Source organism: Pantoea sp. X-Soil-TKNS-1279 (genome assembly GCF_059730565.1).
In genome coordinates this window covers 2,412,105-2,642,790 of record NZ_AP035948.1, presented here as the reverse complement: position 1 = coordinate 2,642,790, position 230,686 = coordinate 2,412,105, and the positions used below count along the sequence as shown (strand labels likewise).

Sequence of the window (230,686 nt, the reverse complement as noted above, 5' to 3'; positions counted from 1 at the left end):
TCGCTTTGCCACTATGGGCGCGATGGTGGCGCTGTCGATTCCGACCTTCTGGTTCGGGCTGGTGGCGATCTACTTCTTTGCCCTGAAGCTGCAATGGCTGCCCGCCGGGAATATGTACACGGTGGGCGATGGTTCGCTGCTGGATGTGCTGCGCCATCTGGTGTTGCCGGTGCTGGTGCTGACCTTTGTTGATGTGGCGATCTGGAGTCGTTATATGCGCACCGCCACGCTGGAAGTGATCAATCAGGATTTCATCAAAACCGCGCGGGCCAAAGGGGTGCCGCCACGTCGCGTGCTGCTGAAGCATGTGGTAGGCAATGCGCTGTTACCGATGATCACCCTCGCCGGGATGCAGCTGCCGACCATTCTGGGCGGCGCGCTGGTGGCGGAGACGGTGTTTACCTGGCCGGGCATGGGGCGTCTGTTTCTCGATAGCCTGGGCTACAGCGATTATCCGGTGGTCATGGGGCTGCTGATGTGCTCGGCGATTCTGGTGCTGATTGGCAACCTGCTGGCGGATGTGATCACCGCGCTGGTCGATCCGCGTATTCGTCCCGCTTAAGGAGGCAAGATGGCATCTTCTGTGATTACGCCGCCGGTAACGCCTGTGCGCTGGCTACGCAACCGCACCTTACAACGCTTTGTGCGCCATAAACTGGCCTGCGCCAGCTTGTTGTTGATTATCCTGATGGCGCTGGCCTGCGCGTTTGGCCCGTCGCTGCTGCCGTTTGATGACTTGCATATTGACCTGCGTGCACGCTTCGCACCGCCGTTGACTGGCTGGCACTGGCTCGGTACCGATCCGCTCGGGCGGGATTTACTGGCGCGCCTGCTGATGGCCGGGCGTATTTCGCTGCTGGTGGGTTTCTTTGCCATGATGCTGAGCATCATGCTCGGAACTCTGGTCGGCATTGTGGCCGGCTACTACGGCGGCCGTGTCGGTGCCGTGCTGATGCGTATCGTCGATGCCTTTCTGGCCTTTCCCAGCGTGTTTCTGTTGCTGGCGCTGGCGGCGTTTATCAAGCCCGATCCGGCAATGATCACGGTGATTATCGCCGTCACCAGTTGGATGGAAGTAGCGCGTATCGTTGAGGCCGAGGTGCGCTCGTTGCGTGAACGCGAATACATCCTGGCGGCACGGATGCTGGGGCTTTCCGGGCGCTGGATTATGTTCCGTGAGCTGCTGCCGAATGTGGTCGGGCCGATTATCGTGGCAGCCACGCTGACGGTGGCGCGCGCCATTCTGCTGGAAGCCTATATCAGCTTTCTCGGTTACGGTATCCAGCCGCCGTTGCCCAGTTGGGGCAATATGCTGAACGGCGCGCAGCAGTATCTGATCCGTGCGCCCTGGCTGGCGCTGGTGCCGGGCATCGCCATTACGCTGGCGGTGACCTGCTTTAACTTCATTGGTGATGGGCTGCGCGATGCGCTGGATGCCCGCAGCGACAAAGAGTGAGGTGATGCGCAATGGCCCGATTCTCCCCGTTCGAAGATTCGTTGTGGTTTGCCACGGCGGCCCCCGCGCCTGACTTGCCCTCCTTGCAGGGAGAACATCGCGCGGATGTCTGCATCGTGGGTGGCGGTTATACCGGGCTGACCACCGCGCTGACGCTGGCAAAACAAGGCGTCAAGGTCATGCTGCTGGAAGCTCAACAGGCGGGATTTGGTGGCTCCGGGCGCAATGCCGGGCACTGCACCCCAACGTTTACCCATTTCTCGCTGCCGGAACTGCGTCGCTTGCTGGGTGAGCCCTGGGCCGAGCGGTTAATCAGACGTCAGACCCAGGCCAATCACCAGGTCAGCGCGATGATCCGCGATTATCACATTGATTGTGAATGGCAACAGAACGGCTATCTCCAGGCGGCGGCGCGACCGGGTGCGATGAAGTTGATTGAGGAAAAAGCGCGTCAGTACAACGCGGTTGGGGCGCATACCGAAGCGGTGGATGCGGCGCAGGCGGAGCGCATCAGCGGCAGTCCGCGTTTTTATGGTGGCTGGTTTCATCATGAAGGGGGACATCTTAATCCGCTCGGCTATGCGCGTGGTCTGGCGCGAGCCGTGGGGCAGGAGGGCGGCGAAGTTTACTGTGCCTCTCCGGTTAGCGAGGTGAAAAAGCAGGGAACAGCCTGGCAGGTGATCACACCACAAGGTCATGTGCTGGCAGATAAAGTGATTTTCGCCACCGGGGCGTACACCGTGGCCGGCTGGCCACAACTGGAACAGAGTTTTCGCATCATGCGGGTGTTTGTCGCCGCCACTCAGCCACTGGATGCGGCACTGCGCAGCAAGGTATTGCCACTAAACACCACTATTCATGACGGTCGTGGTGATATCTATGTCTACAAATATAACCAGCAAGGGCGCATCGTCGCCTCAATGTTCCCGATGGGGCGGCGTGGGCGGGAGATGAATTATACCCATCAGGTGATGAGTGATCGCCTGCGCTGGCTGCATCCGGCCATCGGACAGCCGCTGCGCTGGGACTATTTCTGGTACGGCGAGCTGGATATGCAGCAACGAACCATTCCGCGTTTATATCAACTGGCACCCGGCGTCGTGGCGCTGACGGGCCTCTCCGGGCGTGGCGTACCGACCGGCAGTATGCTCGGCGGCATTCTGGCGGAGTGGGCGCAGGACATGCCCGCGAGCGAGTTGGCACTCAAAATTGAACCGTTGCATAAAGCGCCGTTCTGGATGGGTTTTGGCCCGCAATTGACATTGCGTTATTACCGCGCGCGGGACTGGCTGCGTTGTCGTATCGAAGGTGCTGCGCTGCCCCCGCATGCTTGACGTTATATGCAATTTGTAGCATTGAAGCGCAGAACTTCTTGTTTTGGTTATATGGCGGATTGCGCTTAACTGACAGGGTCAAACATTTCTGGAGAACTGCCGATGAAAAAGTTACTGCTACAGTGGTTTAATCGCCTGGTGGAGCCACAGTCTGCCGGGGTCGAACAAGACGAGGTGGATTTCAGTAAACATATTGAGCTACTGATCCCGGTAAGCCAACTGTATGGTATTGAATTCCATCCGACGGTTTACCGTTACTATGAAAGATGAATGTTTCCATCTGTGATGACGCGCGATAAATCGCGCCGCTACGTATCGCTCGAAACCGTAGCTGCGCGATTTATCGCGCTTTTTTTTGCCCATTTCTGACGAATTTCTGCACATTGTTTAAATAATTCTTACAAACCCTCCTCACTTCCTTCAATTGTATTGAATTCGTAATGTTAGCGTAAAGAAATGTGTTTCCTTACCGTTGCGCTCATGCAAAAATACGAAAGTAAATGATAACCATTCTTCTTATCATTTGAGGTGCGGGCCATTTTGTACGGCCCGTTGTGCGCGTCAATAACTACAACGAACCCACACTTTTCAAAATGGATAAAAATCGCAACCTGCCATTTGGCAGCTTTAACTCGCTGACCTTGTTTACCGGGCTGTGCATCGGGATCTCGCCAGCCGCCGCGCTGGCCGCTGACAACACCACCAAAAAGAACGACGATACCCTGGTGGTGGAGGCACAGACGCCTTCACTCTATTCTCCTGGCGTATCCGCCGATCCTAAATTTACCCAACCGCTGGTGGATACCACCCGTACCATCACGGTGATCCCTGACCAGGTGATTAAAGATCAGGGTGTGAATAACCTGACTGATGCACTGAAAAACGTTCCGGGTGTCGGGGCGTTTTATGCCGGGGAGAACGGTAGTTCATCGACCGGTGATGCGGTGTATATGCGTGGCATGGATACCTCCAACAGCATCTACGTTGACGGTATCCGTGATATTGGCAGCGTGACGCGCGATACTTTTAACACCGAGCAGGTGGAAGTGATCAAAGGCCCGTCAGGCACCGACTATGGCCGTAGCGCGCCGTCCGGCTCCATCAACATGATCAGCAAACAGCCGCGCCTTGATACCGGCCTGGATGCATCGGTCAGTGTGGGTAGCGCCTGGATGCGTCGTGGGACACTGGATTACAATCAGGCGATCAGCGATAACGCTGCGTTTCGCCTCAATTTAATGGGTGAAAAAACCCATGATGCCGGTCGCGATAATATCCAGAATGAACGTTATGGCGTGGCACCCTCATTGGCGTTTGGCCTTGATACCTCCACTCGCCTGTATCTCAATTATCTGCACGTTCACCAGAACAACACGCCGGACGGCGGCATTCCGACCATCGGGCTGCCGGGCTACTCTTCGCCTACCGCAGCGTCCTCAGCGCTGAATACGTCTGGCAAAGTCGCGACCAGTAACTATTACGGCACCGATTCAGATTTCGATAAATCCACCACCGATACGGTGACCATGCGTTTCGAGCATGACCTGTCGGATAGCACCACCATCCGTAACACCACGCGCTGGTCACGGGTGAAGCAGGAGTATCTGCTGACGGCGGTGATGGGCAGCACCATTGGTATGCCGAACCCGAACGATGTCAGCACCTGGACCTGGACGCGTAACGCCAACCTGAAAGACGTCAGTAACCGCATCCTGACCAACCAGACCAATATCACCTCGAAGTTCTTTACCGGTTCGGTCGGGCATGATGTCAGCGCCGGGGTCGAGTTTACTCGTGAGAACCAGACCAACTACGGTGTCACCCCGATTACCGCACCTGTCGTGAATATCTACCATCCGATCAGCAGCATTTCGCTGGGTGGGTTGAATCGCAACGGTGCTAATGCCAACGGCCAGACCGACACCTTTGGTATTTACGCCTTCGATACGCTGGCGATCACCAAAAACTTTGAGCTGAACGGCGGCATTCGCCTCGACAATTATCACACCGATTATGACAGTGCCACCGCCTGTGGCGGCACCGGACGTGGTGCGCTGGCCTGTCCGGCGGGCGTGGCGACCGGTACGCCGGTTACCACAGTCGATACCGCGAAATCAGGCAATCTGGTCAACTGGAAAGCCGGTGCCCTGTATCGTCTGACCGAGCATGGTAACGTCTACGTTAACTACGCGATTTCCCAGCAACCGCCGGGTGGCAGCAACTTTGCGCTGGCTGCGGGTGGCACCGGCAATAGCGCCAACCGAACCGATTTCAAACCGCAGAAAGCCAAATCCAGCGAAGTGGGCACCAAGTGGGAAGTGTTGGATAAACGTTTGCTGTTGAATGCGGCGCTGTTCCGTACCGATATTGAGAACGAAGTGTCCGCCAATGACGATGGCACCTACTCGCAATACGGTAAGAAACGTGTTGAAGGTTATGAGCTGTCGGCCACCGGCAATATCACCCCGGACTGGCAGGTGATTGCCGGTTATACCCTGCAACATGCTTCTGTAACCGAGGGCGACAGCGTGGCGCAGGATGGCTCATCGGCGCTGGCGTATACGCCGAAGCACGCCTTCACCCTGTGGACCAACTATCAGGCCACCGATGCGCTGTCAGTGGGAGCCGGTGCACGTTATGTTGGCAGCCTGCGTCGCGGTAGCGATGGTGCGGTGGGCACGCCAGACCACACCGAAGGATACTGGGTAGCAGACGCGAAGCTGGGCTATAAGGTGAATAACAACCTTGATTTGCAGCTTAACGTGTACAACGTTTTCGACACCAACTATGTTGCCTCCATCAACAAGAGTGGTTACCGCTACCATCCGGGTGAGCCGCGTACCTTCCTGTTGACGGCTAACGTGCATTTCTAACAGCTGTAGCGGCGCGATTCATCGCGCCGCTACCTATGTGCTAATCCCACGTTTTAAGAGAGAACAACGCGATGATGTATCACATTCCTGCCGTGCTGACGCCGGAAGAGGTCGCCAGTTTCACCACGCTGCTGCAACAGGCCGAGTGGGTTGATGGCCGGGTAACGGTCGGCAGCCAGGGTGCCACCGTGAAAAATAACCAGCAGATCGACACCCGTACGCCGCTCTATGATCGGTTGCAGGCGGCGGTGTTGCAGGCATTGAACAACAACCCGCTGTTCTTTTCCGCCGCGTTACCACGCAGCATTTCCACACCGCTATTCAATCGTTATGAGCAGGGGGAAACCTACGGTTTTCATGTCGATGGGGCGGTGCGTCACAACGGCGCGGCAGGCTGGATGCGCACCGATCTTTCCGCCACGCTGTTCCTTTGCGAACCAGAGAGCTATGACGGTGGCGAACTGGTGATTGAAGACACCTACGGCCAGCACAAGGTTAAACTGCCCGCCGGGCATCTGGTGTTGTATCCCTCCAGCAGTCTGCACTGCGTGACACCGGTAACGCGTGGCGCGCGTGTCGCATCATTCCTGTGGATTCAGTCGATGGTGCGCGATGACAAACAACGCGCGATGTTGTTTGAGTTGGACCGCAATATTCAGAGCCTGAAAGCGCGTCACGGCGACAGTGAAGAATTGCTGTCGCTGCTGAATATGTATCACAACCTGCTGCGTGGCTGGACCGAGGTGTAGCGGCGCGATTTATCGCGCTGTGAGTGCCTATTGTGTCAGCTCACGGGCAAACTGGATAAAGTCATGTAACGCCTTATTCTTTATCTCCCGCTGCCAGCTCATGGTCAGCGTTGAAGTGGCATGCTGATCCTGCAAAAAACAGTAGGCCACGTCGGGTATCATTACCGAACGCTGGGTTTCGGGTACCAGCGTGACCCCCATCCCCATCGACACCAGACCGATAGCCACCGAGACATCACGGGTGGGTTGAATTTTCTGTGGCACAAATCCCGCCTGCTGGCAGGCGTTCAGCGCTGACCAGCCCAGGCCAACCCCGGGCGGATCTTCCTGCATCAAAAAGGGTTCAGCAGCAAGTTGTGACAACGCAATGCGCGGCTGGGAAGCCAGCGGGTGGCGACGTGGGAGCACCGCAATCAACGGGCGGGTGGCGAGATCGAGATAGTCCAGATGATCATATCGTGGCACCGGTGAGCGAACCAGGGCGATATCTATTTGATTAGTTAACAGAAGTGTAAGCTGTTCGTGAACATTGCGTTCTTCAATCACGATATCAATGCCTGGTTTACGTTGGCGATAACCATTAATTAACAGCGTGAGTGCCGGGTCGAGTATCGAAGAACCGACGTAACCAAGCTTGATCTGCCCGCGATATCCCAGGCGTAAACTGCGCGCATTTTCGCGGAACTTGGTGTAATGACTGGATGCGATACGTGCCTCTTCCACCAGTTGCTCACCTTCAAACGTCAGCGCCACATGCCGCCGGTCACGGGTGAATAGCGCAAGATCCAGCTCCTTTTCCAGCGCCTTGATGTACTGGCTCAGCGCCGGTTGAGCGATGTTCAGACGCAGTGCCGCCTTGCCAAAATGCAGCTCCTCCGCCAGTACGACAAAGGCGTGTAAATGTCGGTAATCCATCGATGTCCTCCTGATTTTTACTGATAATAACTCTTTATCAAAACGCCATGTATTATTATTGGACTCTTATCAGTGATCCTCTAACACTGTGGGGGTAACGACGGGAGGTGCCGGTTCTATGCCACTGAATTCGCTCCTGTTGTTCTCAAGGTGTGCCAGCGCCTGTCTGCGCCGATGCATTACCGGTTACCACGACCAAGAGGGACATTGAGATGTCTGAGAAGCAAGTAAAAGTCACCGATTTACGTTCCGCGCTGGAGGTGTTAAGCCAGTACGATGATGAATTGATTTACACCGATGAACCTGTAGATCCGATCGCGGAATTATCCGGCGTTTACCGTTATGTCGGTGCACACGGCACGGTAAAACGTCCGACGCAAATCGGCCCGGCGATGATTTTCAACAAAATCAAAGGCTACAACGATATGCGCGTGCTTATCGGCCTGCTGTCTTCACGTAAACGTGTGGCACGCCTGTTTGGCACCACACCGGAAAATCTGGCGTTTATGCTGAAAGATTCGGTCGCTAACCCGATCGCGCCGATTGTTATCCCGCGTGAACAAGCGGTATCTCAGGAAGTGGTGCATCTGGCCAGCGATCCGGACTTCGATATCCTGAAAATCCTGCCTGCGCCAACCAACACCCCGGAAGATGCCGGCCCTTATTTCACCCTCGGTATGTGTTACGCCGCCGATCCGGAAACCGGTGAACACGACGTCACCATCCATCGCCTGTGCGTGCAAAGCAAAGACGAAATCTCGATGTATTTCGTGCCAGGCCGTCACCTCGATACTTTCCGTCAGAAAGCTGAAGCGGCCGGTAAACCGCTGCCGATCTCTATCAGCATCGGTGTCGACCCGGCGATTGAGATTGGTGCCTGTTTTGAACCGCCAACAACGCCGCTGGGCTTTGATGAATTGTCGATTGCCGGCAGCCTGCGTAACCAGGCCGTTGAGTTAGCAGAATGTCTGACCGTGAAAGCACGCGCCATCGCCAATGCGGAAGTGGTGATTGAAGGTGAGTTGCTGCCCGGTGTACGTGTACGTGAAGACCAGAACACCAATTCCGGCAAAGCGATGCCTGAATTCCCCGGTTATACCGGTGCGGCACAGGCTCAGGTGCCGGTGATCAAAGTCAAAGCCATTACCCATCGTCGTTCACCGATCCTGCAAACCTGTATTGGCCCCAGCGATGAACACACCAATATGGCCGGTATCCCGACTGAAGCCAGTATTTTGCAGATGGTGGAACGCGCGCTGCCAGGTTTCGTGCAGACCGTACACTGTCCGACACCGGGCACCGGCAAATATCTGGCGGTGTTGCAGGTGAAAAAACGCACCCCGGCGGATGAAGGTCGTCAGCGTCAGGCGGCACTGCTGGCGTTCTCCGCCTTCTCTGAGCTGAAACATGTGATGCTGGTGGATGAAGACGTCGACGTGTTTGATATTAACGATGTGATCTGGGCGATGACCACCCGTTATCAGGGCGATGTCGATACCGTGTTTATTCCGGGTGTACGTTGTCATCCGCTTGATCCGTCCTCTGATCCGGCCTACAGCCCGTCAGTACGCGACCACGGTATTGCCTGCAAAACTATCTTTGACTGCACCGTGCCTTACCACCTGAAAGCTAACTTCCACCGTAGCGAATTCCTCGAAGTGGATGTGAATCGCTTTATCCCAGGTTTCAACAAAAAATAAGGAGGCAGCATGTCAGGGTCTGTCATTCGAAGCAGCGGTAAACCACGGGTTATTGTTGGCATTAGCGGAGCGTCTGGTTTTTCCTATGGCGTACAGGCATTGCGTTATTTACGTCAGCTGGAGGTGGAGAGCCATCTGGTGATCTCGCCAGCCGGGCACCTCAATCGCGAGCATGAAACCGATCTTACTGCTGAAGATGTCGCGGAAATGGCCGATGTGGTTTATCCCATCCGTGCCGTCGGGGCCGCCATTGCCAGTGGTTCATTCCGCACCCTTGGCATGCTGGTGGCGCCGTGTTCGATGCACACCCTGGCGGCTATCGCCAATGGCCTGACCGACAATCTGCTGACGCGTGCAGCCGATGTGGTGTTGAAAGAACGCCGTCGCCTGGTGTTAATGGTGCGGGAAACGCCGCTTCACTTGGGGCATATCCGTAATATGCAGCAGGCGACGGAATCCGGCGCGATTGTGTTTCCGCCGGTGCCCGCGCTTTATGCGCGGCCACAAACTGTTGAAGAGATAATTGCGCACAGCGTGGCGCGTGCTCTGGGGCTGATGGATCTGGATTGTGCCGATCTGCCGCGCTGGGGGGAAGACGTGACTTTAATGACCAGGAGTAATAAATCGTGATTATAGGACCCTATATTAATGGCTCTGCCGTGCTGATCGGCGGCATTGTCGGTGCGTTGCTCAGTTCGCGTCTGCCAGAACGCATCAGAACCTCGATGCCGCTGATCTTCGGTGCAGCTTCCATGTGTATGGGGATTGTGCTGGTGGTGAAAGTCAGTCATATGCCGGTGATGGTGTTATCGGTGATCCTGGGGGCGTTGCTGGGTGAGCTGTGTTATCTGGAAAAAGGTATCGGTAAGCTCGGCAGCAAAGCGCGTGGACTGGTCGAGATGTTCGTCAGTTCCGGTGAACAGGATAAGGAGTCGCAGGAGCAGTTCCTGCAAAGTTATGTGGCGATCATCGTGCTGTTTTGCGCCAGCGGCACCGGGATTTTCGGTTCGATGCATGAAGGGATGACCGGCGACACCAGCGTCCTGATTGCAAAATCCTTTCTCGACTTGTTTACCGCCGCGATTTTTGCCACGTCGCTCGGTTTCGCGGTGGCGGTGGTTGCGGTGCCTCAGCTGATTATTCAGCTACTGCTCGCCTATGGTGCGGTGTTTATCCTGCCGTTAACCACGCCCGCTATGCAGGCTGATTTCTCGGCGGTTGGCGGCGTATTAATGTTCGCCACAGGCTTTCGCATTTGCGGCATTAAAATCTTCCCGGTCGCAAATATGTTGCCTGCTCTGGTGCTGGCGATGCCAATCTCTTCTTTATGGACCAGCTTCTTTTAAATCAGGAGGGTAAAAAACAATTATATCGGGGATGGAAAAGTCATTAAACCAGGGGCCGGAAAGTAACGGTGTTTATTTCCGGCTACTTTAGTCAGATCGGAATTCATCATGATTAAAAATAACATTGCCTGTGCAATAGCGTTGCTATTGCCATTGGCTTCGCACGCCGCAGATAACGCAACACAAGGTATTGAAGTATTACGGGTGACGTCTCCTGCCGATGATGGCAGCCAGGGCACGCTGCGCTGGGCGCTGGAAAAAAATAACCAAAATCCCGGACATTATCGTATTGAATTACACTCCGCCAACAACCAGCCACTGATTATCAAACCTAATAAACCATTACCGGAAATTAAAGGTCCGGTAGAGATTATTAACACCGATTTCCTTAAACAAGGGAAATTTGTCGCCATCGACGGTTCTGGATATATTAAAGGTGTGGACCCGCAATCCTGCCCCGGTGCCGTCCCTGGCCAGTACGGTGCTAATGTGCGTACCACGACCATGCCGGGTCTGGTGCTGCGCGATACCCATGATGTCACCCTGCAAGGGGTTGAAGTGCGTAATTTCTGTATCGGGATTCTGGTGAATCGCGCCAAAAACAACGTGATTGAAGATAACCGCATCGTCGGTAATCATGGCGGTGCCGGTATTATGTTGACCGGGGATGATGGCAAGGGTAACTCGACCGCCACCACCACCGAGCGTAATAAAATTATCCGCAATACGTTTATTAATAATGGTGATGCGATGGAAGCCACCCGTGGTGCCTCGTTTAACCTGATTGCGGATAACTTTGTCACCACCGACAACGTACATAACCAGGAACCTTCACAGGGGCTGGAGATGCTGTGGGGGAATGACAACGAAGTGATTCATAATCATTTTGAAAATTATTCCGACGGCGTACAGCTCAATTGGGGAAATCGCAACTATATTGCCGATAATACCTTCACCAATCTCTCTTCTGCGGTGACATTAAGTGGGACGGGCAACGTGGTGGCCGGGAATACCATGATCGGCAATCGGGTGGCGGTTTCCGTGCGTCCGCAGGGTGAACCCGGTAAAAACGGCAGCTTTGGCATTAACCGCATTACCGGGCCAGCCGTGAACCGGATCACTGAAAATATTATGGTCGACAACGGCAAAGACATTAAACGTTGCTTTGCCGGTGGGAGCTGCCTGCCAGGTTATGCCGGTGCCATTGTATTTAATGTGCCAGGCCTCGAACATGCGGCCTTTATCGGTAATCGTGGCGGTGGTATCAGCAATGACACCAGCAAGCTGGAAAAAATCTGCGCCATTGATGGTAACGTGGCTGGATGTGAAGCAACGCCGAATAAAGATCAGCCTGCGCCGGTCATTACCCGTGTCGTGCGTGACCAGCAGATGCTAACCATCGACGGCAGCGTGAAAGGGGAGGCCAATACTGCCTACCGCATTGAGTTTTTCTCCAACAGCAAAGCAACGATGGACGAAGCGGAGCATTTCCTCGGCTATCAGATGGTTGCCATTAATGCACAGGGTAACGGCACTATCCATTATCAAACCCCGCTGAGCGCGGATTTAGCGGTGGCGAATGTGACATCCACTGCCACCACCGATGACGGTGCTACTTCACCTTTAAGTAAGCCTGCCCCCATGCAATAACCCATTCCTGAGCGAGCTGCGACACAGCATTACCTGACGGCATTCATCTGCAACTAAAAAAATAAACCGACCGGAAAGAGACAGCCTCGCAGCTGATCTCGTCCAGTCAGGTGTGTCATTAGCGAAACAGGAACTCCCCATGAATTTGCATAAAAGTGTATTAGCGATTTCTTTGCTGCTGGCCTTGCCAGGTGTGACCAGCGCCATTGCCGCCACCAGCGCACCGGCTGCGGCCGTCAACGTACGACACGCACAACCCATCACCATTCGCCAGACCACCATTGGCGAAGGGATGCCGAAAGTCATCATCCCTACCACCGGCGCGACAGCCGACCAGGTTCTGGCGCAGGCCAAAGTTATCGGCGCGAACCCGGATGCCGATTTGATTGAATACCGTATTGATTATCTGAATTTCGCCACCGATGCCGCGCAAGTTGGCGCATTGGGCAAACAGGTTGCGGGTGAAGTGCAGGGTAAACCGCTTATCCTGACCTTCCGTACGCAGTCTGAAGGTGGCGCGAAAGCCATCAGCGATAAGGCGTATGGCAAGCTCTATCTGGCGCTGATTAAAGATCACTTTATCGATATTCTCGATGTGGAGATGTTCCGCGATCCGGCAGTGATCCACCAGGTGGTCACCGCTGCCCATGCCGCCGGAATTAAAGTGGTGATGTCCAGCCATGATTTCCAGAAAACCCCGGCCACCAGCGAGATCGTTGATCGTCTGCGTAAGCAGGACAGCATGGGCGCAGATATCCTGAAAATTGCGGTGATGCCACATGATTCAGGTGATGTGGTGAAACTGATGGATGCTACGGCGCAGATCCGCAATGACTACTCGCGTAAACCGTTGCTGACGATGTCGATGGGCGGCCTGGGGGCGATTTCCCGGCTTTCCGGGGAAGTGTTTGGTGATGACCTGACCTTTGGCATGATTGGTACGGCGTCTGCACCGGGACAGGTGGATGCGGCACAGTTGCATCAGGTATTAAAAACGGTTGATGTGGCGCTGAACGGCCATTAATCCCCTGCAATTATGCCTTCCGCAAGCTATGCGGAAGGCATTCTGTTTTAGAACTTCACTTTAACCTGCACACCCGCAACCCAGGTATCTTTGATCTCTTTATTCGAGAACGCACCCGGTTCTTTGATGTACTGCACGCTCGGGCGTACCGACAGCCACGGCGTTGCTTGCAGGGTATAGGTCATTTCAACCAGCTGCTCGCCAATATCCAGACCATTTACCATTTCGGCGTCGGCTAATTCGCCTTTGGCGCGCAAACTGTCAACGGCATTATCACGACTGTGCTGGTTGTACACCGCACGACCATAACCAATGGCAATCGCATCATGCGGACGCGTTGCAAACGGTCCATTCAATACCAAACCGGCCGAGTACCAGTGACGGAACGGCGAGGTAGCGGCATCGGTGGTGGTGGCCTGACCAAACATATGCAGGTTCTGGCTGCGCAGCGAAGTGGACTGCCAAATGGTCTGGTCGGCCAGCAGGTAGGCACCCCAGCGTTTATCAGCACGGCGATCGGGCTGGTCGATACGTGCGACGTTGGAACTGTCGTAGTAGTAACCGAGTTTGTACTGACCGGGTAACTCACCCTGTAAGTTGTAGATCAACTCAACCGGGACGATATAGCCGGTGGTGCCCGGTGCAAAGGGTTTAAATGCTCGGGACGATTCGCTGTTCTGATCCGGGTTAACGTTAAATACCGCCGTTTGCAGCGCCCAGCTGTCATTGAAGCTGTACTTTAACTCACCGCCGAGGTGGGCGTTGGGGTAGTTACCCCAGCCGCTGCTACCTGACATCGACAGCGGGTGGGCACAGAAGCCTGCGTTCATAAAGTTGGTCAGAATCGACAGGCCACCGAAATCATTCCCCATAGCCAGCCAGCCCAGCTTGTACTGCAACTGTGGGGTGAAGAGATAATTGGCGTAGCTCAGTTCGCTCAGGCGAGTATATTCGCCGCCATACGCTTCCTGAATTGGCAGACGGTTGCCGACCAGATCCGCCGAGGTGCTGCGTCCACGACGATCGTTGATTGACAGCTGGACCGTACCGGCGTGCTGCGCATTGAACAGACGGTCCAAATCAAAGGTGGCACCCAGACGAATCTGCTGAGCGTAGCGTGTGCCATAAGACTGGCCGCCGCTCAACACGCCTGCGGTTTCTGAGACATAGTCGCCGGTTAAGTTAACGCCGTGCTGGGCGAGATCGCTCCGTGCGCCATCCCAGTCACCGGTCAGGGTGTCCTGGTGGAAGAAGTCGGTAGCTTGTGCGGCAGGTACTGCCAAAGCGCAAAGGAGGGCGGCAGGCAATAGCCTGATTTTAAAACAAATGGTTTTCATGGTGTAAGTGGTAGAAAGTTAATAAGCACGCTTATTGTACCTCCTGGTACGTTTTTGATCGTGTGCTTATTGACGCTTCCTGACAAACCAAGTGTTTCTGGATTTTACGAGCGGGTGGCGGCGCGATTTATCGCACAGGTTTTCAAAATAGCGCGATAAATCGCGCCGCTACAGACAAAAAAAAAGCAGCCTTTTCAGGCTGCTCTTCTTCGAATTTGGCTCCTCTGACTGGACTCGAACCAGTGACATACGGATTAACAGTCCGCCGTTCTACCGACTGAACTACAGAGGAATCGTTGGAACGAGGCGCATATTAATGGGCAGTGCCGGAGCTGTCAACAGCTAAAAATACATTTGTATTCAACTGGCTAGCATTAATACAAAGCGATCACGCTTTAAGCAATTTCCGGGCGCGTGGCGGCTAAACGCGCCAGGGGGTCCTGACGATAGAATTGTTGCAGATGGCGGTACATAGCGGGAAAACGCTCTGCCAGTAAATCCGGTGCGCTAAAGAAATATTCGGAGAGGACGGCAAAGCACTCGGCGGGATCGCTGGCAGCGTAGGGATCGATGGTGGCGGCTTGTTCACCCACCAACTCCACTTCAGCTTCGATCTCCTCCATCGCCTGAAGTAAATCTTTTTCCCAACTGGCGACATCACGCAGGGCAATGGCCGGGACACCGCTGGTGTAGCCGCTGCCGCGTGCATCCAGTTTATGTGCGACTTCATGGATCACCAGGTTATAGCCGGAGAGATCAAACGAATCCTGGATGTCCAGCGCATTCAACACCACTGGCCCCTGGGTCCAGCTTTGTCCGGCGTGCACCGCCGCGGCCTGATGCACCAGGCCGCTGTCATCTTGCCAGTGGCCATCCACGTTGAAGGGCTCAGGGTAGATCAAAATTTCATGGAAGCCATCAAGCCATTCCAGGCCGAGCTGCAACACTGGCAGGCAAAATAGCAACGCCAGTCGGGCGGTACGTAGTTCGTCGAGTTGCAATGCCTGCAATGGCGTGATTTTTTTTTGTTGCAGGAAGCGCTGTGCCAGTGCGATGAGGCTCGCTTGCTCGTTTTCGTCAAGCAGAGAGAAAATAGGTTGTGCCAGCGCTTGTTGCCACGGCAGCGCTGCGACTGAAGTTTCTACCTGCGCGTGCCACGGCCATTTGAACATCGCATCACTCACTCTTCAGGGCGTAAGACGGTATCCTCGCGCGGTACAGCGAAAATTACCAGCGCAGAATCAAAGCTGTCTATTCAACCTGTTAGTAAGAATTTTGTCTGTGACTGAGATTGCAAAGGTGAGAGGTTTACCCCTCACCTCTGCCGGAGAGAGGACTTACCCTTCACGCTCCACACGCTGGAACTCGATCACCCATACCCACGGGTTCACTTCCCAACTGGTGGCACCGTATTGTTTCTGCCACGCCTTGCGATAGGCCTCTTTAGGCGACTCGGAGTTCATATTCATGGTGAAGAAGTTATTCAGGAAGTGCGAGTCGGTCTGCACGCCTTCTGCCATGATGTCGTCTTCACTGATGTCCTGAATCTTCTCGGCACGAACGGAGGTGATCTCAAGATCAATACGGCTGGCCCAGCGTGGCATATGGATGGCCGTCTGCCAGCCAAATTGCTCGGCATCTTGCAAATTGTCATCCTGCTGCCCCAGCTCATTGCTGTCGGCGCGATACTGACAATACACCGGGTCGCGGAAGGGGAGTGGCTCGCGTTCATACTCTGCCAACTGTTCCTCCGGCACGATCGGACCACGCCAGGTTTCGCGCACCCAGAGACGATCGCCGGGTTTACCATAGGGGCAGTGATAACTGATGTCTGACATTGACATCAATTTATAGCCGTGCAGATGGTTTGCACTGACGTCAAATGCGTGTACGCCTTCGTGATGATCCTGACCAGGGCCGAAAGCCTGAGTCTTCATAATGCGCCGGGTCTGTGTTTGCTGGCCAACCAGCAGGGCGCGGACCCGCTGTTCGGAAAAAAGAATCGGCCGTTCTTTCATGATTTACCTCTTGTTGTGTTACCAACCCGGAGAATTTGCTGAACCATCCGCGTCCACGGATGTGCAGAATTAGCATAATGGGTTTAAATCAATTTGCTTAATAATTTGTCGCCTTATAGTCAGGCATTCAGTGCGTATTCAGTTTTAAAAATGGCTCACAAGCAAAAAACGTGCTTGATTGGATGCAATGGAAAAACAAAATCGCATTTTTCTCAGATACAGTACGTTATAACGGACACAATGGGAACTCTTTCAGAATATGTCGTGGGTGATCGGTTGACCGACGCGTTTTAAGCTAGCGAGTTAAACCAAAATTAATCCGTTACACACTATTTCTGCATGGCTTTAAAACATTATCACTGCTAAACAGAGTCGTTTAACTGAAACGAGGATGAGGAAATACCGAAAACGCGCGTGGTGCTGGGAAAGTGCTGTTAACAGCGCTATAACAGGATCAGGATCGCATTTTTTCGCAGTTGATTATGCAGGAGGAGTGTAAAGAAAGTGTCATCACCGGGCCGCTATGATGTTTGCAGGAGTAGCACGCTCGTCATTGACGGCGGTGCTTTATAACAGCAATAACAGGAGAAGCACGATGTCGCTAACAGGCTGGCAAAACCGTTTCGAAAACTGGTTGCAGCAGAACTGGCTGCATGATGATAAAGCCCATGATATCGCCCACCTGCGCCGTGTCTGGATGAGCGCGGCACGCATTATGCAAAATAGCGATGCCGATGCGCTGGTGGTGCTGACCGCTTGCTACTTTCATGATGTTGTCAACTTACCGAAAAACCACCCGGAACGTCATCTGGCCTCAACTTACGCCGCTGAAGAGACGCGCCGCATTCTGCAACAAGACTTCCCGGACTTTCCGGCTGACCACATAGATGCTGTCGCGCATGCCGTGCAGGCGCACAGTTTTAGCGCCGCGATCGCGCCACAAACCCTTGAGGCGAAGATTGTGCAAGATGCCGACCGCCTGGAGTCACTGGGTGCCATTGGCCTGGCGCGGGTATTTTATACTGCCGGTGCGCTGGGACGCCCGCTGTTCGACAGCGACGATCCTCTGGGCAAAGATCGTGAGTTGAATGATGTGCACTGGACGCTGGATCACTTCCAGAAGAAGTTATTACGCCTGCCTGAAACTATGCAAACCGAAGCGGGACGCCAACTGGCGGAACACAATGCCGACTTCCTGGTGCGCTATATGGCAAAACTGTGCGCGGAGCTTCAGGGCAACCTGACCTCTATGGACGAATCGGTGTTGAGGGATTTCAGTCCCCTACACGTCTAATATTAAATTTTTATGACAGCCTGTTAACTTTCGGCATCTTCCGCTACGTTGATGAAAATCAATAAGGAGTAACACGATGACCGAGACCGTTAATTTAACGATTAAGATTGATCCTGCGCTGAAAGAACACATCAAACAACTGGCTCTGGACAACCAAATTTCTATGAGTCAGGAAATTGTGAATCGCTTGCAGGCGAGCCTACAGGCTCCGGCGCAGGATGCGATCGACAATCAGGACACAGCAGAAGCGGTAACCGATCAACTGAGTGCTGCTGAACTGAAACAGATTCGCGCGCTGTTGAAGAAGCAGGGCAAGAAAAAGAAATAAAACAAAAACCCGTCAACTGACGGGTTTTTTCTTACGCGTTTTCCAGTCTGAACCGCTGTGCCCGCTGCCCGAAATCACTTCATGTTGCGGGTGTATTGTTCGATCAATGGCAATAGCAGTTGCGCCACAGCAGCAAATACCGGCACCACTACCGAATTGCCAAACTGTTTATAGGCCTGGGTATCGGACACCGGAATGCGGAAGTGCGTTTCACCCGGTGCTTCAAATCCCATCAGCCGCGCGCATTCGCGTGGTGTTAAACGACGTGGGCGGCGTGACATATTGTCCGGCTGATGAAAGTCCTGCTCGCCCAGCGCACGGTCCCAACCACGATCAATAAGAATTTCCGAACCGTCTTTGTAATAGCGAGCCGACAGGGTGCGCACGCAAACCGACGGATTACGCGCATCGTTCAGACCGAAACCAAAGCCGTTCCCCTTGGCTTTGTGTTTTTTGGCGTATTGGTAAAGGTAGTTCCACAGTACCGGTGACAACGTATATTTGGCATCAGGCTGGGGTTCCAGCAAGCTACTGAGCGTCGGGACTTTTTTGGGATAGAGTGCGGGTAAGGCGCGCAGAGAAAATCCCTCGCTCAGATGGGTGTCACGACGGATACCCACCAACACAATACGCTCACGATGTTGCGGCAGAAAATGGCGTGCATCGATGATTTTGGCATCGGCCAGTCCCGCGTTATCCGCATCGGCCACGTCATAGCCCAGCTCATCCAGCGTCGCCATAATAATGGCGAAGGTGCGTCCTTTGTCGTGACTTTTCAGGTTCTTGACGTTTTCCAGCACGAAGAACGGCGGCTTTTTCGCAGCCAGAATGCGTGCCACATCGAAGAATAAGGTTCCCTGTGCCTCACACTCGAAACCGTGCGCCCGGCCCAGGGCATTCTTTTTACTCACACCGGCCAGCGAGAAGGGCTGGCAGGGGAAACCTGCCAGTAGCACCTGATGGTCAGGGATTGTGCGATCAATATGTTGATAGATGGCTTGCTCATCACTCAGACCGGCCGGTTGCGTTACCTGGCGAATATCGCTGTTGAAGCGATGATGCTGCGGATCGCAATAGTGGTTGGCCTTGTAGGTACGCACCGCTTCTTTATTCCATTCACTGGTAAAGACGCACTGGCCGCCAATCTGTTCAAAGCCACGGCGAATCCCGCCAATACCGGCAAACAGATCGACAAACTGAAAACGAGGCGCGTCATAATGCGCGGGACGAGCGGGTAATAACGCCTGCAAACTGGCAACTTCCGCGCTGCTTAACGCCGGTGCTGCGCTCTTTCCCTGACGAATACGGTTGAGACGCGGCACGCTCCAGTCGCGACCACCGGCGTCGCTCAGCGTGCTCACAAGGTCGCGTGCGGCGTAAATCGCCAGCACTTGCAACAACAGCGTGGTGGCATCGTCAGTGGCGGAAACAGTGAGTGGGGAGGGTGAGGCAGTCGCGGCGGTCTCTTCGGCGTGCATGCGTTTTTCCTTAACAGTGAAGCGGCTATGCTACCACTCCTGACGCTATGAAGAAATTGGCCCGACGTGCCGGTGGTGAATGCGGCTTTCGCTTTTGCCCCAAACCGCTAAAGTTGAAGGAGCCACAAGAAAAAGGAAAGGTTATGGCCGACGTCCATTCTCGTGATGTTCGTAGCAAGAATATGCGTGCAATTCGTACTCAGGATACGGCGATTGAACAGCGTATTGCGTTGATATTAAAAGACCGTGGATTTACCTATCGGGTGCAGGATAAAGCATTAGCCGGTCGACCTGATTTTGTCGTCCCGGCCCAGCAGGCGATTATTTTTGTCCACGGCTGCTTCTGGCATCGTCATCATTGCTATCTGTTCAAAATGCCCGCTACGCGTACCGAATTCTGGGCCGGTAAAATTAACAGTAATGTCGAACGGGACCGGCGCTACATTCAGCAGTTGCAGGAGAGCGGCTGGAAGGTGTTGATCGTCTGGGAATGTGCGTTACGTGGCAAGCTGCGCCTCGAGGACGAGGCGTTAATTGAACGACTGGAGGAGTGGCTGTTGGCCGCCAGTCACAGCGGTGAAATCGATCATGCAGGTTTGCATCATTATCGCGGCGTATAAGGCAGATTGTTGCTTTTACTCGCTATAACGGTTTAGATCACTCCTTTCTCTGGGACGCGGAACATAGCCATGAGCAGCATAAAACTGACGGTCAAACGCCTGTACCAACTTCGTGACGAACGGATGGTCAACACCCGAGCCACCGCCCGGATCTATCTGGGTGATACGCTGGTCGCCACCGAAGAGATTACGGGTATGACGGAAAGTCCGGTGAGCAAATATTTGCATGCCGGGGATGTGGCGGGCCAGCCGTTACGCGTTGAGTGGGATTGTGCGGGCATCGCCGATATGTCAGTGACAGCGGTCGAGCGTTGCCCCTGTTGTCAGGATCACGAACAGGAATAAGGAAAACATTTTGGCAGGAACCAGCTTACTGACGCTTCTGGATGATATTGCCACCTTGCTTGATGACATCTCCATGATGGGCAAAGTGGCCGCAAAAAAAACCGCCGGGGTATTGGGTGACGATCTGTCCCTGAATGCGCAGCAGGTTACCGGCGTAAAAGCCAATCGCGAATTGCCGGTGGTGTGGGCGGTGGCGAAAGGCTCCTTTATTAACAAATTGATCCTCGTGCCGCTGGCGCTGCTGATCTCAGCTTTTGCGCCCTGGCTGATTACGCCGTTGCTGATGATTGGCGGGGCGTATCTCTGCTTTGAAGGCGTGGAGAAGGTGTTGCACAGCCTCAACCACGATAAAGCCGAGCAAAGCCCGGAAGCACGTCAGCAGCGTCTTGAGCAACTGGCGCAACAGGATCCAAAGACATTTGAGAAGGATAAAGTGAAAGGTGCGGTACGTACCGACTTTATCCTTTCGGCCGAAATTGTTGCCATCACACTGGGCATCGTGGCGGAAGCGCCGTTGCTCAATCAGGTGATGGTGCTGGCGGGTATCGCCATTCTGGTGACGGTGGGGGTGTATGGCATCGTTGCCGGGATTGTGAAAATCGACGATCTCGGATACTGGCTGCGGGAAAAATCATCCACGCTGGCGCAGGCGGTGGGGGGATTGTTGTTAGCCGCTGCCCCGATATTGATGAAAATTCTGTCGGTGGTGGGTACCCTGGCGATGTTCCTGGTGGGGGGCGGTATTGTCATTCACGGGATTACGCCGTTGCACCATGCGATTGAGGCGTACAGCGCGGGTTTTAACCCGTTGGTCTCGGCGCTGCTCAGCAACGGCGCCAACCTGGTACTGGGCTTTTTGATTGGGTCGATCGTGCTGTTGGTGGTGAATCTGATTGCCAAAGTGCGTGGATAAAGACTATAAAGCGCAGGAAATTTCTAATCACGGGTCAGGAGAACGATGATGAACGACGATATGTTTGAATTTGATATCGATGCACAGCTGGAACAGGCTGAAGCGAAAGCGGCGGAGAAAGCACGCGAAGTCCCGACCGATCTGAGCGACGAAGCTGATTGCGAAGGTTGTAAAATCTGATTTTCCCACCCGGGAAAGCATTTCAAAGCGGATAATAATTTTTATCCGCTTTTTTTATTTTCCGCATATTTAACTGCTTATTCCTAAATTGCAGTAGTAATCACAATCTCTTATAGGCAAAAACCCCCTACGCCTGCTATACCTGATGAAGTTCATTCAACGGGTAGAAGGGAGGGCACGTATGACCTTTGCGATCAGTGACGAAGTTCAGCACAAACAGGGCGGACCCACTATGGTGGTGACCGGCTATGCCAGCGGAATGGTAGAGTGTCGTTGGTATGATGGCTACAGCGTACGCCGTGAGGCATTCCATAGTGACGAACTCTGTCACTTATCTGCCGCGCGTCAACTGGCCAGCTAATAGCTGAGATGAATACGTAGCGGCGCGATTTAGCGTGCGACTTTTTCTGCACCCTGCATGAAATTGCACGATAAATCGCGCCGCTACCGATCCCCGTCTGTACGATCTTTCCCCGGCTGGCTACAATGTTTTCATTCGCCTTTTTCCGGAGCATGGTTGCTGATGGCACAAACGCCACTTCCCCGGCAGTCGGGCAATCCCTTTTTATCTGTTCACCTGTGTTTTTTTGCGGTATTCCTTTTCTCGGCTTTCCTGACGGTGCATGAAGCGCTGGAGCTAAAAACCAGCTATGAAGATCGTCAGCGTGCGCAACTGGCGGAGATTCAAAAGAATCTCGACAGTCAGTTCCAGGAGAGCGTGGATGAGCTGGTCTACTACCAGAAGATGCTGAGTTATGCGCTGACACACCCGCTTGATTCCGATAACGCGCGCGAAGCGGTGACGCGTTTCCAGGCATTACGTCAGCATCCGTTGTGGCAATTGCAGCTGAATAGCCCGCGTAGTATGCCGCTGAACGGTGTCGGAGATGACTGGCTGGCGCGTGATCCGCTGCTAAGGCGCGACCCGGCTCTGATTGACCAGGAGATCCGCGCTGCGCTGGAGTTCAGTTTTATCATGCAATTCAGCGATCCGGACCATGATTTTCATTCGCGCTTCTGGTACATCTCCCGCGCGGGTTTTTATATCAGCTCGCGACCCCCGCAAAGCCCGCAAGAATTGGAGCAAAGCTATGCCACAATGGTGCAGCGCGCCTATTTTCGTGCCCTTAACCCGCAGCAGAATCCCAGACCCTATCTGCGCTGGACCAGCGGTTACCAGGGGCAGTTCGATGAAGGACTGATGTTGACCCTCAGCGCGCCGATTATCAGCAATGGCTACTGGTATGGCGTGTTGTCGATGGATTTCCCCCAGGCGCGCATTCGTAATCTGCTGGCGGAAACGCGTCATACGCTGTTGCAGGGTAACCTGGTGTTCCTCGATCGTAAGCTGGAGGAGGTGGCTCGCCTGCATGCCCCGGATGAAGCCCCACTGAATGCTGAACAACGGCAAGAATTGCTGAAGCGTATGCAACATGAACGCAGCGGCATATTGCGGCTGGGGACACAGTTTGCCAGTTGGAGCAAACTGGAAAATGTCGACGGCTACATTATCAATGTGCAGACCCTGAAGCAGGGTATGAAGCAGGAGCTGGGACGCGTTACGCTGTTCCTGCTCGGCATGTGGTTGCTGTTTGTCCTGATGCTGGCGGTAGCACATCAGGTGATCTTCCGTCTGGTGCGCCGCCAGGATGAACTCTCTGCGCGCCTCACCTGGCGGGCCAATTACGATGGTTTGACGCGTTTACTCAATCGCAGTGCCTTCTTCGAACAGTTTGTGGCGCAGGCTGCCCACTGCCAGCAATTGCAGCGACCGCTTGCGGTTATCCAGTTGGATGTCGATCATTTTAAAAAGGTCAATGACACCTGGGGGCATCATGCGGGCGATCAGGCATTGATCCGTGTAGCCAGCGTAATCAGCCATACGCTGCGTAAATACGATGTGGCGGGACGTATTGGCGGGGAAGAATTCTGTATTGTGTTGCCAGAAACCACCCTGGCGGAAGCCAGTGTGGTTGCGGAGCGCATCCGTGCGCGTCTGGCGGCCAAAACTATCCTGGTGAACGCCAGTACCACCTTTAACATCACGCTTTCCGCCGGGGTGACCAGCAGCGAGGAGCAGGGCGATTATGACGCGGAGAGCTTGCAGGCCAAAGCCGATAGCCGACTCTACCTGGCGAAAACCAGTGGCCGTAATCGCGTGTGCAGCGCGGATTAGACCTTACCGTCGTTATCCTCTTCAACCGCCTGGTAAATCCGTTGCAGGATATCCGGAAAGGCAGATTGCACCCGGCTCCAGCTGGGAATAAAGGGTTTGTCATTCGGACGTTCAATAAATGCCTGACCGGCATCGAGAATCGCCTGGGTGAACATCTCTACCGCCGCCTCTTCAATGTGCTGGTCGAACTTCAGACCATTCATAGTGGCTTCGTGATTGTAGACCTCCATCATATCCAGCGCGTTGCGATAGTAGGTGGCTTTCAATACCCGGAATGAGTCACTGGTCAGAGGCACGCCCATTGTCGCCAGTTTACGTAGTAACGATTGCACGATGTCATTGCTCATACGCTTAAGACCACCGGTGCCATCTTCTTCGGCCAGCGGCTGATGCTTATGGTCATAGTTATCGGCAATCTCTACCTGGCAGCTTTGCCGTGTGGTGTAGTTGCGATAAATCTCCGACAGCACGCCAATTTCCAGCCCCCAGTCGCCGGGAATCTTAATATTGTTCAGCACATGGGTGCGCATGGCAAATTCCCCGGACAGCGGGTAGCGAAAGCTGGCGAGATAGTCGAGATATTCCGAATGACCATACACTTTTTGCAGTGAGCGCAGCAGCGGCCCCACCAGCAGTCGCCCGACACGACCATTCAGTTTGCCGCCTGCGACACGCGCATAAAAACCTTTGCAGAATTCATACTGAAAAGCCGGGTTAGCCAGCGGATAGAGCAAGCGCGCCAGCATACTACGTTCATAAGTGACGATGTCGCAATCGTGCAACGCGACGCAACTGGTACGGTCGGAGGCCAGCGTATAACCGGTGCAGAACCAGACGTTACGCCCTTTACCCGGCTGGCTGGGCGAAAGGCCCTCTTTGTCCAGTTCGGCATCCAGCGCTTTCAGACGCGGCCCGTCATTCCACAAAATACGATGGCGCTGGGGCAGGCGAGCAAAGAACTCGCGTGCAAACAGAAACTGCTCGCGGTCTGCACGGTCGAGGCCAATCACAATCTCATCGAGGTAAGGCACTTTCGCCAGTTCATTGACAATGTTATCCAGCGCCGGTCCTTCCAGTTCGGAAAACAGCGACGGTAAAATCAGCCCCATTTTGCGTTTGCGGGCAAAACGCACCATCTCTTTTTCCAGCGACTCAACGCTACGGTGGGTGAGATTATGAAAGTTGGTAATCACGCCATTCTGGTAAAAATCACTCATCGCCTCATCCTTCTGATTAGCTGTGTGCCCGTTAATCGGGTTGGGCAAGAAAATAATCCAAACCTTCACGCCAGCCCTCGGGACCAACGTGTGCAGTGTGGTAGACGTTTTCCTCATCATCGCGCGTCAGGATGACCGGCGTTTTACTGAAGCCTTTTATGACGACGGCATAATCGACGCATTCCAGCATTGGCACATCATTGGGGCCATCTCCCAGGCCGATGGTGGTACGGGTGATCCCCTCGCGCCGGGCGAGATGCTGTTGCAACGTTTGTAGTGCGTGACCTTTTCCACATCCTTCAGGCATCACATGCCAGAAGCGTCCTCCCTGGGTTAACGCCAGACCGTGCTGATGCAGGGCCGCCCGGAATTCATCCAGCCGTGCGGCATCATCGCGCCACAGCACCACCTCGGAAGCATCGCGTTGTCGACTCTGACTGGCTTCCGCCAGCGTCAGGCCAGTGAATCTGGACACCTCAACGTCACTAAAATCGTGAAAACCGGTGAAGCGAAAGTCAGCCTGCAAGCCTTTCAACTGCTGACAAAGTGCAAGGTAAGCTTGCCCCTGTCCTTCACTACGCCGGTCCTCCGCCTCAAGAACAATACGGGCACCGTTTTCAGCAATAAAAGGCGATCCGGCGATGCCGAGTTTTTTTTGCAGCGGAATGATCTCGGCCGCCGTTTTGCTGGAACAGATCACCAGCGGAATCTGATTTTGTTTCAGACGTGCCAGCCATTCGCTGGCGGCATCCCAACGATAATCGTGATGGTCCAGCAGTGAGCCATCGAGGTCGGTGACGATCAATAACGGTTGGTCAAGACTGACCATCTTCACACTCCTTACACCCTTGGGCATCCGTAAAGCGAGGAATAATCAGTATAATAGCGTAATCGCGATCACACTTTTTCGCACAGCAATGGGAAGTTAACCCAGGAAAATTCCTAAAACAGGCTAACAGCAGAATTGTGCATGTGTAAAAGATGCGCAGAAAAAAGACAGCATACATGCGGTGTTTTCGGTAACAACCGCGACGTAAAACAGGTGAGGGGTTGCACCTCTGGAAAGCGTTGGCACTTGTCTTATTCAGACTGAGGCGTAATCTGGCTGCTGTGTTAGAGATTTTCCTGGTGTAACGAATTTAGCGCTTTTACTTTACCCGGCTATCCCGCCGGGTATTTTTTTGCCTGATATCAATGATGCACTTCAATGCAGGAGCAATCGTGGATATCCAGTTCAAAGGCTTGTGACAGATCAATTTGCGCATCCTGCGATCCGCTCGCGTGTGGTTGCATATGCTCTTTGATCTTGCCTGATGTCTTTTCCTGAATGGCGTTAAGCAATGTATCGATATTGCTGTTCAGGTTATCGCTATCGTCGTTTACCGTTACCATCATCGTGCCTCCTGAGCGGAGAAGGGGGACGTAGACAGTATAGACGTCTGAGGGGAATCGTGCGGAATCTGCGTAACAGGCAAAAAAAAGCCCGCGCTGCGCGGGCAAAAATCCTTGTTACTTTTAGGTTGACTGCGCCTTTGGGGTTGGTGCAGTAACAAAAATTCTACGCGCTGGCCGCGTCAAAAGTCTCGCCATTAAACGTTAAGAAAGTGAAAATCCCTTACCAGGCGCATTCTTAGGCGAGTTAAGCAATCACCCAGGCTGATCGCGATCACACGGTTACCCAATTCTTCCGTTACACTGTGTCCGAGGCACTATTTCTGGAGAGTATTCAATGAAGGTCAATGACCGCGTGACGGTAAAGACAGACGGTGGTCCGCGCCGTTCAGGCACGATTCTGGCGGTAGAGCCATTTAATGAAGGCGTTATGTATCTGGTTGCGCTGGAGGATTATCCGCTGGGTATCTGGTTCTTTAATGAAAACGATCATGCGGATGGGGTGTTTGTCGAACCCTATGTCCCCTCACCCTAACCCTCTCCCGCTGGCGGGAGAGGGGACTGATGCGAGCACAGGCTAACATTTTGCACTGCCTCCCTCTCCCGCTTGCGGGAGAGGGCCGGGGTGAGGGCATAAGTAATCTCAGATTAGAACGTTTCCCAATTATCATTGCTGACGGTTGCCACGCGAGGCGTCAGCGCTTTTAACGTCGGCTGCACGGTTGGCGTCGGAACCAACAAACCTGGCTTGTCATTCAAACGAAACGCGGCAACCGCCTGGGTCAATTTACCCGCCTGGTCTTCCAGCGATGCTGCCGCCGAAGAGGCCTCTTCCACCAGCGAGGCGTTCTGCTGAGTCACATTATCCATCTCGGTGACCGCCAGGCTCACTTGCTGAATTCCGCGGCTCTGCTCATCTGAAGCGGCGGCGATTTCAGACATAATGTCGGTAACACGGCGCACCGCCTCAACAATTTCACTCATGGTATTGCCGGCTTCCCCTACCTGATGCGAGCCATTGCTAATCAGATCAACCGATTCTGCAATCAGAGACTCAATCTCCTTCGCCGCCTGCGCACTGCGCTGGGCCAGGCTGCGCACTTCACTGGCGACCACGGCAAAACCGCGACCCTGCTCACCGGCACGGGCGGCCTCAACGGCGGCGTTCAACGCCAGAATATTGGTCTGGAATGCAATGCTGTTGATAACATTAGTGATTTCGGCAATCTTTTTCGAGCTGCCAGAAATGTTGTTCATGGTTTTCACCACGCCATCGACCAGCTCTCCACCGCTGCGCGCTTTACCTGAGGCATCGGCTGCCAGTTGGCTGGCATGATGGGCGTTTTCGGCATTCTGCTTCACGGTGGCCGTCAGTTGTTCCATGCTGGCTGCGGTCTGCTCCAGTGCGGAAGCCTGCTGTTCGGTGCGTGAGGAGAGATCGGTGTTACCGGCAGAAATCTCACTGGAACCCTGATAGATCGCCACCGCACCTTCACGTACCACACCAACCGTACGAACCAGTGAGGCCTGCATCAGTTGCAGATTATGCAACAGGCTGCCGATTTCACTGCGGCCCCATGCCTGATCGGGCGCGGTTAAATCACCCTGAGCGATGCGTTCAATACGCGCGACAGATTGACGCAGTGGGTTAATCACCACGCGGCGCAGGAACAGGAAGGTCAGCAATACCAACACCAGTGCTGCGGCAAAGGCGGCGGCCATAGCAATAAAACCAATGCGTGACTGATGTGCCGCTTCCGCATTTATCGCATCAGCGCGATTAGTGCGGATCTTGATTGCTTTGAGTAACACCTCGTTATAGGCGTCATCCAGTTTGCGTGTTACATCGGTTTCCTGCGCAATAATGCCTTCAAAGCTGCCTTGTTTTGCCGAATCGATCATCGGCTTCAGGCCTTTATCGATATAAGCGTTGAAGCGTTCCGTCAGCGGTGCATCCAGCGCCAGGTCTTCTGCGGTTTTGGTTTTGCGGTCCATATAAAGTTTGAAACCGGCGCGTGCCTGTTCAATACGTTGCTCGGTGCGCGCCAGGTCAGCGCGGTAGCTATCCATCTCGCCAATACGTGCGGCGGCACCAGACTGAATAACATTCAGACGTGCAGTACGCAGGTGGTTTGAGCTGTTGGAAATCCCCATACGAATCTGGATTTCATCTGTGGCGTCATTCAGTGAGTTATTGCTTTGAATCAGAAAGTAGCTGGCGAGTCCAATGCACAGGGCAAAAAGCAGCAGAATGCCACCAAAGATCATGCTGAAAAGAGGCATCAGGCGCAGGTTCTGCCAGATGCTGAGCTTATGTTGCTCATCAATCGATGCTGTTTTCATATCCTTGCTCTCATATAGGTTGGTGTTCTGAAGCTAACATCGGCAAGGGAGGGGAAAGGATTAGTCAGCAGAGTGGGATCTGCATCGCAAAATGGACAAAAGCAAAAAAGGGCCAATCAGCGGATTAGCCCTTATTTTTACCGAGGGAAATTATCGCACGTTGACATAGATCCCGGAGGTAACATTATCAGTGAGACGCACAACATGATAAATAACTTGTTTATTGTGGGTCTTGATTTTACGTTTAATATTACCTTTATGTGACGAAACTGTTTTCGCCTTAATTTGCATCTTGTCTGAAATCTGAATGGTGTCATGTCCTGACATCCACATTTTCAGCATATTTGACTCAGTCTGGCTTAATGTCAGAGGGTGAATATCAAGCCCGGCTGAAATTCGTGGCGCTGCATTAAGTTTCTTTTGCAGATAGGTGCCGAGCAGGGAATCCAGGGTCGATGTTTTAATCGATTTTGACGTAATAATCAGGTTCTTACGAACGTAGAGATATTCCTCAAAATGGATGTTTGAGATCGCCATGAAGATGAAAAATAGGGTGTCAGGATGCTGCATAATAATGCCGCGGATACGATCGCTGGAGTCGGATTCATGAATGAACGATTCTTCGTTAATAAATACGACCCCGGGTTTTAGCTGTTCACATCTTTGTTGCAGTTGCTCGATGTCAGACACGGAAGTAATATTTTTCTTTTTAACTCCTTTTGCGGACATATAGTCCGATAATCCCAGGCGTGTGTAGTTGCATGAATCCATAATAATCGTTGGCATGTTAGCGACCCTCACCAATTTGTTATCCGTTTAAATCAACGATGAATTACGCGTTTGCGGTACGAGAGAGATTTCCAAAGACACTTTTTTATTCTGCTCAGCAGCCTGGCGGAGTAAACCCGTGCGCCATTATGACTCTTCCCTGACCCGTTCTGCGAAGTTTGTTGTGTTACTTCAACGTCACTCTTGACCCCGCGACAGTGGGAATCGCCGGGAATTTGTTTTAAGTCGGTAAATCGCTCATTTTTGCGAGCCATGTCACTATCGCGCATGTCACAGACAAATCTGATAGGACAAATCTTAAAAACATTTGAAATACGAAAGTGTGACGTTTCAGCGAGTGTTGACAATGCCGGAAAAAAGGTTTTCTTACAAGAAAAATCGCTGCTAAATTTTTTTTGTTTAAAAACAATCTATTGGGCATTTTCTCAACGAATCCACACGCTTAGGCACTGTAGGATTCGTCTGACTAAAATACTTGAAGCGCCGTTTAATAAGAATAATTTTCACCAGAAATGCGCATTTATCAGATTTTCCTCAGTTGATTTCTGAGAATTATGGTTCGAAAAATGCACAAATAGATTTTGAACGCTTAACTATCACTTAAGAACGGCTACAGATTCGTTAATCAACTCGTACGGGAGAGTTCTGACAGGAACTGAGCGAGCAAATCAAAGACTTCACTGAAGAGATGTTCGCAAAAAGGGGCAAGGAGCGGCATCATCAGACCGATGCTCAGGATCCCCACAGTTAAGGTGATTGGGAAGCCAACAACGAAAACTGATAACTGTGGTGTAACACGGTTTAACAAACCCAGGGCCATATTGAGCGTGAGGAGCAGAACGATTAATGGCAGCGCTAACATCATGCCATTAAGGAAAATTAATCCCGCTGCCTTCACCAACGCCATAAACGCGTTAGCGTTGAGCGGATGATCGCTGATCGGCATGGTGTGAAAACTGTCGACCAGCATCGAGATGAGCCACAGATGACCGTTGAAGGTCAGGAACAATAGCATCGCCAGCATATCAAGAAAACGCGCCAGCACCGGCATATTCAGACGGCTGCCAGGGTCAAAGAAGGTAGCGAATGACAACCCCATCTGCAAGCCAATCACTTCGCCCGCCATACGCACTGCACCGAATGCAAACTGCATGGTCAGCCCCAGACCGACACCAATCAGAATTTGCTGAAGCAGCAGCCAGAAACCGGCAGCGGTAAACAGGGTGACTTCAACCGGTGGCAGCAACGGCATCAAAATCCACGTCGTTAGCACCGCCAGACCAATTTTGACGCGGTTCGGGATACTTTTCTCGCTGAGTACCGGCGCGCTGGCAAACAGCGCCAGCAAACGCACCATCGGCCAGAAGAACTGGCTGACCCAATGAACTAATTGGCCGCTGTCGAGGTTAATCATTAACCGATGATATAAGGCAGGTTGCTAAACAGGGTGCGCATGTAATCCAGGATCAGGTTAAGCATCCACGGACCGGCAACCACCGCGGTGGCGGCCACGGCAAGAATCTTGGGAATAAATGACAGAGTTTGTTCGTTGACCTGCGTAGCCGCCTGCAACAGGCTGATAATCAGGCCACTCACCAGCGCCACCAGCAACATGGGTGCCGCCATCATCAGGGCAACACGCATCGCGTCCTGTCCCATTACCATTACCGATTCGGGTGTCATGCTGCACTCCTCAGGAATAGAAACTTTGCGCCAGTGAACCCACCAGCAACTGCCAGCCATCCACCAGCACGAACAGCATCAGCTTAAACGGCAGTGAAATGGTGGCGGGGGGGACCATCATCATCCCCAACGCCATCAACACGCTGGCAACCACCAGGTCGATGATCAGGAAAGGGATAAAGACGGTAAAACCAATCTGGAATGCGGTCTTCAGCTCACTGGTGACATAGGCAGGCAGCAGGATGCGCATCGGCACCGCTTCCGGCCCTTCAATCGGCGGCGTATTTGCCAGACGGGCAAACAGCGCTAAATCCGCTTCACGCGTCTGACGCAGCATAAATTCACGCAGCGGCTGTGCACCCTTATCAATGGCGACATCCATGCTGATCTTGTCCTGGCTAAACGGCAGATAAGCGTCGGAATAAATCTTGTCGAAAGTGGGTGCCATGATGAAGAAAGTGAGGAACAGCGCCAGACCGACCAATACCTGGTTCGGCGGTGCTGATGGCGTACCGAGCGCGTTGCGCAACAAGCCAAATACAATAATGATGCGGGTGAAACTGGTCATCATCAGCAGCACTGCCGGAATAAAAGTCAGTGAGGTGATAAAAACCAGCGTCTGCACCGGCAACGACCAGCTCTGGCCACCATTTGCCAACGGATGGCTTACCAAACCGGGTAGTTGCGCATGCGCAACCGGTGCCAGCAACAGCAGCGGCAGAAGAGGAAGCAAACGACGCATCATTGGGTTTTTCCGGGGCGTTTAACCAGAGTGTTTAACAGCTGACGAAAATCCTGCGGCGCGGGTGGCGCAGCAGCATCTTCAGGCGCAAGCGGTGGCAGGGTATGCAGGTGAGTGACCTGTTGTGCGGTGACGCCAAGAACCAGACGGGCATCCTGAGTATCAACAATCACCACCCGCTCGCGTTGGCCGACCTGTACGCTGGCACTGACTTTCAGCGTCTGACCGCTCACCGCCTTCGGTGCAAAACCGAGGCGGCGTGCCAGCCAGCCACAGGCGAGGATCAGTAACACAATCACCGCCAGCACGCTGCTGACCTGGCCAATCACCGAACCGGCTGAAACCACCGGTTGGCTGTGGCTGGCAGGTTGTACCGTTTGCGCGTTCTTCAACATACTTAGCGGCTCAGACGACGCATACGTTCAGACGGGGTGATGATATCGGTAATGCGCACGCCATACTTGTCGTTCACCACCACCACTTCACCCTGGGCAATCAGGTAGCCGTTGATCAGAATATCCAGTGGTTCACCGGCCAGACCGTCCAGCGCCACTACCGAACCCTGCGTCAGGCGCAGCAGCTCTTTGATGGTCATTTTGGTCCGACCCAGCTCCACGGTCAGTTTGACCGGGATATCCATGATCAGATCGATGTCCTGCAATGATCCGCTGGCACCGCCGCCGTCGAGCGACTTAAATACCGCTTCGCTTTGCTCCGGCGCGCTGGTTGCCGCCTGCTCGTTCATTGCAGCAGCCCACAGATCGTCCGCGGAGATGTCGTCATCGGACGGTTTCTTGCTGTCACTCATTGGGCTGTTCCTCATTCAGCGAATTCAAAATCGGGTTAATCAGATGCTCGACACGCAGCGCATACTGGCCGTTTAACGTGCCGTACTGGCTGGTAAGCACCGGTACGCCATCTACGTGTGCGATGATGCGATCCGGCTTCTCAATGGGCAGGACGTCACCAGGTTTCAGTTGCAAAATACGTGACAGACGCAGCGACACATCGGCGAAGTGGGCAATCAGCTCCAGCTCCGAGTGCTGCACCTGTTTCACCAGGTTGTCGCGCCAGTGGTTATCTTCCTGACGAGAGTTCTCCAGTGGGGGATTGACCAGCAGCTCACGCAGCGGCTCAATCATCGAAAATGGAATACAGATGTTGAATTCACCCACCAGGTTGCCAATCTCCACCTGGAACGGGGTGTTCACCACGATATCGTTCGGCGAGGTGGTGATGTTGGTGAACTTCACCTGCATCTCAGAACGGACATACTCCACATCCAGCGGGTAAATCGCTTTCCATGCGTCGCTGTAGCCTTCCAGCGCCAGCTTCAGCATGCGGCGAATGACGCGCTGCTCGGTATGGGTAAATTCGCGGCCTTCCACTTTGGTCGGGAAGCGGCCATCGCCACCGAACAGGTTATCCACGGCGATAAACACCAGACTCGGCGAAAACACCACCAGCGCGGTGCCGCGCAGCGGTTTCAGGTGGATCAGGTTCAGGTTGGTCGGCACCGGCAGGTTGCGGGCAAACTCATGGTACGGCTGAATCTTGATCGCCCCGACGCTGATATCCGGGCTGCGGCGCAACAGGTTAAACAGCGCCATACGAAAGTGACGGGCAAAACGCTCATTGATGATCTCCAACGCCTGCAAACGTTCACGCACCACGCGACGTTGGGTATTGGGATCATAGGGACGAATATCACTGTCGCCCCCGTTGGAACTCTTCTCTACTTCCGCGCTGTCACTGTCGCCATTGAGCAGCGCGTCAATCTCAGCCTGGGAGAGAATGCTATCGCCCATTAAATCACCTCAAAATGAAGGCGGTAAACAGCACGTCACTGACCACCTGCGGAGGTTGACCTTTTACCAGCGGCGGCGCCAGCACCTGTTTGATTTGATCAACCAGGGCCTGTTTGCCTTGCTCAGACGCCAGCGCCGCAGCGCTTTGACGTGAGAGCAGCAACAGCAGGCGGCTGCGCACTTCCGGCAGGTAGTCATTCAGCCGACGTCGGGTGTCCTCATCGGGCAGACGCAGCGTAAAGCCTACGTACAGCACACGGTCAGGATCGTTGTCAGGATTGACCAGGTTAACCGTAAAAGTATCCATTGCAAAAAATACGGGGGCAGGGGGTGGCTCTACTTTCGCCACTTCCGGCTTATCGCCCTCGTGTTTATTCATCATTCGCCAGACTGCATAGCCTGCCACGCTGCAAGCGGCCAGCGTCACAATCAGTAACACCGGAATTAATATTGAACGTTTGCGGCCTTTAGCTTTCGCGTTATCAGACATGTTTGCAGTTACTTCCTGTGAATTATGGGCAAGCCTTTCGGCTCGCCTGGACAGATTATCCCGCGTCTTAAGTCAAACAATGGGAAGAAAAGACGCGGGTTTTACGCTTACCTTCAGCGTTAGCCGCTGTCAGGCAAAGATATCGACAGCGCCGTTGCCGGTCGCGCGCGCCTGAAGGGCTGCCGGGACGGCAATAGGCGTTATCTCGTTGTCACTGTCCTGGGAGAGGGTAAAGCTGCCGTGCTGGCCATCACGGCGACCTTCCTGCTGACCCTGATAATTCTGGCCTTGTGCGGAAGCGTCGCTGCTGACATTACTCTGTCCCAGGTTTATACCACTCTCCGCCAGCGCCGTTTTCAGCTGTGGGAGAGCCGCTTCCAGCGCGGCCCTCACATGGCTGTGGCTGGAAACCATATTCAACTGTGCCTGATCCTTATCCAGGGTCAGGCTGATCTGAATTGCACCCAGGTCCTCCGGGTGCAGACGCAACTCAGCATTCTGCTGGCCGTTGCGACTAAACATCACAATCTGCTGACTCAGCGCCTGCTGCCATTCCGACGAACCAAGTTGCGCATTCAGCATCGGTGTCGACGGTGTGGTGCTGGTCGTCGCGGTGCTGCTGGTCAGCGTGCTGGTGCTGCTCAGCGGTGCGCTGGTTACCGGCGTTGTCGTGTCGCTACTGCTCAGATCACGCTTATCATCCGGTTTACTTAGCGTACTCAACACCTGCTGAAAACTCTCATCCAGCGTCAGGGCGGTGCTGTTAGTCGAACTGCTGTTGGCCGTGGTGCTGGTGGCCTGCGTTGTGGTGGTTTGCGCGGTTAACGCATCAGCCACATCGCTGCTTTTCTTCGTCGCTGCCGTTGTCACTGCCGTTGTGGTGGCTGTCGCCGTATCCGACTGCTCATCCTTAACTTTACTGGTCAGCGCACTGAGTAACGTACTGTTCAGACTGGCACGACTGTCACTGGTATTTTCACTCAGCGCCGTGGTGGCCGCTGTTTGCGTAGTACGATCTTCCACCGCTGCCGGTAACATGGCGAACAGGGCCTGAACATTCTGTAAGTCGCTGGCGCTTAACGAACTTGCCTCAGTCTTATCCTTATCATCGGCTGATTTCAGCGTGGCTTTAATATTTTCCGGCTGTAAAAGTGCGTTCAGCGTCTCTGGTTTGTCCAGTGCCTCCAGCAGCGCGCTCAGAGAGACACCTTTGCTGGATTTTTCATCGCTTTCTGCTGATGAATCAGCCGATTGCGCGTTGGTGCCTTGCTGTTTTGCCAGCGTCAATAACTGATTTCCCAGGGCGGTAACGAAGTCCTGCGGCAGGTTTTCCACCCCTTGCAGAATGTCCGTTGAAGCTGAAGTATCAGCCTCACCCGAACTGGCAGTTTGTGTAACGAGTGTTGGCAGCGTAATCATTCGCCTTTCCTCAGTGCGGCCCGTTGGGCGTATTCATCCATCCGTTTCTGATCGAGACGGTTTTCTTGTCGTAATGCGGTTTCGGCGGCGCGGGTAATCAGCGTTTGATAGGCATTAAGCCGTTTCTGCTTTTCGCGCCAGTTATTAAGAGCCTGATCGAGGCGCTGACTCCATTGCTGCAACTGTTGACGATGCTGCTCAATGGCTTTTTCCAGCGTCTGAATAAATTGGTGATAGTTGGTCCAGCGGGTGCTGGCGATACCGCCAGACATATCCTGATTCAGCTTGTTGCGATACTCATCCTGGTAATCGAGCAGCATATGCAGCTGCTCGTCAGCTTGCTGGTGGCCGCGGCGCATATCACCAAGGTGAATGACCGCTTTCTCCAGGTCCTGTTCCGCCAGGTCGCGCAATGTATCGATAGCATTGGCCGTTTTCATTGCAATCCCCCTTCACGCAGGTTTAACCGAACATCGCCTGTAAATGCAGGCAGGCATCGTCGTAGTCGCTGCGTTCGAAAATCCCCTGTTGCAGGAAGGCTTCCATCTGTGGATAGAGCTTAATGGCCCGATCCAGCATCGGATCGCTACCTGCGGCGTAGGCCCCCACGCTGACCAGATCGCGGTTGCGCTGGAAGCTGGAGAGCAGTTGCTTAAACTGACGCACGCGGGCGTAGTGGTTTTCATCGATCAACGCGGTCATGGCACGGCTGATCGAGGCTTCAATATCTATTGCCGGATAATGTCCCGCTTCCGCCAGACGGCGCGATAACACGATATGTCCGTCAAGAATGGCGCGCGCGGAGTCGGCAATCGGGTCCTGCTGGTCGTCACCTTCGGTCAGAACGGTATAAAAGGCGGTAATGGAGCCGCCGCCATGCGTACCGTTACCGGCGCGTTCCACCAGCGCGGGCAATTTGGCAAACACCGAAGGTGGATAACCTTTGGTGGCAGGAGGTTCACCGATAGCCAGCGCGATCTCACGCTGGGCCATAGCGTAGCGGGTGAGTGAGTCCATAATCAGCAGCACATGCTGACCGCGATCGCGAAAATCTTCAGCGATGCGGGTGGCGTAGGCCGCGCCCTGCATACGCAGCAGCGGTGAGACATCAGCCGGAGCTGCAATGACCACCGAACGTGCCCGGCCTTCGGCGCCGAGAATGTTTTCAATAAACTCTTTAACCTCACGGCCACGTTCACCAATCAGGCCAACCACAATCACATCGGCTTTGGTGTAACGTGCCATCATGCCGAGTAGCACGCTTTTGCCGACGCCGGAACCAGCGAACAGGCCCATACGCTGCCCGCGTCCGACGGTAAGCAGGGCGTTGATAGCGCGTACGCCGGTATCCAGTACATCCTCAATCGGGGTACGTTGTAACGGGTTGAAAGGGGCGGTGATCAACGGCGCGCGATAGCCGGTTTCCGGGGAGGGCAGGCCATCAAGTGGCTTACCGCTGCCATCAAGCACCCGACCCAGCAGTTGTGGACCGAGCAGCAGCTGTTTGCCGCTATGCGCGTTATCACCGGTGACACGCGCATAAACGCGAGCACCGGGCAAAATCCCGTCCACTTCTTCCAGCGGCATCAGAAACAGTTTCTGGCCGTTAAAGCCGACCACTTCACTTTCTACTTCAGTGATATTCGCGCCGTCATGACGTTCAATAATACAGGTGGCACCCAGCGGCAGTTGCAGGCCGGTGGCCTCCAGAACCAGGCCAGTGGCACGAACCAGGCGGCCATAGCGACGTACGGTCTGCACCTGGGAAATACGATCTTCGAAGGCGTCCAGCGCCCCGAGCCAGCGATTGAGGCGCGTGCTCATCAGAACTCTCCCGGTGCCGCCAGGCGGCACAATTCCTGCCAGCGTGTTGCTACGCTGGCGTCGAGATCGCCATCCTCGGCGCTGAGTTTACAGCCGCCAGGGTGCAGGGTACTGTCGGCCAGCAGACGCCAACCGTGCAGATCCAGCGTCGGGCCGAGGGTTTGTTCAATTCGTTGCAGGTCATCCGGGTGCACGCGTAGCTGGGGTTTCCCGCTGAACATCGGCTCCTGTTGAATCAACTGTTGAATCTGACGCAGCAGCGCGCTGCCATCGACCGTCGTTGCCTGACCGATAACGGTGCGTGCGGCTTCCAGCGCCAACTGCATCAAACGTGCGGCAATCACGCTATCGAGCGACTCCAGCGTGTGCTGAAACTCTGTCACCAGTTGCTGCATACGCGCTTGCAACGGCGCCTGCTGCTGTTGGGCGTCAGCCAGGCCCTGCTGGAAACCAGCGTCGTAGCCATGTTGCTGCGATTCAGCATGACCTTTCTGGTAGCCTTCGCTGTAGCCCTGCGTTTGCGCCTCTTTGCGCATCTGCTGTTGCAGACGCTCCAGTTGTTGTTGCTGTTCATCTTCGGCGCTCAGCACTTCGTCGCTGATGGACTCCAGCGGCAGCTCTTCGGGTTCAGAATCGAATGAACGGCCTAAATCATCAGGCTGCCAGCGTTGCCACGGACGGGCGGAAAAGGCATCAGACATAGGTTTCCTCGCCACCACCAATTACCATTTCGCCTGCCTCTGCCAAACGGCGTACCACCAGCAGGATGGCTTTCTGTTCGTTTTCCACCGCAGACATACGGACCGGGCCACGGTTGGCAAGGTCGTCGCGCAGGATATCCGCCGCACGGGCGGACATGTTTTTGAGGAACTTCTCGCGCAGCGGCTGTTCGGCACCCTTCAGGGCGATCAGCAACTGCTCGGATTCCACTTCCTGCAACAGACGCTGGATGCTGCGGTCGTCCACTTCCACCAGGTTTTCGAACAGGAACATCTCGTCGATGATCTTCTGAGCCAGTTCGCCGTCGAAGTCGCGAACCGCTTCGATAACCGCCTCTTCCTGCTGGGTTTTCATCAGGTTGATAATTTCCGCTGCGGTTCTCACGCCGCCCATCTTCGCGCGCTTGAGGTTGGTACCATCCAGCAGGCTGTTGAGCACTTCGGTCAGCTCGGCCAGCGCTGCTGGCTGCACGCCGCCGAAGGTGGCGATACGCAGCATCACATCGTGGCGCAGACGTTCGTCGAACAGCGCCAGAATATCTGCCGCCTGACCACGTTTGAGGTGGACCAGGATGGTGGCGATAATCTGCGGATGCTCGTCGCGGATAAGGTCTGCCGCCGCCTGCGGTTCCATAAAGTTGAGCGTTTCCATACCGCTGGTGGTTTCGCGGGTTTCGAGAATATCTTCCAGCAGGCTGGAAGCACGCTCTTCGCCCAGCGCCTTAATCAACACGGTGCGCAGGTAGTCGTTGGAGTTGAGACTGAGCGCGGCAAACTGCTCGGCATTCATCTCAAACTCACGCAACACCTCGGTCAGCTGCTTGTGCGAAATCTGTTTCATGCTGGCCATGGCCGCACTCAGATGTTGCACTTCACGCTGGTTGAGGTGTTTAAACACCTCAGACGCACGATCCTCGCCAATGGTCATCATCAGAATGGCGCTTTTTTCAGTACCGGTCAGACTCATAGTTCGTTACTCATCCATTCACGGATCACCAGCGCAACTACGCGTGGATCGTTTTCAGACATATCGCGGATACGCTGGCTCATGACTTCCGCGCTCATGCGGTTAGTTGATTTGCGTTCCTGATCCAGCTCATCTTTACTGAGCTGCACGCTATAGGCTTCTTCCTCTTCCTGCGCAGCGGCACGGGCGGCAGCGGCTTCGGCGGCGGCCTGTTCCTGCTCACGCTTACGCATAATCTGCGGACGTACCAGTTTGCGATAGAGGATGAAGGCAACCAACGCCACCAGCAGCCAGCGACCGGCATTCATCAACTGATCAAAGAACGACTGCTGTTGCCAGAAGGGCAGGTCGCCACCGGCAGGCTCGGTCATATTGAACGGTGAGTTCACCACGTTGATGCTGTCGCCACGGTTCTGCGAATAGCCCATCGCTTCACGGGTCAGGTCTTCAATCTGCTTAATCTGCTGATCATTCAGGGCAACTTCTTTGCCTTTGTCGTCAGTGCGGTAGTTCACCACCACCGCGACCGACAGACGCTGCACATCCCCGACGTTCAGCTTGGTATGACGAATGGTGCGATCCAGTTCGTAGTTAACGGTGTCGTCACGGCGTGAACTGCTTGGGCCGCTCTTTTCGCTGGTACTGGTGCTGGTGCCATTGGCCGCATTGTTTTGTCCATTGGCATTCTGGCCATTGGCATTGTTAGCGGGCGGATTGGTCACCGGCGCGGTATTCGCTGGGGCGGGCTGATTTGACAATGCGCCAGGTACGCCACCCGGGTACGGGCTACCGTTCTGCTCGCTGGTGCTGGTCTGACGCGAACGAATCGCTGAATTATCAGGGCTACCGTTAGGCTGATACTTCTCATCCGTCTGTTCGCTACGGTCAAAGTTGAGCTGCGCTGTCACCTGCGCATGCACATTGCCCTGGCCAACAATAGGATTAAGAATCGCTTCGATGCGCTGCTGATAGCGGCCTTCTACTTCGGCGGTATATTTCAGCTGGGCATCGTTCAGATCACGGCCTTCGCTGTCAGAACGGGTCAGCAGACGACCGGCCTGGTCTACCACTGTCACGTTACCCGGCGGCAGGCCAGGCACACTGCTCGAGACCATATGCACCACGGCCTGAATCTGACCTTCGTCCAGAGCGCGGCCTGGTTGCAGATTCAGCGTAACGGAAGCCGACGGCGCTTTCTGCTCACGCACGAACAGGGTCGGTTTCGGCATCGCCAGATGAATACGCGCGCTCTTGACCGGACCGAGTGTTTCGATAGTTCGTGCCAGTTCACCTTCCAGCGCGCGTTGATAGTTAACCTGCTCGCTGAACTGGCTGATGCCGAACTTTTCTTTATCCATCAGTTCAAACCCTACCGAGCCACCTTTCGGCAACCCTTGTTGGGCGAGACGCAGGCGCAGTTCATGCACCTTATCGGCCGGCACCATCAGTGCACCGCCGTTCTCGGCAAACTGGTAAGGAATGTTCATCTGGGTCAGTTGAGTGACAATTGCGCCGCCATCCTCATCAGAGAGGTTGCTATAAAGGACGCGATAGTCGGGGGCTTTTGCCCAGAGCACCAACGCAAAAACCACTGCGATAGCCGCAGCGGCAGCGATAATTAAGGGAATTCGCGGATTGGCGCGCAGGCGGGCGAGAAGGTCACTGAAGCCTTTCTTGGTTGTATCCTGTGTAGCGGCTGCACTCGCATTCATGACCGATTCCTGCCTGACATAATTGACCGGGTGAGTTGTGGTGACAAAACGGACTCCCTGAAACGTCGAAAAATGAAATTCCACTCCAATGCTTTGCATTATTTTCTGAATCGCGAAATTTGATGGGCGAAAAAGCCGGGGTTTTTGCGGTCATTTAACGCCTTTGTCTTATTGACAGTGTGATAACTTTTCCAGCGTGAAAAAATGAATCATCTTCAACGAGGTAATGGCATGTCGATTCAGGCAATTGATGGTGTTCTGCAACAGCTTCAGCTGACGTCGTTGCAAGCCAGCGGCCAGCAGAGTGACGCCACTCAGCAGGTGGACTTTGGTGCAACCATGAAAGCGGCGCTGGATAAGATCAGTGAAACGCAAAACAATGCGCGCAGTCAGGCACAGGATTTTGAACTGGGTAAACCGGGCGTGGCGTTAAATGATGTGATGGTCGATCTGCAAAAATCGTCGATTTCTATGCAGATGGGGATTCAGGTCAGGAACAAGCTGGTGTCGGCTTATACCGATATTATGAATATGCAGGTGTAGTCAGCATCACGCATTGACACTGCAAACAAAACGGCGCGATTCCTCGCGCCGTTTTGATGAAAAATTTATGCCCCACCCGGCGCTTATCTCCGGCACTCACAATGGCTTAGCTCTTGAAGGGGCAAGGTCATTATCTCAGAATTATCCGAAAAATACAGCGTCACGCAGGCACATTTGCCAGGTATCGTGATGTCAATCACAAGCATTTTTAACCGTGCTAGTTCATGACCCCGGATTGCGCAAGTTTTTCGGGATTAGCGTATCTCCGGCCATGCTACAGCCGGGATGCCGTTCAATTGTGGTCGGGCAAACAAAAAGCCCTGAAATTTACTGATTCCTGCCGCCTCCAGCCACATCCACTCTTCGGGTTGCTCTACGCCCTCCGCTATCACGGAAATTTCCAGCGAAGCGCAACACTTGATCATGGCATGCACAATCGCCTGTTTAGGCCCGCTTTTGTGGACATCTTTGATAATGCTGCGGTCAATTTTGATTTTGTCCGGCTGGAACTTTGCCAACAGAGACAGGCCGGCAAAACCGGCACCAAAATCATCGAGGGCCACACTTATGCCCGCTGCTTTGAGTTGTTTAATGGCGGCGGTAAATTCGTCGGCGCGTGAGATGGCCTCATCTTCCGTCACCTCAACCACAATCTGCTCCGGGATCAGGCCATTGGCATGAATTTCTTCCAGCAGGTAGTCCACCGCATTTGGCACCATCACCAGCGACATTGGCAGCAGATTAATCGACAGCGTTAATTTCGGGATGTTGAACTGCTTTGCCAGCTTAAATGCCTGGCTTTTGCATTTGAGATCAACCTCATAAGCCTGCTTACGACTGTATGGGGCAAAAAACTTTTGTGGTGAGCCGCCATCAGCACTGCGAATCAGCGCTTCCAGTGCCAGTACTTCGCGTGAAAAGGGGTCGATAATCGGCTGGAAAGCAAAATGACACTGGACAGCAGCGTCTTGCGGAACATCGATGATTAAATTTTCCTGCTCGTCGGCGATAAATTCCCAGGTGTTGCCGGGCGGGATTTCGAAATAGTTCTCTTTTTCTCCGGCCTCGACAAACGTTCGCAGAAATCGTAATGCCCGGTCTTCAAAGGTCAGCTGGTATTTTGATGTTCCTTTATTGAGCACCGCCTGTAAGACCGTGGCTTTATCGTGTTCGCGTAAATCAAACAGCTCCATCCCGGTATTGCCAAAACGGCGCGCCGGGGCATAGTCGTGCAATAGCTCTACCAGGTTTTGATGGCGGGCGTCTTTGCAGATCCGGTCATAGATAGACTGTACAGCATCGGTTGGCCCTTCGAGCAACTGAAAAAAATGCAGCCCGTCAAATAATAAAATGCCCGTCACATCCAATAATTCATTATTTCTATTGGCTTTTTCAACCATGTCTTCCAGTCTTTTCACTGGAACATGGTCGCAGAGATGGCTGCGATAAAGGATGGTTGAGAGCATGGCAGGTTCCGGAACATTATTTTTGTGAGGTCTACATTAACAGAGCATCCAGGGAAAATGTCTCAGACAGCGATTATTTATCTTGAGAAGCGTCTGAAAACGCTCGACAGGGTAAAAAGCGCTGTTCTGTTTACGTCAAATCGGATTCTTTCTGCATCCGACCGTGTACTGGTCAACGATAAAAATATTAGATTGAAACGACAAATAAAAAGCGTAGTGTGACCTTCGTTAACGGGAGGTGAGCACAATGTTGCGTGATTATTTGAAGATTGATGATAGCGATCGCTTAGTAGAACAGAGCATACAAAGGCTCAACAATCGCGGTCAGGAAGATATTACCGAATGGCGTATTGTCGGGAAGAATGGTGAACATAAGGGCCATGTCTCCCTGTTTGATAAACTGTGCATCCAGCGGTCCTGGAATGTCAGCTACCGTATTACGCAAACCGATGTAAACGGAAGGGTTGTCGTCGATCACTTGACCGACGTGTTGTAATTTTTGCCGTAGTTTTTGTGTTACTTGACCCGCCTGTGAGCGGGTTTTTTGCATTGATACTTTTCGGCGAGTCATTTGCATGGCCGGCACACGGCAGCGCGGGCATCAGCCTCAGTAGAAAAGTCAGATCCGATTATTCCTAATGCGTTATCGATATATTTAACTACCTTTAATCACTGAGGCGTTATTTAAATGGGTAATTTTCACAGAAAAGGAATATAACATGAGTGATTCAGAGGCAATCAAAACCAAAACTGACTACCTGCGTGATGTCACCTCACAGCTAAAAGAGATGCGTCATTATGCGCAGACCAACACCGAAACTCTTTCCAGTCACTGGCTGGCCTTTGATGCCGGTGAGTATAAAGACAAAGAGTATGCCGCACGATTCGATACGTTGATTAATAAGCAGGGAAAACTGCTGGACGATATTGATCAGGCGATTCAGGATTTGGAAATCGCCGTCAATCATAACGAGCAGGAGCGCTAAGCCACCAACGCGGTGATTTAGTCGGCCACCAGCCACATATCGGCTTCATCGAACATCTCCTCGATGATACGTGCCAGGGTGGCTTTATCATTTTTACTCATATCGGTCTCAATGGCGTTCCGTTCCATCGGTTTGACCCGTACCTCAAGCTCCGGAAATACCCGCTGCACGCGTTTTTCCAGTTCCTGCAAGATCATTTCGCGCGCACCGGGTAATCCTGCGACGTTGCGCTTGTCGTAAATCAGCTCCACAAACATTCAGGGCATTCCATTTAATCAATCAGAGCGCCATATTACTGTAAATAAAAACAGTATCAAGCGGCAGGAAGGGGAAAGCTGATAATTTTCTCGACCTGTCTCTCACCACGTCACTTTTTCACGCCAGGAGGGGAAGCATGCGCCAGTTGGTCGTCGATATTTTACTTAAGATGGCAAAGATGGATGTGGAAGCGAAAGAGCTGATGGCTCAGGTCGAAGCGCAGTCGCTGTTGCTAGCCGCGTTATTGATTCAGGCAAAGCAGGATAATTCGCTGACCATCAGTGAAACGGTACAGGATGCGATTGTCACCGCGTCTCGCTCCTCTGAAGAGTTTTTGCAGTCTGATGTGGATCTGCTGCTGACCCATATCAATCGCCTGTTGGCAGTGGCGCGTTATGTCGAAGTGAAGGCGATAGAACGTGAAGAGTAAGTGAAAAAATAGAACCTCTGGAGGTGGAAATCCAGCAACACCTCCAGAGGCGGTGCAAAAGCACCATTCGTTCAAGGACAATCTACGACCGAAGTCGTAGAACTAACTTATACAAGTTTTACGTCCTTGTACAACTTTATCCTGATCATTTTGAGTGGTAGGAGGTGTGAAATCGCGACCACGCAAAACTGAAGTGTTTAAAGTTCGTTCTTAATACAGAACTCTTCCCACGTCATACCTAACGCCGCCGCGTGAGATTTCAGGTAGGTTTCGATGGCCTCTGCGGCCACCGCTTTATCCGGTTCGGCAAGCTGAATAGAAAACAGCATGCCGTCGAGGTTCTTCTGGCGTAAGAACGCGGCATAGATACGTTCTGCGTGCCACTGGTGCAGCGCAGTCAGGGTCATGCCCGCTTGCTGCGCATCATTCTCTGTCAATTCATCCAGCGCCGCCTGGAAATCAGGATGGGCGGCAAAAAACATTTCTCGGGCCTGGGCGTAATATTGTTCTGGCGTTTTCATGCGGAGGTTCCTGCTAATAAACTCGGCGCGTAGTGTAGCGCGCATGCGTCAGCTTGTCAGGAACCAGCCAGATCCTGTGCAGATACCTTGCGCAACGCCCTGGAAAAATTATAACGTAGCCGCCATTGAAGCGAGTGTAGGGATCGAATGATGAAAAAGTGGATGGTATTGACCGCGCTGGCGCTGACGGGGTGTGCGCAAATCAACAATTATGAAGCGGCGGTGAAGACGCCCGCGCCAGCGGAATTGCAGGGCTACTGGCAAACGGTCGGTCCCCAACGCAAGCTGGTGAGCGATCAGGCAATTGGCAGTCTGATTATTGGCGCACAGGGCGATACGCTTGATTGCCGCCAGTGGCAGCGCGTTATTGCCAAACCCGGCAAGCTGACTCGTCTGGATGACCAATGGGTTAACGTGACACGCCAGGTACGTGTGATGCCGCTGAGATTAAATAATGGTGAGCTGCGTTACGATGGCTTGCGGATGCGTAAAGTGGACCGTCCAACCGTTGAATGTCAGCAGGCATTAAAAGAAGTCGCCGCACGGCCAAATGACGATGTGATTCAGAATATTGAACCCGAGATTTTGCGTCCGACGCAGAGTGCCGCACAGAATTAATCGTTGAAAAAATAGCGGCAGGGAAAGAGGTTTCGCTGCCGCTACTTCAGGTAACACTCAGACTGACTGACGTGGTACCAATACGCTGCCTTGCTTGCCATAGGCGCTCATCATGGTTTTTTGCCGTGATGATTGTCCAACCAACTGTGCCAGTTCATCCAGACGTGCCTGTAACAGGCGTTTGACTTCACTCTCATTGTCAAGGATATGGCGTAATACCGGGCGCAGTTGCTCCTGAGTTTGCAGCGAAGGTGCGTTATCTTGCGTCGATCGTGCCAACTGTTGCACCGCACTAACGTATTCCATCTCCTTGGTGATTAATTCATCCCATTCGCCGTCTGCGGCAAGGCGCAGCATTCCCTGGCTGAGATCGAGTAACTGCTGATAAATGGCAATCAGATGCGGTGCGATAGTCATTAAACGGCGTCCTGAAGGTGTTGAGGTTGAGCGACTTCTTTCCAGGCATCAGCGATGTTACGTAGCAGCCCTTCAACTTCTTCGATGGCTTCTACGTCATTACGCAGATTGGCCTGTAACAGACGGCGAACCATGTAGGCGTACAGCCCTAACAGGTTATCGGTGAGTTCATCACCGCTGCCTTCTGCCAGACCCTGTTTGAGTCCGTTTTCGATAATATTGATCGCTTTAGAGAGCGACAGACCTTTGCCCTCCATATTTCCGTCCTGCAAAAACAGACGGGCGCGTACCAGTGCACTGAGCGCACCGTCAAACAGCATCACCACCAGTTGCTGCTGGCTGGCGCTCATGACGGCGCTTTCAACGCCGATTTTGGCATAGGCTTGGGTGCCATTTGCGCTATACATGAATCACTCCTTATGAGGATGAGCTACTGGTCGTCGTGCTGGAGCTGCTTGAAGAATCAAACTGCTGCGTCAGGTAGCTACTGGTACTGTTTAACTGACTCATCAAAACATCGAGGGCAGTAAACTGTGTTTTATAACGCGCGATCAGGTTATCGATACGCGTACTCATATCGTTGTACTGATCGGTCAGATCATTCAGGGTTTTACTCACGCCATCGGTGGCCGCCTGAACGATACCGGTGGTAGAAAGCCAGCTGGTCAGGTTGGTGGCGATGGTGGTGGTGATGCCAGTGGTGGTGCCATCGCCAACGATCATCTCTTTCACGCCATCAGGGTCGCTGGTCAGGGCGGTTTCCAGTTCATCGGAATCCAGCTCCAGCTGACCGGATGTCGGGTCAGTGGTAATACCGATCTGCGCCAGCGTTTTATAGGTTGAGCTGCTCTGCGCATTGGTCAGCATGCTTTTCAGCTGCGTCTGAATGGTACGCAGGGTGCTGTCACCGAGCAGCGCGCCGTTGCTGGAGTCCTGTGAATCTGAACCGACATCCACCGCGGTATATTTGGTCAGGGTGTCGAACTGCGTCAGCAGGGTGTTATAGGCATCAACCCAGCTCTCAATCGCGCTTTGCGCTTTCGACGAGTCTTTGGTGATGCTTAATGTCGCGTTACCGGTGGTGGTGTCATTAAGTTTGAGCGTAATGCCCTCCAGCGCATCACTGATGGTGTTGCTGCTGTTCTCAATTTCAACGTTGTTAACCGTCAGCTTGGCGTTCTGGGCAGTGACGCTTTCCGTCATGGCGTTGCTGCTGGAGGTTGAGTCATATCCCACGATGCCTTGCAGGGTGTCATCGCCGGTCACGCTGATGCTGCTAACGGCATAATCGCTGCCGGTTTCTGACGACGTCAGTGACAGGCGATAGCTGCTATCACCGGTTTTAATAATGGTGGCGGTAACACCGGCATCGGCACTGTTGATGGCATCACGCATACCCGTCAATGACGTCTGATCGCTGGTCAGGGTGATGTCTTTACTGGTGCCATCCACCAGGGTAATGGTCATCGTACGGCTGCTGGCAGAGCTGTCGCCCAGCGCGGTGCTGTTGCTGGTCTGTGTTGCTGAAGTCAGAGTTTGTGCCTGTGCCAGCTGTGACACGCTAATGGTGTAGTTTCCGGCTACTGTGCTGCCAGATGTCGTGGCGCTAAAGGCACTGGAACTGCTGGTGGCAGATGTTGCAGTAAAAAGGTCTGCGTCATTCAATGCGGTATTCGCGGTCTGGAAAGTGGTCAATGCGCTTTTCAACGTACCGTAAGCGCTCAGCTTGGCGGTATAAGCGGTCTGCTGAGTAGAGATAGGATCTAATGACGCTTTTTCGGCGGTTTCCAGACTATCCAGAATGCTACTTAAATCGAGGCCTGAACCGACACCCAGGGTAGAGATACTTGCCATGTTGTTTCCTTTTTATGTCGACACGGAGAGTGAATACCGGGGTTATCGGCTTTCGATGGGGAAAGTTTAAAATTATTTACCTGCGAGTAATAAAGCGAATAGCGCATATAGAGAAGGGTATTTCTGACGCTAGAAAAGTGATCATTTATATCTAAAGAAGTCAGCGGGTCGGGCGATAAACATAAGCGTGACAGGCTGAAGACAAAAATTTTTGCCTGGTACTAAAAAAAATCTAAAGGTTGTTTAAGGGCAGACGATAACAACTTTGACGGCGCTGAAGCCGGCGGGTTGAAGCCCACACCTTAACCGAAAGACTTGATTAACAGGAATATTTATCATGGCCCAAGTCATTAATACCAACAGCCTCTCGCTGATCACTCAGAACAACATCAACAAGAACCAGTCTGCTCTGTCTACTTCTATTGAGCGTCTGTCTTCTGGTCTTCGTATTAACAGCGCTAAAGATGACGCAGCGGGCCAGGCAATTGCTAACCGCTTCACTTCTAACATCAACGGCCTGACTCAGGCAGCTCGTAACGCCAACGACGGTATCTCTGCTGCGCAGACTACTGAAGGCGCACTGTCTGAAATCAACAACAACTTACAGCGTATCCGTGAACTGACCGTACAGGCACAGAACGGTACCAACTCTGATTCCGACCTGTCTTCAATCCAGGACGAAATCAAATCACGTCTGGATGAAATCGACCGTGTGTCTGACCAGACCACTTTCAACGGCGTGAACGTGCTGTCTAAAAACGGCTCAATGAGCATTCAGGTTGGTTCTAACGATGGCGAAACCATCGACATCAACCTGGAGCAGATCGACTCTTCAACTCTGGGTCTGAGCGGCTTCTCTGTTTCTAAAAACTCTCTGGATGTGACCGACGCGGTTACTCAGGTTGCCGATACTGGCGGCGTGATGACTGATGTTGACATGTCAGACGTAGCAACCAAACTGGGCGTGAGCAGCGGTACTCTGTCTCTGCACCAGATCTCTGGCACCAACGAATATGTTGTTCAGTCTGGCAGCGATTACTACTCTGTATCTGTTGATAACAGCGGTGCAGATGCCGGTAAAGTTGAACTGAACACCACCGACGTTTCTTACGGTGACGAATCTAACGGTATCGCCACTAACGGCGCGGTACAGAGCGGTCAGCTGATTAAAGTTGGCACCGACAGCAGCGGCAACGCAACTGCCTACGTCACCATCCAGGACAAAAACTACAGCGTGTCTTCTGGCCTGCTGGCAAACAGCTCCGATGCAACTGCTGCGACTTCTGGCACAACTTCAGGTATCGAACTGAGCTCTACCGGTGGCGTGACTGCAACCACAGAATTCGCTGGTGCAGCAACGGCTGACCCGCTGGCGCTGCTGGATAAAGCTATCGCTAAAGTTGATACCTACCGTTCAAGCCTGGGTGCGGTGCAGAACCGTCTGGACTCTGCTATCACCAACCTGAACAACACCACGACGAACCTGTCGGAAGCGCAGTCACGTATCCAGGATGCGGACTACGCAACAGAAGTGTCGAACATGTCTAAAGCACAGATCATCCAGCAGGCAGGTAACTCCGTGTTGGCGAAAGCTAACGCCGTACCTCAGCAGGTTCTGTCTCTGCTGCAAGGCTAATCAGCGTAACAGGCGTTATCCAAACAGACTTGTCTGGCATAACGAGTTACTGAATCTGATTAACGTAAACGAAGGGTGTTTATACACCCTTCGTTTTTTGCTTTCTGCAAGCCAGAACACGCTCACCAGGGTGAATATGTCGGCGGCAAATAGTCGTGAATTAGGCCTTTATCTCACGATTGAAACGGTTTACCCGGTGTTAATTTTAATCTCATTTAACCGCCCGGATCCCTCCTGGCACTTTAGCAGAGTCATCCCATTCTGGCTTCGGTAAGAGCAGATAACTTGTCAAACCGGAGGGGATAAGCAGGAGAGTTTCAATGAACTATTTCGATCAGATCAGTTTCGGTTCAGACGAAAGCATTATGAATTTGTTAGATAATCGTCGCAGTGCGCTACTGACGGATATTCAGAAACAAATCATGTTTAAACGACACGTTGAAATCGTCAACCTGGAGCTCTCATACAGTTGTAACCGGAAGTGCGATTATTGCCCGGTAAGTTTTTCAAATCGTCAGTCAGTGCAACGCTTCATGGACCAGACTTTATTAGAAAAGATCTGTCATGAACTGGCGGCAGTTCGTTATGAGAATCGCATCTCGTTAAATCTTTATAACGAACCGTTAATGGACCTGGCACTGGAAAGCAAAATTGCTTTGATAAAACGCACGTTACCCTATACCCATGTGGCATTTAACAGTAATGGGGATTATCTGGACAGCGAACGCCTGGCTACCTTAGCTGAAAGTGGACTGGATGCCATATGTGTGACGTTACATCCCAATGCGAACGTCATACAAAGTGCATCCTCCATTTGTCGGCGAGTGCATAAAATTGTCGAGCGATTGGGTTGCGAACACTTGTTTGCCGATTTCAGTGTAGATGATGTGACGCAGTCAACGAATATTGAGTTCAGCCTGCGGGGCGTAAAAATTAAGGTTCAATGGCCAGACTGGCGCAAAAGCGGCACAAATCGCGCGGGATTATTAACAGAACATGTTGCGAGCAGTGCGATTCGTACGCAGCCCTGTGTGAAGCCATTTAGAGAATTCACTATTTTCTATGACGGTACGGTTCAACCTTGCTGCGAAAGTTTTCTTGATGACAAGACTAATCTTGCTTCAGCAGGGAGTTTACAGACGTTGTCAATCTATGACATCTATGCTGGGAAAATGCTCAGTAATTTCCGTAAAGGGTTATTTGATTTTGGCCTGAAAAAAGGAATTTGTGCTTCTTGTACTGTTGCGGACTATAGCCGTGAAGAAGATGATGCTGAACGCAAGCGTATATTACAGGCGTTATAAATCAAGGCATTTCCGGGCATTTTATCAAAGAGAAAAGACATGAGAGACATTGAAGATTTTATTACTGGTGAAAGTCGCTATTTCGAACCCATGCTGATGCGTGCAACTCAATCGACAGCAGCGCAGCGGGAACAATGGCGTACGGAGACGATTCGGGAACGCCAGGAGCGTATTTCACTTGAAGTCTTTGAACAGTTAGAGGGCCATGTTAAATACGGTCCTTTTACTGGCATGAAACTCGATCGTAATACCTGGTGGGGTAAGCTTGATCTTGCGTCACAATGTCTGGGTTTATATGAAAAAGAGATTCTTGATATTGTCGGAGAAATAAATCCCGATCAGTACAGCCGATTTATCGATATTGGTGCTGCTGATGGATATTATGCTATTGGGATGCTGCTTTCCGGTAAATTTAACAAGACATCTTGCTTTGAAATAACGGAAAAAGGGCGCGAAGTCATCGCCAAAAATTGGCAAAACAATGGTTCACCCGGTGAATTGCGTATTTTTGGTGAGGCGACTGAGAAGAGTCTCGCCGCGCTATCTGCGGAGGAAAGGAACAACGCGTTTGTACTGGTGGATATTGAAGGGTTTGAGTTTGAATTGTTGAGCGAAAAAACACTTTCGTTGCTGCAATCCTGTACTGTTATCATTGAAATTCATCATTGGGTTGATGATTTTTTGCCACGTTATACAAGGTTATTGCGCACAGCAAGTCAGTTATTTGACCTCGAGCTGCTTAAACCTGTCGAGCGTGCCACACTCCATCTGGCTGAGCTGCGTGATTTAACCGACGACAACCGTTTACTACTGACTTCCGAGCGACGTCCGGGTGTTATGCGTTTCTTAAAACTTTCGCCAAAATCACCGGCCATATGACATTCAGCAGCGCCTGATTGCTGACCAAAACGGTATGAATAGGCGGCGATTCACGGTGTTGCTCGACGGATTGAATCCAGAGAGGGTCTTTATCATGAGGAATACTCGTCTTTCTGCGCCTGACAAAGAGTGCTGGCGCAACGTATTCCAGCGAAGGGCCTCTGATGAATCACTCTCCACTTGTCAGCATTATTATCACTGCACACGTTCCCGTATGGCTGGAGGGAGCGCTTAAAAGCGCCCTGGCACAGGACTATCCGCATTGTGAGATTCTGGTCTCCGATACCAGTGGCAAACAGTTTATTGGTCAACGGTTACAACCTTATCTCAATCAGCCAGGACATACCGTCAGGCACTTAATCTTTCCAGCTGGGTACTCAACAGCACTGGCTGAAGCGATCCATTCGGCACAAGGCAAATACATTAAGTTGCTGAGTTTTGCCGATCAATTGGCACCTCAATGTGTTTCAACGATGGTCCAGGCGTTAGAAAGCCTGCCTCAGGCGGTGCTGGCTGTCTCCAAACGTAAGCGACTTGATGCAGGCGGTGAGGATGTGGCGGATACGTTATCCACAGCGGCATTTTTGCCACAACCGGGGCTGGTAAAGGGTACCGACCTGCTGCGTTATCAATGTCGTCTCAGCTACAACCTGATCGGTGACCTCAGTGCGACCTTAATCAGGCGGGAGTGCCTGTTGGCACTGATGCCAGAACCAGAGGCGCTGTTCACCCTTGAGAATGAAACATTAGCACCAGCAGGTGCACTGGTTTTGTATAGCAAATTGTTAGCACAAGGTGATGCGGTTTGGTTCCCGACCCCACTCTGTGCAGTACGCGTTTCTGATGTCCATCCTCAACCTCATCAGATCGAGGATGACGAGCCGGCTCGGACGTCGCGAGAGAGAGTGATTCAGTTTTTGCGGCAAGCATCCTGGCAGAGCAGCGCAAAAGGGCCATCAGAGCTCATCTCTGTTGCGCCCTTATCACAGCCAGCGGCATTTACGCAGCATAATGTCAGGCAGTTGCAATATCATGCACTCAGTCTCAGTACGCTTTTTCACTGGAATGCGGTACGGAGTCTGAAGCCGGTTCACCAGGCGGCGCTGCAACAGTTGAGCGATCGTGCACCACAGCCTGCGAGCCTTGCGATCATCATTATCGTCACGCCTGAAAATGTAGAGCAGCTGAATGACACGTTAACATCCCTGAGTGATTTTTCTTCGCCATTATTGGTACTTAACCCTTTATTGGTCGGTGAGGTAACTGACAATACGCAGGGAGTCCCAGCCTGGCCTGCATCAGCTGAATCCCGACTTGCGATAATTAACCAGCTCATTGCTGAACAGACGTACACTTGGTTGATGTGTGTTGAGGCCGGAACACGTTTTAATCTCTCCGGGCTAATGGCGTTGTCTACCACTTTGCCATCACGGGATGACGTGTTGGCGCTGTATGCAGATGAGTATTTCTATATTGAACAGCAACCCGCAGGTCTGGCATTCCGCCCGGATTTCAATCTGGATATGTTGCTCAGTTCACCGAAGTCCATGGCACGACACTGGCTATTTCGTCGTGAACTGTTACTCGCAGCAGAGGGGTTTGACATCAATTTTAACCAGTCAGCTGAACTGGATCTGATCGTCAAACTGATTGAATCGCAGGGGTTGAATGTCGTCGGTCACCTCGCGGAACCACTTCTGACAGCTCATCTTCGACCACGAGATATTGCGCAGGATGCACAGATTATCCAGCGTCATCTGCACAACCGTGGTTATGCAGAGGCGGAAATTGCGCTTGATGGCTACTACAACTATCGGCTGCGCTATAACCATGCTGATCAACCCAAGGTTTCCATAATCATTCTGGCCGGGGAAAGCCTGGCGGCGTTGATCACCTGTGTCACAACATTGATGGAGAAGACACGTTATCAGCATTACGAGTTGATGATCGTGGCTGACAATCAGCGTAGCCAGGAGCGCGATAACTGGCTTGAGGCGATTGCAACCGTTGATGTAGAGCGTATCCGCGTCGTGCGTTACGACGGTGAATGGCATCAGGGCGCAATGGCGAATCTGGCAGCAGAACATGCACAGGGCGAATACCTGATGTTTCTGCACAGTGAGCTAGCCATTACGGATGGCGAGTGGCTGGCGAATTTGCTCAATCACGCGCAACGCCCGGAAGTGGCGATTGTGGGAGGCAAGCAACTGTCGGCGGATAATAAAGTGCGCCATGCGGGCTTTGTCCTTGGTGTTAATGGCATCGCTGGCGATGTATTTCGCGGCCAGGACGATAAGGCTCCGTCTGCGCTTGGACGCCTACATCTCGATCAAAACTACAGTGCCGTATCAGGCGACTTTATGCTGGTTCGTTTTACGGTGTTTGCCGCTCTGAATGGTTTCGATGAAACCCTGACGCTATTCACTGACGTTGATCTTTGCCTGCGCGCCCGAAATCAAGGCTACCTGACAGTGTGGACGCCCTATGCCCGTGTATTGCGGGCGGCAGATCGAAAACGTCCGTTTGTGGGCGTGTCGATCCAGGCTGCGGCGCGACTCAAGCAACAGGAAGAGGATTTGCTGTTGCAGCGCTGGTTACCGTTAGTTGGACGCGACCCAGCGTATAACACCAACCTGTCGCAACGTGGTCGACATTTTGATATCAGCAATGACAGTGAAATGTGCTGGCAGCCAGTGAGAAGTGCGGGTTTACCACAGCTGTTACTCCATCACTCAGATACGGCGGGTTGCGGTCACTATCGTATGCTGCAACCCTTGCACGCGATGCAAATGGAAGGCAAGGCACAGGGTAATGCCTCTCTCTCATTGCTTAACCTGAGTGAGGTGGCACAGTATCGTCCAGACAGTTTGATTATCCAGCGCCGGTATGCACCTGCCTTTCATACCTGGATAGAGCGTGCCGGTAAGATTCCCGAAATGTTCAAAGTGTTTGAGCTGGATGACTATATTCTTAATTTGCCCATGAAACACTACAACCGCGCCAATTTCCGGCAGGAAGTATCGGGGCATTTACGTAAAAGCCTGAGCTATTTTGACCGCTTCGTGGTGTCGACACAGCCACTAGCAGAGGCCCTGTCGTCTTTCCACCCTGATATTCAGGTGGTGCTTAACCGTTTGCCGGTTAACTGGTGGGGAGGGCTACACAGTCTACGTGGGCAAGGGCGTAAACCTCGTGTCGGCTGGGCTGGTGGCTCCAGTCATCAGGGGGACCTGGAAATGATAGCGGATGTGGTCAAAGCGCTTGCCAACGAAGTGGAATGGGTGTTCATGGGGATGTGCCCGGAGAAACTGCGCCCTTACGTGCATGAACATCATTCAGGTGTGGACATCAGCCTTTATCCGGCCACGCTGGCTGCACTGAATCTGGATCTGGCTCTGGCACCGGTAGAGGATAATATCTTCAACGATTGCAAAAGCAATCTGCGCTTGATGGAGTATGGCGCTTGTGGCATCCCGGTGGTGTGCAGCGATGTCCAATGTTATCGCCACACTAACTTACCGGTGACTCGCGTGAAAAATCGCTTCAAAGATTGGGTCGATGCGATCCGTATGCATCTTAATGACCTGAATGAAAGTGAACGAACCGGTCTCGCCCTCCAGCGGCAGGTGCGTGAAGAGTGGATGCTCAAAGGCACTCATGTTGATAACTGGCTCAAAGCCTGGAGCGCCTGATTACTGTGGCACGCAGGCTGGGTATCCCATCCAGCCTGTTTCCTTTGATATGAAAAATGCCGCGTTTTTGCCCTCTGTTTTAGGGATTGGTTGTCACCTGTCATGGCTACTATAGAGAAAATTTGCCCGGCAACACTTGCCGCTCAATATACGCGTAACCATGATGACGACTATTCAGGACGAAAATTTCCCTTATTTCATTATCGCGCCAGATTACCGCGACTCTTCTGCTGGCGTGCAGGTTATGCATCGCTTGTGCCATCTGTTAAATGAAAGTGGCAGACGCGCATGGATGGTGAATTGTAAGGTCAATCCAGAATGGAATACCCCGGCGGTGACCGGGAAAGAGTTGCGTGACTACCGTTTGCGCGGCGGCCTGTTTATTGCTGTTTATCCAGAAGTTGTCAGCGGGAATCCACATCAGGCTCCGGTCGTGGTGCGATATATGTTGAACCGTGAGTCGGCAATTAATGGCAATACATTACAAGACAAGGTGGGCGACCTCTTTTATTGGTATCGACCGGAGTTCGCTGCAAAGCACCACCACGCCAATATTCTCAATATTGAGTGTTATGACCTTGACCTGTTTTGTGATGAGCAGCGTAAACGTAATCGTGATGTGCTGTACCTGAATCGAGTTCCAGAATCTGCCGTTGACTTCGCGTCATTGCCTGCGGATATACAGATTCTCTCCATGCGTAATCCGTTATCGTTGCCACAACTCGCCGAAATACTCAAAACTACCCGTACGTTATACACCTATGAATCCTCGGGAACAGGATTGCTAGCCGTGCTCTGTGGTTGTCCGGTGGTGGCGTTGACGGCCAGGGGCTATGAACAGCATGCGGTAACACCCGCAACGATCAATGATCTAAATGGATTAGGCTATTGTTGGGATGACAAACCTGGGACCCTGGAGAGGGTGCGCAGTAACATCGGAGAGATGCATGATGTGTTACTTGAGCGCCGTAAACAGACTGCGTCACAGCTTGACCATCTGGTGAGCTCTTCACAGCAGGCAGCCAGAGAATTTCAGCAAACGGTTTGGGAAGGACGCCTGGAAAATTGGTTGGTGAACCGAAGTTTGACACCTGCGCTGAAAAGCAAACTGCAATTTACGCAGATGCCTCGTTTGCTTATCACGATTTTTGATGATGCTGAACATCCCGATCGCTTGTCGTTAACGCTTGATACGCTGGCTGAACGTCCTGCTTACGTGGCTGTTGTCATTGTTACATCGCGTCAGGATGCCGCAAGGCAAGGTGTTGAGGTTGTTGCACTGACGCATTGGCGAGGGTGGTTGGCACGGCAGGTTGCTGAGGATACTTTTGATTGGTTGCAGTGTATTCCTGCTGGTGGTTTTTATAGCGCTGATTGCTGGCCGGGCCTGGCACATTTCCTTGCGAGTCAGACGCAAGTGCAGGCGGTGTATGCCGACGAGTTATGGCTTGATGCTAACGGTGAGCCGGTTCCACATCTCAAACCGCAATGGGATTGGGATCTGTTCAGTAACGCACCCGAAATCTATCTGAAACGCTGCCTGCTGGCGCGAAGTGCATTCGCTCAATGGCTGGATACAGCCCATTTAACGCAGGCACTGGACGTTAGCGTGCTGCAACAACTTTATCTCCATGCCGGTGTTATGGCTATTCGGCATTATCCAGACCTGATCTGTATTTTGCCGCAGCCGCAAGTGCACACCGAGGAGAGTGATGAGGCTGCTCAGGCGCTAAACGCGTTGACGATCCAACGAGGTTATCCGACGGCCTCCGTAGAGGTACAACCCGGTTTGCCGATGCGTGTTGTGTACCATCATCGAGCGCAACCCTTGGTTTCTTTAATACTGCTGGCGGGCAACAAACTGGCGGCTCTTGAACGTGCAATCACCAGTTTGCTGCAATATAACGCATGGGCAAATACCGAATTGCTGGTGATCAATCATCAACATAGTGATAGCACGATCAATACATGGCTGGAGGGACTCGCAAGCATTGATCCTGCGCGTATCCGGGTGATTAATCTTACTGTCGGCTGGCAGCCTGTAATATTACGCAATCGTGCTTCGCAACACGCCAAAGGCGATTTTCTTTGCTTTATCGAACCTCACCTGATTTTCTTTAGTGATAACTGGCTTTCTGCGCTGATGAATCACGCTCAACGTCAGGAAGTGGCTGTGGTTGGTCCAAAACTGATCCATACGGAGCAGCATATCCTGTCGGCTGGCATCATTGGTGGTTATCGTGGCCTTGCCGGGCACATTGGTAAGGGCGAACGTTGGGATTCGATGATCGCCGCCGGTTTCCTGCAAAGTGACCGTTATTCTCGCCTGTTAGATGGGCAATGCCTGGTGGTTCGCCAAACATGCTGGCATGAGATGAAGGGACTGGACGAGAGTTATGGCGACATTGCTCTGGCGGAAATCGATTTTTTCCTCAAGGTCGCGCAAGCCGGTTACCTGTCCATCTGGACGCCCCATAGTGTAGTCGCAACTGATGCTGATGCGCGTGGATTTAATCCATCTTCTGTCGAGGCTTCGCATCTTCAGCAGCAATGGGGCAGAAGTCTATTCTGTGACCCTGGCTATCACCCCAGTCATTCTCTGTATGGCGAACCCTTCACGGTTGATGAAAGCGTCAAGCAAATGTGGCCAGCATTCGCCCAGGCAAACATCCCACGCGTCGTTTGGGTACAGGGAGATAACGGCATGCCCGCCAGCGCTTACCTGGGAGAGATACTGAGCGCGATGGCGCAGCAACAACAGATTGCGTTGCTCACATATGATGCCCTCGCGCCTTGGGTGTTGGTGCGCTTACAGCCAGACATGCTGATCATATCGGCGGAGGTGGGCGAACGCCAACTGGGGCATCTTAAGTCGATTACCTCCATGACCGGTTGCCAGACGTATTGCTTACCTGAGGCTGGCATCAATCAGCAAACGGTCCAGGGACTGTTGCATGCCGATTGGCTCGCAGGCTGGCTGGTATGCAACGAAGAATTAAAACTCTGGCTGCAAAAACGCAAGCAAACGGTCTATTCCCTGCCATCGTTGGTGGTCATGCCAAAACTGCAGTTAGAAGTCGCCCCACGCGGCACGAAACTGCGGGTGTTATGTGACACTCTGCAATTAAGTGATGCTGATAAGCGCTTCTTTGCCCCTGTCATCAACGAAACCGCGGGATTTATCGATTGGGTCATTCGTGGCGATGTTCCCGCCGGTTGGTTTGCCGGTGTGAGTGAAATACATCGAACGCACTCTGTGCTAGTGAACGCTGATGACATCATATCCCTGCAAGTCAATCTGGCGGTGCTGTTTCGTCTCAACAATGATGAAAACCGCTTCAAAGATAATTTACCCCTGCTGCATTACCAGGCGGCTTCGCTTCCGGTGTTGTGCAGTGAGCATATCGCGTTGGCACACGGCGGGTCAGTAACAGCGGTAAGGAATAAAGACAATGTTTGGATTACTCGCTTACGTGAATGGCTTCAGAACGTTGAGCCAGCAGTGGTGTCGCCAGTAACCCGCGAAAACCAGTTAACGACAAACACGCTTGCGACCTTTTGGCAGCAGGCCGGTGTAGATCTCCAATAACCGTGACACATTACTTTGCCCGCAGGGGGCCTCGATGAAAAAAATCGCGCCACATTACGACAACAAAAATATTCTGGTGACCAGCCCCTTACTGCCGCCACTGGAGGAGTTTATTCCTTACCTCGAAAATATCTGGCAGAGCAAATACCTGACCAACGGGGGCCCGTATCACCAGGCCCTGGAAGCTGCGCTGGCAGAATACCTTGGCGTGAAACATATCTGCTTGTTTTCTAATGGCACGCTGGCATTGATGACCGCGTTACAGGCGCTGCGTATTGATGGTGAGGTGATCACCACACCATACTCCTTTGTGGCGACCTCACATTCGTTGTTGTGGAACGGCATCAAGCCGGTGTTTGTCGATATTGATCCTCAAACCTGTAACCTCGACCCGGCCAAAATTGAGGCGGCAATTACGCCGAAAACCAGCGCCATCATGCCTGTGCATTGCTACGGCCTGCCGTGTGACACCGATGCGATTCAGCGCATTGCCGATACCTATGGCTTACGCGTGATTTATGACGCGGCACACGCTTTTGCCGTGAAACGTGAAGGGGTCAGCATCCTGAATCATGGTGATTTATCTGTGCTGAGTTTCCATGCCACGAAGGTGTTTAATACCTTCGAAGGCGGTGCGATTATTTGCCCGGATGAGAAGATTAAACGTCGCATTGATTATCTGAAGAACTTCGGTTTTGCTGATGAAACAACGGTCGTAGCGGCGGGCATCAATGGCAAAATGAGCGAATTCCAGGCGGCATTTGGTATGTTGCAGCTAAAGCATGTGGATGCCGCGTTTGGTGTGCGTCAACGAATTTATCAACGCTATGCTGAGGCGTTAGCCGCAGTGCCAGGGGTATCGTTGTTGCAGGCGGATGCGCAAACCGAATGGAATTACGCCTACTGCCCGCTGTTTATCCACCCGGAACACTTTCCGCTGACGCGCGACCAGCTTTATCAACAGATGAAGGACGCAGGGATTTACGCCCGTCGCTACTTCTATCCACTGATTTCGCAGTTCCCGATGTATAAAGGTTATGAGTCGTCTCATCCTGACAATCTGCCGGTTGCCAGTGCCACTTCCCAGCAGGTGCTGTGCCTGCCGATCCATCCCACGCTGACTGAGACAGAGCAAGCGCGCATTATTGATATTGTGTTGGCAGCCAGTCAGACCGCGGCGGCCTGAGAACGGCTCCCCCCGAAAGGGGGGAGCAAAGTGTTAGCGCATTAACCGGTCGCAGTGGCGGGATGGGAAAGCAAGTCCAGCAGCGTTACTGGCTGGTGTAACGTGGCACTGCGTTGGGCTTTTTCGAGAAAATTCAGCCCGCTCAGTGCCGTATCAATACCCTGACTGTAGTCGTTGTGTTCGCCACGTAAACTCTGGGCGATATCCGCATAGTAGTTAGCAAAGGCTTCGATAAATCCAGCCGGATGACCTGCCTTGAAGCGGCAGTAGCGTGGCAGGTTAGCGATGCGGTTGGCATTATCGGTACGGTCAATCAAAGTGACCTGGCCGTGCACATTGCTGAGTTTCAGGGTTTCCGGTTCCACCTGTAACCACTCCGCGCTACCTTTATCGCCCATTACCCGGATACGTAAGCCATTGCGGTAACCCAGCGCCGCCTTGCCGTACCAATACTGGCATACCAGACCATCTTCATAGCGGGAAACAGCATGGACGGTGTCGATAATGTTGGGTAACGTCGTGAAGTGGCTATTGATCGCATAGACATCGGTCGCCCGACGTTGCGCAATAAAATCCACTAACTGATGCACATGAACACCGAGATCGAGCGATACCGTGGGGATCACTCCGTCGGACTGACGCCAGCTTTGTGGCCGTGCTACATCCCCGGCCATATTGCGACGGCTAAAGCCCTCCTGCGGCATCTCTACCAGGATCTGCTGGATATTCCCCAGCTCGCCATCGGCAATGCGCTGGCGCAGCTCGCGCACCATTGGGTAACCGCTGTAGTTATAGGTAACAAACAGGCGACCACCAGTACGTTGCAGGGCGTGGCTGACCACCAGCGCGCTGGCGACTGACTCCACCAATGCCTTTTCACATATCACCGCGACACCATATTCAAGGCAGCGCACGATGACGTCGAGATGATGCGGCGTAGGCAGTAAAATCACCACCGCATCCAGTTGTGAATGTTCTGCTGCCAGCAGCGCTTCATAATGGTCGTACAGACGATCGGTGGCGATGCCCCAGATCTGCGCTGTTTGTTGATTTATCTGTGCATCGCGGCTGAAACAGCCAGCGACCAGATGGAATTCACCATCCATCTGGGCGGCAATTTTGTGGGTCTGGCCGATGGCGGAATTGATGCCGCCACCAAGGAAGGCAATCCTGAGTGGTTGGGTCATGACTTTCTCTCCTGTTGCATCGGGGGATTAAGATACTGGTTCAGATGCGGCGTCAGTTGCGCCAGCCTGGTCAGGCTGTCGCACTCGGCAAACACCAGTCCTGCGCGGTCGCGTGGCGCGGCTTCCAGTGCATCGCCCGGTAACTTGAGGGGGATGACATCGAGTATTTTTGCCGGTAACGCGGCAAAGTGAAAACCCGCGAAACGGGTTGCTTCGGCGACGGAGACGGTATGACGGGCGATAAAACGCTGGCGTACCGGGCGGCGTTGGTCAAAGTGGTCATCAATATTGATAAAGGGGGCGACAAAATGGCTGCTGTAAGGCACACCGGTCGACAGGCTGATCAGGCGGCTGTAGAGATCACCTGGACAACGTCGTGTCAGTTCAATCAACCAAAAATCGTTGCCGTCGGTCATAAACTGGGTGTGTAGCAGGCCATCACACAGATTGAGCTGTGACGTCAACGTCGCCAGACAATCGCTGACGCGATCCTGTAATGTGCGGCTCAGTTGCGTGGTGAGAGAACTGCTGTTGACTTGCCACGGATAAACGGTGCAAAACTCATCGACATAAAATTCGCAGACGATTTCACCTTTACGAATAAAGGCGGAGTGACTGTGCAGCGTGCCATTAATAAACTGCTCAATCAACGCTTCACCGCTACGTGAAGCCTGTTGAGCAGCGAGGAAAGCAGCAGCTAACTGTTCGCGTTCAGAGATATGGGTAATCCCTAACCCGCTGTAGGCGTCAACTGGCTTAACGATCAGCGGTAAAGACAATCCATTGCTTTCGCTTAACTGCTGTACCGCTGCTGGCACCGGGAAATGGTTAGCCTGTGCCCATTGGCGAAACTGGTCCTTCTGGAACAACGTATCGGCAACATCCGGAGTATCGAATCCGGAAAAACCAAGTTGTTCTGCGACCCGTGATCCGGCGAGATAAGAGACATCCGTGACGCCGGGCAGCAGGGCCGAAATGCCCCATTCGCGACACAGGTCAATGACTTGCTGCACGTCACCATAGTTAACAGGACTGCTGTCATCTGCAAAACGATGGCCAGGGTCTTGGGTTTTGCTGCCGCACACCGCCGTGCGGTAACCGTGCTGGCGTAATACATCCAGAAAGGGCAGTGAGGCGAATCCCGCATCTAGCAGCAGCGCCCGGGAGGGTGAAGACATGGCGTCCAACCTTAGCCTGAGTAAATTTAACCGCCTTATTTTATTCAGGCTTGGGTCAGTGCAATGGCATAAACAGACAGGGTTTTTGGCTCAATTTGCCTTTTTCAACACGTTTGCTTCCAGCAGGAGAGGGAGCACCTCGCTTGAACGGGCACGCCAATCCGAAGACGGGAAGCCCAGCTCGTCCAGGCGCAAACTGCACAGGACTGAATTCCGTGGGCGCTTTGCCGGTGATGGCCACTGTTCGCTACCATAAAAAAGTAACCAACCTGTTACAGAACCCTGCAAATCTGCCGATAACTCCCTTCAGAATCACACGAATTTTTGCCGTACTTTTTCCATTTTCTGGGGTGTCTATGCGCTTCAATTATGACTTGTTACCCGGTGAGCTACTGACTTTCGAAGAGATCGCGTTGCGCTACATGCAGCAAAATCCTGATGAGAAAGAGCTTACCGCCCGTGGGTTGCTGAGCCCGTCAACCAGCTATCGCAATTTGGTGATACGCGCGGTGTTCGCTCAGCAGGAGATCAATAGCCCGATTGAGGATCTGCTGTTTGTCTCGGACGACAACGAACGCAAAAACTATCTGCGTCGCTTTGAGCATTACCTGAAGAACCAGCAGGCTTTCCTCTATTTCCGCCGCACCGACGAAATAAAGAAAGAAAATCGCTGGAAGGTCGTCGGGGAAACCCGCGTCTACGCGATGCTCGATCCCCATTCGGCAGAGGCGCAGAACCTGCTGGCAAGCCGTGGCTTTAAGCTGGTGCTGATGCGCCAGAATGAAGACGACGAATATTGGCAGTTGTTCGACCCACAGGCTCATCCCTGTTTTCCATTATCGCGCAAGGTGCAATTCCTGGTGGTGCTGAGTACACCGCAACATAAAGTCCCGATTGCGGTGATGCCCGGTACTGAAGTCGGCAGGCGGGTTAAAGCGCGAGTATTCCAGCGTGCCAGTCAGGCCGAGTTTAGCGCGGCGGTTAAAGCGCGCTATGGCGCTTGCGTGATCACAGGCACGCGATTGACTGAACGACACAGCTGGCCGTGGGTCGAAGCCTGTCATATCGATACTCAGGAAAATGAAGAAGGATTTCTCGCCGATAATAGCGTGGATAACGGTTTGTTCCTGCGCAGTGACTTACAGCGGCTATTTATTAACCGCATGTTAAGCATCGATGCGGAAACCGGTCAGGTGGTGTTCAACGCGCAACTTGAAAGCGATGGCAACATTAGCCCTTTCTATCAGTCGCTTGAGGGGAAAACCTGCGTGTTATGGGACAACGTACCGCCCGGCACGCGCAAGCGCCTGCGTAATCTGCGTTAGGGAAGTCTTGGGTGGCGGCCTGCTGTGCCGCCATCAATTACAAATTGAAATAACCGCGCTTTGCCCGCCTATTCCTCCAATCAAAACGCCCTACAGAATTAGATAATCATGCCGATAACTTTATTAACGCAGGGTAGTCAACGTGAACGATCTCTATACCGCCGATGGCGTGATGGATAAACATTCGCTCTGGCAGCGCTACGTTCCTCTGGTGCGGCACGAAGCGCTTCGCCTACAGGTACGGTTGCCCGCCAGCGTTGAGCTTGACGATCTGTTGCAGGCCGGTGGCATTGGCTTACTGAATGCCGTGGAACGCTACGACGCGTTACAGGGCACCGCCTTTACCACCTACGCCGTGCAGCGTATCCGGGGAGCAATGCTGGATGAATTGCGCAGTCGCGACTGGGCACCTCGTAGCGTACGCCGTAATGCGCGCGAAGTGGCTGGCGCCATGCATCAGGTAGAGCAAGCGATGGGGCGCGCGGCTACCGAGCAGGAAGTGGCTGATCAATTGAATGTTTCGCTGGAGGAGTATCGGCAGATTCTGCTCGATACCAACAACAGCCAACTCTTCTCCTACGACGAGTATCGGGAAGAACACGGTGACAGCGCAGAGCTGGTGACGGAAGGGCATGAAGAAGCCAACCCGCTTCATCAACTGATGGAAGGGAATCTGCGTGAGCGCGTAATTGAAGCGATCGAGGCATTGCCCGAGCGTGAAAAATTAGTGCTGACACTGTACTACCAGGAAGAACTGAACCTGAAGGAGATTGGCGCGGTGCTGGAAGTGGGCGAATCCCGCGTCAGCCAACTGCACAGTCAGGCGATCAAACGCCTGCGTGCCCGTTTAACGGGAGCGCGCTGACAGAATCAGTTCCTGGGGATCCAAAAAAAATAAAACCGGGGACTCAGCAATGGGAGCCAAATCCAAAGCCAGACCTTTAAGTCGCTACCTTAAAGACTACAAGCACAGCCAAAGCAATTGTTCACATTGTGGCAAGGTTCTTGACCGTATGGCGTTAGTGTTCCGCGGCCAGATCATCAATAAAGAGGCCATTGCTCGCATGGACCAAATGATTGACGATCAGGTGTGGATGAAACTCCAGCCGGAATTGACTGCGTTGTGCCGTTTTTGCAGCGACATTTTTTGTAATACTCATCCGAATTACTTCGATATCATGGCGTTCAAGCAATACCTCTTTGAACAGACTGAGATGAGTCACAGCACCATCCGCGAATACGTGGTGCGTTTACGTCGACTCGATGACATGCTCAAGGCGAAAAATTTCCCGGCAGAACGTTTGCGGGGCAACAGCTGGCATGAGTGTCTGGAGAACGATTTACCTGATGCCGGTAATAATAATTACCGCATCGCTTTGCGTAAATATGACCAGTTTTTAGGCTGGCAGCGCAGCTAACTGTGATCCTCCCCCTGTTGTTGTCGAAGACGCCAGCAACAGGGATTGCACCCGGTGAATTCCGGGTGCGACTTTTCTCATCTTCTGCAACACTGTAAGAATAATCGCAATTTGCCCGAATGGAGGCTGCATTGTCCTTACATCTTTTGCACCAATTCCCTCGTCTTGAGCTGCTGGGTGCTCCCACGCCGCTAGAGCATTTGCCCCGTCTTTCTGACTATCTTGGGCGTGATATTTTCATTAAACGTGATGATTTCACCCCGGTGGCGCTCGGTGGTAACAAGCTACGCAAACTCGAATTCCTCGCGGCCGATGCGCTGCGCGAAGGCGCGGATGTGCTGCTGACGGCGGGTGCAATACAATCAAACCACGTACGTCAGACGGCGGCAGTGGCGGCACGTCTTGGTCTGAAGTGCGTGCCGTTGCTGGAAAACCCGATTGGCACCACGGCACCAAACTACCTGAGTAACGGCAACCGACTGCTGTTGGACCTGATGGACGTCGAGGTGGTGATGGTCGATGCGTTGCATAATCCGACGGCACAGTTGGCGGAGCAGGCTGAACGTCTCGAAGCACAGGGTTTTCGTCCTTATGTGGTGCCGGTGGGCGGTTCCAATGCACTGGGTGCACTCGGTTATGTGGAATGTGCCCAGGAAATTGCGCATCAAAGCGAAGGCGTGGTGGATTTTGCCGCCGTGGTGGTGGCATCCGGCAGTGCCGGTACTCATGCTGGCCTGGCGGTTGGTCTGGAGCAACTGCTGCCGGACAGCGAGCTGGTGGGTGTGACGGTGTCGCGCAAAGTGGCAGATCAACTGCCCGTGGTTGAGCGCATCCGCACGGCACTGGCGCAGCAGCTGGAGGTTGCAGCGCGCGCCCCCATTACGCTGTGGGATGAATATTATGCTCCGCGCTACGGCGAACCGAACGAAGAGGGGATGGAGGCGGTGAAGCTGCTGGCGCGGCTGGAAGGCATCATGCTTGACCCGGTGTATACCGGAAAAGCGATGGCCGGTTTGATTGACGGCATCAGCCAGAACCGTTTCCGTCGTGAAGGCCCGTTGTTATTTGTCCATACCGGCGGATCACCCGCGTTATTTGCTTATCATCCTTCGGTCTGAGACGCAGGTAAAAAAAGGTTTATAATCCGGCCGTTATTTGCCTGACCCGGTGAAATAACGCACACAACTCACAAATAATAAATGGGGTATTTATGGCTTTCTCACAGGTTCGTCGCCAACTGGTGATGGGAGTGATGGCGGTGGCGCTGGTCGCCGGTTTCAATGTGAAAACCTTCGCGGCAGAAAATCTGCTGAATAAAGTGAAAGAACGCGGCACGCTGCTGGTGGGGCTGGAAGGAACCTATCCGCCGTTCAGCTTCCAGGATGAAAACGGTAAACTGACCGGTTTCGAAGTGGAATTCGCCCAGCAACTGGCGCAGCATCTTGGCGTGAAAGCCAGCCTGAAACCAACCAAATGGGACGGTATGCTGGCCGCGCTGGATTCAAAACGTATCGATGTGGTCATCAACCAGGTCACCATTTCGGATGAGCGTAAAAAGAAATATGACTTCTCCACGCCGTACACTATTTCCGGTGTGCAGGCGCTGACGCTGAAGAAAAACGCGGGCAGCATTACTAAGCCGGACGATCTCTCCGGTAAGAAAGTCGGTGTGGGTCTTGGCTCCAACTATGAACAGTGGCTGCGTGATAACGTGAAGGGCGTGGATATTCGCACCTATGATGATGACCCAACCAAATATCAGGACCTGCGTTCAGGCCGCCTTGATGCCATCCTGGTGGACCGTCTGGCCGCGCTGGATCTGGTGAAGAAAACTGGCGATACCCTGGCAGTGGCAGGCCCGGCCTTCTCGCGTCTGGAATCTGGCGTGGCACTGCGTAAAGGTAATGATGATCTGCTGAAAGCGATTGATGCGGCGATTGCTGATATGCAGAAAGATGGCTCCCTGAGCAAACTTTCCGAGAAATGGTTCGGCGCGGACGTTACTAAATAATGCAGGAAAGCCTACAACTGGTGCTGGATTCAGCACCATTTTTACTCAAAGGCGCGGTGTTCACACTGCAACTGAGTATCGGCGGCATGTTCTTCGGGCTGATACTTGGCTTTGTGCTGGCATTGATGCGCCTGTCGCACTTCTGGCCGATTAACTGGCTGGCGCGATGTTATGTGTCGATCTTTCGTGGCACGCCGCTTATCGCCCAGCTGTTTATGATCTACTACGGCCTGCCGCAGTTTGGTATCGAGCTGGATCCCATTCCCTCCGCCATGATTGGTCTGTCGTTAAACACCGCCGCTTACGCCTCGGAATCGCTACGTGGCGCGATTGCTGCGATTGAGCGTGGTCAGTGGGAAGCGGCGGCCAGTATCGGTATGACGCCGTGGCAAACGCTGCGTCGCGTGATCCTGCCGCAAGCGGCACGTACCGCGCTACCACCACTGGGCAACAGCTTTATCAGTCTGGTGAAAGATACCTCGCTGGCGGCCACGATTCAGGTGCCGGAGTTGTTCCGTCAGGCGCAGTTGATCACCTCGCGTACCCTGGAGGTGTTTACCATGTACCTCGCGGCGTCGGTGATTTATTGGGTGATGGCGACGGTACTCTCCGCCTTGCAGAATCGACTGGAAGCGCATGTTAATCGTCAGGATCGGGAGGCGAAATGAGTGCCATTGAAGTACGTCAGCTGGTGAAACAGTTTCACGGCCAGACGGTGCTGCACGGTATCGATCTGGACGTGGCTTCTGGCGAAGTGGTTGCGATTATCGGGCCGAGCGGTTCGGGTAAAACTACCTTATTGCGCAGCATTAACCTGCTGGAAGTGCCGGATAGTGGCACCATCCGGGTGGGCGAGATTGCCGTCGATGCTGCTCTCGGCATCAACAAACAGAAGGAACTGGTGCGCCGTCTGCGTCAGCAGGTGGGATTCGTGTTCCAGAATTTCAATCTGTTCCCCCATCGTTCGGTACTGGAAAACATTATCGAAGGGCCGGTGATCGTCAAAGGTGAACCGAAAGCGGAGGCCATTGCGCGTGCACGTTCATTGCTGGAGAAAGTGGGGCTGCACGGTAAGGAAGAGAGCTTCCCGCGACGCTTGTCCGGTGGACAGCAGCAGCGTGTGGCGATAGCGCGCGCACTGGCAATGCGCCCACAGGTGATTCTGTTCGACGAACCCACCTCAGCGCTTGATCCTGAGCTGGTGGGGGAGGTACTGAATACCATCCGTGCGCTGGCAGAAGAGAAGCGTACGATGGTGATCGTCACCCACGAGATGAGCTTTGCCCGCGACGTTGCTGACCGTGCCATCTTCATGGATCAGGGCCGTATCGTGGAGCAGGGGGTGGCGAAGGCGCTGTTCAGCAATCCGCAACATGCCCGTACCCGACAGTTCCTCGATAAATTCCTTAATCAATAATCTTAAGCGCCGTGGATGATTCACGGCGTTTTCCTCATTTTTCCACATCAGTTTCTTCCGAAAAAAATTAGCCTTATTTTTCCATTGTGCTGATTTTTAAGTATTTATTTTACCTTCACTTACTCTACTGGGTTCTTGCGGTCTTTTTAAGAGTGGTACTGATTGTGATGAATTAATAAATAAAAATAATTATTTACAAATTCATGACACAATCAGGACTTAACAATGACGTCTGCCAGGCAAGAGGTACTCTGGATCAATACGCTAAAAGGCGGCTGTATTTTGCTGGTGGTTCTACACCACGCCATCATCACCACTTTTGCCCCATCGTTGCAGTATCTGACCGCCGGGATCATGCCTGCTGAAGGCTGGGTGACCTTTAATAAATACCTCTCCCCGTTACGTATGCCCGCTTTCTTTTTCGTCTCTGGCCTGCTGGCGGCGAGCGCCATCAGTAAAAAAAGCTGGCAGGAAGTGTTTACAAAGAAATTCAGCAACATACTGTATCTTTATTTGCTGTGGGGCGTGATTCAGTGGCTGTGCATCCACTACATTTCAACGCATATGATGGGTGACCGCTTATCGACGGCGAAAAACGCCGCCTACGCGGATTCTCCACTTCAGTTCATCAAGTTGCTGCTGCTGTCGATGACCAGCCTTTGGTATCTTTATGCGCTGGCAGGCTTTTTCCTGTTCACCAAGCTGTTTCACCGCCAGAAGGTGGCGCTGGTGCTGCTGGCAATTGTGGCTAACTATGCTGCTCAGCTCAGTCTGATCCCCGGTTGGGGCCCCGCCAGCGTGGCTCAGAACTATCTTTACTTTCTGCTAGGCGTTTTCTTTAGCGAGAGATTGATCGCCATCAGCCACCTTGAGCGGCAACACTGGCTGCTCCTGGCCGGTATCGCGTTAATCGGTGTGGCGCATCATGTCGGCGGTAGTTACAAGAATCCCTTCTATAGCCTGCTGACCATCGTGTTTGGCATTGTGCTGTGCCGCTTCCTCAATCAACGTTGCAATATGGCGTGGCTTAACTGGATTGGCCGGAACACGCTACAGATTTATGTGCTGCACCGCATCTTTATTGAACTGCTGGGATTAAGTGCGCTAACGCTCGCTTTGCACTATGGCTGGTTTGGTAACACCACCTTTAGCTGGGCATGGGCATTACTGATGCCGTTGGCAGGGGTAGCCGTCTGTACTTCGTTGTCATTAGTGGTCTGGACGCTATTAAATCATGGTCCGGGGCGGATGCTGTTTCTCTACCCACGTTTACTGCGTAAGCAAGCCACTGAAGCAAAATCATCGCCGTTATCCTGATGAAATACAGGCCAGTGAAAACTGGCCATTTCGCCATTTACAAGCAGCACAGGCAGAATTTTTTTTCTTAACTCTCTGCCACATGCTGTTTATTTTTACTTTTATTTGATTACCGTGTGGATTGAAAGCAGGTGAGTAAATCTTAATTATTGACCGCGTTTATTTGCGATTGATGTGTATCAATATTCACTTTAACGTTTAAATAAATGGAGAAAATTATTAGCCTGCTTAGTTATGCTGGCCGGTGTTATGACGTAACGCATTGTTATATAGGGCCAGTAAAAATTTTTTAAGACTTTCGCTACAGTCAGATTGCCCCGCCTGTTTGATAATCCCTCTCACTATTAAAAATGTCATACCTCATTTCTCGGCGTCAAATTTCGCGTTCAAGACTGACACAGCGGGAGTTAATCATATGAATAACACCAGGACCGATGAGATATTATGGGTGAACACCCTTAAAGGCACCTGCATTTTGTTAGTGGTGCTCTACCATACGGTTTTACCCGGATTCGAAAATACCGTGCATTATCTGTCGGCAGGCTGGCTGCCAGCGGAAATTTGGGTGAAGTTTAATACGATTCTGTCGCCACTGCGTATGCCTGCCTTCTTCTTTGTGTCGGGACTGCTGGCGGCGAATGGCATCATGAATCGCCCGTGGAAGCAGGTTTTCACCAGCCGCATTACCAATCTGTTCTATCTCTATATTTTATGGGGATTTATTCAGTGGTGGTCCATCGATGGCATTTCATCGGAAATCACCGGGCAACGTATTTCTGACAATACCAATGCGGCCTATGCCGGATCGCTGTTGGAGTTTCTGAAGCTCACCTTTATGGCGATGAGCACGTCATGGTATCTCTACGGTCTGGGCATTTATTTCCTGTTAGCCAAGATCTTTCGTGAGCAGAGAATGGCGTTGCTGGCGGTGGCGGTGGTGTTGAATTATCTGGCGGTAGTGAAAATTATCCCGTACTGGGGACCGCAGAGTCTGGCGCAATATCTTCTGTTTTTCCTGCTGGGAGCGTTCTGGAGTCCACTGATGCTGCGGCTCAGTAGCTGGAAGCGGGAAAATATGGTCCCCTGGGCACTGCTGGCCGCCTTTGCGGGGGTAAACATTATCTTTGGTGTCGGCAGGAACCTGTTTCTGTGCATCATCGCGGTGCTGTTAAGCGTGGCGATATGCCGCTGGCTGAATGCGCATTTCCGCATGACCTATCTGAACTGGATTGGTCGCAATACCCTGCAAATTTATGTTATTCATCGCATATTTATTGAATATTTTGGCATGTCAGCCATTTTATTTGCGCAGCGTCATCATCTGTACGAGCAGGCGTGGTTCTCGATACTTTGGGCGTGCTTGTATCCCATTGCCATCGTAGCCATCTGTTCGTTGTGTTCGGTGTTGGTGTGGTCACTGACCAATCGAGGGTTGGGGCAGTCGCTGTTTGTGTTCCCGACATTAATTGGTATGAAGCGAAGAAAGACAGCCGCATAACGAAAAGCAAGCACATTCCGTAGCGGCGCGATTTATCGCGTATCTGTAAAAACAGCGCGATAAATCGCGCCGCTACGGGTTTGTCTCTACATGCTTGCCAGCATAACGGGCAAGCATGTTCTATTTATGATGTTAACCGATGGTCATCAGACTGGCGTTGCCACCGGCGGCTGCGGTATTGACGCTGAGCGAACGCTCAATCAGCAACCGTTCCAGCAGCAAATTGGTTTCCCCACGGGCGAAGCCCTGCACGGAAACAATAGCACCTTCACGCGCTGCGACCTGCTCGCACAGGCTGCGTAACTGATCGGCATCACCGTGGTAGATCACCGCATCAAACTCTGCGGCCAGCAGATCTTTTGCCAGCGTAATACGCTGCTGCACCGCCGCTGGTAAGGCAGCACGCAATGAACGATGTAGCTCGTCATCTGGCCATACCGCCTGACTACCGACACTGGTGACAGCCGCCAGTTGCGTCAGTGCATCCTGTTGGTTGTCGGCAATACACAGCACCTGCTCACGCGGCAGCAAAGTAAAGGTATTGCGCTCACCGGTAGGACCCGGCAACAGACGGACGGTACCGGCCTGTGCCAACTGGTCATAACGTTGCGTCAGGGCCAGCAGCTCGGGTTTGTCCTGCGCCCATTGTTGCAACGCCTGGTGTGCGCTCAGCAGGGTGGTACGCAAGGTGCTATCCACCGGACGTTCAGCATCCTGACGATCAAACGTTGTGAGCAGCGCGCCATCCGGACGGTTCGCCAGCAGGCGATACAGATACAACGGGCCACCCGCTTTCGGTCCGGTGCCCGATAAACCTTCACCACCGAACGGTTGTACGCCAACCACCGCACCCACCATATTACGGTTAACATAGAGGTTGCCGACTTTGGCCCCTGCCGTCACCTGGGCGATGGTTTCGTCAATGCGCGTATGTACCCCCAGCGTTAAACCGTAACCGGAAGCATTGATCTGGTCGATCAGCTGCGGCAGATTATTGCGCGCAAAACGGACAACGTGCAGCACCGGACCAAACACTTCTTTATCCAGATCGCTGACCTGCTCCAGTTCAATCAACGTCGGTTTCACAAAGGTGCCGGTCGCCCACTCTTTCGTGTCCTGCGGATTTTCCTGTGCAGCCTGGTAGATGGTGAAACCCTTATTGCGCATCGCCTGAATATGGCGCTCGATATTGGCTTTGGCTTCGGCATCAATCACCGGGCCGATGTCGGTCGAGAGGCGTTCTGGGTTCCCCATGCGACATTCCGCCATCGCACCGCGCAGCATTTTTAGTGTGTGTTCGGCGACATCTTCCTGCACGCACAGCAGACGCAGCGCCGAGCAGCGTTGACCTGCGCTGTCGAACGCGGAGGCGACAATATCCACCACCACTTGCTCAGTCAGTGCTGATGAATCGACGATCATCGCGTTCATGCCGCCGGTTTCCGCAATCAATGGAGTAGGGCGTCCCTGTGGATCAAGACGTCCGGCAAGATTGCGTTGTAGCAGCGTCGCGACCGCAGTGGAACCGGTAAACATCACGCCGCGCACACGGTCATCACCGGTCAACTGTGCGCCGACAGTCTCACCGAGTCCTGGCAGCAGCTGCAACACGCCAGACGGCACACCGGCATCCAGCATAATCTGTACCGCCTGGGCGGCAATCAGCGGCGTTTGCTCGGCAGGTTTCGCCAGCACGCTGTTGCCTGCGGCGAGCGCGGCGGCAATCTGCCCGCTGAAAATCGCCAGCGGGAAGTTCCACGGACTGATACACACCACCGGGCCGAGTGGACGGTGGGTTTCGTTGTCGAAATCGTCACGCACCATACCGGCGTAGTAATAGAGGAAATCAACCGCTTCGCGGACTTCGGCGATGGCGTTGTTATAGGTTTTACCCGCCTCACGCACCAGCAGGCCAATCAGTTGCTGCATCTGGCTTTCCATCATCTCAGCAGCGCGCTCCAGAATGGCGGCACGCTCCTGGGGTGGGGTGGCGAACCAGATCGGGCCGGCATTCACTGCCGCATCCAGTGCTTGTGAGACTTCTTGTGGGGTGGCTTCACGTACGTGGCCCACCACATCGGCTGGCGCAGATGGGTTAAGTACCGGGTTGCTGCTGCCGACAGCCAACTCACCTTCAATCAGCGGCTGGGCCTGCCACGGCTGGCTGGCGCTGTTGAGCAAAGCACTGGAAAGCGAGGCCAGACGGTGTTCGTTGGCCAGGTCCAGGCCGGCAGAGTTAACACGCTTCTCTCCGTACAGCTCACGCGGTAACGGAATTTTGGCGTGAGGCAGCCCCATTGCGCCTTCGCTGGCGCCCATTTTCTCCACTGCCGTCACCGGGTCAGCGACCAGCTCATCAATCGGCAATGAGGTATCGGCGATGCGGTTAACAAATGAAGTGTTGGCACCGTTTTCCAGCAGGCGACGTACCAGATAGGCCAACAGGGTTTCGTGTGTACCTACCGGCGCATAAATACGGCACGGACGATTGAGTTTGCCATCGGCGACTTTACCCACCACCTGTTCGTACAGCGGCTCACCCATGCCATGCAGGCACTGGAATTCGTACTGGCCCGGATAATAGTTATTCCCTGCCAGCTGATAAATGGCCGCCAGCGTGTGAGCGTTGTGGGTGGCAAACTGCGGATAGATCAGATTCGGCACCGCCAGCAGCTTGCGTGCGCAGGCCAGATAGGAGATATCGGTGTACACCTTACGGGTATAGACCGGATAGCCTTCCAGTCCGTCCATCTGGGCGCGTTTGATTTCGCTGTCCCAATAGGCACCTTTCACCAGACGAATCATCAGTCGGCGACGGCTACGCTGTGCCAGATCGACCAGGTAATCAATGACGAACGGACAACGCTTCTGGTAAGCCTGGATAACAAAGCCAATGCCGTTCCAACCTTCCAGCTCCGGCTCGAAGCAGAGTTTTTCCAGCAGATCGAGCGACAGTTCGAGGCGGTCAGCTTCTTCTGCATCGATGTTAATACCGATGTCATAAGAGCGAGCCAGCAGCGTCAGGGATTTCAGCGTTGGATAGAGTTCTTCCATGACGCGTTCATATTGCGCACGGCTGTAGCGCGGATGCAGTGCCGACAGTTTGATCGAGATCCCCGGACCTTCATAAATACCACGGCCATTGGACGCTTTGCCGATGGCATGGATCGCCTGCTGATAAGACACCAGATAGGCTTTGGCATCGCTGGCAGTCAGCGCTGCTTCGCCCAGCATGTCATACGAATAACGGAAACCTTTCTCTTCCAGTTTGCGTGCATTAGCCAGGGCTTCGGCGATAGTTTCGCCGGTGACGAACTGCTCACCCATCAGGCGCATCGCCATATCCACGCCTTTACGAATCAACGGCTCGCCGCTTTTACCAATAATCCGGTTGAGTGATCGCGATAAATTCGCTTCGTTATGAGTCGAAACCAGACGGCCAGTGAACAGCAGACCCCAGGTGGCGGCATTTACGAACATCGACGGGCTACGACCGAGGTGGGATTGCCAGTTACCGTTGCTGATTTTGTCGCGGATCAACGCGTCACGCGTGGGTTTGTCCGGAATACGCAATAAGGCTTCCGCCAGACACATCAGTGCGACCCCTTCCTGCGAGGAGAGGGAAAACTCCTGCAACAGACTTTGCACCATCCCGGCGCGACCGGTTGCACCTTTTTGGTGACGCAGTTTGTCCGCGAGCTGATATGCAAGCTGCTGGGTTTTTTCGGCTAAAGGCGCAGGAAGCCTTGCCTGTTCTAATAGCATTGACACTGCATCGGTCTCAGGACGACGCCAGGCTGCAGTGATGGCGGAACGGCTTACCGACTGCGGTAAAATATGCTCGGCAAAATCAAGGAACGGTTGCACCGTCTCATCTGGCGCATTGTCATCCTGGGTCGCCTCACCTGCCAGTAATGGAATCTCTGGCAGAGTATCACCGGCTTCCAGCTGGCTCAGATAGTTGAAAATCGCCTGCTTGATGAGCCAGTGTGGCGTGCGATCAATCTTTTGTGCAGCCAATTTGATGCGGTCGCGGGTGGCTTCATCCAGCTTCACCCCCATCGTGGTGGTTCCCATGCTTACCTGTTCCTCAAAAAGAATATGTTGTGCTTGGCGTGGACGCACTATCACTCATGTTGCAACTTTGTGCAACCTTGTTAAGGCGCACTTCGGTGGCAGTATAATCACCTTTTTGCCGCATTATGACAGGTACGGCATGAATATTGCTGCAAATAACACGCCATTGTTGCAACCTGTCGCTGAATTCCTTTGCTGGGTGAGGTTGAAAAGTGTGATTTGGTGCAACCTATTAACACCTGGAATGTCAGGCGAGGTGAAACCAATGTGACAACTGTGTTAAATGCATTGTGCCTGCCGCAGCTTTGCGGCAGGATACCGCGCCCTGGTGGAAATCGGTTTACTGGTGGTGGTTAGTACTGGCGTTGTCTCGTTCCGATGGCGTCGGTAATAGGATTTCAAAATAGAAATCGCAATAAGTGGAGAGATGGGATGAGTGTAAGTACACCAATGCTGGTGACTTTTTTTATATATATCCTCGGTATGATTTTAATCGGTTTTATTGCATATCGTTCAACGAAAAACTTTGACGACTACATTCTGGGCGGCCGCAGTTTGGGAAGTCTGGTGACTGCGCTTTCTGCGGGCGCATCGGATATGAGTGGTTGGTTGCTAATGGGGTTGCCAGGTGCCATTTTCTTGTCGGGTATTTCCGAAAGCTGGATAGCCATTGGCCTGATCATCGGTGCATGGCTGAACTGGAAAATTGTGGCTGGGCGTTTGCGTGTACAGACCGAACATCATGATAATGCGCTGACATTACCTGACTTCTTTACCAGCCGTTTTGAAGATAACAGTAACATTCTGCGTGTTATCTCCGCACTGGTCATTCTGATTTTCTTCACGATCTACTGTGCTTCAGGCGTTGTTGCTGGCGCGCGTCTTTTCGAAAGTACCTTTGGTATGAGCTACGAGACGGCGCTGTGGGCGGGTGCGGCGGCAACAATCCTCTATACATTGGTGGGTGGCTTTCTTGCTGTGAGCTGGACCGATACGGTACAGGCCAGCCTGATGTTTTTCGCATTGATTCTGACGCCGGTGGTCGTTATCGCCTCTGTGGGAGGACTGTCTGATTCACTGGCCGTGATCGAGGCCAAAAGCCTTGAAAACCTCGACATGCTGAAAGGCTTGAATTTTGTGGCCGTTATTTCGCTGCTTGGTTGGGGGCTGGGCTACTTTGGGCAACCGCATATTCTTGCGCGTTTTATGGCTGCTGACTCTCATCGTTCCATTCGCACCGCACGTCGCATTGGTATGACCTGGATGATTCTGTGTCTTGCCGGTGCTGTTGCTGTGGGTTTCTTCGGCATTGCTTATTTCCAGAATAACCCGGGCGAGGCGGCGGGTGTGAGCCAGAATGGTGAGCGTGTGTTTATTGAATTGGCGCGTATCCTTTTCAACCCGTGGATTGCGGGTATCCTGCTTTCGGCCATCCTGGCGGCGGTGATGTCAACGCTGAGTTGCCAGTTGCTGGTGTGTTCCAGTGCGCTGACAGAAGATCTCTATAAAGGCTTTTTGCGCAAAAATGCCAGTCAGAAAGAGCTGGTATGGGTGGGACGTATCATGGTGCTGGTGGTTGCACTGATTGCCATTGCCCTCGCGGCTAACCCGGAAAACCGAGTCTTGGGTCTGGTCAGTTACGCCTGGGCGGGCTTTGGTGCGGCTTTTGGTCCGGTGGTGTTGTTCGGTGTGTGCTGGCAGCGTATGACACGCAACGGTGCTCTGGCTGGCATGGTGATTGGTGCCGCCACGGTGTTGGTGTGGAAACAATATGGCTGGCTGGGTCTGTATGAAATCATCCCTGGCTTCCTGTTTGCCAGCATCGCGATTGTCGTCGTCAGCCTGTTGGGCCGCGCACCCTCGCAGATGGCTCAACAACGCTTTGCCGCAGCAGAAGCGGAATATCTGACCAAATAAATCCTTCTCCCGAGATGTCACCCGCCTCATTAATGAGGCGGGTTTTTTGTCGCACGTTTTGCACAAGAAACGTTTCAGTGAGAATAGAAGCCGGGTAAAGGCCATTTACCTCAGTAAGCTCATCCTTTTTCCTTCTTACACCCGATTGATTAATAAATGTACTTTCCATTGACCAGACTGCGAAAACGGAGCAGCGATCTTTCATGTTTTTAGTTGGATTAACTGGTCAGAATGATTTCCGAATCCTCCTAAAAACTTCATGCGCAGTCGAATTAATCAATTACATGATAAATAAAACAAATTTAATTTAAGCTGTGAACTGCTTACGGAGCCTGGTCACTTTTTGTTGGTCACCAGGTAAAATTACTGTTGCAAATTACCGCAAATATGATGCATTTTAATCATAAGCGTTGTCAGATGTGTGGCTAAGGTCACTGGAGTTCGCGCATGATTCGGTCCTTCAAAGGACAGGTAAATACCCTTCAACATACGCAGTTCACTGCGGGGGATTTTTTCCCTCGAAAGTTTCCTCTTCACTTTTCAAGCTTCGTTCTTTTTCAATCTCATATTTCTTACCGGTGCGTAACAGCGTTTGCGCGTTGTTGCACACTATTCTCAATGGCTCGAAACGGCTCTAAAGGAAGCCACGTCAACCTCTAAAGCGTTCACGTCATCGCAACAGGATAATCCTGAAGCGATAAATGAAACCAACTGTAAGGTGCCACTATGGGAAGACAGAAAGCAGTGATCAAAGCGCGTCGTGAAGCCCGCAGAGTGCTTCGTAATGACTCTCGCAGTCATCGTCAGCGTGAAGAAGAATCGGTCACTTCGCTGGTGCAGATGGGTGGGTTGGATGCAATTGGCATGGCACGCGATGTGCGAGACAGTTCACCAATTGAAGCCAGAAATGATGCTCAGGCGCACTATCTTAAAGCCATAGAAACGAAACAGCTTATTTTCGCGACCGGAGAAGCGGGCTGCGGAAAAACCTGGATTAGCGCAGCCAAAGCGGCTGAGGCCCTGATACATAAGGATATCGACAGGATAATCGTTACACGCCCGGTCCTACAGGCGGATGAAGACCTCGGTTTCCTCCCCGGAGACATTTCCGAGAAATTCGCCCCGTATTTCCGACCGGTCTACGACGTTCTGGTTAAACGTCTCGGCTCTTCCTTTATGCAGTACTGCCTGCGCCCGGAAATCGGCAAGGTAGAGATCGCGCCCTTCGCTTATATGCGAGGACGTACTTTCGAAAATGCCGTGGTGATTCTCGACGAGGCACAAAACGTCACCGCTGCGCAGATGAAGATGTTCCTGACGCGTCTTGGTGAGAACGTGACCGTCATCGTCAACGGCGATATTACCCAGTGCGATTTACCGCGCGGAGTGACATCCGGACTCGCGGATGCCCTGGGACGATTCGAAGAAGATGAGATGATCGGCGTGGTTCGTTTTGGCAAAGACGACTGTGTCCGTTCGGCCTTGTGTCAGCGTACGCTACATGCTTACAGTTAACCATTGAGATTTCATACATAAAACCCGGCTGCGGCCGGGTTTTTTTGTGCGCAACGTATGGTGCACAGGCAAAAAAAAAGTCTGAACGTTAGTTCAGACTCTTCTTCAGAATGATGGCGGTGAGGGGGGGATTCGAACCCCCGATACGTTGCCGTATACACACTTTCCAGGCGTGCTCCTTCAGCCACTCGGACACCTCACCACATTTTGTTTGCCAACCTCAGCGGGTCAACGGGGCGCTACTATAGGGAGTTAGCTGAAAAGGGTCAAGCTCTATTTTCTCCTTTTTTTCTATTCGCTTAAGCTCTGAGCGGATTGCATTAGCCTTGTTCGTTTTGCCGATCCTGTCATCAAAATATTGCGTGCCAGTCACAAAAGTGTCACGGCATTGTCGCAGACTTGTCAGCGGAAACATTTGGTTATATTTGTGAATAAGGATGCTTATAAATGAAAAAGATACCTTTGATTACGGTTCCGCTTATCACCTCATTGTTCGCGACGGCAGCATTTGCTGATGCAACCAGCTACTCGCGCGCCGCCACCGGTGACCTGACTCAGCATGGTGGTGCGCGTCGACTGACCGGTGATCAAACGGAAGCGCTCAAAGCTTCTCTGAGCAACAGTACGGCGAAAAATGTCATTCTATTGATCGGTGACGGCATGGGGGACTCAGAAATCACTGCTGCACGTAATCAGGCGATGGGCGCAGGTGGCTTTTTCCCCGGGATTGATGCCTTACCTTTAACCGGTCAATACACCCATTACTCGCTGGATAAGAAAACCCACAAACCGAACTACGTCACAGATTCAGCAGCGTCTGCGACCGCGTGGGCCACGGGGACCAAATCCTATAATGGCGCGATTGGCGTCGATGTGAATGGGAAAGACCAAACCACGCTGCTGGAACTGGCGAAAGCCGCCGGTAAGGCCACCGGTAACGTTTCAACTGCGGAGCTACAGGATGCAACACCTGCGGCGTTGATCGCTCATGTCACTTCACGTAAATGCTATGGCCCGGAAAAAACCAGTGAGCTATGCCCGAGCAACGCGTTGGAGCAGGGCGGTAGAGGTTCCATCACCGAGCAGATGCTGAAAACCCGTGCGGATGTCACGTTGGGTGGCGGTGCCAGGACCTTCAGCGAAGTGGCGAAGGCGGGAGAATATCAGGGTAAAACCCTGCGTGAGCAGGCGCAGGCACGAGGTTATCAACTGGTGGATAATCTCGACGGTATGAATGCGGTCCAGCAGGCGGACCAGCGTAAACCGTTGTTAGGGCTGTTCTCTGAAGGCAATATGCCGGTGCGCTGGCAGGGGCCGAAAGCCAGTTATCACGGCAATCTTGATAAGCCGGTAGTCACCTGTGAAGTGAACAAGGATCGTCCGGCCAGTACGCCAACACTGGCGCAGATGACCAAAAAAGCGCTGGATCTGTTGAGCAAAAATGACAAGGGCTTCTTCCTGCAAGTTGAAGGTGCTTCCATTGATAAACAGGATCATGCCGCTAACCCTTGTGGGCAAATCGGTGAAACCGTTGACCTTGATGAAGCGGTACAACAAGCCCTGGCTTTTGCTCGCGAGCATGGCAATACCCTGGTCGTGGTGACGGCAGATCACGCGCACAGTAGCCAGATCGTAGAAAATGGTACCAAAGCACCAGGCTTGACTCAGGCACTGAACACCAAAGATGGCGCGGTGATGACTATCAGTTACGGTAACTCAGAAGAAGATTCACAGGAGCATACCGGTACTCAGTTGCGTATTGCTGCCTATGGCCCGCATGCGGCGAATGTGGTTGGACTGACTGACCAGACGGACCTGTTCTTCACCCTGAAAGATGCGATGGGAATTAAGTAAGCTAATCCACGCGCAAGCGTGGATTCTTATGTTGGGAAAACAATTATCGCTGATGTGACAAATAGCAACGGATATAGTGCCGATACTCTTCAGTCATATTTATAGGCAATTCTTCGGAGGAAAAAAAAGTCAGCCCATCACTTTCGCTGGGATCATGGATCATCACGCCGGACCATTCATCAACCCGATAGAGCGCAGTGACTACATCGTTTTGCTCTTTATTTATCTGACTGAAAGTGTATTCAGGCCCGGAAAAATAACCCAATAGCTGTATTCGATGCACATCCAGGTTAGTTTCTTCTTTTACTTCTCGTCTCACCGTTTGCTCGGGTGGCTCGCCGGGTTCCAGCCATCCTCCAGGCAGTCCCCAACTCCCATCCTTTCGCAACTGCAACAGGATGCGTGCACCTGCCAACAGTAATAAACGATGGCCAACCTGTGCAGGCGTTATTTTGATGTGATTCACTTCACTTTCCAATCAGAGGATAATTAATGTAAATTGCAACAGGTCTGAACACCCAGGCCAAAAAATTGCATGTCTCTTTTAAATATTATTTCGATTGAATGAATATGGCAGGTAAGTGCCAGAATAAATTCGGCTTTAAGGTATAACAAGGGCGTGTGAGATTGAATAGAGAATGTTCTGGCGAACGCTGAGGAGATTCCCTGGAGTGTATTTAATCAGTAAACTGCAATTGAAGATAATTGACAAACCGAAGAGGTATTGTTGAGTGAATAAAAAAGCCCATGCACATGCATGGGCTTTTAATTAACGTCTGTTGCTGAAAATAATTAGACGTTAAACAGGAAGTTCATTACATCGCCATCTTTAACGATGTATTCTTTACCTTCAGAACGCATTTTTCCTGCTTCTTTCGCGCCTTGTTCACCTTTATAAGCGATGAAATCATCAAACGCGATAGTCTGGGCACGGATAAAACCTTTCTCGAAGTCGGTATGGATTTTACCAGCCGCCTGCGGTGCAGTGGCACCGACCGGGATAGTCCAGGCACGTACTTCTTTTACACCGGCGGTGAAGTAAGTTTGCAGGTTCAGCAGAGTATAACCAGCGCGAATCACGCGGTTCAGACCGGGTTCTTCCAGGCCCATCTCAGCCATAAACTCCGCACGCTCATCATCTTCCAGTTCAGCGATATCGGATTCCACTGCGGCGCAAACTGGCACAACCACTGAACCTTCTGCGTCGGCAATCGCACGAACCTGGTCGAGATAAGGATTGTTCTCGAAGCCATCTTCGTTAACGTTGGCGATGTACATGGTGGGTTTCAGCGTCAGGAAGCTGAGATAACGAATAGCCGCTTTCTCATCAGCATCCAGATTCAGTGAGCGCAGCATCCCGGCATTTTCCAGATGCGGCAGACACTTCTCCAGCGCCGCCAACTCAGCTTTGGCGTCTTTGTCGCCACCTTTGGCTTTCTTCTGTACACGCTGAATAGCACGTTCACAGGTATCGAGATCGGACAGCGCCAGTTCGGTGTTGATGATATCGATATCTTCCGCCGGGTTTACTTTGCCCGCGACGTGAATGATGTTCTCATTTTCGAAGCAGCGAACCACATGGCCGATGGCATCCGTTTCACGGATATTGGTCAGGAATTTGTTGCCCAGGCCTTCACCTTTAGAAGCACCTTCCACCAGACCGGCGATATCAACGAACTCCATGGTGGTCGGCACAACGCGCTGTGGCTTCACGATCTCGCTCAGCTGGTCAAGACGCAGATCGGGCATTGGAACGACACCGGTGTTTGGCTCGATGGTGCAGAACGGAAAGTTGGCTGCTTCGATACCCGCTTTGGTCAGCGCGTTGAACAGGGTGGATTTACCGACGTTCGGCAGGCCCACAATACCGCATTTAAATCCCATGATCTGATTACCTTTCTCGCTGAGTGTGCAGCGTTGACCGGCAACGCTGACGATTCAAAAAATTTCGCGCATTATACACAGATTTCCCGGTCTGCGGCGCGGGATTTGGCCTTAACCGGCTTTGAAGGCGTGCAGACGGTTCATTGCCTTAATCTTATCTTCTTTCAGCCACAGTTCCGTACAGCGCACCGCTTCATCTACGGCATCATCGATCAGCTTCTGTTCACTGGCAGGGGGTTTACCCAGTACAAATCCGGTGACTTTATTGCGGTCACCCGGATGACCAATGCCGACCCGTAAACGGTGAAAATTATTGTTGTTACCCAGCTTGCTGATGATGTCTTTCAGACCGTTATGACCACCGTGGCCGCCACCCTGTTTAAACTTCGCCACGCCAGGAGGCAGGTCCAGTTCATCGTGTGCCACCAAAATTTCCTCTGGCGCGATGCGGTAGAACGTCGCCATTGCCGCGACCGCCTTCCCACTCAGGTTCATAAAAGTGGTGGGTACCAGTAGCCGCACATCTTCGCCCGCCAGCGATAAGCGAGCGGTGTAGCCAAAGAATTTGGGTTCGTCTTTCAGAGACTGATTGTGGCGCTCCGCCAGCAGATCCACATACCAGGCACCTGCGTTATGGCGCGTAGCGGCATATTCCGCGCCGGGATTAGCCAGTCCCACAATCAGTTTAATGCTGCTCACGATGATTATCCTGTCTCGAAATCGAAAGGGCGTTAGTTTACTGCCTGGCAGGGGAGATGACAAAGGGCGCAGACACTGAATAGTGCCGCTACGTTATTTATCATTTTCTATCGAAATCAACCCGATAAGCGGTAAAGTTTCGTCAGGATTGTGAAAGATGTGTGATCATGCACGCATCTTAACCCCGGGTCATTGCCTAAACTTATAGCAAGTTAACGTTATGTGCTGTTTTTGGCATTACTAAAAAAGGATGGAGGTGAATTATGAAACGTCATCACTCTCGCTATATCGGTAATGGCCTGATGTGTCTCGGTTTACTCACCATGGTGCTTGGCGTCGGTTACTCGATCATTAATCAAATTCCTTCGCTAAATCTGCCGCAATTCCTGGCGCATGGCGCAATGTTTAGCATCTTTATTGGTGCGCTGCTCTGGCTGGTGGGTGCGCGTGTCAGTGGGCGTGAAAAAGTGGAAGACCGCTATTTTTGGTTGCGCCACTACGGTGATAAACGTTGCCGTCGTAACACGCATCACCCATAAGACTACACCAGCGTAGCCTTATTCAACGGCTGTAACTGTGTCAGATATTGTTCAGTACGGTTACGGCCGCTGGCTTTTGCGCGATACAACGCCTCATCAGCCAATGCCAGTAATGTCGGAAAGTGAAGTTCTTCCTTGCTGGCTGTTGCATAGCCGATACTGACGGTGTAGCTGATATTATCCGGCAGCGATAACTGCGTTGCGACGCGAATACGTTCACATACCAATTGTGCCTGCTCGCTGTCGCCGGGCAGGATGGCGGCAAACTCTTCACCTCCTAACCGGGCAAACTGCCCCTCGTCGGGCAATAACGCTTGGGCAATCTGGCAAAAATCAATTAATACCCGATCACCTTGTTGGTGGCCGTAACGATCGTTAATGCTTTTGAAATGGTCGAGATCGAATAATATCGCCGTGAAGGGTTGTTGTTGCCGTAAGCGTCGGGCGATGATTTTTTCCGCCTGCTCGAACAATGCGCGACGGTTCCACACACTGGTTAAGGGATCGTGCAGTGATGCCAGTTTATGGGCGATCTGGGTACGTTCATTGACCATCGCCAGAATCGTAAACGTCAGGCCAATAACGAACAGAATCGATTCAAGCATGACGTACACGGAAAAACTGGAACCACCAATTGCACCATGCACCGGGGTAGCAACGGCGTCATCAAAGAAAATTCGTGCGACGTGAAACAGCAAATGTATCCACAACAACATCTGCGCGGGCCAGAAGGTGACGGTGAGCGCGGCGCGTGCCCGCCACAGCAGCTGAATCAATGCGCCGGTGTAGATGATGCAAAGCAGACAAACGACCAGAACGCGTTTTGGCAGACTGAAGTAAAACGCCGGGAAAATACACAGAATCGCCCATAGCAATGCCCCCGCCAGCCAGCTCATGCCAAGCGTTTTTTTACAAAACACCCGGAAAGCATTTAACAGGTTGCCATAAGCCAGCATCATCACCATATTACCCACCGCAATGGGCAGGAACTGTAATCCTGCGGCACGCAGGCTGCTCAGAAACACGGCTGTAAGGGTTAACACCAGCGTCAGAGTGGTGAAACCCAGTACCCGATCATACTGTGAGCCAATCCAGGCAAATACCATAATGATGCTTAAAAACCCCAGGACATAGAGCTCGCAAACAAAAAGTGTGTAGATGTCGAGAGCCATAGTGGTCGGAGTTCTCAAAAAAAGTGTGGTGAAAAATACCACTAAACCCTGGACGGCTAAAGTCCGGATAGTAGTGTTAGTTGAAAACAGTGAATGGCAACGCGAATAGCGAATTTTAACGAAAATTATCGCGAAAAAATCTGCGCCCGAAGCGGCTTAATCGGTAACTGAACTTAAACGTGTGGCAGGGAAATAAAACCGGGCCAGAGGTGGCCCGGTTTCGTTCGATTAATGCTCGAACATGGCTGAAATGGATTCTTCGTTGCTGATACGACGAATCGCTTCGGCCAGCATACCGGACAACGTCAAAGTACGTACGTTCGGCAGAGATTTCATCTCGTCAGACAGTGGGATGGTGTCACAGACAATCACCTGATCGATCACTGACTTGCGCAGATTTTCCACCGCGTTACCAGAGAAGATCGGGTGGGTGGCGTAAGCGAAAACGCGTTTCGCGCCACGCTCTTTCAGCGCTTCAGCCGCTTTGCACAGCGTACCGCCGGTGTCGATCATATCGTCGACCAGTACACAGTCACGGCCAGCGACGTCACCGATGATGTGCATCACCTGAGAAACGTTAGCACGCGGGCGACGTTTATCGATGATAGCCATGTCAGTGTCGTTAAGCAGTTTGGCGATGGCGCGGGCGCGCACCACACCACCAATGTCAGGAGAAACGACAATCGGGTTCTCCAGACCAATTTGCAACATATCTTCCAGCAGGATCGGGCTGCCAAATACGTTGTCTACCGGGACATCAAAGAAGCCCTGGATCTGCTCGGCGTGCAGGTCAACCGTCAAAACACGGTCAACACCAACGCTGGAAAGGAAATCCGCGACTACTTTAGCAGTAATCGGCACACGCGCGGAACGCACACGGCGGTCCTGACGGGCATAGCCAAAGTAGGGGATAACGGCAGTAATACGACCAGCAGAAGCCCGACGCAGCGCGTCGACCATCACAACCAGCTCCATCAGATTATCGTTGGTGGGGGCACAGGTGGACTGGATGATGAAAATATCACCACCGCGTACATTTTCGTTAATCTGTACACTCACTTCACCGTCGCTGAAACGACCGACAGCGGCGTCTCCGAGGCTGGTGTAAAGGCGGTTGGCAATACGTTGTGCTAGTTCCGGGGTGGCGTTACCAGCAAATAGCTTCATATCAGGCACGAGAAGAACCTCAGGCTTTGCGTCCAGCGAATGAACGACGTTGCGATAACCGGCGAATATCGCAAAGCGTGTTCAGACAGGTGTGTTGATGCGTCGCGTGCTGTGCCTGGAACAGGGGTGACACAGTCACGCATACGCTTAAATCCCGGAAAGAGTACGCTGTAACGGCGAGACATTCAGCCCGCGCGCCACAAATCCTCGTATCCATTCCGGGGCAAGCTCCAGCACCTGACGAGCTTCGGATTCGGTGTTAAATTCAGCAAACACACAGGCCCCGGTCCCAGTCAGGCGCGACGGCGCGTATTCTAGCAGCCAGGAAACCAGCTCATCAACCTCGCGAAAACGTTTTCTTGCCACAGATTCACAATCATTGTGGAAAGGGCGCTGCAAAAGTTCATCAAGTGAGCGTATCGGTGAATCGCGCGTCAGTTCAGGATCGCCAAAAATGACCGGTGTGGCGATACTTACGCCAGGATGCGCCACCAGATACCATTTTTCATCTGGCTCTGCGGGTTGCAATTGTTCACCTACGCCTTCCGCAAAGGCGGCATGACCGCGAACAAACACCGGAACGTCGGCACCGAGTCGCACGCCAAGGGTTGCCAGCTCATCTACGCTAAGCCGCGTTTGCCACAAATGATTCAGCGCCACCAACACCGTCGCCGCATCTGATGAGCCACCACCCAGGCCTCCTCCCATTGGCAGCCGCTTTTCCAGCGCAATCGCCGCACCGGCCTGGGGCGGTAACGTACCGCGTGCTTCAGCCGCATGCATCAGGGCACGAGCGGCACGAACGATCAGGTTGTGTTCATCCGGCACACCCGCTAACGGTGTCAATAGACGAATGTTGCCACTCTCATCCGGGGTGATGGTCAGCGTATCGCCGTAATCTAAAAACTGAAACAGGGTTTGCAGGTTATGATAGCCGTCAGGACGACGGCCGGTGATGTAAAGAAATAAATTCAGCTTTGCCGGGGCAGGCCAGGAGGTAATCATTGTACGGTCCAGCTATCCATCCGCAGCTTAATACGCTGTCCACCCTCGGTCAGCTCGAGATTGGCAGGCAGAGGAGGGGTAACTTTGCTGTCGTAATCTGAGATGGCTACGTGCCATTGCTGGCCGTTACGACTGTAATTCAGGCTCTGCAATTGATACTGGTCGTTTAACTGATAGTCGCTGGCATCGCCTGGCAGCCCCATCATCCACTGACGCAGGTTGGCGAGGGGAATATCCATCCCGGTGAGCTGAGAAATCATCTTTTCAGCGTCATTGCTGACATAGCGTTTGCCTTTGTTATCGACCACCTGTACCACGGAACCCTGAGCATCAAGTTGTAACTCGGTGCTGCCCAGTGGATTGGTCAGCAGCAAACGATAACGGTCAGCGGCAGTTTGCTGCCAGTTAAAGCGGGCATACACCTTCTGGCGATCAGAAATATAGGCGAAGGCACCGCGTGTCTCATAATGGCTGACTTTAGCCACCGCCTGTTGATGTTGCTGCCACTGGGGTGCGGTGGTGCTTGGGCCTGGTCCCTGCGGTTTGTTGACGCTACAGGCAGCCAGCAATACGCTGGCAAGGGGTAAAAGGCGCAACAGCTTGCGCGAAGGCATAGGCATCACCTGGTCATCTCCTCAGACAGGTTTTTACTTCGTAACCGGTAACGCTAACCATCCGCATCTAAGCCGTCAATGCTGTTGTACCGATTATTGCGCACGATCAGTTTAATCTTATTACAGTCATAGGCTTTGTATGGCTTTTCTTGATCTGTGGCATCTTGTAGAATGCGCTTCACAAAACCCTGACAATAATTGGGATATCCCAACCAGAACCACCATGACGCTGCTCGCTCTCGGAATCAACCATAAAACCGCACCCGTTGCACTGCGCGAACGTGTTTCGTTCACGCCGGACACGCTGGATCAGGCGCTTAGCAGCCTGCTGTCCCAGCCGATGGTGCAAAGCGGAGTGGTGCTTTCCACCTGTAATCGCACTGAACTCTACCTCAGCGTAGAGCAGCAGGCCGATTTGCAGGAGAAGCTGGTGCGCTGGTTGTGTGACTATCACCAACTGCGTGAAGAAGATGTGCGTAAGAGCCTGTACTGGCATCAGGACAACGCGGCAGTCAGCCATCTGATGCGTGTTGCCAGCGGTCTGGATTCTTTAGTGCTGGGTGAGCCGCAGATTCTCGGCCAGGTAAAAAAAGCCTTTGCCGATTCACAACGTGGTCAGGCGTTGTCCAGTGAACTGGAACGGATGTTCCAGAAAACCTTCTCCGTCGCCAAACGGGTGCGCACAGAAACTGAAATTGGTGCCAGTGCGGTATCTGTGGCGTTTGCCGCCTGCTCTCTGGCACGTCAAATCTTCGAATCTCTCAGCACGGTTAACGTGTTGCTGGTGGGCGCGGGCGAAACGATTGAATTGGTCGCGCGTCATTTGCGTGAGCATCATGTGCAAAAGCTGATGATTGCCAACCGTACGCGTGAACGCGCGCAGTTGCTGGCTGATGAGGTCGGGGCAGAGGTCATCGGGCTGGCGGATATCGATTCGCGACTGGCTGATGCCGATATTATTATTTCTTCCACCGCCAGCCCGTTGCCGATTATTGGTAAAGGCATGGTCGAGCGTGCATTGAAAGCCCGCCGTAACCAGCCGATGCTGCTGGTGGATATCGCAGTACCGCGCGATGTGGAGCCGGAAGTCGGCAAGCTCGCCAATGCTTACCTGTACAGCGTGGATGACCTTCAGGCGATCATTGAGCAGAACATGGCCCAGCGTAAAGCTGCGGCGGTGCAGGCTGAAAGCATCGTGGTGCAGGAAAGCGGCGAATTTATGGCCTGGCTGCGTGCGCAAAGCGCGGTCGACACCATTCGTGAATATCGCTCGCAGGCCGATGATGTACGCCTTGAATTGCAGGAGCGCGCGCTGGCCGCACTGCGTCAGGGAGCAGATGCCGAAAAAGTGTTGCAGGAACTGGCGCACAAACTTACCAATCGTTTAATTCACGCTCCAACCAAATCACTACAGCAGGCCGCGCGCGATGGCGACAGCGAACGCCTGCAAATCTTACGTGACAGCCTCGGTCTCGATTAGGCTGTCACGACCTTTTACGGGATACCCTCAATTACATGAAGACCTCTATTGTTGCCAAGCTGGAAGCTCTCCAGGAACGCCACGAAGAAGTGGAAGCCCTGCTGGGCGATGCTGGCGTGATCGCCGATCAGGATCGTTTCCGTGCCCTCTCGCGCGAATATGCGCAACTGTCTGATGTGACCCGCTGCTTCCGTGAATGGCAGCAGGTGCAGGAAGATGTTGAGACAGCGGAGATGTTGCTCGACGATCCTGAAATGCGCGAGATGGCGCAGGATGAACTGAAAACCGCACGCGAAAAGCGTGAAGTGCTGGAACAGCAGCTACAGGTATTGTTGCTGCCGAAAGATCCTGATGATGAGCGTCCGTGCTTTGTCGAAGTGCGTGCTGGTACCGGTGGCGATGAAGCGGCAATTTTTGCCGGCGACCTGTTCCGCATGTACAGCCGTTATGCTGAGTCTCGCCGCTGGCAGGTGGAAATTATCAGCAGCAATGACGGTGAGCATGGCGGGTATAAAGAAGTCATCGCCCGTGTGACGGGTGATGGTGCCTATGGTCGTTTCAAGTTTGAATCGGGCGGTCATCGCGTACAGCGTGTGCCGGAAACCGAATCACAGGGGCGTATTCACACCTCGGCCTGTACGGTGGCGGTAATGCCGGAACTGCCGGAAGCCGAGCTGCCGGATATCAACCCCAGCGACCTGAAAATTGACACCTTCCGCTCCTCAGGTGCGGGTGGTCAGCACGTTAACACCACCGATTCCGCCATCCGTATTACCCACCTGCCGACCGGCATTGTGGTGGAGTGTCAGGATGAGCGTTCGCAGCATAAAAACAAAGCTAAAGCGCTGGCAGTGCTGGGCGCGCGTATTCACGCGGCGGAGATGGCAAAACGCCATGAAGCGGAAGCGTCCACCCGTCGTAACCTGCTGGGCAGCGGCGACCGTTCGGACCGTATCCGTACTTACAACTTCCCGCAGGGGCGCGTTACCGATCACCGCATTAACCTGACCATCTATCGTCTGGATGAGACGATGGAAGGCAAGCTGGATAGCCTGATTGAGCCTATCGTGCAGGAATACCAGGCCGACCAGTTGGCCGCGCTGGCTGGACAGGATTAATGGATATTCGCCACTGGCTGAAGCATGCCGTTGCTACCCTGAGCGGCGGCGACAGCCCCAAGCGCGATGCCGAAATTTTGCTGGCGTTTGTTACCGGCAAATCCCGTACCTGGCTGGTGGCGTTTGACGATACAGTGCTGGGTGAGAACCAGTTACAACAACTGAATGCGCTCCTGGCTCGACGTGCGCAGGGCGAGCCGGTGGCGCATCTGGTGGGTGAACGTGAATTCTGGTCGTTACCTCTGCGCGTCAGCGATGCGACCTTGATCCCGCGTCCTGACACCGAGGTGTTGGTCGAGCAGGCGCTGGTTCATCTGCCGACCCGTGCCGCCACTCTCCTTGACTTAGGTACTGGCACCGGAGCCATCGCGCTGGCGCTTGCCAGCGAACGGCCTGATTGTCAGGTCATCGGCTGTGATCGCATCGCAGCTGCCGTGGCGCTGGCGCAGGAAAACGCGCAGCGTTTGCACATCAGCAATGCACAATTTCTCCTCAGCGATTGGTTCGACAATCTCACCCCGCAACGTTTTGATCTGATTGCCAGTAATCCCCCCTATATAGACGCTACCGACCATCATTTGCAGCAGGGTGATGTGCGGTTTGAACCGCTAAGTGCGCTGGTGGCCGATGAAGCTGGATTAGCCGATCTGCGGGTGATTATTGCAACGGCACCAAACTGGCTGCTCGCTGGCGGTTGGTTGTTGCTGGAACATGGCTGGCAGCAGGGTGAGGCGGTGCGAGAATTGATGGTTCAACATGGCTATCAACAGGTCAACACAGTGGACGACTACGGCGGCAACCCGCGCGTTACACTTGGGCAATTTTTCTTATAAAGGAAGCAAGATGGCTAGCTGGTATCCGCTGATTAAACATTTTCATCTGCTTACAGTGCTGATTACTGTCAGCCTGTTTCTGGTGCGTTTTTACTGGAAATGCACCGGTTCAGCACAGCTCGATCGCCGCTGGGTGCGCATTGCTCCGCACATCAACGACACGTTTTTGTTGCTGAGTGGTGTGCTGCTGGTCGTAATTACGCACTTTTACCCGTTCACACCACAAGGAAGCTGGCTGACTGAGAAGCTGTTAGGGGTTATTATCTACATCGCCTTAGGTTCCGTGGCCTTGAGTCGTCGCCCGCGAAAGATGAGCACCCGCTGGATTGCCTGCCTGGTCGCGATCGTTGCGTTACTGGTAGTGATTAAGCTGGCGATGACCAAAATGCCGTTATTGGGGATAGTATGACCTCGCCAGAGCAACTCGATTACAGTCAAACACCGTTATGTGAAGCGGTTATTGGTGCAACCTGCGCCATCCGCGAAGATTTTTCTGCTCAATCCGTAGAGCAACAGCTGGCAGCGTTAGTGGCGGAAGCGCGTGCGTATGTCAGCAGTGCCAGTGATGCTGACCTGCAACTGGAGAAGTTGCTGGAACTGTTTTACCGCCAGTGGGGTTTTGGCGGTGCCAGTGGCGTCTACAATTTATCCGATGCCTTATGGATCGATAAGGTGTTGAAAAGCCGTCAGGGGACTGCGGTGTCACTGGGCGTGATCCTGCTGCACATTGCCGAAGAGCTGGAGTTGCCGCTGATGCCGGTTATCTTCCCGACCCAGATGATTCTGCGGGCCGACTGGCTGGATGGTGAGATGTGGCTGATTAACCCGTTTAACGGTGAAACCCTCGATACCCATACGCTGGAAGTCTGGCTGAAGGGCAATATCAGCCCGACGGCCAAGCTCTATCAGGATGATCTCGATGAAGCGAAAACGGTCAGCGTAATGCGTAAGATGCTGGATACGCTGAAAGCGGCGCTGATGGACGAGAAAAAGATGGAGCTGGCGTTAAATGTTAGCCAGGTGCTGTTACAAATCGATCCGGATGACCCCTACGAAATTCGCGACCGTGGTTTGATTTACGCGCAACTGGAGTGCGAACATATCGCGCTAAACGATCTTACCTACTTCGTTGAACAGTGTCCGGAAGACCCGGTTAGCGAAATGATTAAAGTGCAGATCCACGCAATTGAACAAAAACAGGTCACGCTGCACTAAGCGTACCTCTGAAAAAGGAAAGGGCATGACACAGAAAGTAGTCAGTATTGGTGATATCAAGGTCGCAAACGATCTGCCATTTGTTCTCTTTGGCGGCATGAACGTGCTGGAGTCGCGCGACCTCGCCATGCGTATCTGCGAACATTACGTAACCGTGACCGACAAACTCGGTATCCCCTACGTGTTCAAAGCCTCTTTTGACAAAGCCAACCGTTCCTCTATCCACTCTTACCGTGGTCCGGGCCTGGAAGAGGGGATGAAGATTTTCCAGGAGCTGAAGCAAGCCTTCGGCGTGAAAATCATTACTGACGTCCACGAACCGGCGCAGGCACAGCCTGTGGCAGATGTGGTAGATGTCATTCAGCTGCCGGCCTTCCTTGCACGTCAGACTGACCTGGTTGAAGCGATGGCGAAAACGGGCGCAGTCATTAACGTGAAAAAACCTCAGTTCGTCAGCCCGGGTCAGATGGGTAACATTGTCGATAAATTCGCCGAAGGCGGTAACGATAAAGTGATCCTGTGTGACCGTGGTAGCAACTTCGGTTATGACAACCTGGTCGTGGATATGCTGGGCTTTAACGTGATGAAGAAAGTCACCAATAACTGCCCGGTGATTTTCGACGTGACTCATGCGCTGCAAACTCGTGATCCGTTTGGTGCTGCCTCAGGCGGTCGCCGTGCGCAGGTGGGTGAACTGGCGCGTGCCGGTATGGCGGTCGGCATTGCTGGTCTGTTTATCGAAGCCCACCCGGAGCCAAACAGCGCCAAATGTGATGGCCCGTCTGCACTGCCGCTCGACAAACTGGAGCCGTTCCTGGTACAGATGAAAGCGATTGATGACCTGGTGAAAAGCTTCCCGGAACTGGATACCAGCAACTAAATCGTTGGTTGGTAAAAAAGGCGTCGAAAGACGCCTTTTTTATTGGCTTGCTATCCGTAGCGGCGCGATTTATCGCGCGTTGATTTTCAGTCAAAGGTGCGTGATGTGTCAGGTCGCTACAGCATAATCGTCATCAAATAGCCGACAAACAACGCCAGGTGCGCCGCGCCATTCAACACATTGGTGCGTCCGGTGGAAAATGAAATATGGCACAGGATCAGCACCGCACTCATCACCACCATATGCGGTGGTTCCAGACCGAACACCAGTTGCTGCCCGGTCAGCGTGGCTATAATGGTCACCGCCGGTACGGTCAGTGAAATGGTGGCCAGTACTGAACCGAAAAACAGGTTCATCGCACGCTGTACCTGGTTCATCAGCACCGCTTTAATCGCCCCCAGTCCTTCCGGTGACAGGATCAGCAATGCCACAAGAAAGCCAGTAAACTGCTGCGGCGCGTTTAATTCGGTTAACAGATGCTCCAGCGAGTTGGCATTCATCTTGGTTACGCTGATAACCGCAATCAGATGCACAATCAGCCAGGCGGTATGCCATAACGAGCTGTGCGCTGAAGGTTTTCCGTGGTGCGGGTCGCCATCATCGCTCTCATCCTCGTGTTCGTAGACAAACAGGTTTTGATGCGTTTTGGTCTGAATCAACAGAAATACGCCGTACATTGCGGCAGAAATCGCCGCAATCAGCAAAGCCTGTGCAGTTGAAAAATTGCCGCCGGGCAACGCATTCGGGAACACCAGCACCAGGATGGCGAGTGGGAAAATGGCGATCAGATATTGCTTCACCCCCACCAGATTGACGTATTGCGTTGCGAATTTGCGTCCACCCAGCAGCAGGGCAAATCCCACCAGCCCGGCGGTAACAATCATAATGATCGAATACAGGGTATCGCGCATCAATGCGGGAGCAGCGTCGCCGGTTGCCATCAGCGCCGATATCAGGCTGACCTCAAGGATCACCACGGAAAGGCTGAGTATCAGCGAACCATAAGGCTCACCCAGTCGGTGCGCCAGCACATCGGCATGGCGTACCACGCTAAACGCACTACTCAGAATGGCCACCAGGGCCAGTAAATTAATGCCAATCACCACTGGCAGGCTGGTTTGTGCACCAAAAAAACTCAGTACGCCCAGTGCGACGATGGGGAAAATCAGGGAATATTCAGTGTGACGGGTTTTCTCATGTACAGCCATTCGCCATCCTCTCCGAAAAAAAGAATAAAATCAGGCAGTCAGTGCCTGATAAATATACTTACTTTTACAGCGTTGCGCAGTGTAACTTTTCATCACGTTCGGTGCCGGGTTTTTACGATCATTTACTTTAGAGGAAAAAATAAATCTCATCACTAAAAAACCTGATTATTTCTCTTCATTTCATTATTTTCATTGCGTTAATCATTGCTGGTTATCATTTTAATCTGGAAATATGGCGTTTTTTTTTACGTTTTGGTTTGAGTAAATGCTGGTTATGAACTTTTAATTCCTTTAACGCGATAAAAGTGATGATTTGCGTTTTTTACTATCTGTTCCAGACTTACCCTGTGGTTAGAAAAGGAGGATTTATGCCTTACTCATCAACACATGAACTACCTGACAGTGTACGCCACGTACTACCGGCGCATGCGCAAAAAATCTACCAGAAAGCATTTAACAGCGCCTGGGATGAATACCGTGATGAGGATGATCGCTTCGGTAACGACTCGCGCGAAAAAGTGGCCCACAAAGTTGCCTGGGCTGCGGTCAAAAAAGATTATCAAAAAGGCGACGATAACAAGTGGCACCCTAAACACTGATCCCTGCGGGCCATTGCGGCCCGCTTCACACTTCCTGTCTCCCCCGGTCAAGTTTCATGCCAGGCAGCCGATGCTATTTACGGGCAATTTACCCTTTGTGATCGGCATCAACCTTGAAAAAATTGTGACAAATGCATTAATGTCTTCTGATAAGGCGGTGCATCAGCATCCGCTGTGACGAAATCAGTATCTCAGGAGCAAAACCGACAGGATGTCAGGGCAGTTGAGGAGGTCGCATTGCTAACCCGGGAATTCTTATTAAAAGCAGATTGTAAAACCTCATTCGGTGATATCGAAGAGACGTTGCTGTGGAGTTGCGAACAGCGAGCTGCTTCGCTTGCCGCTACGCTTGCCTGCCGTCCTGACCACAGTCCGGTATGGATTTTTGGTTATGGCTCGCTGATGTGGAACCCGGTGTTTGAGGCGGAAGAAGTCGCTTCTGGTCAACTTGATGGCTGGCACCGGGCATTCTGCCTGCGGTTAATTGCCGGGCGTGGCACGGCAACGCATCCCGGACGTATGCTCGCGTTGAAAGAGGGTGGCAGCACCAGCGGCCTGGCGTTTCGTCTGCCCGAAGTGCGTCTGCATGACGAGCTGGAATTGCTGTGGAAGCGGGAAATGATCACCGGTTGCTATCTGCCTACCTGGTGCGAACTGAAGCTGGATGATGATCGCAGGGTGTCGGCGCTGGTATTTATCATGGACCCGCGTCATCCGTTGTTTGAAGCAGACTCCTGTCCGGGCACCATTGCGCCATTAATTGCCCAGGCCAGCGGTCCGCTGGGCACCAATGCGCAATATCTGTTCTCGCTGGAGCAGGAGCTGGCAAAACGCGGCATGCAGGAAGAGGGCCTGACGGTTCTGGCTACCCAGGTCAGAGCGCTGCAACAGTGCACAGCGCGGGTATCCTCTTAATTACCGGGATTAATCAGCCAGGTGCCAGGTTTATCAATCGTAAGTGACTGACTGTGAACCTGGTTACCGTTGTGTACTTCAATATGATACTGTCCTGCCGCCAGACTCAATGACGCAAAGCCGTTACTGGCGGGTTTCACATTCTGCGCTTTACCATTCACCACAATATTTTCCCCGTCCTGCAACCGCAGATAAAGGGTTGCCAACACCGGCGTACTGCTGGCAGATTTGCTGGTGTCAGCGGAGGCTGCGGCATTTGATGCGGCTATTTCTGGTTCAGCGCTGCGATGGTTGACCTTCCACACGGCAACGATCACCGCCAGAATAGCCACCGCAGCGACGGCCAGCAGACCGGGTGACAAACGACGTACATTGCGCGGGGTGACCGGTTCAATAACCGCAGCCGCGTGGTTAACGGCCATTACCTGTGGTTCGGGTACGCTAATCGGTACTTCTGGCTCGATGGGCGTGTCGTTAACCGGGGTAATCTGGGTAACCAAGGCTTCCACATCGCTCACCGGCAGATCGATCAGGCTGGCAAACGCATCAATGGTCTGTGGCCGATCGGCTGGCTTCATCGCCAGCGCACAATCAATCGCATGCAGCAGTGGCAACGAATAACCTTCAGGTTTACGTTCAACCAGCGGCTGATAGTTGTCTTCAATGCAGCGTACTACGGAAACCGGGGGCGCATAGCCGGTGATCAGATTGTGCAACACCGCGCCCAGCGCATAGATATCCGTCCAGGGACCTTGTTCGCCTTCACCTTCTTCACTGTATTGCTCGATCGGTGCGAAGCCCGGCTTCAGCATGATTTCGGTTTCGTCGGAAAGGTTACCAATCTCCTTGCGTGCGGAGCCGAAATCGAGCAGCACCGGCAGCTGATTTTCCTGAATCTGGATGTTGTCCAGGGAGATATCGCGATGCAGATAACCCGCCTGGTGAATGGTATTGATCGCGCCAAACAGCGGTGGCAACAGTCGGCGTATCCAGGCTTCATCGATGCTTTCCGGGCTGGTGACTTGCCACTCTTTAAGCGTCATCCCGCTGTAGTAGAGCGTGCCCATATAGGCAGTGCCATTTTCTTCCCAAAAACGCAGAACGTGAAGCAGGCCCGGATGATTAAAGCGCGCCAGCAGGCGGGCCTCCTGAATAAAACTGTTGCGGCCGGCGTTGAACAATTTTTGAAAACGTTCGCCACGCAGTTCCAGCGACAGATCGGCAGCGCGCACCGCCAGCGACACCGGCATATATTCCTTAATGGCGATGGTTCGTTCCAGTTGATGATCCCAGGCGCGGTAGACAATGCCAAAACCACCGCCGCCAATCACATCTTTGATTTCGAACTCATTGAACCGGTAACCCGCAGGCAGGGCGTTGGGTATCTTTAGATTATCGTTTGCCGACATAGTGAACTCTCTGAACACGTCCTGTAGCCCGCCCGGGAAATACACGGGCAACGGCCGCTATTAATTAATGTTACGCCAGGCACCAATGGCAGGATCCGCGAGATCCGCATGCAGGGTGTCAATCAGTAACACAGTCACTTTTTGCTGTGGCATAAACTGCGGCGACCAGACGCCACGTAAAGTTTCAACGCGTTTTTTAACCACATCGGCATCCTGTCCCGTGGTCTTGTCCATTTTGACCAACAGCGTTCCGTTAAAACGCCAGAGGTGCTGTTTGGCATCGAAGGGCAGCACCAGCCAGCTGTCGGCAGCATCCGGGCGCGTCACGATCATGCGTTGGTTATTGACGGCGATCACCTGTAACGGCGGGCCGCTGACATTGAGATTGGCGATCGGATAACCCTGGTAAAAATTGACCGCCAACTGCTGCGGCTGGCCGTTGAACACCTGGGTCAGCTCGCTGCTGCCTTCCAGCCAACCTTCAGACGAGCAATGCTGCTGCGTCATTTCAGGGATAAACAGCGATGCGCCTTTATCATCCCACCAGGTGCGGAAATGACAGCCACCCGGCAAGGCAAATTGTTGCAGTGGGCTGCTGTCTGCCGGGCGTGATAAATCGAGAGGAGCAGCATTGTTGGCGCTGGCATTGGCGGTGGCATCATTCAGCACAATAGGTCGCCAGTTCTGTAATTTGGTGGCGCTGCCGTTAGCCAGCACGTTGCCATCTTTGTCGGTCATCTGCCAGGGAATCACATCCAGTGTGCCGCACTGATTCGCCAGCAGCGTGCCGACACGCGGCAAAAAGCTGGTGAGCACGCTGGAGTCGGTGCCTTTGCCGGAGACAATACGCAGCGGCAGTGTCTCTTTACACCAGTCGTTTGGGGCGTTACTTGCCACGTCATCGATATACACTTCCAGCGCGAGGCTCGGGGAGTACACCACCCGATAATCTTCAGCCTGTGCATTCAGGGCCAGCAGCAGCGTCGCTAAGCCCGACAACCACAATTTCATATGAATCCTTGGAATCAATAACGTGACGGCAGAAAACGTGCCGCATCGGCCTGGGAATAAAGCAGCGTTGCTTCCTGTGGCTCACCAATCCAGATCGCCAGAGCACTCAGATTGTCGCTTTTTACGCTGCGGTTAACGGCTTGTTCCATCAATGCCAGCCACTCTTCGCAGGCATTGACCATGCGCAGGGCCTGTTCCATTTCGTCAGTCGTCAGGTTGAGCCAGAATCCGTCGGTACAGACCAGAAAGGCATCGCCATCTTCCAGCGCAATTACCTCGCTAAAAGTGGCCGGACGCGCCGGTTCAACGCCGAGCGCATTATAGAGTAAATTACTGTTAATGCCGGTATTTTCATAGCCAGCCTCACGCAATTGTTGGGCCAGACTATGATCACGTGTTACCTGAAAAAGAGAACCGTGGCGAAAGTGATAAACCCGGCTATCACCAGCGTGCGCCCACCATGCCCGTTGTTTTTCCCGATCAATAAATAGCGCGGCCAGCGTGGTGCTCATGCGCGAAAAATTCGGATTCTTTCCCTGCTCCTCCAGCAGCACGCGCTGGCAAAGTTTGATTGCCTCGGCAGTCACCGCTGGTGTGAAGGCCGCATCTTGTTGTACTGCGTCGAGCAGGGTATCACGTACCAGTTGTGCCGCCCGATCTCCGCCCGGCAGGCCCGCCACGCCATCACACACCACAAAACAAGCCTTGCGATCGTCCAGTTGCGCACCGGTACGATCCTGATTTTCATCGCGCATACCTTGCTGGCAGCGGCTGGCAAACATCATCTTCATGAGTCTTCCGTCCGCGTCTGTGAATCTTTGTACTGGTTAACTTCCATATCGTAGGCGTGCAGAAAGGCTTCACCGAACAGGGTGTGGAAGTCATCCTCAATCTCGCCAGCAGTGCGTTGATAATGACGGGAAAAATGGTCCCATAGCGCGGCCTTACGTGTATTCGCAAACGGCATTTTTGGCATGACGCCATCTTGTCGTGCCTGATCTTCCAGCCGCTGGGGATTGAATGATTGCAGCATCGCCGCGATGATGGCGCGAATACCGGCAATCATCCCTAATTGATGGGCCTGTAAATCCACCAGGGCATCACGCACGGCAGTTTCCGGCGGCATAAAGCCCGGCATCTGGCTTTGGTACATCTGCATCAGCACCGTTTTGCCAGAAGGAAGGATTTTGAAGGGGTTATTGGCCTCGTTGAGGATCATCGTCATATCGGCTTTGACACCGCGTTTCAGAATCGATCGTGAGGAGAGAAGCGCGACTGTGCCCTGCGAAAACAGACTCAGCATCCGTCCGGTGATGCGCATCTGTTCTTCGTTCATGGGCGTTTGATGGCCGTTGTTCAGCCCCATTCCTTCCAGCAACGCGATAATCAGCTTATCCTGGTCCGTACCGGGCAGCACCGTGGGCAGGGCGGGTGAACTCTCCTGTGGGTCGATCGCCAGGCGTGCATCATTATGACGTTCAGGGCGCGGCGCTGCGGGTTCAGGGATGACATGCTGGATGCTCTCCAGCATGCCAAGCGGGTCACTTTCTGCCGGGGAAAAAAACGCCAGTGGATCGTCTTTTTGCGCCGTGGTGCGTGCCGGGTCGCGTACCTCCAGCCCGTATTCTCCAATCGTTAACGCATCACCATGTTGCAATGACGCTTGCGCACCTCGTGGCAATGGCACGCCATTCAGCACCACTGAGGTGACGCTGCCCTGGTTGGTCAAACGGCATTCGCCTTCGGGCGACAGATGTACCAGTGCCTGTAGGCGAGAAATGGCCCGCGATTCATCCGGCAGCACCAGATCATTATCCTGACTACGGCCGATGGTGCCGCCTGGCGGCTTAAAGGCCACCGTTTTTGCCGGCACATCCGTATTGCACTGCACAATGGTAAATTCCATGAGTCTTCCCGTTTACAGAGGGCAAACGTCGCGGTCTATTCGAACATGGGCGGATAGAGGCCGTTACGTCCCGGCTGCGCACCTGACGCCGGGTTAAACAATAATGCAAAAAGCTGCGCGGTGAGCGGGCCACTGTGTTTATGTGTGGCGTGTGCAAAACCGTCACTGCGGTTACTCCACCAGTAGCTGATATGCTCGTGGGGATCAAAATGGTCGGCCACTTCACGCCAGCTTAACGAGCTGGGCAGGTCAGCGAAACCAATCACGTCCATGATGTCGGTACGACGTTTTTCCGGGACCAGCAACGGTGACATCTGTTGTATAGCCAGTTCCAGCATGTCTGCGGTCTGGGCATCCCGCACTGCACGCAACAACGTCATCCCCAGTTCCTGAAACCAGTCGCCAGAGAGCGCCAGTTGCGCAGGATGCCACTGGCTCACGGGAAAACTGCGCAACGCCAGCAACGGCCAGGCGCGCCCGACACGGTCACAGGAGGGCAGCAGGCAACCCATTTGTACCTGGGGGCGCAACGGTGAAATCGGTAAAACGAAATTCCACACCGGTGCCGCCAGAAAGTGCTGGGTCGAGGCATTCTCCTGCTGATGCCAATGCAGTAAACCTTGCTGAAACCAATGGCTCCAGGATGTCACGCTATTCTCACTGAGTCGCTGGCGCAGGAAATCACCGGTTGTCGGCAACTTCCCGTACCAGCCAGGGGCGGTATGTGTCGCCATCATTACCTCACCATTACTCACTGTGTCCGGTCAATCGCTGTGCAGCGTTTAACGGTGCGAGCGTCAGCGTATTGCCGTTCTGACCGGCATTTTTCAGATTTTCCGCAAGCTTACGCATCATCAGTGCGTTGTCGCGGGCATAAGGCGAAGACTGAATCTGCTGATCCAGCAATTGACTGAGGTGCCAGTCCAGCTGCTGTAAATCGCGTGCACTGACGTTATCCGGCAGGGTGCGTTGCAGATTTTGCATCAGCCAGCCACGCAAAAACTCGCCATCATAATTGCGTGGCTGATACAGCATCTGATAGGCCCGGAGCGCATTACGGCTGTATTCATTATCAGTACCGGGATCGTCGCGCAGCAGATTGGTGATCTGCTGGGCCACGCGCGGCAGTAATAAAGACTTAAGGGCGTTTTGATAAAGCACCCAGGCTGCATCGCTTACCTGATTACCGCGATACAAGCCGACACGCATGGTAAGCGGAGGATTATCGAGGGAAAAGCGATCCGAAAGCGGCAACTTCACCAGATTATTTAAGAAGGGTAGCAGATCAAAAATATTATCCGCAGGCTGATGAATAACTTGCTGGCTCTGCTGGGTGATCGGTGCGATACGTGCGGCGACCTGATCAAGATAGCGCTGATTCTGGAGATAGCTGGCGAGCCACAGGCAGGAAAGCAGCAGCAAAGCGCCGGTCAACACGCCATAGCCAATCCAGTGGAACAAGCGATTGCGGTACTCCCAGTGACGGTTGCTGCCTGCCAGACCGCTCTCGCGAAACACTAAATCGCTCAACAGGTTGCGAATAAAGAAACTTTGCCCACGCGTGCCGGGGATTGGGCTGCTGCGATTGACGCTATCCCAGGCGGCGATGGTGTGCTGGCCTGCTTGCGGCAACTGAAGTTTGCGGTTTAGCTCGCCCATAATGCGATCAAAAGGCAAGCCTTCCTGGGTGCCGCTGGTGAAAAACAGGCCGCGTGCCGACCAGGCCACGGCGTCCTGATGGCCGGAAAATACCACATCAAGGTACTCGTTCAGCAGGGGGCGCAACGAGCTGAATTCCTGTGGAAACAGGAAGCTATCGGCGCGCTGGGTCAGATCACGATCCTGCGCCATCACGCCTGCCAGCTGCTGATGCAGGCGTTGTTCGAGCAGATGATATTGTTGGCTGAAGCTGCGGTGCCAGTCATCCTTGTGTGGTTTACCCGGTTCCCAGGGAAAGGTAAAACCCCAGATAGCATCGCGTTGCTGTTTATTCAGGCCACCATAAAAACTCATAAAACCTTTCAACAGATCGGTTTTCGTCACCATCACGTATACCGGAAAGTGGATGCCGGTTTGCTGGTGCAATTCCACCATCCGCTGGCGTAACGCGGTGGCCTGCGCGTGGCGTGCTTCGGCGGAGTCGGTCAACAGATCGGCCACGCTGATGGTCATGATCACGCCATTGATGGGTTGTCGGGTACGGTAACGCTTCAACAACTGGATGAAGTTATGCCATTCGCTGGCATCGCGTGCCCGTTGGCTTTCCTGCAACGCATACCGGCCAGCGGTATCAATCAGCACTGCACTGTCCGTAAACCACCAGTCACAATGACGTGTACCGCCAACCCCACGTACAGCGGCATTGCCGAGACTGTCGGTGAGAGGAAACTCCAGTCCGGCATTGAGCAACGCGGTGGTTTTCCCGGCACCAGGCGCGCCAATAATGACGTACCACGGTAGCTGATAGAGATAGTGACTCTGGAAGCGCGCCAACCAGCCTTGCCGCTGACGGCGGCCAAATTGGGTGCGTTTCAACCGTTGGGCTGCTTCGCTAAATCGTTGAGTCAGCAGCGTCTCCGTCATCTGGCGATCGGAAAGCTCCTCGCTGCTGACTTGCTGCAAGCGGGTCAACAGTTTGCTGTTAAACCAGGCACGCCAGATGGCAGGGATAAACTGGAACAGTACCCAACAAAAATAGAGCAATCCCACTACCAGTTGCCGTGGCAATAAGGGTTCGAGTGGTCGGGTATCGCCCCAGCTCCACAGTGGGCCGAGAATCCACAACACGCAGCTCAGTGCAGTGATGCCAATAAAACTCCACAGCAGACGGTGCGTTAATAAATGCTGAAGTGATGCGCGCATCATTGGCCTCCCTGATGATTGCTAAGGGTTTCCGGTGCCGCAAACAGGGTGATTTCTACCCGGCGATTACGGGCGCGATTTTCATTGCTGTCGTTTGGCAACAGGGGATTACTGTCACCACGTCCCTCCGCCTTCACGCTATGTCCCTCAGCGAGTTGCGGATTGAGCAACTGGGCGACGGCGCGGGCGCGGGCAAAGGAGAATTCATAACTGGAAGCAAAACGGCCATCCACCGGGCTGTTATCGGTATAAACCGACACCAGCACCGTACCTTTCACGGTTTTCATGGCACTGGCAACATGCGCCAGTAGCGCACGTCCCACCTGATTGACCACGGTGCCATCAGTGATAAACAACTTGTCAGCCGGGATGATAACTTTGCTGCCGAAGGCCCCATCGCTCACTTCAAGTTGCCCCGCCGCGATGACATCATTGAGACGCTGATGCAAATCAAGCAATGCCTGCGGTGACGTTGGGCGACGCCCTGGGGTGATTTGCGGTAAAGGGGTTTCGTAGATGGCACGTAACAGCGGTTCCGCCGCATTGCCGAGACGCCAGTTCAGAGCGCTATAAATCAGACACGCCACCAGCGCCGCCAGGGTGATGCAGGCCCACAGCGGCACCATCGGGCGAGATAAGCTGCTCACCAGCGGATGCACCTCAACCAGTCGGGCGCTGGCCACGCCAGTATCGGGTCGGGTTTCTGCAATCAGATGCGCCAAACGTTTCCGAATGATCTCGCACTGCGCCTGGCCATTTTCGCTACCGCGATAGCGTCCTTCATAGCCTAACAACAGGCAGTAGTGGATCACTTCCAGCAACCACAAATGTTGCTGCGGATTTTGTGAAATGCGTGATAACAGCTGGAACACCTTCTCGCCGCCCCAGCTTTCGTTGTGGAATGTCACCAGCATACCGTTACCTGACCAGACGCCGCGCGTACCCCACGGGGTCTGTGCTGCCGCTTCATCCAGCAAGCTGCACAGGCAATAGCGTGCGCCAATGATCATCTCGAAAGGTAAACCGGACATTTTACAGCGCTGTTCGAACTGACGAATTTCATCGATCAACAGCTGACGTAAACCAGCGGGGTCATCGTGTGTAGCGGCCTGCCGTATCTGAACGACGGCATTGAGGATCGGGGCTGCGGCAGTCAATAACAGGTTATCATTGCCCGCGACGGTAACGTCTCGTGCCAGGGCTTCCTGAGTCATTAAATCTCGTTCTTCCAGGCAATAGTGGAACCCTCTGCCCGCAGAGAGTAAGGCTTCTGCGGGCAATATGCGCCGGATTTCATAATCAGTCTAAGATCCAGGTCGCGGTATCGTTGGTGCGGCACGCTTTGCTGGCGCCCCCCACGTCTACACAGACCTGTTTGCTGCGGCGGGGACGGGGGCGGTCACTACGCAGGGTGGCATCATAGCGGCTGCTCTCTACGCCCGCTTTCGGCGGCACGTAGCCAATCAGCGTGCCCTGGGGTTCATCAGCAATCGCCAGCCAGCTATGCTCAACACGACCCAGAACTTCAAAGGTTTTACCCGTCTCCAGGTAGCGTACCACTTTGCCGCTATAATCTGGCGTGGTCATGATTGAAGCGCCATAGAGCGCCCGGAAGCTCTGATTGACCGGCGTGAATTCGCCAGGTGCTGCCACCGCATGACGATGAACCAGTTTAACCCCATTCACTTCACTGGTTACCAGGGTGTCATCTGTGACTGGCGGCGGTGGAGCTTTGCAACTTGCCAAAGTCAGCACCGCCAGCAGCGTTAGCACAAGACTCTTATTCACCATGATCCTCAAATTTCATCAGATTAACTGCATAATGCATTGCCCTTTACGGCGAAAATCAGGCGCAGGCGGCCAGATTATGCAGTGAGAATGCCTTCAAAAAAACAGTCAGATTACAGAAAGATAGTGCTCCCGTCAGTCTACCTAAGACTTTTGAGAATTCAAACTATTGCACCGTGGGAAATCCCGTGCTACCGGGTAAAACGGCGTTGTTTGCCGGTGATAAAAAAAGCGTACCTTCAGGGATAGTTAAGCCAATTTAACTTATTTGTTGCCATTCAGCGCCTAAGGCTGCGTAGTCGCTTTTGGCTCAAGTTAGTGCCAAAGAAAATTGGTAAATAAGATTAATCTATTTTCTATCATAAAAAAAGATTGCGGCAGTAAACAATTTTCTTACTTTCAGAATATCCGTGCCTGATTCAGCCAGTTGCAAATCCAGTTCCGGCATGGCTTTTGCTAAGACTTTTACTCAAAAGGGGAATGCCAGGAGAATGCGATGACTCAGGCTGTAGATTACCTGCATGCCAGCCGCGCCAGTGAAATTGCCAGCCTGCAACGGCTACTGCGTACCGGTGAATTGATCACTGCCATCAGTGAGTTAATTCATCGTTTACAGCGCGAGAGAGGCGTCAGCAATATCTGGTTATGCTCAACCGGACGCGTATTTGGTGATGAGCTGGAAGCGCGTGCGCAAGATGTGCAATCAGAACAGCGTCACATGCTCTCCGTGTTACCGGCGGCAGATGCGCAACCCGGCTACAGCCGTTTCTGCCTGTTAATTGCCGCCGCATTGCAGGCGCTGGAAGGGCTGCCGGCGCTGCGGGCGCAGGTGCGCAGCCTGCAATTGTCCCATGCGCAGGCGATGGACGCCTTCAACCACATCATTCGCACCTTATTGAATCTGGTGTTTGAAGCGGCAGATACCGCCAGCGAACCGGATATCTCTCGGGCGCTGATCGCGTTGTTCAGCTTTATGCAGGGCAAAGAGTTGGCTGGTCAGGAACGGGCAACCGGCTCAGCGGGCTTTGCTGCCGGGCAATTTACCCCGGAGCAGCGGCAGCGCGTTCAGGCGCTGATTGAAGCCCAGGAGCAAAGTTTTGCCACCTTCAGTCAGTTTGCCGATGCACAGAATCTGCAACGCTGGCGTCGGATGAGTGATGCGGGCAGTGAAGTCGAACGTCTGCGCCGTATCGCCTGTACCGGTGCGCACTGCGGTGATAACGGCGTATTGCAGTGGTTCTCTTTGCTCACGGCGCGTCTGGACAATATGAAGCAGGTCGAAGATGGTCTGAGCGCGGCTTTAATGAGCTGCTGCCGCCGGGCAATGGCCGAAACGCAGCAACACGATGCTAATGCCACCCTGCTGGCGGATGAAGCAGGTTTTACCTTGTATGTCGCCGGGGCCAACTGGCTGGCAGGGCAGGATGTCACGCTGGACAGCAACGGTCTGGCGCCACAACTGGGACGCTCGGTCCTGTCGCTCATCCGTGAACAGGCGCAGCGTTTGCAGGTGCAGGCCGATGAGCTGGCCAGTATGCGTGCGTCACTCGATGAACGAAAAGTCATTGATCAGGCCAAAGGCTGGCTGATGCAGCAGCATGGTTACAGCGAGCAGGATGCCTGGCAGACACTACGCAAAAGCGCCATGAACCAGAACAAACGCATCCTCGAGATCGCCCAGGCGATTCTCGCTGTCGCCGCCACATTGAAGGTCTAACCCATTGGAGTTATCTGCACAAAGAATGTGCGTATTTTGCGTCAACGCGGTGCGTGTCAAGGGGTGGCGCGGAAGCTGATGCTGATAAATAGCTGAAAATTCACCCTCCGCCATCCTGGCACACCCTTTGCAACATCTTTATGACATTGCGCATTTGTTGTGCCAACGGCGGCAGAACGAGTGCTTTGGATAAAGGCGTCCGGCCCCATGCGATTGCATGTGGGAGGACGCCTTTTTTTATTCCTTTTTTTCAGGGTGATGCGGATGAGCAGAACGCGGTTTTCGATTTCCCGTCGGCAGTTTTTGCTAGGCAGTGCGGCAGTTGGGGGGAGTTATCTGTTGCCAGGGTTACGCAATGCCGTCTGGGCGGCAGGTAGCGATGCGCCGGAGAAAAGCACGGTGCGGGTTGGTTTTATCCCACTGACCGACTGCGCGCCGGTGGTGATGGCAGCGGTGAAAGGCTTTGACAAAAAATACGGTATCAGTCTGCAACCCAGCAAAGAGGCGAGCTGGGCGGCGGTGCGCGATAAGCTGACAGCTGGCGAACTGGATGCGGCCCACGCGTTGTACGGCATGATCTATGGACTGCAATTGGGCGTTGCCGGTCCACAACATGACATGGCAAACCTGATGACGTTGAATAACAACGGCCAGGCCATCACCCTGTCGAATCAGCTCAAAGAACAGAAGGTGACGGATGCAGCCAGTCTGAAAACCTTTATCGCAGGCAGCGCCAAAGGCACTTACACCTTTGCTCATACCTTTCCCACCAGCACCCACGCCATGTGGCTTTACTACTGGCTGGCGAATGCCGGTATCGATCCCTTTGAGGATGTGCGTACCGTCGTGGTGCCGCCACCGCAGATGGTGATGAACATGAAAATCGGCAATATGAGCGGTTTTTGTGTTGGTGAACCGTGGAACCAACGTGCCATCAGCGACAACATCGGCTTCACTGCCGCCACCTCCCAGCAAATCTGGCCGGATCACCCGGAAAAAATCCTCGCCACCCGCGCGCAATGGGTGACGGAGAATCCCAACACCGCCCGCGCCCTGACTGCTGCGGTGCTGGAAGCCGCACGCTGGATTGATGCATCGGATGACAACCGGCGCGAAACAGCGCAAACCCTGGCCGGACGGGCATGGATCAATACCAAACCTGAAACCCTCGAGGGACGCATGTTAGGCCAGTACCAAAACGGCCTCGGTCAGCAATGGCAGGATGCCCATGCGATGCGTTTCTTCCACGACGGTGAAGTCAGCTTCCCGTACTACTCCGACGGCATGTGGTTTCTGACACAGATGAAGCGCTGGGGACTAGTGAAAACTGACCCGGATTACCTTGGAGTGGCGCAAAAAATCAACCGACTCGACATCTATCAACAGGCGGCAGCGGCGGTGGGGAACGTGACCGTGCCCGCCAACGCCATGCGCAGCAGCACCCTGATGGACGGCAAAGTGTGGGACGGTAGTAACCCCGCCGCCTATGCCGCCAGTTTCGCCATTCACCGTTAAGAGGAATTACCATGAAATCTGAAGCGCGTTCCCTGACACCACCGGTCAGCGCCGCTGCCCCCACGGCGCAGGTGATCCCCCTTAAGGCCCAAAGCCGGTCCGGCGTAAGACAGCCCAGGCTGCGGCCGCTGCTGCAACGGTTGATCCCGGCGAGTTGCGGCATCCTGTTGCTGCTGTTGGTATGGCAAATTGCGGCCATGTCGAGCAAGGGTTTCCCCACGCCGTGGGCCACCTGGCAGGCGGCATTAACCTTGTTTGCTGATCCCTTCTACAACAATGGCCCCAACGATCAGGGTATTGGCTGGAACGTGCTGGCCTCACTGCAACGCGTGGCGGTGGGCTTTGGGCTGGCGGCGCTGGTGGGGATTCCGGCAGGGTTCCTGCTGGGCCGTTTCACCTTTGTCTCACGCATGTTCAACCCGATTATCGCGCTGCTACGTCCGGTCAGCCCACTCGCCTGGCTGCCGATTGGCTTGCTGTTGTTCCAGCGTGCTGAACCGGCCTCAAGCTGGACCATTTTTATCTGCTCGATCTGGCCGATGGTGATCAATACCGCCGAAGGGGTGCAGCGCATTCCCCAGGACTACCTCAATGTGGCGCGGGTGCTGCAACTCTCGGAGTGGACGGTGATGCGCCGCATCCTGTTTCCGGCGGTGCTGCCTGCGGTACTGACCGGGGTTCGTCTCTCAATCGGCATCGCCTGGCTGGTGATTGTCGCTGCCGAGATGCTGACTGGTGGTCTGGGGATCGGCTTCTGGATCTGGAATGAGTGGAACAACCTCAATGTGGAAAACATCCTGATTGCCATTGTCATCATCGGTGTGGTCGGGCTGCTGCTCGAACAGGCGTTGATGTTACTGGCCCGTCGTTTTAGCTGGGAAAAATAAGGAGCCATGACGATGAATCCAATTATTCGTGTGCAGCAGGTGAGCCAGCGCTTTGCCACCGCGCAGGGGGATTTCCTCGCGCTTGACAATGTCAGCTTCGATATCCATCCGGGGGAAACCCTCAGCCTGATCGGCCATTCCGGCTGTGGCAAATCCACCTTACTGAACCTGATTGCCGGTCTGACGCGCCCGAGCAGCGGCGTGCTGTTGTGCGACAACCGTGAAGTGACCGGCCCTGGCCCGGAACGCGCGGTGGTGTTTCAGAACCATTCGCTGCTGCCGTGGCTGACAGCGTATCAGAACGTCGAACTGGCGGTGCAGCAGGTGTTTAAAGGCAAGATGAACCGGAGCGAGATGGCGGAGTGGATCGAGCACAATCTTGGCCGGGTACAGATGAGCCATGCGCTGCACAAGCGGCCTGGAGAAATATCCGGTGGCATGAAACAGCGGGTGGGCATTGCCCGGGCGCTGGCAATGAAGCCGCGCGTGTTGCTGCTGGATGAACCCTTTGGCGCGCTGGATGCCCTGACGCGCGCCCATCTTCAGGACAGCGTGATGCGTATCCAGCAGGAACTGAACACCACCATCGTGCTGATTACCCACGATGTCGATGAAGCGGTGTTGCTCTCCGATCGCGTGTTGATGATGACCAACGGTCCGGCGGCGCGCATCGGTGAGATTCTGCCGATTGACCTGCCGCGTCCACGTTCCCGCGTAGCGCTGGCGGAGGAGCCGCGTTACCACCATCTGCGCCAGCAGGTACTGCATTTCCTGTATGAAAAGCAGACGGCAGTGGCGTAAGGAGCCGGGCATGCAGCAACTGATTGTCATCGGCAACGGTATGGCGGGTATGCGCATGGTGGAAACTCTGGTGCAGCAAGCACCGGGCCGCTACGCCATCACGGTGATAGGCCGTGAACCGCACGGCAACTACAACCGGGTGCTGCTGTCGCCGGTGCTGGGCCGGGAGAAGACCTTCGCCGACACCCTGATCCATACGCCAGAGTGGTACGAGGAACACGGAGTCAGGTTGCTGGCGGGGGAGGAGGTGCGTTCCGTTGATGTCGACGGGCGTCAGCTCCATACCGACCAGCGCAGTCTGCACTGGGACAAGCTGGTATTTGCCTGTGGTTCCCAGCCACGGATGCCGACCTTACCCGGTATGGCATGCCCGCACGTATTGGGTTTCCGCACCGTGCGCGATGTGGAGCGGATGCAGGCCCAGCAGGGACCGGTCGTGGTCCTCGGTGGCGGGCTGGTGGGGGTAGAAGCGGCGGCGGCCCTGCGGTTGCTGGGGCGCGATGTCACGCTGCTGCATCACCGCCGCTGGCTGCTCGATCGCCAGCTCGATGCGCAGGCGGGAGCGTTGTTGCAACAACATCTGACGGCGCGCGGTATCGATTGTCGACTCGGCGTCTCGTTGCAGCGGATTGATGCGCAGCAGGTCACGCTGACCGATGGTAGCTGTCTGGCTGCACAACAGGTGGTGATCGCCATTGGCGTGGTGCCGGAAATCGCGCTGGCGCAGGCGGCGGGTGTGCCTTGTCAGCGCGGCATTCAGGTCGATCGTCAACTGCATACCGCCATTCCCGATGTGTACGCGCTCGGGGAATGCTGTGAAATCGACGGTGAAACCTTCGGGTTGATCGCCCCCTGTCTGGCGCAGGCTTTGGTCCTGGCGGCCAGTCTGGCCGGGCAACCGATTGACGATTTCCACTATCAGGAGAATGGGACGCGGCTCAAGGTCAGCGGTATTGACGTCTTCAGCGCCGGAGACATCCGCGATGCCCCCTCTCTCACCAGTTTCGACCCGCTGTCCGGACACTACCGGCGGCTATTTCTACGCGACGGCGTGCTGACGGGGGTGTTGCTGTTTGGCGATAGCACCCTGGCCTCCCGTTTACTGACCCGACTTCAGCGGGCCGAACCGGTGGATCTCAATGCGCTGTTCGGTCTGGACAATAACAAGACGCAGCCTCGCGCTGTAGGAAAGGTAATGATGAGCAAACCGATTCTCGCGTTGGTTGGTCACGGTATGGTCGGCCACCATTTTCTCGAACAACTGGTCAGCCGCGATCTGCACCAGCAGTACCATATCGTGGTGTACGGTGATGAACCGCAGATGGCCTATGACCGCGTACACCTGACGGAGTATTTCAACGGCAAGAGCGCTGATGACCTGTCGTTAGTCAGTGACAACTTCTTTGAACAGCACGGAATTGAGCTGCGTTGCGGCTGTGAAGTGCTGGCGATTGACACGCAACGCCGCAGCTTGCGCGATAGCCACGGCAGCGAACTGGCGTGGGATAAACTGGTGCTGGCGACCGGCTCGGTGCCTTTCGTGCCACCGCTGCCAGGGCGTGACCATCCGCGTTGTTTTGTCTATCGCACGCTGGCGGATCTGGATGCGATCGCCGATTGCGCCCGGCAGGCAACGCGCGGCGTGGTGATTGGCGGCGGTCTGCTCGGTCTGGAAGCAGCCAATGCGTTAAAACAATTGGGACTGGAAACCCATGTGGTGGAGTTTGCGCCACGGCTGATGGCGGTGCAGCTGGATGACGGCGGCGCGCAGATGCTGCGCGGTAAAATTGCCGCGTTAGGTGTACAGGTACACACCAGCAAGGCGACGGATGCGATTGAAAACCAGCCGGACGGCAGCGTGCAGTTACGCTTTGCGGATGGCAGCCTGCTGGCGACTGACCTGGTGGTGTTCTCTGCCGGGATCCGCCCGCGTGATGCGCTGGCACGGGCGGCGGGCATCAGCATGGGCGAGCGTGGAGGCATCGTGATTGATGATGGCTGCGCCACCAGCGTCAGCGACATCTATGCTATCGGCGAGTGCGCGTTGTGGCAGGGACAAATTTTTGGTCTGGTGGCGCCAGGCTACCAGATGGCACGCGTACTGGCGGGGCAGTTAGCGCAAGAGACAACCGCATTTAACGGTGCCGACATGAGCACCAAACTCAAGTTGCTCGGTGTTGAGGTGGCGTCATTTGGTGATGCACATGGACGTACACCCGGCAGCCAGAGTTATCAGTGGACGGATAACCCGAAAGGCATCTACAAAAAGTTGGTGATTTCAGACGACGGTAAAACCCTGCTTGGCGGCGTGCTGGTGGGCGACAGCAGCGACTATGCCAGCCTGTTGCAGATGATGCTGAACAAAATGGCGCTGCCGGAAGCAGCGGAAAGTCTGATTCTACCGCAGCTGGCAGGCGCACCCGGCAAGGCATTGGGTGTGGCGGCGCTACCGGACAGCGCGCAGATCTGTTCCTGCCACAATGTCAGCAAAGGGGATATTTGCGCGGCAGTGCAAAGTGGTTGTGGTGATATGGCTGCGCTGAAAAGCTGCACCAAAGCCGCGACCGGCTGCGGTGGCTGTAGCGCGCTGGTGAAGCAGGTGATGGAGCATCAACTTGCCAGCCAGGGTGTCGAGGTGAAGAAGGATATTTGTGAACATTTTGCCTGGTCACGGCAGGAGCTGTATCACCTGATTCGGGTGGGTGAGATCACCACATTCGACCAACTGCTGGCACAGCATGGTCGGGGTCACGGTTGCGAAATTTGCAAGCCGCTGGTCGGATCGCTGTTAGCCTCCTGCTGGAATGATTACCTGCTGAAACCGGCGCATCTGCCGTTGCAGGATACCAACGATCGCTACTTTGCCAATATCCAGAAGGACGGAACCTATTCGGTGGTGCCGCGGGTGCCCGGTGGCGAGATTACGCCCGAGGGCTTGATGGCGATTGGCGCGGTGGCGGCGCAGTACCGTCTCTACACCAAAATCACCGGCGGTCAGCGCATCGATCTGTTTGGTGCGCGTCTTGATCAGCTCCCGGCGATTTGGGAAGCGCTGATCGCTGCCGGATTTGAAACCGGCCATGCCTATGGCAAATCACTGCGCACGGTGAAATCCTGCGTGGGATCGACCTGGTGCCGCTATGGCGTACAGGATTCTACTGCGTTTGCCATCGCCCTCGAGCATCGCTACAAAGGGCTGCGCGCACCGCACAAAATCAAAATGGCCGTCTCCGGCTGCACCCGTGAATGTGCGGAAGCGCAAAGCAAAGACATTGGGGTGATCGCCACCGATAAGGGCTGGAATCTGTACGTTTGCGGCAACGGGGGAATGAAACCCCGCCATGCCGACCTGTTTGCCAGCGATTTGGATGATGCCACGCTGATCCGCTACGTTGACCGCATTCTGATGTTCTATGTACGCACCGCTGACCGGCTGCAACGCACCAGCGTGTGGATGGACAACATGGAGGGGGGCTTGGCTTATCTGCGTCAGGTGGTGATTGACGACTCGCTCGGCCTGGGTGCCACGCTGGAACAGGAAATGCAGTGGGTAGTCGATCGTTATCAGTGCGAATGGCAGACCACGCTGGAGAACCCCTCGCGTCGGGCGCTGTTCACCGCCACCATCAACAGTGACCAGCCGGACGAAACCCTGCATTATGCCGAGGTGCGGGGGCAGCGCCAGCCGCTGGAGACGCTGACTATCCCGAGTGTGACCCTGCCTGCGGAGCCGTGGAGCGCCATTTGTGAGCAAAGCGCCATTCCTGCCTCAGCGGGGATGGGTGCCCGGCTTGGCAACCAGCGCGTGGCCCTGTTCCGCTTCGGCGACACCGTTTATGCCCTGGAAGATATTGAACCCGGCACTCAGGCCAGCGTGTTGTCGCGTGGCATCCTGGGCGATGTAGCCGGTGAGCCGGTGGTGATTTCCCCCTTGTATAAACAACGCATCCGGTTGCGGGACGGCCAGAGCCTGGATAATCCGCAGCATCAGTTGCGTTGCTGGCCGGTGCGTCTGGAAGGCGGTCAGGTGTGGTTGGGTAATCAGCCGCTGTTGGCGCTGGCGGCGGCATCATGAAAACGACCTGTCCCTACTGTGGCGTGGGCTGTGGCGTTGAGATCAACCCAGCGGATAGGTCAGTGAGTGGTGACCGTCAGCATCCGGCCAATTTTGGCCGCCTGTGTGTCAAAGGTTCGGCGTTAGGTGAAACCCTCGGACAGGAAGGGCGTTTGTTGTGGCCGCAGGTGCGGGGGCAGCGGGTGAGTATCGATCGCGCGTTGGATGTGGTTGCCAGCGAATTGCAGACGATCATCGCGCAACACGGGCCGCAGGCGGTGGCGTTTTATGCCTCCGGGCAGTTGCTGACCGAGGATTACTACGTTGCCAACAAGCTGATGAAAGGCTTTATCGGTGCCGCCAATATCGATACCAATTCGCGGCTGTGTATGGCGTCGGCGGTGGTGGGCTATAAACGGGCGTTCGGTGCTGATGCGGTGCCCTGTTGTTATGAAGATCTTGAGCAGGCCGATGTGGTGGTTCTGGTGGGTTCGAATGCCGCCTGGGCGCATCCGGTGGCGTGGCAGCGTCTGGTACAGGCGAAACAGCAGCGTCCTGAGATGAAGCTGGTGGTGATCGACCCACGTCGTACCGCCAGTTGCGAGCTGGCTGACCTGCATCTGGCGCTCCGCCCCGGCAGCGACGGCGCGCTGTTTGCCGGATTGCTTAACTGGCTGGCGATTCAGGGCGGGATCGATCAGACAATGTTGCCGCATCTCGCCAACGTGGATAGTACGCTGGCGGCCTGTGCTGACTGGGATCTTGCGGCGGTGGCCCATACCTGCCAGTTAGCAGACGCTGACATTCTCGCCTTCTGGCAGCTGTTCACCACCCAACCCCGGGTACTGACCTTATGGTGTATGGGGATCAACCAATCGCAAACCGGTAGCGACAACAACAACGCTATCCTCAACGTTCATCTGCTGAGCGGTAAAATTGGCCGACCTGGCTGCGGGCCGTTTTCGTTGACCGGTCAACCCAATGCCATGGGCGGGCGTGAAGTGGGCGGTTTAGCTAACCAGTTAGCGGCGCATATGGGGTTTAGTCCGCAAGAGGTTGATCGGCTTGGGCGTTTTTGGCATAGCGATCGTGTAGCGCATCAGCCGGGTTTGATGGCGGTCGATCTGTTCCGGGCGATTGAACGTGGCGAGGTAAAAGCGGTATGGATCATGGGTACCAATCCGGCGGTGTCGATGCCGGAGGGCAACCGCGTCGCCGAGGCGCTGCGGCGCTGTCCGTTGGTGATCGTCTCGGAAGTCAGTGCCGTGACTGACACCAGCGCCTTTGCCGATGTGCTGTTGCCTGCCCAGGCCTGGGGCGAAAAAAACGGTACCGTGACCAATTCAGAACGACGTATCTCGCGCCAGCGCGGTTTTGTCGCCCCTGTCGGGGAGGCGAAACCGGACTGGTGGTTATTGGCACAGGTGGCGCAGCGATTGGGTTATGGCGCAGCCTTTGACTGGCAGCATCCCCATGAAGTCTTTGTCGAACATGCGGCGTTATCAGGTTTTGAAAACGCCGGTAGCCGTGCGTTTGATATCAGCGCGCTGGCGACCTTAGGCCGTGAGCAGTATGACCAACTTACGCCGGTACAATGGCCGGTAAATGCCGCCGCACCGCATGGCTCGTCGCGCTTGTTCGCCACGCGCCACTTTTATCATCCGGATGGTAAAGCCCGCTTGTTGCCAGTGGGCATCCCAATCCTCAGTGCACCCGCCCGCCACTATCCCCTCCTGATGAATACCGGGCGTATCCGTGATCAATGGCACACCATGACACGCACCGGTAACGTCACACGCTTGATGCAGCATTATGACGAACCTTTTGTGTTGCTCCATCCGCATGATGCCGCCGCTCACGGGCTGGGGCAGGGTGATCTGACACGGGTGCAATCCACATTAGGCTGGTGGTGTGGCCGGGTGATGATCGACAACGGCCTGACACGCGGCCAACTGTTTATCCCGATGCACTGGACGCGTCAATTCAGTGCCCAGGCCAATGTCGATGGCCTGGTGGCGGCGCGCAGTTGTCCGGTGTCCGGGCAACCGGCGCTGAAGCAAACCGCGGTGCGCCTGCAACCGCTGCGCCCACAGTGGCAGGGGTGGCTGTGGCAGCGTGCGCGATGCGATCCGCAGCAACTGGATTATTGGTCGCGCGTGCCGCAGTCCGGTGTGCAACGTTACGTATTGGCCGGTCAGGGGGATCCGGCGGCATGGCTGCATCAGCAATCCGGCATGGATGAGCTGGAATGGCAGCAGGCGCACGCCGGTCAGCAGCGACATATGCTGGGCTGGCGCGATGGGGTACTGGAACGGGCGTTCTATGCTGCGCCCTGGCTACCTGAAATCGACCACGCTTTTGTGGCACAGGCATTCAGCCTCCCGCCTGGCTCGGCGCAACAGCGCCATGCGCTGCTGGGTGGACGGCCGGAACAGGGGGAGAGTCAGGGTCGTACCCTGTGCAGCTGCTTCGGTGTGGGCGAACTGGCGATCCGCCGCGCCATTGATCAAGGCTGCCAGACAGCCGCCGCCCTCGGGGCGGCGCTGAAATGTGGCACCAACTGTGGCTCCTGTATCCCGGAGCTGAAACAACTTATCGCGGCGCACACCGTGGCACAGTAATGGAGGTTCGCATGACACAGGCAATTGAGACGCTGGATAAACTGTTCAACCCACAGGGCGCGACGGGCCAGGATGGGGTGGTGTGGCTGGTGGGGGCAGGACCGGGCGATGTCGAGTTGCTGACGTTGAAAGCGCTACGGTTGATTAAAGTGGCCGATGTGGTGGTGTATGACCGACTGGTGAGTGATGAGGTGATGGCAGAGGTGCCGGCGGGAACGCTGGCAATCGACGTCGGCAAAAAGCCGGGGAGTCATGGATTAAAGCAGGGACAGATTAACCAGTTGTTGCTGGATCTGGCGCGCAGTGGACGCAACGTGGTGCGGCTCAAAGGGGGCGATCCCTTTATTTTTGGCCGGGGTGGCGAAGAGATGGCATTTTTGCAGCAGGCGGGGATTGCTTGTCAGGTGGTACCCGGCATTACGGCCGCGGCGGGTTGCGCGGCTGCCAGTGGCATTCCGCTCACCCATCGTGATTGCGCGCAATCCTTGCGTCTGATCACCGGTCACGGCAAATCCGGCGAGCCATGCCTGGAGGATAAAAGTCTGGCAGCGGCTAACCAGACGCTGGTGTTCTACATGGGGCTGAAGTGGAGCAGTAGCATCAGCAGCCAGTTAATGGCGCAGGGGCGTGATGCGGCTACCCCAGTCGCCATCATTGAAAACGGCACCAGAGCTGACCAGCGGGTGCTGATCACTACGCTGACTCAACTAAGCGAGACGGTGGCACGCGAACAGCCTCAGTCACCGGCGTTATTGCTGGTGGGCGAGGTGGTGCGGTTTTATCAAGAAGCCAGCATCCGGGCGACTGAAACTCGCATAAGCTCGTAGCGGCGCGATTCATCGCGCAATCCTGCGCGCTGCGGGAAAAAACGCGCGATTTATCGCGCCGCGACGAGATCTGTGCTGGCGACAATTTCCCTTATGGCTAAATAAACTGACGTTTTCTCCCCTTAATCCACGCTTTAGCTTCGTCACCTTTTGGCATTCTATGCTCAGAATTCCTGCCAGCAGAGGTATGCCGTGGCTGACGAGAGTAGCGACGAGGACAAAACAGAATCGCCCACAGCGCACCGACTTGAAAAAGCACGGCAGGACGGGCAGATTCCGCGTTCGCGCGAGCTGACATCGTTATTGATGATGTTGTCCGGCATCATGATTCTGTGGCTGGGCGGCACCAGCATCGCACGTCGTCTGGCTTCGATGGTGGCGACCGGTTTTCGTTTTGATCATGGCATGGTGACCGATGACAAGGTGATCGTGGCGCATATCAGCAGTCTGATTGGTCAGGCGGTACTGGCCGTGCTGCCGCTGATGGCAGGACTGGTGCTGGTGGCGATCGCGGCACCCATGCTGCTGGGCGGCATTGTGATTAGCGGTAAATCCCTCAGTCCGGATTTCACCAAACTCAACCCGCTAAGCGGCCTGAAGCGTATGGTTTCCGGGCAGACCTGGGCGGAGTTGTTGAAGGCGATCCTGAAAGCGGTGTTAGTGGGTACGGTCGCAGGTTGGTACATCTGGTCGCACTGGCCGGAGATGCTGCGTTTAATCAGCGAATCCCCGATGAATGCGCTGGAACATGGCATGAACATGATTGCCATCTGTTGTGCGCTGGTGATGCTTGGCTTGATCCCGATGGTGGGATTTGACGTTTTCTGGCAGTTGTACAGCTACTTCAAAAAGTTACGTATGTCGCGCCAGGATATCCGCGATGAATTTAAACAGCAGGAGGGCGATCCGCACGTCAAAGGGCGTATTCGCCAGGCCATGCGCGCGGCGGCTCGCCGCCGCATGATGGCTGACGTCCCGAAGGCGGATGTGATTGTCACCAACCCGACACACTACTCCGTGGCTCTGCAATATAACGACAAGAAGATGAGCGCCCCGAAGGTGGTTGCTAAAGGTGCCGGAGAAGTGGCGCTGAAAATTCGTGAACTGGGCAAGGAACATCGCGTCCCGATTCTTGAGGCACCGCCGTTGGCGCGTGCGCTGTACCGCCATACCGAAATTGGTCAGTTCATTCCCGGCGCGCTGTATGCGGCGGTAGCGGAAGTGCTGGCGTGGGTCTGGCAGCTGCGACGCTGGAAGCGTGAAGGCGGCCTGATACCGAAGAAACCTCATAATCTGTCGGTCCCGGCAGAAATGGACATTCCAGGAGAGAACAGAAACGATGGCTAATCTGGCCGAAAAGCTGCGGTTACCGGGCAACTTTAAAGACACGCAATGGCAGGTACTGGCGGGGCCGGTGCTGATCATGATGATTCTGTCGATGATGGTGCTGCCTTTACCGGCGTTCATCCTTGACCTGCTGTTCACCTTCAATATTGCGTTGTCCATTATGGTGTTGCTGGTGGCGATGTTCACCCAGCGCACGCTGGATTTTGCCGCATTCCCCACCATTCTGCTGTTCTCTACGTTGTTACGCCTGGCGTTGAACGTGGCCTCCACCCGTATCATCCTGCTGGATGGTCACACCGGCGCGGCCGCCGCAGGTCGCGTGGTTGAAGCCTTTGGTCACTTCCTGGTAGGCGGCAACTTCGCCATCGGTATCGTGGTGTTCATCATCCTGGTGATCATCAACTTTATGGTCATCACCAAGGGTGCCGGGCGTATCGCCGAAGTCGGGGCGCGTTTTGTGCTCGATGGGATGCCGGGTAAGCAGATGGCGATCGATGCCGACCTCAACGCCGGTCTGATTCGTGAAGATGAAGCGAAGAAGCGTCGCGCAGAAGTGACGCAGGAAGCCGACTTCTACGGCTCAATGGACGGTGCCAGTAAGTTTGTGCGTGGTGATGCCATCGCCGGGATCATGATCATGGTGATTAACGTCATCGGTGGTCTGCTGGTGGGCGTGGTGCAGCATGGTCTGGATCTGGGGCATGCGGCGGAAACCTATACGCTGCTGACTATCGGTGACGGTCTGGTGGCGCAGATCCCGGCGTTGGTCATCTCTACCGCCGCCGGTGTTATCGTCACGCGCGTCAGCACCGATCAGGATGTGGGCGAGCAGATGGTCGGGCAGCTGTTTAACAATCCGCGCGTGCTGATGCTGAGTGCCGGGGTTATTGGTCTGCTGGGCCTGGTGCCGGGCATGCCGAACTTTGTCTTTCTGCTGTTTACCGCTGCGTTGCTGGGACTGGCCTGGTGGCTGCGTGGACGTCAAATGCAGCCGAAGAAACAGCCAGAAGCGTCCAGCGTGGTGAAAAATCAGGAAACCCCGGCGACAGTGGAAGCCTCCTGGACCGATGTCCAGTTGGAAGATTCGCTCGGGATGGAAGTAGGCTATCGTCTGATCCCGATGGTCGATCACCTGCAAAATGGTGAGCTGCTGGGACGTATTCGTAGTATCCGTAAAAAAGTGGCGCAGGAGGTCGGTTTCCTGCCGCCGGTGGTGCATATTCGCGACAATATGGAACTGCCGCCAGCGCGCTACCGTATTCTGATGAAAGGGGTAGAGATTGGCAGCGGTGATGCCTATCCGGGACGCTGGATGGCGATTAACCCGGGTACCGCAGCAGGCACCTTGCCGGGTGAAGCCACCGTCGATCCGGCCTTTGGTCTGGCCGCGATCTGGATCGACAGCGCGCTGAAAGAACAGGCACAGATTCAGGGCTTCACGGTGGTGGAAGCCAGTACCGTGGTGGCGACACACTTGAATCATCTGATCGGTCAATACGCCAGCGAGCTGTTTGGTCGCCAGGAAGCGCAGCAACTGTTGGATCGTGTCACGCAGGAAATGCCGAAACTGACCGAAGATTTGGTGCCGGGCGTGATCACCCTGACCACGCTGCACAAGGTGTTGCAGAATTTGCTGACCGAACGTGTGTCGATTCGCGATATGCGTACCATTATTGAAACCCTGGCGGAGCATGCGCCGGTGCAGACTGATGCGCAGGAGCTGACCAGCGTGGTGCGTGTGGCGCTGGGCCGTGCGATCACCCAGCAGTGGTTCCCGGGTAACGGCGAAGTGCAGGTGATTGGCCTGGATGCGACGCTGGAACGTCTGCTGTTGCAGGCGTTGCAGGGCGGTGGCGGTCTGGAGCCGGGTCTGGCTGACCGTCTGTTGCATCAGGCGCAGGATGCGCTGCAACGTCAGGAGATGCTGGGAGCACCACCGGTACTGCTGGTGAACCATCCGCTACGTGCGTTGTTGGCACGCTTCCTGCGTCGCAATCTGCCTCAGCTGGTGGTGCTCTCCAATATGGAGCTGACGGATAATCGTCAGATCCGTATGACCGCCACCATCGGAGGCAAATAAGATGCGCCGCGCGTGGCCGGGATTATTTTTACTGCTGCCATTGTGGGCGGTGGCTGCCGAGGGGGCATGGCATGCCAGCGCCAGTGGACCGAGTCTCGGGGCGCGTGGCAACTGGCTAAGCTCGCCACCGCTGCGCGCTGCTGGCCCGGTGCAGGGCGTTATTTCTCAGGTCAGTTGGCGTTATAAGCTGAGCCGTCCCGCCCCGTCAGGACTGGTGGTTCGGCTATGTGCCAACCAGCGTTGTGTGTTGCTGGACGGCGCCAGCGGCACCACGCGCGGGCTGGCACATGTCGCTGCCGATGAAACCCTGCATCTGGCGTTTGGTTTTAATGGCCGGGGAGCGATGCCACCGGGTTTGCGCGTGGTGAGCAGCGAAGTGACGGTGAATTATCAGTAGCCAATAAAAAACCCGCCGGTTGGCGGGTTTTTCGTATTACATACGCTCGACGGTTTTGATACCCAGGGTATCAAGACCTTGTTTGAGGGTTTTCGCGGTAAGCGCCGCCAGTTGCAGACGGCTGTTGCGCACCTGCTCATCTTCCGCCGCCAGAATCGGGCAATGTTCATAGAAGCCGGAGAACAGGCCAGCCAGATCGTAAAGATAAGCACACATCACATGCGGCGTGCCATCGCGTGCCACCAGGGTGATCACTTCTTCGAATTGCAGCAGGCGGGTTGCCAGTTGGGCTTCACGCTCTTCAGACAGAATGATGTTGCCTTGCAGGCTGTTGGCATCGATCCCGGCTTTGCGGAACACCGACAGCACGCGGGTGTAGGCATACTGCATGTAAGGCGCGGTGTTGCCTTCAAAGGCCAGCATGTTATCCCAGTCGAAAATGTAATCGGTGGTGCGGCTTTTTGACAGGTCGGCATATTTCACCGCACCAATGCCTACCACTTCCGCCAGCGCCTGTAACTCGTCGGCAGACATTTCCGGGTTTTTCTCGCTCACCAACGCCAGCGCACGTTCCACCGCTTCATCCAGCAGGTCGGCCAGTTTGATGGTGCCGCCGCTACGGGTTTTGAACGGACGGCCATCTTTGCCCAGCATCATGCCGAACGCGTGGTGTTCAAGCGGCACCGATTCCGGGACGTAACCGGCTTTGCGTACGATGGTCCAGGCTTGTTGCAGGTGCTGATGCTGACGTGAATCGATGTAGTACAGCACGCGGTCAGCATGCAGGGTTTCATAACGGTATTTCGCGCAGGCGATGTCGGTGGTGGTGTAGAGGTAACCGCCATCTTTCTTCTGCACGATGACCCCCATAGGTTCGCCTTCCTTGTTTTTGAATTCATCAAGGAACACCACGGTTGCGCCTTCGCTGATCACTGCCAGACCTTTTTCTTTCAGATCAGCAACGATGCCCGGCAGCATATCGTTGTACAGGCTTTCACCCATCACATCTTTGCGCGTCAGGGTGACGTTCAGACGGTCATAAACTTTCTGGTTCTGACTCATGGTGATGTCGACCAGCTTCTTCCACATGGTACGGCAATACTCATCGCCACCCTGTAATTTCACCACATAGCCACGGGCACGTTCCGCGAAGGCTTCATCTTCGTCATAAGTGCGTTTGGCTTCGCGATAAAAGGCTTCGAGGTCGGCCAGCGCGATATCTTCATGATGTTCGCTTTGCTGTTTCTCCAGATAAGCGATCAACATGCCGAACTGCGTACCCCAGTCGCCAACGTGGTTAGCGCGGATGACATGATGGCCGAGGAACTCCAGCGTACGCACCGCAGCATCACCGATGATGGTGGAACGGACGTGGCCGACGTGCATCTCTTTCGCGACGTTAGGGGCAGAATAGTCGACGACAATGGTTTGCGCCGCCACGTTGCTGACGCCAAGACGCGGTAAGTTCAGCGCCTGCGCGGCCTGGTCAGCCAGCCACTGGTGATCAAGGAAAATGTTGATAAAACCCGGACCGGCGATTTCAACCTTGCTGGCAATGCCGTGCAGATCGAGATGCTGGATCACCTGTTCAGCCAACTGACGCGGTGCCTGACCGAGCTTTTTCGCCACGGCCATGATACCGTTCGCCTGGTAGTCGCCGAATTGCACTTTAGCGGACTGACGTACCTGTGGTTCGCAATCGACAGGCGCACCTGCCGCGATCATTGCCTGACCGACTTTGTCGGAAAGAAGAGCCTGAATATTCACCGCGTTACCTTCATATGCTGAAATTGCTCGCCTGCCATGTGCGAGCCGATGTCGTCATCCCGCAGAGGCGCTGTTGGGCGGGCGGGACGGAAAAAATAAGAGGGGAAGTATACGTGAAATGTTAGAGTGCGTCAGCTATCGGATAGACGCCGGAATCAGGCAGGGAAACTCCAGCGCCGATTAACGGCGCCGTTGAAAGCGACGAGGATTTTTGACGCTTTTGTCCTCACGTACCTTCCAGTGGCGGGAAATAGCAAATCCCATCAATGCAATCAGGACCGCGACAACAATGAGCATAGACATAGGGCCATTCCTTTAATTTGTGTAGCCACAAATTTATAAGAAAGGATTTCAGGCTGCAATTGTTCGCAGGCTAAATAAGACTTATCTCATTGTATTAATTATTGTTATATTAAACATGTCGTTAAGGTGCTTTCATAAAGTAACAACTGGACCTGTGCCTGCGATTAATCCTAATTCAAAGGCACTTTTATACGGTTTTTCGGGGATTTTGCGGCTAAATCAGAGGATTCCGACTATTTTGCCGTCAGAAGCTCTGGAAAAGCAATGTGCTGGATTGATTAAAATATTTAAACTGATAGCGGAGTAATTGACGTATGACGATGATTTTTCCTTCAGAACTGAAGGATTTGGAACAAGACCTGCTGCGCTTTGAACAGGCATTGCAGCAATTTGCTGAACGTTTAGGTCTGCAACTGAATGAACACGACGCCGATCATGTGGCCGTTCGTTGCCATCAATACGCGACAGCGGAGCGCTGGAAGCAAGGTTTGCTGCAAATCGGTAGCCAGTTCTCTGAAGCGATGATCAATGGTCGTCCGATTTGTTTGTTCAAACTGCATCAGCCGCTGCAACTGGCGGGATGGCAGATCGATGTGATTGAGTTGCCGTGGCCGGGGGAAAAACTTTATCGCCACGAGGGCTGGGAACATGTGGAAATTGTGCTGCGTGGTGAACCGGACACGCTGGGCATGCGGGCGATGGCGCTGCTGGCCGATGAGGCGTTGACTCAGCCCGGCATCTCCTTCAAAACCAGCGCCCCACAGGGCGAAAAGGAGCGTCTGCCCAATCCGACCCTGGCGGTCACGGATGGGCAAACAACCATCAAATTTCATCCGTGGCGGCTGGAAGAGATCGTCGCCAGCGAGCAAGACTAGCGCCGTGCAGCGATCGCCCGTTGCAGCCGCGTGATCGCTTCCTCCAGCGTGGCGCGGGTACAGCCGAAGTTAAAGCGCACGAAGCGGCCATCACCAAAATCGTGCCCTGGCGAGAACCCCAGACCATGCAGTTCGAAATAACCCGTCGGGTTGTCGACATCCAGCCCGCTGGCATCGATCCAGCCAAGATAAGTCGCTTCGGGTGCGACCATACTCAGTCCCGGCAACGCATTCACCTGCTCAACCAGCCGGTCGCGGTTGGCGCGCAGATAGGCGATCTGCGCCGCCAGCCAGTCATCTCCACCGCGCCATGCGGCTTCTGCGGCCACCAATGCCAGGATATCCACACCGGGCACAATCCCCTGACGTGTTTGTTTAAAGCGCCTGCGCAATTCCGGGTTGGGGATGATCGCCATTGAGGCACCAAGACCCGCAATGTTGAAGGTTTTTGAAGGGGAAATCAGTGTAATGCTGCGCTGGGCTGCATCCTCGCTTAAGGTGGCAAAGGGAATATGCTCCACACCTGGAGTGAGAAGCAAATCACAATGAATTTCATCGGAGCAGACAATCAAATCGTGCTGTTGGGCAAAAGCCAGTTGCGCCAGCAGTTCTGAACGGCGATAGACCGTGCCGCCGGGATTTTGCGGATTACACAGCATCAATAAACGTTCATTGCCCTGCAATCTTTCAGGGGCAGTGTGTAAATCCATAAGCCAGCGCTGACCTTCTAATCGCAACGGCAGACTGATCTGCGCGCGTTCAGCCAGTTTCGCCGCCGCGCGAAACGGTGGATAAATGGGTGCCGGTGCGACCGTGCTTTGTTCGGAGTCGGTAAATGCACGGACCGAAAGATTGAGGCCGCATACCACGCCAGGCAGCAAGACAATCCACTCTGGCTGAATGCGCCAGCCATAACGCTGCTCAAGGCGGGAAATTGTGATATCTATCAAACCGCTGGGGGTGTCGCCATAACCAAACACCCCATGCTCAGCGCGCTGCTTTATCGCTTCAATAACGCATTCAGGGGAGCGAAAATCGGTATCCGCAACCCAGAGTGGCAGTACATCCTGATCGCCATATTTGTGCCATTTCAAACTATCGCTGTGACGACGGTCTATCCATTGGTCAAAATTGAATGCCATAGTGAGTTTTCCACGTAAACTGTCTCCAATGAGCAGACTAACTTAAGCAATCTTCCCGAGCCAGCTGTCATGTAAAGGAGAAAAGTATGACGAAACTGGAAATATGCTGCTACGGCATCGACTGTGCAATGACTGCGCAGCTGTCCGGTGCTGACCGTCTGGAACTGTGCAGCGCGCCACGCGAAGGCGGGTTAACCCCCTCCGCAGGGGTGCTGGAAGCCGTACGACGAGAAATTACCATTCCGGTACATCCGATTGTTCGGCCACGCGGCGGCGATTTTTGCTACACCGACCGTGAGTTTGAAACCATGAAGTCGGATGTGGCGCTGATACGCGAGCTGGGTTTCCCTGGGCTGGTGATTGGTATGCTGGACGAAGATGCCCATGTGGATATCGCCCGTATGCGGCAGATTATGGCGCTGTGTGATGGGATGGCGGTGACCTTCCATCGCGCCTTTGATTTGTGCCACAGCCCGAAACGCGCGCTTGAAGTGTTAACTGATCTGGGTATCGCGCGGATACTGACTTCGGGCCAGCAGCAAAGTGCGGAAACCGGAATTCCATTATTACGGGAACTTAATGAACAGAGTAGCGGTCCAATTATTATGGCAGGGGCTGGCGTCCGTTTAAGCAACCTGCAAAAGTTTCTCGATAGTGGTTTGCAGGAGGTTCACAGCTCGGCCAGCCGCTTAGTTGCTTCTCCGATGCGCTACCGTAAAGCGGGTGTATCGATGTGTTCAGAAGCGGAAAACGATGAATTCAGCCGCTACTGCGTTGATGGTGATGTGGTTGAAGCCATGAAAAGCATGATGCAAATGAACAGCATCCGGGTCGCCTGACATCGTACCATTTTTGCCGCACAGCACGCCGATAGCCTGACGTGATGTTTGCAAGTACCAAACCCCAGTCTTCTTGCTGGGGTTCTTTTTATCAAACGCGCTTTAACGACTGCTCATAAATATCAATGGCCGTGGCAATGATAGCCGCCTGAGACACCCCGGTATCACTTGCCAGCAACTCGATACGATCAATGGTTTGCAACGGCAGTTTATAGGTTTTAGGTTTGACACCCCGTTTTTCGTCGCTGCGCTTCTGGATATCACTTGCTGATTGAATCATGCTCAACCCCTTAGTATCGAGTCAGGTAAGGTAGGGTACTACTCGTTTTATTAAGATTGCCTTGGGGAGTTTAGAAGATCGTCCTTGAGAGTAATCTTGTGAGTAACCAAACTATAGACGCTTAATCAGGCTTGACTTTATTCAGAAGGGTTCTGCATTGGGATGCTGGATTAAATGCAACATCGATCACGAAAGTGATATTTCCGTGGTGAGACTGGGGTTAAGTAATTAAATCAAAGTATAAATAAACTTTTGCGCTGCGTAATTTGGCCGTTATGCGGTGAATCCCCCTGTGCGGAGGGGCAAAGCCAAGGTTTCTGACGTGTCATGCGGGCCGGGATTGGGGCTTATCCGGCTCACCGGGAGGCACCCGGCACCGCACATCATTCAATTTCAAACAGTTAATCAATACGCACTGGCGGCGGTCTTTCCCTTCCACGGCAATAGCAACTTTTAACCAGGCCATAGCGCATCATGGAAAAAGATGCTTACATTGACGTTAAGGCTATTCACGGATAACCATCATGAAATCCATCTCTTGTGCCGTTTTACTGCTGCTTTTTCCGCTCAGTGGCGCTGCGCTGGCCGTCAGCACGCAATGCCCACCGCTGAGCAAAAATATCACCAATAGTAACAACTGGATCATGCTGGGTGGCAATGCCAAAGGCGCGGTACGTCAGGTTATTGCCGGTGAGTTTGGCAAAGATGTGGATTCACAAAAACGGATTCTGGGGCAGTTTGATCCCTGCGGTGATTTGATGGTGGCAGATATCACTTACGATAAAAGTGAAAGCAATGTCGTCCTCAGCATGGAGCAACATATCGCACGGGTGCAGGGCGGCTGGGTCGCTGAATATGCTTATCTGGTCAAGGTGCTGAAAGAAGGTAAAGAAGTGGTGGTAGATAACCGGCAGGGTACCATCAACTGGCAGATGGGACAGCGCGGAAACATCATCAGCTCGTCGGATAAATTTACCAGCATGGGCAAAGATGGCTTCACCGATACCACCTATCGCTATGACAAACACTTTCGGCTGGAGCGCAGTATCGCGCGCGGCAGCGATGAGCTGACCAACGGCGAGAGTGTCTACAACTGGAATCCACAAGGGCTGGTGACCAGCGCCACCAGCGCACGCAGCAAAGATACCTACACCTACGATAACCAATGGCGTGAGTTACGTCTGAACGGCACGGCCAGCACCCCCGTCAGCACCATCCGTTCTGTCGATGAATGTCAGCTATGGGACGAGGTCGGCAACTGCACACTAAGTTATTTGCATGAAACGGAAGTGTTTGAAAAAGGGACTATCGAGCGCCACCTGAGTTCGGCATATAAATATCAGTATTGGGATAAGCCAACGGAAGAACAGTAATCTCGTTAGCGGCGCGTTAAACCGCGCCGCAGGCAGGCTTATTTCACCGTTTTGCTGAACGCATCGACCGCCAGAATGGCGTTAGCAATATCTTCCGGTGAGAGATGCGGATTGAGGTTTTTGAGCGTATCACCGTCACTGTTTGCCAGCGCGCCGATCCGCACCAGATTCTCCCAGCTTTCACTCTCCAGATGCACCTCTTTCAGGGTGGTAGGCATGTTGATCGAGCGATAGAAACGGATATAGCGGGCAATTTCCTCATCCGGGCGCTGCTCCAGCACCATCTGCGTCAGCGTGCCATAAGCCACTTTCTCGCCGTGCGTCAGATGATGGATATCGCCATCGATGGCGGTAAAGCCATTATGAATGGCGTGCGCGCCCGCCAGTCCGGCATTTTCAAAACCCAGGCCAGAGAGCAGGGTATTGGCTTCCACCACCGCTTCCACCGCCGGCGTCACGTGTTTCTCCGACACGGCGGTCCAGGCGCTGAAACCCCAGGTCAGCAGCGTTTCTTCACAGGCGCGGGCGATCGCCAGACCGGCGATAGTGGGATCGCCATTGACCATTGATTTGGCATGTGAACGGAGCACCGCCTGGGCTTCAACCCAGGTGGCAAGACCATCTGCAATACCCGAGGCGAACAGGCGCGCCGGTGCAGCGGCACAGACGGCGGTATCCACCAGTACCAGATCCGGGTTTTTGCTGTAGAAACGATAGCTTTCAAACACGCCGCTGTCGGAGTAGATCACTGAAAGCGCGCTACAAGGCGCATCGGTTGACGCGACCGTCGGGACGATGGCGACCGGCAGCTTCAGTTCATCGGCTACCGCTTTTACCGTATCCAGCGTCTTACCGCCGCCCAGCCCGACAATCACGTTGCTGCCCTGAGACTGTGCCAGTTGCGTCAGACGGTTGATCTCATTGCTGGACGCCTCACCCTTAAACGCCTGGCGGCTGAACTCGACGCTGGCAGCTTTTAAGGTCAGCTGGGTACGCTCGCCAATCAGCTGCCAGACAATATCATCGGCCACCAGAAACGCGTGATGACCCAGCTCGGCGATGTATGACCCCAGTTCATCCAGCACGCCAGCGCCTTGAACATACTTCCGTGGTGAAGAGAAAATAAATTTACTCATAGCCATAACTCCTTTGGGTTAGAAAAGAGACTGGCACCACACTGACACAGAAGCCTGACGGCAATTTAACCTTTGGTGGCAAGTTGAGAATCATTCTCAATTAATCACGGAAGGTAACTATCGTGTTCACGCAGACACAGCGTTAAGATGTAGGACAATTCACCGGGAGTCGGCCATGACGTTACTGATTTCATTTCTGTTTACCATCACCATCCTCACCTTAACACCGGGTTTCGATACGGCACTGGTGCTGCGTACCGCAGCAGCTCAGGGCTGGCAACGCGCTTCCGCCACCGCGTTTGGCGTGACATTAGGTTGTCTCGCCTGGGGCGTGATGGTGGGGCTGGGGTTGGGTGCGTTACTGCTGGCGTCCGAGATGGCGTATAACCTGCTGAAATGGATCGGGGCGTTATATCTGCTGTGGCTCGGAGTGAAGTTGCTGCTGAATCCGCGCACCCAGGCGCTGGAGGGGCAGCCCAGCGCCACCAAAGAGCAAGGCTTTTTCGCCTGCTTCGTACGCGGTTTACTCGGTAATATGCTGAACCCGAAAGTGGGGGTGTTTTATGTCACTTTTCTGCCGCAGTTTATTCCAGCCGGCGCTTCCGTGCCGTTGTGGTGTACCTTGATGGCGTTGACCCATATGGCGATTGGCCTGGTGTGGAATGCTGTGCTGATTGGCGGTAGTCACTACTTTGCTGCGCATCTGCGCCGTCCGGCGGTGATTAAAGTGATGGACCGACTGACCGGTTGCGTGTTTATCGGGTTCGCCGCGAAGCTGGCGCTGTCGCGGCGTTAAGGCTTACGGTTTGCGGGCTATCAGCACCGCGCGCAGCGGAGCCGGGTAACCTTCTACCGTTTTACTGCTGTCGTGCGGATCCAGGAATTCGGCCAGTGACTCACTGGTCATCCAGTCGGTGCGACGCTGCTCCTCCACCGAGGTGATAGCGTAATCAGCAATGCGCACATCCACAAAGCCACACTTCTCCAGCCAGCTTTTCAGTGCAGCGGCAGACGGAATAAAGTAAACGTTACGCATCTGCGCATAACGTTCACCGGGCACCAGTACCGCGTTCTCATCACCTTCAATCACCAGCGTTTCCAGCACCAACTCCCCCTCACTGACTAACTGATTTTTCAGTTGCAGCAGATGGTCCAGCGGTGAACGGCGGTGATACAACACGCCCATCGAAAACACGGTATCGAACGCCTGTAGTGCCGGGAGCTGCTCAATGCCAAGCGGCAGCAGATGCGCGCGGCGATCGTCGCCCAACAGTTTACGCACCGCTTCGAACTGACAGAGGAACAACTGCATCGGGTCGATGCCCACCACCAACTGCGCGCCCGCACCGACCATGCGCCACATGTGATAACCGCTACCGCAGCCGACATCCAGCACGGTACGGCCCGCCAGCGGCGAGATATGCGGCAACACGCGCTGCCACTTCCAGTCCGAACGCCATTCGGTGTCGATCTCGGTGCCGTACAGGGAAAACGGCCCTTTGCGCCACGGCATCAAATTACGCAGCAGTTTCTCAATCCCGGCGCGCTGACGCTCGGTTAAATCATCCTGCTGGGCACTGACGCTGTGGAGTAAATCAAGTTTCTGCGGCACCAGCGCCGGAAGGTGTTCAACCGACTTTTCCCAGTTGCGAAAGTGGCCGTGCAAATTTTCGCGCTGCCAGGCCGCAACCTGTGCCGGTAACACTTCCAGCCAACTGGCGAGCGGGCCGGTCGCGATTTGTTGATAGAACCTGCCAAAATCAATCATTTCAACGCCACCAGTGAGCCAAAGTTAAAGCACTGGAACCACAACTCTGCGTGACCAAAACCGGCCTGTTTCAGACGGGCCTTATGGGTTTCTACGCTGTCGGTCAACATGACGTTTTCCAGCATGCTGCGCTTTTGGCTGATCTCCAATTCGCTGTAGCCATTGGCCCGCTTAAAGTCGTGATGCATGTTAAACAGCAACTCGCCGACTTCAGCATCTTCAAAGCTGAATTTCTCAGACAGCACCAGCGCGCCGCCCGGGTTCAGCCCCTGAGCGATTTTCTCCAGCAGCAGCACGCGTGCATCGGGTTCGAGGAATTGCAACGTAAAGTTCAACACCACCAGGGAAGCGTTTTCGATCGGAATATCGCGGATATCCGCTTCTAACACCTGAACCGGCGTATCGGCACGGAAAGCGTCGATATGACGACGGCAGCGTTCCACCATCGCCGGTGAATTATCGACTGCAATGATCTGGCAACCCGGCACATGGATATTGCGGCGCACCGAAAGCGTCGCCGCACCCAGCGAGCAGCCGAGATCGTAGACTTGGCTGTTGGGCTGGACAAAGCGTTCTGCCAGCATGCCAATCATCGAAATGATGTTGGAATAACCAGGGATCGAGCGCTGAACCATATCAGGAAAGACTTCAGCCACGCGCTCGTCAAAGGTCCAGTCACCTAATTTATTAATGGGCGCGGAAAATAGCGTATCGCGGTCAGACATAATGAAATATCCGGAGAGAAAACGGAAAGGGCGCTATTCTGGCAGAAACTGCCGCAGGCTGCACCCGTTTCCCATGAGTGTAGCCTGCGCGATCAGAACAGGCTCGATTGCTGCGGCCAGACGGGCAGGGCAGGCAGACACGGTTCCAGTTGCTGCAACTGTGGCCACAATGCCTGAATCAGCGGGAAAACCTCGCCCATATCCGGGGTATGGATAAACAGCAGTGGATCGCTCTCCACCTGCCATTCCGCCAGCTTACTCTGCCACGGTTGAAACAGCGGCAGGCTTTCGGTCACGCTATCGCTCCCGATAAAACGGACCATCGGTTGCTGTCCGGTGCGCACTGCATGCGGTGGTACGCGCGGCTTCTTTCTGCGTGCTTCAATGGCGGCGGCAGTTTGCGATTGTGAAGCATGCACCGGGCGGCTATCGAGGATCACTCGATTTATCCCACGCTGTTGCAGGCCGCGATTCAGGGCGCGCTCGGCTTCCCCTTTAGCGAAGAACGCCGCGTGGCGCACTTCCACGCCATAGCTGAAGCGGTGTGGCAGGCTATCCAGAAATTGCCACAGGTCATGCAGCTGTGCCGGAGCAAAGGTGGAGGGCAGTTGTAGCCAATATTGGCCGATGCGGTTGGCTAACGGGTCCAGCAGGCGGAAAAACTCAGCCAGCAAGTCATCGCACTGACGCAGTGCAGCCTGGTGGCTAATGCTGGCGGGAAATTTAAAGCAGAAGCGGAAATCATCGTGGGTCATATCGTACCAGCGCTGGACGACTTCCGGTTTCGGCAGGGCGTAGAGGGTGGTGTTGCCTTCGACACAATCGAATAACTGCGCGTAATCCGCCAGCGTCTCCAGGCCAAATTGTTTCCAGTGTGGATGCTGCCACTGCGGCAAACCAATACGTAGCGTCAAAAATGATCTCCAGGCGGTAAAATCCGCCACAGGTTAACCGGTTTTCGCAACCGTGGGATAACAAGCTGTGACAAAAGCAGATGTTTTGTTGGCTTTGGCGCGGCTCTACTTATCCTGTCTGGCTTTTTCCATTATAATAGCCGCCTTTTTTGCGGCAGCATCTCAGAAGGTTACGCGGCCTGATGTTGTCAGCAGCAGCGGCGAAGTTAAAAGGATACGTTATGCGTACAGAATATTGCGGACAGCTCAATCTGTCTCATGTGGGTCAGCAAGTCACTCTTTGCGGCTGGGTAAACCGCCGTCGCGATCTGGGTAGCCTGATTTTTATCGATATGCGCGATCGTGAAGGCATCGTGCAGGTGTTCTTCGATCCCGATCGCCAGGAGGCTTTCCAGCTGGCGTCTGAGCTGCGTAACGAATTCTGTATTCAGATTACCGGCACCGTGCGTGCGCGTGATGAGAAGAATAAAAACATCGACATGGCAACCGGCGAGATTGAGATCTTTGCCCACGACCTGAACATCATTAACCGTGCTGAGCCGCTGCCGTTGGACTCCAACCAGGTCAACAGCGAAGAAGCACGCTTAAAATACCGTTACCTTGACCTGCGTCGTCCGGAAATGGCGCAGCGTCTGAAAACTCGCGCGAAAATCACCAGCTTCGTGCGTCGCTTTATGGATAGCGAAGGTTTTCTCGATATCGAAACCCCGATGCTGACCAAAGCCACACCGGAAGGCGCGCGTGATTACCTGGTACCGAGCCGCGTGCATAAAGGTAAATTCTATGCACTGCCGCAGTCTCCGCAGCTGTTCAAGCAGCTGCTGATGATGTCCGGTTTTGATCGTTACTATCAGATCGTCAAATGCTTCCGCGACGAAGACCTGCGCGCTGACCGCCAGCCTGAATTCACCCAGATCGACGTTGAAACCTCCTTCATGACCGCCGAGCAGGTGCGTGAAGTGATGGAGCGTCTGATCCGTGAACTGTGGTTGGATATCAAAGGTGTTGATCTCGGTAGCTTCCCGCAGATGACCTTCGCGGAAGCGATGCGTCGTTACGGTTCCGATAAGCCAGACCTGCGCAACCCGATGGAACTGGTAGATGTTGCTGATCTGCTGAAAAACGTTGAGTTCCAGGTGTTCTCTGGCCCGGCGAACGACGTGAAAGGCCGTGTGGCAGCGTTGCGTGTTCCGGGTGGTGCTACCCTGAGCCGTAAACAGATTGATGAATACGGTAAGTTCGTTGAGATCTACGGCGCGAAAGGCCTGGCGTGGATGAAGGTCAACGAGCTGGCGAAAGGCTTCGAAGGGGTTCAAAGCCCGGTTGCGAAGTTCCTGAGTCCTGAGATTGTGGCCGCGATCCTGGAGCGTACCGGTGCGCAGGATGGCGATGTGATCTTCTTTGGTGCTGACCGCGCCAAAGTGGTGTCAGATGCGCTGGGTGCGCTGCGTCTGAAAGTGGGTCGCGACCTGCAAATCACCAATGACAAAGCCTGGGCACCGCTGTGGGTGATCGACTTCCCGATGTTCGAAGCGGATGACGAAGGCGGTCTGGCTGCGATGCACCATCCGTTCACCTCGCCGAAAGAGATGACGGCATCAGAGCTGGCGGCTAACCCGGAGCAGGCAATCGCCAACGCTTACGATATGGTGATCAACGGTTATGAAGTGGGCGGCGGTTCGGTACGTATCCACAATGGCAACATGCAGCAGGCGGTGTTCAGCATTCTCGGCATTGCTGAAGAAGAACAGCGCGAGAAGTTCGGCTTCCTGCTGGATGCATTGAAATATGGTACGCCACCGCATGCGGGTCTGGCCTTCGGTCTGGACCGCGTCACCATGCTGCTGACCGGCACTGACAACATTCGTGATGTTATCGCCTTCCCGAAAACAACTGCGGCGGCCTGTCTGATGACCGAAGCGCCAAGCGAAGCCAACCCGGCCGCGCTGGCGGATCTGGGGATTCAGCTGGCACCGAAGAAAGACAAGCTCGAGAATAAATAATGGGTTATAAGCATCCGGTTTCGGTTCTGGTGGTGATTTTTGCTCAGGACTCGGGCCGGGTGTTGATGCTGCAACGCCGTGATGACGACAGCTTCTGGCAATCGGTCACCGGCAGCCTCGAAGCCGGGGAAACCCCGCTTCAGGCCGCTCAGCGTGAAGTGCAGGAGGAACTGGCGATTGATGTGGTGAATGAACAGCTGGCGCTGGTGGATTGCCACAAACAGATCGAATTTGAGATCTTCCCGCATTATCGCCACCGCTACGCCCCGGGTACCACCCACAACCGCGAGCACTGGTTCAGGTTGGCACTGCCCGCCGAGCGCGAGGTGATCCTCAGCGAACACCTTGCCGCGCGCTGGCTGGCTCCCGCGGATGCAGCAGCCCTGACCAAGTCCTGGAGTAACCGCCAGGCAATTGAAGAATTTATCTGAATGCCAGCCGCCGCGCGTTTTTCCGGCGGCAAATTCTTTAAGATTTTTATTTATTCGATGCGGTTTAACTGCATTGCAGACTTAAACAGACGGGCGTTATCGGCGCAGCGAGGTTGTACACCGCCAGCAAGATAGCCCGTGCAATAGACGAGAGATGAGAAATGGCCGGACATAGTAAATGGGCAAACACCAAGCACCGTAAGGCTGCTCAGGATGCAAAGCGCGGTAAAATCTTCACCAAAATCATTCGTGAGCTGGTCACTGCCGCGAAACTGGGTGGTGGCGATGCCGGTTCTAACCCGCGCCTGCGTGCTGCAATGGACAAAGCCCTGTCCAACAACATGACCCGTGACACCATGAACCGTGCAATCGCGCGTGGCGTGGGTGGTGAAGATGATTCCAACATGGAAACCATCATTTATGAAGGCTACGGGCCGGGTGGTTCAGCGGTCATGGTTGAGTGTCTGAGTGACAACCGTAACCGTACCGTGGGCGAAGTGCGTCATGCCTTCACCAAAACGGGTGGCAACCTCGGCACAGACGGCTCCGTTTCCTACCTGTTCAGCAAAAAAGGCGTGATCTCGTTTGCTCCGGGCCAGGATGAAGATACCCTGATGGAAGCTGCGCTGGAAGCCGGTGCGGAAGATGTCGTGAGCTACGATGATGGTGCGATTGATGTCTTCACCGCCTGGGAACAGTTGGGCGCAGTGCGCGATGCGCTGGAAGCCGCTGGCCTGAAAGCCGATGAAGCTGAAGTCACCATGATCCCATCGACTAAAGCCGATCTGGATGCGGAAACCGCACCAAAACTGCTGCGTCTGATTGATATGTTGGAAGATTGTGACGACGTGCAGGAAGTTTACCATAACGGTGAAATTTCTGATGAGGTGGCGGAAACGCTGTAATGGCGTTTTCTCAACCGCAACCTGCCGGAGGCGCGCTATGGCAATAATTCTCGGGATCGATCCCGGCTCGCGCGTCACCGGTTACGGTGTTATTCGTCAGACCGGCCGCCAGCTCAGTTACCTGGGCAGCGGCTGTATCCGCACCAACGTGACCGACCTGCCTTCCCGTCTCAAACTGATTTACGCTGGCGTCAGCGAAATCATCACCCAATTTTCCCCGGACTTTTTTGCCATCGAACAGGTGTTTATGGCGAAAAACGCGGATTCTGCGCTCAAGCTGGGACAGGCTCGTGGTGCGGCGATCGTTGCCGCAGTGAATCTCGATTTGCCGGTGTTTGAATACGCGGCGCGCCAGGTGAAGCAGACGGTTACCGGCATCGGTAGCGCGGAGAAAAGCCAGGTGCAGCACATGGTGCGAACCTTGCTGAAGTTACCGGCGAATCCCCAGGCCGATGCGGCCGATGCGTTGGCGATTGCCATCACTCACTGCCACGTCAGCCAGAATGCCGCACGGATGAGTGACAGCAAACTGGTGCTGACGCGCGGCAGGCTGCGATCGGGCTAACGAACACCCCCATCAGGCTGGATATTCATCCAGCCTTTTTTATGTTATAAATAGCCGCCATACGGGTTCATACAAATAAGGAAGCGTTCAGGTGATTGGTCGTCTACGAGGCAATATTTTGGAAAAACAGCCGCCGCTGGTGTTGATTGAGGCGCACGGTGTCGGTTACGAAGTGCATATGCCAATGACCTGCTTCTATGAGCTGCCTGAACTCAATCAGGAAGCCATCATCTTCACCCAGTTCGTGGTGCGTGAAGATGCGCAACTGCTGTTCGGCTTTAACAGCAAGCAGGAGCGAGCGCTATTCCGCGAGCTAATCAAGGTCAACGGCGTGGGGCCAAAACTGGCACTGGCGATCCTCTCCGGCATGTCGGCTCAGCAGTTTGTTACCGCCGTGGAAAAAGAAGAGATTGCGGTGCTGGTGAAACTCCCTGGCGTCGGGAAAAAAACCGCAGAGCGTCTGGTGGTCGAGATGAAAGACCGCTTCAAAGGGATGCATGGCGACCTGTTTGGTGGTGATAACGCCTTTACCCTGACCACGCCATCTGCGGCACCAGAGAACAACGACGCCGAAGCAGAAGCGGTTGCGGCGCTGGTAGCGCTGGGGTATAAACCGCAGGAAGCCAGCCGTATGGTCAGCAAAATTGGCCGACCCGGTGCGGATTGTGAAACCCTGATCCGTGAAGCCCTGCGCGCAGCCATTTGAGGTAATGCATGATTGAAGCCGATCGCCTGGTCTCGGCCGGCAGTGTCAACGAAGAAGAGAGTCTTGACCGCGCCATCCGTCCTAAGCTGCTGGCAGAATATGTCGGTCAGCCACAGGTGCGTGAACAGATGGAGATCTTCATCAAGGCTGCGCAGTTGCGCGGTGATGCGCTTGATCATCTGTTAATTTTTGGTCCCCCGGGCCTCGGCAAAACCACGCTGGCAAACATTGTCGCCAATGAAATGGGTGTCAATCTGCGCACCACTTCGGGGCCGGTGCTGGAGAAAGCAGGGGATCTGGCGGCGATGCTGACCAACCTTGAACCGCATGATGTGCTGTTCATCGATGAGATCCATCGGCTGTCACCGGTGGTGGAAGAGGTCCTTTATCCGGCGATGGAAGATTACCAGCTGGATATTATGATTGGCGAAGGCCCGGCGGCGCGCTCGATCAAACTGGATCTCCCTCCTTTTACCCTGATTGGTGCCACAACGCGTGCGGGTTCATTGACATCGCCGCTGCGCGACCGCTTTGGCATTGTTCAGCGACTTGAGTTCTACAACGTGGCTGACCTGCAACATATTGTGGGTCGGAGCGCAGCCTGTCTTGGCCTGACATTAAGTGAGGAAGGCGCGCTGGAAATCGCCCGTCGTTCACGCGGTACACCACGTATTGCGAACCGTCTGCTGCGCCGTGTGCGTGACTTTGCCGAAGTACGCGCCAATGGCAACATGAGTGGAGACGTTTCCGCCAGCGCGCTGGATATGCTGAATGTCGACAGCCAGGGTTTTGACTATATGGATCGCAAGCTGTTGCTGGCGATTATCGATAAGTTTATGGGCGGGCCGGTGGGGCTGGATAACCTGGCTGCTGCCATCGGTGAAGAGCGTGAAACCATTGAGGATGTGATTGAACCCTTCCTGATCCAACAAGGGTTCATTCAACGCACGCCGCGTGGCCGTATGGCAACGCAGCATGCGTATCGTCACTTCGGCATTTCGCGCGAAGAGTAAACCGGCGTCAGGCCGCCGGTTTTTTTGCCATGCTGATGATAAACAGCACGGCTGCGCAGAGCACCACCGAAGGACCGGCTGGCGTGTCGTACAACGCTGAAAAGCTTAAGCCGCCGGTCACCGCGAGAATACCGATGATTACCGCAAACCCCGCCATCTGCTCAGGCGAACGGGAAAAGCGGCGTGCGGTGGCCGCCGGGATGATCAGCAATGAGGTAATAATCAGCGCACCGACAAATTTCATCGCCACGCCAATGGTCAGCGCGGTGACCAGCATCAACATCAGACGTGTGCGTTGAATATTGACACCGTCGACCTGCGCCAGCTCCGGGCTGATAGTCATTGACAGCAAAGAACGCCACTGCCATGCCATCACCGCCAGCACAATCGCCACACCCCCGCCCATCATCCACAAATCCTGCGGTGTGACTGCCAGCAGGTCACCGAACAGATACGCCATTAAATCCACGCGTACCCCGGACATCAGACTGACCACCACCAGGCCCAACGATAACGCGCTGTGCGCCATAATGCCCAGCAGGGTATCAATTGCCAGATGAGGACGCCGCTCCAGCCACACCAGCCCCAATGCGAGGCAGACTGTGACCACGATCACCGCATAATAGGGGTTAACGTTAAACAGCAGGCCAAATGCCACACCAAGCAGTGACGCGTGCGCCAGGGTGTCACCAAAATAGGACATACGGCGCCAGACGACAAAAGCGCCGAGGGGACCGGCGGCCAGTGCCAGAAAGACACCACCCAGCCAGCCCGGTAATAACAGTTCAATCATGACGGGCCGTTTCCTTTGCGCAGAACGATGCGTCCCTGTAAATCGTGACGATGATTATGATGGTGGCGATAGATAGCCAGTTGCTGTGCACCGCGCGGACCAAACATGGCGATGAATTCCGGGTGTTGCGATACCGCCTCCGGGGTGCCGGAACAGCAGATATGATGATTCAGGCACAGCACTTCGTCGGTTTTTGCCATAACCAGATGCAGATCGTGCGACACCATTAGCACACCGCAGTTAAGCTCGCGGCGCAGTTGGTCAATCAGGTCATACAGCGCGACCTGACCATTCACATCCACCCCTTGTGTCGGTTCATCCAGTACCAGCAATTGCGGGTCACTGAGCAGCGCGCGGGCCAACAGGACTCGTTGGGTTTCACCACCGGATAATTTCTGCAACGGTGCGTGCAACAGATGGCCCGCCTGCACGCGCTTCAACGCTGGCAGGATGGCATCGGCGCGACTGCCACGCGATAAACGCATAAAGCGTTCGACGCTAATCGGCAGGGTAGGGTCGATATGCAGCTTTTGCGGCACATAACCAATACGTAAATTGGCGTCGCGGTTCACTTCGCCGCTATCGGGCGTCAGCAGACCCAGCACGACGCGCACCAGGGTCGATTTCCCGGCACCGTTAGGGCCAAGTAACGTTAAAATTCTTCCCGGCTCCAGTTTGAGGCTGATACCAGCAAGTACCGGACGCTGAGCGAATTTCACAGAGATGTTTTCAAGCGTAACAAGTGAAGGCATGATATTTACAGGTTGCACAGAATTTCGGATGTTATAATATCACATTAAATCACTTGGTCACGATGGAATGACGCATTATGTTACACATTAAAAAGCACCTTGCTTTTACCCTTCCTGCGGCAGCAATCGCTGCTTCTTTTGCTCTGCCAGCGTCGGCTGCGGTTGTTGCTTCGATTAAACCCATTGGATTCATTGCCGCTGCGATCGCCGATGGCGTCACGCCGGTTGAAGTCCTTTTGCCGGATGGTGCGTCTGAGCATGATTATGCACTACGCCCTTCAGATGTAAAACGTATAAAAAACGCGGACTTAGTGGTTTGGGTTGGCCCTGAAATGGAGGCGTTCCTGACTAAATCGGCCGCGGAACTTCCGGCAAATAAAAACCTCGAAATTGCTGATATTGCAGGGGTTAAACCACTTTTGATTCGTGGTATCGATGATGACGAGCACGAACATGATGCAGAGTTGAGTAAGGAATCAGTAAAGTCTGATCAACAAGACGTGTCTGATGAACATCACCATCACGGTGAGTTTAATATGCATTTGTGGATGTCCCCAGAGATAGCAAGGCAATCAGCGGTTGCAATCCATGGGAAATTATTGGAACTTATGCCGCAAAGCAAGGCCAAACTAGACGCAAACCTGCATCAGTTCGAGGCAGAATTAGCGGATACCGACAAACACATTGGCGCGCAGCTCGCGCCGGTGCGGAATAAGGGTTACTTCGTTTTTCACGACGCTTATAGCTACTTTGAGAAACAGTACGGTTTATCACCATTAGGGCATTTTACCGTCAATCCTGAGATCCAACCGGGCGCACAGCGTTTAAATCAGATACGAACACAGTTGGTTGAGCAGAAAGCCACATGCGTTTTCGCTGAACCACAATTCAGGCCAGCAGTCATCGATGCAGTGTCACGGGGAACCAATGTGCGTAAAGGCACCCTGGATCCGTTGGGCATGGGGATCAGCTTAACCAAAGACAGCTACGTGAAATTCCTCTCACAGTTGTCGAGCCAGTATGCAAGCTGCCTGAATGGAGCATAGAGGAATAGGTAAAAGTGCAGCAGATAGCCCGCTCTGTCGCCCTCGCATTTAATAATTTGCCGCGCCCCCACCGCGTTATGCTGGGGTCATTAACTGTTATCACTCTGGCCGTCGCAGTATGGCGGCCCTATGTCTATCATCCCAGTGACGATACGCCGGTTGTTAAAAGCATCACACTGGACAAGTTCGAATCCCCGCATCTGTTGCCGGAAGCCAGTGAGCCAATCGATCAGACCGCGCCTGAGCCGGAACCGGAAGAAGATATTCCTGCGGATGATATCGATAAAGACGTACCGGAAAATCCGAACGTCCATGATTACACCGTATCTTCCGGGGATACCCTGAGTAGCGCGTTGAATCAATACGGTATCGATCTGAGCGACATCAATGCCCTGGTCAGCAGCGACAAAGATCTGCGCGGTCTGCGCGTGGGACAGCAGCTGAGCTGGACACTGAATGCCGACGGTCAGTTGCAGACCTTCAGCTGGGAAATGGATCGCCGGGAAACCCGTAGTTATGAGCGCCAGCCGAATGGCAGCTATAAAATGCAGCAGGAGCTGCAAAAGGGTGAATGGCAGAACAGCGTGCTGAAAGGTGAAGTGCGTGGCAGTTTTGCCGCCAGCGCCCGCAGTGCCGGATTAACCAGTGCGGAAACCAGCAATGTGATCAAGGCGTTGCAGTGGCAGATGGATTTCCGCAAGCTGCGTGCTGGCGATCAGTTCAGCGTGCTGATGTCTCGTGAAATGCTGAACGGTAAAAGCGCACAAAGCCAATTGGTCGGTGTTCGTCTGCGAACTGGTGGCAAGGATTACTATGCGTTCCGCGCCGAAGACGGCAAATTCTATGATCGCAATGGTTCTGGTCTGGCGCGTGGTTTTATGCGTTTCCCAACGGTGAAACAGTTCCGCGTCTCATCCAACTTTAACCCGCGTCGTCTGAATCCGGTCACCGGTCGCATTGCGCCGCACCGTGGCGTCGACTTTGCATTGCCGATTGGCACGCCGGTCCTGGCGGTGGGCGACGGTGAAGTGGTGGTGGCAAAGAATGGCGGTGCCGCTGGTAATTACGTGGCGATTCGACATGGTCGTCAGTATATGACGCGCTACATGCATCTGAGCAAAGTGTTGGTGAAACCGGGCCAGAAAGTGAAACGCGGCGATCGTATCGCCCTCTCCGGTAATACCGGGCGTTCAACCGGCCCACACCTGCACTATGAAATTTGGATCAATAATCAGGCGGTGAATCCGCTGACAGCGAAGCTGCCACGTATGGAAGGTTTGACCGGTAAAGAACGCACCAGCTATCTGGCGGATGTGAAATCATACCTGCCACAGCTGGCGTTGAAATAACGCTTTATCGCGAGTAGTGAGTAAAAACCGACGGATTCTTCGTCGGTTTTTTGCTATCTGACGCACGAAGATTGCAAAATTAGTCATCGTCACTATTATTGACCGGTCATTGTCAGAGGCGAGTGCATGGAAACCCGTAAAAAAAATAACATTGAGTTTATACCCGTTTTTCAACGTTCTTTTTTAAAGCCGAAATACTGGGGCAATTGGCTGGCGATTGGGGCGCTTGCTGGCATGGCGATGTTGCCTGCTAAAGTTCGCGATCCGGTGCTGGGTGGTCTGGGCAAACTGGCCGGAAAGCTGGCGAAAAGCGCGCGTCGTCGTGCATTGATCAATCTTTATTACTGTCTGCCTGAATTAAGCGAAGCGGAACGCGAAACTATTGTCGACCAGATGTTTGCCACTGCGCCGCAGGCGATGGTCATGATGGCCGAATTAGGCATTCGCGACCCGGCGCGCGTGCGTCAGCGTGTTGACTGGTATGGTCGTGAAATTATCGATCAGTTACAGGCCAATAACGAAAACGTTATTTTCCTTGTGCCACACGGCTGGGGTGTTGATATTCCTGCCATGCTGCTGGCGTCTGAAGGTCAGATGATGGCGGCGATGTTCCATAATCAAAGCGATCCACTGATGGATTATGTGTGGAACACCGTGCGTCGCCGTTTCGGTGGCCGCATGCATGCGCGTAACGACGGTATCAAACCCTTTATCAGCTCGGTGCGCCAGGGCTATTGGGGCTATTATCTGCCGGACCAGGATCACGGTGCCGAGCACAGCGAGTTTGTCGATTTCTTTGCCACCTATAAAGCGACATTACCTGCCGTTGGGCGTCTGATGAAGGTGTGTCGTGCCCGTGTGGTGCCGTTGTTTCCGGTGTATAACAGCGAAACGCATCGTCTTGAGGTCTATGTTCGTCCGCCGATGGATGATCTGCTGGATGCCGATGATAAAACCCTGGCGCGGCGTATGAATGAGGAGGTGGAGATTTTTGTCCGTCCTCATCCCGAGCAGTACACCTGGATTCTGAAATTACTGAAGACGCGCAAAGAGGGGGATATTGAACCCTACGTGCGTAAAGATCTTTACCCACGCAAATAACGGAAAAACCTGTCGGGATGTGCTCCCGACAGGTTCATTGCATCAGAAGCGATATTGCAGACCAACAGTAACGGTATAGTTCTTGTTGGAGATACCCGCAGCATCACCGCCATAAGAGGCTGATTCGCCGGTAGGGGTGTAGATCACCTGAGTACCGCCTTTCCCTTCTTCATATTTGCTGTAAGTGAATTCAGCAAACACTTTCGCATTCGCAGTGACGTAGTAACCCGCATCTACTGACGCGCCGTAGTAACGTGAATTCGATGTTTTCTCACGGAAGGTCAAATCACGCAGATAGTGTTCGTCATTATCGTGTGCGCGAACCCAATCACTGAATTTGAACTGTGCGTTGAATTCAAAATCGTTGATACGGTACTGGCCCACTAACCCAATGTACGGCATAGAGAAGCGCTGGCTGTAGCCAATGCCTGCCTGACCGTTCGGGAAGTTGCCCTGGAATGCGCCGTTATCGTAATTGTAGGAACCACCGGTCGCGGTCCAGCTGAAACGCGTTTCCTGATAACCTGCGACAGCACCCACTTTGTAATCATCACCCTGCAAGAACCAACCTTTAACATTCAGGTCGTATTCGTTGGCGTAGTTCACGTCTGTGCTGGGGTGTGATGAGTGATCGGTCCAGCTTGACTGGTTAGCGTTCTGCCAGTCGTAGTCATCCATATGGCCAGAGCCGGAAGCCAGTGAGGTCCAGCCGCGCGCATTCAGGGTCAGAAAGGAGAAGGCATCCCAGGAGAAATCACCTTTCAGGATCGCCACGTTTTTAATTTTCCAGTCGAGCTGGCTAATTTTACGTGCGTTGCTGGTGTCATAAACCAGTTCTTTCGATTTCCCGCCCAGCATCCCGATAGAGGTTGCAACACTTACGCTATCCGCTGAAAAGTTTGGCATAAATTGCGCAGATTCAGCGTAAGCGCTCCCTGAAAGTGCGGCCATCATCATTACCGCAACAGTAGTTTTTTTCATTTTATATCCCGTGTTGAATTACGTTAATCCTTAAACAGCGGGCACAGCCTAATGCGCAGCAAAGTGTCAGGCAAGTGTAAATATTTAGATAAGAAAATGTCAGGTGAGACTTCAGCAAAATTAACTAATAAAATTAATTTTTGGGACGATAATAATCGATCGCCTGATGAGTAAACGAGCGTAATTAAATAATTATGTTTATAAGCAGAGGGTTAGAGGGTTTTTCGTGCCCGAAGCAGGAAGGGCCTTTTTTACCGGGCCTGGCGCGTTATTTTCCGATGCGAATTAATTGGAATAGGCCATTGTGCAGTAAATTTTATTTTTATGCACGTTCACGGGCTATTTGAGTTAATGATAAGGTTGGCGATAAAATGCACAAAAATAAAGTTCACTGCACTATCATGAAATCTTTTCATCAATTATCTTAAGCGAAATTTTTCGCTGAAAATATGATCAATTTCAGGCGTTGAATAATGTTTGCCAGATACTCAACGCCTGATTAATCACACCTCAACCAGCTGGCTACGGCGTTTACGTTCACGCAGGAACAGCGTGACCAGGCCAAACCACATCACTCCGCTGATAAAGTTAATCGCACTGAACCACGGTGTACCCCCGCTGAAATAACCACTTTTTGCCAGCTCGATACCTATCGCCAGGGTAAGAATGCTGATCATCCCGAGCATCGCGGCGATACTGCCTTTCCCTTCGTTGCTGGCATACAGCGTCAGACGGTACAAACCGGCGTTAACCATCCCGGCGCCAAAAGCGTACAAACTCAATCCTGCCGTCAGCAGCAGGTAGCTGTGGCTATTGAGCAGGTTCGCCAGCAGCGCAATGCTCAGGCCAAGCAAAATTGGCCATGCGGCAAATTTTACCGGTTGCTCAATCGGCACCCGACCGGCCAGCTTACCTAGCGTCAGGTTTCCGGCAATCATCGCGAGGAATACCGGTAATTGCAGCAAGGCATAATGCAGGCGAGATAACCCTTCATCATGCATCAGGATCACCGGGGATAAGGCTACCCAGGTCAGGATGGGGATAAAAACCAGACCGATGGCGAAAGAGCCATACATCACCTGGCGGTCACGCGCCAGACGACCATAGCCACGCGCCAGAGTCGGCAGGGCAATGGAATGGCTGCGATCACCGGCCGTCTCCGGCATGATGCGCCACAACACCACAAACGCCACGATGCTACAGGCGGCGAATAACCAGAACATGCTGCGCCAGTCGCCAACGCTGAGCCAGGCTGCCCCCGCCAGCGGTCCTGCTAACGGGGCGAGCAGAGCGACATTGGCCATTAACGCCATCATGCGCACGGCAAGCGCTTCGGCGAAAGCCTCCTGTACCGCCGCATAGCTGACCGCGCCGATAAAGCACAGGCTGATCCCCTGAATAAAACGCAGTGCCACGAATTGTTCGATGTTCTGCACCAGCGTGGTCAGCATACAGGCGGCGGCAAAGAACAGGATGCCGAACAGCAATACGGGCCGTCGACCATATTTGTCGGAGAGCGGGCCAAGCAGCCATTGCAACACCACGCCGCCCATCAGGTAAGCCGTCAGTGAGGTCGATACCCATTCCGGGCCGACCTGAAACTCTTGCGTCACCAACAACATACCGGGTTGAATCATGTCGTGGGCGATATAGGTGGCAAACTCGAACAACACCAACGCCAGCGGAAACAGCAGCACGCGCCCGGTGAGTTGAGTTATCGGTTGATAGCGGGCCATCTGGCCTCCTTGTCAGAGAAAATAAAACGCGACTGCCGAAGCAGTCGCGTTGTCCATAATGTTACAGCCGCTGTCAGAGGGCGTAATTAATCTACGCGCAGTACACGGCTGGTATTGGTGGTGCCTGTGGTCGCCATGACATCACCCTGGGTGACAATCACCAGGTCGCCTGAAACGAGGAAACCTTTGTCACGCAGCAGGTTAATGGCATCGTGCGCAGCGGCAACACCATCATTGTTGCTGTCAAAGTAAACCGGCGTTACACCACGGTAAAGCGCAGTCAAATTCAGAGTGCGTTCATGACGTGACATCGCGAAGATCGGCAGCCCGGAGGTGATACGGGAGGTCATCAGCGCGGTACGGCCAGATTCGGTCATGGTGATAATCGCGGTAACGCCTTGCAAATGGTTTGCGGCGTACATGGCCGACATGGCGATGGCTTCTTCAATGTTGTCGAACTGCACTTCAAGACGGTGCTTGGACACATTGACACTTGGGATTTTCTCTGCACCCAGACACACTTTTGCCATCGCAGACACAGTTTCCGCCGGGTACTGACCGGCAGCCGTTTCTGCTGACAGCATCACCGCGTCGGTGCCATCCAACACGGCGTTGGCCACGTCCATAACTTCTGCACGGGTTGGCATCGGGTTGGTAATCATCGATTCCATCATCTGTGTCGCGGTAATGATGGTACGGTTCAGCTGACGCGCACGACGAATCAGTGCCTTCTGGATACCGACCAGTTCCGGATCGCCAATTTCCACGCCAAGATCACCGCGCGCCACCATCACAACGTCAGAGGCGAGGATAATGTCATCCATCGCTTCCTGCGTGGCAACCGCTTCAGCACGTTCCACTTTTGCGACCAGTTTGGCATCGCAACCGGCATCACGCGCCAGACGGCGCGCATAGTTCATATCTTCGCCGCAACGCGGGAAAGAGACGGCCAGATAATCTACGCCGATTTTTGCTGCGGTGAGGATATCGGCCTTATCTTTCTCGGTCAGCGCTTCGGCTGACAGGCCACCACCCAGTTTGTTGATGCCTTTATTGTTGGAAAGCGGGCCGCCGACGGTCACTTCGGTGAACACTTTCATGCCCTGAACTTCCAGCACCTTCAACTGCACGCGACCATCGTCCAGCAGCAGAATGTCACCTGGCACCACATCCGCCGGCAGACCTTTATAGTCGATGCCGACTTTCTCTTTGTCGCCTTCACCTTTACCCAGGCTGGCATCCAGCAGGAAACGGTCGCCGACATTGAGGAACACTTTGCCTTCTTTGAAGGTCGAAACACGAATTTTAGGACCCTGTAAATCGCCGAGAATGGCGACATGGCGACCCAGTTTGGCCGCAATCTCACGCACTTTATTTGCGCGTAGCTGGTGATCTTCCGGGGTTCCGTGGGAGAAGTTTAGTCGAACAACGTTCGCACCTGCCGCAATGATTTTTTCGAGGTTGTTATCGCGATCGGTTGCCGGGCCGAGGGTTGTTACGATCTTGGTTCTTCTGAGACGTCTGGACATGAAGGACTCCGTTGACTAAGTATCGTGTCCCTGTCATCTGGACACGTTGTGGTCACTATTCTATATGATCGATGGGCTGTGATTCGACTCACATGTGAATGCGATGTTAATTATTTTGCTGTGCATTGATTTCCTGCTGCACATGCTTCTCCAGGCGCGAATCTCTCAGCGCCTCTTTCACTCGTTTCAGATTTTCGCGAAAAGAGGCGCCACGCTCAAGGGTAAAACCCGTTGCAAGGACATCGACCAGGGTCAATTGTGCCAGGCGGGAAACCATCGGCAGATAGATATCAGTATCTTCCGGGACATCGAGCGTCAGCGCTAGCGTGGCTTCTGCTGCGAGCGGTGAACCGGGAGAGGTGATAGCCAAAACGGTGGAAGCGTTTACACGCGCCAGGCGAGCCAGTTCTATCATATTTTTGGTTCGACCAGTATGTGATATGAGAACAAAAACGTCATTTGGTCCACTATTTATGCAACTCATGCGCTGGATCACAATATCCTCTGACCAGATGACCGGCAGATTAAAACGCAGAAACTTATTGGTGGCATCATGGGCCACGACGGCGGAGGCTCCCAGGCCAAAAAATGCAATCTTATTCGCCCGTGTCAGCGCCTTGACCGCCTGATGAATCACCGCCATATCCAGTTGCTGGCTTACGCGACTTAACCCGGCCAACGCCGAATCAAAAATTTTCTGACTGTAGCGCTCGACGCTGTCATTTTCTTCCACACCCCGGCTGACCCAGTTCGGGCCTTTCGCTAAACCTTGCGCCAGTTGCAGTTTAAAATCCGGAAACCCCCGCGTACCCATACGGTGGCAAAAGCGATTCACCGTTGGCTCGCTAACCTGTGCGGCACGCGCAAGCGTAGCGATACTGGAATGCATCGCCTCCTGAGGTGCAGCAAGGATTTGCTCTGCGACTTTTCGTTCCGATTTGCTCAGCGTCGGTAATTGCGCCTTAATCTGTTCCAGCATATTGATAACCCGATGACCACTCACCACTTTTGCCAATTTCATTCCTGGATGAAAGGGCGCTCTGTTCAGAACAATATACCGTGTAAACTGCGGTCGCACGCAGCAGCGGATAAATGTAAACGTGATTTTTTTGTCATACTTTGACGCGCACCAGGTTTTCCCCGACAAATCGCGAAACAGAAAAAAGCGCTGAAAGCGCACGCGACAACACACGTTAGTCGCAAATGGCGTGCAGAGTTATCTGATGCAACACCCCCGTTCGGGTTGTCCTGGAACCGGGAAAAAAGTACATTGTGCTGTAAGAAAATTACAATAAGGACCCGGTAAATGAGGACGCTCGACCGGGTATATCCTGCAACGAGGAGAGGAAAATGGCGGTAACACAAACAGCCCAGGCATGCGATCTGGTGATTTTCGGTGCCAAAGGCGATCTTGCGCGCCGGAAACTGTTGCCTTCACTGTATCAGCTGGAAAAAGCCGGTCAGATTCACGAAACCACACGGATCATTGGTGTGGGGCGCGCGGAGTGGGACAAAGACGCGTATACCAAAGTGGTACGTGAAGCGCTGGAAACCTTCATGAAAGAGAAGATCGACGAAGCGCTGTGGGACAAACTCAGCAGCCGTCTCGACTTCTGTAACCTCGACGTCAACGACACCTCGCATTTCTCTCGTCTGGGCAAAATGCTCGACCAGAAAAATCGCGTCACCATTAACTACTTCGCGATGCCGCCGAGCACCTTTGGTGCGATTTGTGAAGGCCTGGGTTCAGCCAAACTGAACGCCAAACCGGCACGCGTGGTGATGGAAAAGCCGCTGGGCACCTCACTGGAAACCTCTCAGGAGATTAACGACAGCGTCGGTAAATACTTCGAAGAGAGCCAGGTTTTCCGTATCGACCATTACCTTGGTAAAGAAACGGTATTGAACCTGCTGGCCCTGCGTTTTGCCAACTCGATCTTTGTGAATAACTGGGACAATCGTACTATCGACCACGTACAGATTACCGTGGCTGAAGAGGTTGGTATCGAAGGCCGTTGGGGGTATTTCGACAAAGCAGGCCAGATGCGTGACATGATCCAGAACCATCTGCTGCAAATCCTGACCATGATCGCGATGTCACCGCCGTCTGATCTGAGCGCCGATGCGATTCGTGATGAGAAGGTCAAAGTGCTGCGTTCGCTGCGTCGTATCGACCAGAGCAACGTGCGCGACAAAACCGTGCGTGGCCAGTACACCGCCGGTTTCGTCCAGGGTAAAAAAGTTCCTGGCTACCTGGAGGAAGAGGGCGCGAATAAGCAGAGCGCGACCGAAACCTTCGTGGCGATCCGTGTCGATATCGACAACTGGCGCTGGGCAGGCGTGCCGTTCTACCTGCGCACCGGTAAGCGACTGCCGACCAAGTGTTCTGAAGTGGTGGTCTACTTCAAGAACCCGGAAATGAACCTGTTCAAAGATTCCTACGCTGAATTGCCGCAGAACAAGCTGACGATTCGTCTGCAACCGGATGAAGGTGTGGATATCGAGATCCTGAACAAGGTGCCGGGTCTGGATCATAAACACAAATTGCAGACCACCAAACTGGACCTCAGCTACTCTGAAACCTTCAATCAGTCCCATCTGGCGGATGCTTATGAGCGCCTGCTGCTGGAAACCATGCGTGGCATTCAGGCGCTGTTTGTGCGTCGTGATGAAGTGGAAGCGGCATGGACCTGGGTTGACTCCATCATGGACGCATGGAGCGCCGATGCGGATGCACCGAAACCTTATCAGGCAGGTACCTGGGGACCGGTTGCCTCTGTGGCGATGATCACCCGCGACGGTCGTTCCTGGAACGAGTTCGAGTAACAGAATGGTAGCGGCGCGATTTTTCGCGCAATCTCGTGCGTGAAAAACGCGCACGATAATCGTGCCGCTACGCAATATGCCTTAACTCAACGTGATTTATAATCCTCCAGATGAATATTGAAGGCTTTCAGCTTGCGCCATAATGAGGTGCGGCTGATCTTCAGCGTCTGAGTAATCTTTATGGCTTTGCCCTGACACTGGACGGCGGCTTTAATTAACGCATCACGTTCCATATCGATGAGGCTATGCAATCCATTCGATGGCGGGACCGTAGCCAGATCGCGAATGCGTTCAATCAGCGCCAGGGGAATATCTTTCACGCGGATTACCGCGCCATCGCTGTAACTAAAAGCCCGCTCGAGCACATTGCGTAACTCGCGGTTATTTCCCGGCCAGCTGTAACGCGTCAACAGTTGCAGCGCATCCTCTGACAACGACAGATTGTTGTCGACTTCACGGCTCATGATCTTCAGATAACGTTTAATCAGCGCCGGAATATCTTCACTGCGTTCGCGCAAAGGGGGGATATGGATATCGAACGACTGCAATTCATACAACAAATGGCGGCGAAAACGGTTTTCATCCACGTACTGATTAATATCGACGCTGGTGGTGGTGATTAGCCGTACATCCAACGGTACCAGCAGTTGGTTGGCCTTACTCAGCAAGCCGGTTTTCAGCAGTTGCAGCAGGGCGGTCTGGACTTCGGTGGTCAGGTACTCCACATTCTCCAACAAAAGCGTGCCGCCTTTGGCCAGTTCAAACTTTGAGATCACATGTTTGTCGCCATTGACGATGCCGCCGAGAAACTCACTGGTCATGGTTTCGCGCGGGATTGCCTGGCAGTTGATGGTGATAAAGGGCTTATCCTGACGTTCGCTGGCATTATGAATGGCCTGAGCCAGATAGGACTTACCCAGCCCTTCCTCACCATGAAGCAGCACCGAACCTCGACCTTTCGCCGCCTGTTGCGCCAGGCGCACCACGCGGCGAATGGTATTTGAGGTGCCGACATAATCAAGGTCATCAAAGGTGAGCCGAGCACCAATACCGCTATGGCGATGGACCAACTCGCGGATGCGATCAATCGGGTGCATCAGGGCGATATAACGATCCGAGGTATTGTTCGGTCCCTTGACGATTTTCAGTGAAATCGCCAGAGAGATGAAGGTACCCGCAAATTCGATGGCGGTTTCAAATAGATCGACCTCACGATTGTGAGCGATCGCATTGAGAATGCTTTGCGGTAGCTTGATGATATCGTGAATATTTTTGCCGAGAATTTTTTCACTTTTGACCCCGAACAGGTCGCTACCGTGGATATTGAGATAGAGGATAGTGCCTTTATTATCCCATGCCAGTACCCCTTCCTCCACGCCATCCAGCAGGGCGTGAACTTCGCTGAGATGTTGATTGGACTCAGCCAGAATCAAATCGGTATTCAGTTTGGCGGTGATCTGTTGCTCAATAGAATGCACCAGCGCCAACCCCAGCGCCGGGGCGCTCTCCTGAGCGCTAAGTAAAATAATCCCCACCGCCCCCATCAGCGTACTGTCGCTGTCGAACACCGGTGCGGCGCAGATCTCAAACGGGTGCAGATGTCGGTTGAAATGTTCATAACCCTTGATGCTGAGGGTTTCATGCAACAACAATGCGCTGGAGATGGCGTTATTGCCCATCATGCCTTCGCGCCAATAAATGCTTTCGCGAATCCCGAGTGGTGCCAGCCTGATCGCCATCGACGGCGTAGCATAAAACTTCAACGTGCAACCGGTTTCGTCGGTCACGAAGATGGCGCAATCCGGTGCATCAAGATATTCGAAAATATCTTCGATGATGGGGGATGAGATATTCAGCATTTCGGATTGGTTGCGGCACAGCGACTCAAAGGTTATGCCTCGGGCATAAAGTTGTTGTGGCCAGTGATCGTGACGCAACAGGCGTCGGCAACGCAGCCAGGATTGTTTCAGCCAGGGTTTGATGTCCGGGCGGTCCAGACTGGTGAGGTTGTTATATAACTCCGGGTCCTTGGCGATGAATGCCCGCCATATTGCTTTCATATTGAGACGCATGCATTGCCTTCCTGCTGAAAATGGCCCAGCTATTAATTGAGTCTGTCAGGGTAAGAGCCGATCACTGGCGCGGAGCATAACGCTATATGTAGTGTATTTTGACACTTCCCGGTAAAGCAGCGTGCCAATTTGTGACAGCGATCTGGAAATAGTTTCCCGCATCAATGTTCACTATTATTTTAAACTAACCAATTGTATTTAATTTGTTTTTTATTTATTTAAACAGCTGGTGTGAAATATCTCACATCTTTGAATACAGTATGACCGGGTTCAAATAACCCTGTTTTCATCCGTCATTATGTTTCTTTTTGCAACCTTCCCGGAAAAAATAACGTTTCTGAATTAAACAAAAAAATATTTTTTACAGCCTTTTTCTCCCTTTCTATTCTCAGCATGTTCTTGCATAAGACGACCAGTTATATCAACTGTTAATAAAAGGAAAGGAAGATGAACATCTTTTTATCAGAAATGGTCGGCACCATGCTGTTGATTCTGCTTGGCGACGGTGTGGTGGCCAACGTGGTCTTAAAACAAACCAAGGGAGGAAGTAGCGGCTGGATTGTGATTACTGCAGGGTGGGGTTTTGCGGTGACGGTCGCTGTTTACGCCGTCGGCTGGATCAGCGGCGCGCATCTCAATCCGGCAGTGACATTGGCTGTCTGGCTTCAGGGCGGCATTCCATCGGGAATGGTGCTGGTTTACATGCTCGGCCAACTGGTGGGTGCGTTTCTTGGCGCTATCCTCGTCTGGCTGACGTATAAGCGCCATTATGATGTTTCCGATGATCCCGGCTTAATTCTCGCCACGTTCTGTACCGGTCCTGCTATCCGCGACTATAAATGGAACCTGGTCACTGAAATTATCGGTACTGCGATGCTGGTATTCGGCGTGTTGGCGATTTTCAACTCGCACAACGGTATTGCCGGTGGTTTTGGGCCTTATGCGGTCGGCGTGTTGGTGTGGAGTATCGGTTTGTCATTAGGCGGACCTACCGGCTATGCGATCAACCCGGCGCGTGACCTTGGCCCGCGTATCGCGCATGCGTTATTGCCGATCAAAAACAAAGGCGGTTCCGATTGGAGCTATGCCTGGGTGCCGATTGTCGGTCCATTAATTGGCGGTGCGGTCGGCTCTCTATTATACAAATTCTTATTACCTCTCTTAACTACCCCATAACAGTCGCCCCCAGGCCGCACCGGCCTGGGGACATGACGAGGAAAGATTGATGAAAAAGTTAATCAACAAGGTTGATGATGTTGTCAGGGAACAACTTGAAGGCTTTGCCCTGGCGCATCCGGAATTAACGGTCAATATCGAACCTTTCTATGTCTGTCGCCGCACCGATAAACCGAAGGTTGCACTGATTTCCGGTGGTGGGTCAGGGCATGAACCGATGCACGGTGGATTTGTCGGTTTTGGCATGTTGGACGGTGCCTGCCCCGGACATATTTTTACCTCGCCAACTCCCGATCAGATGTACGAATGCGCGCAAAAGGTCAACAGCGATAACGGCATCCTGTTGCTGATTAAAAATTATACAGGCGACATTCTTAACTTTGAAACCGCCGCTGAATTGCTGCATGGCGAGGGCATTCCGGTACAGGTGGCGGTGATTGACGATGACGTGGCGGTGAAAGATAGCCTGTACACCGCAGGTCGTCGTGGTGTTGCCACGACGGTGCTGGCAGAGAAAATTCTGGGCGCAGCGGCGGAAGAGGGTTACAGCCTGGATGAATGCGTGCAACTGGCGACGCGTATTGGTAACCGTGGGCGTTCAATCGGTGTGGCATTGTCGGCCTGTACGGTGCCCGCTGCGGGCCGGGCAAGTTTTGATTTAGCTGATGATGAAATTGAATTTGGTATTGGTATCCACGGTGAACCGGGTATCCGCCGCGAGAAGTACAGTGACTGCGATACCCTGGTCACAGAGATGCTCAACGAAATTCTCGACAATACGCCCTACAGTCGCGTGTTGCGGCAGTGGGACGGTGATAAAGGCGAGTGGGTGGAAAACAGCCAGACTACCGAGCCGTTAAATGAACAGGACAGCGTGATTGTGCTGGTCAATGGGTTGGGTGGCACGCCGTTATCAGAGCTGTATGCGGTGTACCGCAAAACGGCAGAAATCCTGACCGCGCGCAACATCCATATCGCCCGAAACCTGGTGGGGACGTTCTGTAGCTCCATCGACATGCAGGGGGTATCGATCACGCTGTTGAAAGTCGACGAAGAGATGCTGACGTTGTGGGATTTTCCGGTCAGCACCCCAGCGTTACGCTGGAAAATGTAACCTGGTGTCGCGGTCTGGTCAGTAAAGCCAGGCCGCTGTGACGCGGGAAGAGAGCATTCTGTGGGGGATAACAATGGTCGTAAGCAAAAAACAGGTGATTGATTGGCTGGATGCCTCAGCAACGGTTTTTGAGCAGCAGCAAGAGTTTCTGACCAATCTGGACCGCGAAATCGGCGATGCCGATCACGGGTTGAACATGAATCGTGGCTTCAAAAAGGTAAAAGAGAAACTGCCGACGCTGGAAGATAAGGATATTGGCACCATTTTGAAAAATACCGGGATGGTGTTGTTGTCGAGCATTGGCGGTGCCAGCGGGCCACTCTATGGCACTTTTTTCCTGAAAGCCGCCGAATGTGTCATGGCGAAAGAAGAATTAACGGTGACGGATTTATACAACCTGTACCGCGAAGGCACGGAGCGTATCATCGCACGCGGGATGGCACACCCGGGTGATAAAACCATGGTGGATACATTGTCGGCCATTGTTTCATCGTTGCAAACCCAGCAGGAAGCTCCGCTAACCAGTGCATTGAATAGCACATTAGTGGCGGCCGAGGCCGCGATGAAAAGCACCATTCCGATGCGGGCCGCAAAAGGGCGTGCAAGTTATCTTGGTGAACGTTCTATCGGACACCAGGACCCCGGTGCGACCTCCAGTTATCTGTTATTTAAAACACTTTGTGAGGTTGTTGGCTAACAAACGTGGTCCTCAATAAGGTGATCCAACTATGGTCAATATTGTGGTGGTTTCGCATAGCAGGAAGCTGGCTGAAGGCGTGATTGAGCTGGCGTCACAAATGACGCAGGGAAAAGTAAAGTTCGCCCTGGCGGCTGGCATTGATGATCCTGAAAACCCGATTGGTACTGATCCGGTCGCGGTGATGATGGCCATTGAGGAGGTGCTGGATGACGATGTGCTGGTGATGGTCGATATGGGAAGCGCGATCCTCAGTACCGACATGGCGAAAGAGCTGCTTGGCGAGGAAAAGATGGCACGCGTACAGATTTGCGCAGCGCCGCTGGTGGAAGGCACGGTGGCGGCAGCGGTCGCGGCGGCATCCGGGCAATCGGTTGAACAGGTGATGGCAGAGGCACATCAGGCGCTGACAGCAAAGTACGCCCAGTTGGGGCAGAGCGAGGCGTTGCCAACGATGCCGCTCCCGGTGGCGCCAACTGACACGCACAACGGCAGCAAAAGCTTTTCCTGGACAATAACCAATCCGACCGGCATTCACGCCCGTCCGGCATCGGCGATTGCCCGTTGTCTGAATCAATTTGATGCGGAGGTACAAATCGTCAATGGCGATCGTGTGTTGAATGCCAAGAGCATGAACAATGTGGCGCTGTTGGGCATCAAATGTGGTGATGTCATTACGTTGCACGCTCATGGACCTGAGGCGCAGCAGGCAATCGATGCATTTGCCGCGCTGGCAGCAACGCAATTTGGCGATGACAACGCGGGGCCGGAGGCGGTGGTGAAAAAAAAGTCCGGCGTGCTGGCGGTGACGATCTGCCGCATCGAACGTGACCTGCCACAATTGACGCAACGTGCAGTGGCCGCAAAAGACGTCGAAATTGCCCGGCTGAGTCAGGCGATTGCGGCGGCGAAGCAGGAACTGGAGATATTGATTGCCACCACATCTGAGCAACTGACGGACAATGAGGCGGCAATTTTTTCCGCACACCAGATGATGTTGGAAGATGGCGAGTTGTTCGACACCACCCTTGAACGGCTGGAGCAACAACCAGCACCTGTCGAGCAGTTGTGGCTTGGCGTGATTAGCCAGATGGCCGATGAATACCGGGCGATTGAGGATACGTATCTGCGTGAACGGTATATCGATGTTTATGACGTTGGTATGCGGGTGCTGGGGCTGTTGCTCGGCCATCCTCTGTCTACTCTGCCGCCAGCGCATTCGCCCACATTAATTATCGCTAATTATCTCTTGCCCTCGGAAATTATGGCCTTAGACAGCACGCTGACTGAGGGCGTCTGTTTTACCACCATCGGTGCCCAATCTCATGCGGCGATTTTGGCCGCCGCACGCGGGATCGCGGTGTTTTTCGATCGCAACGGCAAGCGTACCAGACAATGGCAGGATGGCACGCGAGTGCAGTTGGCAACGGATTCCGGCGAGATCATGGCGGTATAACCTTTTCATCATCCTGAATTGAACCGTGGTTTCAAAAACCTGGCGTCACCGATAGACGTAAGTCACGCCGATCTTGTATGGTAATGCTCAGGAACATCCTGCGGGCCAGCTACGGCCTGACTGAAACCCTTAGGAAACGTGATGAAAAACTGGAAAACAAGTGCAGAACAGATCCTGACCACCGGACCGGTTGTTCCGGTGATTGTGGTAAACAAACTCGAACACGCCGTACCCATGGCTAAAGCGCTGGTGGCGGGCGGTGTTCGCGTGCTGGAAGTGACCCTGCGCACGCCAGTGGCGATGGATGCGCTGCGTGCCATGATTAAAGAAGTTCCGGAAGCGATTGTCGGGGCGGGAACCGTTATCAACCCCCAGCAGTTGAAAGAAGTGACCGACGCGGGCGCGCAGTTTGTCATCAGCCCCGGTATCACCGAACCGCTGCTGAAAGCCGCCGTAGAAGGCCCGGTGCCGTTGATTCCGGGTATCAGCACCGTATCCGAGCTGATGACGGGTATGGATTACGGTCTGCGCGAGTTTAAATTCTTCCCGGCGGAGGCCAACGGTGGCGTGAAAGCGTTACAGGCGATTGGCGGACCCTTCCCACAAGTACGTTTCTGCCCAACTGGCGGTATCTCACCGGCTAACTATCGTGACTATCTGGCGCTGAAGAGCGTGCTGTGTATTGGCGGCTCATGGCTGGTGCCGAACGATGCGCTGGAGGCGGGTGACTGGGATCGTATTACCCATCTGGCTCGCGAAGCGGTAGCGGGCGCGAAATAAGTGATGAGCGGTGAGCCGGGTGCTCACCGCATCAGGTGTTAACCTTCGACTTTCACCGCGGCTGCGGCTTTGATAGCGCGAGCAACGGCGTCATCGGTATTCTCACCGGTGGCGAGCGCCACGCCCAGACGGCGTTGACCGGCGATTTCCGGCTTACCGAACAAACGTAACTGCAAGCCCGCACCCAGTGCCGCTTCAACATTTACGAAGCGTACATTGGTGCTTTCCAGTTGCGGCAAAATCACCGCGCTGGCCGCTGGGCCATACTGACGAATAGCGCCAACCGGTAAACCGAGGAAGGCACGGACATGCAGCGCGAACTCAGACAGATCCTGAGAAATCAGCGTTACCATGCCGGTATCGTGTGGACGCGGTGACACTTCGCTAAAGATCACCTCATCGCCACACACGAACAATTCCACACCAAACAGGCCATAACCACCCAGCGCCTTAACCACTTTTTCCGCGATAGCTTGCGCGCGTTGCAGGGCGAGGTCGCTCATTTGCTGGGGTTGCCAGGATTCACGGTAATCGCCATCTTCCTGACGATGGCCGATCGGGGCACAGAAATGTATGCCATCGACAGCGCTGATGGTCAGCAGCGTGATTTCGAAATCGAACTTCACCACGCCTTCAACAATCACACGACCGGCACCGGCGCGCCCACCTTGTTGCGCATAATCCCAGGCCTTGTCGAGCTGGCTGGCTTCGCGAATAAAACTCTGGCCTTTACCGGAAGAACTCATCACCGGCTTGACGATGCAAGGAAAACCAATGGCATTGGCGGCGGCAACAAAGTTTTCTTTGCTGTCGGCAAATTGGTAGGTGGAAGTCGGCAATGCCAGTTCCTCGGCAGCCAGACGACGAATCCCTTCACGATTCATAGTCAGACGCGCGGCGCGCGCGGTGGGCACCACTTTTTGCCCTTGCTGCTCCAGCTCAAGCAGTTTTTCGGTGGCGATGGCTTCGATTTCCGGCACCACGAAATCCGGTTTCTCCAGGGCAATCAGCGCGGCCAATGCGTCGCCATCCAGCATGTTAATGACATGGCTGCGATGGGCAACATGCATAGCAGGCGCATCGGCGTAGCGATCGACAGCAATCACTTCCACACCCAGACGCTGGCACTCCAGTGCCACTTCTTTACCCAGCTCGCCTGAACCTAACAGCATGACACGCGTTGCGGCAGGACGCAGCGCGGTTCCGAGAGTCGTCATAATTTCACCTTAGCAGTCAAAATGCGCGCGCAGTATATACGAAAACGTTTGCGTTCTCATCTTTTCAGCACGGCAACGTTTGCCTTACTTTGCGTCGTTCTGACGTTTCCTGACATCCACTGCGGCAGCATGTGAAACCCGGATCTTAAACAGGAGTTAAACGATGAATAACTGGTTGCAGCAAATTCAATCGGTACTGAAAAAGCAGGGAAGCAGCGGTAAGGGTAGCGGGTTAAGCGACATGCTGGCACCGGGGGCGTTAGGTGGGCTGGCGGGTTTGCTGATTGCCAGCAAATCCTCCCGTAAGTTGCTGACCAAGTACGGTGGGCAGGCGTTGATTATTGGCGGTGGAGCCGCAGCGGGTGCAGTGCTGTGGAATAAATATAAGCAACGGGTACGTGAAACCCATCAGGATCAACCGGGTTTCGGCCAGGTGCAAACGCCGCTGGATCAGCGTGCTGAACGGTTGGTCACCGCCCTGGTGTTTGCGGCCAAGAGTGATGGGCATATCGACGATCGTGAACGTGCGGCGATTGAGCAGAATATTCATCAGGCGGGTTACGGCGCGCAAGCGGAAGCCCTGATTCAGCAGGCGATGAACCGCCCGCTCGATCCGCACTGGCTGGCGGCTGATGTGAAAAATGAAGAAGAGGCACTGGAACTCTATTTTCTCAGTTGCGCAGCCATTGATGTCGACCACTTTATGGAACGCAGTTACCTGACCGCATTGGGTGATGCCTTAAAGATCCCGCAGGATGTACGCGACGAAATGCAAAAAGATCTCGCCGCTGAAAAAGCCAGCTTACCCGCAAGTTAACCCCCGCACAGGCCACCTGGGTGGCCTTGTTTTACATTTTCCTTGTACTCAATGGCTTGGCTTCCTGCGCGATCGGTGCCACGCTTGCACAATGTTGTCTCTTCAGGGAAATGAACCATTATGAATCAGCCTCAGGCAAAAAAAGTCCCTCACCACATGACCCTGCATGGGGAAACTCGCACCGACAATTATTTCTGGCTACGTGATGATGATCGGGAAAATCCCGAGGTGATCGACTATTTGCATGCTGAGAATGACTATGGCAAAGCGATGATGGCTACGCAGGCGCCACTACAGGATCGGGTGCTGAAAGAGATTATCGACCGCATTCCTCAGCAGGATCATTCGGTGCCCTACGTGAAAAACGGCTACCGCTACCAGAGTCGTTATGAAACCGGCAATGAATATCCGGCCTATTATCGCCAGCCGAAAGAAGCTGATCTCGATGCCGAATGGCAATTGCTGCTTGATGGTAACCAGCGCGCGTCGCACAGCGATTTTTACACTATGGGGGCGCTGGCGATTAGCCCGGATAATCAAGTGATGGCATTGGCGGAGGATTTTCTTTCTCGCCGCCAGTATGGCATTCGCTTTCGCAACCTGGTCAGCGGCAGCTGGTATCCCGAGGTGCTGAGTGATGCCTCTTCCAGCCTCGCCTGGGCCAATGATTCGCGTACCGTCTATTACGTGCGTAAACATCCCAAGACTTTGCTGGCTTATCAGGTCTGGCGTCACGAATTAGGGCATCCGCAATCTGATGATCAACTGGTCTACGAGGAGAAGGACGATACGTTCCATCTCAGCGTGCACAAAACCACCTCTGAACACTTCATCCTGATTGCGCTGTTTAGCACCACCACCAGCGAGATTCAGCTGATCGATGCGGAATATCCTGATGCTCAACCCCAGGTCTTTTGCCCACGCCGTCGCGACCATGAATACACCATCGATCACTACAATCATCAGTTTTATATTCGTTCGAATCGTGAAGGGAAGAATTTCGGTTTATACCGCAGCGCCTGGTTGGCGGAAAATCGCTGGCAGACGCTGATTCCGGCTCGCGATCAGGTGGTTCTGGAAGATTTTCAGCTGTTCAAGCATTGGCTGGTGGTAGAAGAGCGCTCGCGTGGGATGACCAGTCTGCGTCAGATTCATTGGGAAAGCGGTGAGAGCACCGGCATTGCTTTTGACGATCCCACCTATGTCACCTGGTTGGCCTACAATCCAACGCCGGAGAGCGATACGCTGCGCTACGGCTACTCGTCAATGACCACCCCAACGACGTTATTTGAACTCAACATGGAAAGCGGCGAGCGGCGTGTGCTGAAGCAGACGCCTGTCCCGGGTTTCAATCCGGATGATTATAAAAGTGAACATCACTGGATAACCGTTCGCGATGGCACGGAAGTTCCGGTTTCGCTGGTCTACCATCGTAAGCACTTCCAGACGGGCAATAACCCGATGCTGGTTTATGGCTACGGTGCTTATGGCAGCAGCATGGACGCCAGCTTCGGCACCAGCCGTATCAGTTTGCTGGAACGTGGCTTTGTCTATGCGATTATCCATGTGCGGGGCGGTGGCGAGCTGGGTCAGCAATGGTATGACGATGGCCGACTGCACAACAAGATGAACACCTTCACTGATTTTATCGACGTCACGGAAGCGCTGGTTGCGAAGGGATTTGGTCACCCGCAACGGTTATACGCGATGGGGGGCAGTGCCGGGGGGTTATTGATGGGCGCGGTGATCAATATGGCTCCGCAGCTTTACCACGGCGTGGTGGCGCAGGTGCCATTTGTGGATGTGGTGACCACCATGCTGGACCCTTCCATTCCGCTGACTACCGGGGAATATGATGAATGGGGCAATCCAGAGGAGGAGGCGTATTATCACAGCATCCGACAATACAGCCCGTATGATAACGTGGCCGCACAAGACTATCCGCATTTGCTGGTGACCACCGGTCTGCACGATTCACAGGTACAGTACTGGGAACCGGCAAAATGGGTGGCGAAATTGCGCGAGCTAAAAACCAACGATACGTTGCTATTGTTGTGCACCGATATGGATTCTGGTCACGGTGGCAAATCAGGCCGTTTTAAATCCTATGAAGGGGTCGCGCAGGAGTTTACCTTCCTGATTGGTCTGGCGCAGGGTGTTCTGCCAGACCGTCATGACTACTGATCATTTTTGACGTACTTGCGCAGCGCCTGCCGCAGTGGTGGGCGCAAATCACGCACATTTTCCAGCACCCAGCGCAGATAACCGGGATCTTTGCGCGCCACGCTGCCAATACTTTGCCCGCGATATTTTCCAAACGGGAACACATCATCGGCCACCGGCGCGGGCTGGCAACGGCTGACCATCTGCTCAGCATCCCAACCAGACTTCTCCATGATGCGAATCAGCAACGCCGCGGTGACGTAACAATCGTACAGCGCGCGGTGCGCGTGCAAATTGGCGGGCGGGGTGACGTCCAGTTTCAGGCTGTGACGCAGGGCCTGGTTACCGTATTTCTGACCGGGCCAAAGTTGACGCGCCAGCGTCATGGTGCAAATCCACTGCCCTGGCATTTCCGGTAGCATTCGCCTGTCAAAACTGGCGTTGTGCGCGACGTAATGGGGGCTGCCGTAGTAGCGACCGATTGCCTGCTCAATGGTGGGTTTACCCACGACCATCGCTTCAGTGATGCGATGCACGGCCATCGCCTGGCGGCTGATAGGGCGATCCGGGCAGATCAGATCACTCATCGGATTGAGGATCTGCCCGTCAATCACATCCACGGATGCCACTTCAACCACACCCCCCTGTAAACCGCAGGTTTCGGTATCGATTACGCGTAGCATGGCTTATTTCTGCTTCGGTTCGTAGGGCAGGCGAGAAAGGCTGAGTGACGCCTGACGATATTGCATCAGACGCTGGCGAAACCAGTCACGCAGCGCTTCCGGTTGCTCCCTTTCGACCAAATCTGCCACTACCGGCATGTTGTAGCGCTCTTTAAACGCCACGCCAGCGGCCGCCAGATCGACATTCACTTTGTCTTTCTCTTCCTGCGACAGCAGGGCAAGGTTTTGACTCATGTTTTTCTCCTGATAAACAGGGGCAAAAGTAATGTTTTCCCCGTTCAGGATCAAGGGAAAAGGGAGCGCATTGCAGCTATCGACACCTGCGGAACAGCAGCGTATCCTACTGCCACGCTTGCGGCAGATTGCCGTAAAAAAGAGGATAGCCTGATGAAGAAGACGAGATTAAGCCGCCTGGCGGCGCTGTTGCTGGCGTCATCCGCGCTGGCCTTCAGTCAGTTTGCACTGGCGCATGCCCACCTTAAAACGCCGGTTCCGGCTGACAAATCTACCGTTGATGCTTCACCCAAGTCGTTAACTCTGACGTTTACCGAAGATATCGAACCGGCATTTAGCGGCGTTGAAATCCGCAATGCACAGAATCAGACCGTACCGGTTGGGAAAGCTCAGATTAACGCAAAGCAACATGATCAACTGATTGTACCGCTGAGCCAGCCACTGCCAGCCGGAAGTTATCAGGTGAACTGGCATGTGCTCTCGGTTGATGGTCATAAAACCAAAGGTAGTTATCAGTTTAGCGTGAAGTAATGGGGCTAAGCACGCTGTGGGTTAGCCTGCGGGCGATCCACTTTTTGTCGGTATTATTGCTGACTGGCAGTGCGTTTTACACCGCACTGCTGGCGCCGGCGCGTTTTCGTCCGGTACTGGCGTTTCGTCTGCGTGGCATCCTGGCGTTAAGCGCACTGGTGAGTTTGCTGGCGGCAGTGTTAATGCTGGCGACGCAAACAGGCCTGATGAGCGGTGACTGGCGCAATGTGTCCGATGCAGAAACCTGGCTGGCAGTACTGAGCACCCGTTTTGGCGGGGTATGGCGCTGGGAGATTCTCTTCGCGTTAGCGAGCGTGTTGGCGTTATTGCTTCGAGGCAGGTTGTGTCAGCAATTGTTGTTACTGACCGGATTACTCCAGCTTATCGCATTAGCGGGTGTGGGCCACGCGGCGATGCGTGATGGCTGGCTGGGAAGCTTGCAGCAGGCAAACCACGCCTTGCATCTGATTTCTGCCGCGTTCTGGAGTGGTGGTTTGTTACCACTGCTACTACTGATGCGCGACGCACGCAACATAGCCCATCGGGCTGATGCCATCCGCAGCATGATGCGTTTCTCTCGCTATGGGCATCTGGCGGTTGCGCTGGCGTTGCTGACCGGGATGTTCAACAGCCTGTTGATTGCCGGTGATCCATTGCAATGGCAGCCCACATGGTGGAGCACGCTGCTGATTGCCAAAGTGTTGCTGGTCATGTTGATGGTGACCATTGCTGTGATTAACCGCTACTGGTTGGTTCCTCGTTTTCGTCTGGCCGGAAGCGATGCAGCAACACTTTTTATTCGTCTGACGCAGCTTGAGCTGCTGCTGGCGATCGCTGTAATTGGGTTGGTCAGCGTGTTGGCCACGCTGGCACCAGCCTGAATCATTGATACCGATTGAATGTATGAGGTCGACATTTTGCTGAAGAAACTGATTCCAGCTTGTGTACTGATGGCACTTTGCAGCCAGGCGGTGGCTGCTGAAATTATCACCATCAGCCGTTTTGAGATTGGCAAAGACAAGTGGCCGTTCACGCGGGAAGAAGTCATGTTGAGCTGTGAGAAGGGGGGAGCGCTGTTCGCCATCAACCCCAGCACCTTGTTGCGTTACCCGTTGAATGATAAAGCGGAAGCGAACCAAAAGTCCGGACGCGGCACCACTGAATCGATCAGCTCAATTCAGGCTGATGATAAAGCCCATCCCGGACAGAAAATGAGCCTGGAACCGATTATCGCCCGTGCTCAGGCACTCTGCGACAAGTAAATCCCGCTGCATGGCGCGGCAGAGCCTGCTGCGCCTCATCCCTCAAGTATTCTGCCGTCGCGATCACAGAGTCGACAGCTTTCCGCCCCCCCGGTGACAGTTGGCTGGAAAATAATCACCGGTGGTCTACCTTTAAAAGGCAAGGCGACCTCGCCTGCATTAATGCCAACTTTTAGCGCACGGCTCTCTAAGAGCCATTTCCCTGGACCGGATACAGGAATCGTATTCGGTCTTTTTTTATGTTCAAGTTTATATTGCGCATTAACTAATTGAACATTATGGAAAAATCACTTCTCATCAGGTAAATGTAGCTATCCGAATCAGGGACTTATGGTCATAGCTATGCTTACATGGTCTGGCAGCCCTGGGGGGCTTCGTAACTTCATACAGTCGACGGGGCGTGGATTTTTAAATGAAAGACATCATTGCGGAATTTTATTCCAAAGCAACTGGACGGAAAAATAAGCACAATAGAATTGATCTTATTATTATCACTGCGTAACTGGCGATTTTATGATTAAGATAAGTTCGCCAGTTATTTTCTGGTTTACATGACCGGCGTTAATGACGTGTTATCAATATTGACTTTTTTTGCCCTGATAAACGGTTTCTCTACAAAGTTCCATGAAGCCCATGCGAGTAGTGATGTTATGCATAGAGAAGCGATCATACTTGGATAAAGACTTAAACTTGTCTGATTTGCAATTATTTGCTGAACTGGCCAGGCATAAATGTAGGCGCCATAGGATATATCAAACTTCCCACCTATCATCGCATCTTTAAAACTCACGCCAATCGCCAGTGTAATAAACGTAATTGCCATATATCCCAGGGTGATAATTTCTGTAGTGCCTTTCATAATATATAATATACAGATGGAAACGATCAATAATGTGGTTTTTATTTTCTTCTCATTCCATTTATCTATTGTCATTGAAAGCAGAGACCCAAAAAAGAAACAAATTCCGAACTTCAGCATCCAGCCTACTGATATGCTGTACCATATTGCATCCATTGCTTCTTTGTTTAACAATATATTCAGAGAGATCAATATAGTGAGAAATATTGCGGGGGTTTTCCATGTGTTGCTTAAACAAAGCATGAATCCTAAAACCAGGTAGCACGCAAACTCCATACTTAATGTCCAGAGAGAGCCATTTATTGGTCCTTCGAATTTATATCCCGCAAAAACATCTGGGACGTTAACCGGTAGCATCATTGAGATTCTCATGAAATATGAGAGTGCATCTGAGCTGAATATATAATTAATTGCATCTTTTTGATAAAAAGGTGCAATTATATATATCATCACAAATGAGCACACGATAAGAGCCGGGAATATCCGTTTGACTCTTTTCGTCATGAATCCAATATAATTCGGTGTTCTTTGGAATGACTGAGTGACGAGAAATCCAGAAACAGAGAAGAAAATTGCCACTGACAATCCACCTAAGGTCAGAAGTCCCCTGAATACATGGTCTGGCAGTGACATAAATGTGTGATGATGACTATATATAACCATGTAAGCAGCGAATAATCTAACGATATCAAAGCAGTTATTTCTATGCATTTCAGATGCATTCCTTATGACGTTCTTAACGTTAATACTGACTATTTCTGTAACAAAATTAGGATTAATCCTACCACTTACTAACGGGCTGTCGTAATGGTTACATCAAACTTCAAGCTACTGGCATACATAAATCGCACGTAATGCTAACGAAAATCTTGCAATTTGTTCTCCCTTAACTTACTGATGGGCGCTTTCCCGGGGCATGGGGCGAAATGTCCTTCATACATGAGATGTGTAGGTCGCATCAGAATTGAAGGGTAAGTGTGGTGACTCAAGTTGAGAACACATGTCCTGAAGCGATGAAAAGTTGCTTAGAATTGGGGTTTATTTAACCAAAAAAGAAGTAGTGATGTGGATTATCTTCTTTAAAATCAATGGATTTTAACAATTTGAATGTGTTTCTTTCTGTTTGCATGAGCGATCACACCTTGCAATTCTGAACATTCACTTCGTGGCACTAAAGGCAAAATCTGTGAAGGTCTGCTAACACTGGTTGGTCCCTAAAAAACAAATGTAATTATTTGTAACATCCCTCAGTTAATTTATGATCGCTTATCCAGGGAATGTCTTACTCATCGATTGGTAAATGTGTGAAGGACTGTGCCAGCACAGGCCTTGTTGTATCGCCAATCATAAATTGGTATCCGCTTTTCTCGACCGGAATAGCAAGAGAATGTTCCGCACATTTGCCAGCCAGCCTTAATAAGAGAAGGGGACACTGCTGCTCCAAATTAGGCTGAAGAAACTGCGAGGCTATGCTATTTCTGAACGGGTAGTTGACGGATTATTAACCAAGTTAGCTTCTTAGTTAAGAAAATTTAAAGTTAAAGAGAGGTTTTTCTGCTTAACTGAGAGTATTCCCAAGGTTATTCTATCTTCCTTGTGATAAGGAGATTGCCATGAACTTTTTGATAGGGATTCCAGAACGTGAACCAGTATCCAATCCTGGAATGTTTGAAGTCTATAAATTGAGAGATTCTGCTGATCGTTCATGCTTGCTTGGGGTTAACGTGCTCAGTTCGAGTAATGAACAAGATAATCATCCCGAAAAATTTGTTTCAGTGAGGTCTGTCGAGATGATTGCCTATTTCATCCGTGCTGGGTACTAAGATATCGTTTACAATGGCAAATATTGAACCGCCCGCTGGGGCGGTTTTTTATTGGGGTAAATTCGACATAATCGCTTAGTTAAGCGAATAACCCTCTCTGTAAAATCAGTTGAATGATGGCATGTCGCCTTGAACCAGAATTCAACGCAAGGTCGTCCTCTTGTTATTATACTTTAACATATCTACTCAATACATAGAAAATCTGAGTCCAGATGGCGATTACGGATATTTCACGAAGAAATTCAGGCGTGAGTGGACCGTTCCTGTTAGCTTGATAGTTTCCGTTTTTATTTCAGGACAACTTCTGTGTATAAACCTCATTGCCTGTTGGTTGTACTACTTCTCAGTGGCTGTGCGCTTAAGCGCTATCCGCAAGCCCCTGCGGTAACTGATAAAGAAGCCAGTACTTATGATTGCAAGGCTTTGCAGTCCGAAATTGCCAAAGCACACATGACGCAACAACAAATCGATAAAACCGGTGAATTTGATGCCCTGACGGTCATTGGGTTCGTGGGCGATTTTGGCATCGGAAACGGCATTGCTAAAGCGAATGCAAATAGCAAAGTGAGTGCACGTCTTAAACAGCTTGAAGCACTGAAAGCGATTCGTTGCCAGGATTCTCAGACCGGCTAATCACAGCACGACATGCTCTGGCGGTCAAAAGATGGTATAAGAGTGGCGCTAAAAAATGGTTGCCTGCATACAAGGATTCTCGATGGCAAATACACAATATCTTCTCTGGGTGATGATTGGCACATTGACCCTGTTATGTGTGTTTATTTCCGCGTTGGTTGGCCGGGCAAAATCGCCACGCCTGGGATTTATTACCTTCGCGGTATTATTTATCGGTTTTATGACTGCTATTTTCTTCATCACGCGTTAGCTGATAACGCATTGCCACACCAGTGGTGTGGCAAAAGTGATGTGAGTTATCGAGCGGTATGAAGTGAATTTCGGTGCTGGGCAATAAGCTGCTCAGCCAGAGGGCGATCTTCTTCATGCCGGGATATGTAGTATTCGTAAGGGTCTTTCACTCCCAGGCTTTCGACATAATCCAGATGGGCGCGTTTGATCTCACGGTTTATGTACTGCACTTCATCCAGCCCCATATCATCGGCGTAAACTGGCGCTTTACTTTTAATCTCACCAATCAAGGCCTTATTGTTCTGCATGAAGTCTTCCAAATCGATTTTATAATAATCTTTCATCGGCTTATTCCTTCAAACAACCTCAGGTGAAGTCTGGCAAAAGATGTGCTGGATATGTGTCTGTAGATGCTAACCAATCTCGCGGAATTCTCCGGCAGATGTTACTGAGCGGAATGCCTTTAACTGCATGAATTATATGATCATTATATGGCTCACCTAGGGAATGCTTATGAGAATGATTGTTAATATCATTTAACTTGTTCGGAATACTCCGAAGGTTTACATTACTTCCCGTCCCTCGCAGAGCTAACACCTTTAATGAGTGCCGGAGATAAGCGCCGGAAGGGGCATTCATCAGGGCTGCAGGAAGCAGCCGCTGTTGAATTTAGTCAGGCCGATCCCTCTGGTTTATCCCACCACCAGCAAATGCACCAGTCGCGCAAGGGTTTCCAGCAGCAACAGGCTGCCGATAAAAATCACCACCAGAATCCCAATAAACTGTTTCCGACTGTTCACGCTTCCTCCCCGGTGGTTACAGGCCGCCAGGCTATACTTTATGCCGTAATCACTAAACTTCCAGTAAACCAGCTTTGAGGAGACCATTATGTTTTACCAAACGGTCGATGCAAAAGCGTGGCGTAACATCTGGGTAGTCGGTGACTTACACGGATGTCGCACCCAGCTCGATTCACAGCTGATCCTACACCAGTTTGATAAACAGCAGGATTTATTGCTTTCTGTCGGTGATTTGATCGATCGCGGGCCGGACAGTCCCGGTTGTCTTGAATTACTTAAAGAACCCTGGTTTCGCTGTGTGCGTGGAAACCACGAACAGATGGCTATCGCTGCTCTGCAAGGCAAAGATCCGATGTTATGGGTTATGAATGGTGGTGAATGGTTCTGGCAGCTACGTGGCACTGCTTTGATTGCTGCACGCCACGCGCTGAAGCAATGCGTGGAATTGCCCTTGATTTTACATCTTCAGCTCGGGGATCGGGTGGTGGTGATTGCGCACGCTGATTATCCTGCCAGCCACTATGAACTGGGACAGGAAGTGGACTGGCATCAGGTGGTGTGGAGTCGCGACCGGCTGGGACGGCATCAACGGGGTAACACGATGGCGATTGATGGAGCCAGTGATTTCTACTTTGGTCATACGCCGCTGGAGCAACCGCTCAACGTTGCCAATCAACACTACATTGACACCGGTGCCGTGTTTGGCAACCGGTTGACATTGGTACAGTTGCAATAGCGGTTAGCGGAACAGACGACCGTCTCTAACCAGCTCGCGCGGATAGCTATTCTTGATGCGATTCCCGACTTTTTTTGCCAGCCCCAGCGTTTGTTGCTGGTAGGTCACCAGAACTTCATCGCGGTCAGGTAAATTTTCCGGATGGATATCCTGACCGCGATACCAGCTTTCCGCTTCCGCTTCCGTCAGTGCAAACGACAACGCGTTATCCGGTTGTGTCAGCGCAACCACGGCTTCATGCTGCCAGCGATACCCCTTGGGGAAAGTCTCCGCGAGTTTCAGGCCAATGCGTGAAAAGCGTACTTTCCCCAACCAGCTTTCCAGCGCCGCCGGGAACAGCCATAGTTCTTTATCGCGTTGCCATAACTGAAGATTATCCTCCCAACGCAAACCCACTTTCGCGGCGGCTTGCTGCACTTCAGCGTTCAATTTTCTGCTGGCAGGAGAGAAGGGCAGTTTACCCACTTTATAGCTGGGTGTCGGCAATGCGGGCAGACTGGCAATTTTGCGCAGGCGAGCAACAAAGAACCCTTCGCTATCATAGATATGCGGGAATACATGCATAAAACCTTCCGGTGTCAGCGCCTGTTCCGCCCCCGTAAACAGGCCAGCCAGAGGAACGATTTCAACCGCATCGGGATAGCGTTGCTGCAACCAGCTGATAACTTGTTGATTCTCAATCTGATTAAGGGTACAGGTCGAGTAGATTAACGTTCCACCGGGTTGTAGCGCATGAAAGGCGCTGTCGAGAAGATCGCGCTGGGTGGCGGCAATCTCTTCCGTGCTGGCGAGTGTCCAGTTGCGCAGCGCATCAGGATCTTTGCGCACCACGCCTTCACCGGAACAGGGGGCATCCAACAGGATGGCATCAAATTGTTCCGGTAACGCAGCACCAAAAACCCGGCCATCAAAGTGGGTGAGAGCGACGTTGCTGACGCCACAGCGGCTGATATTGGCATGCAAGACCTTGACCCGGCTGGCGGAATATTCATTAGCAAGGATGGCACCCTGATTGTGCATCAATGCCGCCATTTGTGTGGTTTTAGAACCCGGTGCCGCAGCAACATCCATCACCTGATGGGCATCCGGAGCCGCATCAAATAATGCCGTTACTGGCAACATGGAGCTGGCTTCCTGAATGTAGAACAATCCGCTGAGATGCTCAGCCACGCTGCCGAGCGGGAGCGATTCGTCGTCGCGTTCAATCCAGAAGCCTTCTTTGCACCAGGGGATCGGCGTGAGCTGCCAACCATAATCTGAGGTTTGGGCGAGAAAATCATCCACGCTAATTTTTAACGTGTTGACGCGCAAGCTGCGACGCAAGGGTTGTTGACTGATGGCGAGAAAGCGTTGCATTACAGTCTCGTCAGACAAGCTGGTGCGCATCAGCGCAAGGAAATCTTCTGGAAAGCGTTCGGACACGGGTTTCTTCCGGGGGAAAACAAACAGAGCGCGAAGTGTAACACGCGAAAAAGAATCGGGCAGCCAGGCTGCCCGATTTGCTTACGGTTGTGCGGGGTCGGGAATTGCCGTGCCCCAATTGCGCCAGTCTTTCGGCGCTTCATCCTGTAACAGGAAATGTTTGTTGGCACCTGCCTGCGGAGCCAGTGGCACCGTTGGTGGTGTGGCAAACTGAATGCCGCCCTGAATAAATTGCTGGAACGTACCGGTTTTCACCACACCGCCAATCAGGCCGAAATTCAGGTTGTAGCCGGATGCCAGCCAGAACACCGAGTTATTACGTACCAGATGTTGATATTTCTTACTGATGCGCAGAGCTACCTGGACACGGTCCGCCATGTTGCCCAGCGAAGTACCGGTAACGGTACCGACTTCCACACCACGGAACAGCACCGGTGTACCGACGGAGAGCGAACCGGCTTCGGTTGCATCAACGAAGATATTCAGGCCGTTAAGATAACGGGAATCGGTGATGGTGCTGTCCTGAAGCTCGAACGTCCGTGACTGCGCCCCTTTGCCGGGATCGACGTTGACATAGGGTTGGAGCAAGGTTTCGAGGTGATTAACACCGGCTGCCGAAATCTGTGGAGATACCACGGAGAAGCGGCTGCCAATACGGGCGAAGTCCTGCACATATTCGGGATACAGCACCGCTTTTGCCACGACCTGGTTGTTATCGGCACTGAGCGACAATGATTCGACCTGGCCGACATTAATACCGAGATAACGAATCGGCATGCCTGCGGCAAGTTTGCTGGCATCGAAAGTATGTAACGTAATCTGGCTACCCACAGCACGCGCTGCCGTTTCAGATGGGTACAGGATACGTTTAACCCCTTTTGCCGCCTGTGCTCCACTCAAATTGTCAAAGCTGATGGCGCCTTTTAACGCACGGTTCAGCGGGGAAGCTTGTACCGTCAGACCACTGCCATTTAACTGAACCTTGGCACCGCCTTCCGCCCAGAACACGCTTTCACTGGTTAACAGTTTGCGGTACTGAGGTTCAATATGTATCGAAATTTCAAATGCATCGGCGCGAGGAACCACATCCACCACTTCACCGACCTGGAATTTGCGATACAAAACCACCGAACCGGTCTGCACGTCAGGCAGGCTGTTGGCGGTGAGTTTCAGGGTGGCAGGAGGCTGCTCGCCAATGATGCCTTCCTCGGCGCGTTCAGCATCGGCATACAGTGGATAGTGACTGTCCGGGTTGCCTTTCGCACCCGGGATCAGACGAATACCGCCGTCCACCCATTCACGCGCACTGGCACCGAGCACCTGCATGCCATCCAGGCCAAATTTAACGTTGATACGGCTATTGACGACAAATTTACTGTCAGCGTGTACCAGATGGCGATACTCCGGATTAATCGCCACTACAAAACTGATGCCTTGTTCATCCAACTGACGTGAAATCACCTGACCAATCTGCATGCCATAAAGCATCAGCGGTTGACCGGCATCGATGCCATAGGTCTCCGGGGCGTTCAGTTTTAAGGTCAGAACGTTAGGTTTTTGCAGCAACGATTCACTGGCTGGCAGCACACTAAAGTGGTCCTGCGGCTGGCCTTCGCCGGGGATCAATTCAAAGGTATTACCGGTCAGCAGGCTGCTGAGGTTGGTGTCAGTCAGGCTGATCTTCGGCGAACGCATCTCAATGCGTGTACCACTGCGCATCAGACCGGCAACGGAAGGATCAACGGTCAGCTCACCGGTGACTTTACCGCCAGGAAGTAGATTCAGTTTGGTTAAGGTGCCGACTTCCAGGCCTTGATACATTAATGGGGTGCTGTCGGCTTTCAGGTTATCACCACTGGGTAAATCAAGACTGACCTGCACGCCCCGCTGGCTTTGGGCCAGATCGGGATATAGCGTGTAGTTCTCATCGCTTGCGGCTTGTTGACCCTCATCCGGTGAGTCAAAGGCGATGGCACCGTTCACCAATGCCGCCAGACTCTCCAGCTTCACCTTAGCCCCGCTCAGGCTGACATCCGCATCCACGCCCGAGACGTTCCAGAAACGGCTCTGCTTTTTAACCAGGTTAATGAAACGACGCTCGATAAGTACATCTATAGTCACACCATCGGTGTTGCTGTTGATGCTGTAGTCATAGACCCGGCCAACCGGGATTTTGCGGTAGTAGACCAGCGAGCCAGTATTGAGCGAACCCAGATCGGGTGCGTGCAGATGGATCAACAATTCACCGGTATTTACGCGATATTTCGGCTGCGTATCTAACGCGGTGAAATGTTCCTGCGGATTACCGCTGCCAGGCATCATGCCAATATAGTTACCGCCCACCAGCGCATCCAGCCCGGAAACACCTGCCAGAGAGGCTTTGGGGGTGACCAGCCAGAACTGCGTGTTGTCGCGCAGCGCATCACGCATATCGCTTTTGATACTGGCTTTGATCTGGATGCTGTGATAGTCATCACTCAGCACGATCCCCTGTACCGTACCGACTTCCACGCCCTGATAACGAATCGGCGTGCGCCCCGGCACGATGCCGTCCGCGCTTTGGAAGTTAATCGTGATGATGGTTCCGCGTTCCTGATAATTGGTCCACAGCAGCCATGCGGCAATCAGCAGGGCAATAATGGGCAATAACCAGAACGGCGAAATCTTGCGTTTGTTACGCAGATTAGCGCTAGTCGGTGTAGTCGGCGTTTCCTGTTGCATGTGCATCCCAAATCAGGCGGCTGTCAAGCCACTCAACAGCCATAATGGTCAGGATTACTGCCGCACCAAAGTAGAGCGCGGCGGGTCCCATCGTAAAAGCCAGCAGCTGATCACGGTTGACCAGCGACATGGTTAAAGAAATGACGAACAGATCGAGCATCGACCAGCGGCCGACCCAGGTTACGGCGCGCAGCAGACGGATACGGGTCTTTAGCCCCTGTTCACATTTAAAGTGGATACTGAGCAATAACGTCAGCATTACCAACACTTTGGTAAACGGCACCAGAATACTGGCAATAAATACCACGGCAGCCACCGGGATATTGCCCGAGGCCAGACCGAGAATGCCGGAGAAAATGGTATCTTCGCGTCGGGCACCATTGACGTAAACCACTGAAATCGGCAGCAGATTAGCAGGGATCAACAACACAATGGAGGCAATCAGCGACGCCCAGGATTTTTGCAGGCTATGGCGACGGCGAAAATCCAGCGGCGTGTGGCAGCGGGTGCAGCGTCCGCGATTGTCAGCCACACCGGTGTGATGGCAATTCAGGCAGACCTGCCATTGTTCGGGAGGCGAGGTCGGTACGGATTGCGGGTAATAATGTTCCCACAACTGTTCAACATTGAGGTGGATCAGGGTCAGAACGCTGAGAACCGTCAGCGCGATATAGGCCACCATGCCATAACCGACCTCCAGTGTGGCGTAATCCTGGACTTTGATTGATGCCACCGCGACACCCACCAGATAGATATCCAGCATTACCCACTCTTTTAATTTCTCCAGCATCAACAACACCGGACGCAAATTCATCCCGAGCGCATGACCGATGCCTAAATAGCTGATGCCCGCCACCAGGGTGACCGGCGCACCAATGGTGCAAAACGCCACGATAGATGCCGTCAGCACATCGCCTTGCTGCGTCATCTGAATCACGCCTTCCAACAGGCTGGCGTTGATACGCATCCCAAGCAAACGGATATCCACCAGCGGCAGGGTAAAGGCGAAGGGCATCAGCACCAGCATGGTAACGGCCATGGCGGTAAGACGCGTCATTGACCAGTCAAAACCGCTCTGAATTCGGGCATTGCAACGCGGGCAGTGGGCAGCCTGATGCGATTTAACATCCGGTAAGGAAAAAAGGGTATCGCATTGCGGACAACGCTGATAACGTGCGTGGGGCAACGTCTGGCTGATAGCGTGAATTTTCATAGGGTGACGCAAGTGGCCCATCGTTTGTTACTGTTACCGGCATGTCATACAGCGCTAGCTGGCTGAGACAGCTGTCGTGGCATCACGTTCGATCCACAGAAAGCTAAGGGTATAGTAACTAACACAATGATTCACCTTGTGAGGCTGGATTATTAGTGCTTATTTTAACAACTAAGTGACAAAGCGGCTCTGCTGTAGCTGATTATGGTTAAACAATGAACAAAAAAGCCTTTTACGAGGATTTAAATCGCGATGCTCGCGCACTGCTGGCGGGTGAAACGTCTTTCCTCGCTGCGCTGGGCAATTGCAGTGCGCTGCTATTTGAACGCCTGGAAGGCGTGAACTGGGCAGGATTTTATTTGCTGACTGAAGCGAATACGCTGGTACTGGGCCCTTTTCAGGGCAAAATTGCCTGCGTTCGAATTCCAGTCGGTAAAGGTGTTTGTGGCACGGCGATTGCAGAGGAGAAAGTGCAGCGCGTGGAAGATGTGCACGCTTTCCCTGGACATATCGCCTGTGACGCCGCCAGTAATGCGGAAATCGTGATTCCTCTGAAAGTGAATGGCACGTTAGTCGGTGTGCTGGACATCGACAGTACGGTTTATTCTCGCTTCGACAGTGAGGATGAAACGGGGCTGATGGCCCTTACTGACGGGCTTTGCGAAGTGTTGGCGGGCAGCGATATTGAAAAATATCTTCAACTGACGCGCAGCTAATCGACTGGATCACATAGCATTTGGCGATGTTGTCATTATAATGTCGCCTGTTCATGCCTGCTCTGGTCGGCAAACCCGTTGTAATCAGGAAATTTCATGGAAAATCAACCTAAGTTGAATAGCAGTAAAGAAGTGATCGCCTTTCTGGCGGAGCGTTTTCCGCACTGCTTTAGCGCCGAAGGTGAAGCGCGTCCGCTGAAGATCGGTATCTTTCAGGATCTGGTCGAGCGTGTTCAGGGCGATATGGGCCTGAGCAAGACGCAACTGCGTTCGGCTCTGCGTCTTTATACCTCAAGCTGGCGTTACCTTTACGGCATTAAAGCAGGTGCCATCCGTGTGGATCTCGACGGCAACGCCTGTGGCGTGCTGGATGAGCAACACGTAGAACATGCGCGCAAACAGCTGGAAGAAGCGAAAGCTCGCGTACAGGCACAGCGCGAACAGCAAAAAGCGAAGAAGCGTGAAGCTGGCGAAGAGACTGGCGAACCACGCCGTCCACGCAAACCGGCACCGCGTAAAGCGGCAGAAGGTGATGCGCCGCGTAAACCGCGTTCGCAGGCACCGCGTGCTGCGTCTTCTGAACGTAATGCTGCACCTCGCCCGCCGCGAGCTAAACCCATCACTGATACCTCAACTTTGCAACCCGGCCAGAATATTAAAGTTAAAGCAGGCAAAAGTGCGATGGACGCAACCATTCTTGAAATTACCAAAGATGGCGTTCGGGTACAGCTCGCTTCCGGCATGGCAATGATTGTGCGCGCAGAACATTTGCAGTTCTGAAACGGAGGCTGACCCTGGCATGAACAATATTTTTAAGATCGGTATGATCGCGGGCCTGCTGCTGGCAGGCCCCAGTTTTGGCGCAGACAACATTACCCGCGCCGATCAGATTCCCCAGTTACATGAAGAACCACAGCATCCCACCGTCAGTGAACGCGTTACATCGCGCTTTACCCGTTCTCACTACCGTCAGTTCGACCTGAATCAGGATTTTTCAGCGAAAATTTTTGATCGCTACCTGAATCTGCTCGATTACAGCCACAACGTCCTGTTGGCTTCTGATATCGCACAGTTTGCTGATAAGAAGACCACCCTCGGTGATGAGCTGCGCAGCGGTAAGCTGGATGTGTTTTACGATTTATACAATCTGGCGCAGAAACGCCGCTTCGAGCGCTATCAATACGCGCTGAGTGTGCTGAATCGCCCGATGAATTTTACCGGCAACGACACCATCGACATCGATCGTGGTAAATCACCGTGGCCGAAAAGCACCGATGAGCTGAACGCGCTTTGGGATGCCAAAGTTAAATACGACGAATTGAGCCTGAAGCTGGCTGGCAAAGATGACAAAGAGATTCGTGAGACGCTGACCAAGCGTTATAACTTTGCCATTCGTCGCCTGGCGCAAAGCAACAGCGAAGACGTGTTCCAGTTGGCGATGACTGCGTTTGCGCATGAGATCGACCCGCATACTAACTATCTGTCGCCGCGTAATACCGAGCAGTTCAACACCGAAATGAGCCTGTCGCTGGAAGGCATTGGCGCGGTGTTGCAGATGGATGACGATTACACCGTGATCAACTCAATGGTCGCGGGTGGTCCGGCTGCCAAGAGCAAATCGATCAGCGTTGGCGATCGTATTGTCGGTGTCGGACAGCCAGGCAAACCGATGGAAGATGTGATCGGCTGGCGTCTGGATGACGTCGTAGCGAAGATCAAAGGACCAAAAGGCAGCAAAGTTCGCCTTGAGATCCTGCCTGCCGGTAAAGGCACCAAAACCCGTACTGTGACGCTGACGCGCGAGAAGATCCGCCTGGAAGATCGCGCGGTGAAGGGCACGGTGCATACCGTTGGTAACGAGAAAGTCGGCGTGTTGGATATCCCCGGTTTCTACGTTGGCCTGACCGATGATGTGAAAGTGCAGCTGCAAAAACTGCAAAAGCAGAATGTGGATAGCATCGTCATCGACCTGCGCACCAACGGTGGCGGGGCGTTAACCGAAGCGGTCTCGCTTTCCGGCCTGTTTATTCCGAGTGGCCCGGTGGTGCAGGTACGTGACAATAATGGTCGCGTACGTGAAGACAGCGATAACGACGGCATTGTTTATTACAAAGGTCCGTTAGTGGTCCTGGTCGATCGTTTCAGTGCTTCGGCTTCTGAGATTTTTGCTGCTGCCATGCAGGACTATGGTCGCGCCCTGATTGTCGGTGAACCGACCTTCGGTAAAGGCACCGTTCAACAGTATCGCTCCCTGAACCGTATCTATGATCAGATGCTGCGTCCTGAATGGCCTGCATTAGGCTCGGTGCAGTACACCATCCAGAAGTTCTACCGCATCAACGGCGGTAGCACCCAGCGTAAAGGGGTAACCCCGGATCTGCTGATGCCAACTGGCGTGGAAGCGGCGGAAACCGGTGAGAAGTTTGAAGACAATGCCTTACCGTGGGACAGCATCAACGCGGCGACCTATACCAAAACCGGGGATATCACCGCGTTGGTACCGCAGTTGACCAAAGAACATGAGGACCGCATTGCGAAAGATCGCGAGTTCCAGTACATCATGAAAGATATTGCGCGCTTCAACGCGACCAAAGATAAACGTAATATCGTGTCACTCAATCTGGCCCAGCGCGAGAAAGAGAACCATGACGAAGATGCACTGCGTCTGGAGCGTATCAATGCACGTTATCAGGCTGAAGGTAAAGCACCGCTGAAGAGCCTTGACGATCTGCCGAAGGATTACAAAGAGCCGGATCCTTATCTGGATGAAACGGTGAAAATTGCCAACGATCTGGCGCAGCTGGAAAAATCTCAGCCGCAACCCGCGGGCAGTAAATAACCGTACGGACAGAGAATAAGCACCGCTCAATGCGGTGCTTTTTTTTTGTCTGGTGTCGGATACTTAAGTGTCGTTTTATGGGTTGGAGGATATGACGTTACTGAATGTAAAGTTATGTCTTTTTAGACACTTAAACATTAAGGTTGCTTGAAATGCTGCGTAATGACCCTAGGATGTATATCCGCGCATAAGCGCGTGCACAACTGAGGAAGATTAACGTTTATGATGCGTATTGCTCTTTTCCTGATCACCAACCTGGCGGTGATGTTGGTTTTCGGACTGATTCTCAGTCTGACAGGAATCCAGTCAAGCAGTGTTCAGGGTCTGATGATTATGGCAGGTCTGTTTGGCTTCGGCGGTGCGTTTGTTTCACTGCTGATGTCGAAATGGATGGCGTTGCGTTCGGTGGGAGGTGAAGTGATTGAACAACCTCGCAACGAGACAGAACGCTGGCTGATGGATACCGTTGGCCGCCAGGCTCAGCAGGCTGGCATTGCGATGCCGCAGGTGGCGATTTATCACGCGCCAGATATCAACGCCTTTGCGACGGGCGCCCGCCGTGATGCGTCGTTGGTTGCTGTCTCTACCGGTCTGTTGCAAAACATGAGCCGCGATGAAGCGGAAGCGGTACTGGCCCACGAAATCAGCCATATCGCCAATGGCGACATGGTTACCATGACGCTGATTCAGGGTATCGTGAACACCTTCGTGATCTTTATCTCACGTATCATTGCGCAGGTTGCATCGGGTTTTCTGTCTGGCAACCGCGATGGTGAAGAGAGCAGCAACGGTAACCCGCTGGTTTACTTCGCGGTCGCTACTGTGCTGGAACTGGTATTCGGCATTCTTGCCAGCATCATCACCATGTGGTTCTCGCGTCATCGTGAGTTCCATGCCGATGCCGGTTCAGCGAAACTGGTAGGTCGTGAGAAAATGATTGCCGCGTTACAGCGCCTGAAAACCAGCTATGAACCGCAGGAGCCGAGCAGCATGATGGCGTTCTGTATTAACGGTAAAGGTAAGTCGCTGAGCGAACTATTTATGTCTCACCCGCCGCTGGATAAGCGTATTGAAGCGCTGCGCAGCGGTGCTTATCTGAAATAAGGCTCTTCACGTAGCGGCGCGATTCATCGCGCGGGGTTAAAGCCCCAGATCATCGCACCGCTACGATTTTATGACTCTGTCGTCTCACGCGATTGCGTCATCCGCGCCATACTTACCACCGCCGCGACAGTGGAAAATGCCCCCGCCAGAATCAACGAGGCATGAGTACCGCTCACGTTAAACAGGTTAAACATCAGAGCGACCAGCGCAGCCCCACTGCTTTGCCCCAGCAGACGTGCCGTGCCCAGCATGCCACTGGCACCTCCGCTACGGTTACGTGGCGCGGAAGAGATAATTGTGTGGTTGTTCGGTGACTGGAACAGACCAAAACCGGCACCACACAGCATCATACGCCAGATGATATCAACATCCGTTGGCTGTGCAGGGAGCAACGCCAACAAGAACAGACCGGCCGCAAACATCGCCAGCCCCAGCCCGCCCAGCAGGCCCGCATGAACCTTGCCAATCAGACGGCCAGCAATCGGTGCAAGCACCATGGTCGCCAGCGGCCAAGGGGTCAGAAGCAGACCGGTCGCTACTTCATCGCGTCCCAGCACGTTTTGCAGAAAGAAGGGTAACGACACCATTGCCAGCATTTGCGCGCAAAAGGAGCAGATCGACGTGCAGATGGAGAGGGTGAAAATAGGGATGCGCAGTAAATCCACTGGCAGCAGTGGCACCGGCATCGCCAACTGACGACGAATAAATACCACCCCGATCAACAACAATGCAATTAACTCACCGAGAATCAGCCAGTGATTTTGTCCCTGAGCAAAACCGCTCAATGCGGAGATTAACAGGCCAAAGAACAGCGCGTTCATCACTGCGCTCACCACATCAAATTTCTGCTGTTTGGCTTTTTGCGGATTATCCGGCAAAAAACGCAGCGCCAGCCACAATGCAATGATCCCAAGCGGTACGTTGATCAGAAACAGCCATTTCCAGCTGGCAACGGAGAGGATCGCGGCAGCGACCGTCGGCCCTGCAGCCGTTGAAACCGCGACAATGAGCGAGTTGATCGCCATCCCACGGCCAAGGAAACGCTGCGGGTAAATGATGCGTATCAATGCGGTGTTGACGCTCATTAACGCAGCACCGCCGAACCCTTGTAATACGCGAGCCAGCGTCAGCATGTTCAGCGATGAAGAGAGTGCGCAGAACAACGACGTGGCGATAAACAGCGCCAGACCCGCCTGATATACGCGTCGATAACCCAGCATATCGCCGAGGAACGACAAAGAAAGTAACGAGATAACGATGGCGATCTGGTAGGCGTTGACAATCCACACCGATTCCGCCGGGCTGGCGTGTAATTCACGCGAAATGGTGGGCAGGGCGACATTGGCAATCGCGCCATCCAGCACCGCCATCATAATACCCAGCGCGATGGTGATGATTGCGCCATAGCGTTGTGGAACCGGTAAACCATCCTGGAGTGAGCTTGCGGACATAGGGAGAATAAGTGAAGGAAGTGAATATCATCATGCTAATCAATTCTGTAGCAGAAAGCACCGCATGAAGTGACAAAAAGTATCAGGGAATGTGTCGCTTAGTGCTATCGATTGCCGCTTAAGGCCTGAAGCGAATATACTGGCACTATTGTTCCGTTTTTTTTGAAACAACCTCAAAAAAGGATACGCGATGGCGAACGCTGATAACGATAAACAACCTGATTCCGTCTCATCAGTGATGAAGGTGTTTGGTATTTTGCAGGCGCTGGGTGAAGAGCGCGACCACGGCATTACAGAGCTGTCTCAACGCGTGATGATGTCTAAAAGCACCGTCTATCGCTTTTTGCAAACCATGAAGTCGCTGGGTTATGTCGCGCAGGAAGGCGAAACGGAAAAGTATTCGCTGACGCTCAAGTTATTCGAGCTGGGCGCGAAGGCGTTACAGAACGTTGATCTGATCCGCAGCGCGGATGTACAGATGCGCGAACTGTCACGCCTCACTAAAGAAACCATTCATCTTGGGGCGCTGGAAGAAGACAGCATTGTCTATATCCACAAGATCGACTCGCTCTACAACCTGCGCATGTATTCACGTATTGGTCGCCGCAACCCGCTGCATACCACCGCAATCGGCAAAGTGCTGCTGGCGTGGCGTGATCGTAGCGAAGTACAGGAAATCCTTAGCGAAGTGGAGTTTCGGCGCAGTACTGCCAACACCATCGTCAGCGCTGACGCCTTGCTCAAGGTGCTTGATCAGGTAAAAGTGCAGGGATTCGGCGAAGATAACGAGGAGCAGGAAGAGGGGTTACGTTGCATTGCCGTGCCGGTATTTGACCGTTTTGGCGTAGTGATTGCGGGCCTCAGCATCTCTTTCCCCACTATTCGTTTCTCAGAAGAGGGAAAAAACGAATATGTGGCGATGCTGCATCGAGCGGCGCGTGCCGTCTCAGAGCAAATGGGGTATCACGAATATCCGTTTTAACGCAGCAATAAACGGGCTGTTGCCAGCCCGTTTATGCAGTAATTAATTATCGATCACTTCACCGCTTTTCTTCAGTATCGGGCAGTCTGTTACGCCAACAATGCCGCTATCGGTATGCAGATATTGCGCGGTAATCATGCCTCGCGCGGTTAGATAGCTACATTGCAGGCCGAGTCCGGCTGCATTTTTATTGCTGCCGGTTAACACGCCATAGCCCGTGAATAACATCGCCAGCCAGATAACGGCGATCAGCATAATCGCCCGGATGAATAGTTTCATTTTGTCTCCATGTGATACATAACGCAGCTGTCCAGATGCTGCTGCCATCCCTATAGTAGCAGCTTGCCTCACCGGGTCGATCAGAGATAACTGAAAGGTGATGCACAGGAAAATCTGCATTCGGTGCATCCCCATTATCTTTTCCTGCCGCAAAGAGTAGAATCACCTGCTAAGTGAGAGTTTGACGTTAATCAGTAATCTGAGGCAGTTATGAATGAGTTAGCCGCAAATCCCAGCCCGTTGTTCAGTTACGCTGTGCTGGTCATCATTATCGTTGTGGCCTTTATCGCCTGGTTCTTTGTTAACCGGGCCAGCGTACGTGCCAGCGAGCAGATACAGTTGCTGGAAACGCTGTTAGAAGAACAGAAAAAGCAAAATGCGCTGTTGCGCCGCCTGGCGGATGCACAGTCTGACACAGCACCGAAAGCTGTAGAGGAAGAGGACGAAAAACGCGATTTTATTCGTCTGATCCCTGAGCGTTAATCGACAGATGGAGTGGTAATGGCCTGGCAAAATCCCTGGTACGATGCGGCGAAACAACACCATACGCCGCAGGGCTTTCGTAACCCGGAAGAAGAGTTAAGGCAGCCGGGGGATTTACAGCGCTGGCAGCGTGAACGTAAAGAGCAGGGTTTACCCTTTCCCCCTCAGGCCGGTTATCCGGCGTTTATCAGCGACTGGTGCCAGCCAGTCGATTTGAGTGGGGAAGAGGATCGTATCTGGTGGCTCGGCCATGCTGCCTTATTACTTCGTCTGAATCAGCGTTATCTGTTGATTGATCCCGCGCTGTCACAACGCGCCTCTCCGTTTCCCTTTGCCGGTCCGCAACGCAAAACGCCGGCACCATTACGTGTGGCGCAGTTGCCACATCTGGATTATGTGCTGATTTCGCACAATCATTACGATCATCTGGATCGTCCCACGGTGAAACGCATTGCCCGACAATTTCCCGCAGCCCATTTTCTGGTGCCATTGGGCATGGGGAAGTGGTGTCAGCAGCGCGGTGTCCGGCATGTCACTGAACTGGACTGGTGGCAAAGCATTGTGCTGGGAAGTGCGCAGTTTACCGCAGTACCTGCGCGTCACTGGAGTATGCGTACCTTCTTTGATCGTAACCGTTCCTTATGGTGTGGCTGGGTGGTGCGTAATCCAGCACTCAACTTCTGGTTTGCGGGCGACAGTGGTTATAGCGATAACCTGAATCTCATCGCGCAACAACTCGGTCCGTTTAATCTGGCTGCGTTGCCAATCGGTGCCTACGCACCAAAATGGTTCATGCGTGGGCAGCACATGGACCCGGCTCAGGCAGTGCAGTTATGGCAGCAAATTGGCCGTCCATTGACGATACCCATTCATTGGGGAGTCTTTGAATTGGCAGACGAATCACTGGATGAACCACCCGCAGTTCTTGCTCAGGCGCTGCTCAGCGCAAACGAGACGAGTAATGACTTCACACCGTGGAGAATAGGTGAGAGTCGGACCCTGCCGAATATTGATTCAGATTTGTCCTAACCACGTTTTGTTAAATTGAGGGCGCTGGTGCGTTTTTTTAACATTTATTTGTTTTGATGTTAGAAAAAAATGAGATAACTGCCAAACAGAATGGATGCGTATATTTGGGGCAAGGGTGAATATATTTTCCTGATTTTGGTGCAAAACTATTAATAACCTGTACCTGATAAAAACAGCTGTACAAGATTTGCACGATGCGCATATGTTGCGCCAGAAGTTAACATTTTGGTGAAATTCATTATCTATGCCATATTTGTGCAATATTTTTTGCGTATGATTATCAGTTTAAATAGCGTTGCATTGGACAAAAATCAGCCACTGGGCTACAACATTTTTTGGCTGTAACGCTACTGATCAATAACCCTTTTTTGTGCAGGCAAGGTTACGCGAAGAAGGAAGAAGGCAGATGAAGTTTGTGCCTTTGCCAGCAATTATGTGCGACAAGTCGATAGCCGTTTAAAAATGGCTTGCCATTAATTTGCGGATATGTGATAACGATTCGTGGGTCAAACGAGGTACAGTTCTGTTTATGTATGGCATCTTCAGTAAAGAAGTTACGAGTAAAGACGTTGACGTTGAATACCGCTTCCTTGCCGAAACCTTAAATTAGTGCCTCATGCAGTAATGTCTCTGGTTTTTCTGTAAGTCTGCCTTCGGGCAATATAAACACTCTAAGGAATTTGCAAAATGGCAAAAATTAAAGGTCAGGTTAAGTGGTTCAACGAGTCTAAAGGTTTTGGTTTTATCACTCCTGCTGACGGTAGCAAAGATGTGTTCGTACACTTCTCTGCAATCCAGGGCAATGGTTTTAAAACTCTGGCCGAAGGCCAAAATGTTGAATTCGAAATCCAGGACGGCCAGAAAGGTCCGGCTGCAGTCAACGTCACTGCTATCTGATTTCGTCGCCAGGCTCGGTGTCATGCACCACTGAAACGAATCCTAAAGCCCCGGTCACTGACCGGGGCTTTTCTTTATCCTTTCTGTAAACAGATGACCAGGGTAAACTGCGCCGCGAATTGCTAACCCGGAGTTATCTATGTCTTTGATTTGCCCTCTTTGTCATCAACCTCTTCTGCTGCAAACCGCCAGCTATCGCTGCGATACCGGTCATCAGTTTGATTTGGCCAAAGAAGGGTATGTCAATCTGCTGCCGGTTCAGCACAAAAGCTCACGCCAGCCCGGCGACAGCCCGGAAATGCTGCTGGCGCGCCGCGAATTCCTCGATGCCGGATATTACCAACCATTGCGCGATCGCGTTGCTGCATGGCTGTCTCAACGTCTGCCAGCGGTATCTGCGCAGTTGCTGGATATCGGCTGTGGCGAAGGGTATTACACTGCCGAGATGGCGGCAGCATTACCACAGGCGCAAGTCTATGGTCTGGATGTGGCGAAAGCGGCGATTCGCATGGCGGCGAAACGCTACCGCTCGATAAAATTTTGCGTTGCCTCCAGCCAGCGGCTGCCGTTTGCCAATGCCTCGCTCGATGGCATCGTACGCATCTATGCCCCATGTAATGAAGAGGAATTGAGCCGTGTGGTGAAGCCTGGCGGTTATTTACTGACGGTAACCCCTGGGGCGCATCATCTGGAGCAATTTAAGGCGCTAATCTACCGTGAAGTGCAGTTACATGCGGCGGAAGAGAAGGTGTATGCGGGTTTTAATCAGGTGGCGCAGGAGAGCCTGCGCTACAGGATGACGCTCAGCAGTGTCGCAGCCACCACCTTATTGCAGATGACGCCATTTGCCTGGCGTGCGCGGGAAGAGGTGTGGCAAACCCTTGCGGCAGCCACCGCGTTTGACTGTGAAGCTGACTTTACGCTGACGCTCTGGCAACGCGCCTAACGCGCGTCCACCAGCGTGTGGTAAATCTTTTCTAAATCGTCGAGTTGTTTTACCGCAATCAACAGGCGACGCTGCTCAAGCTGCATCACCAGAATGCCATCTTCGGACAGGTTCATGCTTTGAATGCGGTGATAATCAATCCAGACGCCGGCGAAAAACAGGCCGTCATTCTTCATCAGCAATTTCGGGCTACGCAGCCAGAACAACCAGAACGCCATAAAGCACAGCACCATAAGCAGGGTGGTGGTGAGTTGTGGTCCCTGATGGCTGACGTTGTTCCACAATAAAATTAGCAACAACACGATAAAGATGGCGCTGTCGATTTTATGGCGGCGGCGCAGCGCAACACGCAGTTTTGTGGGACCATTACGTCGCGGCAGAATTGCCTCGTCGTAGATAGCAAACAGCAGCAGGCCAGCAATAAGTAGCGTAATCAGGGCGTCAGTCAGTGACATGATGATTCCTTAACAGAAGTGACCTCAGCGTTGACGCTCAGGTAACCCCTGTAAAACTGCCGGGGACACAAGGTCCCCGGCAAGATTTTACAGACCGAGCAAGCCGATCCAGTAACCAAAAATACCAATCGCAAAGAAGCCAACGATAATCCACAGCGCGTTGACCTTGCGGCGCAGCAGCCACATACAGCCAAAGGTTAACAGCAGCGGAATCAGGCCAGGCATCAGTTGGTCGAGAATCGACTGAACGGTGGTAACGGTGGTTTTGCCGGTCTGGTCGGTGATGCGTGACACCACCAGCGGCACGTTCACATGCGTCCACTTGTTAACCAACGCCCCCATGACAAACAGGCCGAGAATTGACGCCCCCTCGGTCAGTTTTTGCAGGAAGCCGCCGCCCATATCGCTAACGATATCCACCCCTTTGCGATAACCATAGGCCACGCCGTAGTAACGGGTCAGCAGACGCGCAATGTTAAACAGGAGGAAAAACAGCAGCGGGCCAAGCAGACTGCCGCTCATGGCGATCCCTGCCCCGAGGGCAGCGAACACTGGACGTACCGTACCCCAGAAAATCGGGTCACCCACACCCGCCAGCGGGCCCATCAGACCGACTTTGATACCGTTTATGGCACCATCATCAATCGCTGCACCGTTAGCACGTTGTTCTTCCATCGCCATCGTCACGCCGAGCACTGGCGCTGCAACGAACGGGTGGGTATTGAAGAATTCCAGATGACGTTTGATGGCTTGTTTCCGGTCATCGTTATTTTCCGGATAGAGACGGCGAATTACCGGCACCATCGAGAAGCAGAAGCCCAGCGCCTGCATACGTTCAAAGTTCCACGAACCCTGGAACAGGTTAGAGCGCAGGAACACGCCACGGACATCGCCCGGAGTGAGTTTCTTTTGAGAATGAGTAGTATCAACCATGATGTCACCTGTTCCTTAATCGAGTTCGTTGTCGAGGTCGTTTTGCGCAGGACCGGCAGCCGCAGCGCCCGCAACACGGTTATATTTCGGAGCCAACTGGATGTACAGTACCGCCATTACCACGCCAATCACGCCCAGCGCCACCAGGTTGAAGTTGGTGAATGCAGCAGTGACGAAGCCGAGGTAGAAGAACGGCATCAGGTAGCCAGCACGCATCATGTTAATGACCATTGCGTAACCGACGACCACGATCATGCCACCGGCGATGTTCAGGCCGTTGGTCACCACTTCCGGGATAGAACTCAGCAAGCTATGAACCGCGCTGGTACCGACGGAAATTGCCACGATCAATGCCGGGATTGCGATACGCATCGCCTGCAACAGCAGGGCTGAAACGTGAATCCACGAAATTGCCGACAGGTTGCCTTTCTCCGCAGCTTTATCGGCTGCGTGCTGGAAGGCCACGGTGATAGTACGCACGATGATGGTCAGTACCTGACCGGCCGCAGCCAGTGGAATGGCCAGCGCGATACCCGCACCGACACTTTGACCACCGGCAATAACCAGGATGGTTGAGATGATTGAGGCGAGGGCAGCATCCGGTGCCACAGCAGCACCAATGTTCATCCAGCCCAGCGCGATCATCTCCAGTGTACCGCCGATGATGATACCGGTTTTCATATCACCCAGTACCGCACCGATCAGAGTACAAGCTACCAACGGACGGTGGAACTGGAACTCATCAAGAATCGATCCCATCCCGGCGATACAAGCCACAATAAATATCAAAATGATTTGTAGCGAGGTTATCTCCATTGCATTTCTCCTAAGCAAAGGTCACGAAATATTCGCCCGCGCAAGCAGGCACAGATGGCGAATTACGGATTTACCTTCGCAATCAGGTCCATCATTTTTAGTTTCGGGTCGTTAGAAACTTTGCGCACTTCCAGCTCGATACCACGGTCATTGAGTTTGCGGAACGCCGCAATATCCTTCTCATCAACCGAGACCGCGTTATTAACCTGGGTTTTACCCTGACGGAACGCCATCCCGCCGATATTGACGGATTTGATAGCCACGCCCTGTTCCACAATACGTTCCACATCGGTCGGATTGGTGAACAACAACATGACGCGATCCTGACCATATTTCGGGTTGTTCCAGACGCGAATCATTTTATCGACATCAACCACATGCGCCGTGACGCCGGGCGGTGCCACCTGGGTGAGCAGCGTTTTACGCACATGGTCATTGGCGACTTCATCGCTGACGACGATAATGCGTGTGACGTTGGTTTCTTTGGTCCAGCGGGTTGCAACCTGACCATGAATCAGACGGTCATCAATGCGGGCCAGGCCAATCTTCATATGCTCGCCGGGGGCCAGCGGTTTTTGCGGCTGCGGCGCAGCTTTGGCAACGGGGACGGCAGGTGCAGGCTCAGCCGTTTCGGTTTTCAGTGCTTTAACACCTTCGCGACCTGCTTCGACCGCGATGTGAATTAACTCCTCCAGTGAGGGATTATCATCACGTCCCATCAGGGTCTCGACCAGCATCGGAATGTTCACACCGGCAATGACATCATAATCCGGTTTATCCACCACGATGCGGCTCGCCGCGTTGAAGGGACTGCCACCCCAGGTGTCGACCAGGAAAAGCACCCCCTTCGAGGTGTCCATTGTCGCCAGTCGGGCCTGATACTTTTCGATTAGCGTTTCTGCATTTTCGCCGGGCACGAAATCAATCCATCCGACATTTTCCTGCTCACCCAACAGCATCTCTGCTGTTTTAAGCAGCTGTTCTGCCGCCCAGCCATGTGTACCAATTACAATAGCAATGGTCACTTGCTACCTCCGTTCGCATGAGAGATTCTCTGGCTTCGCCGGGAATCGATGAAAATTACCGTTGTTGTTTCCTGTGGATCGCTTCGGTTTAAGATGAAGAAAAACATCAATAAATAACCTAAAACTTTCCGCTACACAGCGATAAGGTCGCGATTTATTTTAGTGAGTGAAAAAATAAATTATGTGATGCTTGTCAGTAATTCAGAGCGTAACGGTGTCTATTCGTGCTTTTATCTCCCCTTTTTTCAGGCTGTTACTGTTTGTAAATGTAAGAAAATTTTTTGACGCCGGTGATGTAACTGATACATTAACGTTCTGTTTATTATTCAGGAGTACCGGGCATTAGCTCACCTTTATGGACCGTCACCGACGTCGCTTCACCTCTTCACAGCGCCTGCTGGCGCATGCATCCACGCCTGATGGCGTAATCCAATCCGTTAACGATTTGCTGTCTCGCCGCGTGGCGCAGGCCCGTTTTCGTTCGCACGCTTCCCTGGTAAGGAGTCATTGATGGAATTTCTCTTCGACCCCTCCATCTGGGCGGGTTTGCTGACGCTTATCGTGCTGGAGATTGTTCTCGGCATCGATAACCTGGTTTTTATTGCTATCCTGGCCGACAAGCTGCCGCCAAAACAGCGCGATAAAGCGCGTCTGATCGGCCTGTCGCTGGCGTTAGTGATGCGACTTGGCCTGTTGTCACTCATCTCGTGGATGGTGACATTGACGCGACCCCTATTCAGCGTAGGCGATTTCAGCTTTTCCGGGCGCGATTTAATTCTACTGGCCGGTGGTCTGTTCCTGTTGTTCAAGGCCACGATGGAGCTACATGAACGGCTGGAGAACCGCAATCTGGAGCATCAGGGTAACCGCAGCTATGCCAGCTTCTGGGCAGTGGTGACACAAATCGTGGTGCTGGACGCGGTGTTTTCGCTGGATGCGGTGATTACCGCCGTAGGGATGGTGAACCATCTGCCGGTGATGATGACGGCGGTAGTGATCGCGATGGGTGTGATGCTGCTGGCTTCAAAACCTTTGACCCGTTTTGTTAACGCGCACCCGACGGTGGTGGTGTTGTGTCTTAGCTTCCTGCTGATGATCGGTTTGTCGCTGGTAGCGGAAGGTTTTGGTTTCCATATTCCGAAAGGTTACCTGTATGCGGCGATTGGCTTCTCGATCCTGATCGAATTGTTTAACCAGATTGCGCGTCGTAACTTTATCCGCCATCAGGCGCATCGCCCGATGCGTGAACGCACCGCCGAAGCGATTCTGCGTCTGATGGGAGGCCGTCAGCGTAAACAGGCGGCAACGACGGAAGAGCAGGCGTTGGTGGAAGCCATGCCGCAGGAAGCCTTTAAGGATGAAGAACGTTACATGATCAACGGTGTGCTGACGCTGGCGCAACGCTCGATTCGTAGCATCATGACGCCGCGTGGTGAAATCTCATGGGTGGATGTGGAACGTCCGGTGGATGAAATTCGCATTCAGTTGCTGGATACACCACACAGCCTGTTCCCGGTGTGCCGCGGCGAGTTGGATGAGATCATCGGCGTGGTTCGCGCCAAGGAGCTGTTGGTCGCTCTCGAGCATGGCATGGATGTGGCGACCTTTGCCGCCAACACCCCGCCGATTGTGGTGCCTGAAACACTGGACCCGATTAACCTGCTGGGCGTGCTGCGTCGGGCGAAGGGCAGCTTTGTGATCGTCACTAACGAATTCGGCGTGGTCCAGGGCTTAATCACGCCGCTTGACGTACTGGAAGCGATTGCCGGTGAGTTCCCGGACGAAGATGAAACACCGGATATCATTGCCGATGGCGAGGGCTGGTTGGTGAAGGGGGGGACGGATTTGCACTCACTGCAACAGCTGCTGGATTATCACGAATTGGTCAAAGCTGAAGACGATCACGCATCGCTGGCGGGCCTGCTGATTGATCAGAAAGGCCAATTGCCAGTGCCGGGTGAGGTGATTGATTTGCCACCGCTGCATTTCCAGATTATCGAAGCGACTGACTACCGCGTAGATTTAGTGCGGGTGACAAAAGACAAGCCGCACGAGGATGAAGAAATATAAAAATTTGGCACCTTCGGGTGCCAAATTATTTCATTCAGTTGTAGCGGCGAGATTTATCGCGCTATTACGCGCTGAGCTGTGCCTGATGCTGTTCCAGCCAGGCCGGGAAGTCTTCAATCGGCATCGGACGCGCATAGAAATACCCTTGCAAATGGTCGACACCACGTTCGCGCAGATAATGCGCCTGTTCTGCAGTTTCCACTCCCTCCGCCACCAGCGCGATGTTCAGGCGTTGCGCCAGTGAAATCACCATATCGGTAACGGTGGCGTTAATGGCATCGGTGCCAATAGCGGCGGTAAAAATCTTATCGATTTTCAGCACATCGGGTTTGAGATCTTTCAGATAGGCAAGCGAACTGTGCCCGGTCCCGAAGTCGTCAATCGCCAGACGGACGCCAATCTCATGCAACTGGGCAACTACCGCCTGATCAATCACCGGCAGCGCATCGCGTTCGGTCAACTCGACCACCAGTTTCGGTAACGGGTTGGCTGGCCACCAGATTCGTTGCAGGTCCTCAACAATCACCCGATCGTGAAAATGGCTGGCGGCAACGTTAATCGCAATATGGAAAGAAGAGCAGTGCGGCAGATTCGGTAGTTCATCTACCACTTTAGCAATCACAAAACGGGTGAGTGGTGCGATCAGATTTTGCCGTTCGGCCAGCGGAATAAACACGTCCGGAGCGATCCATCCCTGACGGGGATTGTGCCAGCGTAACAGCAGCTCGATACCGTCGCATTCGCCACTTTTGGCGTTAATCAGCGGCTGACAATAAACCATAAATTCATTTGCGGTGATGCCATAACTGATTTGCCAGTTCAGACTCATGCGGTTGGCGGTCGCCAGCCAGACGATGTAGCCCATCAGCAGGCTAAGCAGCACCGCCAGTGGCAACTGAGACGGCAGGGTGCTCAGCGCCAGGCGTGCCGGTGACGGACCGTACAACGTAATGGTGTAGGGATAACGTAGTGATGCCTGATCGTAGGCGACTTCATCTTCTGAGGGCACCGTCGGTTCAATCAGCGGATTGCCATATTCCAGGCTTTGTCCACCCACGTTAAAAATTGCCCGTTCCACCCACGGCAGTTGTGGTTCAAGCAAATAATTGGTCATTAACTCGATATTAATGACCTGTAATAAACCATCGCGATTATCCAGCGATTTAGGCGTCCACAGCAGCAATACCGGAGAACCTTTTAACAGGTAATCGTCGGTGGTAAGCATCATGCGTTCATTATTAATCGCCAGTTCCGGGTAAGTCTGGCTGAAGGAGATATTTTGCGGGCCGTAAATACTGGAGCAGTAAAGCCTGTCGTTCTCCACCAGCAGAATCGATCTGACGGTTTGCAGCGCGGCGATTTTTTCAATGAGCGGAAAACGGACTTGCGGGCAGGGCACGCCGACCAGGCCAAGGGTGTTATTGGCAGAGACATCCAGCGGCGAAAACATGCGATCAAAACGTTCAATGGCGCGAGAGGCAAAATCCAGAGACTGTTGCTCAATACGTGACTTCTCTTCAATGTAGCGAAAAGTCAGCGTAAGAATTAAAACCAGCGCGGCGATCACTAACGCAATAAGCAATCGCTTACGGCGAAATTGACCAACAAATTGCTGGGCTATGAGCATCAGTAACCACCTTGCAAAGACTAAGAATAAAGCCAAAGAACTTCTGGGTTATCGGCATAGCGGCGGCCAGGTTTAGCACGGCTCTGGAAAAAAAGCGGTACTGAAAAAGCAGCGCGGCCAGGGAGGGCCGCGCGTAAATCACTCTATCTGGTTTAGCATGATGGAGGTAGCAGCAGTTGCATAAAATTGTTCAATCGGTGTTTTTTTGCTCACCGAAGAAAGCAACTGCATGGGGGAGTTAGTCGCACTGAACCTTGATAGCAAGGCCACCGCGCGAGGTTTCACGATATTTTGCATTCATATCTTTGCCGGTCTCATACATCGTCTCAATGACTTTATCCAGTGAGACGCGCGGTTCGCTGGTACGACGGAGCGCCATGCGTGCCGCATTGATGGCTTTTACCGAGGCAATGGCATTACGTTCAATGCAAGGGACCTGCACCTGACCTGCGACCGGATCGCAGGTCAGTCCAAGGTTGTGTTCCATACCAATTTCAGCAGCGACACACACCTGTTCCGGGCTGGCGCCCAGCAACTCAGCCAGGCCGGCGGCCGCCATCGAACAGGCCACACCCACTTCTCCCTGGCATCCCACTTCAGCACCGGAAATGGAGGCATTCATTTTATACAGAATGCCAATCGCCCCGGAGGCGAGGAAATAACGGATATAAATGTCAGGCGTCACGCTTTCAATAAAGTGATCGTAATAAGCCAGCACCGCTGGAACGATGCCACAGGCACCGTTGGTCGGGGCGGTGACGACGCGACCACCTGCGGCATTCTCTTCATTGACTGCCAGCGCAAACATATTGACCCAGTCAATCACGTTCATCGGATCATTAGAATGCTTGGTGGAGGAGACCAGCAAACGGCGCAGCGAAGCCGCACGGCGCGGCACCCGCAGTGGCCCCGGCAGCACGCCTTCAGTATTCAGCCCACGATCGATACATGCCTGCATGGTCTGCCAGATGTTAGCGAAGTAGCTATGAATCTCATCGCGGCTGTGCAGCGCCAACTCGTTCTTCAACACCAGGCCAGACAGTGACAGGCCGCTCTCCCGACAGTGAGCAAGCAACTCTTTAGCAGAATCGAACGGGAACGGCACGGAGACTTGGTCCAGCACGGACTGACCAAAATGCTCTTCATCAACGATAAAGCCACCGCCGATGGAGTAATAGGTTTTGCTCAGAATCAGCAGGTCGCCAGCGAAAGCGAACAGTGTCAGGCCATTTTCATGCAACGACAGGTTTTCGCTACGGAACACCATGCCGCCTTCGCGGGGGAAATCAACTTCATGGGCACCGTTGGCCAGCAGCAGGCGTTCGCGTTGTTCGACATCCTGAATAAAAGCGGGAATGCTGTCGATATCAACGGTATCCGGAGCGGCACCGGCCAGACCCATGATGATCGCGATGTCAGTGTGGTGACCTTTACCCGTGAGCGACAGAGAGCCGTAAACGTCCACCGCAACACGCGTGACGTCCTGCAACTTACCCTGTTCGGCCAGCAGATCAACAAACTGTTTGCCCGCTTTCATTGGGCCGACAGTATGCGAACTGGAAGGGCCGATGCCCACTTTAAACATGTCAAAAACACTAATCACCGGTGACACTCCTCACAAAGCTTATTTTTGTACGGCTCAGGCCGTTTTATGCGGCTAATAGTAATCGCACGCGCGCAGACACGAGCAGCTTTTCGCATGAAATAAACTAATTATACAGCACAGAAATAGTTATCCATTGCAGGAGGCAAAACCGGTGCAGGAAGAAATGGCAAGCGAGGGGTACATCAACCAGGCAGGGCAATTTGCTGACCGAGCGCACGGATAATGCCTGCGGTCATGCCCCAGATAAAATAATCTTCATACCATGAGAGCCACACCTGATGCTGACGCTGGCCGCGACGCAGCGTCAGACCGCTGTAGCGACTGAGCCGCAAGGCTTCCGCCAGCGGCATGGAAAAGGCGCTTTCGACCTCATCGGGATTAATCGCCAGAGGCAACCCGGCGGGAATGATGCCGACCACCGGCGTGACGGCAAAACCGGTGCTGCTGGTCACTGCGGGCAGCACGCCAACCACCTGCACCTGATCAGGCTGGATACCTACTTCCTCCTGCGCCTCACGCAGGGCGGTAAAGATCAGCGAGTCATCGCTGGCATCCTGCATCCCACCAGGAAAAGCCACCTGACCGGCATGTTTTCGGAGCCGACTGGAACGGCGCGTCAGCAATAACCCGGGTTCTGTATCGTTAATAACAGGCACCAGCACCGCAGCGCGCCGGCCATTCACAGGTGTTTTCGCCAGTGTCACTGGCGGTTGCAACATAAAACGGCTGAGGAATTGATCCAGAGTCAGGTCGCTGTTCATTTCAGGCCAGTTCTCGCAGGCTGGGAAGAATACGATTCACTTTATGCAACGTCTCCTGATATTCAGCGGTGACGTCACTGTCGGCCACCAGCCCACCGCCCGCTGCGCAGTATAACTGCTGGTTTTCGGCGACAAGTGTGCGGATGGTGATGCTGGTATCCATGCGGCCACACAGGCTGATATAACCGATGCTCCCGCACCAGGCATTGCGGCGATGTGGTTCCAGTTCTTCAATGATCTCCATGGCGCGGATCTTCGGCGCGCCGGTAATGGAGCCGCCGGGAAAACAGGCACGCAGCAGATCAGTGGCGGCAAGCTGCGCGGGCAGCCTTGCTCGCACGGTACTCACCAGATGATGCACCGCCGGGAACGGTTCGACGACAAATAACTCAGGTACGCTGACGCTGCCAGGTTCGGCAACGCGCCCGATATCATTGCGCAGCAGATCGACAATCATCAAATTTTCTGCGCGATCTTTCTCGGCATGCGCCAGCTCTTCTGCCTGCTGACGGTCGGCGTGAGGATCGGCCAGGCGTGGGCGCGTGCCTTTGATTGGCCGGGTTTCAATTTCCTGCTGATGCAGGGAAAGAAAGCGTTCCGGTGACAAGCTGAGAATCACGCTGTGCGGCAGCCGGAGAAAGGCGCTGAAGGGGGCGCGATTGGCCGCATTCAGATGCTGAAAAGCCTGCCACTCATCACCGCGATAGCTGGCCTGAAAGCGCTGGGCCAGATTAACCTGGTAGCAATCACCTGCCTGAATATAGGCCTGCACAGCGGCAAAACGTTGGGCGTAGTCGTCGTAACTCAGATTTGATTGCCAGTCACTGGTTAGCGCAAAGGGTCGTTGAGTGGGGGAGTTTTGCGCTTGCAGCCATTGCCAGCGCGCGTCGGCATCATCCAGTGACACCAGCGTCAGGCGACATAATTGATGGTCAGCGATTAACGCCCAGTCATATATGCCGACCGCCATATCCGGGGTAATGAGATCGGACTTCGCCAGCTGAGGTATGGTTTCGAAACGACGCCCCAGGTCATAACCAAATAATCCCAGCGCGCCGCCCTGAAAAGGCAGGTCAGGATTAAAAGCGGGCTGAACTCCGAGTGCATCGCACTGCTGCTGGAGTAACGTCAGCGGATCATTCGGGCTGGTCTGGATATGGTCTTGCTGAACGATTTCCGTTACGTCACCCCGGGTCACCAGGGTTACACGCGGATCGGCGGTCATAATATCAAAGCGGTTATCAGCATGATCGGCCTGGCCCGACGTCAACAGCATTGCCCAGGGCTGATGAGCAAGGGTGGAAAACAGGTGTGTCAGCGTATCCGGCGTATAATTGAGAGCGAGGGTTTTTACGATCATGAGACAAATCAGATAACAGCAGCAAAGACCTAAGCCTGACACATTTTTTTGTTGCTGGCACCTGTTTGTTCCGCATGGAATAATGCGTCCCCTTTTTCCCAGGAGCGAGTCATGTTTACAGGTCTTCCGGCATTATCTCACGAACAGCAGCAGCAGGCGGTTGAACGTATTCAGGAACTGATGGCAGGGGGTATGGCCAGCGGCCAGGCGATTGCGCAGGTCGCGCACGAAATTCGTCAGAGTCATCAGGGAGAACAAATTCGGGCGCGCTTTGAAGACGACGAAGAGGACGTCTGACGCCCGAATCAGTTTACAACGCGGCGATGATCTTAATTTCGACTTTATATTTCGGATTCATCAAACCGGCCTGCACGGTGCAACGCACCGGTGCATTGCCCGGTGACACCCAGGCATCCCAGGCGCGGTTCATCGCCGGGAAGTCAGCTTTATCGACGAGGAAAATAGTCGCGTCGAGAATTTTGCTTTTGTCTGAACCTACACGGGTCAGAATGGCGTCGATCACGGCCAGCGCGTTGGCGGTTTGTGCCTCTGCATCCTCATCAAGATTCTCTGGCACGCTGGTGTAGTACACCGTCTGGTTATGAATAACAGCTTCCGACATACGGTGTTCTGGATCAATACGCGTAATGGTCATGATTTTCTCCTTAATTATCGCAGCGCTAGCCTGCCATAACCGCAGCCAGGTTGTCATCTGTTGTGGTCGCATGAATAGAATCCTGACATAATTACAGTACTTTTTTGAATTTTCGGTGAGGATGTGTGGCAGACGATTTTGCAGCTGACGGCGCGCTGGCGCAGGCGATTCCCGGCTTTAAACCGCGTGAAGCGCAGCGCGAGATGGCGCAGGCTGTCGCAGAGGCGGTAAAAAGTGGCGGTGAGCTGGTGGTGGAGGCCGGTACCGGTACCGGTAAAACCTATGCTTATCTTGCACCCGCGCTGCGTGCTGACAAAAAAGTGATCATCTCCACTGGTTCCAAAGCGTTACAGGATCAGCTGTATAATCGCGATCTACCCACCGTTGCCCGTGCGCTCAAGTTCAAAGGCAAAACCGCCTTGCTGAAAGGCCGCTCCAACTATCTCTGTCTGGAACGGATGGAACAGCAAACCCAGAGCGGCGGCGATCTCAACGTCCAGGCGCTGGGCGATTTGATTACGTTGCGCGGCTGGTCATCGGAAACCATTGATGGCGATATCAGCAGCTGTGCCGGTGTGGCAGAAGACAGCCCGGTGTGGCCTTATGTCACCAGCACCAACGACAACTGTCTGGGCAGTGATTGCCCGCTGTACAAAGATTGTTTTGTGGTGAAAGCCCGCAAACGGGCAATGGACGCTGATGTGGTGGTGGTGAATCACCATTTGTTCCTCGCTGATCTGGTGGTAAAAGAAGGGGGCTTTGGGGAACTGATTCCCGAGGCCGATGTGATGATTTTCGATGAAGCCCATCAGCTGCCGGATATCGCCAGCCAATATTTCGGCCAGCAACTCTCCAGCCGCCAACTCCTCGATTTAGTCAAAGACATCATTATTGCCTACCGTACTGAAGTGCGTGATGTGCAGCAGTTGCAGAAATCCGCCGACCGCCTGGCGCAATGCACCCAGGATTTCCGCCTGACATTGGGAGAACCCGGCTTTCGCGGCAACCTGCGCGACTTGCTGAGCGATAACAACGTGATGCGCATGCTGACCTTGTTGGATGATGCACTCGAACTCTGTTACGACGTGATTAAGTTATCGCTGGGGCGTTCTGCATTGCTGGATGCCGCCTTTGAGCGCGCCGCCCTGTATCGTACCCGCCTGAAACGCTTGCGTGCCATTGATGAACCGGGCTTCAGCTATTGGTATGAATGCTCCAGCCGTCATTTTACCCTCGCGCTGACGCCGCTCTCGGTTGCCGAACGTTTCCGCGAAGTGATGGACAATCGCAAAGCAGCCTGGGTCTTCACCTCTGCTACCCTGGCGGTGAATGAGCAGATGAGCCATTTCTCGAGCCGGTTGGGTGTGGATAAAGCAAAAACGCTGATCCTCAACAGCCCGTTTGATTATGCGCGCCAGGCGCTGTTGTGCGTACCGCGCCATCTGCCGGAGCCAAATCGTCCCGGTGGCGCGCGCCGGTTGGCACAGATGATGAAGCCGTTGATTGATGCCAACAAAGGCCGCTGCTTCTTTTTATGTACCTCGCATATGATGATGCGTGAACTGGCGGCGGAATTTCGTGCCTCCATGACCATACCGGTGCTGCTACAGGGCGAAACCAGTAAAGGTCAGCTGTTGAAACAATTCCTTGAGGCAGGCAATGCCTTGCTGGTGGCAACCAGCAGCTTCTGGGAAGGCGTGGATGTGCGGGGTGATGCGTTGTCGCTGGTGATCATCGATAAACTGCCGTTTACCTCGCCGGAGGATCCGTTGTTGAAAGCCCGCATGGAGGATTGTCGTCTGCGCGGCGGTGAGCCGTTTAACGATGTGCAGTTACCCGATGCGGTAATTACCCTCAAACAGGGGGTAGGCCGTCTGATCCGTGATACCGACGATCGTGGTGTGCTGGTGATTTGCGATCAGCGCCTGGTGTCTCGCCCCTATGGCGCGCTGTTCCTCAACAGTTTGCCGCCGACCCCGCGCACCCGCGATCTTGACCGCGCCATTCGTTTTGTCCGCGAGCAGGAGAGTCACTAATTTGTGTCAGCCTGTGTTAAGATGCGCGCCATTTTGAATCTCCCGAGGTTGTTATGTCCGCCCGAATTTTAGCCCTGGACACGGCGACAGAAGCCTGTTCTGCCGCGCTGCTGAATCAACAACAGCTTGATTCCCGTTTCGAAATCGCTCCGCGTGACCATACTCAACGTATTCTGCCGCTGGTACAGGCGTTGTTGCAGGCGCAACAACTTGAGCTGACGGCGCTGGATGCGCTAGCGTTTGGACGCGGGCCGGGTAGTTTTACCGGCGTGCGTATCGGCATCGGTATCGCCCAGGGGCTGGCGCTGGGGGCGAATCTGCCAATGATTGGCGTCTCCTCGTTAGCCACCATGGCGCAAGGCGCCTGGCGACTGAGCGGCGCAACGCGTGTGCTGGCGGCGATCGATGCACGCATGGGCGAAGTCTATTGGGCGGAGTATCAACGCGATGTGAACGGCGAGTGGCACGGCGAAGAAACCGAAGCCGTGCTGTCACCGGAAGCCGCTCAGACGCGTATTGCCGGCTTGAGCGGTGAATGGACCACGGTTGGCACCGGTTGGCAGGCGTATCCGCAGCTGTTAACCACGCCCGGTGCGCATCTGATCGCCAGCGAAGTCCAGTTACCTGCTGCTGAAGATATGCTGCCGTTGGCGCTTGCGGCCTGGCAACGGGGAGAAACGGTAGCGGTAGAACACGCCGAGCCCGTATATCTGCGCAATGAAGTGGCATGGAAAAAATTGCCGGGACGTTAAGGGACCGCGCAACTTATCGCTACGCTCTCAGTCTAATCTGAGAAATAACAGGAGAAGTGCTATGCCAATGAGTCGTAAAGGGATGTCTGGCGCTCTGTTAGCCTGCGTGCTGTTGATCAGCGGTTGTGTTTCGGTGCCGGATGCCATTAAAGGGAGTTCACAGCTTCCACAGCAAGATCTATTACGCGTGATGAATGCGCCGCAGCTCTATGTCGGCCAGGAGTCGCGCTTCGGCGGTAAAGTGGTAAACGTCACCAATCTTAATGGTCTGACGCGCCTCGAAATTGCCACCCAACCATTGGATGACAGCGCCCGACCACGTCTTGGTTCGGCATCGGTCGGTCGTATTTTTGCCGATATTCACGGCTTTGTTGATCCGACCGATGTGAAAAACCAGTACGTTACCGTGCTGGGCAATATCAAAGGGACAGAAAAAGGGACGATCGGCCAGGCCAGCTACAATTTTGTGGTTATCGATGTAAAAGGTTATCAGCGCTGGCATTTAACGCAGCAGGTTATGACGCCACCGCAGCCTATCGATCCCTGGATTTTCTACGGACCGACACGCCATCATCCAGGCTATTGGGGACCCAACCCTTACTGGGGCATGTCCAATAGTGGTCCGGCACAGGTAGAAACCATCCTGACTGAATAAGTTATTTTTAATCAGTTATTTACGGCCCGATCGCGGCGCACGCGAACGGGCCTTTTTATTGAGTGCGCAACCGAAGCGCGAAATTTAGTGATGAGCCTCGCAACCTGAACAGGTCGACACCGGTAAACTGGTACAATCAGTTAAAATATTGTTAACAACACTGATGGCAGAGGCTGCGATGGCTACGCAACAAGAATCTCGGGGTGAATCTTTGACTAAGGTTTGGCTGAAACGCTATCCGCCGGATGTCCCAGCGGAAATTACTGCGGACCGTTATACCTCTTTGATCGATCTTTTTGAGCATGCAGCAACGCGTTATGCCGATCAGGTCGCTTTCGTAAACATGGGTCAACCGATGACCTATCGTCAGCTGGACCAGCAAAGTCGTGCTTTCGCTGCCTGGTTACAACAGGGACTGAAGCTTAAAGCCGGTGACCGGGTTGCGCTGATGATGCCTAATCTGCTGCAATATCCGGTGGCGCTGTTTGGCGTGCTGCGTGCAGGCATGGTGGTAGTGAATGTTAACCCACTCTACACACCACGCGAGTTAAAGCATCAACTTAACGACAGCGGTGCCAGTGCGATTGTCATCGTCTCGAATTTTGCGCACACCTTAGAAAAAGTTGTGGCCGAGACTCAGGTTAAACATGTGATGTTAACGCGCATGGGCGATCAACTGGCCCCTATCAAAGGGACGCTGGTTAATTTTGTTGTTCGCTATGTGAAGAAGTTGGTGCCGAAATACCATCTGCCAGGTGCCGTTTCTTTTCGTCTGGCGTTGCAGCAAGGGGAGCAACTGACTTATCAACGGCCTGATGTGACCAATGATGACCTGGCGTTTCTGCAATATACCGGTGGTACCACCGGGGTAGCGAAAGGCGCAATGCTGACGCACGGCAATATGCAGGCCAACCTCGAACAGGCGAAAGCCACCTATGGCAAGCTGCTGCGTCCGGGACAGGAGTGCGTGGTCACCGCCTTGCCGCTGTACCATATTTTTGCTCTGACGGTTAACTGTCTGCTGTTCCTCGATCTGGGCGGCCAGAACCTGTTGATCACCAATCCGCGCGACATCCCGGGTTTTGTCAGGGAGCTGGCAAAGTTCCCGTTCACCGCGATTACCGGTGTGAATACCCTGTTCAACGCGCTGCTCAACGATGCCAACTTTAATAAGCTGGATTTCTCCACCCTGCGGATGTCGGCGGGCGGCGGTATGGCGGTGCAAAAAGCTGTGGCTGAACGCTGGGAGAAACTGACCGGCCACTATCTGCTGGAAGGCTACGGTTTGACCGAGTGTTCACCGTTGGTGTCGGTGAATCCTTATGACATCACCTGCCATACCGGAAGCATCGGTTTACCGGTACCTTCTACCGATGTGCGTATCGTCGATGAAGATGAACATGATGTCCTGCCGGGTGAGCCGGGAGAGCTTTGCGTACGCGGCCCGCAAGTGATGGTCGGTTACTGGCAACGCCCGGAAGCCACCGAAGAAGTGCTAAAAAATGGCTGGCTGCATACCGGTGATATTGTTACCGTGGACAGCGAAGGCTTTATCCGCATCGTCGATCGCAAAAAAGACATGATTCTGGTGTCTGGCTTTAACGTGTATCCTAACGAGATCGAAGATGTGCTGATGCAGCATGAGAAAGTGCGAGAGGCCGCCGCGATTGGCGTACCGAGCGATCTTTCCGGTGAAGCGGTGAAAGTGTGTATCGTGAAGAAAGATCCCACCTTAACCAAAGAAGAAGTGCTGGATCACTGTCGCCGTCAGCTAACCGGCTACAAGGTGCCGAAGATTATCGAGTTTCGCGACGAGTTGCCTAAGACCAACGTCGGCAAGATTTTACGTCGTGAGTTGCGCGATGAGGTGAAGCGGGAAGGGTAAGTGTGCGCACCTCGCTCAAAGGTTAACGCCGGCAAAGTCCGGCGTTTTTATTGCTTTTAACATGGAGCGCTGCACGAAGTATGTTGCAGCGAAAACATAACGTGAATTATTCCCTGATCGACCAAAATGACCAACTGGCGGCGGTATGTGACAAAGCACGGCAGCATAGCGCTGTGGCGCTGGATACCGAATTTGTTCGCACCCGTACTTACTATCCGCAGTTGGGCCTGATTCAGCTGTTTGATGGCGAGCAATTGGTCCTGATCGATCCTCTCAACATTAGCGACTGGGCACCGTTTATTGCGCTATTGCGTGATACCCAGGTAACCAAATTCCTGCACGCGGGCGGTGAAGATCTCGAAGTGTTTCTGCATCGTTTTCGCTGCCTGCCGGACCCGATGGTCGATACCCAAATTCTGGCGGCTTTTGCCGGGCAGCCTCTGTCGTGGGGGTTTGCCGCGATGGTGATGCACTTTAATCAGATCGAGCTGGATAAAAGTGAAGCGCGCACTGACTGGCTGGCGCGTCCGCTGACGGCGCGCCAGTGTGAATATGCGGCGGCGGATGTCGCTTACTTGCTGCCGATAGCTCATCAACTGGTGGCGCAAACGGAAGCGGCAGGCAACATGGCCGCAGCGCTGAGCGAATGTGACACCTTATGCCAGCGTCGTCTGGATGTGCTGGCGCCTGAAGATGCCTGGCGTGATATCACCAATGCCTGGCAACTGCGCCCGCGTCAGTTGGCGGCTTTGCAGCGTCTTGCGGCGTGGCGGCTGAATATCGCGCGGCAGAAAGATATGGCGGTGAACTTCGTGGTGCGCGAAGAGAACTTGTGGAAAGTGGCGCGTTTTATGCCCGGCAGTCTCGGTGAACTGGATCATCTGGGCCTGAATGGCCATGAAATCCGCTTCCACGGTAAAGCACTGGTGGCGATGGTGGCCGAAGCGCAAGCGCAGGATGAAAGCACGTTGCCGCAACCGCTGGGGAATCTGATTGATCACCCGGAATACAAGCAGACCTTCAAAGCCATCAAAGCGTTGGTCCAGCAGGTGAGCGAAGAGACGGGCTTTAGCCAGGAGTTGCTGGCTTCACGTCGTCAGATCAATCAGGTGTTGAGCGTGCATTGGGGGTTGAAAAATGCCTCACGCACACCGGAGTTAATCGCAGGCTGGCGTGGCGATTTGTTCAAGGCGCGCATCGACGAGATTTTGCAGACGCACTAAATCCAGTATTTTCCCCTGCAAACAACGCAGGGGAAAATCAGGAGACCGCTAGCGTCATTTGGTGACTTCTTCCGTCTCCGGTAGCGTAACGTTCAGCTCCAGAATCGAGATATCATCTCCTTTCTGATCCAGCTGAACGGTCACCATATCTGGGTCAATCTTCACATACTTGCAAATCACTTCCAGAATGTCGCGTTTGAGCTGCGGCAGGTAGTGGGGCTCACTGTCGCCCCTTCTGCGTTCAGCCACAATAATTTGCAGCCTTTCCTTGGCTATGTTGGCTGTGTTCTTCTTACGGGATAAAAAGAAATCAAGTAATGCCATTGGTTATCCCCCGAACAGGCGTTTCAGGAAACCCTTCTTCTCTTCTTCAATAAAGCGGAAGGGGCGTTCTTCGCCAAGCAGGCGGTCTACGGTATCAGCATAGGCTTTACCGGCATCTGAGGTCGCGTCAAGGATCACCGGTTCGCCCTGGTTAGAGGCGCGCAGTACCGATTGGTCTTCAGGAATGACGCCGACCAATGGAATACGCAGGATATCCAGTACGTCTTCCATGCTCAACATATCACCACGACTGACGCGGCCCGGGTTGTAACGGGTCAGCAGCAGGTGTTCTTTCACGGCATCCTGGCCATTCTCTGCACGGCGAGATTTGGAGGCGATGATGCCAAGAATACGGTCGGAGTCACGTACTGAAGAGACTTCCGGGTTAGTGGTAATAATCGCTTCGTCGGCAAAATAAAGCGCCATCAGCGCACCGGTTTCGATACCGGCCGGCGAGTCACAAACGATAAAATCGAACTCCATGGTCGCCAAATCGTTCAGTACTTTCTCAACGCCTTCGCGGGTCAGGGCATCTTTGTCACGGGTTTGCGACGCAGGCAGGATGTAGAGTTGCTCGGTACGCTTATCTTTAATCAGCGCCTGGTTCAGTGTGGCATCGCCCTGAATAACGTTGACGAAGTCATAAACCACACGGCGTTCACAGCCCATGATCAGGTCGAGGTTACGCAGACCGATGTCAAAATCGATAACCACGGTTTTTTTGCCTTTCTGCGCGAGTCCAGTGGCGATGGCCGCGCTTGACGTGGTCTTGCCAACGCCCCCTTTACCGGATGTAACTACAATGATGCGTGCCATAAATGTTGATTTCCTTAACGAAAGAAAAGGGGCCTAATTAAGTGTCTGAATGGTGAGCGCGCCCTCTTTGAGGCACAGGCGCGCAGCTTTACCAAAAAATTCTGCCGGGATCTGATCCATGATCCAGTACTCCCCGGCAATCGAGACCAACTCTGCGGCGAGGTTGGTGCAAAAAATCTGGCAGTCACGGTCACCGCTGGCACCCGCCAGCGCGCGGCCGCGCATCATGCCGTAAATGTGGATGTTGCCATCGGCAACTAATTCAGCACCGGCGCTGACGCTGCTGGTGACGATTAAATCGGCATTGCGGGCATAGATCTGCTGGCCTGAACGTACTGGCGTATTGATGATGCGGGTTTTATTGACGGTCTCAGCCACAACAGGGGCGGCGACGGCTTCAGCAACCGGCGTTTCAGTGCGCTTTTTGCTCTCTTTACCTTCAGACAGCACCGGTAAACCGGCGCGCGCAATCATCTTTTTCAGCGCATCATCTTTACAACCGCTGACGCCAACGATACGTAATCCGGTTGCGCTGACAGCTTGTTGCATCTGTTTCCAGTTGATGTCGCCGTTCAATGCCGACACATTGAGCACCACGGGCGCATTTTTCAGAAAGCCAGGCGCCTGGTCGATTTTGTCCTGCAACGCCTGACGAATCACCTCAGGTTGCGAATGGTGCAGATGAACGACTGACAGGGTAAAACTGCTTCCCTTGAATTCGATTGGCATTTGCGACATCTGTCCTGACTCGTCCTGTTTTCACTACCAGGTGATGAATGCCGATAAAATCGTCATTAACACCACTCGGTCAATATTCGAAGTTCAGCAAGCATGTTATAGTTACTGCTATATTCAGGCAAGTGACGCCATCAGTTAATTCGAGTAAAAAATATGTTTTGTGTGATCTACAGAAGCCCGCAACGCGACCAGACTTATCTTTATGTTGAAAAAAAAGACGATTTTTCCCGCGTGCCGGAAGAATTGCTGCGGGGCTTTGGTAAACCTCAGCTGGCAATGGTGCTGTCACTGGAAAAACGCGGCAAACTGGCTAATGCAGACATCAATAAAGTAAAGCAGGCATTGAGCGATCAGGGCTATTATTTACAATTGCCGCCCCCGCTGGAAAGTCTACTGAACATACATCTTCAGCAAGGCAAAAAAGATTAATTCGGATTCATCTGTAAATATATCCAGATTTAATCATCTGTATGGATAGCTTTATTTATTTGCCTGCGCTAAATCCCTTATTGCAGACAATATAGTGAATCTGATTAACGTCTTTTGACAATTTCCGCACAGTCCGCAGTCGCAAACCAGCTTAATATATTGACCCTCAGTGCCACGTTCCGGCACTGAAGCAAACACAACACGCCAGCAGGGCTGGCGTCATACGCAAACTAAAGCAGGGGAATAGCATGTATCAGCATCGTAACTGGCAGGGCGCTTTGTTGGATTACCCGGCCAGTAAAGTGGTCTGTGTTGGCAGCAACTATGCTAAGCACATTAAGGAGATGGGAAGTGCAACGCCAACCGAGCCGGTGGTGTTCATCAAGCCTGAAACCGCGCTGTGCGATCTGCGTCAGCCACTGTCGATTCCAGGGAATTTCGGTGAAGTCCACCACGAAGTTGAACTGGCGGTGCTGATTGGTGCCACGCTGAAGCAGGCGAGTGAAGAGCATGTGGCGAAAGCCATCGCGGGTTACGGTGTGGCGCTGGATTTGACGCTGCGTGATGTCCAGGCTGGTCTGAAAAAAGCGGGACAGCCGTGGGAAAAATCGAAAGGTTTTGATAACTCTTGCCCGCTGTCTGGGTTTATCCCGGCCGCTGAATTCAGCGGCAATCCACAGGATACCGAACTGAAACTGGTGGTGAATGGCGAAGTTCGTCAGCATGGCACCACCGCAGATATGATCCACAAAATTCTGCCGCTGATTGCCTATATGAGCCAGTATTTCACGCTGCGTGCGGGCGATGTGGTACTTACCGGCACCCCAGAGGGTGTGGGCCCGATGCGTTCTGGTGACAAACTTGAGATCTCGCTGGCCGGTCACGGTATTACGACGCGCGTGCTGTAAAACTTGCATCACCGCACCTGAACCTTTATAAGGTGCGGTCTTTACGTTAATCCGGACCGCCATCATGACTGATCACCCTTTCTGGCAAACAAAACGCCTTGACCAAATGGACGACGCAGAGTGGGAATCGCTGTGCGACGGCTGTGGGCAGTGCTGCCTGAATAAATTGCAGGATGCGGATACCGATGAAATTTACTTCACTAACGTCGCCTGCAATCAGCTAAACATTAAAACCTGCCAGTGTCGCAATTACGAACGGCGGTTTGAATATGAAGAAGACTGCATCAAGCTGACACGCGAAAATCTGACCACTTTCAATTGGTTGCCGCGTACCTGCGCGTATCGTTTGCTCGGTGAAGGGAAGACATTACCCGCCTGGCATCCGCTGATTGCAGGTTCCAAGAAAGCCATGCATGCACAACGCATTTCGGTGCGTTACATCGCGGTGCGGGAGAGTGAAGTGCGGGATTGGGAAGATCACATCATCGATCGGCCAGACCGTAACGGTTAAAAAAACAGGCAGCTCAGGCTGCCTGTTTTCATTTGTTAACGGCCAAACAAATCACGACGTTTGGCTTTGAACGGCTGTGCAATCAGCACCAGCAGGCCAACTACCAGATAAGCCGCAAAAATGACGATCATCCACTGCGGCATGCTCCAGCCAAGGAAGCTCCAGTCAATGGCGGCGCAGTCACCCCGCGCCACGAACACGGCAGGCAACCATTTATCCAGTGGCAGCCAGGTCGGGAAACGCGCGGCAAAATCACAGGTGACAAAGGGGTTCGGATGGAGTTGGATCATGGTGTGTTCATAAGAGAGGCGAACTCCCTGAATCGCACTGTACAGCCAGATGACAATCGCAACCCAACGCAACGGGGTTTTCGGCGCAATGGCTCCGACAATACCCGCACCCATCACGCCAAACAGTGCGCAACGCTCATAAATACACATCACACAGGGCTGTAATCCCATGACGTGTTGGAAAAAGAGCGCAGTCAGTTCGAGAGCCAGTGCCGTCAGTGCCAACAATAACCAGGCTCCGCGTCCTCGCGAACATTGGTTCAAATATCGCAACATATTGCCTTTCCTGTAGCCATTAATGTTTCGCAGTGTAAACCAAAAGCGTGACCATGCCAGCCCGGACGCAGGAAAAAATCATGTATAAAAATGACTTATCCTGATCCAGGCCAAAAAACCTCAGAGTTGTGTGGCGCTAAGCCAACCTTGCTGGATGAAATAATCACTCATTGGTACCAGCAATTCATTGATGCAGAAGAATCCCACCAGTGACAGCACCAGGGTAAACGGCACCGCCATCCACACCATGCGGCCATATGAGAGACGAATCAGCGGTGCCAGTGCTGAGGTCAACAAAAACAGGAAGGCTGCCTGACCATTCGGGGTGGCAACTGAGGGTAAATTCGTGCCGGTATTGGTGGCGACCGCCAACAGTTCAAACTGACGCAAATCAATCGCACCACTCTGGAAGGCATGTTTCGCTTCGTTGATATACACCGAGCCGACAAACACATTATCCGAGATGGATGACAGCAAACCATTAAACACATAAAACCAACTGAGTTGCGAGGCCGGGTCGGCCTGCAACACAAAATGGATCAGTGGCTGGAACAGTTGCTGGTCAATGATCACCGCGACAATGGCAAAAAATACCGCCAGCAATGCGGTAAAGGGCAGAGCTTCGGTAAAGGCCTGGCCAAGAGTATGTTCATCGGTAAACCCGCACAGCGAGGTGGCGAGAATAATCACAGAAAGGCCGATCAACCCAACTTCGGCGAGATGAAAGGCGAGGGCGATAATCAGCCAAACGCCGATCAAAGCCTGCACCCACAATCTCAGCGTATCCTGGCGGGTGCGCTGCTCAGTGGCCTGACGGTCGCTCTCCAGTAAAATCGCGCGTACGGCCTCAGGTAGCGTTTCACCGTAGCCAAACACCCGGAAGCGTTCCACCAGAATGCTGGTGATAATCCCACACAACAACACCGGAACGGTAACCGGTGCCATGCGCAGGAAAAACTCTGTGAAGTTCCACCCTGCGGCATGGGCAATGATCAGGTTCTGTGGTTCGCCGACCATCGTCATCACACCGCCAAGTGCGGTGCCGACACCGGCCTGCATCATCAGGCTGCGCAAAAAGGCGCGAAATTTTTCCAGGGTTTCCCGCTGGACAACTTCTTCATGGTGCGGCAGCCCGGACGAAGCCACGCGATGATAAATATCATAAAAACCCGTCGCCACGCTGATCACCACCGCCAGTACGGTCAGCGCATCGAGGAAGGCGGAGAGAAACGCAGCGGCAAGACAGAAGGTCAGACCGAGCAGCACTTTGCTGCGGATCGACAGCAAAATACGGGTGAATACGAATAACAGCAGTTGTTTCATAAAGAAGATCCCCGCCACCATAAAAATCAGCAGCAGCAACACTTCAATATTCCCGGCCAGTTCAGTTTTCACCTGTTCAGCACTGGCCATGCCAATGGCAATTGCCTCGACAGCCAACAAGCCACCGGGCAGCAGCGGGTGGCACTTTAACGCCATGCCAAGGGTAAAAATAAACTCGGCGACCAACACCCAACCCGCCAAAAACGGGCTGACAAAAAAGAACAGCAGCGGATTGATGACCAGAAAAGTAATCAGTGTCAGTTTGTACCACTCGGGTGATTGCCCGAGAAAATTGCGTCTGAAGGCCTGCGTGTAGCTGAGTTCCATCGACTCTCCCTGAGATCTTGCATGTTATAAATTTTGCCAAGGGTAATGCGTCTCCAGGTGCTACGCAAACGGAGATCGTGTGGATATTAAATGATATGGAAATTTGCGGCAGCGCGCGCTTTTAATCGGTTGCCAGGCTATATCCGCTATAGCCCCTCTGGTATGATGAGTCCAATTACGACAAAGAAAGCAACGAGAAATAAATGCTATGGTGATTAAGGCGCAAAGCCCCGCAGGATTTGCTGAAGAATATATTATTGAAAGCATCTGGAACAGTCGTTTTCCGCCGGGGTCAATTCTACCTGCCGAACGTGAGCTTTCTGAATTGATCGGGGTGACCCGTACTACGCTGCGTGAAGTTTTACAGCGCCTGGCGCGTGATGGCTGGCTGACCATCCAGCACGGTAAACCTACGCGGGTGAATGATTTTTGGGAAACATCAGGTTTAAACATTCTCGAAACTCTGGCAAGGCTCGATCATGATAGCGTGCCGCAGCTGATTGATAATCTGCTGTCGGTACGAACCAATATTGCCTCTATCTTTATCAGCCGTGCCTTACGCCACCATCCGGACAAAGCGCGCGATGTGCTGGAAACGGCGCTGAATTCTGAGGATCAGGCAGATGCCTACACTGAGCTGGACTATCGTGTATTCCGTGGTCTGGCATTTGCTTCCGGTAACCCGATCTACGGTTTGATCCTCAATGGACTGAAAGGTCTGTATACCCGCGTTGGCCGCCACTACTTCTCCAATCCGGAAGCGCGTGAGTTGGCTCGCAGTTTCTACCGTCAACTGGCGGATCTGTGTGGGGTTAAACCGACGCAGGAGCAGATTGTCGATTGCGTGCGTGATTATGGTCGCCGCAGCGGTGAAATCTGGCACGGCATGCAGAAAAGTATGCCGGATGATTTGGGGACTAAGCGTTAATTCAACCTGCCTTTTGTCCAATAAAAAGCCGCCATCAACATGATGGCGGCTTTTTTGTGACCTTTACAGCGCCGGACCGCGTGCCGGGCTGCGATCCAGCAGTTCTACGCTGCCATCTTCATTCTGTTGTTCAAGGATGACATCAAAGCCCCACAGGCGATGTACGTGCTTCAGGACTTCGCGGCGGCTTTTATCTAACGGCGCACGTTGCTGCGGTACGTAACGCAGCGTCAGCGAGCGATCCCCGCGCAGATCGACGTTGTAAACCTGAATGTTGGGTTCCAGATTACTCAGGTTGTACTGTGCCGACAGCTGCTGGCGGATTGCCCGATAACCGGCTTCGTCATGAATCGCGGCAATTTCCAGATAGTTGTTACGATCATCATCCAGCACGGTGAACAAGCGGAAGTCGCGCATTACTTTCGGCGACAGGAACTGGCTGATAAAGCTTTCATCCTTGAATTCCCGCATCGCGAAGTGCAACGTCTTTAACCAATCTGAACCGGCGATATCCGGGAACCAGTAACGATCTTCCTCAGTCGGCGACTGACAAATACGTTTGATATCCTGGAACATCGCAAAACCGAGAGCATAAGGGTTAATGCCGTTATACCACGGGCTGTTATAGGGCGGCTGAAAAACCACGTTGGTATGGCTATGCAAAAACTCCATCATGAAGCGTTCCGACACTTTCCCCTCGTCATACATATGGTTGAGGATGGTGTAATGCCAGAACGTTGCCCAGCCTTCGTTCATTACCTGGGTTTGCTTTTGTGGATAGAAGTACTGGCTAACCTTACGCACAATGCGCAACACCTCACGCTGCCAGGGTTCCAGCAACGGGGCGTTCTTCTCCATAAAATAAAGCAAATTCTCTTGTGGCTCAGAGGGATAGCGAGCGGCTTCAACCTGTACCGACTCTTTCTCTTTACGCGGCAGGGTACGCCACAACGTATTGACCTGACTTTGTAGATACTCTTCACGGCTTTTTTGCCGCGCTTTCTCTTCCTGTAAGGAGATTTTTTGCGGGCGTTTATAACGGTCTACGCCGTAGTTCATCAGGGCATGGCAGGAGTCGAGCAACCGCTCAACTTCCTCTACACCGTAACGTTCTTCACAGTCGGAGATGTAATTGCGGGCAAACAGCAGGTAATCGACAATCGAACTGGCATCGGTCCAACTGCGGAACAGGTAATTATTTTTGAAGAAAGAGTTATGACCGTAGCAGGCATGTGCCATAACCAGCGCCTGCATCGTCATGGTGTTCTCTTCCATCAGATAGGCGATACAGGGGTTGGAGTTAATCACGATCTCATAAGCCAGGCCTTGTTGCCCGTGCTTATAGCGTTGCTCAGTCTCAATAAATTTCTTGCCGAAGGACCAGTGGGCATAGTTGATCGGCATACCCACGCTGGAGTAGGCGTCCATCATCTGCTCAGAGGTGATTACTTCAATTTGGTGCGGATAGGTATCCAGCCCATAGAGTTTGGCTACACGGTCAATTTCTGCCAGATAGACATCAAGCAACTCGAATGTCCAGTCAGGCCCGTCACTGAGTCGTTTACTGTTCCTGGTTGGCTCGTCAAAGATTGTCGTCATAGCGCACCTCTGTTTTGCAGAGTGGCAGGTAACGGAATGTCACCTGTCACGAACGTTTAAGGCTTCATCCTGAGAAAGACAGCCCAAAAAAACTGAGCGAACACATCAATGATAGTCCACTGTCGCTTATCCGAAACCGGAACTCAAACGAATTCTTTTGGCACAAAATCATTCAAAAAATCCTCGCAGCTGATTTCATAATTTCAAATATGGATTTGGTTTTATTTTGCAGAATATTATTCTGATTATAAGTGCATTGTATGACTGCGGCGCTTTCTCCTGAAAAAAGTGAAAATGACTGATTCCCGCATCATAAATTGCTGATTTATGACTTTTCAGCATAAAAAATCCTGATTTTGTCGTGATGGCATGATTTTAGTTACCAGAAAGGTAAAAAACATGTGAAATGATACTGTCAGATGTGAGGTGGTTTGCGGTGTCTGGTTATGCTGTGCCAGGCTTAATATATGGTCAATTATGCTTTTGTGGTGGTGGCGAGGGTCTTATGCGCGTAGTGATTCTGGGAAGTGGTGTGGTCGGCGTCGCAAGCGCCTGGTACCTGGCGCAGGCCGGGCATGAGGTTACCGTCATTGATCGTCAGCCGGGGGCAGCGCTGGAGACCAGCGCAGGTAATGCCGGACAAATTTCTCCCGGCTATGCTGCCCCCTGGGCCGCACCGGGTGTACCACTCAAAGCGGTTAAATGGATGTTCCAGCGTCATGCGCCATTGGCTATCCGCCTCGATGGCAGTCGCTTCCAACTGGAGTGGATGTGGAACATGCTGCGCAACTGCGATATGCGCCACTATCAGGAAAACAAAAGTCGCATGGTGCGGATTGCGGAATACAGCCGTGACTGCCTGAAAGCCTTGCGTGAATCGACCGGGATAGCTTACGAGGGACGTCAGGGCGGCACCCTGCAACTGTTTCGCACCCGCCAGCAATTCGAAAGCGCCAGCAAAGATATTGCGGTGCTGAAAGAGGCGGGAGTGCCTTACCAACTGCTGGAGTCCCACCAACTGACGAGTGTTGAACCGGCGCTGGCGACAACGGCCCACAAACTGACCGGTGGTTTGCGTCTGCCAAACGATGAAACTGGCGATTGTCAGCTATTTACCCAGCGCCTCGCGGCGATGGCTGCCGCCGCTGGCGTCACCTTCCGCTTCGATACACCGGTTGATCACCTGCTGCGTGAAGGTAACCGTATCTACGGTGTGAAATGTGGTGATGAAGTGATCAAAGCCGATGCTTACGTGGTTGCGTTTGGTTCTTACTCGACCGCGCTGCTGAAAGATATTGTCAGCATTCCGGTGTATCCGTTGAAAGGTTATTCGCTGACGATTCCGATTAAAAACCCGGATGCGGCGCCGGTCTCTACCATTCTGGATGAAACCTATAAAGTGGCTGTCACACGCTTTGATGATCGTATCCGCGTGGGCGGCATGGCGGAAATTGTTGGTTTTAACACCAAACTGTTGCCAGCACGTCGTGAAACGCTGGAGATGGTGGTCAGCGATCTCTATCCTGAAGGCGGTTATGTTGAACAGGCCACGTTCTGGAGCGGATTGCGTCCGATGACGCCGGACGGCACGCCAATTGTTGGCCGTACGCCGCTCTCTAATCTCTATCTTAATACCGGTCATGGTACGCTGGGATGGACGATGGCCTGCGGTTCTGGCCAGTTGCTGGCCGATCTGATTTCCGGGAAGAAACCGGCCATCGCTTCTGACGATTTGTCAGTGCTGCGTTATTTACCCGGTTTTGAGCCAAACACATCGCCGTTGCGTAACGCTAACGTAACGCGTTGAGCATTCAGGGAGAGCAAGAGCATGTCACGTCCGATTGTCGCCACCATTAATCAACAGGCGCTGCGACATAATCTCACCGTCGTTCGTCAGGCGGCACCCGCATCACGCGTCTGGTCCGTGGTAAAGGCTAACGCTTATGGGCACGGTATCCGCCGCGTCTGGCAGAACCTGGCCGAAACCGACGGTTTCGCGTTACTGAACATGGAAGAAGCCGTCCTGCTGCGTGAGCAGGGGTGGAAAAAACCGATTCTGCTGCTGGAAGGTTTTTTCCATGCAGAAGATCTGCAACTGATCGACCGATATCGCCTGACGACCAGCGTGCACAGCAACTGGCAGATTCAGGCGCTGGCGCAGGTGCAACTCTCTGCGCCGATCGATATCTACGTGAAGGTTAACAGCGGTATGAATCGCCTCGGCTTCCGTCCTGAGCAGGTGAATGCCGCCTGGCAGGCGTTGCGGGCGTTACCCAATGTCGGCGAGATGACGCTGATGGCACACTTCGCTGATGCCGAGAATCCGCAGGGAATTATCGAGCCGATGAAGCGCATTGAACTGGCAGCAGAAGGGCTGAACTGCCCACGCTCGCTGTCGAATTCGGCGGCTACGTTGTGGCACCCGGAAGCGCATTTCGACTGGGTCCGTCCCGGCATTGTGTTGTACGGTGCCTCGCCGAGCGGTAACTGGCAGGATATCGCCAGCACCGGTCTTAAACCGGTGATGACCCTGACCAGCGAAATCATTGGTATTCAACAATTACAGGCGGGTGATGGTGTGGGCTACGGTTATCGCTATCACGCATCTGCCGCTCAGCGTATCGGGGTGGTGGCCTGCGGTTACGCCGATGGTTATCCGCGCCATGCGCCAACCGGGACACCGGTAAGTGTCAATGGAGTGATGACGCGAACCGTCGGCGCGATTTCGATGGATATGATTATGATTGATCTCGAACCTTGCCCGCAGGCCGGAATTGGTTCGAAAGTGGAACTGTGGGGCGAACAGGTGAAAATCGATGACGTGGCAAAAGCAGCCGGAACGGTGGGCTACGAGTTGATGTGCGCCCTTGCACCACGCGTTCCGGTGGAAATCATTTAACCGCGGTGAGTGAACCGTGCATACGTTTACTGCAGCGCCAGGCGATAAGCGCCAGCGCTGCACCTACCAGCATCATCAGTGCCAGCGCGGATTTCTCCGCCAGCGGTAAGGCCACCACCAACAGGCTGCCGCCTGCACCACAGGCCATCTGAATAAATCCCTGTAATGCCGCAGCAACGCCCGCCTGCTGTTGGTACGGTTCCAATGCATAGCTGGTGGCCGGGCCAACGGTAAAAGCCAGTCCGGCGACGGAGATGGCGACCGGGATCATGTACAACGCCCAGTGCGTTTGCCAGGCCGCAGGTAACAGCGCCATTCCGCCGGTGAGCAGCAGCGCACCGACTAACATAGCGACAAAACCCATCGCCAGACAAAATGGCCGACCGGCTTTGCGGATGGTTTTATTCACAAAAGCACTCACCAGCATGATCCAGAACCCATTGGCACCAAAGGCAAAAGAGAACTGGAGTGGTGTCAGACCGCCTTCGGTCATCAGTACATGGGGGGCCAGCGACACATAGGTCAGCACCATGCCGAGTGCGCCTGCATTGGCAAAGGCGAATGCCAGAAAACGTGGCTCCCGCGCGATGGCGAGATATTGTCCCAGCGGTAATCCTGAGACACGCAGGGTATTGGCCGGGCGGGTTTCTGGCAGCCACAGCAGCACCACCGCAGTGATCACCACGGCATAGGCCGACAGAAACCAGAAGGGGGCACGCCAGCCCCAGGCATCGGCTAACAGGCCACCCAGCAACGGTGCCAGTGCGGGGACGATATTCAGTGCGCCATTGAGAAAACCGTAAGCGCGAGCAGCGGCATCACCGCTCAGTCGGTCGCGTACGCCGCTGAACGCCACCACCGCGGTGCAACATACCGCACAGCCCTGAATTAAGCGTGCCAGCATAAATATCGGCCAGACGCTGGCGGTGGCCGCTACGGCGCTACCGATGATGTAGAGCGCCAGCCCGATCAACGCGATGGGCTTACGGCCAAAGTTATCGACCAATGGCCCGGTGACCAGTTGACCGATCCCCATTACCAGTAAAAACAGTGGGATGGTGGTCTGAATCAGACTCACCGGGCTGTTTAGCCCCTCGGCAATTTGCGGTAGCGTTGGCAGGTAGAGATCAATGCCGAGCGGTGCCAGCAGCACCAGGCTTAAAAGCAGCAGGGTAAATTTTTGCATCACAAACCAGAAACATCCTGTTAATCGAGCGGGAAGGGTAATGATTCAGAGGGCAAAAGGAAAGGATTAAAAAAGGCGATGTCTGCCAGACTGCAACAGACATCGCGTCGAGGGTATCAGTAGGCACCGTCGCGGCGCAGAACCACACCAGCGGTCTTGAACAGGATGGCGATGTCTGTCCATAACGCCCAGTTTTTCACGTACCAGGAGTCAAAATAGACGCGTGTATCGTAGTCGATATCGTTACGGCCGCTCACCTGCCATAACCCGGTCATGCCTGGTTTCGCCATCAGGTAGTAGTCCACATCTCCGGCATAACGCTCCAGTTCGGCCTCAATCACCGGTCGTGGTCCCACCAGACTCATTTCACCGCGAATCACGTTCCATAGCTGAGGTAATTCATCGAGGCTGGTTTTACGCAGGAAGCCCCCGATTTTGGTGATGCGCGGATCGTTTTTCAGCTTAAAGTCGCGGTCCCATTCGGCTCGCGCTTCCTCACTGGTCGCCAGCAGGTTTTGCAGCACTTCCTGTGAATTGGTCACCATCGAACGGAATTTCAGACAGTGAAACTTCTTGCCTTCGAAACCGACGCGCTCATGACCATAGATGGCGTTGCCGCCGTCACGTTTCACCATCCAGCACAGCAGCGCAAATACCGGGGCGAGGAACAGCAACAGCAATGAAGCGACGATAATGTCGAAGCTACGCTTAAGGAAGCGCGAAGAGCGTTTTGCCAGGTTGTTGCTGACGCGCAGGATCATCACTTCATGACTGAAGATAAACGACATATCCGTGCCGTACAGCGGCACACCGCGCAGTGTCGGGATAACGGAAACCGAACGGCATTGCATTTTGGAAAGGAACTTCAACCATTTATCCCGCACCACCTGCTGTTCGAACTCAGTGGCGACAATAAATTGGGTGTTATCACGATCCATGGTTTGCCAGTTAATATCTTCCCAGGTAATCACTGGCACGCCATTGACATGCTCCGGGTGCTTGTCGCTATCAAGGGCAATAAACGCCTGCACGTTATAGCCAAGAATCTCTTCACTTTGCAGGGCTGCATAGGCTTCCAGCGCATTTTTACCGGAACCAATAATAATGGTTTCTTTTTGCCATTGACCGGCGCGATTAATGGCTCGCTTCACTCCGGCACGCATCAGCGGCAGCAGCAGCAGGGCATAGCTCCAGCTAAACACCCACACCATGCGCGAGAAGTCCCATTTCGAGAAGGCAATCAGTGCCAGGTCGAGTAGGGAGAAAACGAAAAGGGTTTTGACGATCTCTTTCAGTTCAAACCAGAAAGGCTTGCGGTAGGTGTAATGACGGAGGCGCACCCAAAACCATAAAGTGCAAAGTAGTGAAAGGCCTAACTGCGCAACGAAGCGATATTCAATTTGATGCGGAGGAATAAAGGTGTCCAGTTCTCCCCAAATCCCCTGGATGGTGGCGGCGGATAAAAAAAGTGCCAGATTCAGTGCAATTAAATCAGAAATGCTTAGGGCTATTTTCGCAATAATGTTTTTTCGCAAGCCGCTCCATGAGCGGGCTGCATTGTTTATTACCAATGTACTTGCCATAAAACCTGCTCTCTTTTCTTAAGTAAAAGATGGCCTGACCAGAATCAAGTACGCGCTCAGGTGTGGACCGCCGAAAGAAGAAGGCTTGTTATTTCAGCGAGATATAAATCAGCGTTGCCATAAGCGCTGCACGATAAGGACCGTTTGTGGCGTGATTTTCGTCACAAAATAATGCAGCAACGTTTATGAGTATGCAGGAGATATTTGATGGCGTTAATATGGACATAGTCTGAAAAGAAAAGAATTGCCTGCGGAAACGCCCATTTAACGTATTGAATAGAATGGATAAAATCAAAAAAACATCAGATATAGCGCTTGATTTTAAGACTGCTTTTAGGAATAACCGCCATATGAGCTGCATGGCGGTAATAAATTAACTCAAGCTGGTTTCTTTAATACCCAACGGTGTTGCTGTTTGTCATAGTGTCCGATCTCCAAATCGACGGGTTGGCCGTCAATCCACGCCGGTACACTGGTTTCATGATCCCAGCCGTCGAGCTGATAACTCAGGCCGGGATTGGTCAGGCAGGGAATGCTGACGGTTTCGAGCTTTCCCGCGTTCAATTCCGCATCGATGATCTCGTAACGACCAATCTTAACCACATGTCCCATCGTATTCTCCCGTTTCAGCAGGGTGGAATAGTGATCATAGTCGGTCCAGCGGGCTTTACTAATCGAATGCGCTCGGATTATTCCTTCTCTTCTGTCGGTCGCACACCAATTTTCAGGATATGGTTGTCCTCTTTCTCCGCCACCGTCCAGGTAAGCTGGTTCCATTCAACCTGGTCACCGACCACAGGCGTGCTGCCCAGCAACGACATCACCAACTGCCCCAGGGATTGTTGATCGTTGGTTTCTTCATCGAGATCCAACCCGTAAATTTGCGCCACATCGCGCAGCCGGGCGTCAGCATCCAGGATAAAGTCACCAAAGAAACGTTGGTCGAGCGCCACCGGCGGTGACTGGCTGAACATCTTGCCGAGGGCAGGGAGATCGCGCTCGCGACCAATCACGCATAACACGTCACCTTCCTTCAGGCGCGTGCTGCCGTTGGGGTGCATCAAAACGTTGTCACGGAACAACGCCGCGATGCGGGTTTCGCGCGGCATTTGTAAATCTCGCAGGGCGGCACCAATACACCATTTATCGGCGCTCAGCTGATACACGAACTGCTCCCACGGGTTCTCAGGATGAATATCCAGCCCAACCCGGCTGATTGGTGAGGCCGTCGGTGGAACCACCACTTTGGCTTTTCGCGCGGCGAAACCCAGTGACGTCCCCTGCAACATCAGCGATACCAGCACCACGAAGAAGGCGATATTAAAGTACAGCGATGAGTTCTCCAGCCCGGCCATCATCGGGAACACCGCCAGGATGATCGGCACCGCACCGCGTAATCCAACCCAACTAATAAAAATGCGTTCACGTCCGGTAAAGCCCTTAAATGGCAACAGGCCGACCAGAATCGACAACGGACGCGCCACCAGAATCAGCCACAGCGACAGCAGCATCGCCGGAATGGCGATATGCCACAAATCGGATGGCGTCACCAACAGGCCCAGCACAATGAACATGCCAATCTGGCTCAACCATGCCATACCATCGAAGGTTTGCAGAATGCCATGACGGTTGCGAATTGGGCTGTTACCCAACAGGAAACCACATAGATACACCGCCAAAATGCCGCTACCTTCCATCACCGTGGTCAGGGCAAACACGATGATACCGCCACTCAATGCCAGCAGGGGATAAAGTCCCTGCGCCAGATTGATGCGGTTAATCAGTTGCTGCAACGCCCAGCCACCGCCCAGTCCCAGCACGATGCCCAGACCAAATTGCTGCACCAGATGCACGATAAACATCCAACTCAGCCCCGTTTGTCCCTGTTGAATCATGTCGATCAGGGTGATGGTCAGAAACACCGCCATCGGGTCATTGCTGCCGGATTCGATTTCCAACGTTGCGCTGACACGTTCGTTTAACCCTTTATCGCCGAGCAGAGAGAACACCGCAGCAGCATCGGTGGAGCCGATAATGGCGCCAATCAGAAAACCCTGCATCAAATCGAGGTGGAACAGCCAGGCAGCGGCCAGACCGGTCAGACCGGCGGTGATCATTACCCCAACCGTTGCCAGCGACAACGCCGGGCCAAGCGCCACTTTGAATGAGCTGGCCTTGGTGCGCATACCGCCGTCAAGCAGGATAATCGCCAGCGCCAGGTTGGATACCAGGTAGGCCACCGGATAGTTATCAAAAGCGATACCGCCAATACCATCGACCCCGGTTAGCATCCCGAGCGCGAGGAAGATCACCAAAATCGGTATGCCCAGGCGCGAGGAAAAGGAGCTTAGCAGAATGCTTGCTGCAACCAGCACTGAACCAATAATGAATAAACTGTAAACCATGCTGGCATTCAACGGCGTTCTCCTGCGGCGGGTGGTGATCCAGGTGTAGTGCGTAAGCTTCACGCGAACAAAGACAAAAGATAATGCCTTATCAATAGCTTGTCAGCGGAAAATAACATATTTTTTTATATCGGCAGGTGTTGAGGCATCTGTAGTTAAATTTGCCAACAAAATCTATATGGTGCAGAGGGTTTTAGCGGAAAGTAGAGAGTAAAAAGCCGGTCAGTGACCGGCTACTTTTATCAGGATTCTGCCACTTGTTTGTGGAAAAGCTCCCTAAATACCGGGTAAATATCTTCCGGCTCACGGATGTGCTGAATAGCGAAGTTATCAAACATCACCTGCAAATGCTCATACTCACGCCACAGGGTTTGGTGTGCGCGGCGAGTTATCTCGATATAGCTGTAATAACGCACCACCGGCAGGATATTTTTCGCCAGAATCTCGTGGCAGAGCGGGGAGTCATCCGCCCAGTTATCACCGTCCGATGCCTGGGCAGCATAGATGTTCCACTGCGCCGGGTCATAGCGCTCTTTTACCACCTCATCCATCAGCTTCAGGGCACTGGAGACAATGGTGCCGCCTGTTTCCTGTGAGTAGAAGAACTCCTGTTCGTCCACCTCTTTCGCCTGGGTATGGTGACGGATATAAACCACATCGACGTTTTTATAGGTTCGGCTCAGGAACAGGTAGAGCAGAATGTAAAAACGTTTCGCCATATCTTTGGTGGCCTGGTCCATCGAACCTGAAACGTCCATCAGGCAGAACATCACCGCCTGGCTTGACGGTTCCGGACGTTTCTCAAAATTTTTGTAACGCAGGTCAAAGGTATCGATAAACGGCACCCGTTCAATACGGGCACGCAGTTCGGCGATCTCTTTGCGCAACCGTTCCTCTTCCAGCAGTTGCGCCGGTTCGGATTTTTCCACCTCGGTCAGCGTGGCTTCCAGTTCATGCAGCATGCGGCGTTTACCCGCCGTCATGGCAGTCCGACGCGCCAGCGAGTTTTGCAGCGAACGCACCACGCTGATGTTCGCAGGTACCCCGTTAGAGGTGAAGCCAGCGCGATGAGTTTTATATTCATTTAATTGACGATGCTGATTTTTACGCAGGTTAGGCAGCGCAAGATCCTCGAACAGCAAATCGAGGTATTCATCTTTCGAAATCTGGAAGACGAACTCGTCCTGGCCTTCACCATCCTGACTGGCATTGCCCTGGCCGCCACCACCGCCTCCGCCGCCACCTTGTGGGCGTTCGACGCGGTCGTTCTGCACAAAGTGATCGTTACCGGGATGCACGCGATGACGGCTGCCACCCCGGCCCTGATGGAAGATAGGTTCGTTAATATCTTCAATCGGAATGGAGACAGACTCACCGCTTTCCACGTCGGTAACCGAACGCTTATTAATGGCCTCGGAGATCGACTGCTTGATTTGCGACTTGTAACGGCGCAGAAAGCGTTGCCGGTTGACCGCGCTTTTGTTTTTGCCGTTCAGACGCCGATCGATGAAATAGGCCATAAAGTTCCCCCAAACTACAGTGCAAGCCAGGTCGGGACTTGCCCGACCTTCCTCTTCCGGCGTCTTGACGCCGTTTAGCTTACAAACCTAATTATGACGATTTACGCACCCGGAGATACCATTCGCACAGCAGGCGAACCTGTTTGCGGGTATAGCCTTTCTCCATCATGCGGTCGACAAAATCATCGTGTTTTTTCTGTTCGTCCGTTGAGGTTTTGGTATTAAACGAAATCACCGGCAGCAACTCTTCGGTATTCGAGAACATTTTCTTCTCGATGACCGTGCGCAGTTTTTCGTAGCTGGTCCAGTTCGGATTGCGTCCGCTGTTCTGCGCACGGGCGCGCAACACAAAGTTGACAATCTCGTTGCGGAAATCTTTCGGGTTACTGATCCCGGCAGGTTTCTCGATTTTTTCCAGCTCTGCATTCAGTGATTCACGGTCAAACAGTTGTCCGGTATCGGGATCACGGTACTCCTGATCCTGAATCCAGAAGTCGGCGTAGGTGACATAGCGGTCAAAAATGTTCTGGCCGTATTCGGAGTAGGACTCCAGATAGGCGGTCTGAATCTCTTTGCCGATAAACTCCGCATACTTCGGAATCAGGTAACCTTTCAGGTGCTCCAGATATTTCTCTGCCTGCTCTTGTGGGAACTGCTCACGTTCAATCTGCTGTTCCAGCACATAGAACAGGTGCACCGGGTTGGCGGCCACTTCCGCATGGTCGAAGTTGAATACGCGTGACAGAATTTTGAAGGCAAAACGGGTAGAAAGACCGTTCATTCCCTCATCCACGCCAGCGTAGTCGTGATACTCCTGCCATGACTTGGCTTTTGGATCAGTATCTTTCAGCGTTTCACCATCATAGACGCGCATTTTTGAGTAGATGCTGGAGTTTTCCGGCTCTTTCAAACGCGACAGGATGGAGAAACGCGCCAGGGTTTCCAGTGTGCCTGGTGCGCATGGCGCGGTTGACAGTTCACTGTGATTAAGCAGTTTCTCGTAGATTTTGATCTCTTCGGAAACTCGCAGGCAGTAAGGCACTTTGACGATGTAAACACGGTCAAGGAACGCCTCGTTGTTTTTGTTGTTACGGAAGGTGACCCACTCAGATTCGTTAGAGTGCGCCAGAATGATGCCGTTAAACGGCAGCGCCGAAATACCTTCCGTTCCGTTGTAGTTACCTTCCTGAGTGGCGGTCAACAGGGGATGCAGCACTTTAATCGGTGCTTTGAACATCTCAACGAATTCCATGATGCCCTGGTTGGCGCGGCACAGGGCACCGGAGTAACCGTAGGCATCGGGATCGTTCTGTGCGTGGTTTTCCAGTTTGCGGATATCCACTTTACCCACCAACGCAGAAATATCCTGGTTGTTTTCGTCACCCGGTTCAGTTTTGGCAATCGCCAACTGTTCGAGGATTGACGGCCAGACTTTCACAACTTTGAAACGGGTAATATCGCCGCCAAAATCGTGCAGGCGTTTAGCTGCCCACGGCGACATAATGGTGCCGAGGTAACGACGTGGAACGCCATACTCTTTTTCGAGAATGTTCGCGTCTTCCTGTGGGTTAAACAGGCACAACGGATGGTCATTGACCGGGCTACGCTCACCGTCAGCGCTTAACACGTAAATCGGTACGCGCTGCATCAGGGATTTAAGGCGTTCAGCCAGGGATGATTTACCGCCACCAACCGGACCCAGCAGGTAAAGAATCTGTTTCTTCTCCTCCAGCCCTTGCGCAGCATGTTTCAGGTAAGAGACGATTTGTTCAATCGCTTCTTCCATGCCATAGAACTCTTCAAACGCAGGGTAGCGTCCAATGACGCGATTCGAGAATATTCTGGAAAGGCGTGGCTCCTGAGCAGTATCAACCATCACCGGCTCACCAATGGCCATCAACAGTCGCTCTGCAGCGTTGGCGTATGCACTGCGATCCTGCTTACAAATTGCGAGGAATTCCTGCAGTGTGAACTCTTCGTCCTTGGCAGCTTCATAACGCTGACGATAGTGATCGAATATATTCATAGCGATGCCCGTCCTTTCGTTTTTAGCACAGGTAAAGGAGCGTAATTAAGATGCTCTTGCAGCTCCCGGAAGATATTCTCTATTGAGTACAGCAACCCTTATGCCAACCTGACGATTTTTTATCGGGATACACAATTCTTATGGTTACTCTGCTCGTACAAAAAGTCTCGTCTTACTTTTAACTGTAGAAGGCATTTAAGAAATTTCCTCCGTTTCTTCTCCTTATTTAGCGATATATCAATAACAAAGTCTCATAAGGGACAGGGAACCGATCCCTCAAATCACAGCGGTATTGATGGTTTCAGACAATTCTGCTGCGGCTAACAACAACCCTCATTAAAAGTTAAACCCTGTGGAGAAATTGGTTAGACTCTGCGTGTGATTGTTATATTTATGGACTGAATAAATTGTGAACCATTTCAAACTTAAAGCGCTTGCTCTGCTCGCACCCTGCTATTTTGCGGCTTTCAGCACGTATGCCGATCCCTTATCTCTGGGGGCCTCTGTTATTTACGCCGAATCGCCCTACCGCGGAGGGCAGGACCGATATTTACCGGTGCCGGTTATTAATTATGAAGGCGACAGCTTCTGGTTCCATAGCCTACAGGGGGGGTACTACCTGTGGAAGGACCCGCAGGATCAACTGTCGTTGACGGTGCTCGGTTCGCCGCAGCAGTATGACCCGAAAGACAATGATCTGAGCGATATGAAGCGACTCGACAAGCGTCGCATGACGTTGATGGCGGGTGCCAGCTATCGCCATATCTCACAGTGGGGCATCTTACGCACCGCGCTGTTAGGGGATGTACTCAACAACAGCAACGGTGTGATGTGGGATATGACCTGGTTGTATCGTTTCGATTTTGGTGCGTTTAGCCTGACGCCGGGGATTGGTGCCTTGTGGAACAGCGCCAATCAAAACCGCTACTACTATGGCGTCTCATCACAGGAAAGTGCGCGTACCGGTATCGCGCGTTATCAGCCGGATGACAGTTGGTCTCCCTACCTGGAAATGAACGCCAGTTACCAGATCAGCCAAAGCTGGAACGCGACGGTTTCCGGACGTTATACCCGATTTGGTAGTGACATCAAAGACAGTCCAATGGTGAATAAGAGCGGGCAAGTGACGCTTTGGACAGGTATCAGCTACAGTTTCTGATGGCTGCAATGAGGTGCCCCAAAATGGGGCATTTTTATTGCTGCGCACCAAGGTTGCGCACCGTTATGGTTCATTTGGAGGTTTTATGACAAAGATGATTCAGTTCAGGGGAGAAGCACCCATCCCAGCCATTGGCCAGGGTACCTGGTACATGGGGGAGAGTGCGGAGACACATCAGCAGGAAGTTGCCGCGTTGCAGGCAGGCCTCGACCTTGGGCTTAAACTGATTGATACCGCCGAAATGTATGCGGAAGGCGGTGCGGAAATGGTTGTCGGCGAAGCGCTAAAAGGACGGCGCGATCAAGCCTGGCTGGTGTCAAAGGTCTATCCGTGGAATGCGGGAGAAGTCGATGCGATAGATGCCTGCGAACGCAGCTTGCGTCGTTTACAGACTGATTATCTGGATCTTTATTTGTTGCACTGGCGGGGCAATGTGCCGCTGGAGGAAACCATTCGCGCCATGGAGACACTGCAACAGCAGGGCAAGATTCGCCACTGGGGTGTCTCCAACTTTGACACCGAGGATATGCAGGAACTGTGGGGAGAGCCGGGTGGAGAGGCCTGTTTAACCAATCAGGTGCTTTACCATCTGGCGTCTCGCGGTATTGAGTATGATTTACTGCCGGAATGCCAGTTACGTGATGTGCCGATCATGGCGTATTGCCCGTTGGCCCAGGCTGGACGTCTGCGCCAGACGCTCTTCAGTGACCCGCGCGTGCAGCAGATTGCACAACAGCAGGGCATTAGCGTAGCGCAATTGCTGCTGGCGTGGGTGATTCGCAAAGAGGGGGTGATCGCCATACCGAAAGCCAGCAGTGTGGCGCATGTTCAGGAAAATGCGGCAGCGCTTAATGTGGTGTTAAGTGGCGAACAACTGGCCATTCTGAATCAGGCCTTCCCACCACCGCAGGCTAAACTGCCGCTGGATGTGGTCTAACGGCGCATGCGCGCCGTTTTGTCAGACTTTATTGCGTAACCGGAAAGTTGTGGCGAGGCGAGCAGGGGATTCACCGGCGCTCACCAGTGGCTGGTTAATGCGTGCAGTTTCGACACACACCATGGTTTTGTAACCATCGTTAGCCATATCCCCCATGCTGCACGACAACTCCGGACCAGGATTCCAGGTGACAACGTCACTTTGATAGTGATGGTACACTTCTATCTGTCGATTGCCCGCTTTATCATGAATCACGCTGCAATCTTCCGGCGCGGTAAAGACGCGATCGATACGACCCGGATAGGTCTGCTTACCATTGGATGTGCCGACCGCACTGTCATTCACTTTATCCACGAAGCTGTTACCCAGACCGCTGACTTCAGTTGCCGCAATATCGGTCACCTGGAAGTAGCTGTGCAGCGCGGCAGTTGCGGCGAAGTCGCCATGCGCTTCCAGCTCAATTTCGCAATGGGCACCAATACGGAAGCGAGCGAGCAGGGTAAAATCGTGCGGCCACAGTTTCAGCGTTTGTGCATTACTCTCCAGCGCAAAGGTCAGAATGACGCCTTCTTCATTCTCGTCATGCGCGGATAACGTCCAGGATTGATTACGGGCGAAACCGTGCGCAGGTTCACCCGCCGGGCCAAACCACGGCCAGCAGATCGGTACGCCACCACGAATCGCCTTGCCGACAGCAAAAGGCGTCTTCTCACTGAGCCAGAGGACCGGCTGTTGTCCACTGGGTTGCCAGGCGAGCAGATGTGCACCTTGCAAGGTAATGGCTGCGCGCACGCGGGGATGGCTGACAATAATGACCGGCAGTTCACCAATCTGACGTTGTGACAGATAAGGGGTGATCTGCTGCACTACGGGTAGCGAAAAAAGCGACTCTTGCATACAAAATCCTTCTCTTAAGCTAGCCAAATAAAAAGGGCGACCTAAGTCGCCCCTTGTCTGATCTGTCTGTTGTGCTGGTTAGCTTATTTAGCAGAAACCAGAGCAATCAGATCGAGAACCTTGTTGGAGTAACCGGTTTCGTTATCGTACCAGGAAACCAGCTTCACAAAGTTGTCATTCAGCGCGATACCTGCTTTAGCATCGAATACTGAAGTCAGTACTTCGCCGTTGAAGTCGGTAGAAACCACGTCATCTTCAACATAACCCAGAACGTCTTTCATTTCGCCTTCAGCAGCGGCTTTGATCGCTGCACAAATTTCTTTGTAAGAAGCCGCTTTTTCCAGACGAACAGTCAGGTCAACAACAGATACGTTCGGAGTCGGAACACGGAACGCCATACCGGTCAGTTTGCCGTTCAGCTCTGGCAGAACTTTACCTACTGCTTTAGCAGCACCGGTAGAAGACGGGATGATGTTCTGAGAAGCGCCACGGCCGCCGCGCCAGTCTTTGTGAGACGGGCCATCAACGGTTTTCTGAGTCGCGGTGGTAGCGTGAACAGTGGTCATCAGACCTTCAACGATGCCGAACTTGTCGTTGATCACTTTTGCCAGCGGAGCCAGGCAGTTGGTGGTGCAGGATGCGTTAGAAACGATGTCCTGGCCGGCATATTTGTCGAAGTTAGCACCACGAACAAACATCGGGGTGTCATCTTTAGACGGGCCAGTCAGAACCACTTTCTTCGCACCCGCAGCGATGTGTTTACGTGCGGTTTCGTCGGTCAGGAAGATACCGGTTGCTTCAGCAACAACGTCAACACCCACTTCGTCCCATTTCAGGTTAGCCGGGTCTTTCTCAGCGGTAACACGGATTTTTTTACCGTTAACAATCAGCGCGCCGTCTTTAACTTCTACAGTGCCGTCAAAACGACCGTGCGTAGAGTCATACTTCAGCATGTAAGCCATGTAATCGGCGTCCAGCAGGTCGTTGATCGCGACGATTTCGATGTCAGAACGCTGCTGCGCAGCACGGAAAACGATGCGACCGATACGGCCAAAACCGTTGATGCCTACTTTGATAGTCATATATTCCACCAGCTATTTGTTAGTGAATAAAAGGTTGGCTGTAAAATTACAAAAACCTTACCAGGCGTCAAGCGGAATCGTGTCAATTGTTGCGACAGGTCAATTCCAATGACAGGAATTATTCGTTGCGCAAACGCTTGCGCAACAGGGATTATTCCAAAGCCAGATTTGCCGATCGCCGACTATAAAGGGATGTGGGATCTAAAGGGTGATCGGCATCACAAATTCGTGCTGTCGTCAGCAGGACGGATGTGTTCGCACGAAAAAAGACCCGGATGATGTTATTCATTTGTTAGAATACTAGTCGATTTTTTCAGAATGACACTCCGGAATCCCAAAATGGCTAAAGACACCGCATCCGCGGAAAAAATCGCGCAGCTGTCGGAAATGCAGCGCTATGTAACTCAGCATCGCGGAACCGAACCCCCTTTTACAGGAGCCCTGCTGCATAACAAGCAGGAGGGCATCTACCACTGCCTGGTTTGTAACGCACCGCTGTTCCTCTCTGAAACCAAATATGACTCGGGCTGCGGTTGGCCGAGTTTCTATCAGCCGGTTAGTGATGACGCTATCCGCTACCTCGAAGATGATTCCCACGGTATGCACCGGGTTGAAATCCGCTGTGGCAACTGTGATGCGCATCTGGGGCATGTGTTCCCGGACGGCCCACAGCCAACAGGCGAGCGCTACTGTGTGAATTCGGCCTCGCTCAACTTTACCGACGAGCAGGGCAATCAACAACAGGGGTAAGCATGAAACAGGAACTGGAAGCGATGTTGGCGGCGATGACGCCAGAAGTTTACCAGCGTCTTGCCACGGCGGTGGAAACCGGCAAGTGGCCTGATGGGGTAGCGCTGACGCCCGAACAAAAAGAAAATTGCCTGCAACTGGTGATGCTCTGGCAGGCGCGCCATAACGATGCGCCGCAGCATATGACCATCAGCAAAGGTGGTGAGATGGTGACGAAGTCGAAAAAAGAACTGAAAGAAGAGTTCGGTATTGAGACGGATATCACCCGCATCAACCTGCACTGAGTAAAAAGCAGGGCTGTAAAACCAGCCCTGCTTTTTTAGATAATGACGGCACCCTGGTTACGCATTTGCTCGATGGCAATGGCGCTGTCTTCAGGGTTGAGATTGACCCCACGACAACCTTCCTCCACCACTTCGACCTGGTAGCCCAGTTCCAGCGCATCCAGCACGCTATATTTAACGCAATAATCGGTTGCTAAACCCAGCACCACCAGATGGCTGATGTCACGCTCGCGCAGCCATCTATCCAGCTCAGTTTTGCGCCGGTGGCCGTTATCGAAAAAGGCGCTGTAGCTGTCAACGTCAACATCTTCGCCTTTATGAAATACGGCATCGATCAGCGTGCGATCCAGGTCAGGGTGGAAATCGGCACCCACCGAACCCTGAATGCCATGATCCGGCCACCAGATCTGCGCCAGCCCGTTCAGCTCACCCAGGGTATAAACCGGTTCACCCGATACCGACGCAAAGCTGCCATGATTATTCGGATGCCAGTCCTGCAATGCCACCACACACTCGCCCCGGGCACGAAACTCACGCGCGTAGCGATTCGCAACGGCAACGGTCAGGTCACCTTCGCGTACGGCCATGGGGCCGCCGGGGCAAAAATCGTTCTGTATATCGATGATTATCAGTGCCCGCTTCATCACATCTCGCTCCGTATCAGTCTTCTGTCAGTTCGCCACGTAAATTCTGTTGCATTCTGGCACGAATTTCCGCGCTGGTGAGGTTTTGACTCAGTAAAAAGTGAAGTTTTGTTAATGTTGCTTCCACGGTGAGATCAAAACCACTGATCACCCCGGCATGCTCCAGCGCATTCCCTGTGGCGTAACCACCCATATTCACCTTACCGGACATGCATTGCGTCAGGTTGACCACCACAATGCCGCGCTCGCTGGCCTGTTGCAGTTCAGCCAGAAACTCCGCGTTTTGTGGTGCATTGCCAACGCCGTAAGAACGCAGGATCAGGGCTTTCACCGGCTGACGCAGGAAGTTACGTACCACCTCGGCAGAGATCCCCGGATAAATCGTCACCACACCAATCGGTTGCGGGGTGATCGGGTGAACAATCAAGTCACCTGTACCCTTGGGAGCTGGAGGGGTATTCAGGCGGCGAATATGGATACCGGCTTCCAACAGCGGCGACAGGTTAGGGGAGGCAAACGCATTAAAACCATCGGCGTGGGCTTTGGTGGTGCGGTTGCCACGGAACAACGTGTTATTAAAGAATAGCGCGACTTCATTAATCGGATAATTGGCCGCGACATACAATGAGTTAAGCAAGTTTTGCTGACCGTCTGAGCGTAACTCGGCCAGCGGGATTTGCGAACCGGTCACAATCACTGGCTTGGCGAGATTCTCCAGCATAAAGGAGAGGGCCGAAGCGGTGAACGCCATGGTGTCTGTGCCATGCAGAATCACAAAGCCGTCGTATTGATCGTAATTCTGTTTGATATCATCGGCGATGGCCTGCCAGTCCTCCGGCGTCATATCGGAAGAATCCATCAACGGTTGGTACTCGTGGATGGTGAAATCGGGCATTTCCGGGCGATGGAACTCGGGCATATTCGCCAGTTGCTGTTGCAGATGGCCCGAAACCGGAATGTAGCCGTGTGCCGAACGCTGCATACCAATGGTCCCGCCCGTGTAGGCTACGTAGATATTTTTCTTTTGCATGAATGAACTCAGACTTGCCGTAAAACGCGCAGTATAAGGGGATTACCGGGGAAAAGCAGCCCGACCAGCGGCCGGGCTGTAAAGATTATTTTACCTGGCCACAGTTCAGGCAAAACGCGTAGCGATTTTGTGGGTCGTTAAGGTTATCAAACAGGCCAGGCTGTTTTTTCATTGCGCTCATGACATCCAACATCGGTGCAGGCAGCCACACTTTTAGGGCTTCCGGCATGATGGCGCTGGCAGACGCG

General features: G+C 53.4%; 216 protein-coding genes and 2 tRNA genes (2 of these 218 only partly in view). 116 read left to right on the top strand and 102 right to left on the bottom strand.

Going from position 1 to position 230,686, the window contains the following annotated elements:
* The 6 genes from AC6I8N_RS12490 to ybiX form a co-directional block, all read left to right on the top strand.
* On the top strand, positions 1-562 hold the 3' portion of the coding sequence (locus AC6I8N_RS12490; RefSeq protein WP_021182828.1) for an ABC transporter permease. 389 nt of this gene lie to the left of the window's left edge; the window shows 562 of its 951 coding nt (coding positions 390-951); the start codon falls outside the window, past its left edge; it ends in the stop codon at positions 560-562.
* A gap of 9 nt (positions 563-571) precedes the next feature.
* Complete coding sequence (locus tag AC6I8N_RS12485; protein WP_497829158.1) at positions 572-1,456, top strand: ABC transporter permease; 885 nt, start codon at positions 572-574, stop codon at positions 1,454-1,456.
* An 11-nt stretch (positions 1,457-1,467) separates the two neighbouring features.
* Complete coding sequence (locus tag AC6I8N_RS12480; RefSeq protein ID WP_497829157.1) at positions 1,468-2,790, top strand: NAD(P)/FAD-dependent oxidoreductase; 1,323 nt, start codon at positions 1,468-1,470, stop codon at positions 2,788-2,790.
* A 102-nt stretch (positions 2,791-2,892) separates the two neighbouring features.
* On the top strand, positions 2,893-3,060 hold the full coding sequence (locus AC6I8N_RS12475) for a hypothetical protein (RefSeq protein ID WP_208724094.1): 168 nt from the start codon (positions 2,893-2,895) through the stop codon (positions 3,058-3,060).
* A 323-nt stretch (positions 3,061-3,383) separates the two neighbouring features.
* Complete coding sequence (locus AC6I8N_RS12470; RefSeq protein WP_497829156.1) at positions 3,384-5,663, top strand: catecholate siderophore receptor Fiu; 2,280 nt, start codon at positions 3,384-3,386, stop codon at positions 5,661-5,663.
* Positions 5,664-5,734: 71 nt separating this feature from the next.
* Positions 5,735-6,412, top strand: a complete 678-nt coding sequence (gene ybiX, locus AC6I8N_RS12465; protein WP_021182833.1) for a PKHD-type hydroxylase YbiX — start codon at positions 5,735-5,737, stop codon at positions 6,410-6,412.
* 27 nt (positions 6,413-6,439) lie between these two features.
* On the opposite strand, the gene AC6I8N_RS12460 is transcribed toward ybiX, so the two are convergent.
* The gene (locus AC6I8N_RS12460) at positions 6,440-7,327 is read right to left on the bottom strand and encodes a LysR family transcriptional regulator (protein ID WP_021182834.1); all 888 of its coding nucleotides are present in this window, start codon (positions 7,325-7,327) and stop codon (positions 6,440-6,442) included.
* Between the two features lie 212 nt (positions 7,328-7,539).
* Between AC6I8N_RS12460 and AC6I8N_RS12455 the strand changes: the two genes are divergently transcribed.
* The 5 genes from AC6I8N_RS12455 to aroD all read left to right on the top strand — a co-directional run bounded on the left by AC6I8N_RS12455 (position 7,540) and on the right by aroD (position 13,047).
* Positions 7,540-9,027, top strand: coding sequence for a UbiD family decarboxylase (locus tag AC6I8N_RS12455; protein WP_021182835.1), 1,488 nt, complete (start codon positions 7,540-7,542; stop codon positions 9,025-9,027).
* Positions 9,028-9,036: 9 nt separating this feature from the next.
* Positions 9,037-9,657, top strand: a complete 621-nt coding sequence (locus AC6I8N_RS12450; RefSeq protein WP_208724098.1) for a UbiX family flavin prenyltransferase — start codon at positions 9,037-9,039, stop codon at positions 9,655-9,657.
* Entirely contained in the window at positions 9,654-10,373 is a 720-nt protein-coding gene (locus tag AC6I8N_RS12445) for a DUF554 domain-containing protein (RefSeq protein ID WP_021182837.1), read from the top strand. Before AC6I8N_RS12450 ends, AC6I8N_RS12445 begins: the two co-directional genes overlap by 4 nt.
* A gap of 108 nt (positions 10,374-10,481) precedes the next feature.
* Positions 10,482-12,023 carry a right-handed parallel beta-helix repeat-containing protein gene (locus AC6I8N_RS12440; protein ID WP_497829155.1) on the top strand — a complete coding sequence of 514 codons (1,542 nt, stop codon included), beginning with the start codon at positions 10,482-10,484 and terminating at the stop codon, positions 12,021-12,023.
* Positions 12,024-12,162: 139 nt separating this feature from the next.
* The gene (gene aroD / locus AC6I8N_RS12435) at positions 12,163-13,047 is read left to right on the top strand and encodes a type I 3-dehydroquinate dehydratase (protein WP_497829154.1); all 885 of its coding nucleotides are present in this window, start codon (positions 12,163-12,165) and stop codon (positions 13,045-13,047) included.
* Between the two features lie 47 nt (positions 13,048-13,094).
* Here aroD and AC6I8N_RS12430 read toward each other — a convergent pair whose 3' ends face one another.
* The 4 genes from AC6I8N_RS12430 to AC6I8N_RS12415 form a co-directional block, all read right to left on the bottom strand.
* Complete coding sequence (locus tag AC6I8N_RS12430; protein ID WP_497829153.1) at positions 13,095-14,330, bottom strand: carbohydrate porin; 1,236 nt, start codon at positions 14,328-14,330, stop codon at positions 13,095-13,097.
* A gap of 270 nt (positions 14,331-14,600) precedes the next feature.
* Positions 14,601-14,676 (bottom strand) — tRNA-Asn (locus AC6I8N_RS12425).
* A 103-nt stretch (positions 14,677-14,779) separates the two neighbouring features.
* Complete coding sequence (gene mtfA, locus AC6I8N_RS12420) at positions 14,780-15,556, bottom strand: DgsA anti-repressor MtfA (RefSeq protein ID WP_497829152.1); 777 nt, start codon at positions 15,554-15,556, stop codon at positions 14,780-14,782.
* Positions 15,557-15,721: 165 nt separating this feature from the next.
* Entirely contained in the window at positions 15,722-16,402 is a 681-nt protein-coding gene (locus AC6I8N_RS12415) for an ASCH domain-containing protein (protein ID WP_021182842.1), read from the bottom strand.
* A 595-nt stretch (positions 16,403-16,997) separates the two neighbouring features.
* Between AC6I8N_RS12415 and AC6I8N_RS12410 the strand changes: the two genes are divergently transcribed.
* Together AC6I8N_RS12410 and AC6I8N_RS12405 are read left to right on the top strand one after the other, a co-directional pair.
* The gene (locus tag AC6I8N_RS12410) at positions 16,998-17,696 is read left to right on the top strand and encodes a phosphohydrolase (RefSeq protein ID WP_021182843.1); all 699 of its coding nucleotides are present in this window, start codon (positions 16,998-17,000) and stop codon (positions 17,694-17,696) included.
* 76 nt (positions 17,697-17,772) lie between these two features.
* Positions 17,773-18,024, top strand: a complete 252-nt coding sequence (locus AC6I8N_RS12405) for a hypothetical protein (protein WP_208724104.1) — start codon at positions 17,773-17,775, stop codon at positions 18,022-18,024.
* A 74-nt stretch (positions 18,025-18,098) separates the two neighbouring features.
* Here AC6I8N_RS12405 and dcm read toward each other — a convergent pair whose 3' ends face one another.
* Entirely contained in the window at positions 18,099-19,502 is a 1,404-nt protein-coding gene (gene dcm / locus AC6I8N_RS12400; RefSeq protein ID WP_497829151.1) for a DNA (cytosine-5-)-methyltransferase, read from the bottom strand.
* Between the two features lie 143 nt (positions 19,503-19,645).
* Here dcm and AC6I8N_RS12395 point away from each other — a divergent pair, with 143 nt between their 5' ends.
* From AC6I8N_RS12395 to dgcQ, 6 genes are all read left to right on the top strand, one after another.
* Entirely contained in the window at positions 19,646-20,122 is a 477-nt protein-coding gene (locus AC6I8N_RS12395; protein ID WP_021182846.1) for a very short patch repair endonuclease, read from the top strand.
* Between the two features lie 69 nt (positions 20,123-20,191).
* Entirely contained in the window at positions 20,192-20,467 is a 276-nt protein-coding gene (locus tag AC6I8N_RS12390; protein WP_021182847.1) for a hypothetical protein, read from the top strand.
* Positions 20,468-20,477: 10 nt separating this feature from the next.
* Positions 20,478-21,380: a DUF808 domain-containing protein gene (locus AC6I8N_RS12385; protein WP_021182848.1), complete on the top strand. Its 903-nt coding sequence runs from the start codon at positions 20,478-20,480 to the stop codon at positions 21,378-21,380.
* 45 nt (positions 21,381-21,425) lie between these two features.
* The gene (locus tag AC6I8N_RS12380; protein ID WP_021182849.1) at positions 21,426-21,560 is read left to right on the top strand and encodes a hypothetical protein; all 135 of its coding nucleotides are present in this window, start codon (positions 21,426-21,428) and stop codon (positions 21,558-21,560) included.
* A gap of 181 nt (positions 21,561-21,741) precedes the next feature.
* Positions 21,742-21,921, top strand: coding sequence for a YodC family protein (locus tag AC6I8N_RS12375; protein WP_021182850.1), 180 nt, complete (start codon positions 21,742-21,744; stop codon positions 21,919-21,921).
* 162 nt (positions 21,922-22,083) lie between these two features.
* On the top strand, positions 22,084-23,736 hold the full coding sequence (gene dgcQ, locus AC6I8N_RS12370; RefSeq protein ID WP_497829150.1) for a cellulose biosynthesis regulator diguanylate cyclase DgcQ: 1,653 nt from the start codon (positions 22,084-22,086) through the stop codon (positions 23,734-23,736).
* On the opposite strand, the gene AC6I8N_RS12365 is transcribed toward dgcQ, so the two are convergent.
* The 3 genes from AC6I8N_RS12365 to AC6I8N_RS12355 form a co-directional block, all read right to left on the bottom strand.
* Positions 23,733-24,953 carry a glycosyltransferase family protein gene (locus AC6I8N_RS12365; RefSeq protein ID WP_021182852.1) on the bottom strand — a complete coding sequence of 407 codons (1,221 nt, stop codon included), beginning with the start codon at positions 24,951-24,953 and terminating at the stop codon, positions 23,733-23,735. The genes dgcQ and AC6I8N_RS12365 overlap by 4 nt on opposite strands.
* A gap of 31 nt (positions 24,954-24,984) precedes the next feature.
* Positions 24,985-25,782 carry a mannosyl-3-phosphoglycerate phosphatase-related protein gene (locus tag AC6I8N_RS12360; protein WP_021182853.1) on the bottom strand — a complete coding sequence of 266 codons (798 nt, stop codon included), beginning with the start codon at positions 25,780-25,782 and terminating at the stop codon, positions 24,985-24,987.
* A gap of 362 nt (positions 25,783-26,144) precedes the next feature.
* Positions 26,145-26,348 (bottom strand): DUF2525 domain-containing protein, encoded by a 204-nt coding sequence (locus AC6I8N_RS12355; RefSeq protein WP_021182854.1) that lies wholly within the window; start codon positions 26,346-26,348, stop codon positions 26,145-26,147.
* Between the two features lie 334 nt (positions 26,349-26,682).
* Between AC6I8N_RS12355 and dsrB the strand changes: the two genes are divergently transcribed.
* Positions 26,683-26,880, top strand: a complete 198-nt coding sequence (dsrB, locus tag AC6I8N_RS12350) for a protein DsrB (RefSeq protein WP_208724109.1) — start codon at positions 26,683-26,685, stop codon at positions 26,878-26,880.
* Between the two features lie 113 nt (positions 26,881-26,993).
* Here dsrB and AC6I8N_RS12345 read toward each other — a convergent pair whose 3' ends face one another.
* The 15 genes from AC6I8N_RS12345 to fliF all read right to left on the bottom strand — a co-directional run bounded on the left by AC6I8N_RS12345 (position 26,994) and on the right by fliF (position 40,841).
* Positions 26,994-28,688 (bottom strand): methyl-accepting chemotaxis protein, encoded by a 1,695-nt coding sequence (locus AC6I8N_RS12345; RefSeq protein ID WP_208724110.1) that lies wholly within the window; start codon positions 28,686-28,688, stop codon positions 26,994-26,996.
* Between the two features lie 150 nt (positions 28,689-28,838).
* Positions 28,839-29,474: a transcriptional regulator RcsA gene (gene rcsA, locus AC6I8N_RS12340; RefSeq protein ID WP_036624919.1), complete on the bottom strand. Its 636-nt coding sequence runs from the start codon at positions 29,472-29,474 to the stop codon at positions 28,839-28,841.
* Between the two features lie 628 nt (positions 29,475-30,102).
* Entirely contained in the window at positions 30,103-30,891 is a 789-nt protein-coding gene (gene fliR, locus AC6I8N_RS12335) for a flagellar biosynthetic protein FliR (protein ID WP_021182858.1), read from the bottom strand.
* Positions 30,891-31,160, bottom strand: coding sequence for a flagellar biosynthesis protein FliQ (gene fliQ, locus AC6I8N_RS12330; RefSeq protein ID WP_021182859.1), 270 nt, complete (start codon positions 31,158-31,160; stop codon positions 30,891-30,893). The genes fliR and fliQ overlap by 1 nt, the downstream gene beginning before the upstream one ends.
* A 10-nt stretch (positions 31,161-31,170) precedes the next feature.
* Complete coding sequence (fliP, locus tag AC6I8N_RS12325) at positions 31,171-31,902, bottom strand: flagellar type III secretion system pore protein FliP (RefSeq protein ID WP_036625087.1); 732 nt, start codon at positions 31,900-31,902, stop codon at positions 31,171-31,173.
* Positions 31,902-32,297, bottom strand: a complete 396-nt coding sequence (fliO, locus tag AC6I8N_RS12320; protein ID WP_497829149.1) for a flagellar biosynthetic protein FliO — start codon at positions 32,295-32,297, stop codon at positions 31,902-31,904. Before fliO ends, fliP begins: the two co-directional genes overlap by 1 nt.
* A 2-nt stretch (positions 32,298-32,299) precedes the next feature.
* Positions 32,300-32,710, bottom strand: coding sequence for a flagellar motor switch protein FliN (fliN, locus tag AC6I8N_RS12315; RefSeq protein ID WP_021182861.1), 411 nt, complete (start codon positions 32,708-32,710; stop codon positions 32,300-32,302).
* Positions 32,703-33,710: a flagellar motor switch protein FliM gene (fliM, locus tag AC6I8N_RS12310; RefSeq protein WP_021182862.1), complete on the bottom strand. Its 1,008-nt coding sequence runs from the start codon at positions 33,708-33,710 to the stop codon at positions 32,703-32,705. Before fliM ends, fliN begins: the two co-directional genes overlap by 8 nt.
* A 4-nt stretch (positions 33,711-33,714) precedes the next feature.
* Positions 33,715-34,200, bottom strand: a complete 486-nt coding sequence (fliL, locus tag AC6I8N_RS12305) for a flagellar basal body-associated protein FliL (protein ID WP_021182863.1) — start codon at positions 34,198-34,200, stop codon at positions 33,715-33,717.
* A gap of 129 nt (positions 34,201-34,329) precedes the next feature.
* A complete protein-coding gene (locus tag AC6I8N_RS12300; RefSeq protein WP_497829148.1) occupies positions 34,330-35,619 on the bottom strand; it encodes a flagellar hook-length control protein FliK in 1,290 nt (429 codons plus the stop codon).
* Positions 35,616-36,059 carry a flagellar export protein FliJ gene (gene fliJ / locus AC6I8N_RS12295; RefSeq protein WP_021182865.1) on the bottom strand — a complete coding sequence of 148 codons (444 nt, stop codon included), beginning with the start codon at positions 36,057-36,059 and terminating at the stop codon, positions 35,616-35,618. Before fliJ ends, AC6I8N_RS12300 begins: the two co-directional genes overlap by 4 nt.
* A 22-nt stretch (positions 36,060-36,081) precedes the next feature.
* Positions 36,082-37,443: a flagellar protein export ATPase FliI gene (gene fliI, locus AC6I8N_RS12290; protein ID WP_021182866.1), complete on the bottom strand. Its 1,362-nt coding sequence runs from the start codon at positions 37,441-37,443 to the stop codon at positions 36,082-36,084.
* Positions 37,443-38,144 carry a flagellar assembly protein FliH gene (fliH, locus tag AC6I8N_RS12285; protein ID WP_021182867.1) on the bottom strand — a complete coding sequence of 234 codons (702 nt, stop codon included), beginning with the start codon at positions 38,142-38,144 and terminating at the stop codon, positions 37,443-37,445. The genes fliI and fliH overlap by 1 nt, the downstream gene beginning before the upstream one ends.
* Positions 38,137-39,129 carry a flagellar motor switch protein FliG gene (gene fliG, locus AC6I8N_RS12280; protein WP_021182868.1) on the bottom strand — a complete coding sequence of 331 codons (993 nt, stop codon included), beginning with the start codon at positions 39,127-39,129 and terminating at the stop codon, positions 38,137-38,139. The genes fliH and fliG overlap by 8 nt, the downstream gene beginning before the upstream one ends.
* Positions 39,126-40,841: a flagellar basal-body MS-ring/collar protein FliF gene (gene fliF, locus AC6I8N_RS12275; RefSeq protein WP_497829147.1), complete on the bottom strand. Its 1,716-nt coding sequence runs from the start codon at positions 40,839-40,841 to the stop codon at positions 39,126-39,128. The genes fliG and fliF overlap by 4 nt, the downstream gene beginning before the upstream one ends.
* 231 nt (positions 40,842-41,072) lie before the next feature.
* Here fliF and fliE point away from each other — a divergent pair, with 231 nt between their 5' ends.
* Entirely contained in the window at positions 41,073-41,384 is a 312-nt protein-coding gene (gene fliE, locus AC6I8N_RS12270; protein WP_021182870.1) for a flagellar hook-basal body complex protein FliE, read from the top strand.
* A gap of 254 nt (positions 41,385-41,638) precedes the next feature.
* Here fliE and AC6I8N_RS12265 read toward each other — a convergent pair whose 3' ends face one another.
* Positions 41,639-42,850: a diguanylate phosphodiesterase gene (locus AC6I8N_RS12265; RefSeq protein ID WP_497829146.1), complete on the bottom strand. Its 1,212-nt coding sequence runs from the start codon at positions 42,848-42,850 to the stop codon at positions 41,639-41,641.
* 286 nt (positions 42,851-43,136) lie between these two features.
* On the bottom strand, positions 43,137-43,400 hold the full coding sequence (locus tag AC6I8N_RS12260; protein ID WP_208724114.1) for a hypothetical protein: 264 nt from the start codon (positions 43,398-43,400) through the stop codon (positions 43,137-43,139).
* 169 nt (positions 43,401-43,569) lie between these two features.
* Between AC6I8N_RS12260 and AC6I8N_RS12255 the strand changes: the two genes are divergently transcribed.
* Positions 43,570-43,836 carry a hypothetical protein gene (locus AC6I8N_RS12255; protein WP_021182875.1) on the top strand — a complete coding sequence of 89 codons (267 nt, stop codon included), beginning with the start codon at positions 43,570-43,572 and terminating at the stop codon, positions 43,834-43,836.
* 17 nt (positions 43,837-43,853) lie between these two features.
* On the opposite strand, the gene AC6I8N_RS12250 is transcribed toward AC6I8N_RS12255, so the two are convergent.
* Positions 43,854-44,093 (bottom strand): DinI-like family protein, encoded by a 240-nt coding sequence (locus AC6I8N_RS12250; protein WP_013509539.1) that lies wholly within the window; start codon positions 44,091-44,093, stop codon positions 43,854-43,856.
* Between the two features lie 137 nt (positions 44,094-44,230).
* On the opposite strand from AC6I8N_RS12250, the gene iraP reads away from it, so the two are divergent.
* Complete coding sequence (gene iraP / locus AC6I8N_RS12245) at positions 44,231-44,524, top strand: anti-adapter protein IraP (protein WP_021182877.1); 294 nt, start codon at positions 44,231-44,233, stop codon at positions 44,522-44,524.
* Positions 44,525-44,721: 197 nt separating this feature from the next.
* Here iraP and AC6I8N_RS12240 read toward each other — a convergent pair whose 3' ends face one another.
* The gene (locus AC6I8N_RS12240; protein WP_208724116.1) at positions 44,722-45,045 is read right to left on the bottom strand and encodes a DUF6388 family protein; all 324 of its coding nucleotides are present in this window, start codon (positions 45,043-45,045) and stop codon (positions 44,722-44,724) included.
* 150 nt (positions 45,046-45,195) lie between these two features.
* Here AC6I8N_RS12240 and yedD point away from each other — a divergent pair, with 150 nt between their 5' ends.
* Positions 45,196-45,663: a lipoprotein YedD gene (gene yedD, locus AC6I8N_RS12235; RefSeq protein ID WP_497830688.1), complete on the top strand. Its 468-nt coding sequence runs from the start codon at positions 45,196-45,198 to the stop codon at positions 45,661-45,663.
* 57 nt (positions 45,664-45,720) lie between these two features.
* On the opposite strand, the gene fliT is transcribed toward yedD, so the two are convergent.
* Genes fliT through fliD form a run of 3 tightly spaced genes read right to left on the bottom strand, consistent with a single transcriptional unit; the run spans position 45,721 to position 47,934 of the window.
* Positions 45,721-46,080 carry a flagella biosynthesis regulatory protein FliT gene (fliT, locus tag AC6I8N_RS12230; RefSeq protein ID WP_021182880.1) on the bottom strand — a complete coding sequence of 120 codons (360 nt, stop codon included), beginning with the start codon at positions 46,078-46,080 and terminating at the stop codon, positions 45,721-45,723.
* Positions 46,080-46,487 (bottom strand): flagellar export chaperone FliS, encoded by a 408-nt coding sequence (fliS, locus tag AC6I8N_RS12225; RefSeq protein ID WP_021182881.1) that lies wholly within the window; start codon positions 46,485-46,487, stop codon positions 46,080-46,082. The genes fliT and fliS overlap by 1 nt, the downstream gene beginning before the upstream one ends.
* Positions 46,488-46,497: 10 nt before the next feature.
* Positions 46,498-47,934 (bottom strand): flagellar filament capping protein FliD, encoded by a 1,437-nt coding sequence (gene fliD / locus AC6I8N_RS12220; RefSeq protein WP_021182882.1) that lies wholly within the window; start codon positions 47,932-47,934, stop codon positions 46,498-46,500.
* Between the two features lie 337 nt (positions 47,935-48,271).
* On the opposite strand from fliD, the gene AC6I8N_RS12215 reads away from it, so the two are divergent.
* The 6 genes from AC6I8N_RS12215 (at position 48,272) to AC6I8N_RS12190 (ending at position 60,220) form a co-directional block, all read left to right on the top strand.
* On the top strand, positions 48,272-49,570 hold the full coding sequence (locus AC6I8N_RS12215; RefSeq protein WP_497829145.1) for a FliC/FljB family flagellin: 1,299 nt from the start codon (positions 48,272-48,274) through the stop codon (positions 49,568-49,570).
* 320 nt (positions 49,571-49,890) lie between these two features.
* Positions 49,891-50,874, top strand: a complete 984-nt coding sequence (locus tag AC6I8N_RS12210; RefSeq protein ID WP_208724117.1) for a radical SAM/SPASM domain-containing protein — start codon at positions 49,891-49,893, stop codon at positions 50,872-50,874.
* A 39-nt stretch (positions 50,875-50,913) separates the two neighbouring features.
* A complete protein-coding gene (locus tag AC6I8N_RS12205; protein ID WP_497829144.1) occupies positions 50,914-51,753 on the top strand; it encodes a hypothetical protein in 840 nt (279 codons plus the stop codon).
* A gap of 164 nt (positions 51,754-51,917) precedes the next feature.
* Positions 51,918-55,445, top strand: coding sequence for a glycosyltransferase (locus tag AC6I8N_RS12200; protein WP_497829143.1), 3,528 nt, complete (start codon positions 51,918-51,920; stop codon positions 55,443-55,445).
* A gap of 160 nt (positions 55,446-55,605) precedes the next feature.
* Positions 55,606-59,034, top strand: coding sequence for a glycosyltransferase family 2 protein (locus AC6I8N_RS12195; RefSeq protein ID WP_497829142.1), 3,429 nt, complete (start codon positions 55,606-55,608; stop codon positions 59,032-59,034).
* Between the two features lie 34 nt (positions 59,035-59,068).
* Positions 59,069-60,220, top strand: coding sequence for a DegT/DnrJ/EryC1/StrS family aminotransferase (locus tag AC6I8N_RS12190; protein ID WP_021182888.1), 1,152 nt, complete (start codon positions 59,069-59,071; stop codon positions 60,218-60,220).
* Between the two features lie 41 nt (positions 60,221-60,261).
* Here the strand turns inward: AC6I8N_RS12190 and AC6I8N_RS12185 are convergent, their stop codons facing one another.
* Both AC6I8N_RS12185 and AC6I8N_RS12180 read right to left on the bottom strand, forming a co-directional pair.
* A complete protein-coding gene (locus tag AC6I8N_RS12185) occupies positions 60,262-61,407 on the bottom strand; it encodes a Gfo/Idh/MocA family protein (RefSeq protein ID WP_021182889.1) in 1,146 nt (381 codons plus the stop codon).
* Positions 61,404-62,585 (bottom strand): ATP-grasp domain-containing protein, encoded by a 1,182-nt coding sequence (locus tag AC6I8N_RS12180; RefSeq protein ID WP_497829141.1) that lies wholly within the window; start codon positions 62,583-62,585, stop codon positions 61,404-61,406. The genes AC6I8N_RS12185 and AC6I8N_RS12180 overlap by 4 nt, the downstream gene beginning before the upstream one ends.
* A 356-nt stretch (positions 62,586-62,941) precedes the next feature.
* On the opposite strand from AC6I8N_RS12180, the gene AC6I8N_RS12175 reads away from it, so the two are divergent.
* From AC6I8N_RS12175 to AC6I8N_RS12135, 9 genes are all read left to right on the top strand, one after another.
* Positions 62,942-63,910: an HNH endonuclease signature motif containing protein gene (locus AC6I8N_RS12175; RefSeq protein WP_497829140.1), complete on the top strand. Its 969-nt coding sequence runs from the start codon at positions 62,942-62,944 to the stop codon at positions 63,908-63,910.
* A 142-nt stretch (positions 63,911-64,052) separates the two neighbouring features.
* Positions 64,053-64,775 (top strand): RNA polymerase sigma factor FliA, encoded by a 723-nt coding sequence (locus AC6I8N_RS12170; protein ID WP_013509526.1) that lies wholly within the window; start codon positions 64,053-64,055, stop codon positions 64,773-64,775.
* Between the two features lie 49 nt (positions 64,776-64,824).
* Complete coding sequence (fliZ, locus tag AC6I8N_RS12165; protein ID WP_013509525.1) at positions 64,825-65,328, top strand: flagella biosynthesis regulatory protein FliZ; 504 nt, start codon at positions 64,825-64,827, stop codon at positions 65,326-65,328.
* 131 nt (positions 65,329-65,459) lie between these two features.
* Positions 65,460-66,446, top strand: coding sequence for a D-cysteine desulfhydrase (locus AC6I8N_RS12160; protein WP_497829139.1), 987 nt, complete (start codon positions 65,460-65,462; stop codon positions 66,444-66,446).
* A gap of 92 nt (positions 66,447-66,538) precedes the next feature.
* Positions 66,539-67,339 carry a cystine ABC transporter substrate-binding protein gene (gene tcyJ, locus AC6I8N_RS12155; protein ID WP_497829138.1) on the top strand — a complete coding sequence of 267 codons (801 nt, stop codon included), beginning with the start codon at positions 66,539-66,541 and terminating at the stop codon, positions 67,337-67,339.
* Positions 67,339-68,007 carry a cystine ABC transporter permease gene (gene tcyL, locus AC6I8N_RS12150; RefSeq protein WP_021182895.1) on the top strand — a complete coding sequence of 223 codons (669 nt, stop codon included), beginning with the start codon at positions 67,339-67,341 and terminating at the stop codon, positions 68,005-68,007. Before tcyJ ends, tcyL begins: the two co-directional genes overlap by 1 nt.
* Positions 68,004-68,756: an L-cystine ABC transporter ATP-binding protein TcyN gene (gene tcyN / locus AC6I8N_RS12145; protein ID WP_021182896.1), complete on the top strand. Its 753-nt coding sequence runs from the start codon at positions 68,004-68,006 to the stop codon at positions 68,754-68,756. Before tcyL ends, tcyN begins: the two co-directional genes overlap by 4 nt.
* A gap of 225 nt (positions 68,757-68,981) precedes the next feature.
* Entirely contained in the window at positions 68,982-70,073 is a 1,092-nt protein-coding gene (locus tag AC6I8N_RS12140; RefSeq protein ID WP_497829137.1) for an acyltransferase family protein, read from the top strand.
* Positions 70,074-70,488: 415 nt separating this feature from the next.
* Positions 70,489-71,571, top strand: a complete 1,083-nt coding sequence (locus tag AC6I8N_RS12135; protein ID WP_021182899.1) for an acyltransferase family protein — start codon at positions 70,489-70,491, stop codon at positions 71,569-71,571.
* Positions 71,572-71,703: 132 nt separating this feature from the next.
* Here AC6I8N_RS12135 and putA read toward each other — a convergent pair whose 3' ends face one another.
* Entirely contained in the window at positions 71,704-75,648 is a 3,945-nt protein-coding gene (gene putA, locus AC6I8N_RS12130; protein ID WP_497829136.1) for a trifunctional transcriptional regulator/proline dehydrogenase/L-glutamate gamma-semialdehyde dehydrogenase, read from the bottom strand.
* Positions 75,649-76,080: 432 nt separating this feature from the next.
* Here putA and putP point away from each other — a divergent pair, with 432 nt between their 5' ends.
* Both putP and phoH read left to right on the top strand, forming a co-directional pair.
* Entirely contained in the window at positions 76,081-77,565 is a 1,485-nt protein-coding gene (gene putP, locus AC6I8N_RS12125) for a sodium/proline symporter PutP (protein WP_497829135.1), read from the top strand.
* Positions 77,566-78,291: 726 nt separating this feature from the next.
* The gene (gene phoH, locus AC6I8N_RS12120) at positions 78,292-79,080 is read left to right on the top strand and encodes a phosphate starvation-inducible protein PhoH (RefSeq protein ID WP_013509516.1); all 789 of its coding nucleotides are present in this window, start codon (positions 78,292-78,294) and stop codon (positions 79,078-79,080) included.
* Positions 79,081-79,194: 114 nt separating this feature from the next.
* Here phoH and AC6I8N_RS12115 read toward each other — a convergent pair.
* A tRNA-Ser gene (locus tag AC6I8N_RS12115) sits at positions 79,195-79,282 on the bottom strand.
* Positions 79,283-79,527: 245 nt separating this feature from the next.
* Between AC6I8N_RS12115 and phoA the strand changes: the two genes are divergently transcribed.
* Positions 79,528-80,934 (top strand): alkaline phosphatase, encoded by a 1,407-nt coding sequence (gene phoA / locus AC6I8N_RS12110; RefSeq protein WP_497829134.1) that lies wholly within the window; start codon positions 79,528-79,530, stop codon positions 80,932-80,934.
* A gap of 43 nt (positions 80,935-80,977) precedes the next feature.
* Here the strand turns inward: phoA and AC6I8N_RS12105 are convergent, their stop codons facing one another.
* The 3 genes from AC6I8N_RS12105 to pth form a co-directional block, all read right to left on the bottom strand.
* The gene (locus AC6I8N_RS12105) at positions 80,978-81,400 is read right to left on the bottom strand and encodes an NUDIX domain-containing protein (RefSeq protein ID WP_497829133.1); all 423 of its coding nucleotides are present in this window, start codon (positions 81,398-81,400) and stop codon (positions 80,978-80,980) included.
* A 326-nt stretch (positions 81,401-81,726) separates the two neighbouring features.
* On the bottom strand, positions 81,727-82,818 hold the full coding sequence (gene ychF, locus AC6I8N_RS12100) for a redox-regulated ATPase YchF (protein WP_021182906.1): 1,092 nt from the start codon (positions 82,816-82,818) through the stop codon (positions 81,727-81,729).
* A 111-nt stretch (positions 82,819-82,929) separates the two neighbouring features.
* The gene (gene pth / locus AC6I8N_RS12095; RefSeq protein WP_497829132.1) at positions 82,930-83,517 is read right to left on the bottom strand and encodes an aminoacyl-tRNA hydrolase; all 588 of its coding nucleotides are present in this window, start codon (positions 83,515-83,517) and stop codon (positions 82,930-82,932) included.
* Between the two features lie 263 nt (positions 83,518-83,780).
* Between pth and ychH the strand changes: the two genes are divergently transcribed.
* Positions 83,781-84,056, top strand: a complete 276-nt coding sequence (gene ychH, locus AC6I8N_RS12090) for a stress-induced protein YchH (protein ID WP_021182908.1) — start codon at positions 83,781-83,783, stop codon at positions 84,054-84,056.
* Positions 84,057-84,058: 2 nt separating this feature from the next.
* Here ychH and AC6I8N_RS12085 read toward each other — a convergent pair whose 3' ends face one another.
* From AC6I8N_RS12085 to lolB, 4 genes are all read right to left on the bottom strand, one after another.
* Positions 84,059-85,228: a GGDEF domain-containing protein gene (locus AC6I8N_RS12085; RefSeq protein ID WP_497829131.1), complete on the bottom strand. Its 1,170-nt coding sequence runs from the start codon at positions 85,226-85,228 to the stop codon at positions 84,059-84,061.
* Between the two features lie 228 nt (positions 85,229-85,456).
* A complete protein-coding gene (gene prs / locus AC6I8N_RS12080) occupies positions 85,457-86,404 on the bottom strand; it encodes a ribose-phosphate diphosphokinase (RefSeq protein WP_021182910.1) in 948 nt (315 codons plus the stop codon).
* A 138-nt stretch (positions 86,405-86,542) separates the two neighbouring features.
* A complete protein-coding gene (gene ispE / locus AC6I8N_RS12075) occupies positions 86,543-87,400 on the bottom strand; it encodes a 4-(cytidine 5'-diphospho)-2-C-methyl-D-erythritol kinase (protein WP_497829130.1) in 858 nt (285 codons plus the stop codon).
* On the bottom strand, positions 87,397-88,020 hold the full coding sequence (gene lolB, locus AC6I8N_RS12070; protein ID WP_021182913.1) for a lipoprotein insertase outer membrane protein LolB: 624 nt from the start codon (positions 88,018-88,020) through the stop codon (positions 87,397-87,399). The genes ispE and lolB overlap by 4 nt, the downstream gene beginning before the upstream one ends.
* Before the next feature lie 217 nt (positions 88,021-88,237).
* On the opposite strand from lolB, the gene hemA reads away from it, so the two are divergent.
* Genes hemA through kdsA form a run of 6 tightly spaced genes read left to right on the top strand, consistent with a single transcriptional unit; the run spans position 88,238 to position 93,540 of the window.
* Positions 88,238-89,494 carry a glutamyl-tRNA reductase gene (hemA, locus tag AC6I8N_RS12065; protein ID WP_208724135.1) on the top strand — a complete coding sequence of 419 codons (1,257 nt, stop codon included), beginning with the start codon at positions 88,238-88,240 and terminating at the stop codon, positions 89,492-89,494.
* Positions 89,495-89,529: 35 nt separating this feature from the next.
* On the top strand, positions 89,530-90,612 hold the full coding sequence (prfA, locus tag AC6I8N_RS12060) for a peptide chain release factor 1 (RefSeq protein ID WP_208724136.1): 1,083 nt from the start codon (positions 89,530-89,532) through the stop codon (positions 90,610-90,612).
* The gene (prmC, locus tag AC6I8N_RS12055) at positions 90,612-91,445 is read left to right on the top strand and encodes a peptide chain release factor N(5)-glutamine methyltransferase (RefSeq protein WP_497829129.1); all 834 of its coding nucleotides are present in this window, start codon (positions 90,612-90,614) and stop codon (positions 91,443-91,445) included. Before prfA ends, prmC begins: the two co-directional genes overlap by 1 nt.
* 10 nt (positions 91,446-91,455) lie before the next feature.
* Complete coding sequence (locus tag AC6I8N_RS12050) at positions 91,456-91,854, top strand: SirB2 family protein (RefSeq protein WP_021182917.1); 399 nt, start codon at positions 91,456-91,458, stop codon at positions 91,852-91,854.
* Positions 91,851-92,660, top strand: a complete 810-nt coding sequence (gene sirB1, locus AC6I8N_RS12045) for an invasion regulator SirB1 (protein ID WP_021182918.1) — start codon at positions 91,851-91,853, stop codon at positions 92,658-92,660. Before AC6I8N_RS12050 ends, sirB1 begins: the two co-directional genes overlap by 4 nt.
* A 25-nt stretch (positions 92,661-92,685) precedes the next feature.
* Positions 92,686-93,540, top strand: a complete 855-nt coding sequence (gene kdsA / locus AC6I8N_RS12040) for a 3-deoxy-8-phosphooctulonate synthase (RefSeq protein ID WP_208724138.1) — start codon at positions 92,686-92,688, stop codon at positions 93,538-93,540.
* Between the two features lie 116 nt (positions 93,541-93,656).
* Here kdsA and chaA read toward each other — a convergent pair whose 3' ends face one another.
* Positions 93,657-94,748 (bottom strand): sodium-potassium/proton antiporter ChaA, encoded by a 1,092-nt coding sequence (gene chaA, locus AC6I8N_RS12035; protein ID WP_497829128.1) that lies wholly within the window; start codon positions 94,746-94,748, stop codon positions 93,657-93,659.
* 368 nt (positions 94,749-95,116) lie between these two features.
* Here chaA and chaB point away from each other — a divergent pair, with 368 nt between their 5' ends.
* Positions 95,117-95,347 (top strand): putative cation transport regulator ChaB, encoded by a 231-nt coding sequence (gene chaB / locus AC6I8N_RS12030; protein WP_021182922.1) that lies wholly within the window; start codon positions 95,117-95,119, stop codon positions 95,345-95,347.
* Positions 95,348-95,584: 237 nt separating this feature from the next.
* Positions 95,585-96,262, top strand: coding sequence for a gamma-glutamylcyclotransferase (locus AC6I8N_RS12025; RefSeq protein ID WP_208724139.1), 678 nt, complete (start codon positions 95,585-95,587; stop codon positions 96,260-96,262).
* Here AC6I8N_RS12025 and AC6I8N_RS12020 read toward each other — a convergent pair.
* The 8 genes from AC6I8N_RS12020 to AC6I8N_RS11985 all read right to left on the bottom strand — a co-directional run bounded on the left by AC6I8N_RS12020 (position 96,259) and on the right by AC6I8N_RS11985 (position 105,241).
* A complete protein-coding gene (locus tag AC6I8N_RS12020) occupies positions 96,259-97,671 on the bottom strand; it encodes a serine/threonine protein kinase (RefSeq protein WP_497829127.1) in 1,413 nt (470 codons plus the stop codon). The two genes, AC6I8N_RS12025 and AC6I8N_RS12020, sit on opposite strands and share 4 nt — an antisense overlap.
* Before the next feature lie 60 nt (positions 97,672-97,731).
* Complete coding sequence (locus AC6I8N_RS12015; RefSeq protein WP_497829126.1) at positions 97,732-98,682, bottom strand: hypothetical protein; 951 nt, start codon at positions 98,680-98,682, stop codon at positions 97,732-97,734.
* Positions 98,683-98,696: 14 nt separating this feature from the next.
* The gene (locus AC6I8N_RS12010) at positions 98,697-99,473 is read right to left on the bottom strand and encodes a PP2C family protein-serine/threonine phosphatase (RefSeq protein ID WP_021182927.1); all 777 of its coding nucleotides are present in this window, start codon (positions 99,471-99,473) and stop codon (positions 98,697-98,699) included.
* Positions 99,470-100,588, bottom strand: a complete 1,119-nt coding sequence (tagH, locus tag AC6I8N_RS12005) for a type VI secretion system-associated FHA domain protein TagH (protein ID WP_021182928.1) — start codon at positions 100,586-100,588, stop codon at positions 99,470-99,472. The genes AC6I8N_RS12010 and tagH overlap by 4 nt, the downstream gene beginning before the upstream one ends.
* Before the next feature lie 35 nt (positions 100,589-100,623).
* Positions 100,624-101,322 carry a type VI secretion system-associated protein TagF gene (gene tagF / locus AC6I8N_RS12000; RefSeq protein ID WP_497830687.1) on the bottom strand — a complete coding sequence of 233 codons (699 nt, stop codon included), beginning with the start codon at positions 101,320-101,322 and terminating at the stop codon, positions 100,624-100,626.
* Between the two features lie 13 nt (positions 101,323-101,335).
* Positions 101,336-103,450: a type VI secretion system membrane subunit TssM gene (tssM, locus tag AC6I8N_RS11995; protein ID WP_036625092.1), complete on the bottom strand. Its 2,115-nt coding sequence runs from the start codon at positions 103,448-103,450 to the stop codon at positions 101,336-101,338.
* The gene (icmH, locus tag AC6I8N_RS11990; protein ID WP_497829125.1) at positions 103,450-104,664 is read right to left on the bottom strand and encodes a type IVB secretion system protein IcmH/DotU; all 1,215 of its coding nucleotides are present in this window, start codon (positions 104,662-104,664) and stop codon (positions 103,450-103,452) included. Before icmH ends, tssM begins: the two co-directional genes overlap by 1 nt.
* Positions 104,665-104,749: 85 nt before the next feature.
* Complete coding sequence (locus AC6I8N_RS11985) at positions 104,750-105,241, bottom strand: SH3 domain-containing protein (RefSeq protein WP_200864649.1); 492 nt, start codon at positions 105,239-105,241, stop codon at positions 104,750-104,752.
* 493 nt (positions 105,242-105,734) lie between these two features.
* On the opposite strand from AC6I8N_RS11985, the gene AC6I8N_RS11980 reads away from it, so the two are divergent.
* From AC6I8N_RS11980 to flhE, 10 genes are all read left to right on the top strand, one after another.
* Complete coding sequence (locus AC6I8N_RS11980; RefSeq protein ID WP_497829124.1) at positions 105,735-106,955, top strand: nitrate- and nitrite sensing domain-containing protein; 1,221 nt, start codon at positions 105,735-105,737, stop codon at positions 106,953-106,955.
* Between the two features lie 264 nt (positions 106,956-107,219).
* Positions 107,220-108,470: a CmpA/NrtA family ABC transporter substrate-binding protein gene (locus AC6I8N_RS11975; RefSeq protein ID WP_415174500.1), complete on the top strand. Its 1,251-nt coding sequence runs from the start codon at positions 107,220-107,222 to the stop codon at positions 108,468-108,470.
* Between the two features lie 11 nt (positions 108,471-108,481).
* Positions 108,482-109,357: a nitrate ABC transporter permease gene (ntrB, locus tag AC6I8N_RS11970; RefSeq protein WP_208724143.1), complete on the top strand. Its 876-nt coding sequence runs from the start codon at positions 108,482-108,484 to the stop codon at positions 109,355-109,357.
* 12 nt (positions 109,358-109,369) lie between these two features.
* Complete coding sequence (locus AC6I8N_RS11965) at positions 109,370-110,158, top strand: ABC transporter ATP-binding protein (RefSeq protein WP_415174502.1); 789 nt, start codon at positions 109,370-109,372, stop codon at positions 110,156-110,158.
* A gap of 10 nt (positions 110,159-110,168) precedes the next feature.
* On the top strand, positions 110,169-114,233 hold the full coding sequence (gene nirB / locus AC6I8N_RS11960) for a nitrite reductase large subunit NirB (protein ID WP_497829123.1): 4,065 nt from the start codon (positions 110,169-110,171) through the stop codon (positions 114,231-114,233).
* A complete protein-coding gene (locus tag AC6I8N_RS11955; protein WP_497829122.1) occupies positions 114,230-116,833 on the top strand; it encodes a nitrate reductase in 2,604 nt (867 codons plus the stop codon). The genes nirB and AC6I8N_RS11955 overlap by 4 nt, the downstream gene beginning before the upstream one ends.
* Before the next feature lie 11 nt (positions 116,834-116,844).
* Positions 116,845-117,660 carry a uroporphyrinogen-III C-methyltransferase gene (gene cobA, locus AC6I8N_RS11950; protein WP_497829121.1) on the top strand — a complete coding sequence of 272 codons (816 nt, stop codon included), beginning with the start codon at positions 116,845-116,847 and terminating at the stop codon, positions 117,658-117,660.
* Between the two features lie 192 nt (positions 117,661-117,852).
* Positions 117,853-119,007 (top strand): flagellar biosynthesis protein FlhB, encoded by a 1,155-nt coding sequence (gene flhB / locus AC6I8N_RS11945; RefSeq protein ID WP_021182940.1) that lies wholly within the window; start codon positions 117,853-117,855, stop codon positions 119,005-119,007.
* Positions 119,000-121,087, top strand: coding sequence for a flagellar biosynthesis protein FlhA (gene flhA / locus AC6I8N_RS11940; protein WP_021182941.1), 2,088 nt, complete (start codon positions 119,000-119,002; stop codon positions 121,085-121,087). The genes flhB and flhA overlap by 8 nt, the downstream gene beginning before the upstream one ends.
* A 1-nt stretch (position 121,088) precedes the next feature.
* A complete protein-coding gene (flhE, locus tag AC6I8N_RS11935; RefSeq protein ID WP_021182942.1) occupies positions 121,089-121,484 on the top strand; it encodes a flagellar protein FlhE in 396 nt (131 codons plus the stop codon).
* A 36-nt stretch (positions 121,485-121,520) separates the two neighbouring features.
* Here flhE and argS read toward each other — a convergent pair whose 3' ends face one another.
* Positions 121,521-123,251: an arginine--tRNA ligase gene (gene argS, locus AC6I8N_RS11930; protein WP_497829120.1), complete on the bottom strand. Its 1,731-nt coding sequence runs from the start codon at positions 123,249-123,251 to the stop codon at positions 121,521-121,523.
* A 180-nt stretch (positions 123,252-123,431) separates the two neighbouring features.
* Positions 123,432-123,554, bottom strand: a complete 123-nt coding sequence (locus AC6I8N_RS11925) for a hypothetical protein (RefSeq protein ID WP_013509482.1) — start codon at positions 123,552-123,554, stop codon at positions 123,432-123,434.
* A 314-nt stretch (positions 123,555-123,868) separates the two neighbouring features.
* Here AC6I8N_RS11925 and AC6I8N_RS11920 point away from each other — a divergent pair, with 314 nt between their 5' ends.
* Entirely contained in the window at positions 123,869-124,429 is a 561-nt protein-coding gene (locus AC6I8N_RS11920) for a VOC family protein (protein WP_021182944.1), read from the top strand.
* Here AC6I8N_RS11920 and AC6I8N_RS11915 read toward each other — a convergent pair.
* Positions 124,426-125,571, bottom strand: coding sequence for a MalY/PatB family protein (locus tag AC6I8N_RS11915; RefSeq protein ID WP_497829119.1), 1,146 nt, complete (start codon positions 125,569-125,571; stop codon positions 124,426-124,428). The two genes, AC6I8N_RS11920 and AC6I8N_RS11915, sit on opposite strands and share 4 nt — an antisense overlap.
* Positions 125,572-125,657: 86 nt before the next feature.
* Here AC6I8N_RS11915 and cutC point away from each other — a divergent pair, with 86 nt between their 5' ends.
* The gene (cutC, locus tag AC6I8N_RS11910; protein ID WP_021182946.1) at positions 125,658-126,410 is read left to right on the top strand and encodes a copper homeostasis protein CutC; all 753 of its coding nucleotides are present in this window, start codon (positions 125,658-125,660) and stop codon (positions 126,408-126,410) included.
* A 91-nt stretch (positions 126,411-126,501) separates the two neighbouring features.
* On the opposite strand, the gene AC6I8N_RS11905 is transcribed toward cutC, so the two are convergent.
* Positions 126,502-126,690, bottom strand: coding sequence for a hypothetical protein (locus AC6I8N_RS11905; protein WP_021182947.1), 189 nt, complete (start codon positions 126,688-126,690; stop codon positions 126,502-126,504).
* 524 nt (positions 126,691-127,214) lie between these two features.
* Between AC6I8N_RS11905 and AC6I8N_RS11900 the strand changes: the two genes are divergently transcribed.
* The gene (locus AC6I8N_RS11900) at positions 127,215-128,063 is read left to right on the top strand and encodes a hypothetical protein (protein WP_021182948.1); all 849 of its coding nucleotides are present in this window, start codon (positions 127,215-127,217) and stop codon (positions 128,061-128,063) included.
* Positions 128,064-128,101: 38 nt separating this feature from the next.
* Here AC6I8N_RS11900 and AC6I8N_RS11895 read toward each other — a convergent pair whose 3' ends face one another.
* The gene (locus AC6I8N_RS11895) at positions 128,102-129,199 is read right to left on the bottom strand and encodes a glycerol dehydrogenase (protein ID WP_497829118.1); all 1,098 of its coding nucleotides are present in this window, start codon (positions 129,197-129,199) and stop codon (positions 128,102-128,104) included.
* Positions 129,200-129,374: 175 nt separating this feature from the next.
* Between AC6I8N_RS11895 and AC6I8N_RS11890 the strand changes: the two genes are divergently transcribed.
* Complete coding sequence (locus AC6I8N_RS11890) at positions 129,375-129,995, top strand: LysE family translocator (RefSeq protein WP_497829117.1); 621 nt, start codon at positions 129,375-129,377, stop codon at positions 129,993-129,995.
* A 3-nt stretch (positions 129,996-129,998) separates the two neighbouring features.
* Here the strand turns inward: AC6I8N_RS11890 and cmoB are convergent, their stop codons facing one another.
* From cmoB to AC6I8N_RS11875, 3 genes are all read right to left on the bottom strand, one after another.
* On the bottom strand, positions 129,999-130,967 hold the full coding sequence (gene cmoB, locus AC6I8N_RS11885) for a tRNA 5-methoxyuridine(34)/uridine 5-oxyacetic acid(34) synthase CmoB (RefSeq protein WP_497829116.1): 969 nt from the start codon (positions 130,965-130,967) through the stop codon (positions 129,999-130,001).
* Positions 130,964-131,692: a carboxy-S-adenosyl-L-methionine synthase CmoA gene (gene cmoA / locus AC6I8N_RS11880; protein WP_013509473.1), complete on the bottom strand. Its 729-nt coding sequence runs from the start codon at positions 131,690-131,692 to the stop codon at positions 130,964-130,966. Before cmoA ends, cmoB begins: the two co-directional genes overlap by 4 nt.
* Positions 131,693-131,784: 92 nt before the next feature.
* On the bottom strand, positions 131,785-132,606 hold the full coding sequence (locus AC6I8N_RS11875; RefSeq protein ID WP_497829115.1) for a DUF72 domain-containing protein: 822 nt from the start codon (positions 132,604-132,606) through the stop codon (positions 131,785-131,787).
* A 221-nt stretch (positions 132,607-132,827) separates the two neighbouring features.
* Here AC6I8N_RS11875 and aspS point away from each other — a divergent pair, with 221 nt between their 5' ends.
* The 6 genes from aspS to ruvB all read left to right on the top strand — a co-directional run bounded on the left by aspS (position 132,828) and on the right by ruvB (position 138,229).
* The gene (aspS, locus tag AC6I8N_RS11870) at positions 132,828-134,609 is read left to right on the top strand and encodes an aspartate--tRNA ligase (RefSeq protein WP_497829114.1); all 1,782 of its coding nucleotides are present in this window, start codon (positions 132,828-132,830) and stop codon (positions 134,607-134,609) included.
* Complete coding sequence (gene nudB / locus AC6I8N_RS11865; protein WP_021182954.1) at positions 134,609-135,040, top strand: dihydroneopterin triphosphate diphosphatase; 432 nt, start codon at positions 134,609-134,611, stop codon at positions 135,038-135,040. The genes aspS and nudB overlap by 1 nt, the downstream gene beginning before the upstream one ends.
* A 161-nt stretch (positions 135,041-135,201) precedes the next feature.
* A complete protein-coding gene (locus AC6I8N_RS11860; RefSeq protein WP_021182956.1) occupies positions 135,202-135,945 on the top strand; it encodes a YebC/PmpR family DNA-binding transcriptional regulator in 744 nt (247 codons plus the stop codon).
* Between the two features lie 37 nt (positions 135,946-135,982).
* Positions 135,983-136,510: a crossover junction endodeoxyribonuclease RuvC gene (gene ruvC / locus AC6I8N_RS11855; RefSeq protein WP_084875399.1), complete on the top strand. Its 528-nt coding sequence runs from the start codon at positions 135,983-135,985 to the stop codon at positions 136,508-136,510.
* Between the two features lie 91 nt (positions 136,511-136,601).
* Entirely contained in the window at positions 136,602-137,216 is a 615-nt protein-coding gene (gene ruvA, locus AC6I8N_RS11850; RefSeq protein WP_497829113.1) for a Holliday junction branch migration protein RuvA, read from the top strand.
* A gap of 8 nt (positions 137,217-137,224) precedes the next feature.
* Positions 137,225-138,229 (top strand): Holliday junction branch migration DNA helicase RuvB, encoded by a 1,005-nt coding sequence (gene ruvB / locus AC6I8N_RS11845; RefSeq protein ID WP_021182958.1) that lies wholly within the window; start codon positions 137,225-137,227, stop codon positions 138,227-138,229.
* 7 nt (positions 138,230-138,236) lie between these two features.
* Here the strand turns inward: ruvB and znuB are convergent, their stop codons facing one another.
* Both znuB and znuC read right to left on the bottom strand, forming a co-directional pair.
* Positions 138,237-139,022 carry a zinc ABC transporter permease subunit ZnuB gene (gene znuB / locus AC6I8N_RS11840; protein WP_497829112.1) on the bottom strand — a complete coding sequence of 262 codons (786 nt, stop codon included), beginning with the start codon at positions 139,020-139,022 and terminating at the stop codon, positions 138,237-138,239.
* Positions 139,019-139,774, bottom strand: coding sequence for a zinc ABC transporter ATP-binding protein ZnuC (znuC, locus tag AC6I8N_RS11835; protein WP_497829111.1), 756 nt, complete (start codon positions 139,772-139,774; stop codon positions 139,019-139,021). The genes znuB and znuC overlap by 4 nt, the downstream gene beginning before the upstream one ends.
* A gap of 77 nt (positions 139,775-139,851) precedes the next feature.
* Between znuC and znuA the strand changes: the two genes are divergently transcribed.
* From znuA to lpxM, 3 genes are all read left to right on the top strand, one after another.
* Complete coding sequence (znuA, locus tag AC6I8N_RS11830) at positions 139,852-140,820, top strand: zinc ABC transporter substrate-binding protein ZnuA (RefSeq protein WP_497829110.1); 969 nt, start codon at positions 139,852-139,854, stop codon at positions 140,818-140,820.
* Between the two features lie 14 nt (positions 140,821-140,834).
* Complete coding sequence (mepM, locus tag AC6I8N_RS11825; protein WP_497829109.1) at positions 140,835-142,169, top strand: murein DD-endopeptidase MepM; 1,335 nt, start codon at positions 140,835-140,837, stop codon at positions 142,167-142,169.
* A 126-nt stretch (positions 142,170-142,295) separates the two neighbouring features.
* On the top strand, positions 142,296-143,270 hold the full coding sequence (lpxM, locus tag AC6I8N_RS11820) for a lauroyl-Kdo(2)-lipid IV(A) myristoyltransferase (protein ID WP_021182963.1): 975 nt from the start codon (positions 142,296-142,298) through the stop codon (positions 143,268-143,270).
* A 42-nt stretch (positions 143,271-143,312) separates the two neighbouring features.
* Here lpxM and AC6I8N_RS11815 read toward each other — a convergent pair whose 3' ends face one another.
* From AC6I8N_RS11815 to AC6I8N_RS11800, 4 genes are all read right to left on the bottom strand, one after another.
* Complete coding sequence (locus AC6I8N_RS11815; protein WP_021182964.1) at positions 143,313-144,251, bottom strand: omptin family outer membrane protease; 939 nt, start codon at positions 144,249-144,251, stop codon at positions 143,313-143,315.
* 503 nt (positions 144,252-144,754) lie between these two features.
* Positions 144,755-145,987 (bottom strand): MFS transporter, encoded by a 1,233-nt coding sequence (locus AC6I8N_RS11810; RefSeq protein WP_497829108.1) that lies wholly within the window; start codon positions 145,985-145,987, stop codon positions 144,755-144,757.
* A gap of 86 nt (positions 145,988-146,073) precedes the next feature.
* The gene (pyk, locus tag AC6I8N_RS11805) at positions 146,074-147,516 is read right to left on the bottom strand and encodes a pyruvate kinase (protein WP_021182967.1); all 1,443 of its coding nucleotides are present in this window, start codon (positions 147,514-147,516) and stop codon (positions 146,074-146,076) included.
* 106 nt (positions 147,517-147,622) lie between these two features.
* Entirely contained in the window at positions 147,623-148,501 is an 879-nt protein-coding gene (locus AC6I8N_RS11800) for a MurR/RpiR family transcriptional regulator (protein WP_200864652.1), read from the bottom strand.
* A gap of 365 nt (positions 148,502-148,866) precedes the next feature.
* Here AC6I8N_RS11800 and zwf point away from each other — a divergent pair, with 365 nt between their 5' ends.
* A complete protein-coding gene (gene zwf, locus AC6I8N_RS11795) occupies positions 148,867-150,342 on the top strand; it encodes a glucose-6-phosphate dehydrogenase (RefSeq protein WP_021182969.1) in 1,476 nt (491 codons plus the stop codon).
* Positions 150,343-150,428: 86 nt separating this feature from the next.
* On the opposite strand, the gene dhaR is transcribed toward zwf, so the two are convergent.
* Positions 150,429-152,414: a dihydroxyacetone kinase operon transcriptional regulator DhaR gene (gene dhaR, locus AC6I8N_RS11790; protein ID WP_497829107.1), complete on the bottom strand. Its 1,986-nt coding sequence runs from the start codon at positions 152,412-152,414 to the stop codon at positions 150,429-150,431.
* A gap of 447 nt (positions 152,415-152,861) precedes the next feature.
* Between dhaR and AC6I8N_RS11785 the strand changes: the two genes are divergently transcribed.
* The 5 genes from AC6I8N_RS11785 (at position 152,862) to AC6I8N_RS11765 (ending at position 157,637) form a co-directional block, all read left to right on the top strand.
* Positions 152,862-153,590 carry an MIP/aquaporin family protein gene (locus AC6I8N_RS11785; RefSeq protein WP_208724164.1) on the top strand — a complete coding sequence of 243 codons (729 nt, stop codon included), beginning with the start codon at positions 152,862-152,864 and terminating at the stop codon, positions 153,588-153,590.
* 49 nt (positions 153,591-153,639) lie between these two features.
* Positions 153,640-154,704, top strand: a complete 1,065-nt coding sequence (gene dhaK, locus AC6I8N_RS11780) for a dihydroxyacetone kinase subunit DhaK (protein ID WP_021182972.1) — start codon at positions 153,640-153,642, stop codon at positions 154,702-154,704.
* 73 nt (positions 154,705-154,777) lie between these two features.
* Positions 154,778-155,401: a dihydroxyacetone kinase subunit DhaL gene (gene dhaL / locus AC6I8N_RS11775; RefSeq protein WP_208724166.1), complete on the top strand. Its 624-nt coding sequence runs from the start codon at positions 154,778-154,780 to the stop codon at positions 155,399-155,401.
* A 31-nt stretch (positions 155,402-155,432) separates the two neighbouring features.
* Positions 155,433-156,857, top strand: a complete 1,425-nt coding sequence (gene dhaM / locus AC6I8N_RS11770) for a dihydroxyacetone kinase phosphoryl donor subunit DhaM (RefSeq protein WP_497829106.1) — start codon at positions 155,433-155,435, stop codon at positions 156,855-156,857.
* Positions 156,858-156,998: 141 nt separating this feature from the next.
* Positions 156,999-157,637 (top strand): bifunctional 4-hydroxy-2-oxoglutarate aldolase/2-dehydro-3-deoxy-phosphogluconate aldolase, encoded by a 639-nt coding sequence (locus AC6I8N_RS11765; RefSeq protein WP_208724168.1) that lies wholly within the window; start codon positions 156,999-157,001, stop codon positions 157,635-157,637.
* A gap of 38 nt (positions 157,638-157,675) precedes the next feature.
* Here the strand turns inward: AC6I8N_RS11765 and purT are convergent, their stop codons facing one another.
* Positions 157,676-158,854, bottom strand: a complete 1,179-nt coding sequence (purT, locus tag AC6I8N_RS11760; RefSeq protein ID WP_497829105.1) for a formate-dependent phosphoribosylglycinamide formyltransferase — start codon at positions 158,852-158,854, stop codon at positions 157,676-157,678.
* A gap of 163 nt (positions 158,855-159,017) precedes the next feature.
* Here purT and AC6I8N_RS11755 point away from each other — a divergent pair, with 163 nt between their 5' ends.
* Positions 159,018-159,671 carry a tellurite resistance TerB family protein gene (locus AC6I8N_RS11755; protein ID WP_208724169.1) on the top strand — a complete coding sequence of 218 codons (654 nt, stop codon included), beginning with the start codon at positions 159,018-159,020 and terminating at the stop codon, positions 159,669-159,671.
* A gap of 120 nt (positions 159,672-159,791) precedes the next feature.
* Entirely contained in the window at positions 159,792-161,855 is a 2,064-nt protein-coding gene (locus AC6I8N_RS11750; protein WP_497829104.1) for a S9 family peptidase, read from the top strand.
* Here AC6I8N_RS11750 and exoX read toward each other — a convergent pair.
* Together exoX and AC6I8N_RS11740 are read right to left on the bottom strand one after the other, a co-directional pair.
* Positions 161,849-162,517, bottom strand: a complete 669-nt coding sequence (exoX, locus tag AC6I8N_RS11745) for an exodeoxyribonuclease X (protein ID WP_497829103.1) — start codon at positions 162,515-162,517, stop codon at positions 161,849-161,851. The two genes, AC6I8N_RS11750 and exoX, sit on opposite strands and share 7 nt — an antisense overlap.
* A gap of 3 nt (positions 162,518-162,520) precedes the next feature.
* A complete protein-coding gene (locus tag AC6I8N_RS11740; RefSeq protein ID WP_021182980.1) occupies positions 162,521-162,751 on the bottom strand; it encodes a DNA polymerase III subunit theta in 231 nt (76 codons plus the stop codon).
* A 153-nt stretch (positions 162,752-162,904) separates the two neighbouring features.
* Between AC6I8N_RS11740 and copC the strand changes: the two genes are divergently transcribed.
* Genes copC through AC6I8N_RS11725 form a run of 3 tightly spaced genes read left to right on the top strand, consistent with a single transcriptional unit; the run spans position 162,905 to position 164,544 of the window.
* Positions 162,905-163,282 (top strand): copper homeostasis periplasmic binding protein CopC, encoded by a 378-nt coding sequence (gene copC / locus AC6I8N_RS11735; RefSeq protein ID WP_497829102.1) that lies wholly within the window; start codon positions 162,905-162,907, stop codon positions 163,280-163,282.
* A complete protein-coding gene (copD, locus tag AC6I8N_RS11730) occupies positions 163,282-164,163 on the top strand; it encodes a copper homeostasis membrane protein CopD (RefSeq protein ID WP_497829101.1) in 882 nt (293 codons plus the stop codon). The genes copC and copD overlap by 1 nt, the downstream gene beginning before the upstream one ends.
* A gap of 33 nt (positions 164,164-164,196) precedes the next feature.
* Complete coding sequence (locus tag AC6I8N_RS11725) at positions 164,197-164,544, top strand: YebY family protein (protein WP_497830686.1); 348 nt, start codon at positions 164,197-164,199, stop codon at positions 164,542-164,544.
* 547 nt (positions 164,545-165,091) lie between these two features.
* Here AC6I8N_RS11725 and AC6I8N_RS11720 read toward each other — a convergent pair.
* A complete protein-coding gene (locus tag AC6I8N_RS11720; RefSeq protein WP_497829100.1) occupies positions 165,092-166,114 on the bottom strand; it encodes an acyltransferase family protein in 1,023 nt (340 codons plus the stop codon).
* 902 nt (positions 166,115-167,016) lie between these two features.
* Between AC6I8N_RS11720 and AC6I8N_RS11715 the strand changes: the two genes are divergently transcribed.
* From AC6I8N_RS11715 to AC6I8N_RS11705, 3 genes are all read left to right on the top strand, one after another.
* Entirely contained in the window at positions 167,017-167,226 is a 210-nt protein-coding gene (locus AC6I8N_RS11715) for a hypothetical protein (protein WP_497829099.1), read from the top strand.
* 306 nt (positions 167,227-167,532) lie between these two features.
* Positions 167,533-167,859, top strand: coding sequence for a hypothetical protein (locus AC6I8N_RS11710; protein WP_497829098.1), 327 nt, complete (start codon positions 167,533-167,535; stop codon positions 167,857-167,859).
* 82 nt (positions 167,860-167,941) lie between these two features.
* Complete coding sequence (locus AC6I8N_RS11705; protein WP_021182986.1) at positions 167,942-168,109, top strand: hypothetical protein; 168 nt, start codon at positions 167,942-167,944, stop codon at positions 168,107-168,109.
* A gap of 46 nt (positions 168,110-168,155) precedes the next feature.
* Here the strand turns inward: AC6I8N_RS11705 and AC6I8N_RS11700 are convergent, their stop codons facing one another.
* The gene (locus AC6I8N_RS11700; protein WP_497829097.1) at positions 168,156-168,434 is read right to left on the bottom strand and encodes a hypothetical protein; all 279 of its coding nucleotides are present in this window, start codon (positions 168,432-168,434) and stop codon (positions 168,156-168,158) included.
* 544 nt (positions 168,435-168,978) lie between these two features.
* On the opposite strand from AC6I8N_RS11700, the gene AC6I8N_RS11695 reads away from it, so the two are divergent.
* Positions 168,979-169,626: a metallophosphoesterase gene (locus AC6I8N_RS11695; RefSeq protein ID WP_021182988.1), complete on the top strand. Its 648-nt coding sequence runs from the start codon at positions 168,979-168,981 to the stop codon at positions 169,624-169,626.
* Between the two features lie 3 nt (positions 169,627-169,629).
* Here AC6I8N_RS11695 and rsmF read toward each other — a convergent pair whose 3' ends face one another.
* The 3 genes from rsmF to yebS form a co-directional block, all read right to left on the bottom strand.
* On the bottom strand, positions 169,630-171,048 hold the full coding sequence (gene rsmF, locus AC6I8N_RS11690; RefSeq protein ID WP_497829096.1) for a 16S rRNA (cytosine(1407)-C(5))-methyltransferase RsmF: 1,419 nt from the start codon (positions 171,046-171,048) through the stop codon (positions 169,630-169,632).
* An 81-nt stretch (positions 171,049-171,129) separates the two neighbouring features.
* The gene (locus tag AC6I8N_RS11685) at positions 171,130-173,769 is read right to left on the bottom strand and encodes a PqiB family protein (protein ID WP_208723566.1); all 2,640 of its coding nucleotides are present in this window, start codon (positions 173,767-173,769) and stop codon (positions 171,130-171,132) included.
* Positions 173,738-174,982, bottom strand: coding sequence for a membrane integrity lipid transport subunit YebS (gene yebS / locus AC6I8N_RS11680; protein WP_415174521.1), 1,245 nt, complete (start codon positions 174,980-174,982; stop codon positions 173,738-173,740). Before yebS ends, AC6I8N_RS11685 begins: the two co-directional genes overlap by 32 nt.
* A 215-nt stretch (positions 174,983-175,197) precedes the next feature.
* Between yebS and AC6I8N_RS11675 the strand changes: the two genes are divergently transcribed.
* The 4 genes from AC6I8N_RS11675 (at position 175,198) to htpX (ending at position 179,641) form a co-directional block, all read left to right on the top strand.
* Complete coding sequence (locus AC6I8N_RS11675; protein WP_497829095.1) at positions 175,198-175,698, top strand: GAF domain-containing protein; 501 nt, start codon at positions 175,198-175,200, stop codon at positions 175,696-175,698.
* A gap of 96 nt (positions 175,699-175,794) precedes the next feature.
* Positions 175,795-176,478 (top strand): RNA chaperone ProQ, encoded by a 684-nt coding sequence (proQ, locus tag AC6I8N_RS11670; protein WP_021182991.1) that lies wholly within the window; start codon positions 175,795-175,797, stop codon positions 176,476-176,478.
* A 19-nt stretch (positions 176,479-176,497) separates the two neighbouring features.
* Entirely contained in the window at positions 176,498-178,537 is a 2,040-nt protein-coding gene (prc, locus tag AC6I8N_RS11665) for a carboxy terminal-processing peptidase (protein WP_021182992.1), read from the top strand.
* Positions 178,538-178,759: 222 nt separating this feature from the next.
* Positions 178,760-179,641 carry a protease HtpX gene (gene htpX / locus AC6I8N_RS11660; protein WP_021182993.1) on the top strand — a complete coding sequence of 294 codons (882 nt, stop codon included), beginning with the start codon at positions 178,760-178,762 and terminating at the stop codon, positions 179,639-179,641.
* A 68-nt stretch (positions 179,642-179,709) separates the two neighbouring features.
* On the opposite strand, the gene AC6I8N_RS11655 is transcribed toward htpX, so the two are convergent.
* Positions 179,710-181,092, bottom strand: coding sequence for an MFS transporter (locus AC6I8N_RS11655; protein ID WP_208723564.1), 1,383 nt, complete (start codon positions 181,090-181,092; stop codon positions 179,710-179,712).
* 190 nt (positions 181,093-181,282) lie between these two features.
* On the opposite strand from AC6I8N_RS11655, the gene kdgR reads away from it, so the two are divergent.
* On the top strand, positions 181,283-182,074 hold the full coding sequence (gene kdgR, locus AC6I8N_RS11650) for a DNA-binding transcriptional regulator KdgR (protein WP_021182995.1): 792 nt from the start codon (positions 181,283-181,285) through the stop codon (positions 182,072-182,074).
* A 42-nt stretch (positions 182,075-182,116) separates the two neighbouring features.
* Here the strand turns inward: kdgR and AC6I8N_RS11645 are convergent, their stop codons facing one another.
* On the bottom strand, positions 182,117-182,353 hold the full coding sequence (locus AC6I8N_RS11645; protein ID WP_021182996.1) for a YobH family protein: 237 nt from the start codon (positions 182,351-182,353) through the stop codon (positions 182,117-182,119).
* Positions 182,354-182,563: 210 nt separating this feature from the next.
* On the opposite strand from AC6I8N_RS11645, the gene AC6I8N_RS11640 reads away from it, so the two are divergent.
* The 5 genes from AC6I8N_RS11640 (at position 182,564) to rlmA (ending at position 185,708) form a co-directional block, all read left to right on the top strand.
* Positions 182,564-182,836, top strand: a complete 273-nt coding sequence (locus tag AC6I8N_RS11640; protein WP_497829094.1) for a YebO family protein — start codon at positions 182,564-182,566, stop codon at positions 182,834-182,836.
* Between the two features lie 18 nt (positions 182,837-182,854).
* Positions 182,855-183,865, top strand: a complete 1,011-nt coding sequence (locus AC6I8N_RS11635; RefSeq protein WP_497829093.1) for an MBL fold metallo-hydrolase — start codon at positions 182,855-182,857, stop codon at positions 183,863-183,865.
* 529 nt (positions 183,866-184,394) lie between these two features.
* A complete protein-coding gene (locus tag AC6I8N_RS11630; RefSeq protein WP_139810977.1) occupies positions 184,395-184,475 on the top strand; it encodes a DUF2627 domain-containing protein in 81 nt (26 codons plus the stop codon).
* A gap of 77 nt (positions 184,476-184,552) precedes the next feature.
* Positions 184,553-184,762, top strand: a complete 210-nt coding sequence (cspE, locus tag AC6I8N_RS11625; protein WP_001062678.1) for a transcription antiterminator/RNA stability regulator CspE — start codon at positions 184,553-184,555, stop codon at positions 184,760-184,762.
* Positions 184,763-184,901: 139 nt separating this feature from the next.
* Positions 184,902-185,708: a 23S rRNA (guanine(745)-N(1))-methyltransferase gene (gene rlmA / locus AC6I8N_RS11620; protein WP_497829092.1), complete on the top strand. Its 807-nt coding sequence runs from the start codon at positions 184,902-184,904 to the stop codon at positions 185,706-185,708.
* Here rlmA and AC6I8N_RS11615 read toward each other — a convergent pair.
* From AC6I8N_RS11615 to manX, 4 genes are all read right to left on the bottom strand, one after another.
* Complete coding sequence (locus AC6I8N_RS11615) at positions 185,705-186,163, bottom strand: DUF986 family protein (RefSeq protein ID WP_021183001.1); 459 nt, start codon at positions 186,161-186,163, stop codon at positions 185,705-185,707. The genes rlmA and AC6I8N_RS11615 overlap by 4 nt on opposite strands.
* 87 nt (positions 186,164-186,250) lie before the next feature.
* On the bottom strand, positions 186,251-187,096 hold the full coding sequence (locus AC6I8N_RS11610; protein ID WP_021183002.1) for a PTS mannose transporter subunit IID: 846 nt from the start codon (positions 187,094-187,096) through the stop codon (positions 186,251-186,253).
* Positions 187,097-187,111: 15 nt separating this feature from the next.
* The gene (locus AC6I8N_RS11605; protein ID WP_021183003.1) at positions 187,112-187,912 is read right to left on the bottom strand and encodes a PTS mannose/fructose/sorbose transporter subunit IIC; all 801 of its coding nucleotides are present in this window, start codon (positions 187,910-187,912) and stop codon (positions 187,112-187,114) included.
* A gap of 62 nt (positions 187,913-187,974) precedes the next feature.
* Complete coding sequence (gene manX / locus AC6I8N_RS11600) at positions 187,975-188,937, bottom strand: PTS mannose transporter subunit IIAB (RefSeq protein WP_208723560.1); 963 nt, start codon at positions 188,935-188,937, stop codon at positions 187,975-187,977.
* A 510-nt stretch (positions 188,938-189,447) separates the two neighbouring features.
* Between manX and AC6I8N_RS11595 the strand changes: the two genes are divergently transcribed.
* Complete coding sequence (locus AC6I8N_RS11595; RefSeq protein WP_021183006.1) at positions 189,448-191,007, top strand: TerC family protein; 1,560 nt, start codon at positions 189,448-189,450, stop codon at positions 191,005-191,007.
* A gap of 64 nt (positions 191,008-191,071) precedes the next feature.
* On the opposite strand, the gene pdeD is transcribed toward AC6I8N_RS11595, so the two are convergent.
* The 4 genes from pdeD to pabB form a co-directional block, all read right to left on the bottom strand.
* Positions 191,072-192,634 carry a cyclic di-3',5'-guanosine monophosphate phosphodiesterase PdeD gene (gene pdeD / locus AC6I8N_RS11590; RefSeq protein WP_497829091.1) on the bottom strand — a complete coding sequence of 521 codons (1,563 nt, stop codon included), beginning with the start codon at positions 192,632-192,634 and terminating at the stop codon, positions 191,072-191,074.
* Between the two features lie 238 nt (positions 192,635-192,872).
* Positions 192,873-194,237, bottom strand: a complete 1,365-nt coding sequence (locus AC6I8N_RS11585; protein ID WP_497829090.1) for an L-serine ammonia-lyase — start codon at positions 194,235-194,237, stop codon at positions 192,873-192,875.
* A gap of 185 nt (positions 194,238-194,422) precedes the next feature.
* Positions 194,423-195,001 (bottom strand): CoA pyrophosphatase, encoded by a 579-nt coding sequence (locus tag AC6I8N_RS11580; RefSeq protein WP_208723557.1) that lies wholly within the window; start codon positions 194,999-195,001, stop codon positions 194,423-194,425.
* Between the two features lies 1 nt (position 195,002).
* Entirely contained in the window at positions 195,003-196,361 is a 1,359-nt protein-coding gene (pabB, locus tag AC6I8N_RS11575) for an aminodeoxychorismate synthase component 1 (protein ID WP_497829089.1), read from the bottom strand.
* A 111-nt stretch (positions 196,362-196,472) separates the two neighbouring features.
* Here pabB and AC6I8N_RS11570 point away from each other — a divergent pair, with 111 nt between their 5' ends.
* On the top strand, positions 196,473-196,658 hold the full coding sequence (locus tag AC6I8N_RS11570; protein ID WP_021183011.1) for a YoaH family protein: 186 nt from the start codon (positions 196,473-196,475) through the stop codon (positions 196,656-196,658).
* Positions 196,659-196,671: 13 nt separating this feature from the next.
* Here the strand turns inward: AC6I8N_RS11570 and AC6I8N_RS11565 are convergent, their stop codons facing one another.
* Positions 196,672-197,016 (bottom strand): RidA family protein, encoded by a 345-nt coding sequence (locus tag AC6I8N_RS11565; protein ID WP_021183012.1) that lies wholly within the window; start codon positions 197,014-197,016, stop codon positions 196,672-196,674.
* A gap of 125 nt (positions 197,017-197,141) precedes the next feature.
* On the opposite strand from AC6I8N_RS11565, the gene yoaA reads away from it, so the two are divergent.
* The 5 genes from yoaA to rnd all read left to right on the top strand — a co-directional run bounded on the left by yoaA (position 197,142) and on the right by rnd (position 203,567).
* Complete coding sequence (yoaA, locus tag AC6I8N_RS11560) at positions 197,142-199,052, top strand: DNA repair helicase YoaA (RefSeq protein ID WP_415174525.1); 1,911 nt, start codon at positions 197,142-197,144, stop codon at positions 199,050-199,052.
* 53 nt (positions 199,053-199,105) lie between these two features.
* Positions 199,106-199,804: a tRNA (adenosine(37)-N6)-threonylcarbamoyltransferase complex dimerization subunit type 1 TsaB gene (tsaB, locus tag AC6I8N_RS11555; RefSeq protein WP_497829088.1), complete on the top strand. Its 699-nt coding sequence runs from the start codon at positions 199,106-199,108 to the stop codon at positions 199,802-199,804.
* 61 nt (positions 199,805-199,865) lie between these two features.
* Positions 199,866-200,459 carry a Slp family lipoprotein gene (locus AC6I8N_RS11550; RefSeq protein ID WP_021183015.1) on the top strand — a complete coding sequence of 198 codons (594 nt, stop codon included), beginning with the start codon at positions 199,866-199,868 and terminating at the stop codon, positions 200,457-200,459.
* 211 nt (positions 200,460-200,670) lie between these two features.
* Positions 200,671-202,344, top strand: a complete 1,674-nt coding sequence (gene fadD / locus AC6I8N_RS11545; RefSeq protein WP_208723553.1) for a long-chain-fatty-acid--CoA ligase FadD — start codon at positions 200,671-200,673, stop codon at positions 202,342-202,344.
* 101 nt (positions 202,345-202,445) lie between these two features.
* On the top strand, positions 202,446-203,567 hold the full coding sequence (gene rnd / locus AC6I8N_RS11540) for a ribonuclease D (protein WP_036625112.1): 1,122 nt from the start codon (positions 202,446-202,448) through the stop codon (positions 203,565-203,567).
* A 54-nt stretch (positions 203,568-203,621) separates the two neighbouring features.
* Here rnd and minE read toward each other — a convergent pair whose 3' ends face one another.
* From minE to minC, 3 genes are read right to left on the bottom strand one after another with little or no spacing between them, the layout of a single operon-like run.
* Entirely contained in the window at positions 203,622-203,891 is a 270-nt protein-coding gene (gene minE, locus AC6I8N_RS11535; RefSeq protein ID WP_013509389.1) for a cell division topological specificity factor MinE, read from the bottom strand.
* 3 nt (positions 203,892-203,894) lie between these two features.
* A complete protein-coding gene (gene minD / locus AC6I8N_RS11530) occupies positions 203,895-204,707 on the bottom strand; it encodes a septum site-determining protein MinD (protein ID WP_021183019.1) in 813 nt (270 codons plus the stop codon).
* Positions 204,708-204,740: 33 nt separating this feature from the next.
* Positions 204,741-205,445, bottom strand: a complete 705-nt coding sequence (minC, locus tag AC6I8N_RS11525; RefSeq protein ID WP_208723552.1) for a septum site-determining protein MinC — start codon at positions 205,443-205,445, stop codon at positions 204,741-204,743.
* A gap of 153 nt (positions 205,446-205,598) precedes the next feature.
* On the opposite strand from minC, the gene AC6I8N_RS11520 reads away from it, so the two are divergent.
* From AC6I8N_RS11520 to ycgN, 3 genes are all read left to right on the top strand, one after another.
* Positions 205,599-205,874: a YcgL domain-containing protein gene (locus tag AC6I8N_RS11520; RefSeq protein WP_208723551.1), complete on the top strand. Its 276-nt coding sequence runs from the start codon at positions 205,599-205,601 to the stop codon at positions 205,872-205,874.
* Positions 205,875-206,122: 248 nt separating this feature from the next.
* Positions 206,123-206,782 carry a fumarylacetoacetate hydrolase family protein gene (locus tag AC6I8N_RS11515; RefSeq protein ID WP_021183022.1) on the top strand — a complete coding sequence of 220 codons (660 nt, stop codon included), beginning with the start codon at positions 206,123-206,125 and terminating at the stop codon, positions 206,780-206,782.
* A gap of 64 nt (positions 206,783-206,846) precedes the next feature.
* Positions 206,847-207,293, top strand: a complete 447-nt coding sequence (gene ycgN / locus AC6I8N_RS11510; RefSeq protein ID WP_497829087.1) for a cysteine cluster protein YcgN — start codon at positions 206,847-206,849, stop codon at positions 207,291-207,293.
* Positions 207,294-207,328: 35 nt separating this feature from the next.
* Here the strand turns inward: ycgN and dsbB are convergent, their stop codons facing one another.
* Complete coding sequence (gene dsbB / locus AC6I8N_RS11505; RefSeq protein ID WP_036624994.1) at positions 207,329-207,859, bottom strand: disulfide bond formation protein DsbB; 531 nt, start codon at positions 207,857-207,859, stop codon at positions 207,329-207,331.
* 120 nt (positions 207,860-207,979) lie between these two features.
* A complete protein-coding gene (gene nhaB / locus AC6I8N_RS11500; RefSeq protein WP_497829086.1) occupies positions 207,980-209,509 on the bottom strand; it encodes a sodium/proton antiporter NhaB in 1,530 nt (509 codons plus the stop codon).
* A 208-nt stretch (positions 209,510-209,717) separates the two neighbouring features.
* Here nhaB and fadR point away from each other — a divergent pair, with 208 nt between their 5' ends.
* Entirely contained in the window at positions 209,718-210,437 is a 720-nt protein-coding gene (fadR, locus tag AC6I8N_RS11495; protein ID WP_208723548.1) for a fatty acid metabolism transcriptional regulator FadR, read from the top strand.
* A gap of 63 nt (positions 210,438-210,500) precedes the next feature.
* Here the strand turns inward: fadR and AC6I8N_RS11490 are convergent, their stop codons facing one another.
* Positions 210,501-212,036: a SpoVR family protein gene (locus AC6I8N_RS11490; protein ID WP_036624998.1), complete on the bottom strand. Its 1,536-nt coding sequence runs from the start codon at positions 212,034-212,036 to the stop codon at positions 210,501-210,503.
* Positions 212,037-212,541: 505 nt separating this feature from the next.
* Between AC6I8N_RS11490 and AC6I8N_RS11485 the strand changes: the two genes are divergently transcribed.
* Positions 212,542-213,843, top strand: a complete 1,302-nt coding sequence (locus AC6I8N_RS11485) for a D-amino acid dehydrogenase (protein ID WP_497829085.1) — start codon at positions 212,542-212,544, stop codon at positions 213,841-213,843.
* A gap of 21 nt (positions 213,844-213,864) precedes the next feature.
* Complete coding sequence (gene dadX / locus AC6I8N_RS11480) at positions 213,865-214,935, top strand: catabolic alanine racemase DadX (protein ID WP_497829084.1); 1,071 nt, start codon at positions 213,865-213,867, stop codon at positions 214,933-214,935.
* Here dadX and AC6I8N_RS11475 read toward each other — a convergent pair.
* The 6 genes from AC6I8N_RS11475 to yeaG form a co-directional block, all read right to left on the bottom strand.
* Positions 214,928-216,121, bottom strand: coding sequence for a multidrug effflux MFS transporter (locus tag AC6I8N_RS11475; RefSeq protein ID WP_036625001.1), 1,194 nt, complete (start codon positions 216,119-216,121; stop codon positions 214,928-214,930). The two genes, dadX and AC6I8N_RS11475, sit on opposite strands and share 8 nt — an antisense overlap.
* A 116-nt stretch (positions 216,122-216,237) precedes the next feature.
* The gene (gene wbaP, locus AC6I8N_RS11470) at positions 216,238-217,704 is read right to left on the bottom strand and encodes an undecaprenyl-phosphate galactose phosphotransferase WbaP (RefSeq protein WP_497829083.1); all 1,467 of its coding nucleotides are present in this window, start codon (positions 217,702-217,704) and stop codon (positions 216,238-216,240) included.
* A gap of 378 nt (positions 217,705-218,082) precedes the next feature.
* Complete coding sequence (locus AC6I8N_RS11465) at positions 218,083-218,316, bottom strand: DUF1480 family protein (protein ID WP_497829082.1); 234 nt, start codon at positions 218,314-218,316, stop codon at positions 218,083-218,085.
* 77 nt (positions 218,317-218,393) lie between these two features.
* The gene (locus AC6I8N_RS11460; protein WP_208723545.1) at positions 218,394-220,121 is read right to left on the bottom strand and encodes a potassium/proton antiporter; all 1,728 of its coding nucleotides are present in this window, start codon (positions 220,119-220,121) and stop codon (positions 218,394-218,396) included.
* A gap of 230 nt (positions 220,122-220,351) precedes the next feature.
* On the bottom strand, positions 220,352-221,629 hold the full coding sequence (locus tag AC6I8N_RS11455) for a YeaH/YhbH family protein (protein WP_021183034.1): 1,278 nt from the start codon (positions 221,627-221,629) through the stop codon (positions 220,352-220,354).
* A 91-nt stretch (positions 221,630-221,720) separates the two neighbouring features.
* Positions 221,721-223,655: a protein kinase YeaG gene (gene yeaG, locus AC6I8N_RS11450; protein WP_021183035.1), complete on the bottom strand. Its 1,935-nt coding sequence runs from the start codon at positions 223,653-223,655 to the stop codon at positions 221,721-221,723.
* 409 nt (positions 223,656-224,064) lie between these two features.
* On the opposite strand from yeaG, the gene AC6I8N_RS11445 reads away from it, so the two are divergent.
* Both AC6I8N_RS11445 and AC6I8N_RS11440 read left to right on the top strand, forming a co-directional pair.
* Positions 224,065-224,814: a MipA/OmpV family protein gene (locus tag AC6I8N_RS11445; RefSeq protein WP_497829081.1), complete on the top strand. Its 750-nt coding sequence runs from the start codon at positions 224,065-224,067 to the stop codon at positions 224,812-224,814.
* A gap of 85 nt (positions 224,815-224,899) precedes the next feature.
* Positions 224,900-225,751: an aldo/keto reductase gene (locus tag AC6I8N_RS11440; RefSeq protein ID WP_497829080.1), complete on the top strand. Its 852-nt coding sequence runs from the start codon at positions 224,900-224,902 to the stop codon at positions 225,749-225,751.
* Positions 225,752-225,772: 21 nt separating this feature from the next.
* Here the strand turns inward: AC6I8N_RS11440 and AC6I8N_RS11435 are convergent, their stop codons facing one another.
* Together AC6I8N_RS11435 and gapA are read right to left on the bottom strand one after the other, a co-directional pair.
* Positions 225,773-226,648 carry a D-hexose-6-phosphate mutarotase gene (locus AC6I8N_RS11435; protein ID WP_208723542.1) on the bottom strand — a complete coding sequence of 292 codons (876 nt, stop codon included), beginning with the start codon at positions 226,646-226,648 and terminating at the stop codon, positions 225,773-225,775.
* An 83-nt stretch (positions 226,649-226,731) separates the two neighbouring features.
* Complete coding sequence (gapA, locus tag AC6I8N_RS11430; protein WP_021183039.1) at positions 226,732-227,730, bottom strand: glyceraldehyde-3-phosphate dehydrogenase; 999 nt, start codon at positions 227,728-227,730, stop codon at positions 226,732-226,734.
* A 339-nt stretch (positions 227,731-228,069) separates the two neighbouring features.
* Here gapA and msrB point away from each other — a divergent pair, with 339 nt between their 5' ends.
* Both msrB and AC6I8N_RS11420 read left to right on the top strand, forming a co-directional pair.
* The gene (msrB, locus tag AC6I8N_RS11425) at positions 228,070-228,480 is read left to right on the top strand and encodes a peptide-methionine (R)-S-oxide reductase MsrB (RefSeq protein ID WP_208723541.1); all 411 of its coding nucleotides are present in this window, start codon (positions 228,070-228,072) and stop codon (positions 228,478-228,480) included.
* A 2-nt stretch (positions 228,481-228,482) separates the two neighbouring features.
* Positions 228,483-228,764 (top strand): YeaC family protein, encoded by a 282-nt coding sequence (locus AC6I8N_RS11420; RefSeq protein WP_021183041.1) that lies wholly within the window; start codon positions 228,483-228,485, stop codon positions 228,762-228,764.
* Positions 228,765-228,799: 35 nt separating this feature from the next.
* Here AC6I8N_RS11420 and pncA read toward each other — a convergent pair whose 3' ends face one another.
* The 3 genes from pncA to sppA form a co-directional block, all read right to left on the bottom strand.
* Positions 228,800-229,408 carry a bifunctional nicotinamidase/pyrazinamidase gene (gene pncA, locus AC6I8N_RS11415; protein ID WP_415174553.1) on the bottom strand — a complete coding sequence of 203 codons (609 nt, stop codon included), beginning with the start codon at positions 229,406-229,408 and terminating at the stop codon, positions 228,800-228,802.
* Positions 229,409-229,424: 16 nt separating this feature from the next.
* The gene (gene ansA / locus AC6I8N_RS11410) at positions 229,425-230,438 is read right to left on the bottom strand and encodes an asparaginase (protein WP_036625011.1); all 1,014 of its coding nucleotides are present in this window, start codon (positions 230,436-230,438) and stop codon (positions 229,425-229,427) included.
* Positions 230,439-230,523: 85 nt separating this feature from the next.
* Positions 230,524-230,686, bottom strand: partial view of a signal peptide peptidase SppA gene (gene sppA, locus AC6I8N_RS11405; RefSeq protein WP_021183044.1) — the 3' end only. Its footprint extends 1,694 nt past the window's final position; 163 of the gene's 1,857 nt are visible here — the last part of the coding sequence; the start codon falls outside the window, past its right edge; it ends in the stop codon at positions 230,524-230,526.

Excerpts from the sequence above, each read along its gene's own strand:
- AC6I8N_RS12485 (WP_497829158.1), top strand. The coding sequence starts at position 572 with ATGGCATCTTCTGTGATTACGCCGCCGGTAACGCCTGTGCGCTGGCTA.
- AC6I8N_RS12480 (WP_497829157.1), top strand. The coding sequence starts at position 1,468 with ATGGCCCGATTCTCCCCGTTCGAAGATTCGTTGTGGTTTGCCACGGCG.
- AC6I8N_RS12475 (WP_208724094.1), top strand. The coding sequence starts at position 2,893 with ATGAAAAAGTTACTGCTACAGTGGTTTAATCGCCTGGTGGAGCCACAG.
- AC6I8N_RS12470 (WP_497829156.1), top strand. The coding sequence starts at position 3,384 with ATGGATAAAAATCGCAACCTGCCATTTGGCAGCTTTAACTCGCTGACC.
- ybiX (WP_021182833.1), top strand. The coding sequence starts at position 5,735 with ATGATGTATCACATTCCTGCCGTGCTGACGCCGGAAGAGGTCGCCAGT.
- AC6I8N_RS12460 (WP_021182834.1), bottom strand. The coding sequence starts at position 7,327 with ATGGATTACCGACATTTACACGCCTTTGTCGTACTGGCGGAGGAGCTG.
- AC6I8N_RS12455 (WP_021182835.1), top strand. The coding sequence starts at position 7,540 with ATGTCTGAGAAGCAAGTAAAAGTCACCGATTTACGTTCCGCGCTGGAG.
- AC6I8N_RS12450 (WP_208724098.1), top strand. The coding sequence starts at position 9,037 with ATGTCAGGGTCTGTCATTCGAAGCAGCGGTAAACCACGGGTTATTGTT.
- AC6I8N_RS12440 (WP_497829155.1), top strand. The coding sequence starts at position 10,482 with ATGATTAAAAATAACATTGCCTGTGCAATAGCGTTGCTATTGCCATTG.
- aroD (WP_497829154.1), top strand. The coding sequence starts at position 12,163 with ATGAATTTGCATAAAAGTGTATTAGCGATTTCTTTGCTGCTGGCCTTG.
- mtfA (WP_497829152.1), bottom strand. The coding sequence starts at position 15,556 with ATGTTCAAATGGCCGTGGCACGCGCAGGTAGAAACTTCAGTCGCAGCG.
- AC6I8N_RS12415 (WP_021182842.1), bottom strand. The coding sequence starts at position 16,402 with ATGAAAGAACGGCCGATTCTTTTTTCCGAACAGCGGGTCCGCGCCCTG.
- AC6I8N_RS12410 (WP_021182843.1), top strand. The coding sequence starts at position 16,998 with ATGTCGCTAACAGGCTGGCAAAACCGTTTCGAAAACTGGTTGCAGCAG.
- AC6I8N_RS12405 (WP_208724104.1), top strand. The coding sequence starts at position 17,773 with ATGACCGAGACCGTTAATTTAACGATTAAGATTGATCCTGCGCTGAAA.
- dcm (WP_497829151.1), bottom strand. The coding sequence starts at position 19,502 with ATGCACGCCGAAGAGACCGCCGCGACTGCCTCACCCTCCCCACTCACT.
- AC6I8N_RS12395 (WP_021182846.1), top strand. The coding sequence starts at position 19,646 with ATGGCCGACGTCCATTCTCGTGATGTTCGTAGCAAGAATATGCGTGCA.
- AC6I8N_RS12390 (WP_021182847.1), top strand. The coding sequence starts at position 20,192 with ATGAGCAGCATAAAACTGACGGTCAAACGCCTGTACCAACTTCGTGAC.
- AC6I8N_RS12380 (WP_021182849.1), top strand. The coding sequence starts at position 21,426 with ATGATGAACGACGATATGTTTGAATTTGATATCGATGCACAGCTGGAA.
- AC6I8N_RS12375 (WP_021182850.1), top strand. The coding sequence starts at position 21,742 with ATGACCTTTGCGATCAGTGACGAAGTTCAGCACAAACAGGGCGGACCC.
- dgcQ (WP_497829150.1), top strand. The coding sequence starts at position 22,084 with ATGGCACAAACGCCACTTCCCCGGCAGTCGGGCAATCCCTTTTTATCT.
- AC6I8N_RS12365 (WP_021182852.1), bottom strand. The coding sequence starts at position 24,953 with ATGAGTGATTTTTACCAGAATGGCGTGATTACCAACTTTCATAATCTC.
- AC6I8N_RS12360 (WP_021182853.1), bottom strand. The coding sequence starts at position 25,782 with ATGGTCAGTCTTGACCAACCGTTATTGATCGTCACCGACCTCGATGGC.
- AC6I8N_RS12355 (WP_021182854.1), bottom strand. The coding sequence starts at position 26,348 with ATGATGGTAACGGTAAACGACGATAGCGATAACCTGAACAGCAATATC.
- dsrB (WP_208724109.1), top strand. The coding sequence starts at position 26,683 with ATGAAGGTCAATGACCGCGTGACGGTAAAGACAGACGGTGGTCCGCGC.
- AC6I8N_RS12345 (WP_208724110.1), bottom strand. The coding sequence starts at position 28,688 with ATGAAAACAGCATCGATTGATGAGCAACATAAGCTCAGCATCTGGCAG.
- rcsA (WP_036624919.1), bottom strand. The coding sequence starts at position 29,474 with ATGCCAACGATTATTATGGATTCATGCAACTACACACGCCTGGGATTA.
- fliR (WP_021182858.1), bottom strand. The coding sequence starts at position 30,891 with ATGATTAACCTCGACAGCGGCCAATTAGTTCATTGGGTCAGCCAGTTC.
- fliQ (WP_021182859.1), bottom strand. The coding sequence starts at position 31,160 with ATGACACCCGAATCGGTAATGGTAATGGGACAGGACGCGATGCGTGTT.
- fliP (WP_036625087.1), bottom strand. The coding sequence starts at position 31,902 with ATGCGTCGTTTGCTTCCTCTTCTGCCGCTGCTGTTGCTGGCACCGGTT.
- fliO (WP_497829149.1), bottom strand. The coding sequence starts at position 32,297 with ATGTTGAAGAACGCGCAAACGGTACAACCTGCCAGCCACAGCCAACCG.
- fliN (WP_021182861.1), bottom strand. The coding sequence starts at position 32,710 with ATGAGTGACAGCAAGAAACCGTCCGATGACGACATCTCCGCGGACGAT.
- fliM (WP_021182862.1), bottom strand. The coding sequence starts at position 33,710 with ATGGGCGATAGCATTCTCTCCCAGGCTGAGATTGACGCGCTGCTCAAT.
- fliL (WP_021182863.1), bottom strand. The coding sequence starts at position 34,200 with ATGTCTGATAACGCGAAAGCTAAAGGCCGCAAACGTTCAATATTAATT.
- AC6I8N_RS12300 (WP_497829148.1), bottom strand. The coding sequence starts at position 35,619 with ATGATTACGCTGCCAACACTCGTTACACAAACTGCCAGTTCGGGTGAG.
- fliJ (WP_021182865.1), bottom strand. The coding sequence starts at position 36,059 with ATGAAAACGGCCAATGCTATCGATACATTGCGCGACCTGGCGGAACAG.
- fliI (WP_021182866.1), bottom strand. The coding sequence starts at position 37,443 with ATGAGCACGCGCCTCAATCGCTGGCTCGGGGCGCTGGACGCCTTCGAA.
- fliH (WP_021182867.1), bottom strand. The coding sequence starts at position 38,144 with ATGTCTGATGCCTTTTCCGCCCGTCCGTGGCAACGCTGGCAGCCTGAT.
- fliG (WP_021182868.1), bottom strand. The coding sequence starts at position 39,129 with ATGAGTCTGACCGGTACTGAAAAAAGCGCCATTCTGATGATGACCATT.
- fliF (WP_497829147.1), bottom strand. The coding sequence starts at position 40,841 with ATGAATGCGAGTGCAGCCGCTACACAGGATACAACCAAGAAAGGCTTC.
- fliE (WP_021182870.1), top strand. The coding sequence starts at position 41,073 with ATGTCGATTCAGGCAATTGATGGTGTTCTGCAACAGCTTCAGCTGACG.
- AC6I8N_RS12265 (WP_497829146.1), bottom strand. The coding sequence starts at position 42,850 with ATGCTCTCAACCATCCTTTATCGCAGCCATCTCTGCGACCATGTTCCA.
- AC6I8N_RS12260 (WP_208724114.1), bottom strand. The coding sequence starts at position 43,400 with ATGCAAAAAACCCGCTCACAGGCGGGTCAAGTAACACAAAAACTACGG.
- AC6I8N_RS12255 (WP_021182875.1), top strand. The coding sequence starts at position 43,570 with ATGAGTGATTCAGAGGCAATCAAAACCAAAACTGACTACCTGCGTGAT.
- AC6I8N_RS12250 (WP_013509539.1), bottom strand. The coding sequence starts at position 44,093 with ATGTTTGTGGAGCTGATTTACGACAAGCGCAACGTCGCAGGATTACCC.
- iraP (WP_021182877.1), top strand. The coding sequence starts at position 44,231 with ATGCGCCAGTTGGTCGTCGATATTTTACTTAAGATGGCAAAGATGGAT.
- AC6I8N_RS12240 (WP_208724116.1), bottom strand. The coding sequence starts at position 45,045 with ATGAAAACGCCAGAACAATATTACGCCCAGGCCCGAGAAATGTTTTTT.
- yedD (WP_497830688.1), top strand. The coding sequence starts at position 45,196 with ATGAAAAAGTGGATGGTATTGACCGCGCTGGCGCTGACGGGGTGTGCG.
- fliT (WP_021182880.1), bottom strand. The coding sequence starts at position 46,080 with ATGACTATCGCACCGCATCTGATTGCCATTTATCAGCAGTTACTCGAT.
- fliS (WP_021182881.1), bottom strand. The coding sequence starts at position 46,487 with ATGTATAGCGCAAATGGCACCCAAGCCTATGCCAAAATCGGCGTTGAA.
- fliD (WP_021182882.1), bottom strand. The coding sequence starts at position 47,934 with ATGGCAAGTATCTCTACCCTGGGTGTCGGTTCAGGCCTCGATTTAAGT.
- AC6I8N_RS12215 (WP_497829145.1), top strand. The coding sequence starts at position 48,272 with ATGGCCCAAGTCATTAATACCAACAGCCTCTCGCTGATCACTCAGAAC.
- AC6I8N_RS12210 (WP_208724117.1), top strand. The coding sequence starts at position 49,891 with ATGAACTATTTCGATCAGATCAGTTTCGGTTCAGACGAAAGCATTATG.
- AC6I8N_RS12205 (WP_497829144.1), top strand. The coding sequence starts at position 50,914 with ATGAGAGACATTGAAGATTTTATTACTGGTGAAAGTCGCTATTTCGAA.
- AC6I8N_RS12200 (WP_497829143.1), top strand. The coding sequence starts at position 51,918 with ATGAATCACTCTCCACTTGTCAGCATTATTATCACTGCACACGTTCCC.
- AC6I8N_RS12195 (WP_497829142.1), top strand. The coding sequence starts at position 55,606 with ATGATGACGACTATTCAGGACGAAAATTTCCCTTATTTCATTATCGCG.
- AC6I8N_RS12190 (WP_021182888.1), top strand. The coding sequence starts at position 59,069 with ATGAAAAAAATCGCGCCACATTACGACAACAAAAATATTCTGGTGACC.
- AC6I8N_RS12185 (WP_021182889.1), bottom strand. The coding sequence starts at position 61,407 with ATGACCCAACCACTCAGGATTGCCTTCCTTGGTGGCGGCATCAATTCC.
- AC6I8N_RS12180 (WP_497829141.1), bottom strand. The coding sequence starts at position 62,585 with ATGTCTTCACCCTCCCGGGCGCTGCTGCTAGATGCGGGATTCGCCTCA.
- AC6I8N_RS12175 (WP_497829140.1), top strand. The coding sequence starts at position 62,942 with ATGCGCTTCAATTATGACTTGTTACCCGGTGAGCTACTGACTTTCGAA.
- fliZ (WP_013509525.1), top strand. The coding sequence starts at position 64,825 with ATGGGAGCCAAATCCAAAGCCAGACCTTTAAGTCGCTACCTTAAAGAC.
- tcyJ (WP_497829138.1), top strand. The coding sequence starts at position 66,539 with ATGGCTTTCTCACAGGTTCGTCGCCAACTGGTGATGGGAGTGATGGCG.
- tcyL (WP_021182895.1), top strand. The coding sequence starts at position 67,339 with ATGCAGGAAAGCCTACAACTGGTGCTGGATTCAGCACCATTTTTACTC.
- tcyN (WP_021182896.1), top strand. The coding sequence starts at position 68,004 with ATGAGTGCCATTGAAGTACGTCAGCTGGTGAAACAGTTTCACGGCCAG.
- AC6I8N_RS12140 (WP_497829137.1), top strand. The coding sequence starts at position 68,982 with ATGACGTCTGCCAGGCAAGAGGTACTCTGGATCAATACGCTAAAAGGC.
- AC6I8N_RS12135 (WP_021182899.1), top strand. The coding sequence starts at position 70,489 with ATGAATAACACCAGGACCGATGAGATATTATGGGTGAACACCCTTAAA.
- putA (WP_497829136.1), bottom strand. The coding sequence starts at position 75,648 with ATGGGAACCACCACGATGGGGGTGAAGCTGGATGAAGCCACCCGCGAC.
- putP (WP_497829135.1), top strand. The coding sequence starts at position 76,081 with ATGAGTGTAAGTACACCAATGCTGGTGACTTTTTTTATATATATCCTC.
- phoH (WP_013509516.1), top strand. The coding sequence starts at position 78,292 with ATGGGAAGACAGAAAGCAGTGATCAAAGCGCGTCGTGAAGCCCGCAGA.
- phoA (WP_497829134.1), top strand. The coding sequence starts at position 79,528 with ATGAAAAAGATACCTTTGATTACGGTTCCGCTTATCACCTCATTGTTC.
- ychF (WP_021182906.1), bottom strand. The coding sequence starts at position 82,818 with ATGGGATTTAAATGCGGTATTGTGGGCCTGCCGAACGTCGGTAAATCC.
- ychH (WP_021182908.1), top strand. The coding sequence starts at position 83,781 with ATGAAACGTCATCACTCTCGCTATATCGGTAATGGCCTGATGTGTCTC.
- AC6I8N_RS12085 (WP_497829131.1), bottom strand. The coding sequence starts at position 85,228 with ATGGCTCTCGACATCTACACACTTTTTGTTTGCGAGCTCTATGTCCTG.
- ispE (WP_497829130.1), bottom strand. The coding sequence starts at position 87,400 with ATGATTACCTCCTGGCCTGCCCCGGCAAAGCTGAATTTATTTCTTTAC.
- lolB (WP_021182913.1), bottom strand. The coding sequence starts at position 88,020 with ATGCCTATGCCTTCGCGCAAGCTGTTGCGCCTTTTACCCCTTGCCAGC.
- hemA (WP_208724135.1), top strand. The coding sequence starts at position 88,238 with ATGACGCTGCTCGCTCTCGGAATCAACCATAAAACCGCACCCGTTGCA.
- prfA (WP_208724136.1), top strand. The coding sequence starts at position 89,530 with ATGAAGACCTCTATTGTTGCCAAGCTGGAAGCTCTCCAGGAACGCCAC.
- prmC (WP_497829129.1), top strand. The coding sequence starts at position 90,612 with ATGGATATTCGCCACTGGCTGAAGCATGCCGTTGCTACCCTGAGCGGC.
- AC6I8N_RS12050 (WP_021182917.1), top strand. The coding sequence starts at position 91,456 with ATGGCTAGCTGGTATCCGCTGATTAAACATTTTCATCTGCTTACAGTG.
- sirB1 (WP_021182918.1), top strand. The coding sequence starts at position 91,851 with ATGACCTCGCCAGAGCAACTCGATTACAGTCAAACACCGTTATGTGAA.
- kdsA (WP_208724138.1), top strand. The coding sequence starts at position 92,686 with ATGACACAGAAAGTAGTCAGTATTGGTGATATCAAGGTCGCAAACGAT.
- chaA (WP_497829128.1), bottom strand. The coding sequence starts at position 94,748 with ATGGCTGTACATGAGAAAACCCGTCACACTGAATATTCCCTGATTTTC.
- chaB (WP_021182922.1), top strand. The coding sequence starts at position 95,117 with ATGCCTTACTCATCAACACATGAACTACCTGACAGTGTACGCCACGTA.
- AC6I8N_RS12020 (WP_497829127.1), bottom strand. The coding sequence starts at position 97,671 with ATGTCGGCAAACGATAATCTAAAGATACCCAACGCCCTGCCTGCGGGT.
- AC6I8N_RS12015 (WP_497829126.1), bottom strand. The coding sequence starts at position 98,682 with ATGAAATTGTGGTTGTCGGGCTTAGCGACGCTGCTGCTGGCCCTGAAT.
- AC6I8N_RS12010 (WP_021182927.1), bottom strand. The coding sequence starts at position 99,473 with ATGAAGATGATGTTTGCCAGCCGCTGCCAGCAAGGTATGCGCGATGAA.
- tagH (WP_021182928.1), bottom strand. The coding sequence starts at position 100,588 with ATGGAATTTACCATTGTGCAGTGCAATACGGATGTGCCGGCAAAAACG.
- tagF (WP_497830687.1), bottom strand. The coding sequence starts at position 101,322 with ATGGCGACACATACCGCCCCTGGCTGGTACGGGAAGTTGCCGACAACC.
- tssM (WP_036625092.1), bottom strand. The coding sequence starts at position 103,450 with ATGCGCGCATCACTTCAGCATTTATTAACGCACCGTCTGCTGTGGAGT.
- icmH (WP_497829125.1), bottom strand. The coding sequence starts at position 104,664 with ATGACTCAGGAAGCCCTGGCACGAGACGTTACCGTCGCGGGCAATGAT.
- AC6I8N_RS11985 (WP_200864649.1), bottom strand. The coding sequence starts at position 105,241 with ATGGTGAATAAGAGTCTTGTGCTAACGCTGCTGGCGGTGCTGACTTTG.
- AC6I8N_RS11980 (WP_497829124.1), top strand. The coding sequence starts at position 105,735 with ATGACTCAGGCTGTAGATTACCTGCATGCCAGCCGCGCCAGTGAAATT.
- AC6I8N_RS11975 (WP_415174500.1), top strand. The coding sequence starts at position 107,220 with ATGAGCAGAACGCGGTTTTCGATTTCCCGTCGGCAGTTTTTGCTAGGC.
- ntrB (WP_208724143.1), top strand. The coding sequence starts at position 108,482 with ATGAAATCTGAAGCGCGTTCCCTGACACCACCGGTCAGCGCCGCTGCC.
- AC6I8N_RS11965 (WP_415174502.1), top strand. The coding sequence starts at position 109,370 with ATGAATCCAATTATTCGTGTGCAGCAGGTGAGCCAGCGCTTTGCCACC.
- nirB (WP_497829123.1), top strand. The coding sequence starts at position 110,169 with ATGCAGCAACTGATTGTCATCGGCAACGGTATGGCGGGTATGCGCATG.
- AC6I8N_RS11955 (WP_497829122.1), top strand. The coding sequence starts at position 114,230 with ATGAAAACGACCTGTCCCTACTGTGGCGTGGGCTGTGGCGTTGAGATC.
- cobA (WP_497829121.1), top strand. The coding sequence starts at position 116,845 with ATGACACAGGCAATTGAGACGCTGGATAAACTGTTCAACCCACAGGGC.
- flhA (WP_021182941.1), top strand. The coding sequence starts at position 119,000 with ATGGCTAATCTGGCCGAAAAGCTGCGGTTACCGGGCAACTTTAAAGAC.
- flhE (WP_021182942.1), top strand. The coding sequence starts at position 121,089 with ATGCGCCGCGCGTGGCCGGGATTATTTTTACTGCTGCCATTGTGGGCG.
- AC6I8N_RS11925 (WP_013509482.1), bottom strand. The coding sequence starts at position 123,554 with ATGTCTATGCTCATTGTTGTCGCGGTCCTGATTGCATTGATGGGATTT.
- AC6I8N_RS11920 (WP_021182944.1), top strand. The coding sequence starts at position 123,869 with ATGACGATGATTTTTCCTTCAGAACTGAAGGATTTGGAACAAGACCTG.
- AC6I8N_RS11915 (WP_497829119.1), bottom strand. The coding sequence starts at position 125,571 with ATGGCATTCAATTTTGACCAATGGATAGACCGTCGTCACAGCGATAGT.
- cutC (WP_021182946.1), top strand. The coding sequence starts at position 125,658 with ATGACGAAACTGGAAATATGCTGCTACGGCATCGACTGTGCAATGACT.
- AC6I8N_RS11905 (WP_021182947.1), bottom strand. The coding sequence starts at position 126,690 with ATGATTCAATCAGCAAGTGATATCCAGAAGCGCAGCGACGAAAAACGG.
- AC6I8N_RS11900 (WP_021182948.1), top strand. The coding sequence starts at position 127,215 with ATGAAATCCATCTCTTGTGCCGTTTTACTGCTGCTTTTTCCGCTCAGT.
- AC6I8N_RS11895 (WP_497829118.1), bottom strand. The coding sequence starts at position 129,199 with ATGAGTAAATTTATTTTCTCTTCACCACGGAAGTATGTTCAAGGCGCT.
- AC6I8N_RS11890 (WP_497829117.1), top strand. The coding sequence starts at position 129,375 with ATGACGTTACTGATTTCATTTCTGTTTACCATCACCATCCTCACCTTA.
- cmoB (WP_497829116.1), bottom strand. The coding sequence starts at position 130,967 with ATGATTGATTTTGGCAGGTTCTATCAACAAATCGCGACCGGCCCGCTC.
- cmoA (WP_013509473.1), bottom strand. The coding sequence starts at position 131,692 with ATGTCTGACCGCGATACGCTATTTTCCGCGCCCATTAATAAATTAGGT.
- aspS (WP_497829114.1), top strand. The coding sequence starts at position 132,828 with ATGCGTACAGAATATTGCGGACAGCTCAATCTGTCTCATGTGGGTCAG.
- nudB (WP_021182954.1), top strand. The coding sequence starts at position 134,609 with ATGGGTTATAAGCATCCGGTTTCGGTTCTGGTGGTGATTTTTGCTCAG.
- AC6I8N_RS11860 (WP_021182956.1), top strand. The coding sequence starts at position 135,202 with ATGGCCGGACATAGTAAATGGGCAAACACCAAGCACCGTAAGGCTGCT.
- ruvC (WP_084875399.1), top strand. The coding sequence starts at position 135,983 with ATGGCAATAATTCTCGGGATCGATCCCGGCTCGCGCGTCACCGGTTAC.
- ruvB (WP_021182958.1), top strand. The coding sequence starts at position 137,225 with ATGATTGAAGCCGATCGCCTGGTCTCGGCCGGCAGTGTCAACGAAGAA.
- znuB (WP_497829112.1), bottom strand. The coding sequence starts at position 139,022 with ATGATTGAACTGTTATTACCGGGCTGGCTGGGTGGTGTCTTTCTGGCA.
- znuC (WP_497829111.1), bottom strand. The coding sequence starts at position 139,774 with ATGCCTTCACTTGTTACGCTTGAAAACATCTCTGTGAAATTCGCTCAG.
- znuA (WP_497829110.1), top strand. The coding sequence starts at position 139,852 with ATGTTACACATTAAAAAGCACCTTGCTTTTACCCTTCCTGCGGCAGCA.
- lpxM (WP_021182963.1), top strand. The coding sequence starts at position 142,296 with ATGGAAACCCGTAAAAAAAATAACATTGAGTTTATACCCGTTTTTCAA.
- AC6I8N_RS11815 (WP_021182964.1), bottom strand. The coding sequence starts at position 144,251 with ATGAAAAAAACTACTGTTGCGGTAATGATGATGGCCGCACTTTCAGGG.
- AC6I8N_RS11810 (WP_497829108.1), bottom strand. The coding sequence starts at position 145,987 with ATGGCCCGCTATCAACCGATAACTCAACTCACCGGGCGCGTGCTGCTG.
- pyk (WP_021182967.1), bottom strand. The coding sequence starts at position 147,516 with ATGTCCAGACGTCTCAGAAGAACCAAGATCGTAACAACCCTCGGCCCG.
- zwf (WP_021182969.1), top strand. The coding sequence starts at position 148,867 with ATGGCGGTAACACAAACAGCCCAGGCATGCGATCTGGTGATTTTCGGT.
- dhaR (WP_497829107.1), bottom strand. The coding sequence starts at position 152,414 with ATGCGTCTCAATATGAAAGCAATATGGCGGGCATTCATCGCCAAGGAC.
- AC6I8N_RS11785 (WP_208724164.1), top strand. The coding sequence starts at position 152,862 with ATGAACATCTTTTTATCAGAAATGGTCGGCACCATGCTGTTGATTCTG.
- dhaK (WP_021182972.1), top strand. The coding sequence starts at position 153,640 with ATGAAAAAGTTAATCAACAAGGTTGATGATGTTGTCAGGGAACAACTT.
- dhaL (WP_208724166.1), top strand. The coding sequence starts at position 154,778 with ATGGTCGTAAGCAAAAAACAGGTGATTGATTGGCTGGATGCCTCAGCA.
- dhaM (WP_497829106.1), top strand. The coding sequence starts at position 155,433 with ATGGTCAATATTGTGGTGGTTTCGCATAGCAGGAAGCTGGCTGAAGGC.
- AC6I8N_RS11765 (WP_208724168.1), top strand. The coding sequence starts at position 156,999 with ATGAAAAACTGGAAAACAAGTGCAGAACAGATCCTGACCACCGGACCG.
- purT (WP_497829105.1), bottom strand. The coding sequence starts at position 158,854 with ATGACGACTCTCGGAACCGCGCTGCGTCCTGCCGCAACGCGTGTCATG.
- AC6I8N_RS11755 (WP_208724169.1), top strand. The coding sequence starts at position 159,018 with ATGAATAACTGGTTGCAGCAAATTCAATCGGTACTGAAAAAGCAGGGA.
- AC6I8N_RS11750 (WP_497829104.1), top strand. The coding sequence starts at position 159,792 with ATGAATCAGCCTCAGGCAAAAAAAGTCCCTCACCACATGACCCTGCAT.
- exoX (WP_497829103.1), bottom strand. The coding sequence starts at position 162,517 with ATGCTACGCGTAATCGATACCGAAACCTGCGGTTTACAGGGGGGTGTG.
- AC6I8N_RS11740 (WP_021182980.1), bottom strand. The coding sequence starts at position 162,751 with ATGAGTCAAAACCTTGCCCTGCTGTCGCAGGAAGAGAAAGACAAAGTG.
- copC (WP_497829102.1), top strand. The coding sequence starts at position 162,905 with ATGAAGAAGACGAGATTAAGCCGCCTGGCGGCGCTGTTGCTGGCGTCA.
- copD (WP_497829101.1), top strand. The coding sequence starts at position 163,282 with ATGGGGCTAAGCACGCTGTGGGTTAGCCTGCGGGCGATCCACTTTTTG.
- AC6I8N_RS11720 (WP_497829100.1), bottom strand. The coding sequence starts at position 166,114 with ATGCATAGAAATAACTGCTTTGATATCGTTAGATTATTCGCTGCTTAC.
- AC6I8N_RS11715 (WP_497829099.1), top strand. The coding sequence starts at position 167,017 with ATGAACTTTTTGATAGGGATTCCAGAACGTGAACCAGTATCCAATCCT.
- AC6I8N_RS11705 (WP_021182986.1), top strand. The coding sequence starts at position 167,942 with ATGGCAAATACACAATATCTTCTCTGGGTGATGATTGGCACATTGACC.
- AC6I8N_RS11700 (WP_497829097.1), bottom strand. The coding sequence starts at position 168,434 with ATGAAAGATTATTATAAAATCGATTTGGAAGACTTCATGCAGAACAAT.
- AC6I8N_RS11695 (WP_021182988.1), top strand. The coding sequence starts at position 168,979 with ATGTTTTACCAAACGGTCGATGCAAAAGCGTGGCGTAACATCTGGGTA.
- AC6I8N_RS11685 (WP_208723566.1), bottom strand. The coding sequence starts at position 173,769 with ATGCAACAGGAAACGCCGACTACACCGACTAGCGCTAATCTGCGTAAC.
- yebS (WP_415174521.1), bottom strand. The coding sequence starts at position 174,982 with ATGAAAATTCACGCTATCAGCCAGACGTTGCCCCACGCACGTTATCAG.
- AC6I8N_RS11675 (WP_497829095.1), top strand. The coding sequence starts at position 175,198 with ATGAACAAAAAAGCCTTTTACGAGGATTTAAATCGCGATGCTCGCGCA.
- proQ (WP_021182991.1), top strand. The coding sequence starts at position 175,795 with ATGGAAAATCAACCTAAGTTGAATAGCAGTAAAGAAGTGATCGCCTTT.
- prc (WP_021182992.1), top strand. The coding sequence starts at position 176,498 with ATGAACAATATTTTTAAGATCGGTATGATCGCGGGCCTGCTGCTGGCA.
- htpX (WP_021182993.1), top strand. The coding sequence starts at position 178,760 with ATGATGCGTATTGCTCTTTTCCTGATCACCAACCTGGCGGTGATGTTG.
- AC6I8N_RS11655 (WP_208723564.1), bottom strand. The coding sequence starts at position 181,092 with ATGTCCGCAAGCTCACTCCAGGATGGTTTACCGGTTCCACAACGCTAT.
- kdgR (WP_021182995.1), top strand. The coding sequence starts at position 181,283 with ATGGCGAACGCTGATAACGATAAACAACCTGATTCCGTCTCATCAGTG.
- AC6I8N_RS11645 (WP_021182996.1), bottom strand. The coding sequence starts at position 182,353 with ATGAAACTATTCATCCGGGCGATTATGCTGATCGCCGTTATCTGGCTG.
- AC6I8N_RS11640 (WP_497829094.1), top strand. The coding sequence starts at position 182,564 with ATGAATGAGTTAGCCGCAAATCCCAGCCCGTTGTTCAGTTACGCTGTG.
- AC6I8N_RS11635 (WP_497829093.1), top strand. The coding sequence starts at position 182,855 with ATGGCCTGGCAAAATCCCTGGTACGATGCGGCGAAACAACACCATACG.
- AC6I8N_RS11630 (WP_139810977.1), top strand. The coding sequence starts at position 184,395 with ATGTATGGCATCTTCAGTAAAGAAGTTACGAGTAAAGACGTTGACGTT.
- cspE (WP_001062678.1), top strand. The coding sequence starts at position 184,553 with ATGGCAAAAATTAAAGGTCAGGTTAAGTGGTTCAACGAGTCTAAAGGT.
- rlmA (WP_497829092.1), top strand. The coding sequence starts at position 184,902 with ATGTCTTTGATTTGCCCTCTTTGTCATCAACCTCTTCTGCTGCAAACC.
- AC6I8N_RS11615 (WP_021183001.1), bottom strand. The coding sequence starts at position 186,163 with ATGTCACTGACTGACGCCCTGATTACGCTACTTATTGCTGGCCTGCTG.
- AC6I8N_RS11610 (WP_021183002.1), bottom strand. The coding sequence starts at position 187,096 with ATGGTTGATACTACTCATTCTCAAAAGAAACTCACTCCGGGCGATGTC.
- AC6I8N_RS11605 (WP_021183003.1), bottom strand. The coding sequence starts at position 187,912 with ATGGAGATAACCTCGCTACAAATCATTTTGATATTTATTGTGGCTTGT.
- AC6I8N_RS11595 (WP_021183006.1), top strand. The coding sequence starts at position 189,448 with ATGGAATTTCTCTTCGACCCCTCCATCTGGGCGGGTTTGCTGACGCTT.
- pdeD (WP_497829091.1), bottom strand. The coding sequence starts at position 192,634 with ATGCTCATAGCCCAGCAATTTGTTGGTCAATTTCGCCGTAAGCGATTG.
- AC6I8N_RS11580 (WP_208723557.1), bottom strand. The coding sequence starts at position 195,001 with ATGAACAGCGACCTGACTCTGGATCAATTCCTCAGCCGTTTTATGTTG.
- pabB (WP_497829089.1), bottom strand. The coding sequence starts at position 196,361 with ATGATCGTAAAAACCCTCGCTCTCAATTATACGCCGGATACGCTGACA.
- AC6I8N_RS11570 (WP_021183011.1), top strand. The coding sequence starts at position 196,473 with ATGTTTACAGGTCTTCCGGCATTATCTCACGAACAGCAGCAGCAGGCG.
- AC6I8N_RS11565 (WP_021183012.1), bottom strand. The coding sequence starts at position 197,016 with ATGACCATTACGCGTATTGATCCAGAACACCGTATGTCGGAAGCTGTT.
- tsaB (WP_497829088.1), top strand. The coding sequence starts at position 199,106 with ATGTCCGCCCGAATTTTAGCCCTGGACACGGCGACAGAAGCCTGTTCT.
- AC6I8N_RS11550 (WP_021183015.1), top strand. The coding sequence starts at position 199,866 with ATGCCAATGAGTCGTAAAGGGATGTCTGGCGCTCTGTTAGCCTGCGTG.
- minE (WP_013509389.1), bottom strand. The coding sequence starts at position 203,891 with ATGGCATTACTTGATTTCTTTTTATCCCGTAAGAAGAACACAGCCAAC.
- minD (WP_021183019.1), bottom strand. The coding sequence starts at position 204,707 with ATGGCACGCATCATTGTAGTTACATCCGGTAAAGGGGGCGTTGGCAAG.
- minC (WP_208723552.1), bottom strand. The coding sequence starts at position 205,445 with ATGTCGCAAATGCCAATCGAATTCAAGGGAAGCAGTTTTACCCTGTCA.
- AC6I8N_RS11520 (WP_208723551.1), top strand. The coding sequence starts at position 205,599 with ATGTTTTGTGTGATCTACAGAAGCCCGCAACGCGACCAGACTTATCTT.
- AC6I8N_RS11515 (WP_021183022.1), top strand. The coding sequence starts at position 206,123 with ATGTATCAGCATCGTAACTGGCAGGGCGCTTTGTTGGATTACCCGGCC.
- ycgN (WP_497829087.1), top strand. The coding sequence starts at position 206,847 with ATGACTGATCACCCTTTCTGGCAAACAAAACGCCTTGACCAAATGGAC.
- dsbB (WP_036624994.1), bottom strand. The coding sequence starts at position 207,859 with ATGTTGCGATATTTGAACCAATGTTCGCGAGGACGCGGAGCCTGGTTA.
- nhaB (WP_497829086.1), bottom strand. The coding sequence starts at position 209,509 with ATGGAACTCAGCTACACGCAGGCCTTCAGACGCAATTTTCTCGGGCAA.
- fadR (WP_208723548.1), top strand. The coding sequence starts at position 209,718 with ATGGTGATTAAGGCGCAAAGCCCCGCAGGATTTGCTGAAGAATATATT.
- AC6I8N_RS11490 (WP_036624998.1), bottom strand. The coding sequence starts at position 212,036 with ATGACGACAATCTTTGACGAGCCAACCAGGAACAGTAAACGACTCAGT.
- AC6I8N_RS11485 (WP_497829085.1), top strand. The coding sequence starts at position 212,542 with ATGCGCGTAGTGATTCTGGGAAGTGGTGTGGTCGGCGTCGCAAGCGCC.
- dadX (WP_497829084.1), top strand. The coding sequence starts at position 213,865 with ATGTCACGTCCGATTGTCGCCACCATTAATCAACAGGCGCTGCGACAT.
- AC6I8N_RS11475 (WP_036625001.1), bottom strand. The coding sequence starts at position 216,121 with ATGCAAAAATTTACCCTGCTGCTTTTAAGCCTGGTGCTGCTGGCACCG.
- wbaP (WP_497829083.1), bottom strand. The coding sequence starts at position 217,704 with ATGGCAAGTACATTGGTAATAAACAATGCAGCCCGCTCATGGAGCGGC.
- AC6I8N_RS11465 (WP_497829082.1), bottom strand. The coding sequence starts at position 218,316 with ATGGGACATGTGGTTAAGATTGGTCGTTACGAGATCATCGATGCGGAA.
- AC6I8N_RS11455 (WP_021183034.1), bottom strand. The coding sequence starts at position 221,629 with ATGGCCTATTTCATCGATCGGCGTCTGAACGGCAAAAACAAAAGCGCG.
- yeaG (WP_021183035.1), bottom strand. The coding sequence starts at position 223,655 with ATGAATATATTCGATCACTATCGTCAGCGTTATGAAGCTGCCAAGGAC.
- AC6I8N_RS11440 (WP_497829080.1), top strand. The coding sequence starts at position 224,900 with ATGACAAAGATGATTCAGTTCAGGGGAGAAGCACCCATCCCAGCCATT.
- AC6I8N_RS11435 (WP_208723542.1), bottom strand. The coding sequence starts at position 226,648 with ATGCAAGAGTCGCTTTTTTCGCTACCCGTAGTGCAGCAGATCACCCCT.
- gapA (WP_021183039.1), bottom strand. The coding sequence starts at position 227,730 with ATGACTATCAAAGTAGGCATCAACGGTTTTGGCCGTATCGGTCGCATC.
- msrB (WP_208723541.1), top strand. The coding sequence starts at position 228,070 with ATGGCTAAAGACACCGCATCCGCGGAAAAAATCGCGCAGCTGTCGGAA.
- AC6I8N_RS11420 (WP_021183041.1), top strand. The coding sequence starts at position 228,483 with ATGAAACAGGAACTGGAAGCGATGTTGGCGGCGATGACGCCAGAAGTT.
- pncA (WP_415174553.1), bottom strand. The coding sequence starts at position 229,408 with ATGAAGCGGGCACTGATAATCATCGATATACAGAACGATTTTTGCCCC.
- ansA (WP_036625011.1), bottom strand. The coding sequence starts at position 230,438 with ATGCAAAAGAAAAATATCTACGTAGCCTACACGGGCGGGACCATTGGT.